Genomic DNA, 204,775 nt, shown 5'->3' with positions numbered 1-204,775 from the left:
ATTATATAGTAGATTCTGGAATTTATTTAAATCTGGTGCTTACTGATATCACGGCCTCTCTGGAAATTTGTTAATAAAATACTTATATTATAATAATACAGTGTTATGGTGATAAATTAAAAAGGAGGTAAAGGGATGAACAATAGAATAAATAAGAATGTTCCGTTGGTTTTGTTCGTTTTATTGGGGGTTTTTATTGGTTTACAAATAGCAGAACCTGTTTCAGCTGTAAAACTTGTTGACCACGGTTTTGTAACATTCAAAGATCAAAACAGCACGGTGAACTACAGCTGGAAGACTTATCAGTACAGTAAGAATAATGTGAAAATTATAGGATATGAATCCGAGCCCCAATTAGGTATAAAGGTCAAATTAAACTTTTACCTGAAAAAAGTCCAGAAAAACAAACTCAAAATAACAATGCAAATCTGTGGCTTTTACTACCAGGGAAGATATTATAAATATTCTGACAGTTCACATGAGTATGTGAAGACCAGAATGTCCGCTGCCCAGTTTTACTGGAAATGTTTGAAGCCTGAGTTAAAATCTGGAAGTTTAAATTAATTATTTTTCTTATTTTTTGATTTTTAAGTAGTTTTTAAATGAAAACCTAAAAAAATCTAGTTTTAAGTTTCTTTAAAAATTAATAATAAAAAAAGAGATATTTAAAAAAAGTGAGTGGATAATGTTACTTTTGAAGTTTTTTAGAGGTTAAAAAGCTCCACCTCCACCTCCACCGAATCCCCCACCAACATCACCAAATCCTCCCAGACCGTCAACACCGTTAACATCTGAGTTAAGACCAGAGGTCATTCCCATGTGAAGGGCTGAGTCCAGAAGCATGTAACCTCCATAGTAGTGGAAGAGGTAGATGTTGTTGTCCTCAAGAACCTCCCCTGGAAGGTTCATCTCCATTGCCTTTCTCACCTTATCTGCCACACCCAGTGCCGTTGCATAGACAAGGTACTTGTTCCAGACTGCAACTGATTCTGGAGGGTACTCCTTGATGAGGCTGAAGTCCTTGAGGTAGCGTTTGAAGTTGCTCCACTTGGTATCGTACTCCTCACCGTAGGTTGTCCACTGACCAGCTATGCCCTCTGGAAGTTTCAATGAGATTGCAGAGATTATTCCCAGAACTATGGCTGCGTAGAGTGGGTACTGTGACGAGGGTATTGAGTCTATGAAGGTGTACACTCCAACCACACATGCCAGTACCAGACCTGCAACTGCATAGGCCTTCAAGTAATTGTCACCCTTCCTGTTGAAGATCTCCTCCATCTGTCCATCGCTTAAAAACCTCTTTTTAAGGTCTGTTTCCCACTTCATGTATGAGAATCTGAAGTCCTTGGCTGTGTCTGGATCCTCCAGTTCACTGCCCATATCCTCAAGAACAATTATCCCATCTCTTTCAAAACTCTTAAGGATATCTAGAGCATCCAGCTCGAATTTTTCAAGTTTTGAGGAGTCTTTTTCAGGGTTCACCTTCAGGTAGGTGCCCATGAAATCATCCTTGAATGATCCATCGTCCTTGGACATCCTTCCAACTGAGAGGTAGTTCCTGTTTATGAGATCCATGATAGTGGCACGGAATCCATCCATGTCAGGCTCACCTATACCCTTTGAAACTCCATGGACACATATTGCATTTACCAGTGCTGGAGGATCTTCCGTTGGAACGTCCCTCTCATACTCAGCTTTGTAATCGATCTTAGGTTCCCTTCCAAACTTCAGGTATATCAGGAGTGGTACGAACATGAGCAGCAACAGCAATGCCGCCAGGAAGTAGTTCAAATTGTTATGAAAATTCAGGGAATTCTGGTAGTCTTTCTGGATCTTTTCTATCTCTTGAAGTCCGTTCTGATTTATTATAACTGCGTTCTGTGGGCTGGCTGCAAACTGACTTCTGGGTATGGTCATCCTAACCTCGAAGAAGTTTCCAGATTCCAGCTTAGTTGTGGTCAGGTTGAAAACATTTCCCTGCCACTCAGACCCTTCAGCGGAGTAAGGAGGATTCAACCAGTACTTCACACCCTGACTTGATGCAACATGAACCGTGGCTGTTAACTGATTTACAGGGACTTCCCAGCCTTCACCCCAGAGTTTGTACTGCAGATCGGCAACATCGTTGTAGACCTTTATCCCATGGAGAAAATCGTACTCATAAGTGACATAAACATCTTCTCCACTGATTGGATTGGTTTTCTGGGCATCTGAATATAAGTAAACAGTTATACGTTTTCCATCATCGGTGTCTTTTACTGTATAGGTGGAATATGCACCACTTGTAGACACCTTCAGGTTTGAAATTGATTGGCCCTCTTCCAAGTGCAGATCCCTGTAAACTCCATGGGCTGTTCCAGAAAATGAGTAGTGAATTATCTCCTTCACATGCAGGGCACCGTTACTTTGAACGAAGAGATCCTCATGGATACTGGGCATGGAATAGGACACATCATCTTCAGCATATGCTGCCCCAGCTACCGTTAGAATTGAAACCAAAAGGATTAAAATGAATGAAATTTGGATTTTATCCATATAATCCCTCTAAAATTCTACTTTTGGTGTTGCAGTTTCGCTTTCAGCTACCTCGAAGAATTCAGCTTCTTTGAAATTAAAGGCAGATGCAAGGATGTTGCTTGGGAACATCTGGCATTTGTTGTTGTACATCAAGACCGTGTCGTTGTAGAACTGCCTTGAGTAGGCTATTTTATCTTCGGTCTGTGAGAGCTGTGCCTGTAGATCCTTGAAGTTCTCATTGGCCTTGAGTTCAGGGTAGTTTTCAGCCACTGCAAAGAGTGTTTTGAGTGCACCCGTTAACTGGTTGTTGGCAACCTGATTTTCTGCAACTGTTTTTGCATTCATCAGATTTGACCTTGCAGCTGTAACTTCTTCAAATGTTGTTTTTTCGTGTTTTGCATAACCTTTTACAGTTTCAACCAGGTTAGGTATAAGATCCGTTCTTCTTTTAAGCTGAACGTCGATCTGAGACCATGCATTCTTAACACGGTTTCTAAGCTGTACAAGACTGTTGTAGAGAACTACAATCCCTACTAAAATTATCAGGATTATAATTCCAATTATAATTTCTATTATCACTTTTTAGCCCCTCTCTTATTGTTTTATAGCTATCTGTTCTTCTTTTTAATGAATTTAAATTATATAATTATTTATCAAATAATTTGCTTTTTCATTCTTTGTAGGTTTTGGTTCATAAATTTGGCCCAGATACTAATGTAAGAATCATGGTACATCCGTGAATTTCATGGTTGGATCAATTCATTAACAACGTCACATATAACACATATTAATGAACATGGCAAAGAAACTGGAAGTCCTTGGGGAAGCTGCAAAATACGACAGGTGCAACTACTCAAACTTCAACGTGGACAACTTCCTATCCGAGAAGATACCAGGGATCTACAACGCTACAGGTGGAAACGGTTGCACAGTGCCACTTTTCAAGGTTTTAATGACCAACAAGTGTTCAAACGACTGCAGGTACTGTATAAACCACAACAAGCACAAGTTCGACAGGGTCGAGTTCTCACCTGAGGAGGTAACTTCAATATTCCTGGATTATTACAACAACCGCTATGTTGAGGGTCTTTTTTTAACTTCAGGCATGCCAGGAGATGCTGAAAGTTCCATGGAGGACATGGTTGAGGTTGCAAGGAAGCTGCGGATGGAACATGGTTACAAGGGTTACATACACCTTAAAATCCTTCCAGGAACTTCTTACGACCTCTTAAAAAGGGCCATGACCCTTGCAGACAGGGTCAGTATAAACATGGAGGCTGCAACCCCAGACAGCTTCGAAGAACTTTCAAGCACCAAGAACTACCAGACCGACATCATACGGAGGATGAAGTGGATCAAACGTCTGAATGACCGCAACAGGGACCTTGCACCTTCAGGTCAGACAACCCAGTTCATAGTCGGCGCAACATCTGAAACAGATGAGGAGATACTAAAGAGGGTTGAATGGCTCTACAAGAAGATTGGAATTAAAAGAAGCTACTTCAGCCAATTCCATGCACTGAAAGATACGCCAATGGAGAAGCATGAGGAGCCCCATCCAAAGAGGACTTCAAGACTTTACCAGGCCGATCATCTGGTTAACTCCTACGGTTTCAAGCTTGAAGAACTGGTTTTTGAGGATGGTGGAAACATGCAGGTGGATAAAGACCCCAAGTACTGTGCTGCACTTTCCAACATGGACAAATTTCCAGTTGAGGTTAACGAAGCATCCTACAGGGAACTTTTAAGGGTTCCTGGTGTTGGAAAATTATCTGCAAGACGCATAGTTGAATTGAGAAAAAGGGGGGTGCGTTTCAGCAGACTCAACGAGTTGAAGGAACTTGGAGTGGTTGTTAACCGGGCAGAACCTTTCATAAAGTTGCAGAGGTCATACCAGACCACACTTGGATTTTAAACTGTCCAAAGTTTTTTAAAAATAATCTTTTAAATAATTTAAATTTATTTTTAATAATAATCTGATTTTTAAAACATATGAGTGATTTTTTTTCTATCAATTAATTTTTATTTGAAATTTATCATGAAGATGAGTTGAATTAAAAAAAGGATTTTATTAGTTTTTTAGGATAAAAAGGCTTTAAAGTGAGTTACAAGTTCTAACTTATAATGTATAAGTTATAAGTGATCAACTAATAAGAAATAAGTTATAACTTGTAAGTTATAACATTAGAGTCCCTCTCCCTCGAATATCTCCCAGAGATCGGGATATTTCTCCTTAACAGCATCCTCTATGAGGGCTGAAGCTTCCTTACTAATACTGAATGCAGGTTTTGTTTTACGTAGATACCTTAAAACCGCTGCAGACTTTGCAGACCACAGAGATATCCTTGGATTTTTAGCAACTTCAGCCATGACCTCCTCAAGGAGCTGGGAGTCAACATTGAAATCTTCAGCTGCAGTTTCGGGTTTCTTTTTTGGCCTGGGGATTTTAGGTTTCTGGGCCTTTTCAGGACTTTTCCTGGCAGTTTTTGCAGTGGATCTTCCGGAAGTTTTTGAGGGTTTCCTGGTTTTTTTGGCTGGAGGGGTTTTCCTCTGCGTGGGTTTTTCTTCCTCTGCAGGAATTTCACTTTCTACATCCTGCTCTTTCTCTCCGGGTTCTTCAACGGGTTGTGTTCTTATTAGAGCATCCAGACCCCTTCCAAGGGCACTTTCCCTTTTCTTTTTCTGGCTCATTTATTATCCTCCGTGCCCTCCAGCTGGATTATCTCCTCTGCAAGTTTCAGGTATGCCTTGGCTCCACTGCTTTCTTCATCGTAGGTGATGCATGACTCTCCAAAGCTTGGGGCCTCTGCAAGTTTTACGTTGCGGGGTATGGTTGTTTTGAAGATGTTTTCAGTCTGTCCAAAGTACTCCTTGACGTTGCTGTAAACCTCTCTTCCAAGGCGGGTTCTTGAATCGTAGAGTGTTATTAGAATGCCTTTTATTGGTGCTGGACTTCTGAGTCTGGTTTCAACGAGGTGAATTGTGTTCATGAGATCTGCCATTCCCTCAAGGGCGTAGTACTCTGCCTGTATGGGTATTATAACGCTGTCTGCAGCCACAAGACTGTTGAGGGCTAGTATTCCAAGGGATGGGGGCACGTCTATGAAGATGTAGTCGTAGCTGGATGCAACACCGTCCAGTGCCATGTCCAGTATGGTGTGGTAACCAACTTCCTTGCTGAGTTCAATCTCGGCACCACTTAGAGATATGTTGCTGGGAACAACGTCCAGTCCAGACATTTCTGTGCCAATTATTGCACCTCCCATTGAAATATCTCCTGTTAGAACATCGTATATTGTTCTTTCAGTGGTTCTCTTGTCCACTCCCAGACCCATGGTTGCATTACCCTGCGGGTCCATGTCTATTACCAAAACTTTCCTTCCAAACTGTGCAAGTGCTGCAGATAAATTCACAGCAGTTGTTGTTTTACCGCATCCACCTTTCTGATTCAGTATAGCAATTATTTCAGCCATATGGTTGTCCTCCAAATGATTTCATAAGTTCTTTTTTGTATTTTTCCATGAGTTATAAGTTCTAAATTATAAGTTATAAGTTATAATATAAATAATTTGTTGAAAATCAAAGAATGGAACAGGATTTAAATCAAAAATAATTGCTTAAAATATGTTGAAAAACTAAAAAAATAAAATAAAAATTATGCAAGAAGATTCTACTTCAATTATATACTTCCATCACAAATACACTCATCAAAAATCCATCATAGAAACTAAGTTTGAAAATGTGATTGATCAGGGCTTCTTGTACTCTCTAAAACTCTTGGGAACTCTTTTTAAAAGAAAATCCAAAAATCCGCGGTTCTCAAGGTCTTCTATAACCCTTTCCTGAAATTTCAGATCGCCCCTTGCTTCATCGAGTTGTTTCTTGGTGACCTGAACCCTGTGTTCCAGCTTATGGTTCTCCAGTGTGACCTCATCGAGTTTACCCATTTTTAAGGTTGCATCGTTGAGTTCAAATTGTTCAAGGCGTTTTTCAAGGATTTTTTTCTCCTCTATCCTGTCCTGAAGCATTTCATATTTATCTTGAAGCTTCACCCTCAGCTCCTGTATCTCAAATTCCTTTTCTTTCAGTTTAAGCTCAAGTCCCTTTATGATCGCTTCGTAATCCTTACTTTTCCCCATAAAACCTTCTCCACATACCTCAAGAATTCTGTTTAATTGATATGCACTGCAGGTTCATTTAGTTTATGCTTCACTGAACGGCAATCTGTGAAAATTCCAAAAAATGTGCAAAAACTTCAACAAGACATCATGGATTACATGTTTCTGCTATATTGTAGGTACATGGTACGTACACATAACCATCAACACCCATATGCCATATCAAATTATTAATCTGAGCTTTAATTAAAATGAAAAAATTGCATTAACTCGATGTTTTATAGAAGGACTCTGTAATATATAGCATTAAAAAATAGTGTTTAAATTTCCTTTAAAAATAAGAAATGTGGTTAAAAGGATTAATATTTAAAAATTAACCCTATTAGCCAGTTTCATTGGCAGTGGAAGTTTTCTGAACGGCATTCCCTCTGTCTCGGCGTGGATCCTCTGAACCAGTTCATCAACTGTTGTTTCAACTTTCTCATTGGTTTCACGGACGTTCACAGTGATCTTGTCGCTTTCAAGCTCTTTGTCACCGATAACAATAACGTAGGCTGCCCATTCTTTTCCAGCGTTCCTTATCTTCTTACCCACTGTTTCATGGCGGTCGTCAACATCGACCCTTATGTTGTTGGCCTTGATTTCCTCTGCAATTTTGAGTGCGAATTCTGTGTGGCGTTCAGCTATTGGTATGACACGTACCTGGGTTGGTGTGAGCCATACTGGGAGCATTGGTGGTTTTTCATCCATTTCAATGGCTGTTTTCTCGAGTAAACTGCATATAACCCTTTCAACACTTCCTGTTGGACTGCAGTGGAGGATTATTGGGTTCACTTCATTTTCTTCCTCGTCTATGTAGGTTATTCCGAACCTCTCACCACTTTCCACATCTATCTGAATGGTTGGATTTTCTATTGGCCTTCCAAGGTAGTCCATGGCTGCGAAGTCCATCTTGGCTATCCAGTAGTGTTTTCTCTCAGGCAGTATCTCCATGAGCACGGGTTTGCCTATTTTTTCAGATGCCTTGTATACCCATTCCTTGTTCTCCTCGAAGAAGTCCCGTGTTGCCCTCATTATGACCTCGTAGTTCACTCCAAGGTCAAAGCCAGTCTGTTTGCACATGTCGATCTGACCCTCAAATTCCTCCATGGAATGATTCACGTCCCTGCAGACTGTGTGAAGGTCAGGCATGGTGAATCCCCTGAGCCTTTTAAGTCCAACAACCTCTCCCTTCTTCTCCAGCCTGAAACTGTAGGTTGAAAGCTCGTACATTCCAACCGGAAGGTTCTTCCATGTCAGGAATGAATCTGCAAGTATTCTGAAGGCTCCAAAGCAGCATGCGTACCTGAGCATGAGCTCCTTGTTCTTGGTTCCCATTCTATACTGGCGTTCCCCGAATTTCTCTGCGTGTACCCTTATTGCATCGTCTGCAAGGTCGTACATGATTGGTGTTTCAACAGGCATTGCTCCCCTTTCAGTTACCAGGTTGTAAACGTAGTCTGCAAGGAGATCCCTAACAAGCCTGCCCTTAGGATACCAGCGAAGATGTCCCACATCTGCTGATGGCTCGTAGTCTGCAAGGGATTTTTCCCTCATGAGTCTGACATGTGGTGGTTCCTCCCCTGTAGATTCCAGTTTTCCAAGTTCGTATCCAACGAGCTTTTCAAAGTCCCTGTTATCGTACTGGAACTCATCTGGATCAATGAGTTCACCGTTTTGGAATATGTAGAACTGTGATTTTTCTCCCTCTTCCTCCTCTTCAACCTTTTTTTCAGCCTTTTCAGCTGTGATGGTTCTTGAAAGCTCGGAAAGTGGGTGTCCCTTACATGAAACTTCGAAGGCCTTGTACCATCCGAAGGGAACCCTCTGAACCTGGAGGCCCTTGTCCTTCAGGGATGATTCCATACCTTTGAGTATGGTTTTTGCAGCATCTGGTGAACTTAAGGAGGAACTTAGGTGGGCGTATGGGTATAACACCACATTTTCTGCCTTAACCTTGTTCATTATATCCTCAACTTCCACTACCGCATTCTCAACCACTGCTTCAGGGTCTTTTTCATCTTCCTTTTCTACTGCTGTGAAAACCACAAGTGAATCTTCAAATTCACCTTTTTTCTTCTCATCTTCTATTTTTTCTGCTATCCTGGTTTTTGACTTTGTTTTGTACTTCAAATAATCAGAATGAATCAAAAGTATTCGCATTTGACCACCTATTAACTACTCTCAGAATAAAATTCATCAGCATATTATTTATAAACTATTCTTTATTGAACGAGGTGCCTTATCAATGCTTCCATCCATGTCTACTCACCAGAATATTTAAATTTTTAAACGGATTCAAAGGGTTTAAAAAAAGATATAAAAGATTTTAATGGGGATTAAAAGTTCGCTCTTATACTTTTTTAGGTGCATTGCATGTTATCTGTATTGCTTTGTCTATCCAGTTTGTTCCGTTTAGGAATGTGAATTGGAAGAATTTGACGTATTTGTTGAGGTATTTCTTTGAAATACCTCTAAATATTCTTAGATATTGTCTCAAGAGTGAATGTCTGTTTTCACAGTTATTAACGTGTATTTCGCCGTTTGCATACTCTTTTAGTGAGTGGTTGATTATTTTATGTTCTTTAACTTGTGGGTGTTGTTTTAAACCTGTGTAGATTGTATAGTCATCGGTGAAAACGGTTACTGGATTTTTGCAGTGTGTTTTGAGTTTTTCTTGTATTAATTTTTTGGAGAGGTTCTTTTCAACGCTTAAAATGGTGTTTCTTGTCCCTCTTTCTGTTATGGTGACTATTGGTGGTTTGTCTTTTTTCCACGTGCCTCTTCCTCTTTGTTTGAGGCCTCTGCATCTTGGATTGTTTTTTTTAAACCTTTATCTCCTGAAGATTGGTACATTTCATCAATTTCAATTTTTCCAGATAAAACAGGATCTTTTGTGTTTTTCTCCAGATATTCCTTAAATTCCTTAGATAATCTATCAATACTCTCCCATTTATGGCCTAACTCTTCTGATAAACGATTAACACTTTTTTTATCTTGATTCAATATTATGTAAAACATTTCACCTAAAGGCAAGTGTTTATTGGCAAATATCGTATCAGAGAAATCTGTAAAGTTTTTACCACATTTATTACACGAATAACGCCTTACTCTCTTGTTATAAACATAACCCCTTTTATAAACATCATAAGACCCACATTCCGGACAATAAACACCGTTAGACCATCTTATACATCTAAAAAAATTTAAAGCTTTCTCCTCATCTGGAATAAACAATTCCAACACCAAATCACTCTTCATACCTAAAAATATAACACCAACCACTACTTAAACCTTTGCACTAAAAAAAGGACAAGAGCGTAAAAGTTTATATGAATTAATCTAAGAGGGGTTTAAAAATTTCTACATGAATCTGCTGTGTCAGCTGGAGTGATTTCGATCCATTCCAATCTTACATGAAAAATTATCTATATTACTAAATCCCAATAGGTGTATCATGAATATAATTCCTGAGGACAGTCGGCCTAACATCAAAAGATTACGGGAAATCCTTGTGGTTCTGGCTGAATACGAATTTGGAAGTGTAATTGAGAAAATAGGACTGCGAAACAGACTACCATTCTCTGAAAGATTTTATTTTGCAGGTTCAGTTGATGAGGAGCTGGACAGTTCAGTTTCAGAGAGACTGCGCCTTGTTCTGGAGGATCTTGGAACCACCTTCATCAAACTGGGCCAGGTTATAAGCACACGCCCGGATCTGGTTGGGGATGAGGTTTCTCAGGAATTCACAAAACTCCAGGACAACACACCCCCATTTGAGTACGAAATTGTTAAATCCCGGATCGAGGAGGAGCTTGGAGCTCCAATTGGCGAGGTTTTTTCAAGTTTCGATGAGAAACCCCTTGCAGCTGCATCGGTTGGACAGGTTCACAGGGCCTTGCTTAAGGATGGTTCAGCCGTTGCTGTGAAGGTTCAGCGCCCTGATCTTGAAACCCTGGTGAAGCAGGACATAACCATAATGCGTTACCTAGCCAACCTCATAGATAAAAGAATACCTAAATGGCAGTACTACAACCTTCCAGGAATCGTTGATGAATTCGAACGATCCATACTCAAGGAGATAAACTACGGACAGGAAGCAAGGAATGCTAAGCGGTTCAAAACTATTTTTAAGGGTGATAAAAGTATTTACGTCCCTGAGATTTATGATGAGTACTGTACATCCCACGTGCTCACCATGGAGTTCATAGAGGGAGTCAAGGTACGGGACATAATGGAAAATCCAGAACTTGGAGAAAAATTCAATGGGAAAACAATAGCACGCAGGGGTGCTGAGTCCTACTTCAAACAGGTTCTGATACACGGCTTCTTCCACGCCGACCCCCACCCTGGGAACATCTACGTCCTCAAAAATAACGTGGTATGTTTCCTTGATTTCGGTATGATGGGTCACATAGATGATGAGTTCCGTGAAGAACTTGCTGAACTATTTATTTTCATAATAAACTACGACATTAAGGGCATAATCAGCCAACTTATATACATGGGCATTGTGAGTGAGAATGCAGATTTGAAATCCCTTAAATATGACATAATGGACCTCATGGACCGTTACTATGACGCGGACCTTAAAGAACTGGGTAAAATCATCAAAGACCTTGGAACATCCAAGATAATGGAGAAGTACCAGATAAAACTACCCAGGGACTTCGTGCTCCTTGGCAGGGTCATCACCATGGTTGAGGACATGGGGCAGAAACTCGATCCTGAATTCAACGGCGTTGAAATATCCAAACCCCTGGCTAAAAAACTTGTAATGCGCAAATTAAGCCCTTTAAGAATCTTGGATTTTATAGGGGGAAACTTCTTTGAATTCGAACACCTCATGAAGATACTCCCAAGGAGCATCAGCAAAACCATGATGAAGCTTGAAGAAGGGAAAATCAACATTGAAATGGAGCACAAAAATCTAGACGCTCTATCTGCGAATATCGACCGGAGCAGCAACCGAATTTCCCTCTCACTGATAATCGCAGCCCTCATAATAGGATCTTCACTTATAATGCAGACAAACAAAGGCATCTTAATACTTGGATTCCCATTTTTAGGCATAATAGGATTTATAATAAGTGCTGTACTTGGAATAGCCCTCGTAATTTCAATTTTGAGGTACAGTAACATATGAACAAGTTCCTGTTCATGTAATTTCATGTCAATTCCTAAGTAATTCGTTATTTTTAAGTAATTCCTATTTCTATTTATTAAAATTATTTTTATTTTTAAAGGATAATTTTCTGTATAAGATTCATTTTATATGCTTAGAAATGTTATTAAGGGGATGCAAATCATATAATTGTTTTAAAATCTTTTTAATAGATTATAATAAAAATAAAACGTTTGAAAAAGGATATAATGTTTTTTATATGGTTTTCAATGATTTTTCACTGGGGGATCCCTACGAGGTAATCCAATGAAGGAAGTTTAATAAGAGTAAAGGATAATAAAAAATCATTGCGAAGATTATAATAAATTTTAAGGATCCTAAACGATCTAGAGATAAACTGTTTTAATTTTAAAAATGTCGAAAAGACGTTATGAAGTGAATTGAGAATTCAACGAACCATTGGTGATTAAATGAGAAGCGATACAATTAAAAAAGGCCTTGAAAGAACCCCCCATAGGTCCCTTTTAAGGGCCTGTGGATTGACGGATGTTGATATGGACAAACCATTCATAGGTGTGGCCAACAGTTTCACAGAAATTGTTCCAGGACACATTCACCTTGATAAAGTTGCAAATGCAGTTAAAAAGGGTATAACTGATGCTGGCGGTGTTGCATTTGAATTCAACACAATGGCAATATGCGACGGAATCTCAATGAACCACGAGGGAATGCGCTACTCACTGGCCTCAAGGGAAATAATAGCCGACACAGTTGAGAGCATGGCAATGGCCCATCAGTTCGACGCCCTGGTGCTCATCCCAACTTGCGACAAAATCGTTCCTGGAATGCTGATGGCAGCTGCACGTCTGGACATACCCGCCATTGTTGTCACCGGCGGTCCAATGCTTCCAGGGGAATTCCATGGAGAACCAGTTGACTTCATAAATGTTTCTGAGGGAGTTGGTGCTGTTCTAGCAGGCAAAATGTCCCCGGAAGACCTTGATGAGCTTGAACGGTGTGCATGTCCCGGTGCGGGATCCTGTGCAGGTCTCTTCACAGCCAACACCATGGCATGTGTGACAGAATCCCTTGGAATGAGTTTAACTGGCTGTGCAACGGCACATGCTGTTTCACAGAAGAAACTGGACATTGCAGAAGCTTCAGGACGGAAGATAATAAAACTTCTGGAAGAAAACATCACACCATCCATGGTGATGACACAGAAAGCCTTTGAAAATGCTGTTGCAGCTGATCTGGCACTTGGAGGGTCAACCAACACAGCACTGCATATTCCTGCCATTGCAAGTGAACTGGAAGATAAAGGTGTGAAGGTAAACCTGGACCTCTTCGAGGAGTGGAGCCATAAAATTCCCCACTTAACAGCTATAAGACCTAGCGGATCCCACAGAATGCTGGATCTGGAGAACGCAGGCGGAATACCTGCTGTTTTAAAGACTTTAGAGGACAAGTTAAATGTTGATGTTCTAACCTGCACTGGAAAAAGCCTTGAGGAGAACTTGGCAGATGTTGAAGTTCTCAATACTGAAGTCATACACCCCCTGGACGATCCAATACATGAAGAAGGAGGAATAGCAGTTTTGAAAGGAAACATTGCACCAAAAGGTTCAGTTATCAAGCAAGCTGCTGTTGACCCAAATATGTTCCTTCATGAGGGTCCTGCAAAGGTTTTCGACAGCGAAGAGGAGTGTGTTGATGCTATAACCGCTGGAAAGATCGTTGAAGGTGACGTTGTTGTCATAAGATACGAGGGGCCCAAGGGAGGTCCGGGAATGCGTGAAATGCTGAACCCAACCTCTGCAATATCAGGTATGGGACTAAAATCAGTGGCACTCATAACAGATGGAAGATTCTCTGGAGGTACAAGGGGACCATGCATAGGCCATGTTTCACCAGAAGCAATGGCAGATGGACCATTAGCTGCCATTCGTGACGGAGATATTATAAAAATTGACATCAGCAACAGGAAAATTGACGTCCTCCTGGACGATGCTGAGATTGAGAGGAGAATTAAAGAAGCTGTTAAACCAGATAGAAAGGTTAAAGGATGGCTTTCAAGGTACATGAAACTTGCAACCTCTGCAGATAGGGGAGCAATTCTCAGATAGGTAAAGGGGTTGAACCATGTCGGATAAGAAGGAAATACTGAGTTACGTTGCCATAATAATAATAGGAATCATACTCGCCCAGCACATGAACGTGGTGGTTTCTGGAAGTATGGAACCTACTTTTTACAGGGGAGACATTGTTGTAATTGAAAAGACAGATTTCTTAGGATTTAATGAGATAAATGCAAGTAACTTAAAGGTTGGGGACATCGTTGTCTACCATGCCACATGGTTCAATGAACCCGTTATCCACAGGATCATCCAGGTGAATGAAACCGCAGATGGTAAGAAGTACTACGTTATCAAGGGGGATAACAATCCAGTTTCAGACCCCTACGTTGTGTATCCAGATCAGATCGCTGCCAAAGTGGTTACCATTGGAAATAATCCTCTGGTTATACCGAAAATAGGTTACATAACAATATGGATAAGGGGTTTGTGATTTAATCCCCTTAAAAATTTTTTTAATTGATTCAGATCATTCCTTTTTAAATTTTTAATGGATTTCACTTTTTTAATGGATCATAATTTTAAATGATGGATTGAATAAACTAAAAGTTAAATGAGATGTTTAGATGTGATGGTGTTGCTTCTCGTAACTCTTAATTGAAGACCATCATGAGTTACTGATTATTAAAATTACTAAAAAAATTTTAAATCATTAAAAAAAAATACTAAAAAACTAAATCACTAAAAAAAAATTAGAATTTAGATTTAAAGGTTGACCCATTGTTTTAAATTTACAGGTGAATTTATGTACAGAATTCTGGAAAAAGAAGCAGTCAAAGCATTAGAAAATGCCGTCAGTGCCCTTGGATGGGAACTGCTGGATAAAATAAAGGTGGAAGAACCACCGAGCTCAGATATGGGAGACGTTGCAAGTTCACTGTCATTTCAACTTGCAAAGGAACTTAAAAGGTCCCCAATGGAAATAACACAGGAAATACTTGGAAAAATTGAAACACCATCCATATTTGAGAAGGTGGAGTCCAAGGGCCCCTACATAAACTTCTTTGCAAACAATGAAAAATTTTCAAAACTCGTTTTAGAGGCTTTGGATGATGATTATGGAGCCCTTGAACCAAAAAATACCAAAATAATGCTCGAACACACCTCAGCAAATCCAAATGGACCCCTTCACATAGGACACATACGTAACTCCATAATAGGGGATTCATTAACAAGGATACTCAAAAAAGCTGGCTACGAGGTTGAAACCCAGTACTACGTGAACGACATGGGCCGTCAGATAGCCATGATCGTCTGGGGACTATTGAACCCTGATTACGTGAATTATGAAATGGATGAAGCTGGAAAACCCGACCATGAAATTGGAAAACTCTACTTCAACGTCAACGAAGTTATGCGTGCCCAACCTGAACTCAAAGGGGAGATCAACAAGATACTGAAGAGATACGAGAAGGGAAAAGAAGAAAAACTTGGAGAACTCTTCAAAGGCGTTGTTGAAAAATGTGTTCAGGGCATAAAGGTCACTTCAGAGCGTTTGAATGTCCACCACGATGCATTCGTGTGGGAAAGCACCTTCATAAAAAACGGGGACGTTGAAAGGATATTAAAATCCCTTGAAGGCCGTATCAAAACTAACGAGGTCCCATACCTTGATCTTGAGGAGTATGGAATAGACAAGGAGTTAATACTTGCTAGATCAGATGGAACATCACTTTACGCCACAAGAGACCTTGCATATCACCTTTACAAATCCAATAACTCTGATAAGATGGTTGATATTCTTGGATCCGATCACAAGCTTGCAGTGAAACAGTTGAGCATTGCACTGGAGATGATCGGAGGAAGCGCCCCTGAAGTTATATTCTACGAGTTCATAACCCTGCCTGAAGGTTCCATGTCCACAAGACGTGGAGTATTCATCAGTGTTGATGAACTCATGGATGAAGCAGTTGAAAGGGCCACGAAGGAGATCGAAGCCAGAAGATCCGATCTAACAGACAATGAAAAGGCAGAGATTGCAGAGAAAATTGGTATTGGGGCCATAAGATATTTCATAGCACGCCTATCCCCTGAAAAGCACATAGTGTTCAAGTGGGATGAGGCCCTGAGCTTTGAACGTGGCTGTGCATCTATACAGTACTCCCATGCCCGTGCATGCAAGCTTCTGGAGAAAGCAGGCATTTCAGAGACCATCGATCCCGCCACTGTAATGGATTGGAACCTTGAGGATCCCGCTGAGATCGAGCTTGTCAAGATCGTGTCCAAGTTCACAACGGTTATAGAGGAATCTGCTAGGATAAACCGAGTTCATCCTGTTGCACAGTACGCAATGGACCTTGCAGGTGCATTCAACAAGTTCTACAAATCTGTTCCGGTAATTGGATCAGATAAAGAAGATTTAAGGCTTTTAATCGTGGACAAGGCCAGAATAACCATCAGAAACTCCCTGGAACTTATGGGAATCGATGCTCCAGAGTCAATGTGAGCAACACACTTCCACCCATTAAATCTTTTTTAATGCCACTCTTTAGGCATTTTTAATTTTTGGTTGAAGTAATTCAGCAATAATTTTAATTGGAATAATCTTTTTTGAATTTGATTTGTTTAAATTCGTTGTTAAATATCTTAAAATTAATAAATAACGATTCATAAATATTTAATAAGGATTATAATTGATATTTTATTTTTATTTTAAAAAAAGAGATCCATAAATTGTTAATTAATAACAAAAATATCCATTTTAATGTAAAATAAGTTAAAATTGATTTAAAAAAGTTTTTTAAAAGGAAGTTTTGATCGACCTTTTCTTGCAAATGAAAATTTGCAGGTTTGCGGAATTTATTCCGCAATTTTTAAAAGGTTGTTAGAAGGTTGTAGAGCACTGCCTTCTGGGTGTGCATCCTGTTCTCTGCCTGGTCCCATATAACAGACTGTGGACTGTTTATAACCTCATCAGTTATTTCCTGTCCCCTTATTGCAGGCAGACAGTGCATAACTATTGCATCCTCCTTCGCATGCTTCAGGAACTCCATGTTAACCTGGTAGTCCTTGAAGTCTTCCTCACGTTTTGAAGCCTCTGCCTCATCACCCATGCTCACCCAGACATCGGTGTAAATAACATCTGCACCTTCAAGTCCTTCCTGAATATCCGACGTTAACTCTATCTTTGATCCAGATTTCTTAGCGTACTCCCTGGCCTTCTCAAATATTTCAGCATCGGGTTCGTAACCTGCTGGACACACTGCAGTCATATCCATTCCAACCAGTGCAGCCGCAAGGAGCAATGAGTTGCAGACGTTGTTTCCATCCCCAACAAACACCAGTTTAACCTTGTAAGTACCTTTGTGCTCTTTTATGGTTAAAAGATCCGTCAGTGCCTGGCATGGATGTTCCTTGTTTGTTAATCCATTTATTACAGGTACGTTTGAGTATTCTGCAAATTTAAGGACATCCTCATGTTCTTTGGCCCTTATCATAACCCCATCAACGTATCGGGTCATTGCCCTTGCTGTGTCCTCTATTATTTCTCCACGGCCAAGCTGCAGGTCATCTGCAGACAGGTAAAGGCCACTGCCGCCCATGTGGAACATTGCCACCTCGAAGGATACCCTTGTCCTTGTTGATGCCTTCTCAAATATCATTGCAAGGGTTTTGTTCTTGAGTGGTTGTCCCATTATCGGGTCTTCTTTAAATTCTGCAGCCTTTTCGAGAATCTCGAATATGCTGTCCTCTGCGTCTGTAACTGATAAAAGATGTTTCATTAATGTTCATCTCCAAAAAAACATATGGTGTTCCTTTTTAGATCTTAAAGTATCTGTAAAACATTTATTTAAAGTTTCCTAAAGTTTGCTAAAATTCCCTAGAGATTGATATCAGCTTTAAAAGGGCAAAAAGGATCACGTGAAACTATGGTTTCATTCCCCAAATTCCATCTTCATAACACGTTTTATAGATTTAATATCGTCTTCAAGCTTCTCAAGTTGATTTTCAAGCTCCAAGACCGCTTCTGAATGTGTAATCCATTTGTAGTGGGATTCCTGACTTTCAGTATCCTTCCACTCCCTCTGAGATTTCAGGGCCTGTTTTTGAGATATGGAAAGTTTTTTAAGGATTTTATCATGTTCTGCAATGCTCTCATTGAGAATTTCGGTGATTCCCTGTTTTATTTCCCTTTGAATATGATTCTTCAGTGCAACGAACTGACGTTCCTTCTCAAGGCCGTTGGATTTCAGTTCACTGATCCTGCGATCCAGATCATTAATTTCCAGTAAGATCTCTTTTATTTCTGTTATAAACTGGCTTTCAGGAGTTTCTGGAAGTTTCATTTGAAATTCGTTCAACTGCACCTCTTTCAACCGGAGCTCCCCTTGGACCGCACCCCTCTCCTGATCGAGTGAAACCATCTCCATCTGAAGATCAACCATTTCACAGCCAATATCTTCTATGAGCTGGCAGTTCTTGAGCCTTTTTAGATACAGCCTTTCATCGATCATTTCAATCACACTGAATTTTTTAAAAGTTGTAGGGCTTTACAGATTATTATGAACCTTTTATAATTTATGCATTTATGGATTTCACAGGGACATGTTGTTTTATGGAGTTTCATTTACTGATCCTAGTTTTAGGTCAATTCATTAAAGGATCAGCTCATCTTAAAAAAAGAGGGAAATGGAGATTTGAAGTTACTGGCCGCGGATCTCTTCCATGTGTTTCATACGCTTTTCTAGGAGGGCAGCGGTTCCAACATCCCTTCTGTGGTAAACATCACCCTTAACGAATCCTGTAACACCTTCACAGATTTCTTCTGCCTCTTCTATGCTGTCTCCTATTCCAACAAGGCCCAGTGCCCTTGAAGCAGATGTGTATACCTTACCATCCTGCTGGTTCACTGCTGCATAGTAAACCCTTGCTCCTGCAGCTTCTATTGCTGCCTCATCCACATCAAGCACTTTTCCTCCCTGGGCTGTTTCAGGATATCCATTGGGCACCATGTACTTGCAAACGGTTGCCTTTCTCTCGAATTCTGCTCCCTTAAGGTTTCCATCAACTATTCCCTGGCATATGTCCACGAAGTTGGATTTTAAGAGTGGAAGTACGTTCATTGCCTCAGGATCTCCGAAACGTGCGTTGTACTCAACGAGTTTTGGTCCGTCCCTGCAGAGCATGAACTGACCGTAGAGTATTCCCCTGTAGGGTCCAACTTCATCCTTTATAGCCTTAACAGTGCCCTGCATTATCTTAACAGATTCATCGTAACTCTTAGCGTCCAAAAATGGAAGTAGACCATCTTTGTTTGAGTAGGATCCCATTCCCCCAGTTATTGGGCCCTGATCCCCCTCGTAGGCATGAGGGTGGTCCTGGGCTGCAGGCATTGGAACAACCTTGTCCCCATCAACGAAGGCCTGAACAGTGAATTCCTCACCCACCAGCTTCTCCTCAATGACAACACTGGCATATCCACCAATTTTGTTATCTATTATCTCTTTAACGTAATTTTTAGCGGCTGAAGCATCATCAAGGTGTTCTCCCATGATCTTAACACCCTTACCACCTGTGAGTCCCACAGGTTTTATTACAACATCCTCTCCAAACTCGTCTATGAAATCTCCAGCTTCCTGACTGTCGTGAAAGACCCTGTAAACTATGGATCCACCGATCCTGTGTTCCTCGAAGAGGTTCCTCATGAAGGCCTTATCAGTTTCTATCCTTGCTGCTTCCTTGGTTGGACCAACACATCCTACTCCTTCAGCCTGAAGTGCGTCCACTATCCCATTTTCAAGGGGTGCCTCCGGCCCTATCACAGCAATGTCTATTTTATTTGAGACGGCGTAGTTCTTAACTACCTCTATGTCATTCTCACTTGAAATCTGAAATTTTGATATTCTGGCTATTCCAGGGTTCTGCTTACTCATTATGGAGTGCAGTTCAGCATCATTTTCCAGGGCCCTGCATATGGCATGTTCCCTTGCTCCGGTTCCTACAACAAGAATTTTCATGATCGTAATCCTCCTTTGTTAAACATTAAATCTGTACCCTTATAAAAATAAATGTTCCAGATTAAAAAAAGGCTTTAAAACTTTTATTTTATTCTTATCAGGTTACTGTGGAATCTTTCTTTAATTTAGCTTTAAAATGGTTTTAAAAATTTTGAATATTCCTACGGAGATGTTTAATTTGCTATTATGAGTCCGAATAGGTTTTACATAATCAAGGATTTGAAGATTTTTTTTATTCGAAGAATTGAAAGACCTGTTAAAAGAGCTGTAAGATTGTTGAAGCTATTTAATCTATGAAAAGTTATCTAATGAAAATAAATTCTAATGAAAATAATTTCAATCTCTTAAAAAGTAAATTAAAATTATTTAAAAGGTTTTGGAATGAAATACTCCACTTTGATTGCTTCGACTCGCATCACAATTTAAGTATCCAAAACCTCAAATCCTCTGTTTAATCAACCTGTTTACCTGCATCTGGACCTGGCTGAACTGAATAAATCTTTTCAACCGTCATGAGCATTGCTGCCTTTGGTTGCTTTGACATGACGTTTGTGACCCATTCAACTGCATCGTCAAAGATCTTGCCTGACTCAAATATCTCAACCTTGCCCTTGAACTGGTAAGGACATTTTTTAGCATCTTTAACTACAAGTGCTGCTTCTGGGTTCTTTTCCAGGTTTTCATGGGTTTTATGCATGTAGTTGTCAACAATAAGGATGTGTTCACTGTCAATTGGTTTTGCAAATCCTATTGGAACCACGTTTGGCACGCCATCAGCTGTTGATGTTGCAAAAAAGACCAGGTCATTCTCAACTGCCTTCATCATCTCATCTGTCATAACCATTTAAAACACCTCATAATAAATTAAAGAATTGGGATAATATAAATCTTTTGATTAAATGATTTTTAGGACTATTTTTAGTTTTATAATGGTTATTTTTTTATTTTAGGAGTAAAGGGGCATTAAAATTGATTAAAAATTCTATCGATCCTCTTTTAAAACCTGAAAATTTGGCAGCATACCTCCAATAAAAGGTAATATATATGCCGAAACCCAATGATGAAATTAGTTAAATAAAGTAGATGGGCCTTTTCTATCCAACTGAACATCATCATCAGTGAGATAGGCTGGTTGACTAACAACTTAAAGGTCCACTTCAACAAGCAATGAAATAAATAATGAACTAAAAGGTGTTTTTATGAAGGGTGGCGAAGCCATAATCAAATCACTCACGGATCAGGGAGTAGACGTTGTTTTCGGATACCCCGGAGGAGTTCTACTTCCACTGTACGACGTAATATACGACTCAGACCTGAAACATATACTTGTTAGACATGAACAGTGCGCAGCCCACGCAGCAGACGGATACGCAAGGGCATCTGGAAAAGTAGGAGTATGCATTGGAACATCCGGCCCAGGTGCAACAAACCTAGTAACAGGAATTGCAACTGCATACATGGATTCCTCTCCAGTACTGGCAATCGCAGGACAGGTATCAACACCACTTATTGGTAACGATGCCTTTCAAGAAGTGGACACCCTGGGAATGACAATGCCCATTACCAAGCACAACTTCCAGGCCATGCACGCCGACGAAATACCCGGACTCATAAAATCAGCATTTTACATAGCTGGAACCGGCAGACCTGGTCCAGTTCTTCTGGATCTTCCTAAGGATGTTCAGGTGGAGGAGCTTGACTATGAAACAGCCCAGATAATGGATCTTCCAGGTTACAAACCAACCACAAAGGGACATCCATTACAGGTTAAAAGGGCTGCTGAACTCATATTAAACTCTGAAAAGCCAGTCATCCTGGCAGGTGGGGGAGTTATACTTGCAGGAGCATCTGAAGAACTGTTAAAACTTTCAGAGATCATCAACGCACCAGTTACAACCACTTTAATGGGAAAGGGTGCATTTCCTGAAGATCATCCACTTTCCCTTGGAATGCTGGGTATGCATGGAAGAAAAAGTTCAAACTTCGTTGTTGATGACTGTGACTGCCTCATAGCAATTGGATGCAGGTTCTCGGACAGAACAACAGGTTCAATTCCAAAATTCGCTGAAAACGCGAAGATAGTGCACATCGATGTTGATCCTGCAGAGATCGGCAAAAACGTGGAGATAAACGTTCCAATAGTTGGAGACGCCAAGATAATAATGGCAAGTCTGATAAAAACCATTTCACAGACTAAAAATCCAGGCCAAAACACCATGGCATGGAGAAAACATGTAGTGAACTTCAAAAAGACGTGCATTCCACGTTTAACCTTCGATGACATTCCATTAAAACCCCAACAGGTTATAAAGGAAATATCTGAGGCAGTAACTGATGACACCATCGTTACAACGGATGTTGGTCAGAACCAGATGTGGATGGCCCATTACTTCACATCAAAAATTCCAAGAACCTTCCTTTCCTCGGGAGGTCTCGGAACCATGGGGTTCGGATTCCCTGCTGCAATCGGTGCAAAGGTTGCAAAACCTGATACAGACGTTGTTGCTGTATGTGGGGACGGAGGATTCCTGATGGTCTGCCAGGACCTTGCAACCATTAAGGAGTACGATATACCGGTCGTTGTATGTATCCTGGACAACAGGTACCTTGGAATGGTTGCCCAGTGGCAGAAACTCTTCTACAACGAAAGAATGTCCCACACAGACCTTGGAGAGGTTCCAGATTTCGTGAAACTTGCAGAATCATTTGGAATCAAAGGTGAAAGGGTTGAAAAACCTGGACAGATGCGTGAAACCTTGAAAGAGGCTCTACTTGCAGATGAGCCTGCAGTCATCGACGTTACAATCGACCCAGAGGAGATATTACCAATGGTTCCTCCGGGCTGCGGTTTAACAGAGATCGTTGGAGAGTACAAGGTAGCAAGGGAAACTCCTGGGGAGATACCCTACAGGCCACAGGCAAAGGAGGGTGGTGATTAAAATGGAGGAACAAAGAACCCACATAATAAGTGCACTCGTCCTCCACAAGCCAGGTGTCCTTCAGAGGGTAGCTGGACTCTTCACAAGAAGGGGATTCAACATAGAAAACATCACAGTTGGAACTTCCCAGCAAAAGGACCTGGCACGCATGACTATAATTGCTAAAGGTGATGAAAAGGTCCTGGAACAGATAACAAAACAGCTGAACAAGTTGATAGAGGTCATAAAGGTCAGAGACCTGGATCCTGAAAGCACCGTGGAAAGGGAACTTTGCCTTATCAAGGTACACACCCCTACGGAAAGGGTCAGATCAGAGGTTATACAGTACGCAAACATTTTCCGAGGCAGAATCATCGACGTGAGCCCTGAAAACATAACCATTGAAATCACAGGAGACCCTGATAAAATAGAAGCTCTCATCGATCTTCTGAGAACCTTTGGAATAAAGGAGATAGCCAGAACAGGACCCACAGCCATGTCCCGTGGCAACAAGACAATGTAAATTTTTTTAAGGGAGTTCATCCCCTAAAAAATATTTTTTTATTTTAATTTTAATTTATAAGGATTAAAAAGGTTTATAATAGAGTTATAAGGAAAAATAAATGGAATTTCAGGGTTTTAACATATCCATGATAAACTTTATAAATCCTTCCATTAAATAGTAGATCAGGATTAATTTTCTAACCTAGTGTTAAAAATCTAATGTTGAACTTCAACTGTTTGAAAATATTTTTGAAATATTCAACTTGAAATTTATTTTGAAACTGTTGAGTGGTTAAACATTTCATTGTTAACATTCACTGAATTTCTAAAACAGGAGGAATTGTAGATGAAGATGTATTACGACAAAGACGTGGATACAAACGTCTTAAAAGATAAAACCGTTGCTGTAATAGGTTACGGAAGCCAGGGAATGGCACAGTCAAGAAACATGGCAGACAGCGGATTAAACGTTGTTGTTGGTCTTAGAAAAGACGGTAGCTCATGGAAAGCTGCGTCAGATGTGGGTATGGAGGTCATGACCATTGAAGATGCTGCAGAACAGGCTGATGTAATACACATACTCATACCTGATGAAATACAGGGTAAAGTTTACCAGGAATCCATAAAGGACCATGTGGAAGAGGGAAACACCATATCCTTTTCACACGGTTACAACATACACTTCGGTTACATAAAACCAGCAGAGAACGTCAACATAACCATGATAGCTCCAAAAGGACCCGGTTCAATGGTAAGACAGCAGTACCTTGAAGGATTTGGAGTTCCAGGACTCGTTGCAGTTGAAAGGAATGCCACAGGAGACGCACTACAAATAGCCCTTGCAATGGGACAGGGATGTGGACTCACAAGGGGCGGTGTCCTTGAAACAACATTCAAAGAAGAAACAGAAACCGATTTATTCGGTGAACAGGCAGTACTCTGTGGAGGAGTTACAGGGCTCATAAACGCAGGTTTCCAGACCCTTGTTGAAGCAGGTTACCAGCCAGAGATCGCCTACTTCGAAACATGCCATGAAATGAAACTAATCGTGGACCTGATCTACAAGAAGGGATTCGGAAACATGTGGCACGATGTAAGTAACACAGCAGAATTCGGAGGACTCATGATCAGGGACCGTATCGTAACAGATGAAACCCGTGCAGAAATGAAAAAGGTCCTTAAAGAGATCCAGACAGGTAAATTCACCAAAGAATTTGCAACCGAAAACAACGCAGGAGCTCCAATGCTCAACAGCCTAAGGAGAATTGAAGACGATCTCCAGATCGAAAAGGTCGGCGCAAAATTAAGGAAGGCTTGCGGTTTACAGAAGGACGATTAAAAATCCTTCTTTTTTTATTTCTGTTTCTTTATTTCTATTTCTGATTATTAGAGGAAGTGCAGTTTCTTAATTGATATTTCTTTAATTGAAAAGTACAAAACCACAGTTAATTCACTGATTTTAATTATTAAGAATTATTAAAACCTAAAAATTTCTTTTAGAGATTACATAATCAATTCAGGCATTTTAATCATGAGATAAATTTAATAACTGCGCGAAATATATTTCAGTCCAAGATCGTTGAATTAAAAACATCAGGTGATTTTATGGTTTTTGTAGGTATGGATCACGGAACAACAGGCGTTTCATTTACAGTATTGGGAGAAGAACCAATTCATTTCAAGATTGGAAGGGAAGAACTATCTGCTGGAAAAGTATCAGCCCTGGAGGAGCTTTCAAAAAGGGTTGACCTAGGATCCATAGACCTAATGGCCATAACCTATGCAATGGGCGACGGTATAGCTGAAATAACTCCAATAGAAAAGGTCAAAAACAGAGGAATAATCTCAATAGGCGGCGCAGGTAAGGTTACAGGAGGGGGAACATCTGTCTACGATGAAATAAAGGAATCTGGGGTTCCAACCATCCTCATTCCAGGACTTCACAAGAACACCCCCTGCATGGATGAAAGGTTCAGGGCAGCTTACTCCCATGCCGCAAGCCCTGAAAAGGTCAGTATATCCTACAACGCCTACCTTGAAACTGGGCTCAGCAACATGATCGTTTCAGACATAAGCTCCAACAGCGTGAGCATACTGGTTGAGGATGGAAAAATCAGGGGCGCTATGGATGCATGTGTTGGTGCCATGGGTATCATACATGGCCCCCTTGACCTTGAGATGATCAGGGATATTGACGACGGTAAGAGAACTGCAAATGAATGTTTTTCGCGTGCAGGTGCAGTTAAGGTTGCAGGGGTTGACACCAAGGTTGCCCGTACCAAGGATGAGATCATCAGGATGTACCTTGAGGGAAGTAGGGAAGCTGAACTCGCCATCCAAACTATGGTCATGACCATAATCATGGAGATATGGGGGCTTAGGGGAATAACGAAGAGAATTGATGGGATAGTACTCACAGGTTCCATTGGTTCCATGCAGAAACCCATAAACATCTTCCAGATGATAAAAGATAGTGTTGAGGAGATTGCACCTGTTTCTATGATCCCACCAACTTCAGGTTCAGTTGGAAGTGCCCAGATCGCGAAGGCGGTTTTTACGGGTGAAAAGGACATTTTAGGTATTAAAGTCCTTTGAATAATTCAAACACTTTTAAAAAAATTTTTATAGACATTTTGAAACTATTTAGAAGATACATTATTTCTACAGTAGAAAAAAAGACATGGATCTTAAACATCCGTTTCAAGTGTAACGAACATTTTTCATAGGCATGTGATGGCAAAGGTGGGAGGAAATTCTACAGTAGAAAAAATTTGGGGTTAACTTGCATTAAAAATTATCCCAAAAAAGAATCAAGTTGAAACTCCTTTTTTTCATATTATTCCCAAAATTTTCCTAAGTAACCGTCTAAAAATTCATTCTACTGTAGAAAAAGGTGTCTAAAAATCATCTGAAACCTTGAAAAAATGAAGATTTAATGGATATTTAATTAATAGAAATTTAAAAAAAGTAGTTGCCAATCCCCAATTAAATTGGACATATAACTCAATTCCTATTTTCGTACTCCAATTCCCTAAAGGTAATTTTAAATCCCACACCATTGGTGTTATCAATCTCAATTTTCCCATCAAGTTGCTGAACTAAACTGTTAACCAGTTGCAATCCCAATGTTTCAGTAGTTCTAAAGTCAAAATCTTTGGAAAATCCTTTACCGTTGTCTGAAATTTTTAGAACCATCTCATCATCATCTTTCCTCAAGGATATTTTTATTTCCCCGCGATCATCATCAAATGCGTACTTGAGGGAGTTGGATATTATCTCATTTATTATCAGACCCGAAGGAACTGCGGTGTTTATGTCTATGTAAACATCGTCGATGTCAGTTTTTAGTTGGATTCCTGAGGGATCCCTCAGGTAGGTTTGAAGGAGGTTGTTCACAAGACTCAGTATGTAATCCTTGAATTGAATTCTGGAGAGGTTCTGAGACTGGTAAAGTTTTTCATGCACCATTGCCATGGATTTAACACGGGCTTGGCTTTCCTTAAAAACTTCCTGCACTTCTTCATTATCTATGCCCCGTGACTGAAGGTTTAAAAGGCTGGATATTATTTGAAGGTTGTTTTTTACACGATGATGTATCTCCCTTAGGAGAACCTCTTTTTCATGAAGGGACGCTTTTATTTTATCTTCCGCGATTTTTCTCTCAGTAATATCCCTTATCATTGCCATTAAATACGTGCTACCCTTCAAATTTAAATTATTTAATTTAATTTCCCCATAAAACAGCTCCCCGTCCTTTCTTCTCAATTTCCATTCGAAAACCTGAGGAACCCCATCTAATGCATTATTTAAATATTTTAAAGCTTTTCGTTGGGTTTTTTCATTTGAATGGGGGTAAAAAAGATCATAAGGAGTTTCACCAAGGATTTCACTACGTTTTGCCCCATACATTTCCAAGGTTTTTGAGTTACAATCAACCAACCTGTTATCGTTTATTATCAGAATAGCATCCTCTGCATTACCAAAAAGAGTTCTGTATTTTTCCTCACTTGCCCTTAACTCCTCTTCCATTTCCTTCTGTTTGGACTCAACATCGAGGTTGTGTATTGCAAATCCTATGTCCTCTGCAAGTTCCAGTAGAAGTGATGTTTCCGCAGAATTGAAAGCATCAAAGTCTTCAGAGTATATGGCAAGGCTCCCATAAACTTTTTCACCATACATGAGCGGAAAAGCGATTGAAGATGAAAACCCCCTCTTAATTGCTTCAGCTTTCCATGGTTTAAAGGTGGGATCTTCGACTAAGTTCCTCATTATGTAAGGTTTTTGATTTTTAATAGCCATGCCAGAAGGTCCTTTACCCTCAGGTGAATCATCCCATGTTATTTTAATGGAATCAAGATAACTCTCCTCAATACCAGATGAAGCTGCAGGAGAGATGTTGAAGTTATTTTCATTCACCAGACCAATCCATACAAGCTTGAAATCCCTGATCTCCCTGAGTATGTCACAGGCCCTTTTGAAGAGTTCATCCCTATCTTTTTCCTTAACGATGAGCTGATTGACATTACGTATAGCTTTAAGTATGGAATTAAGATGTTTAACTTCTTTTTCTACATTTTTAAGGTTTGTTATGTCTGTTATGAACCCTTCAATAAACATTAATTCCCCATCATCAGAGCAGATGCCCTGACCCTGCTCCCAAACGTGTTTTTCTTCAAAATTTGCTGTTGTGATCCTGTAACTTATTTTGAATGGTTTATGCAAAGTTAATCCCCTTTGAACACCATTCCATACTTTTTCAAGATCTTCCGGGCGTATGATTGAAGCGTAGGATAATTTCAGGTTTTCTATAAAGTCATGGGACGTGTAACCAGTTAATTCGTAGCATCCTTCACTCACAAATTTCATTGTCCAGTCATCATCATTCATACAACGGTATGCCATGCCTGGAAGGTTGCTCATAAGGGTTGAAAGTTGTCTTTCTGTTTCCTGAAACCTTTCAGTTAAAAGGGCTGTTACCAACCCAACAATGATAAAAATGGAGCCTCTTACAAGATATTCTGTAAGATTAAAGTCTGAAAAGGGCATTATTAAATTGCTCAATAGTAAAAGCAAGGCTAAAGTGCAAGGCACTACTAAACCCTTCCTTTTCCACCATATACATGCTATTATGGTGGGAAGGTAAAATAAATGGGTGAAAACATGCCCCATTCCCCTTAAATGAAAGTAACAAATTAAAATAGAAGAAACCATCAGAAGCAGGCCAATAAAACCTATTTTCTTAGCTTCAGAACCTGAGTTTAAATCCAGTTTCATTGTAAGAATCTTTTTAATTGTTACTATTATACTTATCTGATCTTTTCTTTGAAAAAATTCTTATGTTGAAAGCTTAAAAAACCTTGAAGATTCTATGAAACATCAATTAAAAGTTTAAAAAACGATTTAAAAAAGAGAATTTTTACAAACCTTCTTAATTCTTTTTTTAATTCTCTTTTTTAGATTCAAATATTCCGCTGATTAATTCACCTAATTAAACCCACGTTATTTTGAGTAAAACTATCAATGCACTTAACTGTATAATGTTGAGGCTTAAAACCGGTGCACCCATGCCAGGGCCATGGAACCCCTGTCTTGAAACCAGGAAGAAAATGAAAAGCACATTTTGCATTATTAAAAGTACTGCAAAAAGGGCCAGCCCCATGCTGAAACTAGATTTAAGCTTTCTGTAGTTTGAAATGTAAATTATGAAGAGTACGAGAAGCAGAGCTATGTTGATTGCTCCTACGAATGCAGCCACCAGGGCCAGACTGAAGTCATCATCTGGAAATTGAGGTAGTTCCTGTGCTTGTGGTGTTTCCGGTCCTTTTATTCCGGTATTTAAACCTAAATCTTGAATCATCTAATCACCCGACTAATTTTCACCCATTTCATGCCATATCTTCTGAAAAATTTCGTAATTATCTTCCATTTGTGATGTTAGAAAGTACATTGTACCATATTTCTCTCCAGAGGAAGTAAGAACGTTGTTTTCCTCCAAAACCTTTATGTGATGTCTTACAGTTTTGTAGTCCAGATCCAATTTTTCAGCCAGTTGATGGGCATTGTATGGTCGCTGGTGTAAGTTGTGTATTATCCTTGCTCTGTTAACACCCCCCTTAGTACCACCTATGAGCCACCATAATATCTTCTTCATGACATCACCACATGTTCTGGGAAAATAAACCCAACTAAACTGATCTGATTTTTGGGGTCATGAAGAATAAATCTATCGACTGAACTTCCAAATCAAGATTTCACAGTCCTATTAAATTATTTTATTTAGAGCTTCGCATGTCTCTCCGGGAATTTTTAGTATTGGTTGATCCAAGTCCAAAAAGTACCTTGAACATCCTCTTAAATGGTTTCCTGTAGATGTGTATGTGTATCAAGGTACCAATGACCATTAAAACTGCCAGTTCTGCATGCCAGAATGTTATGGGCTGTCTCAGAGCAGTTATACCCAATTTTATCATGAATATTAGCAGGATTCCCGTTACTCCAGTACCAAGATAACCTCCAGTTACAAGGAGATTCCAAATTCTTTTATGCCTTTTTGGCGTTAAAACACCTTTGGTGAAGAGGTAGTGGGTGAAGAGGTAGGCGCCCATGAGGAGTACACTTAATGGAATAACATGGTACCCTGTTCCTCCATCTCCAAGAAGATCTCCAAGATCAAAGCCTCCATCATCTGCTGATGTTACATTTGATGCATTAGTAGCATTTGAAGGATCAGCACCGCCTGTATCTGTTGATTGATCCGCTCCAGTATCTGGATTTCCATGGGAGTCCGTTGTGGATGTTTGGGTATCCTCCGTGGATGAATCCGTGTTTGAAGTTGAAGTGTCGGAGTCTGTTGTACTGGTGGTTGAAGCCTGGGACAGGTCACAGATTCCATCTCCATTTGCATCAATGTACCTTGGACACTGCCCAGGGTATGGATCATTTACAAGGCCATATGGGCAGCCACCTGCACAGGATCCTGAGATCGTTGCTGCAGCTATAAATGGTGCTGCACCTAACACCCCCATGAGGCGTTCCCTACCTCTAAGCCATTGCTTAATATCTCTTAATTTAATGCTGATCTTCATGACCCTGACCTCCTCTTTGAAAGTCCAAGCATTGCCTTGGTACCCTTCCAGTAGATGTGGAAGTGGAACAGTGTTACAAGGGCCATTGTAACTCCAAATTCAACGTGCCAGTACAGAAGTTGTTGACTGATTGGAAGGGTGGCACCCAGATCAAGGAGTATCAGGAGTATGAATCCTGCCCCACCACAGACCAGGAAGGATAGTCCTATTATGAAGTTCCAAACACTAACGTGCATAGATTTTTTGATTAACCTCATCTTGTAAAGGGCGTAAGTAATTAAATAAAGGCCCAAAACAGGTAATGTTGGAATTAAAATATCGTAAACCATGGTATTTCCATCTTTTATTTGTTTTGAAATTTTTTTTATTTGTTTAAGCTATTAACATGATTATAAAAGGTGAAAATCTAAAAAAACAGTGCATCAAAACCTTTACATGTTGTTTGATTAAAATTGTTCGTTTGGTATAAAAGTAATTTTTCCAAAGTTAGGCCCAAATCTATACCAAATCCCAGTATTAACCTTTAAAAAAATCATTTAAGGCTTAAAAAAAGTTTAAGTAACTTAAAAAGTTATTTTTATTATTAAAATTATAAAAAAGAGTTTAATAACTTTGTATAAAAGAATAGAAGAATATTTAATTTAAATGGATTTAATTGTGATTACTGCAACAAACTGCAGTGCTTTCGACAGTAGCCATGACACCAAAATAATGAAAAACTCCTGCGATTATTAGGACAGACGAGTTATACTCATGTGGATGCTTGATGGAACCTTGTATTTATTGAGTTGTACCTACAATCAAGAAAAAAATATTTGATATCATGTACATCTAAAGGTTGATTTAGATAAATCCTCACTGTTCAATCCATTCATCTCAGTCCAGCCATTCCCTCGTGGTATCTAAGATGGATGTGCAATCAAGAGAGATCGGAGTTAGGGTTGCACAACTTTGAGATCGGAGGGTGTGAACATCGGTTCCCTCAGCATCATCCTCAACAGGGTCGCCATCAATCCAGTAGTAAGGTCTCCCCCTGGGATCCAGTCTTTTCTGGATGTGTATTGTGTACATTCGCTTTCCAAGTCTTGTCAACTTTATTTTATCATTTTCTGGTGAGGAGGGAATGTTCAAATTCAGGAAATCAACACCTTCAGGCAGTCCCCTGTCCAGGATTCTTTTTGAAACCCTGTGAAGGATCTTTTGTGCATGGGTGAAGTCAAGATCCACGTGACCATCGTGGAACTTTATATCTCCACGTGAAACCTGTAGAGAAACAGCTAAAGCAGGAATTCCATGAACTGCAGCTTCCATTGCAGCACCTATTGTTCCAGAAGTTGTTAACTCTGACATTCCAAGGTTTTCTCCAATATTTATACCTGATATAACCAGATCTGGTTTTTCACGTGAAAGTTCATATATTCCAATTATGACCGCGTCTGTTGGAGTTCCTGAAACTGAATAGGCTTCACTTCCATCTGCCAGTGTAGTTGCTGTGACTCTTACGGGTTCAAAAAGGGTTAATGCATGACCTATGCCGCTTTGCTGGGTTGCAGGGCCGACAACCTGGATCTCTCCCAGATCATCTACTGCTTTTTTTGTGGCCATAATTCCTGAAGAGTTAACTCCATCATCGTTGGTTATGAGAATTCGCATGGTGTCATATTATATGGCTCAACCCTCAAAAAGTTTACGCGGTGAAAAAAGAAATGGATTTACATTTTACGTATAGCAAATTAGAAAATAATTAATAATACCTATTAAATAATGATAATTAAGGGTACCGGTTAATCATTCACCTGTACTGCAAAGGGTGAGGAAATTGGAAAAAAACAGACTTGTCAAGTTCGTTGCAAAGGTTATGGAAGAATCTGGGTTCAAGGTTTACCAGAACTTCAAAACATCAAGGCACATGATAGACATTTACGGTGTTTTACCCACGGTTTTGGGAGATATAGGTGTTGTTGTGGCCTGTAAAAACTACGATGAAAGATGGGAAGTGGGACTTGACGTTCTTAAGGAGATGGAGATGGTTGCAAAAACCCTTAAAGCTTCCAAGGTTGTGGTTGTTACAACATCGTACTTCACAAAGAGCGCCATAAACTACGCAGGCAGAAGAAACATCAAAATCGTGGACAAGGAAGGGCTTATCACCATGGCCAAAAATTTCTCTGGAAATTCCGCTTCAATATCCGAACCCAATTCAGATGTTGTTATGGATGAATTTGAAGACGATGAAGAGTACATCCCATCATCCAAACCAATTTCAAAACCAAAATCCCGGGTGGTCACAACTGGATTGATAAACAGGGGAAAACAGAGTTTATCAAAAAAGAGCGGTCAAAGCAGTGCGATTTCAATTGGCCCCATAATCAAAGCCATTTTAAAGAACATAATTGCACTTATAATCATAGTGTTCCTCCTGTCATCCCTTGCAGCTTATCTAATAAGCTTTGGATACAAAAACACTGCGGTTTTGGGAGTTTCAAAGATACTGATTTCAGCACTCCTGGCCTATGGAATCGTTGCTTTGGTGGAGAAGGATGCAGCCAAAATGCTCACCAAGGGTACAACCGTTTTCATCGTGACCATGATAATGCACGTTATCATTATAATTTTGACTTGAATGTCCTCTGACTATGAACAAACAAGTTACCTCTTTTCAGTTTTTTTAAGTAAATAGTTTTTTTAAGTTTTTTAAGGAAATACTCCATTATCAAATTATTTGAGTTTATATTATTTGGTTTAATTCCTCTAATAAGTTCTAAGTTTAAAAAAGCTGGATTAAAAAAGCTGACTGATTGTTAATTGATAAATGATGGGCCGGACGAGATTCGAACTCGTGATCACCTCGGTGTGAGCGAGGTATCATACCCCTAGACCACCGGCCCAAATTAAAAAAGCATTTAAAGATACTCATTCTAGAAATCTCTTCTTAGTTAAGGTTCTGTTGAAGAGATATATATAATTTTATGGTATCCAATTGATTTATGGTATCCCAGTGAAAAAGAGAAAGTTCATGGAATTTATAGATGAATGGGAATAATTCCTATGAAGTAAGCTATTACAGGGAAGATTATGAGGTAGATCATTCCTGTGAATGCATGAACCTTGAATCTGTTGTCCTCATCATTTTCTCTCCCCCATGCACCTATAAGCTCGTCATACTCCTCAGGGGTGTAAAATTTTTCGTGATGCTCAGTTGCAACTACCCCATGCAAAAATCTTTCAAATCCTAGTATTGAGAAACATGCAAATGCTGCTGCCATTATGGGAAATGCCCCTTGTTCTGAGGGTATAACAAACCTATATAGCACCCAAAACCATGCAATGGGCATTGTATCCACCAATACAAATCCTACAATGAATCTGCGAAGTGAATGTAATTTTTTAAGTTTATCCCTTGAAAAGAAGAGGTACATGTCGAAGATGCGGAACTTTTTACTGAGACTTATGACAAGAGTCATGTAAACTCCGAAAAAAAGAACTAAAGCATCTTCACCTGTTAAATATGAAGAAAACGTTGTTTCAACAACCATGAAACCACCTACCTTTGTTTTTGACTGATTAAAATTATTCATCAAAAAAAAAACATAGGTCGAAGCAAAAATAATGTTCAAAGTATAGTTGTTAGATAATAAGTGAAACAAACATTTCAAGAATTAATATTTTGAAAATGGGCCGGAGGAGATTCGAACTCCTGATCACCTCGTTGTAAGCGAGGTATCATACCCCTAGACCACCGGCCCTCTTTTTTCTGTATTGTGCAAATCGCTATATAAACTTTTTCCAAACTTCACCTGCACCCTAATCAGATGATCTTTATATGAAGGTCGAAAAATGTCTGAAGCCTGCAAAACATGAAAAATTCATATTCTCATTTATAAAGATTTATAAAAAGCTTACGACTCTTGGTTTGATAATCACCCTTTATAAATGTTTTGCCATAGCGATAGGTATTATGAAAATATTTGTAATAACAACCCTTTTTAGAACATGTTCGTTAAAATTGAGCCTTGATGTTTCGGTTTATAAATCTATTTATTGTACCGTGCCCAATTATATCTGAAGGAGTAGAGGGATAAAAATGGCATTTGATGAATCAGGAAAGATATGGTTTAACGGAAAATTAGTTGATTGGAAAGATGCAAACATACACGTTCTATCTCACGTTGTTCACTACGGATCAAGCGTATTTGAAGGTATAAGGTGCTACAACACCAAAAAAGGACCTGCGGTCTTTCGTTTGCAGGACCACTTGCAGAGGCTTCTGAACTCAGGTAAGATATACCGGATGGACATACCCTACACAGTTGAGGAACTCTCCCAAGCCACTATGGACACCATAAAGGCCAACAAACTCAAAGAATGTTACATAAGGCCAATAGCCTTCAGGGGTTATTCTGAACTGGGTGTTTACCCCCGTAACTGTCCAGTTGAAACTGTTATTGCTGCATGGGGCTGGGGACAGTACCTGGGTGAAGAGGCACTTGAAAACGGTGTTGACCTTGGTGTTTCAACATGGAGACGTATGGCACCTGACACAATGCCAAACATGGCCAAGGCAGGTTCCAACTACATGAACTCCCAGCTTGCAAAGATGGAATCCGTAATGAACGGTTATGACGAGGCAATAATGCTTGACTACCAGGGAATGGTCAGTGAAGGAAGTGGAGAGAACATATTCCTGGTCAAGGACGAAGTTCTGTACACACCCCCAGTTTCATCATCATTACTTGGAGGAATAACCAGGGATTCAATAATGGAAATTGCAAGGGACATGGGACTTGAGGTCAGGGAGGAAACCCTTCCACGTGAAATGCTCTACATCGCAGACGAGGTCTTCCTAACAGGTACGGCTGCAGAACTCACACCAATAAGATCCATAGATAAGATAACTGTTGGTGAAGGTAAAAGGGGAGAAATAACCAAGAAGCTCCAGGAAACATTTTTCAAAGTCCTTAACTGCGAGGTTGAGGATGAAAAGGGTTGGTTATCCTTCGTGGATGAATAAATGTTGTTATAATTTATAAGTTAAAAGTTATAAGTTACAACTTATAACTTATTAGTTCTAAGTTATAATTCCCATTTTTATAAAATCATTTCTTTTTTTAAATGAATTTGAAGTGCAAAATTACGACATCCCCATTGATCCAATGATTTAGGTTGTTTTCAAGAAATCTGCCTTGATCTTAGTGCAATCTGGAGGAAATCTAGAGGGAAATAAGGGTTAATTTTCATTGAATTTTGAAAAAAGTATTTTAAAAAGTTTAATCTAGATTAAAATAAACTTAATTAAGCAGTTCATGTGATTTAATGAGTTTTAACATCTCCAAACCAAACCAAAAAACACTAATAGTGGTTAATAATACCTTAAATATTCCTTATAAAAAATTTCCTTATAAAAAAATTAGTTGAAAATGTTAAAATGAAATAAGGTTATTGCTCATAATTACTTTAAATTCTTGATTTAAAACCGTTGATTAAACAAAAATTATTGGACACTATCTGAAAAATAAAATATCTAAAAAAGGTGATTAAAAAATGGACATAATTCAAGCGATAATACTGGGAATGGTCCAGGGTTTAACAGAATTTCTCCCTGTGAGCAGCTCAGCTCATCTAGTATTTTTCCAAGACATCATGGGGGTAGGACAAAGTGTTGCATTCGATACGATCCTTCACCTGGGTACACTGGCTGCAGTTGTTTCATTCTTCATAAAGGACATACTGAGAATGATAAAGGCCCTTGTATCAAGTATAGCGGATATATTCCGGGGAAAGTTCAAGGAAGGAGTTAAAGAAGATGTTTACAAAAGACTCGTTTGGTTACTTGTCGTTGGTACCATTCCTGCAGGATTGATGGGAATACTTCTGAAAAGTCAGTTCGAAAGCATGTTCAACTCAATCCCGATTGTAGGATTCTTCCTGCTCATAACAGGTGTGCTCCTATGGGCTTCAGAACATCATAAAGGTGGAAATAAAGAGGTTAAGGAAGTATCATTCAAAAATGCCCTTGCAATAGGTATCTTTCAGGGATTTGCAATAGCACCAGGTATATCCCGTTCAGGATCAACCATAGCAGCAGGTCTCTTCTCAGGACTCAACAGGGAACTTGCAGCAAGGTACGGCTTCCTTCTTTCAATACCAGCCATACTTGGAGCTTTACTGGTTCAAGTTAAGGACATAGGTGCCCTTGATATTACCACAACCGCACTCATAGCAGGTTTCATTTCTGCAGTTGTATTTGGTTACCTTGCAATCAAGCTCCTAATGAAGATCATCAAGGATTGGAGCCTTAACATCTTCGCATACTACTGCTGGATCGTTGGTGCGCTCGCAATAATCCTTTCAACAGGAATTATTTAAGTTAGACATGAACCCCTGAAAGGGCAATGTAGCATTCCTTGACCATGCATGCATTAACAAATTTTTAATATCTAATTTTTTCTAATTTTTTTAAAATTATTTTTTAGTTTGTGTTAATCAATAACATCAAACTCAACACTATACTAAAACAGACCCTCTTAAAGATATCCATGAGGTTTAAATTATTTTACATGAGTAAAATCCCATATAAAAATCTAACCATGGAACGTAATGCTGGGTAAGAATGTAAACCCACCATGTGCTCCAGAATACCTCTAAAATGGCTGCAATTGCAAGTAAGATTATTATTCTCAGTATCAGTGAAAGGAAATCATTTAAGATCTGTTCTTTAAATTCTTTGAAGTTTCTTTGCATTAAAAAATGGAAAAAAGATCTGTAGAACTTTAAGAATGCGTCCACAGACAGCATTGCAGCTAAAAATTCAAAGTACAGATGAAATGATCCCCCAAGTATCAGGAAGGCCTTGATGATTCCAACCTTGACAACAAGGAGGTAGTTTACAGCACCCATTGAAGTGAAGAGGTTGAGGAGTATAACCGAAACTATGGGTATTCCCGTAAATACACAGGCTAAAGATACTCCCAAATTGTTCATAAACAGTTGAAATGAAACACCACCTAAAAACAAACCGAACTGATGGAAAATATAGTTAAAGGTAACTTCTGGGGGAAAGATGAATTTAACATCCATGTATCCGAGGAAAAAACCTCCGTTAAAGAAATTATGGGCTAAAGAGGGTTTGAAGTAGGCAAAAATGAATCCTGAAACGTAAAGGATAATGAAGATTGTAAAAACGATTTTGGAGGGCAAAAATCCTTTCAAACAGTTTTTAACGTGCTTCAGTTTCATCTGGATTCATCCAACGCATTATTTGGGAATATTCTTAATTTGAATATCCCTCCAGGAATTGGAATAAATTCTATTAAATTCATTCAATACCGTTCATCCATCAATTCAACTTACTTCAAGGCTAAAAAATTAGTTTTAGAATATATCCTTACATATGTCCTCTGTTTTTCTCACTATAGCATCAATTGGCACGCCTTTAAGAATTGCGGCCATCATGGCACCGCCAGCCCCTGCACCCTCCTTTACGAATCCGGTGGTGTAACTTCTAAGTCCCGGGTTGGTGGATTTCTCAAAGGCAGGATCCACTGCAAATACGGGTACATTTGATATCTGACGTGAGATATGATTTATATCAGAGGTTTCATCCTCTGCAACAAACACCGTGGTTGCAACTGCCAGTTTATTAAAGTCAAATTCATGCACAGCGGCCTTTAAAACTGCGCAGACCGCCATCATCTGGGTTCCCCCTGCAAGGGTTACTGGAACGCTGCTTCCAGCCGCAATCCCTGCAACTGCAGGTATCATTGGATCTCCCACAGCATCAACGGCTTTGAATGGTTCAGATTTCATTTCCCCTGCTTTGAAGCCTGCAGCATTCATTCCCTCATCCACAAGTTCGTGCTTCATGTCATGGGGGTTTTCTGGTGTGCTTCCACTTATCTTGTGGTCAACATCGTATCCCATGGCAGTTAAAACTCCGAGGGCTGTGGTTGTACCTGCAGGTGTGCTTTCACCAATCACGATGTGTTCTGTTAGTTTTGAAATAGTTTCACCCAGTAATTTTCCCCTTTTGAATATGGCCTCACTGTTTGAAACTGCTTTGCCCGTTCCAATGTTTCCACCAGGTTCCTCGTTGAGCTTCAAGTAGGGGAGGTTTGGTTTGACTGCTGCACCAGCATCAACAACCAGTAGGGGTATGTTTCCAAGTTCCAAGGCTGCCTTGGTTATGACTGCAGGTGTGGGTGCAGGTGCACCATCCACAACGGTCTGTGGTATTTCAGGTAAACATCTGGGTTCACCACATACCACAAGCTCCATGTCAGCTGCAGGAGTGTAATCTGTGAGTTCTGGTGTTTCTCCTGCACCGGTTATACCTGGTATTCGTGATGTGGCTGTGCTAGCCATTACGCACAGAAACAATGAATCCTTTCCCTCTATTTGAGGCAGGATTTTTGATGATCCGTAACATTTGATTGCATCATTCATATCTTTCACTTCCTTGAAACTAAAATTGGAAGCCCGGTAAGAAATAGTTTTCTCATTCATTGAAATGTGAAGGATCAAAACATTAAAAACAGTTATTTCGTTGAATTAACTAATTATAGTCTTTAAAATAAAAAAATAAAAAAGGGAAATTTTTTTGGTTTCTACTTCTTCCTTGGTATCAAAAATCCTGTGAGTAGCATGAGTAATGCCGTCAGTATCATTCCAATTGGAACACCTGTTTCCTGCATTGGAATGGTTTCGTATGCAGCAGATACAGCTTCTCCACCAGATATAACTTCACCACCTCCGTTTGGAGGAGTTACTTCACCACCACCAGATTGTGACTGCTGTACATCAACTGATGCTGATGCTGAGTTGCCCTCTAAGTTTGGGTCGTAGGTTAAAGCTGTTATGTTAGCCTCGTTGATTATCATTCCAATCTGATCCACAGTGGCCGTGATGTTGAGCCAAGCTGTAGCACCACTTGTAAGATTGCCTATGGTCCATACACCCGTTGATGGATCGTACGTTCCTGTGCTTGCAGTGTATTTCACAAAGGTCAGACCGTGGGGTAGCTTATCAGTTACCTTAACATCAGTGGAAGTGTCAGGCCCATGGTTGTTCACTATCATGGTGAAGTGGACGGTATCTTTAACCACAGGTTTAGCGTTGTCAACTGTTTTTGTTATGACCAAATCAGCAGATGGCACGTAAATGCTTGCAGTTGCTGAAACTGGCCCTTCCATATAGTTACAGATCGCATTTGCAGTGTTAACAATGGTTTTAGCAGCTGCTGCAGATAAAACCGTAACGTTCACTGTTCGAGTGATCTGTGCACCACTTGCTAGGTCCCCAACATTCCAGGTAACAACTCCAGCACTTAATGAACCTCCATCACTGGCGCCTGCATATTGGAGACCGTCAGGGATTGTATCGGTTATTACCACGTTGTGTGCTGTACTTGGACCATCATTTCTAACAATGATGGTGTATATTATCGTTTCACCGACGTTGTACTGTGCAGACGTTTTGTCTGGTGTTTTGGTGATGTTCAATGCTGCGCTGTTGGTAACAGTGTTAGTAGCACTTGTCTGATTATTCAAAGTACCATTCACGAAAACCTGAACAGCATTCGTAATCGTACCAGGCAACGTAGTTGCATTAACAATTCCCCTCACATAGAAAGTCTTCGTCGCTCCAACATTCAAATCACCCAGACCAACACTCTGACCAGACACATAAGCTAACCAATTCACACCATCCAAAGAATACTCAGCACCAGTCAACGCAACAGGCAACATATCCACAAAAGACACATTACGAGCAACAGACGGACCATTATTCGTAACCACCATAGTATACGTCAACAACTCACCAGCATTCACAGTACCAGGCAAACCAACCTTAGTCACAGCCAAAGCACACTTACCGTTAACTACATTTATGTTCAAATTATCTTGTCCAAAGTCTTTGTTGTAGTGATAATTCTCTGCGTTGTTTGCTTTATCAACGATGAATGGTATAACCGGTGTGTTACCTGATGCTAAAGCTTTTAAAGTCCAAGTACAGGTAAAGTAATTTGTTCCAGGACTGACTAACAATAAATTATTGGACGTTGAAGAACCATAACTAACTAAATAACTTATGGGCTGTATTTTGGTTGGATCATATTGTATTAAAGGCAGTTCTACGAAGTCGTAGTTAGAAGATGACGTTTTAGCTACTACCGTGACTGTGAAAATATCTCCAACCTGGGGTGTGGTATTTGATGCATTTATTGAAATTATTTCATTTCTTTCTTGATCTATAAGTCCATTATTTTTAGGTACAACCCTCAGGGTTCCAGTCATAGTTCCCGTAGAAGTTCCATCCTCAAATACGTTTATGGTGTAACCCCTACTTGTGCCATAAGCATTTTTGTGTCTGGTTACTTCAATCTGGTAAAAGAGATCCTTTGTTTCACCTGGAGCAATGTCACCTAAATACTTCGTTGTATTTTCACCAGTTTTTAGGTTTATGTAAGAAGTTCCACCCGTATTTTGCAAATTAATCGTAGCCGATATATTTTTTGCCGTGGTTGTTCCGTTATTTGTGACATGCGTTTGTATAATGTACAAGTTAGGACCGTCATTCACGTTGTTACTATCCAACCCTACAGTATTCCATGAACCTGTAGTTAGATTCAGATCAGCAGCACTTGCAGATCCACAGAAGATCAGCACAACTACCATTGTGAGTAACAGCATTATCAGCTTTTTTTGCACGTTTTTTTGCACGTTTTCACCTCCTTTTACAGTCAATAACAATTTCAATGAGAGATATTTCACAAGACCCGTAATTGTGAGTAATAACTCATTTCTAGAAGTTGACACTCACACCGTCGTCCTATGAATGATGATACTTTTTAGCATCTTCTAATTAAGGCTTATGAAAAAATTCGAAAAATAAGTGACTATAGTCACAAACACTTTGAAAAGCCAAATATTCATCAAATTAAAAAGATATTATAACCTTTTAAATATATTTTAAAAAAATTTAAAGGATTATCTTAAAATTATAGATTAAAATGAGTTATAAATAAAGTTAAAAATAAAAGGATTCTTTAATTCTATTTTAACGATTTAAAAGTTTGTGATAATGCAATTAAAATTATTAAAATAGTTATTTAATCTTAAAAATAGATAATTTTCCTATTTTGTATATTGTTAATCAAAAGTCTATGTGATTTATTAAAAATTTTGAGCTGTGTATTTTCAACGAGTTATTTATGAAAATCCCACGTAACAGGATAGTACGGGATTATTCTAAAATAAAGTTCATTTAACGAATTTTATGGACATTTAAGGCCATATAATCGTGGATATAGTAAAATTAAAAAATAAAAAGGGGAAAATTTATTATTTGTTCCTACTTTCTCCTTGGCATCACAAGTCCTGTGACGAGCATGAGTAACGCCGTGACGATCATTCCAATTGGAACACCTGTTTTCTGCATTGGCACGGTTGTATCAATAGTTGCAGCGTTTACCTGTGCTTGTTCTACACTTATGGCACCAGATTCAAGATTATTTCCAGAAACTGGATCGTAGGTGTCTGAACTCACACTTGCATCACCGCTTGTTGCACCCGCGCTGACAGCCCTTAGGGTAATATCCATCCAAGGGTCAATGACCGTAAGGTTACCGAGGTTCCAGGTTACGGTTCGGGTTGTTGGGTCGTATACAGGTGCAGGGTAGCCTGTTTCCTGTGTTAGACTTACAAACTCCATACCTTCTGGTACCTTGTAGGTTACTATTACGTTCTGAGCAGTATCAGGTCCGTTGTTACCGGCTTTAACTCTAACCACTACTTCCTCACCAACAGCAGGGTTGTTTTTACTTGTAGAAGTGTTAACGTACACGTCTGCTGCTGCAGGAACAGTTAAAGTTGCATTACCATTATCGTTTGTAGCGTTCCAGTCACCTTCATTACCGCTTATAATAGCTGTGTTGGTGTACGAAGTACTTGTTGGGTGAGTATTGACTGTTGCCCAGATGTAGAGTATTTTCATCTCACCGGGTAAAAGCGTACCCACATTCCACACATCGTTAGCAGAATCGTAATCAGCTGAGGATGCATGGTTGAATGTAACTCCATCTGGCAGGTCATCAATTACTGTAACACCCGTAGCAGTATTAGGACTGTTTAAGTTGTTGTAGGCCCTGATTGTGTACTTTATCAGCTGGCCAATAGCAGGGGTGTTATCATCCACATCATTAACAACAGAAACATCCGCTAATGGTCCAATATGTACATTGTCGATGAAGAGAGCAGATGTTACACCTGTATCTCCTACATCAGATACTGAAAAATCCAACCTAATGCTTCTACCTGCATAAGGTGATACATCAATTATTGCTTTTTGCGTGGGAGTTGCATGATAATAACCAAGACCAGACGCTGAAACAAGATTTGAATAAGTATCTGCATACAGAATATTTTGGGTAGAAGTTCCATCTGTTATATCTGCCCTTGCCCAATCATTGAAGTATGCTTGAGAAGCCTCATTTGTAGCATACATCCAGTCAAAGCTTAAGGTTTTTGCACCCTGCGGTATGGTCAAATTAAGAGTTAGCTTAGCATAGCTTTCCCAATCATTCCCAGTATTTATATTGGCATAGGAACTGCCGTTAGTTGGAAATCCCTGAGCAGGTGTAGTAGAGACTACAAATTGGTCATCACCGCCTTGGGTACTGTTAGAATTTACAAGTGGCAATGTAGTTGGTGTAACTGTTGCATTTGTTACCTGATCGCCCGTTGCTGCGAACGCCGCTCCAGCGATTGTGAGTGTAAACAGAAAAGTCAGTGTAATCATTAGTAATCCTTTTGGTATGTTTTTTTGCACTTTTTCACCTCCTTTTACAATCAATAATTTATTTTCAACGAGATTTCATTCACAAGACAAGGCCCTGTGAGCATAACTCATTTTTTCGAAGGTGATACTCACGAACATCATCTTATGAATGTTGATACTTGTTAATAGCTCCTAATTAAATCTTTTGAAAAAAATGCGTGACTATAGTCACAATTGCCCAGAAAATCCACGTACTGACCAAATTTTAAAGGATTTAAATTCTTTTTAATCTATTTTAGAAAAGTATAAAGAATTATTTTAAAATTACATATTAAATAAATTTAATAAAGTTTTTAAAATTAAATAAAATTCATTTAATCGCGTTTTAAAGGTTCTAAAGTTTGTGATAATATAATAAAATAGTTAAAACTGTTATTTAATGTTGAATATGGATATTTTTCCTATTTTTTAAATCGTTAGTTGAATCATCATGTGAGTTATTAAACAGTTCTTGCGTGAAATGTTTCACAATTTATTTATGAAAATCCGACATAACACAATAAAAAGGGATGAGTTAAAAAGAATGATTCATTTTTTTTATGACGTTTAAAAATTAATATTTATTGAGATACGTTCCAGGAAGGTGTGATAAATTTGATCTGTATAGGAATTGAGGGCACAGCAGAGAAGACAGGTGTTGGAATAGTGGATTCAGAGGGTAACCTCCTTGCATCACAGGGAAATCCGCTCATACCTGAAAATGGTGGGATACATCCACGTGAAGCTGCAGAGCACCATGCAGCAAATATAATCCCCCTCATGAAGGCTGCCCTTGAGGAATCCGGGCTTGAACTTAAGGACATGGATATGGTTGCATTTTCCAGGGGGCCAGGCCTTGGACCTGCACTCCGAACCGTTGCAACAGCAGCCCGAAGCCTTGCACTCTCACTGGATGTTCCAATCGTTGGTGTGAACCACTGCATAGGTCACGTTGAAATCGGAAGGCTCACAACCAGGGCAAAGGACCCTGTGACCCTCTACGTGAGCGGGGGTAACAGCCAAGTTATTGCCTTCGATGCCAACCGCTACAGGGTCTTCGGTGAAACCCTTGACATCGCAATTGGCAACTGTCTGGACCAGTTCTCACGTTCAGTTGGCCTTGGACATCCCGGAGGCCCCAAGGTTGAGAAACTGGCCAAAGGGGGCAGCTACATCAAACTTCCTTACACGGTTAAGGGAATGGATCTGTCATTCTCCGGGCTTTTAACTGCAGCGATACGCAAATATGAGGCAGGTGCTGCAATTGAGGATGTCTGCTACAGTCTGCAAGAAACTGCCTTTTCGATGCTTGTTGAGGTGACTGAAAGGGCACTTGCACACTCCAAAAAGAGGGAAGTGATGCTCTGCGGCGGTGTGGCTGCAAACACCCGCCTCAGGGAGATGCTGAAGGTCATGGCAGATGAGCACTACGCAGAGTTCCACATGCCACCAATGAAGTACTGTGGAGACAACGGTGCAATGATAGCCTGGATGGGCCAGTTAATGCACAAACACGGACTCGTTGGTGGTCTGGAGGACACAGGAGTGATCCAGCGTTACAGAACAGATGAGGTTGATGTTCCATGGAGACGAAGTTCAGCTGAAGAGCTGCAGCTGCCCCCTGATATTCTTGCAAAGGGTGCAGAGGCCAACATCTACCCTGGAAAGTGGATGGACGAGGACGTTCTCGTGAAGAAACGAATAAGTAAGGGTTACAGGATAGATGAACTGGATCATCACATCCGTAAGAAACGGACAAAGAGGGAGGCCAAACTACTGAGCGAAGCCAAAAGATGTGGAGTAATCACTCCATTAGTTTACGATGTTGATAAGAAGGAAACATCCATTTTAATGGAGAACATTCATGGAAAAACCATTAAGGAAGTTTTTGATGAACTGGGGCTTGAGGGTATTCAGGAGATAAAAGAAATCTGCAGGGACATAGGTGAGAACGTTTCAAAGCTTCACAACTGCGGAATAATCCATGGAGACCTCACAACCAGCAACATGATACTCCAGGATGATTCACTGGTTTTCATAGACTTTGGTCTGGGCCGTGTTTCTGATCTGGTTGAGGACAAGGGCGTTGATTTAATAGTCTTCAAGAAGGCAATATCTGGAATCCACCATGAGATTGCAGATGAGTGCTTTCAGGCCATACTTCAGGGTTACAGCCCTGCTGATGACTATGATGAAGTGACTGAGAAGGTAGATGAGATTGGCGGAAGAGGAAGGTACACCTCTAAAAATCATTGAATGAATTTAAAAACCGTTATTAAAGTTATATTCTAATTATAATTTTCTTATTTTAATTTTTAATTGATAAGAATTAATTGATGAGAATATTTCTTAGCCCATTTAAAATGTTTAAAAAAAATAAAAATATTAAAGATGCATTTTGTGTAATGTATGAACTATCTTAACATGGTGGTAACAATGAAGGTAACCTTTATAACTGGTAACGAACACAAAGTAAAAGAAGCCAAAGGAATCTTCCAAAAGTTTGGCATCCAGCTGGAACATGCTGACCTCGGCTACCCAGAAATCCAGGGAGACCTGATTGATGTGGCCAGGTACGGTGCAAAGCATGCAGCGGAGCGTTTAAATCAACCAGTGATTGTTGAAGACGCAGGAATTTTCATTAAAGCCCTTGAATGGTTCCCAGGAGCATACTCATCCTACGTTCAGGAAACACTTGGGAATGAAGGCATATTAAAACTTATGAGCAGTGTCGAAGACAGATACGCCGAATTCAGGTCGGTTATTGGGTACTGCACCCCCAAAGGCGAACCCGAGACTTTTTTAGGCGCTGTCAAAGGACGAATTGGACACAAAGAAAAAGGAAAGCAAGGTTTTGCTTACGATCCACTTTTCATACCAGAAGGTTATGATAAGAGCTTTGGAGAACTGACAACAGAAGAGAAAAATGAATTTTCTCACCGCAGAGTTTCGCTCGAAAAATTTGCACTCTGGTACAGGGAACTTCAGGATTAAATTTAATATTAATCAGTGCATTAGGGTAAGATCCAATCCAAAATATGATCAAACACTGTATATCCTGATAAAACTTGTTGTATCAGTAAGGAGTGCTTAAATAATAAGTTATAATTGATTGGAATAGAGATCAGAACTATCTCCAAATAATAAAAATTCTAATTCAATTCATAATAAGTTAAGGTACATTTTAGAGGTGATTGTAATGGCATCAAAGCCAGAATGGATAGAATATTCAACAGAAGAAATAGAAGAGCTTGTTTTAAAGCTCACAAAAGAAGGTAACTCCACAAGTAAAATAGGAGTTATTCTACGTGACCAGTATGGAATACCTGATGTTAAATTAATTACAGGTATGAAAATAACCAAAATCCTTGAAAAACACGGCCAGAAACAGGAATACCCTGAGGATCTCATGAACCTCATCAGGAAAGCTGTGAATGTGAGGGAACACCTCGATGAAAACCCAAAGGACCTTCACACCAAAAGGGGTCTCAGGATCATCGAATCCAAAATAAGAAGACTCGTCAAGTACTACACAAGGGAAGGCGTGCTTCCAGAAGGATGGAGATATGATCCAAAAACAGCAGCACTCCTTGTTAAATAAGGCCGAAGAAGCTTGCGAAGTATTGAGCAAGCACATTAAAAAGGACAACGTTGTGAGGATCATATCCCACAACGATGCCGATGGAATTTCCGCTGCCGGAGTTGTTTGTAATGCAATCTCCCGGCAGGGAGGTAAATTCCACGTGACAATCGTCCCAAGACTTAAGGACAATGTTCTGGCAAAGATCCTCCGGGAAAAATACAAACTATTCTTTTTCTGTGACATGGGCAGTGCAAGCCTAAGCAAGATGGGTAAAACCAGAAGCGATGTTATCATTGCAGACCACCATCAGACAAGGGATTCTGAAGAGCCAAAGGAAAACATAACCCATGTGAACCCTCACCTCTACGGACTGGACGGTACACGTGATGTCAGTGCTTCAGGAGTTTCATATCTAACTGTAAGGCCTATGGAGTACAGGGATCTGTCAAGTCTTGCACTTGTAGGTGCTTTCGGAGATATGCAGTGCACTGATGGTATTACGAGTATCAACAAAACTATACTGAATGATGGTGTTGATTCTGGAGCTATTGAAGTTAGAGAAGACCTTAAAATAGCTTACAAATCCCAGGAACCCATTTACAAAGCCCTTTCATACACTTTCAACCCTGCACTCAGGGGAATTTCCGGTGATGAGGAAGGATCAATGGCCTTCTTTGAAAGGGTTGGAATCTCCTACGGCATAAAGTTCGAAGAACTTGGAAACGAGGAAAAGGACCTTCTGAAGGAGGAACTCATCAAGATCAACCCAAAAATATTTGGAGAGGTTTACTCCATCCCAAATGAAATTCCTGAACTTCGAAACATCGAAGATTACTCAAAAGTTCTGGATGCCTGTGGTAAAAACAAAAAACACGGGGTTGGCCTGAGCATATGTATAGGAGACCGTGAAAGTTCAGTGCAAGAAGCAGAAACCCTCCTTAAAACCTACAGGGAAAACCTCATGAAAAGTATTGGATGGATAAAGAGGGAAGGATCCATTGGTATGGAGAACATCCAGTACATTTACACCGATGATAAGAAAAGGAAAAAGGTAATGGGGACACTTGCAAGTATAGGCATTGAGATCGAGATCCTGGACCCTGAAAAACCCGTTCTCGGCATCTCAAGGATGGACAACATCGTCAAGATCTCTGGACGAACATCCATGGAGATGGTTGAGAGAGGAGTGAACCTTGGAGTGGCACTTGAAGCTGCCTCAAAAAGTTTCAACGGTAACGGAGGCGGCCACAACGTTGCTGCAGGTGCAGTTGTGCCCTACAAGGACATGGAAAACTTCCTGAACATAGTGGATGAAATGGTCGGAGAACAGATCGGAGCTTAAAAAGGGGATTCACATGTATTTAACAAGAGAAGAAGAAAGGATGTACGAGGGTGAAGAGGGACCTGCAGTAGCCAAATGCATGGAGATACTCGTTGCACTGGGAGACATATACGGAGCTGAAAGACTCGTTGATATAAGTTCAGCCCAGATATCAGGGGTTTCATACAAAACCATTGGAGATGCTGGTCTTGAATTCGTTTCAGAACTTGCTGAAACTGCAAAGGTCCGCGTTCCATCAACACTGAACCCTGCAGGCGTTGACCTCGAAATATGGAAGGAACTTGGATTCTCAGAGGAATTCACAGAAAAACAGCTCCAAATCGTTGAGGCATACCAGAAGATGGGAATAAGCACGACCTGCACATGCACACCATACAACGTTGGTAACGTACCCATTTTGGGTTCCCATATTGCATGGTCAGAGTCTTCAGCTGTCTGCTATGCAAACTCGGTGCTGGGTGCAAGAACCAACCGTGAAGGAGGTCCTGGAGCACTTTCAGCAGCCATATGTGGTAAAACTGCAGAGTATGGTTACCACCTCGATGCAGGAAGAAGGGCAAACCTCATCGTTGACGTTGATGCAGATCTTAATGGCTCAGATTACGGGGCCCTGGGATACATAGTGGGTAAAGCAGTTGGAGATGGAGTGCCCTACTTCAAACTTCAGAATAAACCTATTTTAGATGAGCTGAAACTCATGGGTGCTGCACTGGCATCTTCAGGTGCAGTGGCACTCTACCACGTTGAAAGAGTCACACCAGAGTACAAAGATGCTCTCCTTGGAGTTGAAGATTCCAATCTGGAAAAACTGTCCATCAATGCTTCGGACATAGCTGAAACCCGTGAAAAACTTTCAACAAGCAGTAAAAAACCAGATCTGATCTGTATGGGATGTCCACATGCATCCCTTGAGGAAATCCATGAGATAGCCCAGATCGTTGAGGGTAAAACCATAAAAAATCAGTTATGGGTCTGCACATCCATTTCTGTGAAGGCTGCGGCCGACAGGATGGGTTACACAGCTGCTATTGAGAAGGCCGGAGGTAAAATGGTCTGCGACACTTGCATGGTTGTGGCCCCAATTGAGGAACTTGGATTCAAGGTTGTTGGAGTTAACTCAGCAAAGGCTGCAAACTACGTGCCTACCATGTGTGGATTGGACGTTGTTTTCGGAGATCTTGAAGATTTGATAGAGGAATGAAACTTTTTTTATTTGAAGCCTCATCAAGTTTTTTTTATTGAATTTTTTATTGAATGAAATTTTTTTCTTGTTTTTATAATTTTATTTTTTTTATTTGAATTGATCATTGCCATTGGATGTATGAAAAAGCTCTCATCAGATATCAAATGAAATAATATCACTTGAATTAAAAAATTGATTAACGATGAAGTTCATATTTATAAAAAGTGATATCCAATGACATTCGAAGAAAAAGATATTAAAAATCTTATTAATAGCCTTAACGACCCTGATTGGGATGTTAAGAATTATATCGAAGATATTTTAGTTAAAATTGGAGATCAGGCTGTGGAGCCCCTTATAGCTGCTCTTGAAAATAGGGACATGGATATACAAAAGGAGTCTGCACGAGCCTTGGGGAGAATTGGAAACAAAAAAGCTTTAGAACCATTAATAGCACGTTTAAATGAGGATAATGTGGCTTTAAGGAAGGAAGTTGCAGTTGCCATTGATAAAATTGTTGATAAGGGTAGAACTCCTAAATAAAGCATTCATTGATCATAATTCTTTTTTAAATACCTTAATTTGTACCTTTAATTTAAAAATTAATTTTTATAGAATAATGACTTAAAAAATCTTTATAAAAGAAGATTTCATATTGATTTTTTATACGGATTTATAGATAAAAAAATGTTGAAAAAAAAGAGAAAATGATCTGATACTTTAGTTACATGTAGCCCCAATTATTTTGTCTTATAGATGCATTCTCTCCTTAATTTCAGAAGCTTTTTCTTATTATTCGTAAGGTCATCCACTTCAGTGAGCATTTCTGGGAGCTTGGCCTGTATGCACTCAACTGTTTTGTCCTGATGTATCCATTCACAGTCCTGACAACTCCACACGTCCTTGTCTTTTATCCATTTACCACCGGTAGATCCGTCTCCGCATGGATAGAAGGGACAGTAGCAGAATGTGCAGTTTTGAGCATGATTGTGGCAGGGATAGTATTCACAGCTTTCGTTTGGACCTGTTTGTCCTTCACCTGCAATGTATTTGGTGTAAAATTCCTTTGCAAGTTCATGTTGTAGATATGAAACCCTGTAACCCCTTGGAGTGATCATGTAGCCTTCCTGGACATAGGTCATTGAGTTTCCAACAACAAGAGTTGTGGACATGTTTATTACATGGCTTTTAAGGTCTTTGAGGGTTGTTAGGGTGACTTCAACACCATCTTCAGTGCTCCTAACTATACCCACAGGTGTTTCAGGATTTCTAATTTCAAGGAGGATCTTATAGGCTTCCTCAAAGGGTTGGGTTCTTGTTTTACTCAGGGGATTGTAAATGGTTATTATAAAGTCTCCCTCTGCTGCAGCACGTACTTTTCTCTTTATTTCAGAAATTGGAGTCAGTATATCACTCAGACTCACTACTGCGAAGTCATGTAGTGGAGCTCCAAGGAGGGATGCTGCATAAGTGGCTGCTGTAACCCCGGGAATAACCTCAACTTCAACTCCACTGTACTTTCCAATAACCTGAAACAAAACGTTTCCCATTCCAAAAACACCAGGGTCTCCAGAACTTATTAGGGCCACTTTTTTACCTTCCTTTGATTTCTGGATGGCAAGTTCTGCACGTTTTATCTCATCACCCATGCCCTTTAAAATAACTTCCTTTCCTTCAATTAAGTCTTCTATATTCTTTACATAAGTTTTATAGGTTATTATGACTTCTGAATCTTTTATGGCTTTTCTGGCACGGATACTCATATTTTCTGGGGATGATCCGATTCCTATAATGCTGATCATTTCTTTCACCTGTTAAAAAAATAAAATTAAAAGATCGTGTTGATCAAATCCTTTAGTCCTTTTAAGTTCTTTTAAGACTTGGTGTCTTTTAAGAGTTGGTGTAAAGCTTCTTTACAGAAGTTATTTTAATGGTGCTGAGATCAATCATGATACCTTTACTGGTGGTTTTCCCTGTTGCAGTTGCAACTATACTGTAGGTCGAATTTGGAGATATCACTATTGAACTGGTATTTGAACCACTGGTAACATCATTGTAACCTGTAGCAGTTATATTAACGGTTATGTTGTTACCACTACTGGTATCTTGAGAAGTTATCGCAGCCAAGCTTTGAACATCTATACTGTTAACATTACCACTGCTGTTCAAAGCATTTGCAACATCGTATGGGTTGAGTATGGTAATGGTTTCCTGGTTGCTGAGCACGTTGTTGGAACCGAAGTTGAAAAAGGAAGATATTTCCTCCAGCTGCATGTTCACAAGTTTACCAACATCAGGAGGCTGGGATGTGACTATCGTGTAGGAACAGATAAGCCCTGCCTCAAAGAACAAAGCGAAACCTACTATGAATAAAATTATCTTTAAAATTCTGGACAAAATATCACCTTTTAATGCATATAGTAAATTTGGATTAACTATTATAATTAAGATTATAAATATATTTACTAAAAATTTTACTAATAATTTACATGGGGTTTTCATGACTGATGATATTATTCTAAAATTCGCAAACGCCGAAATTCTCATTAATGATACGGCTTACAATAAATTGAGTGTTCAAAAAAATTCTTTGGAACTTGCAGACTCCCTTTTGGATGATCTTTTAAGAAATCAGAGGGATGTTTTTATAGTAACCGAAGACATCCTTGATAGGTACCTGCAGGATCAGGGTCAAGTTAGTAACTATGGAAGTGATGCAGACATAAATAGCATAGTCAACAATATCATAGTCTCTGAAAATCCGTCCAAAGCTATTAAACCTCCTCAGAGCAAGCTCATGCCCAATGTTCCATTTGATTTTCAGATTGTAAAGGATGCCAGTAAAAAATCCTACACCAGCGGGGAAATAAAGGATTTTTCAGCCTACTTTAACAGCAGGTTCCAGAAGATCAAGGGGCTTTTAAGCAAAAAAGGGGAGTTAAAGGAAAGCTATCCCATCAAAGACCTCGTCAACATGAACGACAACGTCAGGATCATTGGAATGGTGAACGACATAAGAACAACCAAGAACAACCACAAGATAATGGAGTTGGAGGATGAAACAGGTTACACCAACGTTCTCATACACAACGACAACCAGAAGCTCTTTGAATCCTCGGACAAGATAGTTAGGGATGAAGTTATTGGAATCAATGGGATCAAAAAGGGAAATCTTGTAATAGCCTCTGAACTCATCCAACCAGGAGTTCCAAGGATAGAAGATAAAGAAATGGACTTTTCAGCCGTTTTCATTTCAGATGTGCACATAGGAAGTTCAACCTTCCTTGAAGACGCATTTAAAAGGTTTGTTAATTGGATAAATGGGGATTTTGGTGATGAAGAGAAACGTGAGGTCGCCAATGATGTTAGATACTTGGTTATAGCAGGTGATCTCGTTGATGGAATTGGTGTCTACCCAAACCAGGAAAAGGAACTCACAATAAAGGACATCTACGGTCAGTACGAAGAAGCTGCAAGATTATTGGGAGATATAGAAGATGTTAAAATAATAATTGCACCGGGAAACCACGACGCATGCCGCCTTGCAGAGCCCCAGCCAGCCATTCCTGAAAGTTACGCAGGAGATCTTTACAAACTTAAAAATGCAGAATTCGTGAGCAATCCATCGGTTGTCAGCCTTGAAGGTATAAACACCCTTATATATCATGGCAGAAGCTTCGATGATTTAGTTATGACTGTGAATGGAATGTCACACGAACGTACAGACCTTGTGATGAAGGAGCTCCTTGAAAAAAGACACCTTGCACCAATATATGGTGAAAGAACTCCTTTAGCATCTGAATTTGAAGACCACCTTGTTATTGAGGACGTTCCAGACATATTCCACACAGGTCACGTTCATATAAACGCTTACAGAAGGTATAAAGGTATTCATATGATAAATTCAGGAACCTTCCAGTCCCAAACTGAGTTTCAGAAGATTTACAACATCGTGCCGACGTGTGCAGAGGTTCCGGTGCTCAACAGAGGAACCATGAAGATATTCAAGTTCAACTGATAAAAGCCATTCAAAATAACATCTTTTTTTTGGATTATTTTTTTTGAAAAATTAAAAAAAAAGGAATAATTTTATTAAAAAAGGAATAATTTTCAATAATTCAAAATATGAAATAGTAAAATATCGTTAAAATTACTAATTAATGAAATGAGGGTTTCAAATGGATCATGAAGAAGTTTCAAAGGAAATAGCCAAAGTTTCAAATTATTTATATGAAAAAGGACTTGTTCCAGGGAAATCAGGAAATATAAGTTGTAAATTCTCTGAAAATGGAGTTACAAAGGTTGCAATTACACCCAGTGGATTTTCACTTAAATCTGTGACTCCTGAAGAAATTGTAATTGTGGATATGGATGGAAATAAAATAAAAAATGATTCAAATAGTGATGATAAAAATATTCCAGTTAGAAAGCCTTCTTCAGAGGTTTTCATGCATCTCAACATATACAAGAATAGGAATGATGTGAAAAGTGTTGTTCACACCCACTCACCAATTGCAACAGGATTTGCATTTGCAGGTGTAGAAATAAAAAGACTTGAGGGTTTCGGACCCATTGAGAATCCTGTAATTCCCTTCGTTGAATATGCAGCTCCAGGAACAATGCAACTTGCAGAAAATGTTGCAAATGGATTGGAAAAAGAAGATATTGTGATTTTAAAAAATCATGGTGTTGTTGCCTGCAGCAAAAATTTAGATGAGGCTGCTCTTCTCACTGAATTTGTGGAAGAGAGCGCAAAAATACAGTTCGTGACTAAATTAATCGGTACGAATTGACTCAAGTTCGCTTAAAACATTCCATATCAACGTTCTTGCGTGTATTGGAATGTTTGGGTCGTTACTTATTTCATCAAGTATTGAAATTACAGTACTTGCTCGTATGGTTGGTTCATCATCATCTTTAGCCAGTAAATCTCTTGATTCTTCTGCAGCTCGCCTAATATTTCTTGGAACACTAGTATCTTCCATTATGTGCTGTAAAATTTGGTTACAACGATCAAATGCTTCTTTACTCATAGTTTTACCTCCAGGTAAATTAAATAAAATGTACAATCAGTCTTACTCATTAAATTCTTATATCCAGAACTGTTTATATTTTATGATTAAAAGCTTTTCTTCTTAATTTTATAAGAATATTGGCATAAGAAGATGTTGAATTCATATATGGTGAATTTGGTTATATCAGTTTGAGAGTGTTATTGCAACTGTAACTCCATTGAAGGCTGTTTTTTTAAATATTAACTGAGATGATTTTCCCGCTGAAATGATTGCACAGGGCTCTGAAACCCCTGGAACCCCAAATTTTTCCATTACAAAATCTGAGACTCCACAATCAGGATGTTGGAAATTTTTTAAAAACTCCTTTGGAATTACTTCAATGGGGAGTCCAAGCTCGTTGGAAGCATCAATGATCCCTTGTTCATAACGTTTCATATCACCTGTTGAGATAAGATCCAATCTTTTTAAAGGTAATTTCAGTATTTTCATTGCAGATTCAAGTGCATTTATAACAACATCCTTTGAAACACCTTTTCTAGAACCCACACCTGCAACCAATTTTTTAGGAGTTAAAAATAGTTTTGTTTCATTGTATGAAACAATTATAGTCTTTGAATCATTTTCAGAAAAATGTGGATCTTTTGAAATAAATTTAGGGTCCATTTTAGTTAAAATTTTTAAATGTTCCTTTGAATCTAGGGAATGGATCAAATAGGAGTTTTCAACCGCATTTGCATTGGACAAAAAGTCAAAGTCTCTGTTTAAAAATATTTCAACAATTTCTCCTTCGATAAGGGCCGTGTTTATAATTTTTATTTTGGATGTATCATTTTTAGAGATATCATTCATTTGAAGGTGATAACGCTTTGCAAGATGGTCAACACCTAATTTACCATTGACATCAGTTGCAGTCGTTACAACAGGATCCGCATGGATCAGATCCGCCAGTTTCAATGTAAAATCATTACCACCTCCAAAATGGCCAGATAAAAGGGTTATAACATGTTTTCCACCTTCATCAACAACTAGGACTGCAGGATCTTCCATTTTATGTTTTATAAGTCCACAGAGACTTCGAACCATAATACCTGTGGCCATTATACCAATAACACAATCATAAGAGTTAAAAACATTTTTCAAGGTTTCTTTAACATTTTTATAAAATATATCAACGGTTATAATGGTTGGATCTGATTCAAGGTCATTAGAAATGGTTTCTGCAAGTTCATAGGCTTTTGGGGTGATTGTGAGTATGGCCAATTTCATTGAAACACCTTTTTCATTGAAACATATTAAATTTTAGATTTAGTTTTAATAGTGGTGTAATTAATTTTATTTTTTAATAATGATTTAAGGTATGATTAATTTTAGTTAATTTTAGTAGGATTTTAATTGAAGTTTTCAAATGAAGATTGGGATTGTTGTTACTAAAATTCCAAATACAATTGAAGCAAAGGTTATAAAGAGGGCTGTGGTTAATTTAGTTAATACAATTGCTTCACCTATTTTTTCAGGAATTAAAGGATTTAATTCATCCCCAAGTTCATATGAACCTATTTTTTCAAGTTTTATACCTAAAGCTCCTGCAGCTGCAGCCATGGAATATCCGGAATTGGGACTGGGAGTTTTTCTAGCATCCCTTCTCATAATTCTATAGGCGTTTCTCCAGTCAAGCCCTAAGAGTAGGGCTGCAAGTGTAACAAAAATTCCAGTGATTCTTGCGGGTATGTAATTCAAAAAATCATCGAATTTTGCTGGAAACCAACCTATTTTAATGTTTTCAGGATTTTTATAACCAACCATAGCATCAAGAGTGTTCACAACTCTGTAGGCAACTCCACCCACAACACCAAAGATAAATGTATAGAAAAGTGGTGAAACTATGGAGTCTGTTATGTTCTCAGTTAAGGTTTCAATAACAGCTGAAACAATATTTTCATGTGAAAGTTGAGATGTATCCCTACTAACTAGATAAGACAGAGATTTCCTGGCTTTAACAATATCAAGGTTTAGATCTGATTTTACATTTGCAGCTGAACTCAACAAAAGATTTATTGAAAAAGTTGTTGAAAGTAGAATCGCTGAAACCAGTATCAACAAGAGAGAATTGAAGCTGAAAACGTATAAAAGAAGGATAAATATCCCTGAGAACATTAGGACCAAAGTAAGTGTAAAAATTGCACCAGAAAGTTTGGTGTTGAATGTAGGATGTTCATTCTTGAGATGTTTAAACATGTCGATACATTTACCCATTAAAACAACAGGATGAATTTTTAAGGGTAATTCACCAATTAGCAGATCTATTACAACTGCAATTATAATTATTGGAATTAATGATGTTGGATCCATGAAAAAAACCTTTTTAGTGGATTTAAAGAGTATTCAAATATGTGAATATGATTTTCATAAAAAAATTTAAATTTTTAGAGGGAATTGTATAAGGGGAATTTGATTTGATAGTAATTTAATGGTCAATATGTAGTAGAATACTAAAAAAGGTGTTGATAAATTTTCAAATAAATTTCGAGTTAAGCAACGTGCAAAAAAAACTAAATCAAAACAAGCAATCTATAAACTTCTAAAAAGTTGTGTTTCATGTTTCAAATGATTGAAAGATAAATTTCAAGTGTAAAAATAAAATTAAAACATATATTTCAGGATCAAAAAGAGAAAGGTTTCAAAGGTAACAACATTTTATGGTGAGCGGATCAAGTGTAGGAGAGGTACATTTCAAGTGTAAAAATTTTGAGATCCGTGGAAAAGAAAATATGACAAGGGGCTGAGAGGTACATTTCAAGTGTAAAAAACAATAGGTCAGTATGAAAAAAATCATGAAAAAAGATGAGAGGTACATTTCAAGTGTAAAAAATATTTTACAAAAAAATAAAATGATGTGGCAAGTTAATAAAAAAGAGGTACATTTCAAGTGTAAAAAATATATAGAAAAAATATTTTTTCAAATTTTTTTAAAAATATGATTTTAGATTGGAGGAATTTTTTTAATTTAAATGATTAAAAGAAGTTTTTTTAAAAAATAGAGAATTCTTAGCTCTTTTTAGAATTTAAATTTTAGATTTGAATAAAAATTATTTATTATTTTATTTTTATTATTTAATAGTTAAGTTTATATATAGTTAAGTACAGTATAAAGTTTCAGTATATTAATTTAAAAATGTAAAGTAAAATAAGTATATACTAAAAAGATCTAAAAAAAGTTCCACATTTAATTAATTGTAAAAAACTCATAATTTTAAGGCTTAATTCAACAAAAAAATTCATTTAAATACTTATTAATTCATTGAATTAATTAAAATCCTTTATTTTTTTCATTAAAAGTAAATTTTAGATTTTATTCTGTTTTTTATTAAATTTTCATTTGAATAGTAATACGAAAACTATAAAAATCATTTAACTCAATACTATTTTACACTTGAAATACATCTCCCACAAACTAATTGTGTACATTTTCATGGATATTTACACTTGAAATGTACCTCTCAACCACTGAAAAATTATGGTTAAAACTTTGTTTACAGTTGAAATGTATCTCTCCGTAGGACACAAACATATGATTCCTGAATGAATTTACACTTGAAATGCACCACCCATCCTTTCATTCACTAAAATCATACAATGATCTTCCTTGAAAAGCAGTTTATGCTCAAATTTTCAATTATAAAACAGATAACTATGGTGTCGCATTGTTTGTGATGATCTAACTAATCAAATCAAAATTTTTTTATAAACAGGATTGTGTGATATTCATGAATATTTTTGAAGAATTAGGTGAAAAGAAAACGGTTTTTAAATGCAAAAAATTTCTTGATCACCGTTTTTTACCTGATAAACTCCCTCACAGGGAAGAACAAATAAAATCAGTTGCAAAATATTGGGTTGAAGCTTTAGGCAACGTAACTCCTCCTGATGTTACTATATACGGTAAAACAGGAACTGGTAAAACTGCAGTTGCAAAATTCGCTCGAAAGCAGCTTGAAGAAATCTCAAAGAACAAAAACGTTAACGTGAGGGTTGAATACATCCGATGCACAGATTATACAACTGAATATCAAGTTATCGCTCGTTTATGTCAACAAATGGGGCAAGATGTCCCCTACAGAGGCTGGACTAAAGCTGAAGTTATAAATGCTTTCAGAAATCTCTTCAAAAAGAATGTTTTCGGCAAAGACCTTATACTCATTATAATACTTGATGAAATTGATATTCTTCTTAAAAATGATGGTGATGGTCTTCTTTATACTTTAACAAGAACTGAAAATGTTTCAATTGCATCCATAAGCAACTTCGTTGATTTTAAGCAGTTCATAAAACCCCGGGTCCGAAGCAGCCTGAGGGATCGTGAAATTGTTTTTCCACCCTACAATGCACAACAACTAGTTGATATATTAAAAGAAAGATCACAGCTTTCATTTAAGGATAATGTTCTCCACGAAGATGTTATACCTCTCTGCGCAGCTCTCGCAGCTAAAGAGGAAGGTGACGCAAGGTACGCATTGGATCTTCTCAGGACCTCTGGAGAACTGGCAGATGAAAAAGGCTCTGAAACAGTTCTTGAAAGTTATGTTAGGGAAGCAAAGGACCACATAGAACATAACAAAGTTACAGATATTGTAATGACCCTTCCAAGTCAACAACAAAAGGTTCTGGAATCCATAATCTACCTCACCAAACGGAAGGAAGAAATAACATCTGGAAGGCTCTATGATGTTTACAAAGAAATATCTAAGGGCGATTCTGTTTCCTACAGGCGTATATTTGATTTCATAAATGAACTGGAAATGCTTGGTCTAATATCCACTAAAACAATTTCAAGGGGACGTGGAAAGGGAAGGACCAACATAATCGATCTGCAGTGTGAGATGTCATTACTTGAAGATGCAATCTGGAGTTAAGATCAAAACCCTAAATAAATCCTCCCATTATTTTTTTTCCATTGTTAACCTTTTTTCCATTTATTAATCTTCATATTTCCATATAAACCTTTTTCAAGAATTATTTTTCTTAAAAACTCATTTTAAAGTTATTTTAATTTAATTTATCCTAAAAAATCAACAAATTTTAAAGTTTTAAAAAAATTAAAAATACTCCTATCTAAAAACAGTATACTACTGTCCAAAAACAGAATATTTTATTCAAAAATTCAAAAAAAATTTTTAGTTTTTATCCAAAAAAATTAAATCTAGTTTTACTTATCTGCTGACAGTTTTCAACATCAAATTTATATCAACTAAATCAAAAGTAGCTTAAAGGATCCTCTAAGTATCAACTTAGAAACCTTTTATCATTGTTTGAAGGATAGCCATACGTACTGGTACTCCATAAAAAGCCTGCTGAAAGTACTTGCCATATACACTGTTATCAACGTCATGGGATATTTCATCGATCCTTGGCAGGGGATGCATGACTATGGTTTCTGTTCCTTCAAGAAGCTTTAAATCTAATGTGTAAGCTCCTTTTATTCTAGAGTACTCTTCAGGGTCTGGGAATCTTTCTTTTTGTATCCTTGTAACGTAAAGAACATCTGACCTGTTAATAACATCTTTGATATCTGTTGTTTCCTTAACTGAAACTCCCATTTTACTTAGATCATGCAGTATACCCTGTGGCATTCTGAGTTCTGGTGGAGAAACAAAGTTCATATTCACTCCAAACATTGCAAGTGCATAAACAAGTGAATGAACGGTTCTACCATATTTAAGGTCTCCTATGAGTGAAACGTTAAGATCTTCTATCTGTCCAAGTATTCTCTTCATAGTGTAAAGGTCCAGAAGTGTTTGGCTTGGATGCTGCCCTGCCCCGTCTCCAGCATTTATAACAGGTACATCAACGATATCTGAAACGTACCTGGCTGCACCTTCCATGTTGTGTCTTATGACAATTGCATCAACGTACTCCGACACTATTTTAACTGTGTCATTCAGATTTTCGCCCTTGGTAACTGAACTCACACCTGCCTCTGCAAATCCAACCGTACTTCCCCCAAGTCTTTTCATGGATGTTTCAAATGAAAGCCGGGTTCTTGTTGATGGCTCATAAAATAACATTCCAAGTATCTTTCCTGCAAGAATATTTGAAGCTTTCTCTGACCTTGCAATAGGTTCCATTTTCTCTGCCAATTTGAGGATATACTCAACATCATCTATACTGAAATCTCTTATTGAAATGATATTTTCCTGATCGAAGCCCATATAAAACACCATTTATCCTAATGTCCTTATTAAATCCAGTTTAATCTCACATTCATTTTTTTCTAAATTCACTTTCAATCTTTCTTTGGATCAATTTCTATTTAAATTGATTTTTTAAATCAATTAAAAATTTTGCATCAATAAAAATTTGATTTTTTAATTCATTGAATCATTAAAAATCTTTAAAAAAAACTAAAAATAAGGAAATAACATTATTATTCCTTAATATAATCTCAAATAAACTCTTTAAATGAATTTAAATAAAATATTTAAACTAACTAAAATATTTAAACACATCTTCCAATCACAACTTTCTTCCAAATGTTAAATAACCTGTATGTCCTGCCATACGAGTTTTTGGTCGGGTTCCCTTAGCTTTAACTTCTATTTCTCTCACAATACATTCTAAGACCTTCACTTCTGAAAATCCTACTTTTTTAAGGATTCTACTGAAGGTCTGAAACTGTTCCATGTAAGGTGTGTAAGCTGCAACGTAACCTCCACTTCTAAGGGATTCCATGGCATGATCTGCAACCTCCCATGGTTTGGGAAGGTCTAGAAAAACAAGATCCAGTGTATCTTCAGCAATACCCTCAGTAATGTCTCCACATTTAACTTCAAGGTTCTTCAATCCAAATCCTTCAACGTTCCGTTTTGCAATCTCTGCAAAGTCTTCACGCACCTCATAGCTTACCACACTACCTTCAGGCCCCACAACATTGGCGAAGTGCATTGCAGTGGCTCCAGCTCCAGTACCCGCATCAACAACTTTACATCCATTTCCAAGTCCTGTGAATGCCACAACCATTCCAATATCCTTTTGAAGGATTATTGAACATTTTCTTTCCATGAGATCGATGTAGTCATTGATGTTCGGTTCCATAACTTTGAATTCCTTTCCAAGATGTGTTTTTAACACATCTCCAGCTTTACTTGAGCTTATGTCCTCCGCTTTAATGACTCCAAAGTCTGAATGAAACTCCTTATCCTCAACCATATACTTCTTATCCCTTTCATCAACTAAAATACGCAAAAAATCACTCCATTTAATAAATCAAAACTTTCAATTCCCTTACTAAAGTTAAAATGATACTATTATATTTTCAGTTCAAGATATTATTCTCTATTTATTCTTATGAGAACCATTGATTCAATTTACTTCTATTCCATTTCTTATACTCTTATTAACTTATAATCTTATTAATCAAACTTTAGTTTAACAGCATATCTCTGTTCCAATCTTCTTTTCCCGCACTGATCTGACTTTGATCCTTAAGGTAAACCTTTTTTCCATTAATCGTTTTAAAACCTGAACCAACCACTGAAACTATATCCTTAGCTATTTTATTTCCAATACCCTCCACTTTTTTGAGTTCCTCTTCATCTGCGTTTACGATATTTTTAACGGTTTTAAATTCTTCAAGAAGTTTTCTCGCAGTTACAGGGCCTATATTAGGCAGGGATTCAACTATATAAAGCTGCTGCTCCCACGTTGTCACAGGTTTCTTTTCAGTTCTTATCTGCACGGCCTTTCTTTCCTGGCCCTGTTCCCTCAATGCAATTCTTGTTATCATTGCAGCAGTGTCTGCCTCAGAACGTGTTGGTAAGATTGGAATTCTAAAGTCCACTGCTATGGATGCAAGGGCACCTCTAACAGCATTCGGATGCACGAATCCTGAGTAAATGTTGTCACCCTCAATGATCATCACAGGTTTTTTGAAGTTTTCAACCAACTCCTTTGCCTGTTTATGGAGTCTTTTATCCATTATGGAACTTATGAAATCTTTAACAGTTTTTCTTTCAATTGCAACATCATCACTGACCTGATAATCAGCAACTGCAAGTCCTTTAACCTTTATTTCAACATCCAATTTATCAAGTTCCCTTAAAACAGAGGAATTACCTTCTCTAGAATCTGCATATATAACTGGTTTGAAAACATCATCCTTTGAACCAAGTTCTGAAGCAACTATACCAGAATCATTTTCCTTCTGAATTGAATTCAGATTATTCTCATCCTTCACTTCAGTCTTTGAATTATTATCAGCTTCAGAATCGCCTGATGATTCTTTAAAAACCCCAACGAAGTTGTCCTTCATATCCTTGAAGGAGATATCCTCATTTCTGTAACTCGTTGAGAGCTGCTTTTTCATCTTCTTCTCCTTGTTGATGCTGGACCAGTAGTAAGATTCATCCCTTGTCCCCTTGGTTATTAAGATGATCATCTTTCCTTTGTTCTTTCTACCTGTTCTTCCACGGCGCTGTATCATCCTTATCTCAGATGGAACAGGCTCGTAGAGCACAACCAGATCAACGGAGGGAATGTCTATACCCTCCTCAGCAACGCTGGTGGATATAAGAACATCGTAGACGCCCCGTCTGAAATCCTTTATTATTTCCTTCTGTTTCTTCTGGGTCAAACCCTTTTCACTGTCTCGTGATGCCTGTCCAAAGAATTTAACGGCATTTATATTCTTTTCAAGGCATTTGTCGTAGATGTTGTTCACAGTGTCCCTGAACTGACTGAACACAATGACCTTTGAATCAGAATTTTTAAGCTCTTTTTCAAGTATTTTGATGAGTTTTTCAAGCTTAGGATGTTCTATATCTTCTTGAAATGCTTTTTCCGTGAGTTCCATTGCAGTGTAAAATTCAGGATCGTTCATCAGGCTCTTTGCTGCCTTGGTTTTCTTCTTCTTGAAACGCCTGAAGTAGCTGTGCAGTGTGCTAACGCTCTGGGTTTCTAGGAGTTCAATGGAATGTAATATGTTTATAACTGCTGTTAAAAGAGAAACTGCAAGGAAACATTTTTTAGGAGGTTTAACACTGTTTCCTATTCTTCTCTGCGCCTTTCCCTGGGCTATAAGAACATCCCTTTTACTGACGTTTGATATTGACCTGATTATTCCCATTCGTTTGAGGGTTTTCAAACGAGCCTTCAGAGCGTTCTCCATGTGGGATTTGATCTCCTTCAGCTCTGGTTTCAGATCCACCTTGATCCATTTAACCTCCACAGGGTTGAAGTAGGGTTCCACATCAGTATCTTCCTCAGTTTTAATCACAACATCCTTTATGAACAGATTTTCACATACTTCTTTTATCTTTTCATCGTTCCATCCTGGAGATGCTGTAAGTCCCAGGGTGAGCTTGTTCTCACCCTCTTTAGCATACTTATCAGCCAGGTAAACGTACGAGTAGGAACCAACACCACGATGACATTCATCAAAAACAAGGAGTGAAACGTTCTTCAGAGAGTACCTTCCAGATATAACATCTGATTCAACTGTCTGGGGAGTTGCACATACTATCTGAGACTCATTCCAACGTTTAATCCTTTCTTTTGGATTCACAGCTCCTGTTAAAGATGCCGAAGTTACCTTCAGAAATTCATTGAAGCTCTCCTCGTGCTGTATAACCAGGGGCTTTGAAGGTGCCAGTACCAGAACCTTGGACTCTGGAAACTTTTTAAGCCTTTCTGCAGCAACCAGTGCAGCAATAACAGTTTTACCGAGGGCTGTTGGGGCCACGATCATTGTGTTTCCCTTTTTAAGCACGCCTGCAGCCAGAACCTGCTGATACAACCTTGCCTCAATTTTATCAGGCTTTATCAAAGAGTGCTGGATCCATCTTTCCATGGAATTTTATATCTCAATGGGAGCATATAAAAAATGCTGTTCAACATGTTAGAATAAATTCAAAGGACCTGGAAGATTTTTAAAACCCCTTCAAAAACCGATTTTTTTTATCAATTTCTTCAATGATTGAATACATTTAAAAATATGAATTAATCCCTAAAATAAAGTTAAAATAAAGAATTAACCATTATCTTTTTTTAAATTTAAAAAAAATTTTAAAAATAGAAATTTAAATAAATTTAAACCTTATAAATTCTTAAAATAGGATTTAAAACAATTTTAAAATAAATCATTCAAATACATTTTAATTCAAATATATTTTAAATAAAATTAAAATTCACTTTTAAATAAAATCCAGAGGTGGAAGAAAAGGGATATGAAAAAAAAATTTTTCTAATACTTTTTTTATCATTCCTTTTCAAGATTCCCTGAACACATTGAATCTCTTAAAACTCGAAGTCCATGACTCCATCGAACACGAGCTTGGCTTCTCCTTCCATGAAAGCCTTTAATTTTCCATCCACTTCCTGGACGAGTATTAAAAGGTCTCCACCTGGAAGATGGACCAGAACCTCTTCATCAAGCTTTCCGAGTTTGTAACCAACGAGTGCACATGATGTTGCACCTGTACCACATGCGAAGGTGAATCCAGCACCTCTCTCCCAGGTTAACATCTCTATCTCGTTTCTGTTCAATATTTTAACGAAGTGAACGTTGGTTCGCTGTGGAAATGCATCATGATTTTCAATTATTGGACCTACGAAGTCAAGGTCCACTGCTTCAACATCCTCGGTGAATATGACTGCATGCGGGTTTCCAACACTCACAGCACTCATCTTCATCTTCTCCCCAGCAACGTTGAGCTCCTCTTCTAAAAATTCACCTGTTTCACTTATATTAGGTTTCATTGGTATTTCATCTGTGTTGAAGGTTGCAAATCCCATATCAACGGTTGAAGATACAACCTGGCAGTTTCTGACGTTTAAATCAACCTCTTTAAGACCTCCCAGGGTTTCAACCATCATGGTCTCCTCTGTCACGATGCTGTTTTCGTAGACGAATTTCACGAAGCACCTTATTCCATTTCCACACATTTCAGCTTCGCTTCCATCAGCGTTGAATATTCTGAAGCGTATGTCTGCCTCTTCAACGGTTGCAGGGGCAACGAATATGACGCCGTCTGCTCCAACTGAAAATCCTCGCCTGCAAACCTCTTCAACGAATACAGGTTTCTTGTACTCTGGAATTATTTCCTCTTTTGACTCGTCCACTACAACGTAGTCGTTTCCAAGTCCGTGCATCTTTGAAAATATTATCAGTTTATCGTTTTCCATGTTATCATCAATCTTTATATCTTCTATCATTTAAGAAGCCTCACAGGAACGTTTTGTTTGTTGAATAAGTCTGCGAAGGTTTCTCTTTCCCTGACAACCTCAGATTCTCCATCCTTGACAAGCACCTCTGCAGGTCTTGGTCTGCTGTTGTACTGTGATGACATTGAGAATGAGTAGGCACCAGCGTTTAAGATTGCAAGTACGTCTCCTTCTTCAATTTCTGGCATTGGCCTGTCCCGTGCAAACAAATCGCCTGATTCACAGACATCCCCTGCAATATCTATTTTCTGGGTTGTCTCTGCATAGGGTTTGTCTGCAACAACGATGTGGTGGTAGGAGTCGTACATGGTGGGCCTGAGGAGTGTGTTGAATCCAGCATCAACACCTGCAAATTTTCTGTAACTCTGTTTTATACTGTTAACCTGTGTTAAGAGCACTGATGCATCTCCAACTATGTAACGACCAGGTTCTATGCACATAGTTGGTTTTCCAAGGCTGTACTCATTCAATTTGTCCTTGAACAGGTCTGTTATTTTCTTTGCAAAGACGTTTATGTCTAACTTACTCTCCTCTGGAGTGTATGGTATTCCTATACCTCCTCCAAAGTCTATAAAATCAAATTCAACACCTGCACCCTCGTGAACCCTTCCAGCAATGTCCATAAGTGTTCTAACTGCCAGCATGAACGGTTCCGGGTCGAGTATTCCTGAGCCTATGTGGCTGTGTATACCAACTGGTTTGAAACCCATGTCTTGAGCCATTTTGTAGACATCAACAGCTTCCTCTTCCATTATTCCAAATTTACTCAGAGGACCACCAGTTATACAGTGGTCGTGGTGCCCTGCACCCACCATTGGGTTCACCCTGAAGGATATTTCAAGTCCCTCAGAACCTGGAATTTTTGAAAGGCGTTTCAGCTGTGAAATGGAGTCTACGTTCAACCTCACTCCAGATGATAGTGCAAATTCAAGTTCTTCATCTGTAACGTTATTTCCAGTGTAAAGAATTCTTGAAGGGTCGAATCCTGCAAGGAGTGATGTGTATATCTCACCAGGGGACACAGCATCTATTCCACTTCCCTCTTCCTCAAGTATCCTCATAACCGCAAGGTTGGTGTTGGCCTTGCATGCGTAGAACATCTTAAAATCTTTATAGTACTGCGAAAAAGCTTTGTAAAGCCTTCTGTAGTTTTCACGTATTTTATTTTCGTCTATGACGTAAAGGGGAGTTTTATATCTCTGAGCAAGTTCCAATGCATCCTCCCCGCCAATACTCAGATTTCCTTTTTCATTAGTTTTAAGATCAAATTGCATCATAATCCTCCAAAAAATTGAAAATTTTTTGGCTTCCAAAACCTAATATTTTTTAATCTAAACTTCGATTTTGGAATCCCAAAAAAGAAGTAAACATTAAATTTATTCTGTTCCTTCTATAAAAATTTTTTATGTTGAGGTTAATAATTGGAAAATAAACTTCATTTTATATTATTCTATTAAAAAAAATTAGCTTTTTGGATATCAATTGGAATAAACGATTTATAATAAAACTATTTGAAATTTTGAATCTACCTTTAATACTTGATAAATTTAGTCATATTTTAAATGTATTACATAAAATAATCAAAGATAAAATAATTCCAAACTTCTATGGGCTAACATAATTCACCAGAAATCTAAATGTATCACGAACGGTCAGTTGTAATGAAAATTACTATCTAAAAACCTTTCCAGATGAATTAAAAATAAAATTCAAAATATCAAATTATTTTAAAGGAGAAAAAAGATGAATTGGAGAAGTGTAGTAATTGGTGTAATTATAGCAGTGGTACTTACTATTATCTTATCAATGATTGCTGGATCATTAGGTGGTTTAATTGGATTTATTCTAGCAGCAATATATGTAGGTTCTACAGTTGGTGAAAATTACAGAAATGGTGCTATCCACGGTGCGATTGTAACTTTTCTTGCAGGAATAATCGTTGGGGTAATAATCGTAATTCTTAGTGGAGCCCTTAAATTAGAACTTAAATTTTCAATATATCTCTCAATGGGATTACTTATATTAATTGAGACAATGGTAAATAGTATTTTTGGGGCAATTGGTGGTATCATAGGAGTCTTTATCAGAGGAACAATATCCCCAAAAGAAAATTCAAAAATCATAATTTCAAAAATCATAATTATATTTGGTTGTATTGGGATAGTTATGGGATTACCCTCATTTTTATTATATGGTGAATTGTCACCTGACATATTTCTTATATTAGGAGGGATAATCTTGATTCTAATGGGAGTATATAATAACAAGGGTTATTTTAATAAAAATTATTATATGGCTAATTTTAGTGTAATTGCACTATGGGGATTAATATTACTTTATATTTTCTTATTTAAAACTAGTGAATATTTAATGGATAGGAACATGTTTTATATTCAAACTGGCATTTTAGTAGTTTTCATGATCATGTTTACTAATGGTTATATTCGTAGACGTAGAGATGTTCATAGACGTAAAGAGCTTGATTTATAAATATGGAATTCAGCGATATTTAAATGTCAATGCGGGAGATATAGGTTGCAGTTCATTGTGGATAGTTTAGACGATCAGTGCTGAGCCTCATTGTTTCCAACTCCCACACTATTAATCCTCATTACCATGGAATGCACACAATAATCCATATAATTCATTCTCTAAATGGCTGTCAGAGATTCCAATAGATATAAATAACATTAATAACTTCTTTAAAGAACATTTTGGTGTAGGTAATGGTAGTCCACTATCTCCAGAAACAGTTGAAACTGTTAAAAAAGGTGTGGTAGTAGGGGTTACTATTATAGTAATTATAGGATTTATTTTAGGTAGTGTAATAGGAATAGGAGGAGCCTCATAAACCTTTCTATTTAAAAATATTCTATAATGTGGGCAAATTTATTAATACAATTAAAACATTGTTCATAAGGGGTAGTTAAATGAAAACAGGTTCAATGATGATTATAATTGGTTGTATTTCAATAGTTATGGGATTACCCTCATTTTTATTATATGGTGAATTGTCACCTGACATATTTCTTATATTAGGAGGGATACTCTTGATTATAATTGGAGTATTTAGGAACAAGGGTTATTTTAATAAAAATTATTATATGGCTATTTTTAGTGTAATTGCGCTGTGGGGATTAACGTTACTTTATATTTTCTTATTTAGAACCAATGAATATTTAGGAGATACGGATTTTTTTTATATTCTAGTTGGACTTTTTATATTGCTCATGATTAGTTTTGGTGGAGCTTATATTCGTAGACGTAAAAAGCTTGATTTATAAATATGGAATTCAGCGATATTTAAATGTCAATGCGGGAGATATAGGTTGCAGTTCATTGTGGATAGTTTAGACGATCAGTGCTGAGCCTCATTGTTTCCAACTCCCACACTATTAATCCTCATTACCCGGGAATGCACACAATAATCCATTCTCTAAATGGCCATCAGAGATTCCAATAGATATAAATAACATTAATAACTTCTTTAAAGACATCCACTACGTTGATCACTTAGATGATCTTAATTATCGTCCAAATTGGGGACCTTATGATGAAATGAATACTGGGATATTCTTGTTTAAATAAAAGGAGATCTAAAAATGATATTTACATATTTGAAATTGAAGGAATGGTTTTTATGAGGTTTCATCCGGCCATATCTATAACTTTAGGAGTTATTATTTCACTCATATTGTATTTAATTTCAATTTCTGTTTTTGGAGTAATTGGATGGGTTGGTGCATTTCAAGCTATTCAAGGAGCTTCATGGTTTGGGACATTTTTATTAATTATTTCATATACACTTGGAGGTTTTATAGCTACTTATTTCACTAAAGAAAAGAAAATACAATATGCATTATATGATGGAATATTTATTTTACTTATATTTGGTATATTGACAGTACCTAATTCATCTTTAGATGTAATTACATCCCTATTATTATTGTTTAGTTATGGTACACTGCTTCTTTTACTTGCTGTAATGGGCGGTATGTTTGGTCAAATGGTTGATGAAAAATTTAAGGGGTTTAGTCCTATACTAGCTATTATTGCTGGATCAATCGCAGGATATTCCTGTCTTGTTTTATTAAGTTTGCTTACAGGCCAGGCTCCAGATTCTTACTCGTTGGATCTAGTTAATATTGCAGTGGGAGTGATTTCTTTTGTAATTGGAGGTTTTTTATCCGTATTTTTGGCTAAAGAAAAAAAGATACAAAATGGAATTTATGCAGGATTAACTATATTGGCAATTATAATAGGAGTTGGCCTAATACAAATGTTGACAGGTCATTGGCCTGTTTACATTCATATGGTTACATTTGTCGGATATGTTATATCTGCAGTTATAGGAGCTTATTTGGGAATAAAACAGCCAAAAATCAAAAAAGAGAAATAATCTCTTAAAATCCGTCTAAGAAAGATCGCTTAAAATAGTCTCCAAACACATGTAACATTGTCAATATGACCTTTATTTATATCCTTTCGGAGGAGACTCCGGTTTATGTTGGTTCTGATGTGGTTATTGAGGGCCCGGGTTATAATCCTGTTTATTACTGGCTATTTTCCCTTTTAATTGGTGGTGTATCCACTATTTGGGGTTTTTCCATGTTGAATTTCCCTGATTTTCATAGGATTGTTATTCCAGACCTTAGTACTTTCCCCGGATGTGATTAATTGGATATCTCCTGTGGATATCATGACTAAAAATGGGATATATCTAATGAGCGGGGTCACGGTTGCAATGGTAATCTTTTTAATCTTTTTAAGAGCTGCTTCGATGAGTGTATATTGATTTAGAACCATTCAAAGCTTTGAATTTTACTTTTCTTTTTTAGAATTTTTTTTGAAAATAAGATAATTTTTAATTTAATAAGTCCTTACTTTAACAAAAACAAATCTAATTTTTCATTTAAAATGTGGTAAAAAGGTACATTAAGACTCCTTTCCATCCTCAATATCAGTAAATTGTCTCTTTAAAAATGATTTTGAAGCATGTTCCATTGGCATCACTCCTGACTTCCATTTCCCCTTCGATCTGTTCTACGAGGCTGTTTATAAGTCTCATTCCAAGGCTATCCGAATCTTCATAGTTGAAATTCTCTGGCATCCCACTACCATTGTCTTCAACAACCAGAACGAATTCATCATCTTTCCTATGGAATTGGATAGTTATGTATCCCTTTTTATCCTCGTTAAAAGCATATTTAAGTGAGTTTGATATTATTTCGTTGACTATGATCCCCAAAGGAACTGCCACATCCACGTCCAGGAATTCATTGTCCACATCCACATTTAATTTCACAGCTTCATTGTTCAACGAGTATGTTTCCAGTAGTTCCTCTGCAAGATTCCCTATGTAATCCCCAAAGTCGATACTTTTCAGGTTATCTGATTTGTAAAGCCTTTCATGTATCATGGCCATGGACCGGGCTCTACTCTGACTTTCCTGGAACATGCTCCTTGTCTTGTCATCCTGGATGTAACGGGACTGCAGGCTGAGGAGGCTGGATATAACCGTTAAATTATTTTTGACTCGGTGATGTATCTCTTTCATGAGCATTTCCTTCTCTTTCAGGGCTTTTTCCTTGGCATTTATTTCCCTTTCAAGTTTTTCTGTCTGCCTCATATCTTGGGCCACGATCAACCTGCCTCTAATTTCATATTCATCCCTTATAACTGAAAAATACATTTTAACTGGAACCTGATCCTTCTGTTGGGTTAAATAATTTAAATCCATCTCAATGTACTGTTTTTCTGGAGCATTTTCATTTATCATATCAACTATCTTCCTTTCAACAGGTTTTATGCATTCCTTTGGAAGTAAAATGGTCCATTTCGTTCCTATAATCTCTTTTTTATCATATTCAAGAATCCTTTCAGCCGGTTCATTTATATTCACTATCTCTCCCCTCTTGTTGAGGAAGATGATCATATCAGTTGTTCTGGAAATTATTTCATCCACAGCCACATCGGGGGTCATTCTCAGGAATTTGTACCTGGAGATAGCGTATCCGATTCCTAAAAATGCTATTAAAGCAAGAATCTGACCAATTGAAGGAAGGATAAAAATATTTATGAAGGGTAGAACAGCGTTCACGATGTAGCCTGGAACGAATGCTACTATTGCAGTTAAAACAATTATATTCGCCTGTTTTTTTTCTCTGGGACTTTCAGATCTTCTCCCCCATCTTAATATGAGCAGGTAAGATAACACAGGCAGGGCGGTGAAGTAAACAGTGTATGAACTGTACCACCAGCTTGTTGCAATGTCTATCCACATGGAATTTATCCATACAAGTCCAGGGCCTGTGAATGAACCTGAAACTGTCTCGTAGATGAAGAATAGTGCTGGTACGTAAAGAATGAGGTAGTGGTACCATTTTTTGAATACTTTGTCATTTCTGGTGAGTATCAATGCTATTTGGAGTAATCCTACAGGGTATGCGCACCTTCCAAATGCCGAAACCTTGTACCAGAACCATGCAGATGCTTGGTCCGGTGCAGAATAGTAAAAAGTGCACGCGAATGACCAGATAGCGAACATAACTGATAGAATCATGACTGAGATGTTTAATTTGGATTTAGGACTGAGTTTTAGTATGTAAACTCCTATAAAAAGATAAATAGCAAATACAAGGAAAGAAATCAGGGATAAAATGTTGGGATACATATTTTCAGTGTTTCTCCATAATCAATGTGTATATGTTAAGGTTGGATGTTTCACCATAAAAATATTTATGGAAATTTATCCTTTGGCCTTGATCATGCCCCGGCTAGAAAGCTTTATATGCTATGGAAAGGATAGGAACAGATCTATTTAATCTGGATGGACCAATCAGATTAAAATGTATATAAATGGACATATAATAGTTTGAAGTTAGAAGGTGTCGTAAAAATTGATTTTAAATGGAAATTTCCTTTATAAAATCCCCAAAGCACAAAATACGTTAAAAATTTTTAAAAGCTTTTTTAATCCAAATTTTAATGGAAAGAAACAGGATTCATATTCACAGTATCCTCTTCCATCTTATCATAATCTTCCATCACACAATTATATGGATTCAATGCATTGTTTTTTAAGCTCATCAACTGGAAGGTCCTGGTACCACGGATGAGTACAGCAAAAAATGGAGGATCCTTCTGGCAGTTTCAATAGGAGCTTTGATGGTCCCAATAAATGCCAGTATAACCAATGTTTCACTTCCAACCATAGCAGGATTCTTCTCTGTTAACGTGGCCACAGCGGAGTGGGTTTTAACTTCATACCTCATCATGTTTATAGGTCTGGTGCTGTTCTTTGCTAGATTTGGTGATTTCTACGGTCATGAACGTCTCTTCCTGGGAGGACTCGTTGGTTTCATAGTAGCATCGATTCTTTGCAGTTTATCCCCTTGTGTTACAGCTTTGATCATATTCAGGGGAGTACAGGGGGTTACGGCAGCTATGGTCATGTCTGTTTCAATGGTCATAATAGAAAAATCATTCCCAATACGTTACCTTGGGAAAGCCCTTGGAATATACTCCGTGGCTATTGCAGCAGGATTGGCACTGGGCCCTGCAATAGGTGGAGTTATGACCAGCTTATTTGGATGGAGATCCATATTCCTGGTGAACATTCCCATTGGAGTCGTTGCATTCGGAATCTGCTACTTCACACTCAAACGTGGAGAACCTCAAGAAGTTAAATGGGACTTACCTGGAACCCTACTCCAGTTCACATACCTTTTCCTGATCATATACTCCCTCAACCTTGTTGAAAGGTCTGAGTACATAACTGCAGTTATCACAGGAGTTCTTGCAGTTTTAGCCTTTGCCATATTCGTTTACATGGAACTTCACACTGAAAGTCCTATGATAGAACTCAAATTACTCAAAAACAAGGTTTTTTCAGCCTTCAACATGAGTTTACACTTGAACTACATCTGTATGTACATGATGCTGTTTGCAATGCCCTTTTACCTGCAGAAAGTTCTTCATCTTGGTTCAAGCACGGCAGGTATGGTTTTAACAGCATCTCCCATAGTTATGATGCTCATGGCCCCTGTAAGTGGTGCCATGTCAGATAGGTTTGGTTCAAGACGTCCTGTTTTCATTGGATCCATCATATGCATGCTTGCACTCCTTTCACTGACCCAGATCACAACTACTTCAACCATATTCGATGTTTTCTGGCGCCTTGCACTTCTGGGCCTTGGAACAGCCCTTTTCCAGTCCCCAGCAAATAAAACCCTCATGTCGTCTTTACCCCATGAAAACGTGGGAATGGCCTCTGGAATTATTGCAACGGTAAGGGATATGGGAATGGTCTTTGCAGTATGTTACGCAGGGCTTCTGATACATTCGGCCATATCACCACAGCTTATGCTGCAAAACCAGTTATTTGCAGGCGCAGCACTTGATCTGACAACGGGTGTTCACAGGGTGTTCCTCTTTGGTGCAATTTTAAGTGGTTTGATGGCCCTCCTGTCCTTTGCAGGTATTAAAAACAAGAAAAAACTCATAAAAAAATATGAATACGCTGTTAAACATAACAAAAGACTTTTTGAAGAGAAAACAAAACATCAAATCCACAACGTACAGGTTATACTGCAGAATATGGGGATTTGAATAAAATCACTCCTTTAAAAAAGGTTTGCCTTATCGTTAGAAAACTATATATGCACTGCCCACAGACATTGTAGTGTTAAAAACACGATGACGGTAATGTTAATTTGTTTTTTTTTCAGATGATGTGAATACTTTTTAGACAATTTGAAATTGAATTGAATCTGCTTCATAATTTTTAGTTTGTTTTTTTGAAGTTATATTATAATATATTAATATTAAATCTGCTATTGGGCATTAATATTAATTTTAGTGTAGATTTAATAAATAACAGATTAATTGGATTTAAAACTCTTTTTTGAGTTATTTCCTGTTGAATTACTCGTTGTTTCTAATTCGAGGTGTAAATTTGGAAGATCCCCATGGTCATAAATGGAAGATCTTAATGGCAATATCTATAGGCGCTGTAATGGTGCCAATGAACGCAAGTATAATTAATGTTTCACTCCCAACAATTGCAAATTTTTTCAATGCGAGTATAACAACAGCAGAATGGGTTTTAACAGCATATCTCATTACATTACTTGGAATGGTGCTGTTCTTTGGTAGACTTGGTGACTTCGTGGGTCACGAGCGACTTTACCTTGCAGGACTGGCTGGTTTCATAATTTCTTCAATTCTCTGCAGCCTATCCCCTTCAATACTGTATCTAGAAATATTCAGGGCTGTGCAGGGATTTTCAGCAGCCATGATGCTATCAGTTTCCATGGGAATAGTGAAGAGGGCATTCCCAAAACATCAGCTTGGAAAGGCAATGGGAATGTACTCAGTGGCTGTAGCGGTAGGGTTGGCGTTGGGGCCGGCAATCGGTGGAATAGTGGGTGATGCCCTCGGATGGAGGTTCATATTCCTTGTGAACGTTCCATTAGGCATCCTGAGTTTCACCATCTGTTACAAGGTTCTCGTTAGGGGAGCACGCCGTGCAGTTAAATGGGACATTCCAGGAACGTTACTGCAGTTTTCAGGACTGTTTTCACTTGTTTATTTTTTAAATTACGTAGAGAAAGGTTTCGATACAACAGCACTCCTGATTGGAGTGTTCAGCTTCACAACCCTGGCACTCTTCATATGGAACGAACTGAAAGCTAAAAACCCAATGCTGAACCTGAACATCTTTAAAAACAGAACTTTTTCAGCCTTTGACGTGAGTCTCCACTTCAACTACATCTGCACCTACATGATGCTCTTTGTGATGCCATTTTACCTTCAAAAAGTGCTTCATTTAAGTGCAAACGTTACAGGGTTAGTTTTAACAGCTTCTCCCCTTATCATGATGTTCCTGGCACCTGTAAGCGGTGCCCTGTCAGACAGGTTTGGTTCAAGACGTCCAGCACTCCTAGGTTCAATAATTTCTACATTCGCACTTCTGTCAATGACAGGACTCCAGACCACATCAACGGCAGTGGACGTTTTCTGGAGATTGGCCCTACTTGGAGTTGGAACGGCCCTTTTCCAGGCGCCAACCAACAGGGCCCTCATGGCATCCTCACCCCCCAAGGAAAGCGGGGCCACATCAGGTATAATAGTCACAACAAGAAACCTTGGAATGGTTTTTGCAGTCTGTTTTGGAGGGCTGATCCTTAACACTGCCATATCACCCGATGCCCTCCAGCAGGCACAGCTTTTCAGTTCTGCTGCCCATGCCATGACCACAGGAATGCACAGGGTGGTTCTTTTTGGAGCAGTTTTAAGTGTATTGATGGCTGTACTGGCATTCATAGGACTTTTCAGGAGAAGTAATTTTGCCGAGACCACAGAAAAACTTATTAAAAAGCAGAGGAGAATGATTGAGAGGGGATTTGTAGAAAAGATTCACAACGTATCTGTTGTGCTTCATAAATAACACATCTACATATAAAATCATCATTAACCTTAAAATTCTTTTTAAAAATTAAAATAAGACTTAATCATTTTTAAAAATATTTAAAATAAATTTTTAAAATAAGATTTAATGGATAATTCAATAAAATGATGCCCTTTAATAAAAATTCACAATTAAAAAAATGAAGTAATGAGGTATTATTATGAGGTAAATCTAATAATCCTGCAGAACTTCCTCAAGAACAGATGTAACTGTGTCGATCTGTTCACGACTTATGAGTAACGGTGGAACGAACCGTAAAACGTTTCCTGCAGTGCAGTTAACGATTATGCCATTTTCACGCATTTTATCAACCAGTTCACCGCACTGGAAGTTGAGTTCCATTCCCAGCATGAGTCCGATGCCGCGCACATCCACGACAACATCATTTTTGTCCTTTATGGCCTCGAGTTTGGCCTTGAAGTAGGCTCCGTTTTCACGGGACTTTTCAAGGAGGTTCTCCTCAAGTGTCACGTTTATTGAGGCCTTTGCAGCTGCACATGCCAGAGGACTGCCACCGAAGGTCGCTGCATGGTCTCCTGGTTCAAAGGTTTCACCAACCTCACCGCTTGCAAGAACCGCACCCATTGGGAATCCTCCTGCAATGGCTTTGGCCAGGCTCGTGATATCTGGGGTCACATCAAAGGTCTGGGATGCGAACATGGAACCTGTTCGTCCAAAACCAGTCTGAACCTCATCGAATATGATCAGGACATCATTTTCATGACAAACAGCCTTGAGTTCCTTGAGATAATCCTTAGGAGGTACTATTACTCCACCTTCACCCTGCACAGGTTCCACAAGTACTGCTGCTGTGTTATCTGTTATTGCATCGGCTGCAGCCTCAACATCACAGTAATCAACGTAGCTGAAACCTGGTGTCAATGGTCCGAAGTTCTTCTGGTACTTGGTCTGACCCGTTGCAGTGATGGTTGTGATTGTACGACCGTGGAATGAGTTTTTCATGGTTATTATTTCACCCTTTCCTGTGTGCTTACGTGCAAGCTTTATAGCGCCCTCATTGGCCTCTGCGCCACTGTTGCAGAAGAAGGCCTTGTCGTGGGGTGAAACCTCTGCCAGAAGCTCTGCCAGGGTCACCTGTTCCTCTGTGTAGTAAATGTTGGATGTATGTATAAGATTTTTAGCCTGTTTGCAGATGGCTTCTACAACCTTTGGGTGTGCATGCCCCACGTTGTTCACAGCTATGCCTGCAACACAGTCTATGTAAGATTTACCCTCAACATCCCAGACAACAGCCCCACTTCCCTTTTCAAGGGCCAATGGCTGGCGGCCGTAGGTCTGCATAACGTATTTTTTATCCAAATCCATAATTTCCTTTGTATTCATGTAAATTCACCCTTTAAGCGTTAAATCAATTAAAATCATCTAAACAAATTATTTAATGAACTTCAATAACCTCATATAAGGTTTTGAAGCTTGGTTAACAGTTTTCATGCAAAAAAGTTCAGTTTCATTGTGTTCTGCAGAACTGAATCCACTTATTCTATTTGAATTTCATCTTATATTAAAGGTTTTTATATGGCAGAAGTAGTGTAGAATAGTGTATTTAAGAAGAAGAACAAAGTATTAGTCTCAAGTTGGAAAATCATTTAAGGTGATAGATATGAAAAAAGCAGTAATTGAAACAGATAAGGGAAACATAGAACTCACCCTCTTCGACAAAGAGGCACCAAACACCGTTGCAAACTTTGAAAAACTTGCAAACTCAGGTTTCTACAACGGCCTAACCTTCCACAGGGTCATACCAAATTTCGTGATACAGGGAGGATGCCCAAAGGGAGACGGAACAGGTGGACCAGGTTACACAATAAAATGTGAAATAAACCCCCACAAACATGGAACAGGAGCCCTTTCCATGGCCCATGCAGGTAAGGACACAGGTGGAAGCCAGTTCTTCATAACCCACAGTCCACAGCCACATCTCGACGGTGTTCACACAGTCTTCGGTAAGGTCATCAAGGGAATGGACGTTGTCAACAAGATAAAAGCCGGCGACGTAATGAACAAGGTCACAGTGACCGATGAGTAAGTTAAGAAGCTCATCATCTTCAAGGAGCTCATCAGCTTCTTTTTAAATTATTTTTTTATCATCTTTTTAATTTTATTTAAAAATTTTATCTAAAAATAAGTAGTTTTTAATCAGTAAATTAATTTTACAAGGGCCTCCGCGTAAATATCAGCCACAGTGTCTGTAATATCAACCTCATAGGAGGTGTAATCCTTAGAGGGGTTGCCGAGAACGATTTGACCAACTATTCTACCTTGGTACGTGACAGGTACGGATAGAAATTGAGACACAGGAACGTGACCCTCAGGCATACCGTGGGCTGCAGGATGTAACGCAGGATCACGGACGTAGAATGATTCACCAGTGTCAAGGGAGTAACCGAGAAGCCCACCGTAGCTCCCATCCTTTCTAACCTTGAAACGTGCCTCACCCATTTCAGCGTACATACTACACTCTCCAGTCATGTGGGAGAATGAAATTCCAACACTGTCCCTATTTTCAGGGTCTAAATAGGCGATGTAACAGTTTTCACTGGATGTAAGGCTTTTTACAGCTTCCATAACCACGTCAGAAATTTCCTTGAGGGATGAATCTGAAAGCATGGTTTCAATCCTTTTTTCAAGTGATTCAATTTCAGCAGATTTTACCTTCTCTCCGGTGCCCATTCCATATTCTGATGTACGTCTATCTCCCATGACCTTCACCTTCTATTAATTAATTTGTTTCTTTTATTATTAATTATTTTATAAATTCATAAGATTTATAGGGAAGTTTTTAGAGATAAATCCTGCTGAAAATTTGTTTTTAAGTGATAAAAATGGATGAAAACGATAAAACAAGAGAAGTAGAATATGAAAATCTTAAAAATTCTTATAAATCCTTGAACGCTGTTATAATGTTCCTTGGAATCCTTTTAGGAGGTTACATTTTGGATCCTGGAATGCGGTCCATAACACTGATAGTTTCTGTGCTTGCAGCAGTTATTGGGGCTTACAACTACAAAAGAATGGATGAAGATGGGAAATGGGGATATTTGCTCCTTGGACTTGCAGTTCTGTGGGCCGTGGTGGCTGTTGGACGCTACCTGTTAATCATCAAGGTGCTGTAAGATTAGAAATTGCTCTTGAGTCCAAGTTCAGTGTAAAGGGGATCTTCCTCCCTTACAACTTTCACGACAACTCCATAGAAGTATTCAAGAGGCACCTTAAATCCTTCCTCTGTTTTAATACACTTCAAACCCTTTTCATGGGATACTGCCATAACTTTGAAAAGCTTCAAGGGCATTTTATCAAGTTGGCTCATTTTCAAAAACCAGAACGACGATAATGGACATGAACGTGGCATCAGTACCAAATCTCCTTTTTTAACGGATTTTGTATCCTCATCAACCATCATGAAGCTCCCTTTCTTCACGTAGGTTGACAGATCTTCATCTGCCTCTAAAAAACTCAGTTTATGGAATTTAGGGGATTTATGTTCATTTTTCATCTTCTTCTGAAGCACTTTGGTGGTTATCAGTTCTAAACATCCTAATGGAACGTTTCGATAAAGGAGTTCCTCTTGTATACCCTGTTCAAATGCATTTGAAAGCCTGATCCAGATTTCTGCTTCCCTACAAAAGGTTTCAGAGCTGGTGCTGCGCATTGGACACTTCCAGCAGTAATTGTCCTCAAGTGCATCAACGAGATCCCCGTAGTGCTTCCCTGTTAATGCACGGAATTCTTCCAAATTTTTTGAGATTCCACCCCTGAAGGTCATGTTTCATACTTTTGTCCAAGGTGATTATTCAGACTTCCCATTTTGTCAATGGATTTCAGAGCCTATTTTAAGCATTATTCCCTGATTTTTCGATTCTGATGTTCCTTTTGGACTTTTTAAAACTTAAAATAAAAAAATTTATACATGATATGGTCCTTTAAGATTTTAAAAGCAGAAAATATTTTAAAAATAGAAAATAGATTCTTGAATATTTAATGTGGGTTGAATATAATAGTGGGTTTCATCAGGGGGTAAAAAATGGACAGTGAAGAACTGGAATCAAAGATAGAGGAGAGGCAACACACAAAGGAGATAAATGCATCTTACGTTATTAGTTTTGGAGCTTACTTCCTAGGACTGTACTTTTTTTCCAAGGGATACCTTGTTGGCGCGCTGGGATGCATTCCATCTCCAATCTGTGGAGTGTACCTCCTTACGAGGAATGAAAGGCAGACAAAGCTTTATGGACTTCTTCTGATGTTTTTCTCAGCGATGTGGGTTATCAGTTACATGGTTTACATGCCCAAATAGGCCTATTCTCCTTTCTAATTCCACAGATCAAACTATTTTTTTCTCAGGGATTCCATAAGGCCTGATTTGCGTGCGTAGTGGAAGAGGTAGAGTTGAACGTAACCTGCGTATTCTTCAAACTCTTTCATTCCAAATATTCTTGCTTTTGGAGGTTTAATCTCCTCTCCCTGGAAGTAAAGGGCTGAAATTATTCTTCCAATCCAGACATCCACTGGAAAGGCTTGGCCCATACCGTAACCGTAGAGGAGTATGCAGTCCGCAACCTTGGGACCAACACCTGGGAACTTAGATACCTCCTTGAAGGCATCTTCGTAGTCCATATCCCCAAGTTTCAGGATATCTACTTCTTCGTGGGCCATCCTGGCAGTTTCCTTCATGTAACTGCACCGGTAACCCACACCGCAGCTTTTAAGATTTGAAGTGTAGTTCGAAGCCTCACCTGCACCTCCGCAGAGTTCCATTTCCTCCATGTCATGTTCAGGTACTTGCATAAGAATTTCTGGTGAGGGAAAACTGTGGAACACTCCCTCAGAAGACATGAATTCCTCACCCCATTTCTCCTTTATCTGCCTTATGGATTTGTTCCACCTTTTTATGGAGTTATTTGCTGAGCATATTGAGGATATGATGCATTCAAATGGGTCTTGAGCCTTGAAAAGTCTTAATCCTCTGCAGAATTCTATGGTGGGCTGGAGTTCCGACTTAGATTCAAGGAAGTTGTAAACCTCCATTAAATCATCTTTGAGGTCAAATATTTCAGACACCTTCAACCTGATCTCATCATCTTTTATCTCATTCTTTGATTCTACACGGATGGTGAGAGGTCCATCTAAGTCACCTGGCTCCTGGTGTATACCAATGAAACAGGGTTCGCCATGGATCATCAAAAGCTCCTGAAACTCACCATTTCTAAATTTCCATGCAGGTTGGGAGGTTTGACCACTTTGAATAGTCATTTTCAGGTTGAAAGGGCCATTAGGTTGAATTTTAAGGATTTTCTGGATCATAGTTCTGCACCTGGTTTTTCATGAGTTTCGTGCGAATTTCATATAATGCTTGTGATGATCAACTGGCATTACTACGAATTTAAACATAGTTTTCAAGTGTAAAATTACTGATAAATCCTAATAATTATCTGAAATTAGTTAATAATACAATATTAATCAATATTTGAATTAAACTATTATTTTATTCATTACAATCGGCTTTAAAAATAAAGATTGAGGTTTTCCAGTTGGTGAAATTAACCCATATCCACCTCGTTACCGCCGGACCTCAATTTCTTCTTGTTCACCCAGACAAAGCCGTTATCTGCAGTTATCACCGCAACATCCACAGGGCCTCCAACTCCAGGCATGTCCCCAGGATCTGCATTTATTCCATCTGAAAATCTCTGCATTGCAGCTGTTGTCTGTATCATGAGGGTGCAGAAGTCCACAGCATCCTGCAGGGTCATTGTTCCCCATTGAATTGCATATTCAAGGCCCTTAAGCTGTTCATACATCTGAGCATCTCCAATCTTTGCTGCAACATCCTTGGCAAAGGGCACGTTACCTATCCTACCATCAAAGCCCAGAACTATCCTTGAAACAACGTCCCCTTGCCCTATCCAGGAGCTTCCATACTCGTTGTTCCGTTCCTTACTGTTCCTCCTTCTCTGGACTTCACCAGGTATCTGGCAACCGTAAACTTCGTGGGAGCCGTCCCTGTTGTAACCTGCTACCAAAAGTTCGATGAGGTCCACACCAGCCATTCCATCCTCAATTGTCCCCTGGGGGGTTTTGAAACGGAACTTCAGGGCGTAATTCTCCCTGTGGATCTCCTGTAACTGGCATCCCTTTGCCTTGAGGTCGTTTTCTATGTTGGCTTTTGCAAGGTCAAGCTGTTCCTGCCAGTGGTACTTGGTGTTGAAGAGGTTGTGAAGCTTCCGGGCCACCTCTTCAACTTCCATCTTCTCGATCTTGGAGGTTCTCTTGAACTCCTCAATGAACTTGCTTATGTTCTTGAGCACTCCGTCATCTGCAAGGAATGCCAGTCCGGTTATTCCAACTCCAACGCGCTTGTTTATCTGGAAAAGTTTTATAGCATTGTCGCTGCCGATACGGGCCATTCCTTTAAGGTTCCTGTAAGACTGACGGCTGTCTGCAGCCAGGACTATACCCTCAGGTGTTGTTGTGTTTATTACAAGTGACATGTTCCATCTCCTTCAAACTCATACCTACAAAATTTAGTTATTACTTATCCCTTTGTTTAAATTAAAAATCTGTGGTTATGGAATATGTTGCATGTCGCTTTTAAATCATTCCTTTTAGAATTTTCAAAGAAGAACATGTTTTTCTCAATTAGGGAGGTTCAAGGATATGAGAATATTTTTTTTAGGATGTTCAAAAAAGGCATGAAGTTGCAGGATCAAAAATTCCATAACCACCTCCAACCAAAATACATACTGATGGTAAATCTTAAAGTTCTCTCATCACGTGACAGTGAATACTTCCTTGAAACAGATTCATTTCACGAGCTTTGCCATGCCATGAAGCATTTAAAAAAAACAAAAGGGAGAATTTTACTTGTTTTAGGGGCACCAGGCACAGGTAAATCTGCCAACATATATCAGGCCATATCGAGATTGGGCCTTGATTTTTACAACACATTCATATTTATAGATGCTAATACCAAGCCTTCAGAGGTGTTCAATATATTCTGGGACACCATAGAAAAGGATATGGGCGTCAAATCCAAGGAAGAAACCTATAAAAAGGTAGCGGCTTACGACGTAGTTTTATTTGCTGACCACTTCCTTGATTCAGAGCACATAGACAGTACTAAAATGGGCTTGGGGTTATGGACAGAAGAGAATGGGCCTGGAACATTTTCTTTATATTTTATGGTGCTGTACGAGTACCTGAAACACAGGGGGGACCTGAAAAATATCAACCTGCTCTTCCAGACATCGTGGGTCGTGAAGTTCAGGGGAGTGAGGTACGACATCCTCACAGATTTCCATTTCATATCAAGATTCCTGGTTTTTATCCTGAAACAGTTCTTCGATGTGGTTAGAATATCCTACAGCCAGGATGAAATCAGGGAAATAGTTAGAAACCATCCTTTGGCAGGTAGTGATGAGGAGATTGAGGAACTCATTGAAAAATATGGTAAAAGGCCCCGTTTTATATTTGAAGCCCTGGAAAACCAAGCGTAGTTACCATACATGGGGAATTAACCTGTATCTAACCTTCTTTTTGTAGTCTGCGTATCCTTCCAGTTCCTCAGTCAGCATCTTCTCCTCGCCCATGGTGCGGAGAACCAGGGACAGGGACATCAGAAGGCCTATGATGAACCCGTAGATTGACCCAAGGAGAAGAGGACCACCTAAGAAGAATAAGATACCTCCAAGGTATAAAGGGTGTCTTATCCACCCGTAAACTCCAGTGGAAACTACTTTTTGACCTCTTTCCGATTGTATTCTCACAAGGGGTGATAGGTAGGTGTTGTCCATGTAAGATTTTAGGAACAGGTAGAAACAGCCCACTAGAAAGATGAGTCCAAGTGCTTCCAGGTAAAATGGGAAATTTGGGATCCATGCGTATTTTTCGGCATCCATGGGCATGATGAGAAACCATGCCATGAATCCCAGCACGAGGAGGTACATGAAGTACCTGTCCCATCCCTTTTCACCAGGGGTTCCAGGTTTTCTGTACCTTTCCATGAGCAGTTCCGGATCGTAGAAGTACATGTAAAGGAATATGGTGTAGGTCAGGGCCACAAGCCACAGTCCAAAGATCCATCCCTGGATCCAGAACCAGTTACCTGAAGTGTAGAGCAGGGCTACTGGAAGAAGGAGAACACATACCATAGCCAGGGATATCCTGATTTTGGATGGTTTATAGGTAGGCATGTGATGGCTTCCCTTTGTTTAAAATAAAATCTTGATTTCAATAGGTTCTTTGTTCCTTGGAATATTTAGAATTTTTTAAAATCTTTTAAAATCAAAATCATTGAATGCATTTCATAGATTCTGCAAGGTATTTGAAGGTAAAATGAGAATGGAATGATTAAAATGTTCTAAAACCTTAAAAATAAATTTATAGACTTTCTAAACTTTTCTAGATGATGGCCATGTCATGCTGGCGCTGAGCTGATCAAAAATAATTCAAAAAAGTAGTCAATATTTTTGCTATCACTATATAGAGCGACGTATCAGATTTCATTATTCCGTCTAAAAATCCATGTTTTACTTTATTTACTTCTATACTCCATTTTTTAAGCAAAATTTCCTTTTAAAATCCTTGAATATTATTTCTGGCTCTGGTTAAAAAACAACCCTACACTCTCCTTTTTACCTTTGAAACTTAAAATGCTGGACCTTTTCATCGAACAATATAAATTTCTTAATAAACTATATGTGAAAGTTTAATTAAATAGTAATATGGTTGAGGTTTTGGAAAAGCTTAGGGGACAAAAAACATGGTTGATAACTATAAAATACCGCCTTTTCTTAATCAAATTTTGATAATATCTGTTATTATACTGGCAACCATTGGAATGAAGTATATTTCTCCGATTCTGGGGCCTGTACTCATCTCCATTTTCATTAGCATACTCATCTACCCCTTTTTGATGTGGCTTAAGAAGAAGGGATTTTCTTACAATGTGTCCATTCTCATAACCCTGGCTTTAACATTTGTTCTGGGATTGGGCTTGTTGGCAATTATGGTAATGAGTATAAGTCAGCTGGTGGCAGCAGTATCAACCATAACCGTCGATCCCAATTCTTTCCTTGCCACCTACGCCAACCAGATCATCAAGTTCATATTCTCTAACATACCTCTGGAAAACATCGCAGGGATCATAGAGATGGGATTCTTCCTGATATTCGCTGTCATGTTCCTGATATATGAACTGCCCTATGTTAAATCCCGATTGATAAAGGGGTTGGGTGAAAATAGTCTTACATTGAAACATACCTTTGATCTGGTTGCTGATTTCATTGAATACTTCGTGATCAGGATAAAGGTGAACCTTTTGGCAGCAGTTGGATTTGTGGGTATTTTCTGGCTCTTTGATATCAATTTTGCTATTCTATGGGGAATACTCACATTTGTACTGGGATTCATACCATACATAGGGATCATAATAGCTGCCATACCTCCAATCCTGGTGGCTTGGGCTAAATATGGTATAGGTGGAGCAATCGCCATAGCCATCCTCTTTGTGATAGTTAATACCATTGCAGAAAGCTATGTGTTCCCAAAACTCACAGGTAAAGGGCTTCAAATGTCTGTTTATGTGGTGTTTGTCTCATTGTTCATCTGGGGATGGATTTTAGGGTTTGCAGGAATGTTCCTGGCTGTGCCATTAACTCTGGTGGTTATCAAGTACCTGGAAAACTTTCATGAAACCCGCTGGCTGGCGCTGCTCCTGACCACCGACGATGAAGCAGAAAAGGAAGAGGAGGATGAAAAACCTTCTTAAATTTCATTTTTTAATGAAAATCATAAAAATAGTTTAATTTTAAAAATAAGATAATTTAGTTTTAAAAACTTTTTAAATAATTTATAAATTCAATATAACAGTTTTTTTTAAATGATTTTGAATAATTCTGAAGAAGTAGTCGATATTTTTGCTATCACTATATAGAGCGGCGTATCAGAAAACATGATTTTTGATAAAAAGGCTTATTTTGATTAAAAAATCTTTTAAAATATTTATTTTCAAAAAATTTCCTTAAAAAATCCTTTAAATCTCTATAAAAAATATAATGCAATGATTAAATAGGTTTGCATTTCAAATGATCCTTAGTTTCTTCAAGGATTTTCCAGTGTCCAGAGTTCATTATCTTTTTCCTTGTCAAGACTCTTTTTTGGTGTCCATCATCAATTATGAGTACTCCCTCGGGTTTGGTGATTCTCTTGAGCTCACCTAGAAATGTGGTTGGGTCCTGGATCATGAAGAACATGTCCAGTGCACAGACTCTATCTGCAATCCCGTCGGGAAGGGGACAATTGTAGCCTTTAATAAGTACAGTTTCCACATTTTTAAGCCCCATACTATTTATTTTCTTTTGCACAGCATCTATGGCCATTTCATGGATGTCTGCACCGTAAACTTTCCCCTGGTCCCCAACGAGTTTGGCTAATTCTGTTGTGTAGCGTCCGGGTCCGCATCCGTAGTCCACCACGGTCATTCCCTTCTCTATATCGAATGTTTTCACCCTTTTCTTGATGTAGGGATGGATAAAATCCATTATTTTAAAGGTCAGGTTCATGAACTTGAATGAAGTGTTGGACATTCTTTCTTTAGGCAGTGTGATCACCTTCTATTAAATTGCAGTGGGTTAAAACTAGGAATATTCTGCAATTCATTAGATAAATCGTTTTTTGATAACAATTGATGGCGTCAAAAATAGGTGTTCAATGATTATGATAGATTTTAAAATGAATTTCAGAAGAGAAGTAGTCGATATTTTTGTTGTCACTGTATAGAGCGACGTATCAGAAAATAGGAATTTTTATAAAAATCCCGATTTTGCCAAATACAGTTCTTTATTCTGTATTTAGCTTAAATTTCCTAATTTAAAGGTTTAATGATTAATTGTCCTTATTTTAAATTTTCTTCTGGAAAATTTTCTGTACATTGCTTCGAATGAAAAGGAAAACAGAACTGCCCCAGCAAGAACAACTATTGTTAATGGAGAATGGAAGAGCTCGTAATAGGCCAAAACTGAAAAAGAGAACATGCAGCCCAGGATAGCCAGATAAATAATGGATCTGTGAGCTCGGGTTTCATTGCACAGTTTAAGGTGGGCAAGATTAACCCCGGTGTAAATGAGTAAAAATGCTGCGCTGCCCATCATAGCAATGCTACTCAGGTTCAAGAAAAATATCAGTGCGATCACCAGCCCACTGGTAATGAGAAGGCCTTCTTTACCTTCCAACCACAGTTTTCTCCTGAAAAAATGGGGTAATTCTCCTTTTTTGGCCATGAGGTAACTCACATTGGCCCCACCATATAAAGTGGCATTTATAGCAGAGGATGTGGAAAACAGTGCAGCCAAAACCATGACTGTGAAACCCAAAGAACCAGCAAAGGGTTTTGCTGCTGCTGCTAAGGCATAATCTGATGTTTTACCTATAGTGGGGATGGAAAGATTCCCAACCACTGAAATGGAAACCAGTACATAAATCAACATAACCATTATGACGGACAAATACAAAGCCCGCGGTATATTTTTACGAGGATTTTCTATATCCTCTGCTGTGTTGGTAATTAAACCAAAACCCTCATAACCCAGAAATAAAAGAGCTGCTGCTGTTAGTATGGTGCCCATGTTAATCTGTGTTGAAATAGTCAGTAACGAGGGTTTAATGAAAAATAGGCCAACCACTGCAAATACAATCAATATGCTTACTTTTATCCCAACGATGAGAGTTTCTGATTTTCCAACGGCTTTAGGGCCCAGAAAATTGATCAAAGTGAATATGAGGATTATGAGAATTGCAAAGACATCCACTCCTATTTTAAATAATTCCTGGGGCAGGAAGGTAGCTGCATAGCTTCCAAATGCTTCTGCATAAACTCCTAAAACGAAAACATATCCGAAATAAAGTAAAAAATTGAATCCTCCACTTAAAATTCCGTCCCCAAAGCCACGGATTAAAAATTCAACTGGGCCGCCGGCAGAGGGGTATTTTGATGAAAGTTTAGCATAGGAATATGTGCTTAAAAGAGCGATCACTCCTGCGAAAATGAAGGACAGATAAACCAAGTTTCCAGTTATTTTGGCTGCGATACCCAAAACAGAAAAAATACCTGCACCAATCATCCCACCAATACCTATGGCCACAGCAGACCACAGACCAATAGTTGAAGTGTTTTTTTCTTTTTTCATAGGTAACCTACCCTATCTACGTGTGTATTTGAAATATTTCAGAAAACTTTCTTAATTATGAACATTATTTAATTAATTTCAAAAAATAATAAATATTTTTGTTAACAGATTAGTTTGAGAAAAAAATAAAAGAGGGGAATGAATGGTCAAGGTTAACACTATGAAATATGAAGAAGCAAAGGATGGACCTGGAAAAATCGTTTTAGCAACTCTAATCTTAGTGGCAGGGGTGGCCAACCTTAATCTATCCGTTGCAAACGTAGCTCTTCCTTCAATAGGGCTTGCTTTTGATGCTTCGCAGGTTCAGTTAAATCTCATTGCTGTAGGATATTCTCTGGGCCTTGCTGCATCTGTGCTGTGGTTCGGTGCTCTAGGTGATCACCATGGCCGAAAATTAATGTTAATTGCAGGAACTCTCCTGGCCATACCCTCCTCTTTAATGGCAGGTTTTGCGCCAACGGTGGAAGTCCTGATCATGGCACGTATCCTAGGTGGATTGGCTGCTGGAATGGCTTTTCCCACCACTCTATCCTTGATTGCAGCATTATGGTCTGGTCCTGCTAGAACAAAATCCATAGCACTGTGGTCAGGTATAGGGGCTGCCATTGCAGCACTTGGGCCATTACTCTCAGGATACATACTACTTTCCCGGGAATGGGGTTATGTATTCCTAATAACCGTGCCTTTAGCAATTTTAGCGTTGTTCATGGCTATTAAGTATGTACCCTCCCATGTGAATGAGACAAAGGATCCCTTGGATAACCTTGGTGGAATGTTATCTCTTCTAATGCTTGGAGCATTGATCCTGGCCATAAATTTTGCTCCAGTTCCAAATTCAGGTAATTTAGTCATTACACTGTTATTAATGGCTGTAATTATGGGATTTTTATTTATCATACGTCAAAAACGTGTTGAAAATCCCCTCTACGATCTTGAAGTAGCTGGTCGGAGAATATTCTGGGTAGCTGCCTGTGCAGGGATAATCGTTTTTGGATCACTCATGGGGGCAATGTACGTGGGACAGCAGTTTTTACAGAACGTTCTGAATTATTCAACACTTGATGCAGGATTAGCAATTTTACCTGCAGCTCTATGTATGATACTGGTGGCACCCCAATCTGCCAGACTCGTAGAATCTAAAGGGGCCAGATTTACTCTTCTGGTGGGTTATCTATTCTGTTTGTTGGGTTTTTTTGCAATGCTACTGCTATGGAAGGACAACATCCCCTATTGGAAGGTGGGATTGGCCTATGCATTGGTGGGTGTGGGTGTGGGATTGGCAGGAACCCCTGCTTCACATTCTCTGACGGGCTCTGTACCTGTTGAAAGAGTAGGCATGGCCTCAGGAACGGCAGATTTACAGAGGGATTTTGGTGGGGCCATCATGACATCCATATTTGGGGCCACACTCACAGCAGGTTATGCCCATGCCTTCGCTGCACAAATAAGTAATCTATCCACCACAGCCCAGCAGAAGATCTCCGGCACCATAGAGGTGGAGTTACAAAAATCCTATGCAAGCGCAGCCACAATGGCCCAACAGCACCCAGCATACTCGAAACAGATTATGGCTGCAGCCAAATCCTCATTTTTGGTGGGAGATCAGTGGACCTACCTCATTGGAATTATGGCCATTCTCCTTGGAGCTGCAATTATCTTCTTCATATTCCCTAAAAAAGACGAAGAAAGATATTTACTGAAAAAGTATCATGATGTTGATGAGCAAAGTTCCTCTCAAGGTGTTGATGGGAAACAGAAGTAACATCAGATGGATAAAACCTTTGTAAAGGTTTTTACTGTTATGAAAAAGATGATCCTGGAATGAGCGAATATCATTAATGTATTCATTCAATAAAAGTTATAAAACAGCTTAATTCTTAAAATAAATGAAATTTGCCGTTAAAATAGTTCTTAATATGAAATCTTGAATAATTGTTGAAATAATTCAGAAGAAGTAGTCGATATTTTTGCTATCACTATATAAAGCGACGTATCAGAAAACACGATTTTTGATAAAAAAGATTATTTTGATTAAAAAAGTTTCAATAATGCTTATCTTTTGAAAATTTCCTTAAAAAAAATCGTTGAAATCATGTCCTCTTTATTAAGTATTTAAAAATTTGAGATACAGAGATAGGTACGCCAGAAAAATTCCAACGTTGAAAAAGAGGCGTTGCCAGAATGCCCCCTGAAGAAGAGATAGTCCACAGTAACTATAATAATAGCTACAATAACTACTAGATAAAATTTTAATGGACATTTCTACCATTCAACCACCTTTTATCTAAAAACTCTTCTTTAATTTTAAATTTAGATTTTTGAACTGTTGGCAAAGGGGTGTATTCACGGCTGTATCAGCTCTATCTCCACACCATCTGGACCCTCTAAAAAGGCCACTTTAGGACCTCCCGGTGGACCAATGTGGCCTCGGGTTAATTCAACACCTTTGGCTTTTAATTTAGCGATTTCTTCAGCCATATCTTCCACTTCTACACCGACCATGTAAAGACCTTTTTTGCCTTTTTCACCTTCTACGAGTTCTATGGTGGCTTCTCCTTCACCTTTAAAGAAGGCTATGGTTAAACCTTTTACTGGGCTAAAACGCCTTACTTCTTCCATTCCCAAGACATCCGTGTAAAAACTGGCAGATTCGTCCAGATTTTCCGCAGCAACAACGCTGTTTTTAACCTTCATGGAATTCCTCCCACTCCTCACTGATATTATTATTTATTTTTAGACTCTAATTAATACACTGTTTTTAAATGATGAACTCCATATAATGAAACTGGTGATACAATGGAATTCCAAAAATTGGTGCAACAAAGGTTTGCTTCTCGAGAATATGAAGATAGAAAAATTGATGATGCTCTGATAGATGAAATACTGGAAATGGTAAGACTTTCACCTTCTGCACTGAATATGCAGCCATGGAAAATAAAAGTGGTGGCAGATGATGACTTGAAAGAACAGTTATACGATAAATCTTTTTATCAAAGCCAGATAACCAAGTGTTCCCATGTGCTGGTGTTCTGCGCCAACAGAGATCTCCAGGGACAGATAGAAAAGATAATTAATGGTATGAAGGCTGCTGGAGTTCCTGAAGAACAAATAAACAGGTATAAAACAGCCACCCAACTGGTGCTCAGTGGCTCTGAAGAATCAGTGCTCTGTGAAGCACAGAAAAACGTTTATATTGCAGTAACCCAGGCTATCTATGCTGCCAAATCCTTGGGAATAGATTCCTGTATTGTACAGGGATTTGAACCTGCAGCTTACTCTGAGATTTTGGAACTACCATCTAATCTGGTGCCAACACTCCTGGTTACATTGGGGTATGCTGCTGATAGTCCAAGGCCCAAAGTTAGATTCCCTAAAGAAGATATATTCTTCTAAATTTACTATTTTTAAAATTAAGTTAATTTTTATTTATTTTTTGAAGTAATTAAATTTAGATTTAAAAGAAGTAGTTGATATTTTTGCTATCATTATATAAAGCGACGTATCAGAAAACACGATTTTTGATAAAAAAGATTATTTTGATTAAACAAGTTTTAATAATGCTTATTTCTAAAAAATTTCCTTAAAAATTCCTTTAAACATTCAGAAACAGACGATGAAATGATCATGTGGATTGTTAATTGAATAAATAAATCAGAAAAGTAGGTGCTCGATATTTTTCCTATCACTATATAGAGCTACCTATCAGATTTCATGCTTTCGCGTAGGAGTCCAGCTTTTGACTTATGTGCTGATATATCTCCTTGGTTACTCCAACTTTCCTTATAAAATCGTTGGAATATTTTATGTCCCCTCTTCGGGGGTTGTCCTGCCTCATGACGTACATGCAGATGGCGGTTATGATCATCATTGGGTCCGCAGTCCTGCCCTTACCTGCCCGGTAGAGCTTCCTGAAGTCGACCTTGGATATGATCTCCTTGGCCCTGTCCTTTTGACCTCCACCCACTGGTAGAAGGACTTCGTCTCCTTCCTCCCTTTTGGTTAAAACCAGGGTTGGGCTGTGCCCTGTCATCATGAAGTTGCTGGCCACCACACTGAGTTGGGCCATTTTCTTCTGCTGACGGAAGTCTTCCTCTGCAGTTTTCTGATCGTAGGGTTTGTACTTCTCGTACTTCTTTATTTTGTTCTCCATTCTCCGGATCTTTGCATCGTCGTCAAGGAAAACGTGTTTTCGTTTTGGCAATTTATTGTCCCCTGATACACTATGTTTAATTATTTTTTAGAATTTGAGACCTTATAATGGTTTTTGAGAATTTGAATATTATGTAATAGTATTAGCTTTATTAATAAGAATGTACTAACAATACTCGGTGTTTGTATGATTAGAAAGAATATTGAAGAAATAACTGAAGAAGATTTACAATCCCTTGTTGAGGATGAAGTCTTAGAATCTAGAACGATAGAATACAAAAGTGCGTTGAATATTGGTCGTGATAAAGATAAAAGAGAATTTTTAGCTGATGTTTCTTCATTTACAAATGCTAGTGGGGGAGACCTCATATTTGGAATAAAAGAAAATGATGGGATCCCTACAGAAGTTGAAGGTATTCCTGTTGATAATTTAGACGAGCTAAAAGGCAAGATCGAAGATTTGATCCGGAATGGTATTGAACCCAAAATGCCTCCAGTACAATTTAAAGATGTTAAACTTTCCAATTCAAATATTGTATTGGTACTTAGAATTCCTAAAAGCTGGAGAAGCCCACATAGAGTTATACTGAAAAAGGATTACAGATTTTTCTCAAGAAATTCACATGGGAAACAATCTTTGGATGTTGAAGAGATTAGATTGGCTTTTAATTTCTCAGAAACATTTACAGAAAGAATTAAAAAATTTAGGGAAGATAGAATATCAAATTTAATGGCAGGAGAGTCCCCAGTACCTCTTGAAGAAGGAGCAAAATTTTTACTTCATTTAATACCTGTTAATTCCTTTAACGTAGGTCAAAATTATGAAATTGAATCAATTATTTCTGATATAAACAAATTGAAACCTATTTATGGTGCACCTGCATATCGAAGATATAACATAGATGGATTTTTAGTTTATGATTTAATTGGTGAAAAAGCGGATTCTTATGTTCAGATTTACAGAAATGGAATTATTGAAGCTAGTGTCACCTCTTTAATAAATAATCCGGAAAAATTATTTACCCGAAGCCTTCATGAAAAACAGTTAATTCGATCTCTTAATTCCTATTTAAATATTTATAATGAACTAAATGTGGAATTACCTGTTTTTATATTCTTGACAGCATTGGGGGTGAAAGGTTTTGCAATGTCTCCTCATCCAAGGTCATTTCCAATCAGATTAAATCCACCAAATGTTATTGACAGAGATGTTCTACTTTTACCAGAACTATTAATTGAAGATTATGAGGTTAAAACCTCAAAAATCTTAAAACCATGTTTCGATTCTGTATGGAATGCTTGTGGACAAGCTAAATCGCCCAATTATGACGAAAATGGAGATTGGAAACCAGAACAAGAGTAAGTTGTAATCCCATAATCTTTGTAATTCCTCTTATTAGTAATAGGGATCATTGCTACCCGCACAACCTTCTAAAATATTTTTTATGGATTTAAATCCTTCTTTTAATAGATTGGAATTCTGAGACTTTAATCGAGATTCAACAGATCCTTTATTATTCCACAAATTAAGTTGGAATATGAAATATTAAAACAGCTAATTTAACTTCTCGATTGGGATCACCATTGATATGGAAGCGATAGTTGAACCAAGACTCGTTTTCATCATTAAGATGTTTTAAATAGTTAGGATGTTTTGCTGTGAATTTTTTAGTCTTTTCAAGAATAGATGAAATTTTTTTATTCCTTACAAAGATTATTAAAGCGGATTTAGAATCTCTCCAGGTTAAATATCCAAGTAACTGATCAATTGACTCTATATGATTAAGTTCACCTCTCCAAATTTTACATTCTGCAACAAAAACATTTGAATTTCCATGGCGAATTAAAATATCAGTTTTACCTTTTTTATTAAATGTCTCTCCAGTTGCGGATAACTCATTAGAATTTTGTAAAGTTAATAATAAAACATCTCGCAGTCCTTCTTCATCTTTATCTATGTTAGTTGAAGGATATCTTTCCATACTCCGTCCAGTGTTAAATATTGTATTTAGAATAACATGATAAATATCTTCACCAAGTGGCTCTGGATCAGTTGCATGTTTTTTAAATTCAAGATTTGATAGATTTTTTAGCAAATATTGGATATCTCTTTCCATATCTTCATAAAGAGAAGATATATATTCTCTTCGAGAATCATAGCTATATAATTGAGTTTTACCCTTACGGTATTGATAAAAGTCGTTGAGGGATTCAAAAGTATTTTGATGAATTAAATTAATTTCATATCTTTCTAAAAAGCTCAAATTTGACTCTATATTTTGATATAATACTTTATAATCGCTTTCAAACTTCTCTAAGTATTCTTCGGGAGAAAACATATATTCTTTAGGCCTACTGGTCGAGGAGTCTTTCATAATACTTTGTATTCTTATAATATCTCTCTTTAATTGGATTAAGGTTTTATTTATGATTTGCTTCACTTTTTGACTCATTAAATCACTTCATATAAATTAAATTCTCACTTCAACACCCTTCTCCTTCAAGTAATCCTTCACCACATACACAGGATACTCGTTGAAGTGGAAGATACTTGCAGCAAGTGCTGCATCTGCTTTACCCTTGGTGAATGCTTCGTAGATATGTTCTGGGTTACCTACACCACCCGAGGCAATCACAGGTATGTCCAGGTTTTCGCTCATTGCACGTGTCAGCTCCAGGTCGTAGCCGTCCTTGGTACCGTCCCTGTCCATGGATGTTAGGAGTATCTCTCCAGCTCCCCTTCCCTGGCATTCAGATGCCCATTTAAGGGCATCTATTCCTGTGAATTCTCTGCCACCGTAGATGCTGCAGTCGAACCAGCAGTAACCCTTTTCAGTTGCGATGACGGTCTTGTCAGGTGCATCCTTTGGATCTGAAACGTAGCGTCTCTTGGCGTCTATGCCTATGACACATGCCTGGCTTCCAACCACCTTTGAGGCCTCATTTATGAGGTCCGGGTTGTGGATTGCAGCGGTGTTGGTTGAGCATTTATCTGCACCTGCCCTGAGCATGTTCACGTAGTCTGCTGGTTTTCTTATTCCCCCACCAACACAGATTGGCACGAAAACGTTCTCTGTTGTGGCCTTTATAACATCTGCCATGGTTTCCCTGCGTTCGTGTGATGCTGTTATGTCCAGGAACACTATTTCATCTGCACCATCCTCGTAGTATCGGGTTGCAAGTTCCACAGGTTCCCCGGCATATCTTATCTGTTTGAATTCCACTCCCTTGACCACACGGCCGTGGGGGACCTGGAGGTCGCAGTCTAAACATGGTATGATTCTTTTGGCAAGCATTTTAATCTCCTGATTTGAATGATGATCCTATTGGATCTACATGATGGTTAATTCTCATGAATAAATTCTTTCCAAACCCTTTAATATCTATCTTATTCTCTCTCAACACAAATAGTAATACTTATACCTATTCAAGCTAAACATCACAAGTAAAACTGAACGGAGGATAAATAATGGATTTAAAGGATATAATATCGAATTCTCTTGATTTTCCTATTTACAATAAGGAACATGTGAAAAAGTGGCTTATTTTTGGATTGATCACTCTGGCAGGTTACCTTCTAATACCCTTAATATTCGCTGCCGGCTACCAACTTAGGACAATCAGAAAAACTATTGAAGGAGACTCAGAGCTTCCAGAATTCAATGAATGGGTTAAGATGTTCACTGATGGATTTAAAGTAATTGTGGCCCAGTTGATATACTATTTGGCACCGTTAATCTTCATATTTGCAGGAGTGGTATCCTTTTATATGGGGAACGGCTGGGGGATGCTGCTTATTTTAGTTGGAATAATTCTTCTCATACCTGCACTGATGCTTTTCGCCATTGCAATATCTAACTTTGCTTATCATGGAAATTTTGGTGCTGCTTTCGACTTGAAAGAAATATTTCAAAGGATAAAAACAATTGGTAAGGGTAGATTTATCCTTTGGTGGATTGCAACTATTTTAATTGCAATTATAATAGCTGCTCTTGGAGAGTTCATCAATATAGGTAGTAGGGCAATTGGCTTTTTCCTTGTACCTTTGATATTTGATTCATTTGTAGCTTTATTTGAAGCTAGATCTCAAGGACTGATATATAGGGATTCTTTAGATGGTACTGAGGAAGTTCTTGTTAATGAAACAGAATAAAACTGACTTAGTTTAAGGTGTGTTTAATCTTTAAATTCAGATCATCTGCAACCTCACCTTTTTTTTACACGAAATTTATAATGCACATGGAATCCTACAATCTCTAAGAATTAAAAAAAATATGATGTGATAAAAGATGGAAAAAACAGCAGAAATAATCCCCTTCTCAGAGGTAACCAAGTTCCACGGCCATGTGTGCCCAGGTTCAGCCATAGGCTATCGTGTGGCTGAAATAGCAATCAAGAATCTGATATCTCCACGTGCAGTTGATGAAGAACTTCTTGCAGTGGTTGAAAATGACAGTTGCAGTGTCGATGCAATTCAGGTTGTTACCGGCTGTACAATGGGTAAAGGAAATCTTATATTCAAGGATTACGGTAAACAGGCATACACCTTCATGAACAGAAAAACAGGTGAAACAGTGAGGATAGCCCTCAAGGAGAGCATTGAAACTTGGAATCCAGAATTTGCAGCTGCAAGGCAGAAGGCATTCTCTGAAGGTGCAACCCCTCAGGATAAAAAAGAATTTGAAAGGATAAAGAATGAAATCACGGATAAAATACTAACGGCACCAGCAGAGGAACTTTTCCAGGTTGAAAAGGTTGAAATGGAGTTTCCAGAGGAAGCAAGGATATTCAATTCTGTTGAATGTGCGAAGTGTGGGGAAATGGTTGCAGAGCACCGTGCACGTATTGAAAATGGTGTGATCGTTTGCATACCTTGCTTCAGTGAGTATTCAAGGAACTAAAAATTCCTCTTTTTTAATCTCCCACAAACTTTATGAGTGAACAACGTTATATTGAATGAACACCTAACTGATTATGAATAAGATTTATTTTTCATGGGCCTGTAGTCTAGCCAGGAATATGACGTGGGACTTCGGATCCCAAGGTCGGGGGTTCAAATCCCCCCAGGTCCGCTAAAATACGAATTAAGATTTTTTATAAACGTTTTATAATATTTTGATTCATTTTAATACGTTAAAATAATTATTAATTAGAATATATTGTTTTTTAATCAAAAAGTTCATTTATCTTTTCTAAAACTTCCAAATACTCCTTCAAATTCCTCAAATTTCATGAATTAGAATGTCTTAAATAAGATTTTGGTAATATTTACCAGTGTTGAAATATGGAATTATCCACTAGGATGGAGGAAGTTCATGACTAAAGGACAATTTTCACCTATTTTTGTATCCCATGGGGCTCCAACAATGCCCTTAGAAGATATTCCTGCCAAAAATTTTTTAATGAAACTTGGAACCCTCTACAAAAATGTGGAGGCGGTTCTATGCATCTCTGCACACTGGGCAACATCCCACCCAGTAGTGAATGCAGTTGAAAAACCTGAAACAATACATGACTTCTACGGATTTCCCAGTGAACTCTACGATATAAATTATCCTGCAGCGGGTTCACCTGAACTGGCTGAAAGAACCGCAGAACTTATAAAAGCTTCGGGAATACCATGTGCAATTGATGAAAACCGTGGCCTCGACCATGGCGCATGGGTGCCCATGAGGTTGATGTTTCCAGATGCAGACGTGCCTGTTGTCCAGTTATCTATACAGGAGCATCTTGATCCATCAAGACATCATGATCTTGGACTTGCAATAGAGGAACTGTCCAGTGAAAATGTTCTGATAATTGGAAGTGGAGGTGCCGTCCATCCGTTAGGTTACGCACCCCTGGGCCCCGGTGCAATAACAGACACTTGGGCAGTTGAATTCGATGATTGGCTCACCAGATCCGTGCAGCATGGGGATGAAGACGCGCTTAAAAACTACCGTAAAATCGCACCCTATCCTGAACGTGCACATCCATACCCCGACCATTTCATGCCCCTTCTAACAGCCCTGGGCGCTGCAGGTAAGGGTGCAACTGGTGAAATGATCCACCACAGCTGGTACTGGGGAGACCTTGGAATGGCAGCTTATAGATTCGGAAAACCATGAATTTTAATTAAATTTTTTTAATCAATTGAATGTTTAAAAATACCCAATACAAAAAAATATCTTTAAAATGTTTTCATGAAGGAGTTTAAGATGGAAAAGAAGATACTTGGAAAACATGAATCCTTCTGGATAGACACGACTCCAGAAACAGATTTTCCCGAGCTTGAAGAGGGATTGTATGTTGATGTTGTTATTATCGGTGGTGGAATAGCAGGTGTAACTACTGCAGCACTTTTAAAGGATGCTGGGAAGAAAGTGGTTGTTTTGGAAGCAGACAGAATAGTTAAAGATGTCACTGCTGCAACAACAGCTAAGATAAGTGTTTCACAGGGGTTAGTTTATCAGGAGTACACATCTAAATTCGGTGAATCTCAGGCCCAAAACTATGCTCAAGCCAATAAAAATGCAGTAAAAATCATAAAACGTCTTGTGGACGATTACAGTATAGACTGTGACTTTGAAGTAACTCCCTGTTATGTTTACACCACATCAGAAGATCTAGTTGAAAAACTCAAGTTAGAGGCAGAAGCTGCACAAAAGATTGGAATAGCTGCGGTTTACACGGATGACATTCCCCTCCCATTTGAAACAGTTGGTGGGGTGTTGTACAGGGATCAGGCCCAGTTCAATCCCAGAAAATACATCATAGGGCTTGCAGAGCATGTTGAGGGAGATGGAAGCCACATATTCGAGAAAACAAGGGTACTGGACGTGAAGAACAACGCTCCAAATGAAGTCATAACTGAAAAGGGCATTCTAAAGGCAGACCAAGTTGTTGTGGCCAGCCACTTTCCAGTTTACGACCCAGACAACATTTACAGCCAGCTTGAAACAGCCAGATCCTATGTCATGGCATTTTATCCCAAGCAAAACTTTCCAGAGGGAATGTTCATAGATATGAACCCTATCCACACCTACAGAACAGTTTCAACTGACAAAGGAAGGTTAGTTATAGTTGGTGGGGAACATCATCCTGTAGGAAGGGTTGAAGACACCTTCAAATACTACAAAGATCTGGAAGAGTATATAAGAACTCATGTTGAAGTTAGATCCATTGAATACTCATGGTCCAGTCAGGACATCTACGTTTCAGACGGAGTTCCAGTTGTTGGACAGACATCGGAGGATGGAATCTACATTGCAACGGGATTCAGGGCGTGGGGAATAACCAATGGGACCAATGCAGCGATCCTAATAAGAGACCTTATACTGGGAATAGAAAATCCAATGAAGGAATTCTTCAACCCACTACGGTTCAAAAATCAAGAAACATCCAAGAAAATTATGAGATATGAGAAACATATCTCTAGAGAGGTTAGATGGCCTGTATGCCTCGAGGTCTCAGACTTCCCAGTTGAAAGTGGAAGGATAGTTGAAACTGGAACAGGAAACTTCGCAGTTTACAGAGATGTAAATGGAGAACTTTTCGTTCTTCAAGCTGGATGCACCCACAAGGGATGCACACTCTCATGGAATAACGCTGAAAAAAGCTGGGACTGTCCATGTAATGGCTCAAGATTTAATTTCAGGGGAGAAGTTATCCACGGGCCGGCTGTAAAGGGCCTTGAAAGGATAAAAACAGAAAAGAGTGGGGGATGTTAAAGGTGGATGAAAAAAATTACAAGATCAAGATCATGAAAAACGGCCCATACATAGTTTCAGGTGGAGTACCACTCTACAAGATGGCTATAGGCACTGATGATGATGGAAACTCCTACCAGTGGTGTTCAAAGGAAGAAGTACCTTGTGGAGGTACCTACGCCCTCTGCAGATGTGGTCAGTCAAATGACAAACCCTTCTGTGACGGCAGTCATGTTAAATCAGGATTTGACGGCACTGAAACAGCCAGCAGAAATCCCTACATGGATGAGGCTATGGAAACAGATGGTCCAACCATTAAGTTACTGGACGTGTGGCCACTTTGTGACCATTCACGCTTCTGTATGAGGGCTGGAGGAATAAGAAAGCTCGTTTCAGAATCTGATAACCCTGAGGCCAGAAAAATTGCTGTAGAAGAGGCTGAAAGCTGCCCATCAGGTAGATTGGTTCTGGTTGATAAGGAAACAGGTGAAAAAGTTGAACCAGAATTTGAACCTTCTATAGTAATGGTCCATGACCCTAATAAGGACTGTGAAGGTCCAATCTGGGTTAGAGGAGGAATTCCAATAGAATCGGAGGACGGCCACACGTATGAAATCAGGAACAGGGTAACCCTCTGCCAATGTGGTAAATCCGAGAACAAACCTTTCTGTGACGGCAGCCATTGGATGTCACCTGAAAAGAAGAAAGAATGGCGGGCCAAATGGGAATAATTCTTATAAAAACTTATCTGAGGTAGTAAACATGTTTGAAACCAAAATTGAGCCAAAAAATTTACTTATAAGAACTGTGGATCCAGAGTACGCATTTAAACTCATCAAAGAAGAAGGTTCAGAATTTACAATAATCGACCTCAGGAGTTCTGAGGAATTTAAGAAGGGACACATCGAGGGAGCAGAGAATATGGATGTTTATGCACCAGACTTTGAAGAGAAGCTGGACGAAATTGACAGGGAGAAGAAGTACATAATCTACTGCGGAACTGGGGTCAGAGGCACCAGAACCATGAATAAAATGGAAGATATGGAATTTAACGAGGTTTACAACATCCTTGGAGGATTTAAAGGTTGGGAAGTACACGAACTGCCGGTTGTTGAATAAAGATATATATTTTTTATTTTTAATCAAATTTTATCTTCAATTTCACTACTTACTTTTAATTAAAATAGTTCTATTCTTTAATTTTAATTATAAAAAAAGAATTTAAGGTTTAAAAAGATTTTAAGTTATTTCAATCCCTTTCAATTGCTTCATTGAAGAATTCAGGCACGAGGGATTTGTAAAGCTTATTTCTGAAGAGCATTTTTATGTTGCCGTCAAGCACGTAGGTTTCACAGTAATCATCCTCGGCACGCATTCCCCTACCGTAGGCCTGTATAAGGGTCATAACGGTTTTGTAGGCGTACCACTTAGGGTCCATGTCCTTTCGTTTTTTTATCTGCCTGTCGCCAAGGTATGGGAAGGGCACCTTATAGATCACCTGGAACTGGCACTTCTCGTAGGGCAGGTCCACTCCTTCACTCATGGATGGGCTCACGAGCACAAGCGGATCCCTGCTTTTCTCAAATTCATGGAGTTTTTGCTCCCTGTTCTTACTGTCATGGCTCATGAGACGTTTGTCCTGAAGGTGGTTGATGATGTATTCCTGGCACTTGTAGTTGTGGGTGTGTATAAGTCCTTTCTCTCTGTGATGGTGTTCAAGTATCTTTTCAAGTATTGGAATGGTTTTAGGGGCTGTTCTTCTTATTGCCCGCTGTGAGAGTGGTCCAACACTCTTGATGTGAACTGGCCTTGAGCTCACAGGGAAGGTGCTCTTTATCCGGAGGAAGTAAACCTCTTTAGGGTCTATTCCAAGCCATTTGCAGAAGAGTTCATGGTCCAGGATGGTTGCACTCATGAATATGCAGGTATCAGCGTACTGGAACAGTCTTTCGTTGGCATAGACATCCACCTTCAGTGGTTTGAAGGAAACAGAACCAGGGCTTGTGTCAACCACCCAGTTTTCTGGATGGGCTTCAAGGTTGCTCATGAGCTCGCTGAGTCTGCCCTTTGTCCTGTTGATCCTGTCGGCCTTGTTCTTTGGCAGTTCCTTAAGTCCCATGTCCTTGTAAGAACCATATATAGACTGAATGAAAGCTGTCCAGTCCTTCGGATCGTCGTATCCCATCATGTTCTGAGGTATGCTCTTTTTAATATCATTACGCAGGCTTCTGTTGTAGATGTTCAGTTCCATTCTGCGCATGAGCTTGTCCTCGATGTTGTGGGCCTCATCGAGTATCATGAGGTTCCTCTTCCCGAAGTGCTTAACGTAGGCAAGCTCAAGGAGGGCGTAATCATAGTTCATAAGGGTTATTGAACTTTCAACTGCCCTGGCCTTCTGCCTCCAGTAGTTGCACTGATCAGCTGATCTGAAGTGAATCGGAGTTCCGTAGGCATCTTCAAATGCAAATGGTCCCTCTTCGTACTGTGACTTGGTTATTCCAAATTTACAGGCAAAATTCTGGGAGTTTGGCACTGTTTGACAGGTTCCAATGTCGCAGGTGTCCACAAGACCGGTGTCCTTGCAGCTGAAGTTTCCCCTGCCCTTCACCATGGGGTATCCGAACTCCTCAGCGTACTGTCGCTGGAGCTGCTTGGTCATGGTTAATATGTATGCAGGTTCGTATATCCTGGCGAGTGTTGTGGCGATTGCAGACTTACCTGTTCCTGTACCTGCCTCAAGGATTATGTAACGGTAGCCCTCATCTATGGCATCACTTATCCTGGATATTATGTCGAACTGATTATGCCGGGGTTCTGAGAAAGGGAAATTCTCAATTATTTCATCATCAACATCAGGGTAGAGCCTTCTCAGCTCTGAAACATTGTTATTTTTAGGGGATGATTTTTTTGCACCTTCCGACCCATTTTTAGGGCAGATGCATCTTGCCTTTATCATCCCGCACTTCTCACAAAAAAAGCCATTTTCCATACACTTATATTTTTGTTGATGGTATAAATAGTTGAAAGCTTAAAGAAGGTTTTATAAAAGTTTGTATGGATAGATCGAAGTATTTATCATAATTCTATCTCATTTTAAAAGTTTTATGAACTTCCAGAACAACACAAGGTTTGCGTGCAGAATATGAAGAGTGGAAAATTAATAGGAATAGGTGTGGGTCCTGGAGACACGGAACTCCTGACCATAAAGGCGGATAAAACATTGAAAAGTGTCCCTGTGGTCTGCGCACCAAGATCATCAAGTTCAAAGCCAAGTCTGGCACTTTCAATAGTTCAACCAGTTCTCGATGAACGTGAAGAAGGATACGAGGTAATGGAACCCCTTTTCCCAATGATAGAGGATAAAAATGAGCTTGAAGGCTACTGGGACCATGCTGCAGATGAAATGGCCCAGAGGCTCAACGAGGGTATGGATCTGGCATTCATAACCCTGGGGGATCCAACGGTCTACAGCACATTTTCGTACGTTTCAAGCAGGTTGAAGGCCATGGGATTTGAAGTGGAGATAGTGCCCGGAGTAACATCCTTCACAGGCTGTGCAGCAGCTTCAGGGATTCAACTTGCAGATAAGGATGAAATCATAGTCATAGTACCTAAAGTGGATGAACGGCTGGCCCAGATACTTCCACACGGGGACACCTTCGTTATAATGAAGACTTCAAGGCATTCTGATGAACTGGAACGGATCATATCTGAAGATAACCGTGATAAGAAAGTAATGTCCGTTCAGAACTGCAGTATGGAAGATGAGAAGGTTTTTGAAGGGTTTGCAAGTGATAAGAAGTACCTTTCTACCACAATAGTTAAGTTCAGCGACAAAAATTAAGGCCTGGAAATTTTTTAAAATTTTTAATATTTATTAAATCTACTTTTTTTTAAATATAACTCATCATATAACATTTAAATGTAATTTAACTCTTTTTTAACAGGATTTCACTCACTCCCTAATATTACAAAAAATTTATATAGTATTATTAATACTTAGTATTATTAAATTATATAAAAAATATTATCTAGTGGTGTGGGATGTTGAAATACAATTCGATGCATAGAAAACTGATATTAACACTTTTAACATTTATCTTTGGATTAACGATCTGTGGAACTGTTTCATCTGCAGATTTTGAACAAAATTACACTCTTGATTCGGATTTCGATGAAGGTTCACTCGTGGGACTTGAACACAACAGCACCCACAACCAGCTGCAGCTTTCAAACGGCTCACACTCTGCACTTCCATACATTTGGATCCCTAACAGCAACGAAGGAACTGTTTCCAAGGTAAACACCATCACAGGCATGGAAATAGCCCGTTACAGAACAGGACCTCAAAGCTCCACAAATCCCTCCAGAACAACAGTGGATCTCGAGGGTAACTGCTGGTTAGGAAACCGTCAAACAGGTACTGCAGTAAAAATTGGCCTTTTAGAGAACAACTGTTACGTTGACAGGAACCAAAACGGTGTTCCAGACACTTGCAGGGATTTGGATGGAAACGGAGTGATAAGCGCAGATGAAATCCTGCCATGGGGTTCTGACGAATGTGTACTCTACGAAGTTATCCTTATACTTGGACATGAGGGCACCCACACCCCTGGAAACTACACTGGGCCTTACGTTAACGATAACAACAATCCGGGTCCAAGGGGAATAGCAGTTGACTCCAAAAACAATGTATGGCTGGGTACATATGGATCAAAGAAGTATTACCATGTGGATGGAAAAACGGGCCAAATAATGGGCACAGTTGATCTTTCATCCCGGGGACATACCCCCTACGGTGCAGTGATAGACCAGAACGGCATACTGTGGTCATCAGGTGCGGGCGGTCAGAACGTACTTCGCCTGGACACCAGTAACAATTCTATAACCACCATAAATCTCCATCACTTTGTCTATGGACTTGCACTTGACAGAGACAACCATCTATTCATCGCAGGCTGGGATTCATCATGTTTTTCAAGGATAAACATCCTAACAGGAAGGATCGATTGGACGAAACCATGTCCCTACCAATCCCGGGGAGTGGCGGTAACCGATGATGGAGACGTGTGGATAGCAAATTCTGCAGGAGGAACAGTTACCAGATACTCAAACAACGGAGACTTCAAAGCCACAATAACTGTTGGATCCACACCAACAGGGGTTTCAGTGGATAATCAGGGTAAAGTATGGGTGGTGGATTATGGGGATGAATACATACATCGCATAAACCCTGGCAACAACCAGAAAGACAACGTTGGAAACATAATCAACGGGGCGGAATTATCAAAGAGAATAATGGGAGGCACCCACTACGGCTACAGCGATATGACAGGAACCGTATCAAACACCATAACCACCAATAAAGGAACATGGACTGTTGTTCATGATTCCATCCTTCCAAACAGCCAGTGGGGGTTGGTTTCATGGACGTGCTTTGAACCTGCAGGAACCAGAGTAACGGTGAGAACGCGCAGTTCCAACGATAGAACAAACTGGTCAAACTGGGAAACAGTTCAAAACGGATTTTACCTTAATTTAACCCCAAAAGGCAGATATTTGGAGATAGAAACAGAATTAATAAGGCTCACAGGTTACGAATCTCCGATCCTTTACAATCTCATGGTTCGCACCATAAGAACAGATGTTAAGATAGAAACAACTTTAAACAATTCAAATCCAAGCGTTGGAGACAACGTTAGAATTATTACAAAATTAATCAACAATGGCCCGGATGCAGCCAATAACCTCCTTGTCCACCTTAATTTACCTCCTGGCTTCATCTGGGCCGTAAACAGTCAAGGTTACTCAAATGGATCTGATTGGATCTTGGGAACTTTAAATCCTGATGAAAGTGCATACCTAGAAATTAACGGTACAATAACTCCAGAAATGGTCGGTAAAAACTTAATCTATGGGTTTAATGAAACCCACGATGAATACGATCCTTCTCCGGGTACTGGATCCTCTGTGAATATCTATATTCCCTTATCTCTTTTGGAAGTGAATAATGCCATGAAAAATGGTGATCCCACTTTAACTGTCCACAACAACGGTCTCGACACGGCATTCAATGTGGCAGTGCCAGTTAAGATGCCCAAGGGATCCAAGACCAATCCAAACCAGGGTTACTATGAAACCGGGTTATGGTGCATTGATTCCCTTGCACCTGGCTCTACAGCCCTATTCAGTCTGAGTTTTCCTGCAACAGCTCCTTCAACTCAGATCAATCACAATTTTAATGGTATAAAAAGTAGTAACGGAGTTTCTAACCGGAATTATTATTCCCAAAAGGGGAACATTCCACCACCAAATGAAAAGACAGTTCCAATGGAAAATACAGGTATTTGCCTCAATTTTTCAGCTATTGCTATTTTATTAGTGTTTTTAGGTTCATACCTCAATCTAAAAAGTAGTAATGTTAAACCCAACAAATTAGTTGTTTTTTTAATACTTTTAGGAATGGTTCTTCTTTTCATGGGCTCTGTAAGTGCCACAAGCGAGAACAGAACTTACAACACAACTTCTGATTTCAAAGAGGGAGCATGTAACAATATAAACTGTTCTGATAATAATTTAAGGCTTAATAATCATGTTAACCCCTCAAAAAAATATATTTGGGTGCCTAACACCAACCAGGGGACTGTATCCAAGATCGATGTGTTCACAGGTCAGGAAGTTGCACGCTACAGAACAAGTCCACAGGAAAATGCATTTCCATTCCGTACAGCAGTGGATGATCAGGGAAACTGCTGGGTTTCCAACAGACTAACGGGCACTCTGGTTAAGATAGGATCCTACGAGAATGGAAATTATCGGGACCTTAACCACAACGGAGCAATCGAGACGTGTCATGACAATGATGGAAACGGAATAATCACGTCTGATGAACTTCTGCCATGGGGTTCGGATGAATGTGTACTTTATGAAGTCGTTTTAACCTCTGAAACCCAGGGCACATACATCCCTGGAGGTTACCATGGAAGTTATGCCAATTATGCCAACGGAATCAAGGCACTGACCATTGATTCACAAAACAATTTATGGGTGGGTAGCAGTGAAACTAACAAATATTACTGTATTGATAACGAAAATGGCCAAATATTAAAGGTAATTGATGTTTCAAAGGTTAATCACAGCCCTTCCTATGTGCTGATGGATAAAATTGGTATTTTATGGTCTGGAGGTAACAATCTGCTCCGACTGGATCCTTCCACAGAAACCATGAAGGTGTTCGATGTGGGTTACCCAATTTACAGCATGGCTTTGGACGATGAAAACCACTTATTTTTGTATGAAATATACAATCACTGGCTTTGGCCTGGAACAAAACTGGTACGATTCGATACAACTACAAACACAGTCAACTGGACCAAATCACTTTCATACATGTACGAGGGTTCTGTTCTAGTTTCCAGGGACGGCAGTGTGTGGGTTGCAGATTACTACAACCACTGGTTCTACGGTAAAAGAGAAGGAGTAACACGTTACAGCTCTGATGGAGAAGTAATTGCCAGAATAATTACTCCTTCTCTTCCTTTAGGGTTGAGTGAGGATGTCAATGGCAAAATATGGGTTTTGGAAAGTAGCGGTGAGTACATTCACCGCATAGATCCTGAGATCAACGGTGTTGACCTATCTAAACGGGTAATTGGAGGGGTTCACGATGCGCTGGGCAGCATGACGGTTCCATCTAATGGTAGCTACGATCAGGGCACTTGGACTGTTGTTCATGATTCAGGGGTTGAAAACTCCTCATGGGGACTTATAAACTGGACGAGCTGTGAAACTTTGGGTACACGGGTAACGGTTAAGGTCAGAAGCTCCAACGACCAGAACAACTGGTCGCAGTGGGATAACGTTCAAAATGGAGTTAAAACTCAGTTAACCCATAACGGCAGATATTTAGAAGTTTTCATGTGTCTTGAAAGGTTCAATGGTTTGGATTCTCCAGTTGTTTACAGTTTAGCTGTGAGAACCTTGAAGGAACTAGGCACAGACATGATGGTCAACATGACCGCGAATAAAACGGTTCTTGATCTGGGTGAAACAGTTCTCTTAACCATTCAAACATGGAACAAAGGCCCCAAAAGTGTAGATGTTTTTGTGAAGTACATTACTCCATCAAATCTGAAGCTTTTAATCAGCAACGGACCTGGAACTTATGATACGCTCTCTGGAATTTGGAATGTGGGAACATTGCCTCCTGACGGTACAGCTGCACTGGAACTTGTACTGCAGGCAGTTAATTGGGGGTCAAGTAGTAATGTTGCAGTTGTTTCATCGAATCTCCAGGATCTGAATCCTCTCGATAATATGGTACAAATTGACTGTTCTGTCACTCAAAAAGTTGTGAACGGTCCTTTGAACGTTTTAACCGTTGATCCTCCATTCAATCCAGAAGCTCCTGAAGTTTCTGGGGACGAGAGTTCTGGTGGAACTGGTGGTGGATCTTCAGGAGGTTCTAATGGGGTTTCAAATCCTCCAGTTCTGGGTGGTGGTCAGCTTGCTCGGGATATTCAGGGTGTTCGTGAGTCTGTTGGCACGGGAAAACTTGTTATTCCTGAGTGGAATCCTGAGCCTCTTAAAACTTCAGAACTAATTGAAGATGGATTGAAAGAGTGGAAATCTCTTTTGAGAGATTTTGCTTTGAATGTTCTTTTTGATGTTGCTCTCTTGGCATTACCTAGTGAGTATCTTCAACAAGTTGGAAATGCATTCTTAAACTCTTTTAAGGTTCTTGGAGATGTAGTAAGATATTTTGGATATGGAAAACGTGTAGATCAAGCGTATGTGCTGCTGAAACAATTTCAAAAAATAATTGAAAAACCTGGAATTGTAAATGTCATTAATAAATGGTCAAAGGCTATGGATATTTTATCTCCTAATGTGGAGAATTTAATTGTTGAAAAAGTTTTAGGTAAAATGTTTCCTAAATCTGGAACTGAAATTAAGCTTCTTATGACTGCAATTTCCACGTATGATTTTAGTAAAGACCCATTTTTGACAGTGAACCTCATTATAGATACTATTACTTTCATTTTCACAAAGGATCTTCCAGACATTGAAGTTATTAAAAATGTTCTTATAAGTAATTGGTTCTAATACTGATCATTGGTTGGGGAGTGTATCCATACACTAATGAATTGTGGGGGTACGGATTTTGGGATTTTCTGAAAAAATTGAAAAAGCGGCAGTTAAAAAAGAAAGGAAAAGGGGACTTGAAGATATAAATGAGCTTTTTGGCTTTTTAAAATGTATCGAAGTAAAAGATTTGAATTATGTGCTGTCTGAAATTAGGAATTTGACTAAATCAGAACTATATGAAAAAGTGATAAAGGCGGTTACTACAAAAAATAAATTTGATGTTGATGTAGATTATATGGATAAAACACTCCAAAATGGGGTGTTAAAGATCGCTTTTGATAATTTAAGAAAAAGTAATCTTTTGACGGTTGTTTTTACAGGTTCTCTTATCACAATTAATGATTTTCTCACTCTTTATACTTTTATTGAGTCTATTTACTATATGAACCTTGATAGAGGAACGAATTTTGATGATACATTAAATGTTTATCTAAGTGGCTGTGATGAGCGTATTATTTTTGCTTTGGATTGTTTTGATGAGGTTGAATTGGAAAATATTCCCAAACCTACATCAGAATATTTTCAAATGCTTAAAACAGTAACTTGGAAAGATAAAAAGGCTAAAAATGTTTATAATAAACTAAATGAACTCATGATGGAGGTATCCAAATTTGTTTTGGACTATCCTGATTTAAATCAACGTATGGGTTGGCTTTCTACTTATTGGTCAACTCAAAATCTTTTTATTCAATTACTTGCAGCTTGCAGTGCCGCGAATGATAATCGTTTGGAGATCAAGGCTGAAGATGTTATTAAGGCGTATAAAACTTTTTTTAAATTGATTAAAACGGATGTAACTAAGTATAAAGCTATTCCAGAACTGGTACAGGATATCGAGGGATATAATGGCTCTGTTATGACTAGGGGTTACTTAGTCTGCAAAAACTGTGGAGGTTACTACAAGCTCCAAGCAGGGGAATCACCTGAAGATTTTGAAAGGTGCCGGTGCGGTGGCGAATTAGAATATTCTGAAGGCATAGACTTTGAAGATCATTAAATGGAATCAACTCTAAAAAATCATCCCTCAGCCTTATCTATAACAAAGCAGCAGTACTTATCCCCCTTTGCATAACATTTAACCTCTTCAACATGAACATCTTCACCGAAATGTGCTGAAAATACGGCTTCGAGGACTCCTGAGTCGAATGCACAGGCGGATCTTCCAATCTGAGGTAGATCTTCACATTCGAAGCAGTCGTAGGCTCTTATTGTAAGGGGGTCCAGCTTTTTAACTTCTATACGGCCCAGATTATTCTCCTGCCAGAATGCAGCTATTTTCTCTGTGAGGTTCTCAAGATCTTCAGACTCCAGCTTTTTGTAGAAGGTTTCACCAACCTTCAAACCTGCATTGTGGAGTATGGGGTCGATGTTGACTCCCTCTTCCATGAGTGCAACCCTTATGGTTCTGAAGACGAACCTGAAGAATTCAAATGGATCCCCGGATTCTGTCACCCTTTCAAGGTAAGTTTCCACTTCCTTTTCAAATTCCTTTCCAGTTTCAAGGTCTCCTATGTACCGGGATTTGATGAAGAATATCTTCCTGCGCCTGTCAGAGGGGTCGGGTCTGTAGTCAACTATGCCCTCATCAAGGAGATCCATGAGGTGTGCGGATATGGTTGATTTGGATTTACCTGTCATTTCAACGATCTTCGATGCACTCAAACCTCCATTGCTCAGTATTGAGAGAATTTTGGCTTTGATTGGACTTTTGATAACGTTGACTCCTCTTTCTGTTGCAAATATCTTTATCGATCCATTTTTCTTTTTGTTCTTGCTTCTCTGGGTCATTTACAAATCCTCATTAGTTATGCTGTGGCTTCCACTATATAAATGGTTCGTATCAATCCGAACGGTAAAGTTTATATAGGATGGTTCGTATAGAAGCATACAGTTTGAGAAGACACGAACCAATATTGGTTCACGATCATGGTTGAAAATCCATGGTTTGAAATTGAAAAACGGAGGATGAGCAATATGAAAGCAGATGCAGTGAAAATGAAGGATGGAGTGTACTGGGTAGGAGTTCTTGACTGGGATCTCAGAACCTACCACGGATACACCTTGGATGGAACAACCTACAACGCCTACCTGGTCTTTGGTGATGACAAGGTGGCACTTATAGACAACTGCTACCATGGAAAATCCGATCAGATGTGGGGCAGGATAAAGGACGCATTCGAAAAAGAGGGAAAACCATTAAAACTGGATGTAATAATTCAGAACCACGTTGAAAAGGATCACAGCGCAGCACTCCCGGAGATTCACAGAAAATTCCCGGATGCACCAATTTACTGCACAGAAGTCGCAGTTAAGGGTCTCAAAAGACACTTCCCATCCCTTGAGGGTGCAGAATTCGTAACAGTCAAGACAGGAGAAACCCTGGATCTCGGAGGTAAAACCCTTGCATTCCTGGAGGCATTCCTACTGCACTGGCCAGACAGCATGTTCACCCTACTGGCTGAAGAGGGAATACTTTTCCCAAACGATGCATTTGGACAGCACCTGTGCTTCAACCAGCTCTACGACACGGAAATACCAGAGTACGTTTTAATGGATGCCACAAAGAAGTTCTACGCCAACCTCATAACTCCTGTATCCAAGTTGGTCCTTAAAAAATTCAAGGAAGTTGAAGAGCTCGGTCTCCTTGAGCAGATAAAAATGATAGCACCATCCCACGGTCAGATATGGACGGATCCAATGAAGGTCATAGGAGCCTACAGTGCCTGGGCAACAGGGGAGTGCAAGGACAAGATAACCATAGTATACGACACAATGCACGGATCCACACAGAAAATGGCCCACGCCCTTGCAGAGGGAGTCACAAGCCAGGGCTTTGACGTGAAGATGTACTACCTCCACGAGGATGAGCGCAGTGAGATCGTCAAGGACATCCTTGACAGCAAGGCCGTTGCCTTTGGAATTCCAACTATCTACGACGCACCATTCCCAAGCATGGGGGACATAGTTTACTACCTCCAGGGACTCAGGTTCGATAGAACCGGCAGCAAAAAACCTGCAGTAACCTTCGGATCCATGGGAGGCCAGGGTGGAGCACCACAGAAACTTAAAGATGACCTTGAAGAGTGTGGATTTGATGTTTCAGATGCCTATGAGGTTTACTACGTGCCAGATGAGGAAGAACTGGAACACTGCTACAACGTTGGTAAGGAACTCGCGTCAAGGGTAAAAAATTAACCTTAAAACTCCCTTAATGATTAAAACATTTAAAATTTTTTATAAGACAGTTTATCACCAGTGATAAAAAAAATTCAGTTAGTCGCTGAATTGATACCGCCTAGATTCGGACGGAGAATGATAGAACATCTCCGTCCTGATCTTACATATCTTAAAAAAGGATTATTCAAAATAAAAGGAGGAAATAAATATGGAAATTATAAACGAACATGAAATGGGAATTACAGAAGGAACAGAACTGGAAAAAGAGGTTCAGGCAAACTTCCAGGGAGAATGTGCAGAGGTTGGAATGTACCTTGCAATGGCAAGACAGGCCCAGAGGGACGGACTTCCAGAGGTTGCAGAGGTCCTTAAAAGAATAGCCTATGAAGAAGCAGACCACGCATCCCACTTCGCAGAGATGAACGGCATCATCAAACCAACCCTCAAGGAAAACCTTGAAATGATGCTTGAAGGCGAAACGATGGCCAACAATGAGAAAAAGGCTGCTGCAACCAAGGCAAAGGAGAACAACATAGACCCTGCCCATGACTTCTTCGATGAAAGCTCCCGTGACGAAGGAAGACACGCCAAAATGTTGAAGGGCCTGCTTGGAAGGTACTTCTAAGTATCTTTTCTTCTCCTAACCATTTTTTTCAGATGATCCGGTGTTACAATGAAGTACGAGTGCGAAATCTGCCACTACATCTACGACTCAGAGATAGGGGATCCAGAGCATGGATTTGAAGCGGGACTTTCCATTGAAGACCTGCCTGAAGACTGGGCCTGTCCAATATGTGGACTTGGAAAGGAATGCCTCCAGCCAGTTGAAGATAAAACTAAAGCCCCTATGGGGGAGCTGCCCCTCAACCTCATGGTCCTGGCCCTTACAAGAGGCCTCTGGACGATATCTGGAAGGGGATCCTATTCAGTGACACGTGAAATTGGAAGAACCTTTCTAAAGGAACTTAAAAAAACAGATATGGAATTCAAAGATCCTGAATCGGCGCTTAAATCTGTTAAAACCTATTTCATAGATCTGCACAGGTTTGCAAGGGACATGGAATACGAAGTGCGTGACAAGGATGTTGAACTCACGGTTAAAAACTGCAGGTTCTTCGGCCTCTGCAAACAACTTGAAGACCAGGGTGTTTTAATAACAACATGTCCCTACACCAACACAAGTTCTGTGGCTCTGGAGGAGGTTACAGGATACAGGTACAGAATAAACAAGGAAAAGAGTGGTTACGGCCATAAGATAACTCTTAAACCGGTTTCAAAGGTTTAATTTGATTTTTTAATATTAGAATTATAATTTGATATTTAATTTTATTTTTAAGCCATAATCGATTTTAATCTTAGCAAATAAAACATAATTCTATTTTTAATGCAAAAAAAGGTTCGATTTTAAACCAGTAGAATTGTATTTAAAAATAATAAAATTTAATGATGCATTAAATAATTAAAGAGATAAAAACCCCTAAAAGGGTTTTATCCTGTTTGCTAGTTTTTGAAATTTTTCAGTTTCTCACAGGCATCCTCTGCTGCAAGCACAACTGGGTCAACAACCATTGAAACTGGTGGGGCGTATGCAAATTCCATTGAAACCAGTTCATCGCATTTTACCTGTTTGGATATGACTATGGACATGGTATCAACCCGCTCTGCAACTGTTTCCATTGCTATGATCTGACAGCCTACTATGGTGCCCTCTCTGTTGCATATGAGCTTGATGTCAATGGGTTTGCAGCCGGGATAGTATCTTGCCCTTGTCAGGGCACTGCTTCTTCCAGCAACGATTGGTATTCCGCTGAGGTCACCTGCAGTTTCACTGAGTCCAACTGCTCCAAGTTCCAGTTTTCCAATCTTCGAAACCACTGAATTCAAAACAGGTCTGAAGCTGGCAGTTTTACCGGCTATGTTTTTAGCTGCAACTTTTCCCTGACGCACTGCAGTTGTTCCGAAGGGTGAAAGGGTGTTTTGACCTGTTATTGCATCATGTACCTCAACACAGTCACCAACTGCGTAGATGTTTGGAATGGAGGTCTGCATCTTATCGTTGACTTCTACGGCCCATCTTCCGATTTTACAGCCTGCTTCACTTGCAAGGGATATCCGTGGACGCACACCTGTGGCCATTATAACCATATCTGCATCTATCAACTCTTCCCCAACAGCTACCTTCTCAACCCTCTCCTCACCAATGAGTTTTTCAACGGGTTTGCCCAGAACAACCTTGACTCCCTCTTTTTCCATGTAATCCTGAACTTTGACTGCCATATCTGGGTCCAGAGACCTTGGAAGTATCTGCGGCAGCATTTCAGTCACTGTTACATCCAGTCCCAGCTCTTTGAGTTCGCAGCCAGTTTCAAGTCCTATGGCTCCAGCTCCGATAACAACAACTTTACTGCTCTTTTTAGCCCATTCCTTGATCTTTTCTCCATCTTCAATGGTTCGGACCTTGAAAACGCCTTCAAGATCGACTCCATCCACTGGGGGAATGAATGAAGCTCCTCCTGTTGCTATTACAAGATAATCGTACTCTGCAGTTTTTTTAACGTCATTACCGTTTTCTTTGGTGATATATTCGACTTTGTTATCATCTGATAAGATTTTAGTGACCTTTGATTCTGTTATAATGTTTATACCCTTTTCTTTGTAGTCTTCAGGTTCGTGCATTATGATATCTTCAAAGGATCCTATTTCACCACCTAAAACGTAGGGTATAGCACATGGGGAATATGCTACATGACTGTCCGTTGTTACAACGGTTATTTCTGCATTTTCATCGTATTTCCTTATGTTTGAGGCCACGGTAAGCCCGCCGGCTCCGCCACCTATTACAACAACTTTCATTTATCTTTTCCACCTTTTACATCAAGACTTACAGATAGATTTCTGTATTTCTCAAGGTATAAAAAGTTTGATCCATCAAACGATATTTTCATTAAATTCCTGATCCATTCAGGAAAAATTTATATATCCATGAATTTAGATATATAGAAATATAATAGGATCTTCAAAGCCAGATCTCAAAGGAACAGGTTGTATAAAACCAATATTTTAATTAACGTATTCCATTCTTTAACTAACTAAATATGAGGGTAGGTGTAAAAATGAGGGACAAAGAGATTAAAGAAGCTGTCAAGGAACGTTACTCAAAAATTGCAACCAAGGAAGAATCTTACTGTGAGTGCTCATGCTGTGGAGGAGAAAGTGCAGACATGGTGATTCAGCAGGCGAAGGCTGCAGGTTACACCGATGCAGAACTTGGAAGCATTCCTGAAGAAGCAGTATTTGGTCTGGGATGTGGCAACCCAACAGCACTTGCAGAGATTAAGGAAGGGGAAACAGTCCTGGACCTTGGATCAGGTGGAGGAATAGACGTTTTTCTCGCAGCCAGGAAGGTTGGAGATAAGGGCAAGGTCATAGGGGTGGACATGACCTCCAGCATGATTGAAAAGGCGGTTGAAAATGTTGAAAAAGGGGGCTACATCAACGTAGAGTTCAGATTGGGTGAAATAGAGGACCTACCAGTTGAAAGTGACAGTGTGGATGTCATAATCAGTAACTGCGTTATAAACCTCACCCCTGACAAATCAAAAGCGTACTCAGAGGCTTTCAGGGTTTTAAAGTCTGGAGGCAGAATACTGGTCTCTGATCTCGTTACAGAAGGAGAAATACCTGAGGAGATACGTAAAAGTTTCCAAGCATGGTCAGACTGCGTAACCGGGGCAATGGAAAAACAGGATTACCTGAACACAATTAAAAATGCAGGATTCAGGGAAGTTGAGGTTTTAGAGGAACATTTCTTCACAGAACCGAACATGGATGAGCGTCTTGTAACTAAGATCGTAAGTGTGCAGGTTCGGGCATTAAAATAAATATCGCCTTGACTAGGGTTAAAAAAGCCGTAAATAAAGAAATAAAGGTCTGAAAATGAAGAACTGTAGTACCAAGGATGAAAACAACGAATCAAGGCCGTGTGCAGAACAGATAGATAAATTGGGGCAGATATTACCGTCTTTACCCTCTGCTGATGAGTTTCAGGTCATGGCACAATCGTTCAAGGCCCTTTCCGATCCAACAAGGCTCAAGATACTCCACCTTCTGGCAGAGGGGGGAGCTTTGCGTCTGTGAAATAATCTACGCCCTGGAAAAACCTCAGTCAACCATATCCCATCATTTGAACATCCTCAAAAATGCAGGATTCATAAAATGGCGTAAAGAGGGTGTTTGGATTCATTACAGAATTACAGATGAGAAATTGGTGGACGAATTAGTGTATTTATTTGAAACACTTCAAAGGTAGTGATTTTATGTCGGAAGGTAGTTTTAAAAACAAAAAAGCGTTGGCTGCATGCAGTGGAATGAGTCCTTATGGATTGGTTTCAAGGGTTGCAGTAGCAGACACAGTCAAAGAATCTGATAATGTGATATCAATATGTATGGGGGCTACAGCAGCAGACAGAGAAGGTTTTCGAGGCCTTATAAAGAAATACCCAATAGTGGCTGTAAACGGCTGTGATGGGGCCTGTGTAAATAAGATACTAAAACAGAAGGGTGTTGAACCAGTCAAAACACTCGATGCAATCAATATTCTTAACGAAACAGGATTGAAGCCAACTGATGTTTGCAGGTTGGATGATGAGGGTGAAAGATCCGTTGAAACAGTTAAAAAATCCATTAAAAAGGCTTTAAAATATTTAGATTGAAGTTTAAGTTAATCCACATTAAGGATATTTGAAGGCTCAAATTGTGATGTTATCCTGGATTTTAGAGATGTTGAATTAAGATTAGTGGAGGAGTGTATTTTGAAGGTAGCCATAGTAACAGACGGTCCCTATGGGGAACGGGCATATGAAACCATAAAGGAAGAATTTGAATGTGATTATGTGGAACTTGAGCCTCCAGCATCCCTTTTCATGGATGAAATTGAAGTGCCCTCAGAGGAACTTGAAAGGCTTGAAGAAGCAGATCTGCTCATAACATATGTTCTCCATCCTGATCTAACCCTCGAGCTCGTTGAAAGGCTTCATGATAAGGTTGACTGGATAATAGTTGGGGCATGGCGTGGTGAGGGATTCAAGAACCAGGTCGAACGCTTTGGCAATGTCAACTGCCCTGAAAACATGTGTGACCTTGAAGAAAATGGTAACCCCACCTACGATGAGTTTGTTGCCAAATTTGGAATGCCAGTTGTTGAGGTAAATCTTGAAAATGGTAAAGTTATTGATGTTGAAGTTTTAAGATGTTCTCCCTGTGGTTCAACCAGATTCGTGGCAGATGAAATGGTTGGAGAGGAGATTGAAGGTTTACCTGTAAGAGCAGGTCTTAGAATACAGCACTACCCATGCAGAGCACCAAAAATGCGTTTATTCACAGATGATGAATGTAAAAAGGAGATGGCGGCCAATTTCCATAGAGATGCCTTTGAAGAAGCCATTGAAATGGCCTTAAAGAAATAAAAAACCTAAAGAAATAAAAAAAATTTTAAGTCCTTCAAATCTTCTCTCACGTGTTTTGGGCATAACTAAACCATCCTAATACGAAAATCATTCTTTTTTATTATTTTAATTCCTATCCTAATATGAAACTCTTAATGAAGTCTAATATCTTATTTTAAGAAATTTAAAATGCTTAAAATTATTTTTTAACTTATAAACTCAGTTACAAAAGGCATTTTGTAATCCATACAAATTTCTCATTATTATTCATGGACAATTATTTATTCAAGATCAACCCAAAAATAGTAACATGGAAAGGCAGCTTCAGGGTGCAGGAAAGATCCTGACCATAATCTTAACAGAGGGTCCTTACCGCTCACAGTACGCTGATATTGCATATAAAATAGCAAAAAGTGCTCTTAAACTTGGATATGGAGTTAAAATGTTTCTTTACATGGATGCAACCCACATACCCAAAAAGGAACAGAATCCTCATTCATTCCCCAACGTTGCAGAGAACTTCAGGAAGCTCGTTGCAATGGGTGCAGATATACGTGTCTGCGTTAGATGCGCAACTGCCAGGGGACACAGCTGTACACAAAAACCCTACATAAAGGGTGTTAAGATAACCAACGTCTACGACGTACCCCAATGGGTAAGGGAAAGCCATAAGGTTATAACTCTGGGGTGAATCCATGGATCACGTGCTAATGATAATAGAAAAGGCACCCTACGGCTGGGAAGATGCTTTCAGTGGATTTTACGTTGCAATAGCATGTCTCAATAGAGAAGTGGATGCAGATGTGCTGCTTACAGGGGATGGTGTTTACGCTGCACTGAAAGGTCAGAAACCCGAAGAAACCATCAAATACCCCAGTGTGGAAGATTTAACCTATCTGATATTTCCTGAGGGAAGTTTATTCGTTCATAAAAAATCAATGGAAGATAGGGGACTATCTGATAATGATCTGGTTGAGGCAGCTCAATCCGTGGATGATGAAGAACTCTACGAGATAATCAAATCCCGGACTGATGGAACAGCATTTTTAAAGATTTGAATGGATTATCTGTTGGAGGGATGAGGGTGGACATGGAAGATCTCACTTACACACTATTTTCTGAGGCTCCACTCGTTGGAGAAGTTACCATAAAAAGTGTGAGGCCCTGTGTTGTGGCTGAAAATATGGTCAGGGTACTCATGCAGTTTGATAAAGAAATTGGTGAGGTTATTCCTTCTCTTGTAACCAAATATCCTCCTGGAAAGGTCAACTACCTTGAAAAAAAGAACGTTCTCACACTATCAATACATCAACGCCTTGTAACCCTTTACCCATCTGGAAAGGTGAGTATGAACAAAACAGTTGACAAGGAAGAGGCCGTTGATGTGATCAAAGATGTTGCAGGGCTTATAAACAAAACTTACCTTGAGATTCAGGGAGGAACTAGTGCCAGCCATGATAAAATCCTGGAAAAGCTCTCAAAACTGGGACCCCTTGCAATCTACGACTGCCTTCCCAAGACCAACTGCCAGCTGTGTGGGGAAGATACGTGCATGGCTTTTGCAATGAAACTACTCTCTGGTGACGTTGAGCTGTCCATGTGCACGGAACTCCTGGAACCCTGGAACACGTCTAAAGTTCAGTGCCTTGAGGAAGCTCTGGGCTCTGAGATGATGCAGAGCATGGGATGGAAGCCTTAAAGCTTATGTTATTGGATATCGGGTGGATTTATGCACGTTGGATTCTTAGTAACTAAAACACCAGGAGAAACAGGTTTTAAAACCTTTTTAAACCTTGTAAATCTCTACGTTGGAAGGGATGAGATAACCATCTTTTTCCTTGGGAATGGAGCTTACTGTGCAAGGAAGGGCCATAAATCTGGGCTTTCAATCAAGATAATAAAAAATTCCAGGGTTAAGGCACTGAGGCACGACTTAACTGCACGTGGAATCAGAGATGATGAGGTCATGGAAGGGGTTGAGATCATGCAGGGTTACGATGAAATGGTTCATGAGATCATGGAGGAATTTGATCAGGTTCTGAGTTTTTAACAGGGGTAAAACCATGAAGAGAAAATTAAAGAGCTCAAAATCCAAGAAGATGGTGGGTGTTCGATGTCAATGCCAGGAACGGGCTGTTAAAAGGAAAAAACTTCTTAGAAGGGTGCGATGCAGACGCTGTGGCAAGTTGTTCACAACCAACAGAGAAGAGGAAATCTGTTTTGATTGTAGTTAAAAACTTTGGACGTCTTAAGACATTCAATCCTAATACATTTAAAATATCATTCAATTTCTATTTTAAAAAATAATAAAAAAATTATTTTGATCTAAGTGGAGGGGTATGATCTATTTTTAAGCTCCAACCATCTTCATTATTCCAGGCACGGTCCCGTACACCACCAGAACCAGAATCACAGCTATAAGGATCCATGACATGTTGGACATTATCAAATGAACCCGTTCTTCTGAGAGCCTGTAGCGCAGAAGTTCTTCAAGTATCAATCCACCATCTAAAGGTTTCATTGGAAGCAAGTTGAAGGTACCCACAAGTAGGTTCAGCAGATATATCCAGTATAAAAGTTCCTTCAGTGGAAAGACTATCCAGGGAACCAGATTTCCAAATGTATCGGAAACTCCACTGTTAACAACCAGATACTCTTGAGTCCTTATTCCAATATATGCTTTGCTGGAATTACTTGGACTAACGCCAGCTTTAACTGTGTAAACACCTTTATCTGTATTGAAGGTTAATGCACTTCCTATTTTCGTGTTGTTGATGGATTTGTAGTACTCTGCAATGTTACTGGTGGAATAACCGTTGATGCTGTGGATAACCATCCCCTCTGTCAGGGTACCGACTGCGTGACTTCCAGGAACAACGCTGGTTATCTGCATTCCATCGCTGTGGAATGATGGGGCAATAACAAAGTTGCTAAGGGCCAACATTAGTAGGAGAGCTACAAGGGCGGTGCCCACGTTAAACATGGAACCTGCTGCGTATATCCTCAGCTTTGATATCCTGCTGCTTTTTTCAACATCTGCCTCGTTTGGCTCCACGAATGCTCCTGGGAGTACTGCAAGGAGTAAAACACCTATTGAATCTATTCTAACCCCTTCAACACGTGCAAGGATTCCATGGCCGAACTCATGAACCACCATAAGGATGCCCATGGCAATGATTCCGTAACCCAGGGGCACGTAAATTGGAGAACCGGGAATATCCACTCCAGGAAGCACTATGCCAACTGTTGGTGTCTGAAACATCAACTGAATGGACATTATGATTCCATAAACCATGAGCCCCATGAAAAAGACCGAAACGGGTATTCCAAGGTTCATACTCCAGCGCCAGAATCTTGGAGATTTCTGGGCAACAGAATCAATAAAACCCCTTAATCGTTTGGTCCTTCGCATGAGCAGGGGACCATGTATATCGATCTTCAACTGTTCCCTGAACAAAAGGGCCAATACCCATACAAGGACAAATCCAATAGCATAATACCATAAAGCGTTCAAGACATCACCTTTTAGGATGCAACATTTTAAGTTGTTTCATCCATCCATAATTTCATTTAGAAAATTTTTTTATTCAGTAGTTATAGTGTTTCAAATGGATTTTATAAGACTATCCAATTTATAAAAATATTCAACATTTCACGATATCCGATATTTCAAGGCATCCAGTATATTTCAAAGAATATTAATTCTAAAGCCTCAAGGAATCGTACATCACAACCTTGCAGTCCTCACCATCCTCAATACCTTCGAGGTTTTCCTCTATTAAAACGTAGGAGTCAGATTCAACCATTGACCTTATAATTCCAGATCCACTTATTTTAATTGGACTTACGTGTTCGCCATGAGTTTTAGCCCGGATGTAATCTGTTCTTCCGAGGCTTGATGCTATTTTCTTTCCAGTCTTCATCCTAACAACTGGTAGTTCCCTTTGTATTCCCTGGATCATCTCCAGTGCCTGCCTTACAAAAACATCGAACTGGACCATTGTGGCCACAGGATAACCTGAAAGCATGAAAACAGGTTTGCCCTGAATTTTTCCAAATCCGAATGGTTTTCCAGGCCGGACCGCAACCCCATGTATCAAAACGTCTCCCAGTTTATCTGCAACGTCCACAACAACGTCTCCCTTACTGATGGCTGTCCCCCCAGTTGTTATAACGGCATCATGGGTTTCAAGCATCTGCAGTACGGCTTCCTCAACAATCTCTCCATTGTCCACGCAGTGTGTGAGCGTTGGAAGGGCCAGTGTACTCTCAACAAGGGCCTTAACCGTGTAATAATTGGAATTTATAATTTCTGCACCCTTTAGCTCTGATCTTGGGGACACCAGCTCGCTTCCAGTGATTATCACTCCAATTTTCGGTTTTTTGAAGACTTTAACCGAGTCGTATCCTGATGATGCGATTATTGCAAGGTCCTGGGGTCTTAAAATCTGGCCTGATTCTAAAACTTTATCTCCTCTCTTTAGGTCCTCTCCAAGGGGACTTACATTCTCACCAGGTGGTAGGGACATTTCAACCTGCAGTTCATTTCCATCTTCAACAGTGTACTCCTCCATCACCACGGCGTTAGCCCCACTGGGTATTGGAGCCCCCGTTGCAATTTTAACGGCTTCTCCACTTTGAACCACAACATTTGACATCTGCCCTGCTCCAATCCTGTCCACTATTTTGAGGTGTGCAGGATTGCTTTCTGAAAACCCGAAGGTGTCTTCAGCCTTTATTGCATAACCATCCATTGCTGATCTATCAAATGGGGGTGAGGATAAGAGGGATTCCACATCCTCTGCAAGCACTCTCCTGTAAGCATCTTCAAGGGGGACTTCTTCAACATCAGTTGGTTTAAGGGACCTTTTAATGATATCCAATGCTTTTTTCACAGGTATTAATTCCGATATAAACATGATAACTCCCTTGATATTTTGTAAACCATAATTTTTTATGTAAACCCTATATTAAGGGTTTTAGTTTAACCACACGGGGGATGATTTTGGTCAGCTTCACCTGAGCCATCAATTTTATTTCTTAAATTGATGTGGTGTAATTTAAATATTTGTTGTGGAGGGTGATATTGGTATCTGATGTTACTGGCAAATAATTATTTCAAAAAAAAGTTCAAAAAAATGGATGATAAATGGATACTTTAAGTTCATGAAGTGGTCTTTTAGAATTTTAACCCATGAACCTTCCAAGGTTTACATGAAGATACCTCAAACTAAATTCACGTAATCTTTGATCTCAATACTTTTATTAATGGCCCTTCTTATTTAATGAATACCTCTGGTACACTGAGCATATGGACCCAGATGTATGTACACCAATGGATTCAATCACATTTATTCCGTAAAAAATTCCACAATATCAACCATATCAATGTCTATTGCATGTTAAAGTTGATGAGTTACTTAGAACCTAGTAAAAGGTGTTTAAATGGATGCCATTACCTCAATCTTAGTTGCAGTTTCAGCCTTTGCAGCAACCAACATCGATGATTTAGTTGTGCTGATGTTCTTCTTTGCAGCTGGAAAACATGAAAAAAGATCCGTAGTTATTGGACAGTACCTTGGATTCCTATCCCTTGTAATGGTAAGCAGCACAGCTTATTTTCTTCAGTTTCTTGTTCCATCATACTTCCTCAGTCTTCTTGGAATCTTTCCAGTTGCAATAGGATTTAAAAAAACTTGCGAATCTAAGACAAGATGCTAACAGGGAAAAAGAAGATGTGGAGTTGGATGATACTTCAGGATATTGGAGAAACGTATTTCAAGTTGCAGCGGTGACCTTCACCAACGGTGGGGATAACTTGGGAGTTTATGGCCCACTCTTTGCAGGCATGTCACCAGGCAACATATCCATCGTGATCATGGTATTCCTGGTCATGGTGGGAGTATGGTGCATTTTGGCCATTTTAATGGTGGAAAACAGGTTTTTACAGGATAAAATAGAGAAATACGGCCATATTTTGTTGCCATTTGTTTTGATAACATTGGGTCTCATGATACTTGCAGGTGGAATCGTGGAGGCACTGTGACTTCAAATTTTTTGATTTATTTTAGTAGGGTTCAGAATCCTTTAAATTTTATAAGGGTCAAGGAATTATAAAAGAAGTTTTAAGGTAATTTGAACCAATCACCAATTAGTATGATCTTTCATCACATTCCAGATCATACAATTCCGATTTAAAGATCATTTAACCATTAATAAAATAAGTGTGAAGTAGAGGGTAAAATGGCCTCAGAAGATGTAATGATAAAAATAGACTCTCTTACAAAGTCATTCGGCAGGATAAAGGCACTCAATGATTTAAATCTTGAGATAGGTAGGGGTGAGCTTCTTGGAATAATAGGATCCAATGGGGCTGGTAAAACCACCACAATCAGGATAATCTGCTGTATACTTAAACCAGACTCTGGGGATGTTCTGGTTGACGGTCACAGCATACAGATAGATCCAATAAAAATAAAATCCATGATAGGTTACCTACCAGAGGAACCCAACCTTTATGAACGTTTTAAAGCAAGAGAACTTTTAAGGTACTTTGCAGAGCTTTACGGAGTTCCAAAGGGGGAAATAGAATCCAGGATAGAGGAGCTTCTTGAACTTGTAGGGATGAGTGACAGGGCAGATGATAAAATAAACACCTTCTCAAAGGGTCTTCGACAGAGGGTGGGAATTGCAAGGGCTCTAATCCATGATCCTCCAATTATAATCTTTGATGAACCTACAATGGGCCTGGATCCAGCCACTGCAAACACCATCAGGGGCTTCATAAGAAAGCTCAAGGGTAAAAAAACCATAATACTATGCACCCATTACATGGATGAAGCAGAGTCCCTCTGTGACAGGGTTGCAATCGTTAACAAGGGTCAGATAATAGACATAGGAACTCCAGAGTACCTGGAATCCAAGGTTCATGGAGACATAATCCTCAAGGTCAGGGTAAACAATCCCCAATCAATCGATACGAATAAAATTAAGAATATCTGCTCTGTTGATGCTCTTTCAATTGATGGAAACGAATTTTCAGTGTCACTCAACTCAAGGAAAGATATTTCACAGATAGTGGATGTTTTTGGCGAAGAAGTGGTATCTGTAAATACCAAGGAACCCACACTGGAAGATGTGTTCATAAACACGGTCAAATAGCCAGTGAATATTTCAGTGTATCCGATGTATTGGAATTTAAGCTGATATCAAATTGCACACAGCAACTGTTAGGACAGGTTAAAGACATGAACTTCACAACCATAACCAAATGGGAGTTTAAAGGAACTCTTTCAAGCAGAAAATTCCTTATGATATTTTTGCTCCAGATTTCGGTCCTTCTCTTAATGATAGTTGTCTTCAACTCCTTCACTGCAAACCTGGAATCTGAAAATGGAATTTCACTCACCCCTTCACTTTCAGGATTCGCATCCCTGGATGTTCAGGATGAATCTGGACTCTTCATAAACAGGTTGAATCCTGAAATACTTGATGTAACCCGATCCAACTACAACAACTCCATAATGAGGATGGAAGCGGGAAGAACAACTGGGTTTCTAATGGTTCCAGATGATGTTGCAACCAGTATAAACGCAATGGAACCTGTAAATCTGAACCTATACTTGGACTACAGTGATCCAAAGAGTGTTGTTGTACTGGATGAAGTTAATTCAACCTCCAAGATAATGTCCACAGCCATAACAGCATCATGGGTGAATTCATTAAGCCCCCAGAACACATCAACACAGAATTTTAAACAGCAATCCTCTGGTGAATCCTTACCCCTTCAGATAATAAACAAGGCCATGATGGCCATCATACTCTTTCTCCCAATACTCCTTTTTGGAAACATCATAATGGATAGTGTTGTGGGCGAAAAAGAGCGTAAAACTGCTGAAATACTCATAGCAATGCCAGTATCCCATGCAGATATTATAATTGGAAAGAGCCTGGCATCCATTCTTTTAATAGCTCTACAGGTGGGGATATGGATACTAATTCTTTTGATAACGGGTTTCGCGATAAAGAATCCTTTACTTGTATACGCTTTCATATTGATGGCTTCTGTACCTATAGTTGGTATAACAACAGCTCTATCTGTATATGCAAAGAATTACAAGGAAGCAGGCATTGGAATAAGCATTCTTTACATTGGGGTAGCGGGATTTCTTGCAGTACCTGCTCTGGCTTATATATCAACCAGATCAACACTTGCAAACATATCTCCAATGACAGTAGTCATGAGGCTATTCTCGGGTGAGGTCATACCCCTTACAGACTACGCTGTTACAGTATTATTCGCATTTATATTCAGTGTTCTATCCTACTGGGTTGCAGTGAAACTCTCCCGGAGGGATGATGTTGTATTTGGACCTCGTCCTGGAATTTTAAGGCTGATATGGGATTTGATCAGCTTTAAAAAGGTTTGAACTGAAACTTCTCTGTAACTGCCTTTTTTTATTTATTTTTTGAAAACACAATTATGTAATATATTTTTTACAAAATCAAAACTTTTAAATAGGATGTAATATATTTCTTACATTATATGTAACATATTTTTTACATTTTATACGGTGTACAATTTTGGAGGTCTAACATTGGTTATTGCAAAACCAGAATGGTTTAAAAAAAGGAATAGAAAAGGATTTTGGAGCTATGAACTGCCGTGGCAGGGAACTCTTTACATGATATGCACTTTATCCCTGATTTTTGTGGGTATGCTGTTACCTCAAAATCTTTTAAACAGTGTATTGATCACAGTGTTGTTTTTATTCCTGTTTATGGATGGAATAATTGCAAATGTAAAATCGTTGGATGAAAGGGAACAGATGCAATACTCAATATCCATGAGGAACACAGCGTGGGGCATGATAATAGCTCTGGCTGCACTTTTGGTTGTATCATCCAGTTTCAACATCGATCAACTGGATTTATACAGATCGATCTTTGTGGCAGTATTTGCAGGAGGAATTATAGGTATTATTACAAGGTATAAATTGCATAGAGATGGTTAAACTTAAGATAATTCATTATTTATAGTTTTTAATAATTATGGATAGTGTAAATATTTAGATAATCTCATATTACCACTCCTAATTTAAAAAAAAAGAATAATTCCTAAGAGAAATGAAAACCAAAATAAAAGAATACAGAAAAGAGCTTAAAATGACTCAGGAGGAGTTGGCAGACATGGTTGATGTGAGCAGGCAAACCATAGTGTCTCTGGAACGTGGTAAATATAACCCGTCCCTAATTTTGGCTTATAAAATAACCAAAGCACTTAAAAAAGAGCACATAGAAGATGTGTTTGATCTGGAAGCATCACCATGTTAGATCTTAAACGCGCAGTTAGATTTTTATAAAGGTAAACATGATTACATAATAAAAATTCTTTAACTTATATGATTATGAGGTAAGAAAATGGGACTCTACAAACTATCATTTAAAAACATTCGACGAAGAAAACTCAGAAGTGCCCTGACCATGCTCGGCATCGTTATCGGTGTTGCAACACTGGTACTTCTCATAGGATTTGGCTCTGGAATGACATCTTACATGAAGGAGAAGACCAATGCAATGGGTGGGGACCTTTCCATAGTCAACAGCACTGGTGGGGCCTTCATGGGATCTACAGGTGATTCTTATTTAAGTTCAGAGGCTGTTTCAAAGATAAAGAACATGTCTCAGCTTTACAACATCAAGGAAGAAACCCAGTTCACAACAACCATGAACAGAACGCCCTTGATGGTGGTTGGACTCAACGACTGGAGTCAGGTCAATGTCAATGGAACCACAGGTGTTGTCATCAACAAGGAGCTCATGGATACATTCGGATACAAAATTGGAAGCAATATAACCATCAACGACAAGAAATTCACTGTAACCGGAACAACCAGTGAAGGCGTTGGAATGGGGGTGGTTATCATGGACGTTGACAAGGCCCTTCCACTCAACGACAACAAGGTTTCAACCATAACAGCAAATGTTAAAGGCGATCCAGACACAGTTAAGAGTGCTGTGGAAAGCCAGGTTGATGGCACAACTGCCCTTACCAAATCAGACTTCACAAAACAGATAGATGAGATGATGAGTGGACTTCTACTGTTCATAGGTGCCATAGCCAGCATAGGATTGATAGTTGGACTCATAAGTATAGTTAACATCATGCTGGTTAATGTAACAGAACGAACTAAAGAAATTGGAGTATTAAAAGCCATAGGATTCACAAACAGGGAAGTATTAGGTAGTATACTCACAGAGGCAGGACTCTTAGGATTTATAGGTGCGGTCATAGGTGTTGTTGTTGCTGCAGCCCTTCTTGAACTTGCAATAATACTCTTCTCCCAGCAGATAGGTATGGAGGGTATCACACTATCTTACATGCTTCCATTATGGCTTGTTGGAGTTGTGATAGTCGGTGCCACTGTATTGAGTATTTTGGCAGGTCTTTATCCTGCATGGCGCGCTTCAAGGCTGAACGTTGTTGATGCACTGAGGAATGAATGAGGTGATGAAATGGATTCTAAAAGTACATTCTCTGAAAAATCTTCGAAAAACACCTTTGAAAACATAATAGAATTCAGGGATGTTTGGAAGACTTACAAGATGGGTGATGAGGAAATAAATGCCCTTGCAGGATTAAACCTTTCCCTGAAAACTGGTTCCTTCACAGCCATAATGGGACCATCCGGTTCAGGTAAATCAACACTTCTACACGTTGCAGGAATACTTGACATGCCCACAAGGGGGACATTCCTTCTCAAAGGAAAGGAAACAGGCAAACTCTCTCAAAAAGAACAGGCAATGTTTCGAAGAAGGGAGATAGGTTTTGTTTTCCAACGTTTCAACCTTCTACCCCAGTTAACGGCCCTGGAGAATGTGATGCTACCAATGATTAAACAGGATCCTGCAAAAGCCCGGGAAATCATGGATAAAGTTGGGCTTGAAGGAAAATATTCCAAACTTCCATCCCAGCTTTCTGGTGGTGAACAGCAGAGGGTGGCAATTGCAAGGGCCCTCATAAATGATCCCTCCATAATACTTGCAGATGAACCCACAGGTGAACTTGACACCAAAAATGCAGGAATCATAATGCAGATAATCCAGGATCTGAATAAAAAAGAAGGGGTAAGTGTTGTAATCGTAACCCACAACATGGAGTCTGCAGAATTCGCAGATGAAATCATCAAGATGAGGGATGGAAAGATGGTTGGATAAAATCAGTTATCATTTCCATAAATCTCCCCTTTTTTTTATTCTTTTAACTTATTCAATCAGAATCTTTAATCAGAACTTCAATAGAAGAACTGAGTTCAATAGAAAGATGTTAATAAAGGATTTCAATAAAATATTAAAAAAATATTTATCCTATCGAAGTTCTCAAAATTAACCCAGATCTTCAGTGGAGGAAACCATCTTCAAATTCCACAGTTTCATAAGGTTCATAAACCATTTAAACAAAAACTAAAACATCTAACTGAAGTGCATTCTGGAGATTGAATAAAAATATTTCAATTCAAAAAAATCCAATAAAAACCCGTAATTTCAGGTGTAACATGAAAGTAATGGCCCTTGCAAAGAAAGAATCTCAGGACATACTTAAAAACAGGATATATCTCATGGTACTTTTTGTACAGGTTTTCATAATCCTGGGCGCATTTGGTCTGGCATTCATGAGCTCCGTTGTAACGGATCCCGCACTTCTCGATCATTATGGTGCCAGTAGAGCCCTTACTGTTGGAATTTCAGAGAATATGAGTGGTTCAACCCTTGCAGAGGATCTTAAATCCCAGAACTTGAACCTTTACTACTACAAGGACCTTGATCAGGCCAAAAAACTTCTTGGAACCAGGTTGGTTGCTGTTGTTGAGGTTTCACCCACACCGGAACAGAACGTGACTGTTGATTTCAACACTGCCAATGTTTTCTATCCGGTTATTTCAACCAAGATATCAAACGCCATAGTTAAGTTCAAAACAGATAAGAGACTGGAATCTGCAGGACTCAACTCTTCACAGATCCAGAAGGTTGAGAACATGGTCAATTTAAACGTTGTACCTGTTAAGAAGAGTGAAAGTTCCAGACTGGCACTCAACAGCCCCTACTTCGTTGAGATAATGTATGGATTCCTGGTGCCCTTCATACTTTTGCTGCCCCTATTCCTTGCAAGCAACATAGTAACGGACAGTATAGTGGGGGAACGTGAAAGAAAAACCTTTGAAGTTCTGTTGATGGCACCAATATCGAATTCAATGGTCATATTCGGTAAAACATTACCAATACTTTCATTTGCACTGATTCAGAGCATGGCCTGGATATTACTGCTCGAACTACTTGGGGTTCCAATATACAATGCCTTGACACTATTCTTCATCCTGTTCTTCATTGGACTGGGATTCATAAGCATTGGGATAATCATATCCATGTTCGTTGACAGTACAAAGGAAGCAAACTCTGCAATAACAATTGTGCTCGTGTTTGCAACATTCATACTCTTCACACCCCTTTTTATAAAGGCTTCCTACTTCGAGGCCATACTGAACTTCATACCAACGGTTTTAATGGTTAAACTCGCATCAACACCGGTATTGAACTTCAAAACACTTTTATATATAGTTCCAACGGCCCTAATTTCGATGATTTTGTTCTTAATAACGGTGAGGTACTTCAGGCATGAAAGAGCCATCAGACTTTGATTTAATCATTAAGTAATGAATCGCAAGTAAAAAAATCATCCTTCTAAAGTCAGCTAAGATAGGTTAAATGAAGATTAAGACTTGAAGATAGTGATATATTAAAACAAGAGTGCCATCAAAGCATGTAAATGATTAAGCTCATTGCAAGGGCAGATACAATGGGAACGGGGATGTTATCATCTATTGGGCTGTAAGCCTCTGTGATGGCTCCGAACAAAGCTCCTGAAATTGCAGGTAACATTGGTAACTGTGTAAGGGCCACTGTACATCCAACAAGAAGGAAGGATAAACTGCCTTCAAAGGTTTTTTCATTCTGGAATGGTAGTTTGTGTCTGCCGAACCGTTTTCCAATGAGTGTTGAGGCAGAGTCACCGAAGAGCAAGATGAGTATTGCTGCGTTGACCACGTTCATGTTGAATTTAAAAATGTAGATGGTAAGGGTTATTCCAATAAAAAAGTATATAAAACCCCTTTCATCATCTTTTCTTTTACAGGTCGTTAGTATCCTTGAAAAAAGAGGTATGTGGTGGGATTTGTCAAGCTGAAACAAGGTTTCAGCCAGCACCACCAATCCAATGCAGAGCAGTATTAGAAGCTCGGGAGTAATGAAGAATCCCAGTACAACTATGAAAACACCTGATGCATGGACCAACTGTCTCCAGAGCTCTTTTTTCATAACACATCATGCCATGAATTTTTCTATAACTCCACTGTAAGATTCTTCAAGCTTTGAAACAGGAATTTCAACGGTTTCATCTATGATTAACAAGTTACCATTGACTTTTCCCACAGCTGCAGCTTCAACATCCATGGACTTTATTTTACTAACAACTTCGTCTGCAGCATATTCCTTAACCGTTAATATGTAACGACCATGGGATTCAGAGAACAACCTTTCACATAGATTCATATCGGATTCACCTGGAATCTTGGTTATGTCGATGAATGCTCCTAAACCGCTTGAAATTGCCATTTCAGAGATTGCAACTCCCAATCCACCTGCAGAACAGTCATGTACTGCAGTGATGTTACCTTCTTCATCATTTCTTATGATGTCAAGAATTGCCATTGCAGAAGCGTACTCATCATCAAGATGGACTTCTGGTGCTTTACCTGCAACGACTCCGTGCACAGATCTGTAGTACTCGGATCCACCTAGCTCTGGTCTGGTTGCACCGATAACGATGATCACATCGCCTTCACCTTTGAATTCAGAGGTTCTTATGTCCTTAAGATCCATGGATCCTGCAACACCAACAACAGGTGATGGGTTGACAGTTATTCCTTCAGTTTCATTGTAGAAACTCACGTTTCCACTTATAACTGGTGTTTTAAACTTGTTTGCAACGTCTGACATCCCCTTGACACATTCCCTGAACTGCCAGAAAACCTCGGGTTTTTCAGGGTTTCCGAAGTTCAAACAGTCTGCTATGCAGATGGGTTCAGCTCCCATTGAAACAACGTTCCTTATGGCCTCTGCAACTGAACCTGCACCCCCATGATATGGGTCAAGCTTCGTATGAATGCTGTTACAGTCCGATGTTACTGCAAATGCCTTTTTATCATCAACCTTCATTACTGCAGCATCATCTCCAGGTTTAACAACGGTTCTTACCTGCACCTCATGATCGTACTGCCTGTAAACCCATTTCTTACTTGCGATGTTCTCGGATGAGAGAAGTTTCAGTAGGGCCTCTTCAACTGGAACCTCGGGAACTTCAACAACTTCAGGGACAGATGCTGGGGCAATGGCTTCTCTTTCAATGGATGGTGGGTCTGCAAGGAGTTCGCATGGAAGTTTTGATATAACCTCTCTGTCCTTGGTCATAACGAACTGTCCATCATCTGTAACGGTACCAATTGGGGCTGCAGGAAGTTCGTACTTATTGAATACCTCCATGAGTGCATCCACATCCTCAGGATGTACAACGAACACCATTCTTTCCTGTGATTCTGACAGCATTATCTCGTAGGGCGTCATGCCCTTTTCACGCAGTGGTATCTTCGTGAGTTCAACAACTGCACCATTTTCTCCCTTTGCAGCCATTTCTGATATACAGCAGGTTAAACCTCCACCTCCAAGGTCCTTGAGTCCCTGTACATCGATCTTTTCAAGGGCTTCGAAGGTTGCTTCCATGACCTGTTTTTTGGTGAACGGGTCACCAACCTGGACTGCAGGTCTGTCCTCAATTTCAGATTTGGTTGTGAGCTCTTCTGAGGCGAAGGTCACACCGTGGATTCCGTCACGGCCTGTACGTCCTCCCATGAGAACGAAGATGTCACCGGGGTTTGGTGCCACTCCAAGGACTATCTCGTCTTTTGGTACGAGTCCCACACAAACAACGTTCACAAGGGGGTTGGATTTGAAGTTATCATCGAATTCAACCTCTCCACCAACGGTTGGGATTCCAACCCTGTTACCATAATCTGATATTCCCTTAACAACGTGTTCAAAGAGGTAACGAGATTTCTGGTCTTCAAGGTATCCGAATCTGAGTGAATCCAATAATGCCACGGGTTTGGCTCCCATTGATATGATGTCCCTTATTATTCCACCGATACCTGTTCCTGCACCACCGTATGGTTCGATTGCAGAGGGGTGGTTGTGGCTTTCCATTCCAATGACCAATGCCAGTTCATCTGTAAGTTCAACTATTCCTGCATCGTCTCCAGGGCCCAGGATAACATTTTCTCCCTCATTTGGGAACAACCTCAGTACGGGACGACTGCTCTTGTAGGAGCAGTGTTCTGAGAACATTATGTCCAGCATTCCATATTCAAGGGAGTTGGGTTCTCTTCCAAGTTCTTTTTTAACGTATTCCAATTCAGCATCTGTTAAAGCCATTTTATCACCTTTAGCACAATGGTTAAGATTTTTTAATGGTTATTACAACTTCGTGTTCTTCTATCTTCCATTCTTTCCTGTAACCTTCATCTGCAGCTTCAAACACGAATTTATCCGCCCTTATCTCATTGGAAATGAAGTCAAGGAAGTTCTCTATGAGTGCCTGGAAATCAGGCTTGCATTCAACGTAAACCTCTATGTTGGCTTCAACATCCAGGTCCTGGTCCTTTCTCATATCCTGAACCCTTCTTATGAGCTCACGTGACATGGCCTCTGACAGAATTTCATCTGTAAGTTCAGTGTCAATGAAGACACTTCCACCATCAAATTCCGCACTTTCAATGTTCTCTGGAAGCTCGGTTTCAAACACCATGTCTTCAGGGGCAAGTTCTATTGTTTTGTCCTCAAGTTCTACGTTATAAACTCCTTCCGATTCAAGTTTTTGGGTTATAACTGCTCCATCGGCTTCAGCAAGTTTTGCACGTACCTTAGGCACGTCTCCACGTAACCTTGGGCCCAGTGTTTTCATGTTGGGCTGTGCATGGATGGTCATGTTCTCAAATTCAGACAGAGACACGATGTTCTTGGCGTTTGCCTGTTCCATTATAACTTTTCTGAGTGATTCAGCAGCTTTGAGAACTTTTTCATCCTCTGAAACAATTATGAGCTCACGAACTGGCCATCTGAGTTTGTAACGTGCAACGTCCCTTGCATGGGCAGCGGCTTCTATTATTCCCCTCACAACATCCATGTTGCTCTCCAATTCAAGATCTATAAGATTTTCGTTGAACTCCCAGTCCATCATATGAACGCTGAGGAAGGACTCCTCATCCACGCCACGAACAAGGTTCTGGTAAATATCCTCAGTTATGTGTGGGGCTATTGGTGCCATGGTCATTATCAGAAGTTTCATAACGTTGTAGAGAGTGTAGTATGCTCCTAATTTGTCAGGATCATCCTTCTCTATCCATGTACGTCCCCTTATGAGCCTAACGTACCATCTGCTCAGGTCTTCAAGTATGAAGTTGTTGATGGCCCTGGTTGCCTTGTGGAAGTGCAGTTTCTCAATGGACTCTGAAACTGTTTTTGCAAGTGAGTTTGCCCTTGAGGTTATCCAAAGGTCTTCATCACGCAGTTTAACATCTTCTTCTGTGTACAGGGTTGGGTTGAAGTTGTCTATGGCCATGTAGGTTGTTGTGAAGACGTAAACATTCCACAGAATGTTGAACATCTTGTTAACATTTTTAACCTCATCCCAGTTGAATTTAAGGTCTTCCCATGGTTTGTTACCCCATAGAAGGTAGAATCTGAGGACATCTGCTCCGTACTTCTCAACCACCTCATCGGGTTCAACAACGTTTCCAAGGGATTTGCTCATCTTCTTACCCTCTTCATCCAGGGTGAATCCATGCATGAGAACCTTTTTGTAGGGTACTGTGTCAAAGGATATGACACCACAGCCTAACTGGGAATAAAACCATCCACGTGTCTGGTCATGACCTTCGGTTATGAAGTCGTAGGGGAACCATTCCCCGAATTGTTCCTTTTCCTGTGGGTAGTAGAGGGAAGCCCATCCTGCAACTCCTGAGTCGATCCATACATCCAGAACATCGGGGGTTCGTTTCATGTCTCCGCCACAGCTGCACTTGATGGTTATCTCATCCACGTGTGGTCTGTGTATGAAGTCTCCCTTGAGCTCTCCATCAACTGCACGTTCCTTGAGTTCCTCAACAGAACCAACAACAGTTATTTCACCACAATCCTGACACACCCATATTGGTATTGGTATTCCCCAGTACCTCTGTCTGGATATAGTCCAGTCACGTGCATTTTCAACCCAGTTACGGAAACGGCTTTCACCTGCCCAGGATGGAACCCATTCAACCTTGTCGAGTTCACTGAGCATTTTATCCTTGATGTCGGTTACCTTCAAAAACCACTGTTTGGTTGCAAGGTAGATGATTGGACTTTTGCACCTCCAGCAGAAACCGTAACGGTGGTCTATTATTCCCTCACGGAAGAGAAGACCGTGCTCCTGAAGGTCCGCTATGATGTTTTTGTCTGCGGACTTCACGAACTGACCCAAGTACTTACCAGCCTCTTCCATGAATAGTCCTGCTTCATCCACTGGACAGAATATTGGTAAACCATACTTCTTACCTATTTCAAAGTCGTCTGGACCGTGTCCAGGGGCTGTGTGAACACAACCAGTTCCCTCTGTTAGGGTCACATGGTCTCCTGGAAGTATCATGTGCTTGAAATCCCTTTGAACAGGTATCTCATCCGTTAATGGATGGTTGTAGGGGGTGTTCTCAAGTTCAGATCCCTTGACCACCTTCATGATCTCGTGCTCCTCATCCTGAAAAACTGATTCCACAAGGGCCTCTGCCATTATGTAAACTTCATTTCCACGTTTCACATAGGCGTAGTCGAAGTCAGGATGTACACAGACTGCCATGTTTGCAGGGAGGGTCCATGGTGTGGTTGTCCAGACCAGGACGTAAACAGTGTAATCGTCACTTTCCTGCTGGCTGAGTGGGAACTTCACGTAGATGGAAGGGTCTTCCTTGTTGTCGTAGTCTATCTCTGCCATTGCAAGGGCTGTTTCACAGTGTGGGCACCATGTTATCACACGTTTGTCCCGCACGAGAAGATCCTTTTCATGGGCCCGTTTCAGGGTCCACCAGCATGACTCCATGTACCTGTTATCGTAGGTAACGTAGGGTTTATCCCAGTCCATCCATATGCCAAGGAGCTTGAACTGGTCGGTCATGAGGGCCTTGTTTTCTACTGCAAATTCCTTGCATTTATTCACAAAGTTTTCGATACCTATGCGTTCTTCTATTTCCTTCTTGCTTTTTAAGCCAAGGATCCCCTCGACCTTGTGCTCGATTGGAAGTCCGTGGGTGTCCCATCCAGCCTGCCTCCTGATGCTGAAACCAGACATGCTCTTGTATCTGAGATAAGAATCCTTAATTATCTTGTTCCATGCAGTTCCAAGATGTATACGTCCACTACAATATGGTGGACCGTCTAAAAATGAGTATTTGGGCCTTTCTTCCCTCATTCTATTGGTTTCTCTGTAAACATCTCCCTGGTCCCAGAACTTCTGAACCTTCTCCTCGATGTTCTTTGATTTGTATGACCGTTGAGCCTCCTCTATTGGCATTTACATTCTCCTGTGATTTTTATGATTTTTCAGTTATTATGAATACACAACTAAGGTTTGTTGCTGGTATATAAAATAGTTAATAGTCAAACTCAATCGGATAGTGTTGATGGATATCAAGCTTGACACTATTTAAGAAAATTTTAAAAATAAAAATTTAGTGTATGAACTATTTATTGATAATTTTAAGTTTGATTATACTTTTAATTTTAAAATAAACTCAAATTATTACTTTTTATGATTTTTAAAGGTTTTTAACATCAAATGAAATTAAAAGATATATTCATTCATAGTGACCATTACAATGAAAAATTGGTAGGTAGGGGTTCTACCTAAAAATTATCCACAAATCTTCATGGGTTTATAGTTTTAGAAGGTTCTGAGTTCGCCTTTAACCATCATCTCAGTGATCTTACCAATATCCTCAAGCCAAGAGTCCATAACTCCCTCAACATTCTTGTTAACGGATTCCATGTTGTAACCGTCTTTAAGGATTATTTGGGCGCTTGCAGCTTTTGGATGATCGATTGGCTTACCTATCTGGCTTAGAATCATTATGTGAACCTGCTGGACTCCTTCAACTTCTTTAACAATGTCTTCTGCCATTCTGTTTGAGAGGAGGTTGTAGATCTTACCAACGTGGTTTAATGGGTTTTTACCGGAGGTTGCTTCCATTGACATTGGCCTGTTAGGTGTTATAAGGCCGTTTGCCCTATTTCCCCTTCCAACGGAGCCGTCATCTCCCATCTCTGCAGAGGTTCCTGTTACTGTGAGATAGTATCCTTCCTCTGAGGCGCATGAATGGTTGTCACCAGTGTTTATGAAGGTCTGAACTTCCCTTTCAGTATTTTTAACTGCAAGATCATTTATTATATCGTTGAGTTCCTCTTTAACGCTGATGTAGGTGTCCCTGCCGTCAACGTATTTTGATACCATTGCGCATGCAACTGTAAGGGTTATCTTATCCTTCTCCCTGAGACCCATGACCTTTATGTCCTCTCCAACATGAGGGTACTTCTTCTTGAAGTCTTTGGAGTTTAAAAGTTCCTCTGTCTTCATAACGATGTTTTCAGTTTCAGAAAATGGTGCGTAACCCACACCGAAGGATGTGTCATTTGAAGCAGGCATTCCATCCCTTTTGAACACATCAACCAGGTCTCCTGAACCGTGGCCGATCTTGCACTCCACAACGGTGGATGTTTCAACATCAAGGTTTATTATGTTTTCTTTCAAGTATTCTTTGGCTGCGGTTATTGCGATCCTGTCAATACCTATTTTCTGTCCTTCGTACTCTGGAACTCCCCTTCCTGTGAGGAGAATTTCTATTGGTTTGATTATTTCGCCGCCGCCAAATTTAGGGTCTGATTCACCTGCTGTGATCTGAACCTCGTCGGTGTTGTGGTGGAGTATACCTCCAAATTTGTCCATGTACTCGTTGCACAGGGCTCTGCTGACAGATTCTGCGATTCCGTCGCTTATACTATCAGGGTGGCCTATTCCTTTTCTTTCTACTATTTCTACGTCCTGTTCTTCGATTGGTTTCTGGATGAGCTCTTTAACTATGATGTTCCTCATGAAATCAGCCTCCAACACTTTTTAAATGATCAAGTTAAAAGTATTTTCTATGAAATATGTCCTTATAGTAAATAAAAGTAGGGGAACCCAGGTTGGTTATGCAGATGTTGCAGCGACTTTCATGTCAAGGTTCATGGGCCTCATGTTCAGGAAGGAACTTCCAAGGGGTTTGATACTGAAACTCCCAAACACAAGAAGCAGAAGGGGTTCAGCCATCCACATGTTCTTCATGAGAATGCCTCTGGACATAGTCTTTGCAGACTCCAGCATGAGGGTTGTTGACACGGTTTCCATAGATCCCTGGAAGACATACACCCCTAAAGCAGCTGCTCAGTACGTTATAGAACTTGAAAAGGGAACCATTGCTGCATCAGAGACTCAAATAGGGGATGAGCTCGATTTCACATGTGAGCATGCTTGAAATGATTTTTAGGAACTTAAAATAATCATGATGATTTAAACTTATATTTTAAACTAAATCCAAACTCATTCCAAATCATTCCAAATCATTCCAAATCATTCCAAATCATTCCAAATCATTCCAAATCATTCCAAATCATTCCAAATCATTCCAAATCATTCCAAATCCTTTTAAAGCCCATGGAGGTAAGAATATGGATGTGAAAATAGTTGATTATGGAGTTTCCATGCCCTCGCAAAGGTACTACGTGACCTACAGGGTCACAGGAATCGATCCTGAAACCAGAAAAAAGCTTGAAGAACGTGTTGAAGAAGAGACCACTTCAGAAAAGGAGGATTTAATCATAAAAATTTATTTTGAGGAGAAATATTATCCCCTTGGAAGTCAAGAGGCCCAGTACAAACTTGAAGACTTCATAGCACGTGAAGAGATTGAGATGACAGCTTACCTTACAGGTCTTCTTGAGGATTGAGGTCACATTAGATCTGTTCCAAAATTTGGATCATGCAAGATCATCGAATCATCACTAAATGAAAACATTCATAAACTAGATGCTGATCCATAAACATAAAGTTACATGGAATAACATGCTATGGATCGGTCTGTTATCATGGTTTTAAACCTCTAAAATTTAAATTAAAGTTTAAATTAAACTGTTAAGATTATTTAAATTATATAAACTCCTTCAAAATACGTATAAATCAAATTCAATATCCATTTTTTTAAAGATTCATTTTAAGTGAGAAATATCCAATGAAAGAGCTTCATTCGAACAATCCAAAGGCCCTGATTCTGAGGCAGAAGATGCAGTTTGCAATGTCTGGATTCAGGGATAGAATGGGATTTCATGACTTCGATCCCAAGGACTTTGAAGTGGTGCCTGTTAGGGTGACCATACCTGAATTAGACTCTGTTTTTAACGATTACCGCATAGTTCACATAAGTGATATTCACATGGGACAGTGGATATCCTCCAAACGTATAAAAGGTGTTGTGAGCCTTGTGAACCAGCAAAAACCAGATCTTGTAGCTATAACTGGGGATTCTGTTTCCTATCTGGCTGATGAACCTGTTCTCGACATGTTGAGATCCCTTGAAGGCCTGAAACCCCATGATGCAACGATTTCTGTCATGGGAAATCATGACCACTGGATGGGGGCAGCGAAGATCCGTAAAGTAATGGATGAGAGTGGGATAGTGGATCTGGAAAATGATGTCTACACCTTAAAACGTGGGGATGCCTCCCTGCACATTGCAGGGGTTGACAGCGTCACACTGAACCAGCACGACCTTGGGCAGGTCCTCCATAGAATGCCAGAGGAGGGTCCCGCAATACTCCTTGCCCACGAGCCCGACTTTGCAGACACAAGTGCAGCCACAGGAAGGTTCAGTCTTCAGCTTTCAGGACACTCCCATGGGGGGCAGGTTGTTATACCAGGGTTTGGAACTCCATTTCGAGGTTCCAACTTCAAGAAGTATCCCCTTGGAATGTACCGCGTGGGGGACATGCTCCAGTACACCAACAGAGGCCTGGGTACCAATGTTTTCTGGTTCAGGATCAACTGTCCCCCTGAAATAACTGTTTTGAAGCTTCATAATTAACTTTAAACCAAATTCAATGAATCTAAACTAATCATTCAAAAAAGCAGTAGATTTAAATTTGAATCAACCATTAAAACTATTAATAGGTTGAACTTACTTTAATTAATCAGTAATTCATGAAATTTTATTTAATTTAATTAAAATAAAAAACACACTTAAAAAATAGTCCTGAACTTTTAAGCAGACTTTTAAAGTCTCAGTTTCAATATTGGGGGTTGAAATGGATAAAAGTAGAAGCACGTACATCATGTGGACTGGACGTACCATAGCCCTTTGGGTCAGTGAGATCGTTGGTTTCATGGCAATGGCCGTGGTGATACCTGGATTTCAAGTGGATGGATGGGAATCTGCTGCAGTAGCCGTAACATTCATAGGCCTTTTAAATGCGCTTTTATGGCCCCTTCTATCCTATTATACCTTGAGATTTCTTGTTTTCACCTTCGGTGTTGGAGCTCTTATTCTCAATGGATTCATGATATGGATTGCAAGCCAGTTCGTCCCAGGACTCAGCATATCTGGAGGGGCTCTGCTCCTGGTACCCCTTGGAATTGCAGCCATAAACACCCTTGTCTCAGCAGTCATAACCATTGATGATGAGGCATCCTATTACAGAACTGTTCTCAGGCGCGATCTCGAACGCAGGTCTAAAGGTATTGATAAAAATAAACCAGGATTCATATTCCTTGAAATCGATGGACTCGCAGCTTCAACCCTTAAAAAGGCAATAAAAAATGGTTACATGCCAACACTCAAGAAATGGCTTGAAGATGGAACCCACAGGATCAAGGAATGGGAAACCGATCTCTCAAGTCAAACAGGAGCTTCACAGGCAGGAATACTCCACGGCAACAACAAAGACCTTCCAGCATTCCAATGGGTTGAAAAGGAGAATAAAAACAAGCTAAGGGTTTCCACAGGACTTTTTGATGCACCTCTCATTGAAAAAAGGGTTTCAAATGGGAATGGCCTTCTCTCAACCAACGGTGCCAGCAGATCCAACCTGTTCTCTGGGGATGCCAGCAACACCATATTCACCTACAGCAAGATCAGCAACCTTGGACAGTTCTACACAAGGGCATGGTACTTCTTCTACTCAAATCCCTACAACTTCACACGCACACTTGTCCTCAGCCTATGGGACATGGTCATGGAGATGGGATCACGCATCAGGCAGAGGATAAAACATATAAATCCACGTTTGAATCGCAGTTTCATCTATTTTCCTATACGTGCAACTGCCAACGTATTTCTGAGGGAGGTAACCACCTACACCCTCCTTGGGGACATGCTGACTGGGAAGGTGGATGCAGCCTACGCAACCTATGTTGGATACGATGAAATAGCCCATCATTCGGGTGTTGAGGACTACGATGCATTTTATGCCCTAAAAAAAATTGACAAACAATTTAAACGCCTTGAAAATGCTAAAAAAACAGCTTTAAGGCCTTACCATCTGGTTGTGCTTTCTGATCATGGTCAGAGCAACGGGGCCACATTCAAGCAGCGTTACAAGATGACGCTGGAGGATCTTGTGAGGGAACTGCTTCCAGAGGATATAAAGATCCACAGTGACCTTTACACCAACGTTGACCACTTCAGCCAGGCAGTTAGATATCCAATAACTGAGGGTAAGGATTTCATAAACCAGAAAACAGCCAACACAGTTGAAAGTGGTAGGAAGGTTGGAAGGAGTGTCATGGCATCCTTCACTGAAAACCAGTTCGTGAAAAGAACCTTCAAATCACTTGAAATGCCAGAGATGCCCCATAAAAAGTTTTACAAGGGTCATGAAGATACTTACGTGTCTCCAGAGGAAGCTCAGACCGTGGTTCTGGCCTCTGGAAACCTTGGACTCATATACTTCAATGAGTGGAGTGAAAGAATGACCTACGAAGAGTTAAACCTGGCCTTTCCAAACCTCATACCGGGTTTGATACAGCATAATGGTATAGGATTCATAATGGTGCATTCAGAAGAGCACGGAACCGTTGTGATAGGCTCTAGGGGGACTTATTACCTTGAAACTGACACATTTGAGGGTGAAAACCCCATTGCCAGCTTCGGTAAGAATGCTGCCCACCATCTCAAGCGAACAGACAACTTCAAATACGTTCCTGATATTCTCGTGAACAGTTTCTACAATCCAGAAACCAGGGAAGTTGCAGCATTTGAGGAGTTGATAGGGAGCCACGGGGGCATGGGAGGTAACCAATCTAAACCTTTTATAATGCACCCTTCTCAATGGAAAATCGATGAAGAAGAAATAGTGGGTGCTGAAAATGTTTATAAAACATTGAAAACCCATATTCAGGAGGCTTGGGATAATAATTATGGAACTAACGAAGTTGAATAAACAGGAATTAAACACTAAAATCATATCTTTAACTTTTCAGGTTTTGTTGAAACTTCAATACATACTCAACTCGAGGATACTCTCAGATAAATGCTCCTCTTAAGACAAATTCAATTCATGAAGCACTATGAAAAACTTAAAATAGAAAAAATAGGGATTTAATAATATGTACAAAAAAACACTCCTCTTATACCTCTTTGCAGTGGTTCTCCTAATTTTAGGTTTTTATAGCCTATTCTACCTTAAGGACACTTTTTCAGGAGTTTTATGGTCAGTTTTTGGAATAATATTCCTTATAATAGGTTATGGAAAACTGCAGCGTTGATAGTGGAATATGATGCATTCCTCCCCTATTTTTTAATTTAACCCCATTTTTTAATCTAATTTTACCCGTTTTTTGATTTCCTCAATAGCCATACCTGAAACCTTTCTGACCAATGGATTTTTATCTTCAAGGGTTTTATTCAGACCTTCGAGGGCATTTTCGTCCCCTATCAGGTAGAGTCCGAGGGCTCCTGCGTACCGCACACTTGCCTTTTCATCACCTAAAATGTTTATGAGGGGTTTTAATGCACGTTCATCATCGAAAAGGGCTAGTGCAAGGGCCGCAGCCTCACGAACATGCCAATCATCATCATTAAGGGCTTTTATCAGTGGTTCAACGGCTCTAGGATCTCCAACCTCTGCAAGAAGTTCTGCAGCATCTTCCCTTACAGCCCAATCCTCATTTTCAAGTTCTTCCACAAGAAAACCTATTCTTTTATGCTCTTCAGACACAACAACACCCCACTAAGTTGAAAAAGCTCAATTTAATGCATGTTTCTTTATATGTTGCTGCAAGTTCATAATAATTTTCATCCAAGTTCTCATCCTATAAATGAAATTTTTTAAGAAGAATTAGAAATGATGTAGAACTTCATAAAACCATTTTTTTGTAAAAAAAAGTTCTTGTAGGTGTTATTACAATTTAAAAATTATTTAACCAAGATATTTAAGTAAAATTTAAGTAAAAAATATTTAAAAATTTTAAATGAACAAATAAATGTAGATTTAGAAGGATTAAAGCGTCATGAGAGGAGAATTTGAAATGATTAAAACATCCCTGAAATCTCATCTGGATGTCCGAAAACATCCACCCCATCGAAGTCGTAGAGTTTGTGGGTGTTCTCTATGTCTATGTCCCTCATGTGGATGGTTATCCTTTTCCCCCCTGTCACTGCACCGTAGGGGCAGGCGATCTGACAGGTTCCACAGCCTATGCATTTGAGGAGGTCTATCTCAACACCTGGATTTATTGCATCTTCAGGGCACGCAGCCGCAGCCTGACATGGTTGGCAGTTCTGGCAGTCTGCAAGTTCGAGTTTTGAGGGTAAAACAGTTTCAACAGCACCGGATTCAAGGTCAACAGGAATTATACAGGTTTTAACACCACCTTTACCTGCCTGTGCCACTGCGTTGGTTATGAGTGTGTCTGCTATTCCGTTAACTATCTTACCAATTGTGTTGGATGTTGTTGGTGAAACAACAAGCACATCATACTTTCCAAGTGAAAAACGTCCGGTCATGGGGAAGCTGAACCTCTGATCATCCTCACGAACGAGCTCCCTGTAGTAACCTCCAGTTATGCTTTTAACCTTGTTGAACAGGCCGTACATCTTAAGAACTTCTTCTCCTGCTCCTGAAAGTAGTACAGTGACTTCATGATCCTTGGAAAGTTCATAAAGCATGTTCACACTTTCTTCAAGTAAATGGCCTGCTCCTGTTATTCCCCACGCTATTTTCATCCTTCATTGGCTCCTACTTTATTTTTAGTTGGTTCTGTTGATCTTAAAAAAATTAAATAAAAAAATTAGTTTATGAAAAAAATTTAGAAAAAGTTTTTTTCACTACAAAATTTGAGGTAAGGATTTTCAGATTTTCACGTTTTTTTAGAAGTCTATGTACTCGTAGGCTTTGTCTTCTCTGAATGCGTAGTGTACAGTGTTATACTGACTTATGAACTCTGCAACTTCTTCTTTGACGTTTTTACCATCTATTGCAACCTGTTTTATGAACTCTGCAACTTCGCTCATGTGGGATTCCTTCAATCCACGTCTGGTTATTTCCTGGGTTCCTATACGGATACCTGATGGGTCGTCTGATTTGTTCACGTCGTCCCATGGGAACAGGTTCTTGTTGAGGATTATGTTGTTAGCCTCAAAGTCTTTTGCAAGTTTTGCAGCATGTCCAAGGTTTGAAACATCCATTGCAAGCTGATGTGATTCTGTGAATCCAAGGTCTTCACACAGCACGTTGAAACCGAGTTCGTAAAGGCTTCCTGCCAGTGCCTTGGCGTTCTTTATGGTCTGTTCGGCGTATGCGTTACCGAATTCAAGCATTTCAGCTGTTGCTATACCCAGTGCTGCCAGGTGGTGGAGGTGGTGGTTGCTCACAACTCCTGGGAAGACTGCATCATCGATTTTATGTGCCAGTTCCTCTTTACAGAGTATTATACCTCCCTGTGGACCTGGGAATGTTTTGTGGGTACTTCCGGCCATTATGTCTGCACCTTCCTTCAGTGGGTCCTGGAAGCAGCCACCTGCTATTAATCCGAGAACATGTGCACCATCGTACATTATCTTGGCACCGACTTCATCTGCTGCTTCCCTTGCTTCCTCAACTGGATGTGGGAAGAGGAACAGACTGCCGCCGAATAGAACCAGTTTTGGTTTTTTCTCAAGGATCTCTTTTTTAAGGGCGTCAGGGTCTATGTTCATTTTGGTTTCATCGAATGGATGCGGTGTAACCTTTAAACCCCTTACACCTGCAGCGCTGACATTTGCATGGCTTATGTGACCTCCTACAGGAACTTCAAGGGCCATCATCCTGTCGCCGTGGTTTGTGAGAGCGAAGAATGCTGCTAAATTTGCAACAACACCTGAAACAGGCTGTACATTGGCATGTTCTGCCTTGAATATTTTCTTTGACAGATCCACTGTGATGTCCTCGATCTCGTCGATGTACTTGCAGCCCTCGTAGAGTCTGCTGCCAGAGGTACCTTCTGCGTACCTGTGGGAAAGGTCTGAAGCCAGGGCTTCCCTCACACTTACACTGGTTATGTTCTCACTTGCTATAAGATTTATGCTATTTTCCATCCATTTATGGTGCTCTTTTGTAATATCTTTTATTTTAAGAGCGTATTCTTCGTTTTTAGACATTATTCTCCTCCAAATAAAAGGTTAATTTGATGAGTGGAATATCCTGGGATACCATTGATCTATTGTATAAAATGCCATGAATATAAAGATTTTCAAAAAAGGGAAAGAGAAGATTTAAGTTCTTTAATAAGGAATACCGACCATTTTAATATTGTAACTCCAAAAGAGAAAGATTTTACATTTTTTTACATTTTTTTTAATGAAAAAAGTTTTTTAAAATAGGTTTTGAAGATTCTGATTCCTTTGGATTTTATTTTTCCCTGAAAAATGACTCATTCTTCATCTCCTGGAGGTTTGAAACACCACTCAAAATAAAATTTTTAAAATATTTTTTTATTAAAACAATCTTTAAAAGTCTTCAAATCCAATAAAATCAGTTTTAATTCTTATGCACGGATTTTATAATGCGGAAAATGTAATTAGAAAATGGTGAGTGATCCGATGATGGAACAATTACTTAGAATAGGTAATATGAATTTTAATATGAAATTAAAGTTTTAGAATCAATAAAAATAGAAAAATAAAGGATTGAAGAAGTTTTTAAACTTCTCCTATTTCAGCAGGTCTATTTTGCTGGTTCGTTCATTGCAGCTTCAATCTGAGCCATGATCTGTTCGGTCTTGAAGTGCTGCTGGTCTAATGCTCCAGATGGGCATGCTCCGACACATGTTCCGCATCCTTTACATAGAGCAACGTTTATCTGAGCTTTTCCATCGACCCTTTCAACTGCACCGAATGGACAGAGTTCTATACAAACTTCGCATCCACCGCAGACATCGTCATCCACAACTGCAACGATAGGTTCGATTTCCACTTCACCTTTAACCATTGGGATTGCTGCTCTGGCTGCTGCACCTGATGCCTGTGCAACTGCGTCAGGAATATCTTTTGGTCCCTGTGCAACACCTGCAAGGTATACACCGTCGGTTAATGTGTCAACAGGCCTGAGTTTTGGGTGAGCTTCCATGTAGAACCCGTCAGCACTCTTGGAAATACCGAGTGTCTGCCTTAATGGTTCTGAACCTTCTGGTGGCTGTAGACCCACAGATAAAACTACCATGTCGTAGTCGTACTCTGTGACTTTTCCAAGTAAGCTGTCCTCTGCCCTGACGGTAAGTGTTTCATCTGGGTTTTCGAGTATGCTTGCTGGCCTACCCCTAACGAATTTGATTCCGTATTTTTCCTGTGAGGTCTTGTAGAACTCTTCGAATCCTTTACCGAATGCCCTTATATCCATGTAGTAAATGGTGACTTCGGTGTCAGGTTCATGGTCAATTATGAGCTGTGCGTTTTTCATTGCGTACATACAGCAAACCCTGGAACAGTAGTGTTTGCCGATCTGTTCGTCCCTTGAACCAACGCACTGGATGAATGCAACGCTTTTTGGGTTTTCACCATTGGATGGTTTGACAACGTGACCCATGGTTGGTCCTGATGCGTTTATGTATCTTTCAAGTTCAAGACCTGTGATAACGTTTTTAGCATCGCCGTAGAGGTACTCTTTCTTCTCTGTTGGGTCGTATGGGTCGTAACCTGTTGCGGCTATGATGGTACCAACTTCGAGTTCGATGGTTTCTGGTTCCTGGTCGTGGTTGATTGCTCCCTTTTCACATGCGGTGTCACAGAGGTGGCACTCGATACAGTAGTCCTTGTCTATGGTTGCGCATAGTGGAACTGCCTGTGGGAATGGGATGTATGCTGCTTTGACCATACCTACTCCTTCATCGAAGTAGTTTGGTATTTCTATAGGGCACACTTCGGAACATGTTCCACATCCAGTACAGATGTCTTCATCTATGAACCTTGGTTTTTTCTCTACTTTGACTTTGAAGTTACCTATGTAACCGTCAACTTCTTTAACCTCTGCGTAGGAGATGAGTTCGATGTTTTCGTGTTTACCTGCGTCCACCATCTTAGGTGCGAGGATACACATGGAACAGTCGAGTGTTGGGAAAGTTTTGTCCAGCTGAGCCATTCTTCCACCGATGGTTGGGTTCTTCTCAACCAGGTAGGTTTTGAATCCCATGTCAGCAAGGTCAAGTGCAGATTGAATACCTGCAACTCCTCCACCTATGACCATTGCGCTGTCGGTCACAGCCACTTTGGATGCTTCCAATGGTTCGAGTAGCCTTGCTTTTGCAGCGGCCATTCTTACCAGGTCTTTTGCTTTTTCAGTTGCTGCTTCTGGTTCGTGCATGTGAACCCAGGAATCGTGTTCCCTGAGGTTTGCGAATTCGAAAAGGAACTGGTTTAATCCTGCTTCCCTGACAGCTCTCCTGAATGTTGGCTCGTGAAGCCTTGGTGAGCATGCTGCAACTACGATCCTGTTTATACCCAGTTCTTTGATGTCTTTCTGGATCATTTCCTGACCTGGATCTGAACACATGTACTTGTATTCCTTAGCTACAACAACGTTTGGAAGGGTTGCTGCATAATCTTTTACCGCTTCGATGTCAACGACGCCGCCGATGTTCACTCCGCAGTGGCATACGTATATTCCGAGCTTTGGTTCTTCGATTGTTTCTTGTTTTTTCTCTTCTGCCAATTAAATCACCTATTCAGTAAATATGTGATAACTATTATTTTATGCTCTACTCTATCACCCCGATAAATAAAGCTTTCTATTTATTTTTTTATACAAAGTTTATATATGAGAACATTCTCTGCAGATTCAAAACATTTTAAAACAGTATTTAAAAAAAATAAATTGTATAATTAATCCTATTCTAATATAAGCTTAAAATAAACCTTAAAATTATTAAAATAATCAGTAACCATATCAAAATGACTATGACTCCAACATACCAAATTTTGGGAGTATTACCATCGAATTTAAGTCTGGCTTCTTCTTCATGTTCCTTTAAAATCTCTTTTGGAATTATTCTGCAAAGCAGTGGAATACCCAATGTCACAAGAATAAAATCATCTAAATAACCCACAATTGGAATGAAATCAGGTATGAGATCGATTGGACTTAAAATGTACCCTAAAAAAAGTATTAGGATAATTTTAATGTACCAGGGTACTCTTGGATCCTTGTAGGATAAGTAAAGGGCATAAGTTTCATATTCAAGTTTTTCAAAGGTCTTTCTCCAATTTTTAACCTTAAACCTGTTCATTTTAAACTTCCTACTCTTTTTTTATTTTTGGATAAGGTTCATATTCCCTATAAAATTAACATTAGGATTGGTAGGGTTACCATGCTCAGTACTGTGCTCAGGAAGATGCAGGCACTTGCAGCTTTCACATCAAGGTTGTATGTGATTGCAAGAACAAGGGCCAGCATTGCAGTTGGCATTCCTGCCTCAACGATGGTCACGGTACTGTTCAATCCACTCAAACCAAGGGCACTAACGAGTAAAAATGCTATTAATGGTGCCAATATGAGTTTGATCCCTGAAACTGCAATGGATTCTTCCATGTAATTCTTCAAACTGCTTACCTCAAGTGAAAGACCCAGGGATATCATTATCAGTGGAATGGTTGCACCACTCAAATATTTGAGGATTGCTGGGGCCATGGAACCAATGTTAAGGTGTATGAGATTCACAGCTACCCCTAAAACAAGACCCCAAATTGGAGGGAATAAGAGTGCTCTTTTTGCTATTTCAGAGTATTTACCCCCAAAGAGAAGGAGGAAAAGGATTCCAAAGCATATGAATATGATGGTGGAACCTGCATCATAGAATATGGCCCTTACAAGCCCTGCAGTACCAAAAACTCCAAGAACAACGGGGTAACCCAGAAATCCTGAGTTGAACATTGTGGAGGTTACTGTAATGCTCCAGCGAGTTTTTTTAGGGTAGCCTCTGATCCTTGAGAAGGTATACCCAATTAAACCTCCTATGGTCCCTATCAATATGCAGAGACCTGTTATCTCTGCAAGACTCCCTATATCAGAAAGGTCTGCAGTGTACATGGCCATGAATATCAGTGAAGGAAGGGCTATGTTGATAACAACTTTGTTTAAGGTAATGGAATCTTCAGGTTTTAAGAGCTTGATGCGTTTTGCTGCATAACCTATGATCACGAGAATTATGATGGAAATTATGGTTTCTAACGAGTTCATTTTATCATCATTCAATTAAAAAACAGTTTTAAAAAACGGTTTAGTTCTAATTTCAACAAACAGTTTATTGGTTAACCCAAGTAATAAATCTATAGTTCGATCATTGTTCAGGAGCATTCAGGGGAACTGAACTTCAAATTAACCAGAATAGTGAATAATCATCAACAATTAGATCGTTAAATATTGTTTAAAGATGGATACATGAATTTTGATAAAAAAGACTATGTAAAAAAAGAATAAGTGAGTTGGATGTTCAATCAACAACTCCTTCGGTAACGATTTTAAACACAGCTTCTCCCTCAGGAAGGTGTGGGCTGTCAACAAGCCTTGCAATTCTTTTACCTGCAAGTCCTTTTTTGAGCCAGATCCTGTAGGTTGCTGCGTGTCCAAGTACGTGCCCTCCAATAGCTTTTGTAGGACTTCCAAAGAAAGCGTCGGGTTTGGACTGAACCTGGTTCGTTACAAAAACAGCCACGTTGTAGGTGTTAGCAATTGTTTGCAGTGTATGGAGGTGTTGGTTCAACTTCTGCTGTCTCGTTGCAAGTGATTCCCTTCCAACATATTCTGCACGGAAATGGGATGTAAGTGAGTCAACAATAACTATCTTGATGTTCGTCCCCTTCTGGATCAGCTCGTTGACCTTATCAGCCATGAGTATCTGGTGGCTGGAGTTGAATGCCCTTGCAATGTGGATGTTCTGTAGAACTTCTTCCATATCCAGTTCAAATCCTTCTGCAATCTGTTTGATCCTTTCGGGTCTGAAGGTGTTTTCAGTGTCTATGAAGACACATTCTCCAGAAAGGCCGCCCTTTTCTGGGGGTAATTGACATGTGACTGCCAGTTCGTGGGATATCTGGCTTTTACCGGAACCGAACTCTCCGAATACTTCTGTTATGGATTGGGTTTCTATTCCACCACCTATGAGTTCATCCAGACCAGTACTTCCAGTTGTTATACGTCCAACATCTTTCCTTCTTTCCATAACGTCTAGAGCAGTCTCGAAATCTATCTGTTCAGATTTTCTTGCGGCTTCTATGACCTTCTCTGCAACACCCTCACCAATTTCAGCTTTAACACTTAATTCCTTTGCTGTTGCTGTTGCTAGTCTCATCATATCTGCAAAACCAGCATCTCTCAGTTTCTGGGCAGTTTTCTCCCCAACGTTTGGTAAATCTTCCAATTCGACCATTTCAATCTCCTTTTGAACTTTTTAAATTATTAAATTCTTCTGATTGGTTTTTAAATAAGGTTTTTAAATAATATTCAAGTTTTAAATCTAATTAGATAATCATGTTTTTCAGTGGATTAGATCTTTAAAGAAACTACTTTCTTTGCGTTGAGCCTTATTTCTTCGTTGTATTCATCGTAACTTGCATCTGCAATTATGGTTATTTCCTGACCCACCATATCTGCGACTTTGTCCTCGAGGGAACCTTCATCTCCAGTTTTTGCTATAACATCTCTAACTTCGTCAGTGGTCATTCCAATGAACTCTTCAGCTGCTTTCCTGAAGAAGGTGGCCCTCATGGTCCCGGTTTCATCTTCCATGACACAGGATATTATCATGAGGTAGTTGGGTTCGTCTATTTCTTCTCCACATATGTCACAGATGTATGCGTTTTCAGAGAAATTGACCCTTTTATTACAGTTTGGACACATCTCATAGAGTATTTTGTTTCCATAGGCTTCCACAATTTGTCCAGTTACCTTGATATTTCTATCTTCCTCTTCAACATCTTCGATCTTTCTGTTTTTATAGATCATATCCTGAATTTCATCTAAAGATGGTAACTTTCCAGTTTCATCTTCCTTAGGTTTTGTAACAACGGTGTTTCTGCTTATACTGATTTCTATATTTCCGTCTCTGTAGTTAACCCTTGGATTTTCGATTTTGATTGTGTCGCCAGCTTTCATTGGCAAGTTTGCCTTTTCATCCCAGAATGATGCTCTAACAGTTCCTGTGCCATCGGCTATTTCAACGGTTCGAACTATTCCCTGGGTTCCGTCACTTCTCTGGAACTGGTTTGGATCGTAAACATTCAGTATCCTTCCAAGGAGCCTTATGTTCTGGTCTCCTTCTTCTAATTCATCTACATGTTTAGTTTTGTAGATTTTTTCTTCTATTTCACTTAAAGAGGGGAGATTTTTGGTTTCTTCTTCACTTGGTTCCATCAATCTGGAAGTTCTTCCAACGCTGAGTTCCATGTTGTAATTTCCAAATCTTGTCCTGGCATTTTCGATCTTCACGGCATCACCAGGGTTTAAAGATTTTTCAGCCTTTTCATCCCAGAAGGAGGTTCTCACAACACCTGTAGCATCTCCAATTTCAACGGTTCGAACGGTTCCACTTGTTCCATCCGTTCTCTGGAATTCACTGGGGTCCTGGACGCTGATGATCCTTCCGATTATGTCAACTTCGTCTCCCTCATCATCCATTTCATTTAAGGTTGATATTTCAACTGGTTTAATATAATCTCCACATTTTTGGAGGTTTTCCCTAAGTTTATCATCTATTTCAGGATCTTCATCGATTTTAGTGTTCCAGTTAGTGTTTATCCGGTAATCTGTACCGGAATATTCGTCAAATTCGATGTTTCCGCCGGTTATCTTGATTATGGATCCCTTTTCAAGTTTCATATCTGCGTCATCGTTCCAGAGGGTGACCCTTATGCTTCCTGTTTCATCCTGCATTTCAATGGATTTAACCTGACCTTTGCTGCCGTCATTTCTTTCAAAGGTTATTTTGTCGTAATTTTTACACACAACCCCTATCACGGTAACGTTCTTCATCTCATGGGCATCGCCTATTTTAAGGATATCCTCATCGTACTCTGGAACATCAAATTCCCCTTTGATTATTCTTCCACGCCAGGAATGAGTTAATGAAACTTCTCCATTTCGCAAACGGCTTTGAGCTCCAAGTACTTTGATGGAGTCTCCTTCCTTGAGTTTGAGATCTTCAACGATACCCACATCGTTGTTCCATAGTGTTAATTGCATCTGCCCGGTTTTGTCCTGTATTTCAAGGGACATTACCTTTCCGTCATTACCATTTCTGTCAAAGGTTCTGACCCTGGGGATGCGAATGATCCTGGCTACAACGTTAACAGTACTTTCACCCTTTACATCCGCCAGGTTAGTTAACTTTTCCTCGTACTTTGGAAGTTCTTCAAAATTTCCATCTGTAATTTTTTCAAGCTTAGAATCTCTGCTTGTCTGTATCTCATTGTTTTCATTTCGGAAACCCTGTTTAACTTCCACACGGTTCAACTTCACAACGTCTCCTTCAATAACTTCATCGAGAAATTTAACATTTTCAGTCCAGAGAGTTACCCTTATTTGCCCGGTTTCATCGGCTATGATCATATTTGCGAGTTTTCCATGATTTCCCTTTCTATTTGTGAATTTTTTAACATTCGACACGCTCATTATGCGTCCAATGACACAGACATTATCATGTCCTGCAGTAAGTTGGGATATCTTTTGAGGTTTATTGCCTTCAGATAATGCTTCGTTCTTTTCATCTATGTATTCGCCAGTTATTGTTCTGGCTATGTCGAGGTCACTCATGAAACTTACATCTTCATATTCCTTCTTCCTTTCTTCCATTTTCTTCAGGAAGTCCTCATATGAGATCTTATCCTTAATTCTTTCGTATTCCTTCATTATTTCATCGTTAACTTCACCGCTCATTTGGGGTCCCTCACTTAAATATACTTCTTAGTCAACTATATTTAAAATACTACTGAGTGCATTTGAGAATTAATGCAAACAATATTTGTATTAATAATTATAATATTCTTATTACTATATAAATTTGTCATATGAAACATGTGTCATGATTCATATCTAATTGGTTGGTATCTTCAATAAAATAATTGGATCGTGTTATTATAATATGGGAATTCGATGACAATTTTTTTATAATAGTTAGTTAGATAAAACTATATATCCTATGGAGTGACATTATGAATCAAGAGCTTGAGCTTGTAGAATCAATGGATAAATTGAGTGGATTAATGAGGAAATTCCAAACACAACTTCGTTCTGGAGATTTAAAGGAATATACCCTTAGACAATTGTATTATATTGAATTAATCGATAAAAATGAGGGAATAAGTGTTTCTCAAATATCGAAGACACTGGACGTTAAAAAATCAACGGTTTCAATAGCCATCAACCAGTTGATAAATCTCGGAATTGTAACTAAAATCCAATCCGACACTGATAAACGCTTTTATTTCCTTCAGTTGACGCCGAAAGGTAAAGATATCATGAAGCTGCACAAACAGATTCATGAGGATACAATTAAAAAGATTTTGAAGATTTTGAATCCTGAAGAGGTTGAAAGTTTCATTAAACTCGTGAATAAAATCACCTTAACCATTTAATGACGAAATCTCATGAATTTATTACATGAATACTCCACTCTACAAAATTTATCCCTCTACAAACTTCAATCTAAACTTTAAAATTTCAGTTTAATTTAAAAGGAGGAATGCGCATGGCCATGACAATGGCAGAGAAAATACTTGCAAAAGCCGCTGGCAAAAAGGAATCAGAGGCTGGAGAAATAGTAATGGCAAATATAGATGTTGCAATGACTCATGATCTAACAGGCCCAATGTCTGTGGAATCATTCGAGAAGATAGGTGTGGATGATGTATGGGATCCCGAGAAGATCGTTGTTGTCTTCGACCACCAGGTTCCAGCAGACTCGATAGAGGCGGCACAGAACCACATCGACATGCGAAAATTCGTGGAGGAACAGGGCATAAACAACTTCTACGATGTAAGGGAAGGTGTCTGCCACCAGGTACTGCCTGAGATGGGACATATCGTTCCAGGAGAAGTTGTTGTTGGTACAGACTCACACACATGCACACACGGTGCATTAGGAGCATTTTCAACAGGAATTGGATCAACAGACATGGCTATGGTGTTTGCAACAGGAAAACTCTGGTTCAAAGTTCCAGAAACCATAAAATTCAACGTAACAGGAAATTTGGCTGAAAAAGTCTACGCAAAGGATGTTGTCCTCAACATAATCGGCAAGATCGGTGCAGACGGTGCAACCTACAAGGCATGTGAATTTGGAGGAGAAACAACCCAGAAAATGTCTGTATCTGACAGAATGGTTCTTTGTAACATGGCAATAGAGATGGGAGGAAAAACAGGGCTTGTTGAACCCGACCAAAAAACCTTTGACTACCTCAAGGGCAGAACAACCAAATCCTACGAGGTTATGAAGACAGATGAAGATGCAGATTCACTTGAAATCATGGACATAGATGTGAACGACCTTGAACCTCAGATAGCATGTCCACACCACGTTGACAACGTCAAACCAGTTTCAGAGGTTGAAGGAACCCATATAGATCAGGTTTTCCTTGGTTCATGCACAAACGGAAGACTCAGCGACCTAAGGACAGCTGCAAAGATCCTCAAGGGCAAAAGGGTTTCAGACAGCATAAGAATGCTTGTTATACCTGCTTCAAGGGAGGTTTACACCAAGGCAATGGATGAGGGACTTCTCAGGACCTTCGTTGATGCTGGAGCACTTGTTTGCAACCCATGCTGCGGTCCGTGCCTTGGAGGTCACGTTGGACTCGTGGGTCCCGGTGAAGTGAGCCTTTCAACCTCAAACAGGAACTTCAAGGGAAGACAGGGAAGTTCAGATGCAGAGGTTTACCTGAGCTCAGCAGCAGTTGCAGCAGCATCCGCAATCACAGGGAAAATATCAGATCCAAGGGATTTATGATAGATACAATCAAAAATTCAATTAAAAAGCATTAAAATAAAAACCATGTATTTATGATTCATTCAATATTAAAGATTTAGTTAAAGATTTAAAGGTGTTAAAATGAAAGGAAAAGTCTGGAAATTTGGTGACGATATTGATACAGATATAATCATTCCAGGTAGGTACCTAATTCTCAGGGGTGAAGATGAACTTGCACAACATGCAATGGAAGGATTAGACCCTGAATTCCCAAAGAAGGTCAGTAAGGGGGATGTGATAGTAGCAGGTAAAAACTTCGGCTGTGGTTCCTCAAGGGAACATGCACCTGTTGCACTCAAGGGAGCCGGCATCTCCGTGGTTGTTGCAGAGTCATTCGCAAGAATATTCTACAGAAACGCAATAAATGTGGGACTTCCACTCTTGGAAGCCAAAGATATTTCAAAAAAGGTTTCTGAAGGGGATGAAGTGGACATAGACATGGACAAAGGAATACTGAAGGATCTGAACACTTCAGAAGAGTTCGAAGTTAAGGGATTACCAGAATTCATGCTTGAAATCCTCAATAAAGGCGGTTTAATCCCCTACCTTAAAGAAAACATTTCCCAAATGGAATAAAGTTTAGGATAAGTAAGGTTGTGTGGAACCTGGATCAGTAACAATTTAATACAACACCCAAATTGTATTTTGCGAATAAAATCCATACAACCTCTAATTATTTTTTAATTTTTATTTAAAGAAATTATTTAAAAAAATATTTAAGAATATTTAAAAAATTCAGGAATATTTTTTTAATAAGGCATATTTTTAATAAAAGAAAGTTTTTTAATAAAAGAAAGTAGGAATTAATAGAAAATAAACTAAGGTGGTGTTTTAATGTACAAAATAGCTGTTATACCTGGTGATGGGATAGGAAAAGAGGTTATGGAGGCCACATTGCACGTATTAGAGGCTTCAAATCTTGAATTTGATTACACCTTTGCTGACGCAGGGGATGAAACTAAGGAAAAAACAGGAGTTGCACTTCCAGAAGAAACACTTGACATCGTGAAGAAATCACAGGCATGCCTCTTCGGTGCGGCTGGAGAATCTGCAGCAGACGTCATAGTGAAACTGAGAAGGGAACTGGACCTCTACGCCAACATCAGACCTGTTAAATCTTACAAAGGAACCAAATGCCTCTTCGAAGATGTTGATTTTGTAATCGTGAGGGAGAACACAGAGGGACTTTACATTGGACGTGAGGAGTACACAGATGATGGTGCAACAGCAGTCAGGATCATAACCAGAAAGGCTTCCGAGCGCATATGCAGATTCGCATTTGAATACGCTAAAACTACTCAGAGAAACAGGGTTACGGGTGTTCACAAGGCAAACGTTCTTAAAAAGACAGATGGAATTTTCAAGGAAACCTTCTACAAGGTTGCTGAGGATTATGCTGATGTGGAAACTGAAGACTTCTACGTTGATGCAACCGCCATGTACCTCGTAACCATGCCCCTACACTTCGATGTTGTGGTCACAACCAACCTCTATGGAGACATACTCTCAGATGAGGGAGCAGGACTCGTAGGGGGATTGGGACTGATACCATCTGCCAACATAGGGGATAAACAGGGACTCTTTGAACCTGTTCATGGTTCAGCTCCAGACATCGCAGGTAAAGGCATTGCAAACCCATCAGCAATGATACTCTCTGCAGTTATGATGCTTGAGTACCTTGGAGAGAATGATGAAGCCAGAAAACTTGAAAAAGCCCTCACACAAGTTTTAAGTGATGGAAAGGTTGTTACAGGGGATCTTGGAGGCAGTGCTTCCACCATGGAAATGGCATCTGAGGTCAGGGCCAAGTTTGAAGGGTCTTAAATTCTCCAAACCTTCTTTTATATTTTTTTCTATTTTAAATTATATTTCAAATAAAATCATTTGTTAAAAAGGTAATGCCTTAATTATAAACAGTTTAAATTCTTAAATACCTATTTTTAACTTCCTTAATAATAACTCTATAAATGCGGTAAACAGAAAATATATTATAACACGTGTTATATTATTAGTAGGTGTTAAGTAGACAAGTGCCATGTTCAGGATCAAGATCTGATCCTTGGATCGATAATTTTTATGGAGATTTACCCAATGCAAGAAAGAGATGAAATTGATATAAGACCGGATTTTCCTTTACTTGAAGAATCAATTTATTTAGATGCTGCAAGCACTACACCAACCCCAAAAGCCGTTGTTGAGGCAATGTGCGACTACTTCTACAACTACAACGTTAACACCGGCCGGGGGGCCTACAAGTTAGCAGTCAAGGCAACGAATGAATTTGAAAAGGCAAGATCCCGTATTTCAAAGTTCATAAATGCCAAACCAACCGAGATATTCTTCACCAAGAACACAACAGAAGCTGTGAACCTAGTTGCAAGGGGATTACCCTTCAAAAAGGGAGATTCCATTGTTCTTCCTAACATAGAACACCACTCCAACTTCCTGCCATGGCTCAGGCTCAAGGAAAAGGGGGTTGATGTGAGGATAGTTAAGGCTGACGAATATGGAATCGTTCACCCTGAAGATATTGAAGCTGCAGTTGACAAAACAACCAAACTCATAACAACAACCCATGTTTCAAATGCCATAGGTTCTGTGCAGCCCATTCATGAACTAGGGAAAATCGCCTCTGAAAATGAAGTCTTGTTCATGGTTGATGCAGCCCAATCAGCAGGACACATGAAACTGGATGTGAGGGACATAGGTGCAGACTTTGTTTCATTCCCAGGACACAAAGGACTTTTAGGCCCTGTTGGAACAGGATTTCTCTACTGCAAGGATGAACATGCCGAAGAATTGGAACCCCTCAATCTTGGTGGTGGAACTGTTTTGGATGTCAAAGAGGGCAGTTTTGAACTTGAAGCGGTTCCTGCACGATTTGAAGGAGGAACCCAGAACATTGCAGGTGTGATAGGTCTTGGTGCAGCTGTGAAGTACCTTGAAAAGATAGGGCTGGACAGGATTGAGAGACACAGCAGAAAGCTGACTGATATGATGTACGAGGGTGTCAGCAGCATGGACAACACCACGGTCTATGGAAGTCCAGAAAATATTTATGGTATAGTAGCCTTCAATATAGATGGAGTAAACGCACACGATGTTGCCAAGATCCTTGACGAACTCAAAAACATATGCGTCAGGAGCGGACACCACTGTGCAATCCCTGCCATAAGACACTTGGGGGCCTATGAACTCGGTGGAAGTGTCAGGGCATCGGTACATTACTACAACACAGAGGAAGAGATTCAAACATTCATTGAATCCCTTGAAGAAATTTCTAAATTCCTTGGAGATTAAAATATGAGTAAGGCACAAATTGCAGCACTATTTATAATTTTTATCATGGCTTTTAGTATGTTTGCGTACGCTTTGACTTCTATTTAAGTCATTTAATCTAACGCTCATGTTTCAAAAATTATTAGTGCATTGGATTGTAAACTGATTGGAGGAATCTTAATGGTAAAAGTTAGAATAGGAGCCGTAGTGGCAGAATTTAACTATGACATAACTCATATGATGTTAGAATTGGCAAAAGAACATGCTAAATTCCTTGATTCTGAAGTAACAGAGGTAATAGCTGTTCCTGGTGTGTTTGACATGCCCCTTGCAGTTAGAAAACTCCTTAAACAGGACGACATCGATGCAGTTATAACCCTTGGAGCTGTTATAGAGGGCTCCACAGGTCACGATGAAATCGTTGTCCAGCATGCTTCACGTAAAATAGCAGATCTGGCACTTGATTACGACAAACCTGTTGCCCTTGGAATATCCGGCCCAGGTATGACAAGGCTTGAAGCTCATCAACGTGTGGAATACGCAAAACGTGCAGTTGAAGCTGCAGTTAAAATGGTTGAAAGATTGGAATAACCATTTTAATTCTTTTTTACTTTCTTTTAAAATCAGATTCTAACAAATTAACGTATGAAACTTATGACGATTCTAAGTCATATTAGATTTATTTGGCTTTTTTTCATCAAAACCCTTTTTTTGAGTTTATAAAAGTCATATAAATAGTTTTGGCACGTTTTATAAAAATTTTTAAAATCTTCAATGTGACCATAAAAATAAAAGACTGTTGAAACAGACCTATGATCATTGTGGTGTTTTTGGATGCCACGAATTTAAGTTTACAACGAACTGAAAAGTCATTAATTTAACTTGTAATCAATATCTTAAGGAGATTTTAATGGAGATACTAAAACCAGAAGACCTTAAAGAAAAATTCAAAGATCCATGGGTTGCACCCTACAAGAAAGTCATCACAATGGCCGATGGAGACCGAGTGGAACTTGTTGAATACCATCCATGTATATCAGGGTCACAGTGGATGATTTACCAGTACAAAAGAACCAGCAACCTGGTTCTGGACTCAAAGAGAGATGGGGATAAGCACACATATCTTCTGAAGGTTGGTAAGGCAGATATGGAACTCAAACCAAGTTTTTCAGCAGCAGGAATAGAAGAAGTTGTTGTTGAAGGCGACGAAGTTAAAGTTGTCCATGCAGGCCTTGCAGGTGCAGGGGTGGGAGCTGCAATGTGCCGTGGAATGGCCAAAGGAGTTAAACACGTTGAACTCTATGATGTTGGAGGAGGTTCCAAGGTTGGAAGAGCAGCGGTTGTTACACCCCGTATGCAGAAACTCGTTATAGGAATAGACGACACTGATACCAAGGAAGAAGGAGCAACATGGACACTTGCAAATAACGTAGGTATGGAACTGGCTAAAATGGGCTACGATTACCTTGACCATGTCACGTGCCAGCTCTACCCCCACAACCCAAACAAAACCCAGAACTGCGTTGCAATAGCCCTGGTATTTGCAGTAAGACCTGGAGACAGACCTAAGGTAGTTGAAAAGGTCTTTGATATTCTTAAAAAAGCAACACTATCTGATAAAACTGCAGTAGCAGTTATGGATGGAATAAAGGTTCCTGAGAAGATAAGGGAATACGGAATATCTGCCAAAAAATCCATGAAAACGGTTGAGGAAGCTGAAAAAATAGGGGAAGAAGCAGGTGTTCAATTCATTGAAGTAACAGGGAGAGAAGGGAAGATTGGGGCTCTTGCAGCTTTAGGTCTTTACAATGATATTGAAGAGGCGGTTAAGGTTTATTATTAACTGTGTCCTCAATTTTCACTTTTTTAATCTGGGATGTTTAAATTATTTAAATTTCTTTTAACACTTTTTTACTTAAGAATTCTTTTAAACTAATTTAGAATGAGCTTCCTTTTTTATAGAATAAATTTTTTTTAGTTATAAAATCTAATTTCTATTTTAAAAAATTGATTTAAAAAGAGAACTAAAATGCAAGGATATGATGAAAGTTAAGGATGGAAAATTTTTAGTTCCATATCTCCCTTTTTATGGTACGATCCTTAACTTGAAACGAAGTTCAAGAATTTACCCTCACTTGACTGTGCGAACTCCATATCTGAAGGCACACGATCACCAATTTCTACTTTTATCAGGGAATTTCCCATATAAATTGAATAGGTTTTATTAGGATTCTGGTCGTTGAATCTTATTGTCTTATAGGCGGAACCATCCACGTAAATGGTATATGTCCCGTTTTTCAGTACACCCAATGTCGTTGCAACCTTCTGGTTGTTAATGTAGATGTTGACGGTTCTGCCTGCTTCATTGTTGGTTTTAATTACAAATCCCTGCTTCATGGTTATATTTTGATCGGACAGATTCAGGGCCTTTTCAACGTACAGATTTTTAAAAACGTTACGCAAGTCGCTGTCACTTATACTGTCCCCGATCTGAATTCCCAAATAGTTCCTGGCAGTGTAGGGCATTCTGATGATGTTGTCTTCCCCTGGAAGCGTTGAGTTGACGCTGTACTTCTCATTGTCGATGTATATGGAATCTCCATAGTTCAACTCCAGAGTGTTCAAGGCTTCTTGAGGCATTCTCAAACTACTGTACTCATTCTCAACGGCACTGTCAACTGTGTAAGGGCCTCTAACATCAATACTCTGGTTCTCATGGGGTTGATTCCAGATTATGAGGTTTCTTGAGTTGGGTTGAATTGAGATCTTACCATCATCAACATGAACTGCACCGAGAAGTGTTGTCAGCATAGCCAGCAGTATCAGTCCAGACACTATGATGGGGCTGTGCATGTAAAAGAATGATTTAAGGGTTTGAAACCTTACCTCAGATCTTCTAACAACTTTAAAGGACATCCTTGCGATTCTAGCAATGTAAAAAATAGCCACAGCTGCACCAATTCCCACTATGGCCAGGCCAATGTTCAGTGGAATGAACCTTATGAAGAATATGCAGAAAACACCAAGGGTGATGAGTGAAAGCCCTAAGATTCCCATCCTTATGGCTTTACCAAGGGAATCCATCATGGTAACCCTTCCATATTCCATTGCCCTGTCCACAATGGTTCTAACGACCTCAGTGGCAACGATGTTCAGATCACTCAGTGACGACATCACATGCTCTATCTTACCAATGTCAACCTCTTTAACCCGCATCCCACGGACATCTGCATCCAGAACTATTCCAACATCAACACCGTAATCGTCTTCCAGATTTATACTGTTCAGGAAGCTTCTTTTAGCAGCGAACTGCCCGCTCAGTGGTTGATCGAACTTCAGCTCCGGGAAGAAGAACTTCAGAAGGGGTTTTGCAGTTAGTTCGGTGACTCTGCCTGCTTCCCTTTTGAATTTGGTTTTGGTTATATCGGCTTCACCATTCAAAATAGGTTTTATGATCTTTTCAACCTGTTCAACAGTTAATGTATGGAGATCAGCATCTAAAAATACGGCCACATCTCCTTTAGACTTTTTAAAACCTGTTTTGATGGCTGCACCCTTTCCTTTATTTTTAGAATGTTTTATAACCTTGGCACCTGCTCTTTCTGCTATTTCTGCAGTACCATCCGTTGATCCATCGTCCACAACTATGGTTTCAGATACGTAGCCTATGGATCTTACAATACCAATCACGTGTTCTATGGTATTTGATTCATTGTAAGCTGGAATTATAACTGAAACAGTCATGTCTTCAGGTTTTTTCCGGGTTCTTAATGATGCAATTAAAAGAAAAAGCATCAATATGGTCCATGACAAAGATACACCTCAATTCATTTCCTTTTTATTTTGGTCGAACACCAATTATAATAAGTCCAAGTATTCAGATATTGAACTACATTCATTATAAAAGTACGAGTATTTTACAGGTATTGAACTACCTTTCCTATAAAAATTTTATCGTTACAAAACTTTATTTAGTTTCCTCAAACATATAATTTTAGTGTATAATGGTTTAAGATTGAAATAAATTAATTTCAAAGTTCATATCATATTCAAAACAGAAATTGGGGGTTATTATGGAACCACGGGTTATGATAATACTTGGAAGTGCATCTGATTTTCCAATAGCAGAGAAGGCAGTGAATATTCTGGAGACTCTGGAGGTACCCTATGACGTCAGGGTGGCTTCAGCACACAGAACCCATGATAAGGTTAAGAGGATAGTCAAAGAATCTACTGAAGGTAGTGTGGAGGTTTTCATTGGAATTGCAGGACTTTCTGCTCATCTGCCGGGAATCATGGCTGCAAACACCCACAAACCAGTTGTGGGCGTCCCTGTTAATGTTAAATTTGGAGGTCTCGATGCACTGTTTGCAACGGTTCAGATGCCAATAGGTGCACCAGTTGCATCTGTAGGTGTTGACAGGGGTGAAAATGCAGCGATACTCGCAGCACAGATAATAGGGGCACACGACGAAGAGGTGCGGAAAAGACTTTCCAACATGCGCAGAAACTTCTTCTTCAAAATAAAGGACGATGAGGAAAAACTTGAAGGAAAACTCAATGGAACTTTCTATTCAAAGAAGGAGTTCAGTCCAAAATCAAAACCCCAAGAAAATTACAGGGAAGTCTTTGATGATCCAGGTTATCCTGACGTGGCAGTGATATCTGGAAGTCATTCAGACATGAAGGTGGCTAAAAAAACCACGATGTTCCTTGATAAGATGAATATAAGCTATGATTCAACTGTTGTATCCCCGATAAGAAATCCTGAGAAATTTGAAAGGTACATGGATGAAATGAGAGGAGTTAAACTTTACATAGCCATATCAGGGCTTTCAGCCCATGTAACTGGCGCTGTGGTTGCCCACACAGAAAAACCAGTTATAGGCGTCCCATGTGCCATAAAAATGGAAGGAATGGATGCATTGCTCTCAATGGTCAACATGCCTCCAGGGGTCCCTGTTGGAACAATGGGTATAGATTCAGGGTCTAATGCAGCATTATTTGCAGCCGAAATCCTTGGATTGGGAGATTCAACTGTAAAGAATGATCTTCTGAGGTTCAAAAACAACATGAGCTATGTGAGATGATCCACTAAAAGATTTTAAATGGATGGTTTATGGACTGAATCTGAAATGTTTGCTGAGGATTTAAAATTAGAGGATTTAAACACTAAGTTTAAGGTGAGCAAGTGAAAAAGAATGCTGAAAATGAGGGGACATGTTCTCCAGGATCTGAAGATCCCCAGTACAGTTCATGTGGATGCAGTGCCAACTACATACTACTTGGACTGGTGGTCATTGCTCTGGTCATGTTTGCTGCAACCATGATCAAATGATCGTTAAAATACATTTAATGCAGTGTATTCAATGCATTCAGATAAAACACGTTCAGATAATATTTTCAGATACCATTCATGTTTAAATTTAATACGTAGTACAGGATTCAATGAATGAAGGGTGAATAATATGAAAGAGTTTCTCAAAACCCTGGAAGAAGAATTTAAGGTTCTAAAGATTGAAAAAGAGATATCAACAAAGTATGAAGCCTCTAAAATATTAAGAGAACATCCTAGGGATGTTGTTATATTTGAAAACGTTGCAGAGAGTGATATGAGAATAATCTCCGGTGTATGTAACACAAGGGAGAAGATAGCAACTGCAATATCTGCAAAAGTACCTGAGATAACTGGAAGAATAATCCATGCAATGGAACATCCCCAGAAAATCCAGAACATTGAAAGTACAAAGGATAACTTCAAATTCTCAGGAAAGGCAGACCTTTCCAAGCTCCCGGTGCTCACACACTACAAAAAGGATGGTGGGGCCTACATCACGGCAGGTGTGGTGATAGCCAAGGATCCGGAAACAGGTACCAGAAACGCATCGATACACAGGATGCTTGTAAACGACAAAGACAGGCTTGGAATCAGAATCGTTCCAAGAAACCTCTACACATACTACAATAAAGCTGAAGAAATGGATAAGCCCCTTGAGATAGCCATAGCTATTGGTATGAATCCTGCAACCCTCCTTGCATCCTGCACATCCATACCAATAACTGCAGATGAACTTGAGGTGGCAAACACCTTCCACAACGGGAACATGAACCTCATACGCTGTGATAACGTGGACATCGAAGCTCCAGACTGTGAAATACTCCTTGAAGGAAAAATACTGCCCCATGAACGGGCTGAAGAGGGACCATTCGTTGATCTGACAGACACCTACGATGTGGTGCGCCAGGAACCAGTTATACAGCTGGATAAAATGCACTACAAGGAAGATCCACTGTACCATGCAATAATGCCTGCAGGAAACGAGCATAAACTGCTCCAGGGACTACCTCAGGAACCAAGGATATACAAGGCAGTTCAGAACACGGTTCCAACTGTGCAGAACGTTGTTCTCACAGAGGGAGGATGCTGCTGGCTTCATGCAGCTGTTTCAATAAAGAAACAGACTCAAGGGGACGGTAAAAATGTGATAATGGCTGCACTTGCAGCTCATCCATCACTGAAGCACTGTGTTGTGGTTGATGAGGACATAAACATATTCGAGCCTGAAGATATTGAATATGCAATTGCAACCCGTGTGAAGGGGGATGATGACATCATAACAGTTCCTAAAGCAAGGGGTTCCTCCCTTGATCCATGTGCAACTCCAGACGGCACAACAACCAAGGTTGGGGTTGACGCAACCAAGTTGATAGATAAAAAAGAGAAGTTTGAGAGGGTTAGTATGAGCGGAGATTAGATTTAAACTGAATTCAATTAAAAAAAATTATTAAAACTTCCTTTTTAGATTTTCTTTTACATGCTAGTATCAGGGCCTCCTTTTTTTGATTATTGAGATAAATTATTGAGATATAAACCTGCATCGTTAATTGAAGATATTCAAGGGTTATATGTCCCAAAATCAAGTGAATTACTGAATGAATAAGATAATATTGATAAGCATTTAAAGTAATATAAACATGATATTAAAATTAACAATAAGCTGGTGAAAACATGAATAAATACATTAAAATAATGCTTTACGGTATTTTAATGTGGCTTATACCATTTCTGGTTTCTTTTTTGATATATCCCCTGAAACAATCGGCCAACCCATTCTTCGAGTCCATAATGCCTGTTGTCATCACAGCAACCGTGGTTGCACTGACCCTCAGCTACTTCAAACAGCAAGATAAGGATTTTCTAAGTGAAGGGATCACTATAGGCATTTCATGGTTTGTAATAAGTATAGCAATAGACCTCATGATGTTTCTACCACCAAGCCCCATGCACATGGGCTTTTCAGACTACATGATGGACGTAGGCTTCACATACCTGATAATTCCAGTGGTAACTTTGGGAATGGGATACACTGCAGATAAAGAATTAAAGAAAAGAATTAAAGAAGATTAAAAGTGGAATAGGGGTTAATATGAAGAGGAGTATGGAATACAAGGATATAATTGCAGAACTGGAATCTCTCTCCAAACCAGAGGAAAGGGAAGGCATGGCCAGATTCGGAATAAGTCCTAAAAAGACTTACGCTGTTAGAATGCCTGAAATCAGACGTATAGCACGTAAGGCTGGGAAGGACCATGAACTTGCAGCCAAACTCTGGGATGCAGGTTACAGGGAAACCAGGATCATGGCTTCCATAGTGGAGGATCCCATGATGGTCACTGAGGAGCAGATGGACGAATGGGCTGCTGAATTCGATTACTGGGAGATCTGCGACCAGTGCTGCATCAACCTCTTCAGAAAAACACCCTACGCATATAAAAAAGCCTTTGAATGGAGTAATTGTGATGAAGAATTCGTTAAAAGGGCAGGATTTGCTCTCATGGCAGTTATGGCTGTGCACGATAAAAAGGCATCCAACGAGAAAATGATGAAGTTTTTCCCTTCAATAATCCGAGAATCAAATGACAATAGGATCTACGTTAAAAAGGCGGTTAACTGGGCTTTAAGGCAGATAGGCAAGCGTAATATGAACCTCAACAGAAAGGCCATTGAAGTTGCTGAGGAGATCCAGAGTATGGATTCTAAAAGTGCTAAATGGATAGCTGCAGATGCTTTGAGGGAGTTGAGAGGTGAAAAGGTTCAGAAAAAATTTAGTTAAGGCTTTTTTTTTATTTTGTTTAATACACATATTCATTTCTAATAGATTATGTCGATCCCAGCCCCGCAGCTGGAACACTTCCCCTTCTTCACCCTGTCTCCAACCACATCGAATCCATCTCTCTTTATGAGGAGTTCACCGCACTCAGGGCAGTAGGTGTTTTCACCATCTGTGAATGGAACGTTGCCAACGTAAACGTACTTCATACCTGCATCTTTGGCCATTTTATGGGCTTTTTCCAGGGTTGCAATTTCAGTTGGGGGCAGATGGTCCAGTTTGTAGTAGGGGAAGAACCGTGTGAAGTGCAGTGGAACTTCAACCCCAACTTCTTCCACCATGAACTTGATAAGGGCACGGATATCCTCATCAGAGTCGTTGTAGGTGGGAATCATGAGGTTCGTGACTTCAAGGTGAATTCCCATATCATACATATTTTTAATGGTTTCAAGAACCGGCTGAAGCCTGGCATCACACAGATCTTTGTAGAACTCCTCTGACATTCCCTTGAGATCAACGTTTGCAGCATCAAGGTAGGGTGCTATGGTATCAAGGGCTTCTTCTGTCATGTAGCCGTTTGTAACGTAAACGGTCTTTATATTTTCCTTGTGGGCTAACTTTGCAGAGTCCAGGGTGTACTCGAACCACATGGTTGGTTCGTTGTAGGTCCAGGATATTGATCTGCAACCGTACTCCTTTGCAAGATTCACAGCTTCTTCTGGAAGTATTTCCTGGGTTGGAATGGTTCCAAGATCTGCCTGAGATATGGTCCAGTTCTGGCAGTGCTTGCATCGGAAGTTGCAGCCCAAACTTCCAAGGGAGAATGATGTTGAACCTGGGTAGAAATGGAACAGTGGTTTTTTCTCTATTGGGTCCACTGAAACAGATGAGGCTGCAGCGTAGTTGAGGCTGTAGAGTTTCCCAGCTTCGTTTCTGCGCATGTTGCAGAAACCTTCCTTTTCCTCTGAAATTATGCAGCGTCTTTGACAGACTTTACAGTTAAGGGATTTTCCAATTTTTTCATAAAGAATGGCTTCCTTTTTCATGGCCACCACCTTTAAAAATCAGTTTTTTTAATATATTTTTTTAAAGAGGGAATTAAAACCATTACAACAATGAAATGGTGATTCTTAACTGGAATCAGTTAAGTGCTGGTACCCTCTTGCTGTTAATATTTTTGTTTTTTTATCCTTATCTATCATGCTGATCCTGCCGGATGAATCCGCCATTCCAATTTCATGAAGGATGACCTTCCCTTCAAAGGCTTCATTTACAACCTTCTTAAGTTCATGAAACCTTTCCTTCTTTACAGTTAAAAGAAGTTCGAAATCTTCTCCATAGCTTAAGGCAAGTTCCAGTGGATCTTTACCCAGAGCATCAGCCAGTTTAAACAGTTCTGGATCCATGGGGATCCTGCTTTGGTGGAGTTTCATTCCAATCCCCGGATTTGCATCCATTAACTCCCCCACTTCGCTTAGAAGTCCATCAGTTATATCGGTTGCAGATGTTAAGTAACCAGTTTTTCCAAGTAAAACTCCTTCTTCAAGCCTTGCATGGGGTTCAAGTGCGTGTTTAAGGGCAGTATCCTTGAAAACGTCTAGGGAATTATTATCATTGGAATTAAAATCTTCTTCAGAATTTTCTTCAAAATCCTCATCGAAGCTGTTCTCATCAGATCCTTCAAGTTCCTGGATCAAAAGCTCAAAACCTGCAGCAGCAAGACCAAGCTCCCCTGTGACTGCAACAACATCACCGGGTTTGATTCCTTCCTTCATCAGCACATTTTCCTTTGCAACCATGCCGATGCAGGTCCCGCAGAGTGTTAGTTCTGATGATTCGTTGGTATCTCCTCCAATGAGAACCATTCCATAATCTTTGCATGCCTCGAGAATGCCTTCAACCATCTGGTCGAAGTAATCAAGGGGCATTGAACTGGGCAGTCCCATTGAAATTATCATACCTATGGTATCTGCGCCCATGGCTGCAATGTCGCTGACGTTAACTGTTACAACTTTCTTCCCTATCTGGTGTGCTGTCATTTGAGGGGGGAAGTGGGACGACTGCATCAGCATGTCTGACGTTGCAACGAGATAGTTTTCACCCAGATCTATGAGTGCTGCATCATCGCTTCTGCTTTTAAATGATTTGTCATCAAGAAAGGTATTTAAAAAAAGGGGGTGGGATTGGAATTTTTGGCTCCTTTTGAGGAGTCTTTTTATTAATTCCTTTTCCCCAAGGTCAGAAATTTTCATTTTTTTGGATCTTTAAGATTCAAAGGGCAGCTTCGACCCTATCTTTTATTATTTCAGCGATTCTAGCATCAGCACCTAGTGGTTCGGTGTAGATTATTTCGCCTTCAAATTCTATTTCTTCGTCTGACCCATCATCGTGGGAGTGTTCGTGACCGTGTTCGTGGGAGTGGTCATGTTCTTCCTCGTGGTGGCCGTTGTTCAGACCTAAAATGCGTGGTATGTCCTGGGTTGTGTGGACTCCATGTGCAAGGAACACTGGGGTCACAACGATCTTCTCGGCACCTTCTGCCGCAAGCTTGTTTATTGCCTGGGGTATTGAAGGTTTGTTCATGTTCATGAATCCTACTTCGACTAGATTGTCTCCGTTTTTCCTGTAAATATCTGCGATCTGGCTTACAACATCTTTACCGTAAGGTAATCTGCTTCCATGCCCCACAAGGACAACACCAACCTTATTTTTTGAGCTTGAATTTGTATCCATATGAGATCACTCCGTCCGCGCCTTCTGTTTTTATCTTTCTAAAGACCAACTCAACTTCATCGCCTATTTCAACTTCCTCAGGGTTGCAGTCCACTATCTGAGAAGTTATCTTTGCACCTTCCTCAAGTTCTATGATCGCAACCACGTAGGGTGCCAGACTTTTGAATTCATCTGTTGGGGTGTTTATAACGGAATAGGTGTATATATTTCCCTTCCCTGAAAGATGTATGTCCTCTAGTTTACCTTTTCGCCTGCATTCTGGACATATAACCCTTTTTGGGAAGAAAACCTTTCCGCACTGTGAACATTTTGATCCTATGAGACTGTACCGCTGTGGTATATGGCGCCAACCTCTAACGATGTCTTTCATATTGAACCTCCATTGAATTTACTTTTTTTAGAATAATTCATAAAAATCAGTTGAATCACACGATCAACCGCTTAAAAAAAATCTTAAAGTGGACACATCTTCTGAAATATATTTATTGCAATCTACGTGCTTTTTGTTTTATCAATGAACTGTTGAATTTTATAAGGTTAACCTCTTTTTTATAACCTTGCATATTAAATTCTTTTGCACTCCTCTTTACATACATCTATTATGGGTTTTTATTATGGACTGACATAAAAATTATGATGATTTTATGTTTCATTAATACAAGTGTTTAGGTCTTGTTTTACTTGGTTTTAATCCCTTTTAAATCTGTGCATTTATTTGAATTTCCGCACACCTTGCACACGGACACATTTATATAATATTACAAAAAAATTAATAAGTAATACAAATATTTGTTGTGGTGTCCATGGATTCTCGAGGATATGCAATGACTGCAATGTCATTTTTAATGGTTTTACCCGCACTTTTACTTGTTGCAGTGCTATTTGATATTTCCAGTATAGGATCCAGTTCTGTGAGCACAAATCTGGCTTCAGATGCTGTGCTTCAAACATTTAATGATGTTGAAGGGGATATTCCAATTTTAACATCTCAGGTTTTAATGGAAGAAGATAAAAGGGTAATTGAAAGTGGAGAAAGTCTTTCAAACAGTAGAAAGTCCCTTAAGGATGATCTTCAAGGGGAATTAAATTCCAAGTACGAACTTTACGGTAACAGTACTGGTTTGAAGGTCAAATGCCAGGTTAGGGCTGTGGATTCCTCTGCTGAACCCTTTGAAGTGGAAGTGAACACCACAGTTTGGGTTGAAAAGGGAAATATAAGCCATATGGAAAATTTAACACAAGAAGTGTCCATAACAAGTCCCCAATGCAGAGTTGCAGACCCCATACCATTCATTAAGTGTAAATATTATGGTGGAGTTACAAACACAACTGAACGAATAATTTACGGTTCAAGCCTTGAAAATTACCTTAATTACAGGGGAGTACCAAATGCATGGGCCTATGAAAATGCAACATCCCCACTTATCATAAAGAAATGCCCCTACGATCCATATAAATCCCATGGGAAGAGTCAAGGATTTATAATACTTAAAAATTGCATAGACAATGGATACTTTCATGAAAGCAGTGATGGGTCATGTTTTTTGTGTCGTTTGGAAGGTAAATCCACCTGCCCACATTACGGATTCGAAACCTTCGTGGTACCGGCACCCTCACCCAACAACACAGTTAACTCAGCACCTTGCTCCTCGGATCACGTGATATTCAATGATACCAATGGTGTGAGTGGAACTTACCCTGGAAATCATGTGGTCTACTACAAGAATGGAGTATATTACTTTAAACTGTTTCTGGACAATGGACACCAGAATAAATATGGCATAATCTGAATTTTAGACATTATCCTTTGATGAAACATTAAAAATACTTCATGGGTTGAGGGAATCAAATGTTTTTGAGCAAAATTCTGGATGATAAGTGTGGTCAAGTATTTTCAATGGACTTGTTACTGGCTTTAGTTGTGTTAACCGTCTTAATCGGTGTTTCAGCTGATGCAGTGGATAGTGTGAGTTACAAAATTCAGGATTATTCATTCGAACATTCCCTTCAAAGGGTAACTATGGATACTGCAGAAAATCTTATAAAAACCCCTGGAAATCCTTCGGACTGGGAGAAAGTATCTGGAGGAATGGTTACACCGGGACTTGCAGAGGTAGACCCTGAAACCGGAAGAACCGTACCTGGAACCATTTCCATAAAAAAGATAAACAGATTGAAACAGGAATATGACCAGTTGATGCCAACGATACTTCCAGATGGTTCAGATTCTACAATCATCATTTATCCTTTGAATGGTCTGCCCCCAATTGAGGTGCATAATGAAACTCCTCCAGGCAGTGCTTCAGACGTTGCAGTTGCAAACAGAACAGTTCTTTGCAGTTACATGTACATGGCCTGCAAGGTGAGTATGAACGCCCACAGCAACCCCCCATGGACTCAGGGGGTGGGATCTGACTGGGAAATCTGCCCCCACGCAGGCCTCAATGCATCCATGAAACATGAAAAACCTGATTTTGAAACTGGAAAACCAGGATGGGTGTGCCACCATTTTAACATCACCCAGAAGGATTTGAATTCAACGGATTTTTATGTTCTAACTGATCCCATGGATTTAACTGATGTTTCCCCTAGATGGATAATAGACAGTCCTGATAAAATGAAAAAGAATGGTGAAACTTTTACTTCAAGTCCCATATCTGTAAATAACGAAATAAAAGAACTTTTAGGGGATAATCAAACTGCAGTTCTCTGGCTACACGTACTGACCAGTGGAGTTCCTGATAGATCCTTCGATGCATATGTCGTTGGTGTTCCCAAGGGAACTACCTCCTCAAATGTTCGTTTGGATTATATAAATCCTCAACCTGCTTACTTCGTTTTGAGGGTCTGGGTTTAGATCTTGGTTATTCTTACCCCCTGTTTTTCAATTTAAACTCTTCAGTTGTTATTTAAGGTAGATTTTTGGTATATTTTCAATTATTTTACCAAATTTCAATTATTTTACCAAATTTCAATTGATTTACTAAATTCTATTGTTTTGATGTAATTCCCTCCTTAATTGGAGCTTTTATTCGTTAAAATGAAAATTATTTTTAAAATCACTTTTTTCAACTTTAAAGGAATTTAATGACGTTTCCTAACAGTTCCATCCTTTTAAACCTTAGTAGTATAATTGGGATATGTGGTATATTACCAGATATTCCATGGAATATTGGTAATTTTCCAACAATTAAAAAAAAATTGGGTAAACTTCCCAAATGTTTATAAGGTAATTCAGTAATATACTGGTACTGACTAAAGAATGAATTTTACCGTTATTCATTGAAGCTGGAACCATAAGAATTTAGGATAAATTAAAATTCAGAGCGGTTCCATGAGGTAATACAGATTGTGGTGATTTCCAAATGGATGATACAGATATGGAGATACTTCGTTCCCTTGTGGAAAATTCGAGGATTACCATCTCCCAGATGTCAAAGGAGATTGATATACCAGATGCAACTATCTCCAACAGACTCAAAAAACTGGAAAAAAATGCTATAAAACAATACACTCTGATACTGAACCCTGAAACATTAGGATTGAAGGTTACTGCAATAATCATAATTCAGACTGAATCAGAAAAACACGAAAACGTTGAAAAAGAGTTATCGGTACTTGAAGAAGTTTCCGAGGTTTACAGCATCTCAGGAGAGTACGACATCTTAATCAAGGTGTGGGCGCACAGCATACATGAACTTAACAGGATAGTAAACAGTAAAATACGTTCCGTTGATGGAGTTGAGGATTTAACAGAAATGATAGTCATGGAACGTGTTAAAGAAGGGGTTGTGCCACCAATGGGGCCTGAAAAATAGAATTCCGTAGATCAGTAGAGATCTGGGGAAGCATCCATAAAATCCAAGGAGGTGAAAGCTTGTACTTAAGCGAGTTTATCAAGAAAACAGTCATAAATCCAGAAGGAAAGAGATTAGGCAAAATTAAAGATGTTATAGTGTCATCAGAAAGTCCATATCCTATAATAAAGGCTTTAACAATAGAAATGTCTTCAAAGGATCAGTCCACGATCCCTTGGAAGTACGTGGATAAAATGGGAAGACAATTAAAGCTTAAAACAGATCTGGGTAATATTAACGAGTATAAAATTACCAGAAGTGATATACGGCTTGTTGAAGATGTACTGGACATGCAGGTTGTTGACATAGAGGACAAGAAGTTAAGACGGGTCAACGATTTGAAATTATCGGCTACCAATGGTTATTACCATGTGATAGGTGTTGATATAGGGATCCACGGCATAATGAGAAGGTTGGGCTTTGAAAGAATAGTAAAAACCCTTGGTGTAAAAACAGAAGAGGATATAATTGCCTGGAACGATATCGACACCCTTAAAGGTGATTACTCCAAGGTGAAACTCAAGGTACCAAAGCAGAACCTTAAAAAGCTTCACCCTGCGGATATAGCGGAAATTGTGGATCAATTAGGCCTCAATGAATCCATAACGATACTGAATTCATTGGATGATGAATCGGCAGCAGATACTCTTGAAGAAGTTTCACCAGAACGACAGGTATCTCTTCTTGAGGAGATGGATAGTAAACGTGCAGCAGACCTTCTGGATGAAATGTCACCTGATGATGCAGCAGACCTTCTTGGAGATCTGCCTGATGAAAAGGCAGAGGAACTTCTTACCTTGATGAAACCTGAAGAGTCAAAAGACCTGAGAAAACTTCTTGAATACCCTGAAAATACAGCTGGTGGAATAATGACAACAGAATTTGCATCAGTTCAAGAGGATATGACTATTCAGGATGTTTTGAACTTTCTAAGAGAAGTTGGCCCTGACGTTGAAACCATTTACTACATCTACGTGAAATCAAAATCTGGCGATCTCGTGGGGGTAATGACCCTAAGAGAACTTTTACTAGCGGATCCAACCAAAAAAATCTCTGAATTCATGATCAGGGATGTAATAAATGCTGACGTCATGGAGGATCAGTACGAGGTCGCAAAGAAGATAGCCAAGTACAACCTATTGGCACTGCCCGTGGTTGAGAATGAGAAAAATATAAGGGGAATAATCACGGTTGATGATGCAATAGATATAGTGCTGCCTACAGCTTGGAAGAAAAAGGTTCCAAGGATGTTCCGGTAGTGAAAATCCGTGAAAATCCAGTACTACGTGATTCAGTAGGTTACTTGGACCGCGAAACCCCTTTCATACACCTTTCATATTTTTTAAGGGACTCGGCTATTGAAAATATTAATTTAATTCACTGCTTTACAATTTAACATGTTTAAAAATCTTTAAAATGTAGAAATGTTCCTTTTTTAAGTTAATTGGAACTGAAATCGTTTAAAACTTTAACATCTATTAAATCAATTATCTATTACAATTTTTTATCTAATGAGGTGGGGATACATTGGATTTCAGAATTTTACTCAGATCATTTAAAGGCCCAAGAATGGCCAGTTTAATCTTGTTTCTGTCAATCATGGGCCCGGGTATAATAACAGCCACTGTTGACAACGATGCTGGTGGAATAACCACCTACAGCCTTGCAGGTGCCAACTTCGGTTACACCATGCTCTGGACCTTCGTGCCAATGCTCATAGCACTTGCAGTTGTACAGGAAATGGGGGTGCGTATGGGTGTTGTATCTGGAAAAGGACTTGCAGATCTTATAAGGGAGAAAGTTGGGGTTAAAATCACATTTTTCGTGATGATAGCTCTTCTGATGGCCAACTTTGGGAACACCCTGGCTGAATTTTCAGGTATTGCAGTGAGCACAGGAATGTTCGGCATACCCAAGTACATAGCCCTACCAGTAGCAGCCCTTTTTGTATGGGGACTAGTTATAAAGGGCAACTATCGCAGTGTTGAGAAGATATTCATAGGGGCGTCCCTGGTCTACCTTTCTTACATTGTTGCGGGAATTCTCGCCCATCCAAACTGGGGCCTAGCCCTTCACAGTGTTGTGGTGCCCCATATAGACATGAGTGCAGCCTACATAACCATGGTTATAGGACTGGTGGGTACAACCATAGCCCCCTGGATGCAGTTCTACCTTCAATCATCTGTGGTTGAAAAGGGAATTTCCATCAAGGATCTGAAGTACTCCAAGATCGATGCAGTGGTTGGGCCAGCATTTACATGTATTGTGGCATTTTTCATAGTACTTGCATGTGCATCAACCATATTCTCAAACGGTGTGGCTGTAAACAACGTTGCAGATGTTTCAAAGGCTTTACTCCCACTTGCAGGCCAGTATGCCAGTGGACTCTTTGCACTGGGATTTTTGAATGCATCCTTATTTGCAGCAGTCATACTGCCACTGTCAACAGCTTACTATGTCTGTGAAAGTCTGGGCCTTGAAACTGGGATTTCAAAAAACTTCAGGGAAGCACCAGTATTCCACGGGCTCTATCTTGGAATTATACTGCTTGCAACCATCATTATAATGCTCCCTAACGTCCCACTTCTACCCATACTCTACCTTTCACAGGTTGCAAATGGAATATTACTCCCATTCATCCTGATATTCATGCTGCTCATAGTAAACGACAGAAACATAATGGGAGAATACGTCAACTCCAGGCTCTTCAACTACATAGCCTGGGCAACTGTTATAATAGTCATTGGGTTAAGTTTAGGCCTTGTTGCAACGAGCTTCATGTGACCGCGATAAAACAATTTGGGCGAAACACATTTAATCCATAAAATAATCCCTAAAAAAAAGTTTTTTCATTCCCAAAATTTCTTCTTATTTTTTAAGTTATTTTTTAAAAATTTAAAATATTTTTTAAAGAAATTTAGTATATTTTATATTATTTGCTTTTAATTTAAAATTCCAGTTATAACCACGATATCTTCAAAGAAAGCATGCTCTTTTGCAGTTATACTTGCTTCAAAACCCATATTTTTCAGTTTTTCAAGGGTTTCCTTGTTATCAGATAGTGAGGATTGAACGAGCTGGACTCTCCCCTTGGGGGTCAAGTGTTCAAGGAGTTCGTCAAGGAATCTGTCAATAACGTCCCTGCCGTTTTCACCCCCATCCCATGCAGCGTTCAAATCACCTTCAACAGTTTCTTCTTCTCCTGTAGGAAGATATGGTGTGTTGAAAAGGATTAAATCAAATTTTTCACCTTCAACAGTTTCAAAAAGGTCTCCGTGTCTGAGTTCAACGTTGTAGGTCCTGTTGGTTATGATGTTTTTAGATGCACATTCAATTGCATGGGGATTTACATCGGTTGCAACAACCTTCATGGATTTCTTAGCGGCTGTGACTGCTACCAATCCAGTTCCAGTTCCTATTTCAAGAACACGATCCTTTCGATCAACTTGAAGATTGTCAATAAGTAGGAATGTATCCTCAGCCGGCTCGTAGACGTTTTCATGGACGTAGTAATAAGTATCGTTGTATTCAAACATTTCTTTCATTAAATCACCTTGTAAAATTTGATTCATGACCTATAACTTAATTAGATAATATGTAATGACAAAAAAGTGAAGCTGGACTGGATATCCAGAACTTATTCTTCATCAAAACCTTTCACTGCTGCTGGGAGACATTCCAGCACAGTCCCAAGGCCTGAAAGGTGAAGGTTCATTGCAACTGCACCAACAACCTCTTCCCTTGTTGCACCAGATTTTTTAGCCATAACTGCATGCATCTTAACTCCCATGGGAGTTTTATTCGCAGTTTGGATGGCTATGTTTATCAACTGTTTGGTTTTAGGATCCAATCCTTTTAAGTCGCGCTGTGCTGCCACTAGATTGTTGAAACTGGCTGCAAGTTCTGGACATTCATTTTGAAATACTTCGTAGGGATTTTTGTTCATCAAAACACCTTTACTAGATCAACTTTTACAAACTATGATTGGCTTATTAGTAAACTCCTTTTAAATTATTGTGCCTTTAAAGTGTTGTGCCCTTCATCAGTTCCGGTTCCTTTCTAAAAGGGATCTTATATCCCTTGAAATTTTAAGTATCTCCTCCGGATTGAGGTTAACTGCTCTTTCGCTGATGATATTTGGATCTAGAGATGAAACAATCTTTTTAGCTGTTTTTTTATCAGTTACCTGTATCTCATGGAATGAATCAAGGAGAGCGTTTGCCACTTTTTTACGTTTATGCTGGAAAAGGGCCCTTGAAGTTTTTTTGAAGGTATCCTCATCACAAGCGCCTTCTCTTTTGTCAGGGGTTAATTTGATAACTGCAGAGGACACCTTTGGCTGGGGAATGAAGGCAGATGGTGGAACATCGAACAACATGGTAACCTTTGCACCAAAGTGCATCATAACAGACAACCTTGAATAATTTTTATTTCCAGGTTCTGCAACCATCCTCTCTGCAAATTCCTTCTGGTACATCAGCACTGCAGACTCGAAGTCATGTTCAAGGAGTTTAAATGTTATTGGGGATGAGATCTTGTATGGAAGGTTTGAAACAACCTTGTTGAACTCAGGAAAATCTATCTGAGTTGCGTCTCCCACAATCACTTCAACGTTGTGAATATCAAGGTCATCAAGCCTTTTTTTCAGAACATCTGCAATTTTAATGTCCTGTTCAACTGCCACAACTTTTTTAGCCCTCTCTGCAAGGGGAAGGGTGAGGGTTCCAATTCCTGCTCCAATTTCAAGAACAGTATCCTCAGTGGACAGTTCAGCACTTTTAACTATCCTTGAGAGTATGCCCGGGTTTATGAGGTAATTCTGTCCCTTCCTTTTGTCAAGCCTTATGTTGTTGGATTTCAGTACGTTGATGGTTTGAGACCTTAGATTCATGGTTAACTCCTAAAAAATAGTTAAAAATAGTTAAAAAAAGTGTAAGGGATGGTGTTAATTAACAAATACACCTACAGATTAGAAATGACGTTTTGGAGGCCTTGTAAAGAGTGTATATTTCTTTTTTCCTCTCTTATCGTCTGTTACTTCGAGTTCAAGAAGAACACGTTTCACAATAAGTTTCACAGGGTCTGATAGCATGGGAACTCTTTTTTTAATATCCTCAAAGCTTTCGAATTTCTTCTCCTGCCTTGCGTTTATTATGTCCCACATGTGTTTCTTCCCAATTCCGGGCAGAAGTTCGATCTGGTGAAGTCTGGTTGATATTGGGCCTGCTTCATTGAAGAATTCAATGAACTTATCCTCACGTTCTTTAACAATTTCTTCAATGACGTATCCAAGTTCTAACTTTGCTGTGGCAGTTAGTTTATCAGTTCGCAGACGTCTGTTCACACGTGCTATTTTATCCCTTTTTCCAGGGCCGATGTAAACCTTTTCATGTATGTCCAGTTGAGCCATGTCCTTTGGAATAAGTTCGAGGATTGTGAATTCCTCTGTCCCCACGGCCTGAGCTATGGGCTTTCTTTTAAATGAAGGCGCACCTTCCTTAAAATAACCTAAAGGAAGATAGTCAAGAATAATCGCATAATCTTCCATTCAACCACCCGGATGGTTTTTTTAATGTTAGACTTGAGTCTTGGGGATATCCATAATTTTAATTCGAATTATTCCCTGTACTTATCAACTATTTCCAGTATCTGTTCTAAATCTTCCTTTTTATGTGAACCCCTTTCCTTCGCAAATATCAACCTTAAATCTGCAAGATCCACAGGCATGAGGTCTGCGATTTTGGTGGCCTGACTTTTTTTAGCGATTTCCTTAAGTTCTTCCACTAATTTTAGTGCAGGTTCTTCTTCTATCTTTGAAAACTTTGTAACGTGGTCTAAAGCAATGTTTTGTTCGTAAGTAAGTTCATAAGATTCGGAACGTTCCTCAAGCATGGTTTTAACTTCAACAATTGTTACTGGATCAGTTTCTACCACTTTTTTTCCAATCATCAATATCACTCTTGGATTTTGAGGTGTTCTGGTCTTATTATTAACTTTTTAGCTTTGTTACCGTCGTTTATTTCTACTATGTATGCACTTCCCCTTTTTTTAGCCACTTTACCGGTTTTACCATGGAAACGTGGGTGGGGCTGGCCTCGGTGAATGCTTGAATCGATTATTATGTGAACGATATCATTTTCATCAAAGGTCTGTATTTTTTTGGTTATGGGGTTTGGTCTGTTTGGCCTTATACTTCTTTTAAGTTTTGAACGTGTTCTACTTCTAAAACCTCTTGATCTTCTCATTTTTGAACCTCCAAGTCAACCTTTAAAGGTTGATTGAAATAATGACTAAATGTCAGATTTATTAAGCCACAATCTAATGATCTTGGCTCATTCCGTCTTATCATACTACAACGTTGATTTCATCTCAAATAAAAGCTGATTCACAAGAATATTGAATAAAATCCGTTTAAATCAGATAATTTCAAACTGATGAAATGTCTGTTTCATCCTAGATTTATATCATTTTATGATTAACATCTTTTTTGTAGCTGATAGATGAGTTTGAATGAAATCCATATATATAATTGATCATTGAATGTTATTTTTCGCTATATATTAATATTGATAATTACACTCTTAAATGTTCACTTCCATTACATCGAGCTTGGTGCACAGTGCAGGGGTGCCAAGGATCTGGGAGACACTGGGGTTTGTCCTATCTTCATCTCCGGATATGAGCTCTTTTATGTAGAGTCCACCTTCACAGTGGATTGTAAGTTCGAATAAATTTGAACCCAACATTTCAAACTCCAGATTTTTCACATGACGTGTTCTTATCTTATCTGCGCGCCTGTGGGATACACGTATTGGGGTGCGTTGTTTGATGACGTCCAATGATTTTAGGGACTCAAGATCCTCAGTATCTACATCCTCTTCAGTTTGAACAAGTGCCCTGTAAACCTTGTAGGTGTCTGTTGTGGATGTTTTTATCTGGCTGCGCCTTTCTTTACCAACGAACTTCAGGTTCAGAACTTCAACTTTACCCTCTGCATGTTGGTTAACTCTTTTTTCAAGTTCTTCAAGATCTATGCTGCGAATCTTCGGCTCCTTGATCTCCAGGACGAAGGGTCTTCCACTGCCCAGCATTTTAACATCGATGTCCTCACGACCCGCACCATGGAATTTGGCTCCATTACCTCTGGTCATTTCAAGTGCATCCCCTGATACAAACTCTTCAACTGTTTCAAGATACATTTTACCTGTGTAATTGCACCTTTCACATCCCCTGCCTTTACATGCTGTGCAGGGCCATTTTGTCTGGGGAATACCCCTCACGAGTTTCCTGTACCTGCCCTCAATGAACAGAGGATTTATCTGGAGCTCTATGTTGCCCTTCTTAAAGTCCACAGTCACAACGAGGTGTGGGTTGTCGAATTCCACTTCTCTATGGAGTCGGATGGATAGATCCTTACCTATCTCTCTGTTGATCTCCTTTTTGATGTTTTCAACGTCAATGTGCAGTGCCTCACGAATTTCCTCCTCCCTCTTGAGGATTTCAGGATCCACACGACAACCAACGAGGAAGTGTGAAAATTCAATTCCTGATTCGTTTATTTTTTTGATTATTTTATCTGTGATACTGTTTTCTGCAGCATCAATCTCTTTGAAAAGATCGCCGCACACGTAGCACGGATTTGAGTTCTCTGTTGATGGAACGTCTTTGGAAACTTCAGATGCATTTTCAGACAACAGCTTCCTCACATACTCCCCCCTTTTCAGGTTTCCATCTCCAGGAATTGTTTTTGAGAAGTTTCTACCTAAACATCGATTGCATATATGACCATCAGTTATTTCAATAATTTTTAAAGCTTTATCCAATATTTCACTTATTTCTGGTTCCATTTCATATCTCATCCTTTAAAATACATCCTTAAATATGATTCATTATATTTAAATTAACGTAAATGTTGGATTGTTATTTTATAATGCTCTTTATTTTAAAATACTGTTGTTTCAAGAGCATTGTCCATTATATATCCTAATAAAAATTTTAATAAAAAATTAGAGGATTAAATTTATTCATTTTTAATTCTACTCAATTTTTAAGGGGAAAGTGAACTCAACTCCTGTTATTTTATAAAGAAGTTGGTTAACTGTTTTAATATCTTAATTTAATATTCTTAAAATTTAAAATGGGGTTTAGAAATTTGGATTTGAAGATTATCAGCGCATCATCTGACGCATCATCTGACCCATTGGTCCGCCCATTTTCCTCTTTCCAAAACCTTTCATGGCTTTTTTAGTGGTGTTGTAGTACTTCAAAAGCTCCTTAACGTCTTCATTTTTCATACCGGATCCACGTGCTATTCGCTTGATTCTGGACTGCTTTATAAGAGAGGGGTTTTCCAGTTCTTGCTCAGTCATGGAATCCATTAGTACCTTGTACTTACCGAGCTTTTCTTCAGTCACCTTTGAGGCGTTTTTAGGAAGCTTGGCACCCATACCAGGGATCATGTTCATAACCTGCTGCATAGGTCCCATTTTATTCATCATCTCAAACTGAGCATACATATCCTTTAGGGTGAATTTACCGCTGAGCATAGCGTCAACACTGTCCATATCCATGTCTTCTTCCGCTATTTCCTCGGCCCTTTCTATGAGACTTTTGATGTCCCCCATTCCAAGGAGTCTTGATATGAAACGCTCTGGATCAAAGGCTTCAAAGTCATCAACCCTCTCCCCGGTTCCTATGAACTTAATTGGGGCACCAATTTCAGCAACTGCAGACAGTGCACCTCCACCCTTTGCAGAGCCGTCGAGTTTGGTTATGATTATTGAACCAATATTTGTGGTTTTACTGAATGCAAGGGCTTGTTCTTTAGCCTGCTGTCCTATTGTTCCATCTATGACGAGTATAACCTCGTCTGGCTTAACTATGGATGAAAGACTTTCCATCTCATCCAGTAGGTCCTTCTCCTCCTTGTGCCTTCCTGCAGTATCCACAATTACAAGGTCCCTCTTCTTGAACTCTTCAAGACCCTTCCTTGCCAGATCAAGGGCGTCCTTGTTTTCAGGGTCACCGTAGAGGGGCACGTTCATTGGTTCTGTGAGCTGCCGTAGCTGTTCATATGCTGCAGGTCTCCATGTGTCTGTACAGACTATTGCCGGGTTGAAACCCTTTTTCTGCAGGTAACGTGTGAGTTTGGATATTGTGGTTGTTTTACCACTTCCCTGAAGTCCCATAAACAGGATCCTGTAGGGCTTTTTGTCTATTTCAACTTCCTGGGCTTTTTCACCAACGAGGTTAACCAGTTCTTCATAGACTATCTTTATAACGTGTTCTTTGGGAGTAACACCCTTTTGGGGCTCTTCATTCAAAGCCCTTTCCTCTATGGTCTTTGAGAGGTTGAGAACCAGTTTGATGTTAACATCAGACTGGATTAAAGCCCTCTGTATATCCTTTATAACCTCTTTAACGACTTCCTTGTCTATTATACTCATTCCTGCCAGCTTTTTCATGGTGTTGGTCAGGTTTTTGCCAAGATTGCCCAGCATGATTTTCACCAGTTCCTGTTGATCTGCATATTAATAAGTTAAAATGCTCTGAATTACAAATTCTAGTTTAGTAAACTGTTTTTAAGCTTCACGCGTTCAATTACTAATTTTAAGTGTAAAATTGTCACGTGCTGATTTTTATTGATTTGTTAAAGGATCATCTGGATTTCAATCCCCTTTAATGATTGGGTGGATCCTTTTATATCCTTGTCTTCATTAGATCCATGTCTTCCTAATAAATTTAAATTTATATTACAATCAACATTATAATAAATTTAGGTTAATATAATATGGTATAAAATGTTAGTAGAGAAATTTTGTTATTTCCTTTAAAAACTGAGAAATAAAAAAATTTGGATTTGCAGTGGATTTTATCCATTTTTAAGGATTCTACTAACGTAACTTCATTGGATTTGCTTGTTCGTATTGTTCAAACTATTAACTAAAAATTCTAATTACACTTCAAACACTTAGGTGATAAAATGTTCGAAAAACTTAAAAAAAGTCTAATAGAATCTCCTGTAGTAAAAAAAGGCGATTATGATTATTTTGTACATCCTGTTACAGATGGAGTTCCTCTAGTTGAACCTGAAATACTGGAAGAGGTTGCAGAAGGTATTTCAAAGTTTGGTGATATGGATGTTGACAAAATCGTATGTGTTGAAGCAATGGGAATACACATAGCAACTGCACTATCCCTTAAAACAGGAAAACCATTTGTTGTTATCCGTAAACGATCCTACGGTCTTGAAGGTGAGGTTGCAGTGCACCAGATGACAGGCTACAGTGAAGGGAAACTCTACATAAACGGACTCAACAAGGGGGACAAAGTGATCCTGGTTGATGATGTTGTGAGCACAGGAGGGACCATGATAGCCGTGTTAAAAGCCCTTGAAGCCATTGGTGTTGAAATCGTTGATGTTATGGCAGTTATAGAGAAGGGAAAAGGTAAATACGTGGTTGAAGACGAGACAGGGGTCAAGGTCAGGAGCCTGGTGAAACTGAACGTTGTTGATGGAAAGGTTGTAATAGAGGGCAGTGTTGACGAAACCCTGTGATTTTAAGGGTATTCATTATTTTAATCTTATAGATCTGGGAGGTAATGTATTGGGCTACGAATTTGATGTTGAAGGGGTTATAGAGAAAATAAAAAAGTTCCATGCAGAAGTTGTTGGGGTACAGTTTCCAGAAGGTCTTAAGATACATGCAACCAGGATAGCAAGACAGATCGAAGATGAAACTGGTGCAACCGTTATAATCTCTGCTGATCCATGTTATGGGGCTTGTGATGCAGCTGATACAGATATGAAGGATGTTGTTGATCTTTTGGTTCACTTCGGCCACACAGCACTGCCAATTAAATACGATATTCCGGTTATATTCGTTGAAACAAGATCTGACATGGATGTTCAAGGGGCGTTGAGCAGTGCAATGAAACTTCTTGAAGGCTACAAGAGGATAGGTTTGGTAACAACAGCTCAACACCTCTATCTTCTCCAGGATATGAAGAATTTTCTGGAAGAAAATGGGAAAGAAGTTGTTATGCATGGGGGGAGAGGCACCCAAAATGGTCAAATCCTTGGCTGCAACTTCTCATCCATAAAAGACCTCGAAGCCGATGCATTTCTCTACGTTGGGAGTGGAAACTTCCACACCCTCGGAATAAAACTCTTCACAGATAAACCAGTTGTAATAGCGGATCCTTACATCAACGAGGCAAGAGATATTGATGAATTTGCAGATAGAATTATGAGAATTCGCTTTGCAAGGATAGCCAAGGCAATGGATGCTGGAAGCTTTGGCATAATTGTTTCATCAAAGAAGGGCCAGTCCAGGATGGAACTTGCAAAAGTTTTAAAGAACATGATCCACAAAGAGAAGAAGGAAGCGTACATACTGATCATGGATGATGTTTCACCAGAGCTTCTAACTCCCTTCATGGACATAGATGCATTTGTAATGACTGCATGTCCAAGAATAGCTATTGATGACGCTAATATGTACAAAAAACCGCTTTTAACACCTCAGGAACTTGAAATAGTTCTCGGCAAAAGGGACTGGGAAGACTACATGATGGATGAGATCGAGCATTGAATGATGATGGTTAAAAGGCGAGTATTCTAAAAAAAATTCATTCAAATCCTGATCATTTTATTAACCATGTGGGTTAACATACGCATAATAACAGTTCAGTAAATAATGCGATTCTTATGTTTGTAGCCGGATACAAGGGTGTTGCATGTGGATAGCTACAACTCATGATTAGTTCATAGACTTTAGTTGAGGTGAATCAATGAAAACCAAATCTGGAGATTTTGTTCTACCTGGAGATTCTTTAGGAGTTAGTGAGGAGTTCCTTCCATCTGAGGGGACCTACGATGACGACGGGGAAATAAGGTCCCTCATTGCAGGAACAGTTTCAGTGGATGATAAGGAGAAAAAAATATCCATAATACCAAAAACCAGTTCTCCATCCCTTATTAAGAAGGGAATAGTAGTTGTTGGACAGATATCTGATGTCAGGGGTCAGAGAGCCCTTATGAAAATAGACAGCATCAAGGACAACAGCAGAGGTCTTGTAACATCTTTTTCAGGCGGAATACACATATCTCAGGCTGAAAAGGGCTATGTGGACAAATTGACCGATGAATTCAGAATCGGAGACCTTATAGAGGCAAGGGTTACAAAGGTCATTGGAATAGACAACGTTGACCTGACAACAGCCGAACCTGAACTCGGAGTTTTAAAGGCCATGTGCACTAACTGCAGGCACTTCATGAAGCAAACAGGTAAAAAAGAAGTCACATGTCCAAATTGTGGAAGGAAGGAGAAAAGAAATATTTCTTCGAAGTATGAGGGTTAATTCCCTGTTTTTTATTTTGGATCGCTAATTTATCATACAGAGATGTGTTGCTACCTTTTTTAGTCGTGCTAATGCTTCTTGATATTTAAATTTTAAAGTGGCATGTTGAAGAAAGGTCATTTATTTTTTGAAGGAATAATTCATGGATACTGTAAACTTAATTTTTAATTTATTATTTTCAATATTCGGTGTTGTTTTTATTGTTGGAACAGGTCTATCTATTCTTTTTTCTAAGCGAAAACATCTGGAAAAAGATTTAGATTATAAAAAAAGTTTTTTGGCATGTGTACTTGGAATTCTTTTTATAATCGGAAGTATTACAGGCCATATTTATGCTGTATTTTTAGTGATCATGATGATTAGTACTCCTTTCTTTTGGTATGCTAAGAAAAAGTATCCTGAAAAGTACCAATACTTATCTATGGGTATTTGGGATAAGATATTCTTTGTTTGGGTTATTCTTTGGTTTATCTTTATAATTGTTCTTTGTTTAGTTTATTAACCACAATTTTAGAGGCGGGCTAAGAAGAACAATAATTTTTTAGTCAATGAAAAATATTTATTCCTTTAAAATACATAACAGGAATAAAATTTTTTGAACCTTTATATAATATAAAATTTAATATAGAATTTCATATTAAAATTACTAAATAATATAAAAAGAAGCTTTGATAACTGCATTAAACTATATTATTTTTAATATGATTTGCGAAGTTTAGTAAAAACTCAGCATAAATGAATATTTTCAATGATATGAGGGATAAAATGAAGATAATAACCGATAAGAAAAAGGAATTAGAGATAGAAATTACAGGTGAAACCCACACACTCTGCAACGCCCTGAGAAAAACTCTCATGGAAGATGAGGATGTTGAAGCTGCAGCCTACGTCATAGAACACCCAATCATTGGAGAACCAAAGCTCCAGATAAAGGCTAAAAATCCAAAAAAATCACTTAAAAAAGCTGCAGAAACACTTAAAGCTCAATGTGATGAGTTCAAAACTCTTGTAGAATCTTCAGAATCCTAATTTTTTTATAGATTTTATAAACCCAAATTTTTATAAATTTTCTCTGGATAAGCAGATCTTCAGGTAACCTGATGAGAGATGAGAGCTGAAGAAAATCACCCCGAAATTATTCCAAAAAGAAATTTTCGGTCCATAAAACAGGAAATAAGAATTCTTGGAGTTGATGATGCTCCATTCACACCCCACACCAGTGATCCAGTCATGGTCGTTGGAACTGTCTTCAGGGCAGGTAAATGGTTCGACGGTGTTCTGAGAACCTTTGTACAGGTGGATGGTGATGATGCAACAGAGAAGATAATCTCAATGGTCAACGGTTCCAGGCAGAAGGAACAGCTTGGAATTATAATGCTTGACGGAGTTACCTTTGGAGGTTTCAACGTTGCAAACATCCCCAGGATATGCCGGAAAACAGGAATACCTGTGATCGTGGTGATGAGAAAGCAGCCGAACTTCGAAAGGATAAAAAAAGCCCTTCAGCACTTCAAGAACTGGGAGGATCGCTGGCAGAGTATTCTTGAAGCTGGTGAGATACACAGGGTTGATAAGGATGGTGAACCAGTATACATCCAGATATGTGGGATGGAACTGGAGGATGCAGTTGAAGTTGTGAAGCTTTCATCAACCAGAAGTGCCATACCCGAACCTATAAGGGCTGCACACCTAATAGCTGCAGGTGTCACAACTGGAGAGTCACGGGGAAGCGCTTAATATAACATTAAAATCATTGAAAACTGCGTACAATTTAAAGATGCTTTTTAGTAAGTAACATAATTTTTAGTAAGTAACATAAAATTAAGAATCTGAACTAATTTTAAGGAAGTGTTCAAATCAGAAATCCTTTTTTAACTGTCGATGCCTTGATTTACGATGACGATCAGGAAATATGTAATGGGGAAGTGTGTTTTGTCCTTATAAAACGTAAAAATGAACCTTACAAAGATTTCTGGGCGCTTCCAGGCGGATTCGTTGAGTACGGTGAAACTGTGGAAGCAGCGGCTTCAAGGGAAGCTAAGGAAGAAACAGGTCTAGAGATCGATCTTAAGGATCTTATAGGTGTTTACTCGAATCCAGAAAGGGACCCAAGGGGACACACAGTTTCTGTTGTATTTCTGGCACATAAATCATCTGGCAAACTTACTGCAGACACGGATGCAGAGGATGCCCAGTACTTCAGCATCCCTGAGATGTTAGAGCTTGATCTTGCCTTCGATCATAGGCAGATAATTGAAGAAGGCCTTAAAATCTTCAATAAATATAATGAATAGGATGCACTGAATTCAGATGCCTATTAATTCACATGAACCCTTCAACAACTTCTGTTGAATGTAATTTAAGGAAAATTTTTTAAACCAAGGCATTTAAAGGAGAATTGGTAAAAATAACCTTAAAGTAAAGGGAAAAAGTAAAAGGAATATCACTTAAATTAAAAAAGATAACTTACTAAAAAAGGCATACTATAAAGTACTTATCAAATCAGTACCTAAAAATACTAAAATTAAAAACTAAAATTAAAAATTGAATCATTTGAGTAAAATCAAAGTTTATTAATAACTAATTCAAACTTCTATTGAGGTTAGTTTATTATTAGGAGGATTTAAATGGAATTTTGTCCAAAATGTGGAACAGTCATGTTTCCTAAGGGGGACTGTTTCGAATGCAAGAACTGCGGATACACAAAGGAAATGACCAAGGAATCTGTGAGTCAGTACGAGGTTTCTGAAAAGGTGGATGCAAAAGAGAGTGTGATAGTTACAAGTGACAACATCCAAACACTACCAAAAACAAAGGTTAAATGTTCTAAATGTGGAAATAATGAAGCTTACTGGCGTTTAAGACAGACAAGAAGTGCTGATGAATCTGAAACAAGATTTTTAAGATGCACCAAGTGTGGACACACCTGGCGCGAGTACGATTAAATCCATGGTCAGATAACATCAGTTAAAGTGAAGTTCTACTAACTGTTTACTACAGAAAACATTACATTGCAATGTTTTAGAGGTTAAGGGGGACAATAAATTGGCAGAAGATTCAGATGAAAATTCAGGGAAGGTTTCAGAGGATAGATTAAATTCTCACAATGACGATGTTGATGCAGATGAAGTTTCAGGTTCCAAAAAATCATCATCCTTCGATATAAAAAAATTCTTTAAAACTAAGAATTCGGATGAAGAGCCTGTTGTTGAAGGCACAACTGAGGATCCAGTTACGGAGGAACCTGAAAGTAAAAACCCTCAAAAACCTGAAATAACTGAAAAAAAGGAATCTACTGAGGAACATCATGATCTCTCCTTCACAAAGGGATTCACGGGTCATGCAATTTTTGGGGACCTGAAATCCCATAAATCCCTTATACTCCAGGCACTGGCCACCTTACTGGGGGCAGTAATGATAGTCTATGGAATGTTTCTCTTCCTAAGCCCAACGGTTAAAGTGGCGGACAATGTAATGTTCGGTGATGAATCTGCGTTTGCAGTTTTATTGATTCTTTTAGGTGTTATTATAATTATTTTAGCATTTGCAAAGAGATTGTTTGGTGGAACATTCCTTCACAACATACACAAGGAAATTGAAGCTGCTGAAAAGAAGATCAACCCTGATAACGCAGAAAGTCAGGGTAAAGATTCAAAATCAGATTCAAAATCAAATAATGCCACCTCAGAATCAGATACAAGGGTCAAAGATGCCTCAACCAGTAGCAGCGATGCAAAGAATAATAACGATAAGAATAATAAGGATATTAGATCAGAAGATTAAAGGTAGAAAGGAGGATGAAAATGTTCAAAGCGGTTTTAAGCGATTCAAACATTTTGAAGACAAGTTTTGAAGCAATATCTTCAATTGTAGATGAAGTTCAGATGAAGGCAGACGGTGATGGATTACGGTTGGATGCACTGGACAGGTCCCACATCACATTCGTGCACCTTGAACTTAAATCAGCGTTATTTGATGTATTCTCATGTGACGAGCCCCTGAAGATCAACGTGGATACAGAAGAACTCATGAAAGTCTTAAAAAGGGCTAAATCCGAGGATGTAGTTGAATTAACGGTTGATGAAGGCAATTTAATAGTTACCTTTGAAGATGAGGCAAGGCGTACCTTCAAAATCAGACTTATAGATATAGAGTACGAGGCACCAAGCCCACCTGAACTTGAGTACCCAACTGAATTTGAAATACCTTTCAATCTTCTTAAAAATTCCATTCAGGACATAAGCATAGTTTCTGATAAAATTGCCCTTATTGTGGACTCTGATAAGTTCATTGCATCTGCAGAGGGTGAATTTGGAGATGCCAAGATCGAGTACCTCCACGGTGAAAAAATAACTGAGAATGCAAAATCAGTCTTCTCACTGGAAAAAATAAAAGAAATGCTGAAGGCAGATAAATTCTCTGAAACAGCTGTAATGAGACTTGGAAACGATATGCCCTTAACCCTGTCTTTGAACATGGTTGCAGATGAGGGTGAGCTAAGTTTCCTTTTAGCTCCAAGGATAGAAAGTGAGGAATAGGGTTGGATGAATTTTTCCAGACATTGAGGGAGATACAAAAAAAAGAACGTAGTATGAGTGGTCTATCCAGTGTGGGAGACAACTTTTACACCGACGTTTCAAACTACCTCAACGCCTTAATGAGGAAGATAGATGATAATCCATTTTCCTTCGAATCATACCTTTTAAGGGATGCCCAGAGGATAGTTGAAGAGATCTGTGAGAGAAGGGAGCATAAAATTGCAAACAATGCCGTTATGAATGTTCAAAGGGCCCGTCAGCTTTTCAAGGAATCCAAGGGTAAAAGGTCAAGGATTAAGAAGGAAAACCCCATAGCAGTTCCAGTGAACTCCACTCCTGAAGAAGAGGACCTTTACTTTCAAATCGTTGATTCTCTGGTCAAATACAGGGAGAGGATGGTCAAACCCCTCAGATCTTATCTCCACAAGAATGAAACCTCACTTGAAGCGCATGAGGAATCTCGTAACGATACTTCCAAATCTTCAGTGGCCACATCTTCCCAGTTACAGGGTAAACCTGAAGATGAAGTTCATTCACAATCTGATTCAGTTCCTGGAGATTTAGAGGCAGAATCTCCAAGGGATGTTAAAAGATCAGTTAAGGAGCCGGTTAAGGGGGATCCCTCTGGATTTGAGGATCAGATATATGAGATATACGGTTCTGAACCCTCAAAGCAGACTTCAGAAAAGGAAGGATTAAAAGGGTCTAATTCTGGGATTTCCAATGAAAAAAGTCCTGAAGCACACGAAACTTCAAATTCTAATGGGACGGCTGCCGGAATTTCAAGTTCAAATGTTTCAGATCTTGAAGGTTCAGGTCATGGAAGTTCCATTACACTTGGGGCAGATGAAACTTCAGATACATTAAAACCTGTGGCTTCAGACGGAACCAGTACATTAAAGACTTTGCTCATACTCGATGAGTTACCTTCAATTTTAGGCGTTGATAAGAATGTTTATGGTCCTGTTATTCCCCAGGACATCGTTACCATGCCTGAAGCAAATGCAAAGGTACTCATAAAAAACAGGAAAGGAATGGCCATCCAAAGATATAAATAAGCCATGAATAATAAACTAACATTAATATAAATTAGACTTTTTATTAAACGAGTTTAATGATCAGTAGTTTAAATAAGTTTCAAATATCAAAATAACTTATTTTTACATTTAAGAGGTGATTACATGAAAATTCCTAAAGAAAGGAGAACTTACTGTCCAAGTTGCAAAAAACATACAATTCACGAAGTATTTGAATCAAAAAGAAGGAAAGCAAGCGAATTAAAATGGGGTCAGCGTCAGTTCAGAAGGGTCACAGCAGGTTACAGGGGTTACCCAAGGCCGCTCCCATCAAGGAACAAACCAGTTAAAAAACTCGACCTCAGATACAAATGCAAAGAATGTGGAAAAACCCATATCAAACGATCCTCATTCAGAGCTGGAAAAGTAGAATTTAAGATGTAAGGTGGTTTTCATGGCGAAGTTCAGAACTCAAAAAAGCAACTTTTTAAGGGTTAAATGTGTGGACTGTGGAAACCAGCAGGTGGTATTTGACCATGCTGCATCCAATGTTCAGTGCATAATCTGCGGAAAGACCCTGGTAAAATCCAAGGGTGGAAAATCCGAGATAAAAGCTCAGATAATAGAAGTACTGGATTAAATCCAGTAAACTTAAGTTCGGTATTAATACAGGGATCTCCGGGTCCCGGGATTTTAAATCCCACTTAATTTCATATACTAATTCATGCAATACTCAATTAAATTCAGTTAAAACTTTTTTATCCAATTTTTTCACGGCTAATGGAAAGTTATTTGAAGGGTGTTGTAATTAATTTATAAATTAATAATGTACTTCATATCAAGTATATTTATTAGACATATTAGGTGTTCTAATGGTAAGAATGAGAAAACAATGGCCAGATGAAGGAGATCTTGTGGTTGGAACTGTCCACAAGGTTTTAAACTACGGGGCCTTCGCAAGACTCGAGGAATACGAGGGAAAAGAAGCTTTCATCCACATATCCGAGGTTTCCTCCGGTTGGGTGAAGAACATAAGGGACTACGTACGTGAAAATCAGAAAATCGTTGCAAGAGTCCTGAGGGTCAACCCAAAGAAGGGACATGTAGATGTTTCCCTTAAAAGGATAAGGGAAGATCAGAGAACAAGGAAGATGCAGCAGTGGAAGATCGAACAGAAAGCAGAGAAACTCCTGGAATTTTCTGCAAAACGCCTGGACAAAGACATGGAAACTGCCTATAAAGAGGTTGGATATCCTCTTATGGAAGAGTTTGGAGATCTTTACGGTGCCTTTGAGCTAGCTGCAGAAGAAGGTGTGGGTGCACTCGATGAAAGTGCCATAACTGATGAATGGGCCGAAGCAATCACAGAAGTTGCCAAGAAAAACATATCTCCACCTGAAGTTCACATAACAGGTTACGTTGATCTGAAATCCTACGCACCTGAGGGTGTTGAAGTTATAAAAAAAGCATTAAGTGCTATAGATGAAGGAGAAATTTCAGTACAGTGTGTTGGAGCTCCAAGGTACAGGTTAATGGTCAAATCTTCTGATTACATAACCGCAGAAACCATGCTTAAAGAAGCAGCAGAGAAAGCAATAGCTGTGGTAGAGGAAGAAGGTGGAGAAGGTAGTTTCCACCGTGAACTGGAATAACAATGAAGATGAAAAAATGCAAGTCCTGCAGGGAGTATACCCTGAAGGATGTTTGCCCTCACTGTGGTGGAGATGTGGGAGTTATTTACCCTCCTAAGTATTCTCCTGAAGACAAATACGGGAAGTATAGAAGAATACTTAAAAAACAGCTCTTAGAGGGCCAAGGAGTTGGTTAGATGGATGGAACTTTCATAAAAATGATCAAGGATGTTGAACTACAGGAACCAATATTCATAGAGGCACTTCCTGGAATTGGACATGTGGGAAAACTGGTTGCAGAGCACATGATCCATGAACTGGATGCAGAAAAATTCGCAGAACTCTACTCAACTTCATTCCCACCTCAAGTTTTTGTGGATGAGAATGGAATCATAGAACCAATGAAAAACGAGTTTTACTGCCTTAAATCACAGGGAGAATCAGAAAGGGACTACATAATCCTAGTTGGAAACACCCAGGGCCTCAGTCCAGAGGGTCAGTACGAGATATGTGGAACCATAATGGATTTTGTTGCAGGTTACGGTGTCAATGAGATGTTCACACTCGGAGGTCTTGGAACAGGACAGCCAGTTGAAAAACCCAAGGTTTTCGGTGCTGCAACAACCTCTGAACTTGCAGAAAAATTAAAGGAACATGAAGTAACCCTTAGGTCTGCAGATGGGGGAATAATAGGTGCATCTGGACTTTTACTTGGTCTTGGAATGACTAAAGGCATTACAGGGGCCTGCTTAATGGGTGAAACACCTGGATACTTCATAGATGCAGATGCATCCAAGGCAGTTCTAAAGGTACTCTTGAAACTGCTTGAGATGGACTTGGACATAGCCAAACTGGAAGAAAGGGCTGAAGAAACCAGAAAAATGATATCCAAAGCTCAGCAAATGGAAAAAGAAGTAACTGAGAGGATGAACATAGTTCCAGGTGAGGAAGACCTCAGGTACATAGGATAAAACTGAAACATTTCTATCTTTCAGTTTCAGAACCTAAACTTCTTTTTTTCAATCCACTTTTTTAATATATCTTAGCAAAGCTTTAGCAAGCTCAAACAAGGAACTAACTATTTTTAATTGCAAATCCTGACTGAATCATTATTTACAAATTTTAAAACAAGTTTTAAAAGATTCTATTTAACGATCTATGGAATGTACATTTAAAAGATTTAATTAATTGCAATCATTCGATTAATTCCAATTTCTATTGATGAACTAAACTATTTTAGAAGGAAATTTCCTTTGAAAATCGATGGAGTTACTTGAACTTAATGAAGCTTCACGGTTATAAAGCATCAGAATCAAAGGTAGAACCATGATAATAAACGCTGATCTTCACATACATGGCAGGTACTCCATGGCAACATCCAAGAACATGTCCCCTGTTACCATGGCACCCCAGGCAAAGCTCAAGGGCCTGGATCTTGTTGCAACGGGTGATGCATTGCACCAGAAATGGCTTAACATAATAGAAGAAACAACAGAAGAAACATCTGATGGAATATTCTCCCTGAAAGATGGAACGATTCCCGAAGGTTCTGAAGATGTCCCTGAAACTTTGGATGATACAGATCTATGCAAATTCATCCTAACAACAGAGGTTGAGGATATAAAAAGGGTTCATCACGTTATAATATTTCCATCACTGGAATCTGTCCACGCCCTGCGCAGTAAACTCAATGGAAACATGGATGCAGATGGAAGGCCCAAGATCCGGATGAAGGGTGATGAGATAATGGATGCAGCCCATGAAGAGGGGTGTATAATAGGCCCATCCCATGCCTTCACACCCTGGACGAGCATATACAAGGAGTACGACAGTGTCTATGACTGCTACGGTAGAAAGCCTGACTTTCTTGAGCTGGGACTTTCAGCAGACACTGACATGGCAGACAGGATCGAGGAGCTTCAGGACATCACCTTCTTAACTAACTCAGACGCCCATTCTCCATGGCCGCACCGTTTGGGTCGTGAGTTTAATGAAATGGAACTTAAAGAATTCACGTTCAATGGTGTGAAGGATTCAATTCTGAATGGCAACATACACAGCAACTATGGATTCGATCCACGTCTCGGCAAGTATCATAAAACAGCATGTTCAAAGTGTTACAGAAAGTACGAGATATCCGAAGCAATAAAACTCAACTGGCGCTGTCCCTGTGGTGGTAAAATAAAGAAGGGTGTGGACTACAGAATATACGAACTTTCCAAGTGGGATGAACCCCATCATCCTCCAGAGAGACCTCCATATATCCATATACTTCCCCTTGCAGAGATAATAAGTTCAACCTACTGTAAAGGTGTCACAACGGTCTTCGTGCAGAAGATATGGAAAGAACTGGTTTACAAGTTTGGAAATGAAATAAACGTCCTCATACAAACGCCCCTTGAGGAAATTGAAGCTGTGGATCCAAAGCTTTCAAAGGTTATAAAAGCCTTTAGAACCAACACCCTCCACATAGAATCAGGTGGTGGTGGAAAGTACGGGGAGATAATGTTCGAACAGGACACACTGGACAGCTACTTCTGAGATATCAGAATTAAAAAACTCAATTGAAGGTTTTAATCTTATTATCCTACTATTTGAGTTTTTTATCTCTTTTTTTGTCGGTTTTCTTATTTTATTGTAAAAATTGTATGGGTTGAAGTTTTCATTTTATATGGACTGAAACCTTCCAGATCTTGCTTGTAACAGATATTATGGAGAATCAATTTAATTTTTTAAAAAAAGGAGTCTTCATGACATTTTATTGATTTCAACATCTTCCTCATTTCTTCCATTTCAAGGGCAGGGACAATTCCAGTTGCTGTGATGGTCAGCTTTGACTTATCACAGTACCATTTGGTTTCAAAGAAGTCTATTAAAGTCCCATTAACATTTATCTCCTCTCTGTGGAGTTCTACAGGATGACCATCAACGATCAGGGTTTCCTTTACAAGAATGAGGTTAGCGCTCTGTGTTGTGTTGTTACTGAATGAAGATTTTATACTTTTAAAGAACTTCTTATCAGGATCTTCTGTTGCCCCAACAACGAAGAGGTTTATATCAGTTCCGTTCTGATAAAGTACGAACGTTGAATTTTTGGTTGTGTTGTTACCACCCACCTGGTAACCATGGGGAATGTAACTTGGGCCGCTGAATTCCTTCAGTGGATCCTGGGACAGGTACATACTCACAGGAATTGAACTTAAAAGTAGAACTATCACCACCACTGCAAGGTAAATCAACTTCCTCATTAAAATTTCTCCATTCCTAACATCAACTTATTTTTCTTAAAGATTAACGAAACCAATAATTTATTATTCAATTAAAATAGTCCCATTTTAGGTTATACTTCTATTAATATATCCTTTTCGATTTTTAAGGGAATTAGGTTAATTCAATAATAATCATCACCATGACGAAAATATATAAAGAATGAATTAGTACATTTTTATAGATCGAAATTATACAATAAGAAGGTGTTATAATATGGAAAGTGCTACTTTAATTGCAGCGGTTATCATTGGTGGAATGGTTTTGGTTTCCCTCATGACACAGTTACTCAACAAAAATGATGTGGATTGAGATATCTATTTTTCTTTTATAGAAAATTTAATTCAACCTTTAATTTTTGTGGAAATCCAAAAACTAATACACCTTATTAAATTCTAATTTTTATGAGATGAATTTTTAATTTCGCCCAGATCATTCCATCTTTTGAGATTTTAAGGATATGGAGAATGGGTAGTTGAGATCATCAACATCAAATAAACAACATCAAAGATGATTAAAAAGAGCGTACTGAAAAATTAAATAAGCGGACCCGGAGGGATTTGAACCCTCGACCTTCAGATTAGGAGTCTGATGCCCTGTCCAGACTAGGCTACGGGCCCTGAATATATTTTTTTGCAGATTATTGTAAACCTACAGGTTATCTATTTTTATTCATATTATTTAAGGTTAGACCCTACTTTAGATAGTTTTACCTATTGAAGTTTTGATTTATGTAAAATGTATAAAAGAAGTTTACATTAACGGACCCGCCGGGATTTGAACCCGGGACCTTCGGATTAGAAGTCCGACGCCCTATCCAACTAGGCTACGGGCCCCTGTAATTACATGTATATTGGAGTCTCTGGCTCTCCTTGAACGTGTTTTGCAAGTTCTTTGAGTCTTGCTTCGATCTCCTCTGCTTCTTTTATGAGTGGGTCTGCATTCACTTGTATATCTAACATAGTATTTAAAACATTCACTACACCTGCTGCAGCCCTTGGATCAGGGTACTGATTCAAGACCTCTGCAAAGAGGCATGATGCAGGAATGTTTTTTGAGGCAGTTTTTGTGAGTAGGGTACCTGAAAGACCTCCAAGGTTTCCAAATGGAAGGATTGGTAGATCAATATCACCTAATCTCTGTAGTGCTTCCTGTGAATTTGCAGCACCTGCAACTCCACTATTTTTCTGAGGTACAACCATGCTGTTGAATGTTATAAGTTCTTTACTGTTGTTTTTTTTCATCCATTCAACTATAACATTCGCCATATCGTAGGTAACGTTTGGTGGAACTATGAAATCTGACAGGAATAGAACTATTCCCTCTGAACTGTATATCCTGAATGGATGTATTGCAATTCCTTTGTAAAGAACTGCCAGTGGTGGAAAGTATTTTGAACTTATGTGACCTATCTGCTTCATGTTAAGCTCTTCAACAAGGAGCCATCCAACTATGTTGCCTATAAGGCCTAATCCTGGTGATCCTTCAAGAACCACAGCATTTTCCACATCTTCAGATACTATTTTACAGCATTCAGCTTCTGTTTCAACCATTTTTACCATTATGGCGCACCCCCTGCACCTCCCAGGTTCTCACCTGTCTCAGGATCTATGTATATTTCACCCACTTGTTTGCCATTCATCATGACTGGTACGATGTAGGTACTTTTGCCGTCAATGGTCTTCAATTCTGGTGTGCCTGCTGACGCACCGTCTTGCTCTATATAAGTTGCTGCTATTGCTTTGGCTTTGGATGATGATATCTTCACATTACTACCTCCTGTTTGGCTTCCTTCACTTGAAGTTCCTGTACTCTGAGATTGAACATCTCCCTGACTGGATGTTCCAGCACTGGTCTGAGATGAATCTCCTGTTGAACTTTGGCTCTGTGAAGTAGAAGTTGTAGGTTGCCATAATCCAGGAGTTTTAGTGGTAACTTGATAACCGGCCGCTGCAAATCCTATTAGGAGCACGATTATTACGGATAGGATGATCTTTTTATTTATCATCTTCTCACCTCTTCATTTTACCACTTAATCTTCTAACTTTATAAATTTTAATTTTTTATAAATTTCAACAATATGAAATTAGATTTCTCTCATGATATCCATCATCAAATATATTGATTCTAATTGTTATTTAACTTTGGTATATTAGGAGCAAGATCGTATTTTGGGTTCTTTGATCTACTCAGCATACCTTAATAGATAATCACTAATCAATACAATAGGTTACATTCCTTAACTTGGGTTTAATTGATGCATTATGGAGTTCAATACAATTTCTGTTTTTTATAAAGAATTTATAACTCTGCACCCCATTATTCCCATAAAGGAATTTATACTTTAGTTACTCATTATATATATAGTTTTCATTTTATCTTCCAAAGAAAAGTTTATAATATCATATATAATCAATTGAAATACTGATGTTCATTATATAAAAACAAGAGGTGATACATTTGAGCGAAACTATTGTGATCTCGCCTACATCACGGCAGGAAGGACACGCAGAACTGCGTATGGAAGTCGATGATGAAGGAATTGTAACTAAAGGTCAGTACCTTAGTATAACTCCAGTAAGAGGGCTAGAAAAAATGGTTACCGGTAAGGTACCAGAAACTGCACCCGTAATGGTACAGAGAATATGTGGTGTTTGTCCGATACCCCACACTTTAGCTTCAGTAGAAGCTATAGACGACTCTTTGAATATTGAAGTGCCAAAAGCAGGTAGACAATTAAGGGAGCTTACATTAGCAGCACACACCGTTAATAGTCACGCTATTCACCACTTCCTCATAGCAGCCGATTTTGTCCCACCAGAACTTTTCAAAACAGCTGTAGAATCTGTTTCCGAAATAAGGAAAACAGTACAGACAGTAGTTGACACAGTTGCTGGTGAAGGTATACACCCATCTGATGTAAGGATCGGTGGAATGGCTCAGAACATAAGCGAAGTAGCCAGAAAAAGGCTCTATGCAAGGTTAAAAGCACTTAAACCAAAAGTAGATGCACACGTGGATCTCATAGTTGGTTTAGTTGCAGATAAAGGATTACCTGAAGGTCTCGGTGTCCACAACCAGCCTGTCTTTGCAACACACAGGACATACGGTGACAGGACCCAGTTCGACATGGACAGGTTCACAGAAGTAATGCCAGAAAGCTGGTACAACGACCCAGAAATCGGTAAGAGAGCATGCTCAACCATACCACTCTACGACGGAGTCAACATAGAGGTAGGTCCAAGGGCAAGAGCAGCAGTCTTCGACGGTTTCAAAGGTCAGGGAGTTGTTGCACAGCACGTAGCAAGGGCTATGGAAATGAAAGTAAACCTTTCAAAAGCAATAGACATACTTGCTGAGTTAGACACCTCCGCACCTGTAAGGGCTGACTTCGATGTCAGGGGAACAAACAAACTTGGAATTGGTTCCATAGAAGGACCAAGAGGAACCGACACCCACCTGGCAACAGTTAATCCAGACGGTAAAATTGGATTCTACAGTGCACTCGTACCAACAACCTGGAACATCCCAACAATGGGACCAGCAACTGAAGGTTTCCATCACGAATTCGGACCACACGTAATAAGGGCATACGACCCATGTTTATCATGTGCAACCCACGTTATGGTAATTGATGATGAGGATAAAAGCGTTCTGAAGAACGAAATGGTCAGGATTTAAGGGATAACATGCCATACGATGCAGAGATAATGGTTGTTGGTTGTGGAAACGTCCTTTTTAAAGATGATGGATTTGGACCAGCAGTTATAAAGGCCTTAGAAGAATACAAAGAGAAACACGGTTTACCAGAGAACACAATGCTAATAGACGCAGGGACTGGAGGTACACATTTCATATTCTCACTTCCAAACGAAAAATGGAAGAAGATGATAGTTGTGGACGTTGCCCAGTTCGGAGCTGAACCAGGAACAGTAAAAAAATTCACTGTTGATGAATTACCCGAAGGTGCCTATGAAAACGCACACTCATGGCCTGTAAGCCAGCCTTTACATGACCTCAGCAAGCAATGTGAAGTCATGGTCATAGGTTGTCAACCTGAATATGTCTCTGCGCCTGATGTTGAATTGGGTCTAACAGAAAGTGTGGAAAATGGAATTCCTAAGGCCATAGAAATGATCTTGAGGGAAATAGGGGTTTAAGCCTATGTTGGCCCGCATAAAAGAATTTTTAGGATTGGGAGCAAAGCCTAAGGAAGTTTCAGAAGAGCCTAAGGAAGTTGTTTCAAAAGAGGAGGTTGAAAAAGTGGCTGAAGAAAAAACCAAACCAAGAATCGGATACATCCACCTCTCAGGATGTACCGGAGATGGAATGTCGTTAACTGAAAATTACGATATACTAGCAGATTTACTAACAGATATGGTGGAGATAGTCTACGGACAGACACTGGTAGACCTATGGGAAATGCCAGAAATGGACCTTGCACTTGTTGAAGGATCATGTTGTCTGCAGGATGAACACAGTCTCCATGAGTTAATGGAAGTAAGGGAAAAGGCAGGATTAGTTGTTGCATTTGGTTCATGCGCTGCAACTGGATGTTTCACAAGGTACTCCAGGGGAGGCCAGCAGGCCCAGCCAAACCACGAGTCCTTTGTACCAATAGCTGATCTCATAAAAGTTGACTGTGCAATACCAGGATGCCCACCATCCCCAGAGATAATTGCAAAAACAGTTGTTGCTGTTATAAACGGTGACATGGACTACCTGCAGCCAATGATAGACCTTGCAGGTTACACAGAAGCATGTGGATGCGACTTACAGCTCAAAGTTGTGAACCAGGCATTATGTACCGGATGCGGAACATGTGCAATGGCTTGTCAGACCAGAGCAGTCAGCATGACCAACGGAAGACCAGAGGTCAACAGTGCACGCTGTATTAAATGTGGTATATGCTACGTCCAGTGCCCAAGAAGCTGGTGGCCAGCTGACAGGATTAAAAAGGATTTAGGGTTATAGGAGGATGAGAAAATGGTATTAGGAACATACAAAGAAGTTGTTACCGCAAGGTCAACTGATAAACAGATCCAAAAAGTTTCACAAGATGGTGGAATAGTATCTGCTCTCTTCTGCTACGCCCTTGAAGAAAAACTCATCGATGGTGCAGTTGTTGCTGGACCAACCGACGAATTCTGGAAACCAGCACCAATGGTTGCAATGAGCGCAGATGAAATAATAGCTGCAGCAGGAACCAAATACACATTTTCACCAAACGTTTTAATGCTAAAACAGGCAGTAAGACAGTACGGTCTTGAAAAAGTTGGTACCGTTGCAATTCCTTGTCAGACTATGGGTATAAGGAAAATGCAGTCTTACCCATTCGGTGTAAGGTTCCTTGCAGACAAGATAGCACTCCTCACAGGTATATTCTGTATGGAGAACTTCCCATTCGTATCTCTTGAAACCTTCATTTCAGAGAAAATGGGAATTAGCATGGAACTCGTTGAGAAAATGGACATAGGAAAGGGTAAATTCATAGTAGAAACCCAGGACGACGTCCTAACAATCCCACTCAAAGAAACCCATGGATACGAACAGGCAGGATGTAAAGTCTGTCTTGACTACGTTGCAGAACTTGCAGACGTTTCAACAGGTTCAGTTGGTTCCCCAGACGGCTGGTCCACAGTTTTCACAAGGACAGAAGGCGGAGAAACAATATTCAAAGCTGCAGTTGAAGCTGGAGTCATAGAAACCAAACCTGTTAACGAAGGTAAATTTGGTCTTGAGATGCTCACAAAACTCGCAACTCAGAAAAAAGAGAAAGCGATGAAGGAGATCGACAAGAGGAAAGGAATGGGATTACCTGTTCCATTCAAAGCAAGCAGCGAAAAAGAAGACCCACTTGCAAACGTATAAAACCTGTAAATGGGATGAAACATCCCTTTTACAATATTTTTTTTATTTTTAAGAGTTCATTTTTAAAGTTTAATTTCTAAAAATCCTGATTTTTATAGATTAAGTTTAACATCACGGTCTGCGTTTAATAATTTTTTAACAAACAATTTTAATCTATTAACTCATTTAGCTGTTTCATTTAAAGTAAAATTAAAATAAAAATCATTTAATAAAAAATTATTTGCTGAATCAATCATTATTAAATTTTAAAAATTAATTCATAAATAAAAAAATAAAGATCAATTTTTTGAAAAGATTTTTTTTGATAAAATTTTAATAAAAAAGAAAAAGAAACTTTTAAAAAAAATTAAGGTTTTTGAGTTCCTCATTCGGTTAAAACTTTACACCCATCCGCCTCAACCATAACGGTGTGTTCAGACTGAGCAACCCTTGCATTGCTTTTCTCCCTGAGCACATGGTATGGATAAACCGCCCTGGAACTTATGAGTTTCCTCATGGCCATTTTGAACTTTGGTGTTGGAGTATCGTTCACAAGCCACCTTCCTGCAAATGGAAGGCTTCTGTAATTTTCTTCTATGGTGTTCAGGAGCTTCCTGGCCTGGTTCATACGCAGTGGTCTTTCCTGGATGAATTTGTAGATGTATGTTTCCTTCATGTCCACGACCCTGCCGACACCATTGGTTACGAAGGGTTCTATTGCAAGAACATCTCCCTCCTCCACTTGATGGTCATTTTTCTCCCTAACGTTTGGAATTGAAAGTTCCGCATGGAGTATCCATTGATCCATACTGTGACCTGTTAAATTGGAAACAGAGTTGAACCCCCTGGCGTTTATGGTGTCCTCAATTGCAGTTCCAATTTCTCCAAGGGTGGCACCATCCCGAACCGTGCTTATGGCACTTTCAAGTGCTTCCTGGGATGTTTCAATTAGGTTTAGACTCAAATCAAGTTCTTCTTCGCTGAGGGGTGAGTCCTCTGGTGAACTGTCTGCATCCATTCCAACCAGCACGCTCACAGCTGAATCTGCGATGTAACCATCAACATGGGCACCGAGATCTATCTTAACAAGATCTCCCCTTTTAAGAAGGGTTTCATCACCCCAAGGGGAAGTGTAATGTGCTGTAACCTCGTTTATGGAGATGTTGCATGGAAATGCAGGTAACCCTCCAAGTCCCTTCACGTTCCCTTCAACAAATTCCACAAGGTCTAAAACCTTCATATCTTCTTCAACATAATTTACAGCCATTTTTCTTACTTTTGATACAATTTTGCCTGCTTTTTCGTACATTTCAATCATATAACCACTATAGACTCTCTTTTTAAAATGAATCGGATTACAAGTAACATTCTGGATTTTTATTCTCTTTTTAGTAGGAGCCACGTAAAAATCTAGATTTATGCCTAAATTTAAAATAATATTATGACACTCTAATTATATAGAAACCACAATTTATATTTTGTATAAGGTATCATTTATCAAGTAATAAAAAAAGGCCGTTAGGGCTTAGAGGGAGTGTGTAAACATTCACGAAGGAATGAAAAAAGATGTGGGGTACCTTGCGCCAGCCTCTTTTCCAATGATTTTACCGATGGGGAGCACGGGCATTATAATTGGAGTAGCAGGTATTTTAATTATTTTAATAGTAGTTTTAACGGTTTACAAATCCTTAAAAAAGAAAAAATCATCTGAAATAGTTGAAAGACGATTATCAAATATTAAAACTCAGTTTGCAGATTTAAATGATGATTTTGATTTTGATGAGGAGGGTGGATGGTTGAACAACAGGGACGACGATGCATCTGACTTCGATGAAGAAATGTTCAGAAAGTAAAAGGATTCTAAAATAGGTGATGAATCAGTTAAATATCTTTGAGATTTCAAGTGGAATGGAAGTGTAAATGAATTAAAAAAGATCATACTTATATGAAGAGTTTTTATAAATAATAAGGGGGGATTATATGCAGACAATTCCACAGAATGTTTTCTTAATAATCATTGCCGTGATTGCAGTTGTAGGGTTAATCATTGTACTTATGCAGTGGAGACGTGTAAGGGAAGCCCAGAGCAACGTGGAATTCCTGGCAAAACAGGCAGAGCTTAAGAAGATAGAACTCGTTGAGAGGGATCTGGAATCAAAACGTAGGATGGGTAACATTTCACTTACAAGGGAAGAACAGGAGAAACTATCTTCAATAAGGAAAAACACATCGGATCTCATGCAGAAGGCAGGTTACCTTCACAGTGAAATAAACGAAAGGGTGAGTCGCCTAGAAGTCCAGACTGAATATGCAAAACTTCAGAAACTACTTACAGACATAGAGAAAAAGGAAAAAGAATTGGAAAAAAAGGGTAAAATCTGATGAGGGGGAATTAATTCATGGACGCACTCGAATTATTTGCCATCCTTGTACTGGCCGGCGCAGTTGTTGTACTTTTATACTACTACCTGCAGGATGTTAGAACTGGTTCTCTTTCAAGAATAAGTTCAAAGGTTACAGGAACAGGTATAACATCCAGTTTTGATGAAACAGTTTCCACGGTTGGAGGAAAATTCAAAGAAGCAGGTTCAAAAG

At 39.3% G+C, this 204,775-nt stretch carries 191 protein-coding genes, 5 tRNA genes and 1 pseudogene (1 of these 197 cut by a window edge); 113 read left to right on the top strand and 84 right to left on the bottom strand.

Translation table 11 applies throughout. The features are described from left to right. Positions 1 to 135 precede the first annotated feature (135 nt). The gene (locus MCBB_RS11715) at positions 136 to 564 is read left to right on the top strand and encodes a hypothetical protein (RefSeq protein ID WP_071907928.1); all 429 of its coding nucleotides are present in this window, start codon (positions 136 to 138) and stop codon (positions 562 to 564) included. Between the two features lie 147 nt (positions 565 to 711). Here MCBB_RS11715 and MCBB_RS11710 read toward each other — a convergent pair whose 3' ends face one another. Together MCBB_RS11710 and MCBB_RS11705 are read right to left on the bottom strand one after the other, a co-directional pair. Continuing rightward, positions 712 to 2,535, bottom strand: a complete 1,824-nt coding sequence (locus MCBB_RS11710) for a DUF2207 domain-containing protein (protein ID WP_071907927.1) — start codon at positions 2,533 to 2,535, stop codon at positions 712 to 714. 9 nt (positions 2,536 to 2,544) lie between these two features. Beyond that, entirely contained in the window at positions 2,545 to 3,096 is a 552-nt protein-coding gene (locus tag MCBB_RS11705) for a LemA family protein (RefSeq protein WP_071907926.1), read from the bottom strand. A gap of 217 nt (positions 3,097 to 3,313) precedes the next feature. On the opposite strand from MCBB_RS11705, the gene MCBB_RS11700 reads away from it, so the two are divergent. Then, a complete protein-coding gene (locus tag MCBB_RS11700) occupies positions 3,314 to 4,432 on the top strand; it encodes a radical SAM protein (protein WP_331709794.1) in 1,119 nt (372 codons plus the stop codon). A 269-nt stretch (positions 4,433 to 4,701) separates the two neighbouring features. Here MCBB_RS11700 and MCBB_RS11695 read toward each other — a convergent pair whose 3' ends face one another. The 6 genes and pseudogenes from MCBB_RS11695 to MCBB_RS11670 all read right to left on the bottom strand — a co-directional run bounded on the left by MCBB_RS11695 (position 4,702) and on the right by MCBB_RS11670 (position 9,935). Continuing rightward, a complete protein-coding gene (locus MCBB_RS11695; protein ID WP_071907924.1) occupies positions 4,702 to 5,208 on the bottom strand; it encodes a hypothetical protein in 507 nt (168 codons plus the stop codon). Beyond that, entirely contained in the window at positions 5,205 to 5,990 is a 786-nt protein-coding gene (locus tag MCBB_RS11690) for a ParA family protein (RefSeq protein ID WP_071907923.1), read from the bottom strand. The genes MCBB_RS11695 and MCBB_RS11690 overlap by 4 nt, the downstream gene beginning before the upstream one ends. A gap of 276 nt (positions 5,991 to 6,266) precedes the next feature. Beyond that, complete coding sequence (locus MCBB_RS11685) at positions 6,267 to 6,656, bottom strand: hypothetical protein (protein ID WP_084789976.1); 390 nt, start codon at positions 6,654 to 6,656, stop codon at positions 6,267 to 6,269. Between the two features lie 345 nt (positions 6,657 to 7,001). Further along, positions 7,002 to 8,837, bottom strand: coding sequence for a threonine--tRNA ligase (locus tag MCBB_RS11680; protein WP_071907922.1), 1,836 nt, complete (start codon positions 8,835 to 8,837; stop codon positions 7,002 to 7,004). 190 nt (positions 8,838 to 9,027) lie between these two features. Beyond that, positions 9,028 to 9,432: pseudogene (locus tag MCBB_RS12420) on the bottom strand (IS1595 family transposase); the annotation flags it as partial. Then, positions 9,426 to 9,935, bottom strand: a complete 510-nt coding sequence (locus MCBB_RS11670; RefSeq protein ID WP_394327153.1) for a transposase — start codon at positions 9,933 to 9,935, stop codon at positions 9,426 to 9,428. The gene MCBB_RS11670 and the pseudogene MCBB_RS12420, both read right to left, overlap by 7 nt. 196 nt (positions 9,936 to 10,131) lie before the next feature. Here MCBB_RS11670 and MCBB_RS11665 point away from each other — a divergent pair, with 196 nt between their 5' ends. The 4 genes from MCBB_RS11665 (at position 10,132) to argS (ending at position 16,380) form a co-directional block, all read left to right on the top strand. Further along, entirely contained in the window at positions 10,132 to 11,820 is a 1,689-nt protein-coding gene (locus MCBB_RS11665) for an ABC1 kinase family protein (RefSeq protein ID WP_071907921.1), read from the top strand. A gap of 449 nt (positions 11,821 to 12,269) precedes the next feature. Then, positions 12,270 to 13,925, top strand: a complete 1,656-nt coding sequence (ilvD, locus tag MCBB_RS11660; protein ID WP_071907920.1) for a dihydroxy-acid dehydratase — start codon at positions 12,270 to 12,272, stop codon at positions 13,923 to 13,925. Positions 13,926 to 13,941: 16 nt separating this feature from the next. Beyond that, the gene (locus MCBB_RS11655) at positions 13,942 to 14,367 is read left to right on the top strand and encodes a signal peptidase I (protein WP_071907919.1); all 426 of its coding nucleotides are present in this window, start codon (positions 13,942 to 13,944) and stop codon (positions 14,365 to 14,367) included. A gap of 312 nt (positions 14,368 to 14,679) precedes the next feature. Beyond that, positions 14,680 to 16,380 (top strand): arginine--tRNA ligase, encoded by a 1,701-nt coding sequence (gene argS / locus MCBB_RS11650; RefSeq protein WP_071907918.1) that lies wholly within the window; start codon positions 14,680 to 14,682, stop codon positions 16,378 to 16,380. 367 nt (positions 16,381 to 16,747) lie between these two features. Here the strand turns inward: argS and argF are convergent, their stop codons facing one another. The 4 genes from argF to MCBB_RS11630 form a co-directional block, all read right to left on the bottom strand. Then, complete coding sequence (argF, locus tag MCBB_RS11645; RefSeq protein ID WP_071907917.1) at positions 16,748 to 17,656, bottom strand: ornithine carbamoyltransferase; 909 nt, start codon at positions 17,654 to 17,656, stop codon at positions 16,748 to 16,750. Between the two features lie 153 nt (positions 17,657 to 17,809). Further along, positions 17,810 to 18,388: a hypothetical protein gene (locus MCBB_RS11640; protein WP_071907916.1), complete on the bottom strand. Its 579-nt coding sequence runs from the start codon at positions 18,386 to 18,388 to the stop codon at positions 17,810 to 17,812. Positions 18,389 to 18,577: 189 nt separating this feature from the next. Continuing rightward, entirely contained in the window at positions 18,578 to 19,891 is a 1,314-nt protein-coding gene (gene purD, locus MCBB_RS11635) for a phosphoribosylamine--glycine ligase (RefSeq protein ID WP_071907915.1), read from the bottom strand. Between the two features lie 451 nt (positions 19,892 to 20,342). Next, complete coding sequence (locus MCBB_RS11630) at positions 20,343 to 20,735, bottom strand: pyridoxamine 5'-phosphate oxidase family protein (protein ID WP_071907914.1); 393 nt, start codon at positions 20,733 to 20,735, stop codon at positions 20,343 to 20,345. Positions 20,736 to 21,090: 355 nt separating this feature from the next. Here MCBB_RS11630 and MCBB_RS11625 point away from each other — a divergent pair, with 355 nt between their 5' ends. From MCBB_RS11625 to MCBB_RS11610, 4 genes are all read left to right on the top strand, one after another. Continuing rightward, positions 21,091 to 22,830 (top strand): acetolactate synthase large subunit, encoded by a 1,740-nt coding sequence (locus MCBB_RS11625; protein ID WP_071907913.1) that lies wholly within the window; start codon positions 21,091 to 21,093, stop codon positions 22,828 to 22,830. 1 nt (position 22,831) lies between these two features. Continuing rightward, the gene (gene ilvN / locus MCBB_RS11620; RefSeq protein ID WP_071907912.1) at positions 22,832 to 23,332 is read left to right on the top strand and encodes an acetolactate synthase small subunit; all 501 of its coding nucleotides are present in this window, start codon (positions 22,832 to 22,834) and stop codon (positions 23,330 to 23,332) included. Between the two features lie 327 nt (positions 23,333 to 23,659). Beyond that, positions 23,660 to 24,652 carry a ketol-acid reductoisomerase gene (gene ilvC / locus MCBB_RS11615; protein WP_071907911.1) on the top strand — a complete coding sequence of 331 codons (993 nt, stop codon included), beginning with the start codon at positions 23,660 to 23,662 and terminating at the stop codon, positions 24,650 to 24,652. Positions 24,653 to 24,918: 266 nt separating this feature from the next. Next, positions 24,919 to 25,908, top strand: a complete 990-nt coding sequence (locus MCBB_RS11610; RefSeq protein WP_071907910.1) for a methanogenesis marker 12 protein — start codon at positions 24,919 to 24,921, stop codon at positions 25,906 to 25,908. A 408-nt stretch (positions 25,909 to 26,316) separates the two neighbouring features. Here the strand turns inward: MCBB_RS11610 and MCBB_RS11605 are convergent, their stop codons facing one another. The 6 genes from MCBB_RS11605 to surE all read right to left on the bottom strand — a co-directional run bounded on the left by MCBB_RS11605 (position 26,317) and on the right by surE (position 32,051). Further along, positions 26,317 to 28,587, bottom strand: coding sequence for a histidine kinase dimerization/phosphoacceptor domain -containing protein (locus MCBB_RS11605; RefSeq protein WP_071907909.1), 2,271 nt, complete (start codon positions 28,585 to 28,587; stop codon positions 26,317 to 26,319). A 214-nt stretch (positions 28,588 to 28,801) separates the two neighbouring features. Further along, the gene (locus tag MCBB_RS11600) at positions 28,802 to 29,170 is read right to left on the bottom strand and encodes a hypothetical protein (protein WP_084789973.1); all 369 of its coding nucleotides are present in this window, start codon (positions 29,168 to 29,170) and stop codon (positions 28,802 to 28,804) included. Positions 29,171 to 29,182: 12 nt separating this feature from the next. Next, entirely contained in the window at positions 29,183 to 29,464 is a 282-nt protein-coding gene (locus MCBB_RS11595) for a winged helix-turn-helix domain-containing protein (RefSeq protein WP_071907908.1), read from the bottom strand. A gap of 121 nt (positions 29,465 to 29,585) precedes the next feature. Continuing rightward, entirely contained in the window at positions 29,586 to 30,398 is an 813-nt protein-coding gene (locus tag MCBB_RS11590; RefSeq protein ID WP_231916370.1) for a hypothetical protein, read from the bottom strand. After that, the gene (locus MCBB_RS11585) at positions 30,395 to 30,727 is read right to left on the bottom strand and encodes a hypothetical protein (RefSeq protein ID WP_071907907.1); all 333 of its coding nucleotides are present in this window, start codon (positions 30,725 to 30,727) and stop codon (positions 30,395 to 30,397) included. The genes MCBB_RS11590 and MCBB_RS11585 overlap by 4 nt, the downstream gene beginning before the upstream one ends. A gap of 547 nt (positions 30,728 to 31,274) precedes the next feature. Then, positions 31,275 to 32,051 carry a 5'/3'-nucleotidase SurE gene (gene surE, locus MCBB_RS11580; RefSeq protein WP_071907906.1) on the bottom strand — a complete coding sequence of 259 codons (777 nt, stop codon included), beginning with the start codon at positions 32,049 to 32,051 and terminating at the stop codon, positions 31,275 to 31,277. Between the two features lie 205 nt (positions 32,052 to 32,256). Here surE and MCBB_RS11575 point away from each other — a divergent pair, with 205 nt between their 5' ends. After that, positions 32,257 to 33,021, top strand: a complete 765-nt coding sequence (locus MCBB_RS11575; protein ID WP_394327155.1) for a restriction endonuclease — start codon at positions 32,257 to 32,259, stop codon at positions 33,019 to 33,021. Positions 33,022 to 33,214: 193 nt separating this feature from the next. On the opposite strand, the gene MCBB_RS11570 is transcribed toward MCBB_RS11575, so the two are convergent. The 3 genes from MCBB_RS11570 to MCBB_RS11560 all read right to left on the bottom strand — a co-directional run bounded on the left by MCBB_RS11570 (position 33,215) and on the right by MCBB_RS11560 (position 34,144). Further along, positions 33,215 to 33,286, bottom strand: a tRNA-Val gene (locus MCBB_RS11570). Between the two features lie 135 nt (positions 33,287 to 33,421). Beyond that, positions 33,422 to 33,934: a hypothetical protein gene (locus MCBB_RS11565; RefSeq protein ID WP_071907904.1), complete on the bottom strand. Its 513-nt coding sequence runs from the start codon at positions 33,932 to 33,934 to the stop codon at positions 33,422 to 33,424. A 138-nt stretch (positions 33,935 to 34,072) separates the two neighbouring features. Then, positions 34,073 to 34,144: transfer RNA gene (locus tag MCBB_RS11560), tRNA-Val, on the bottom strand. Between the two features lie 338 nt (positions 34,145 to 34,482). On the opposite strand from MCBB_RS11560, the gene MCBB_RS11550 reads away from it, so the two are divergent. Beyond that, positions 34,483 to 35,409 carry a branched-chain amino acid transaminase gene (locus MCBB_RS11550; protein WP_071907902.1) on the top strand — a complete coding sequence of 309 codons (927 nt, stop codon included), beginning with the start codon at positions 34,483 to 34,485 and terminating at the stop codon, positions 35,407 to 35,409. A 530-nt stretch (positions 35,410 to 35,939) separates the two neighbouring features. Then, the gene (locus MCBB_RS11545; protein WP_071907901.1) at positions 35,940 to 36,764 is read left to right on the top strand and encodes an undecaprenyl-diphosphate phosphatase; all 825 of its coding nucleotides are present in this window, start codon (positions 35,940 to 35,942) and stop codon (positions 36,762 to 36,764) included. 177 nt (positions 36,765 to 36,941) lie between these two features. On the opposite strand, the gene MCBB_RS11540 is transcribed toward MCBB_RS11545, so the two are convergent. The 4 genes from MCBB_RS11540 to MCBB_RS11525 all read right to left on the bottom strand — a co-directional run bounded on the left by MCBB_RS11540 (position 36,942) and on the right by MCBB_RS11525 (position 43,223). Beyond that, a complete protein-coding gene (locus MCBB_RS11540) occupies positions 36,942 to 37,634 on the bottom strand; it encodes a stage II sporulation protein M (RefSeq protein ID WP_071907900.1) in 693 nt (230 codons plus the stop codon). Positions 37,635 to 37,769: 135 nt separating this feature from the next. After that, positions 37,770 to 38,840 (bottom strand): nicotinate mononucleotide-dependent phosphoribosyltransferase CobT, encoded by a 1,071-nt coding sequence (gene cobT, locus MCBB_RS11535; protein WP_071907899.1) that lies wholly within the window; start codon positions 38,838 to 38,840, stop codon positions 37,770 to 37,772. Positions 38,841 to 39,001: 161 nt separating this feature from the next. Further along, on the bottom strand, positions 39,002 to 41,116 hold the full coding sequence (locus MCBB_RS11530) for a COG1361 S-layer family protein (RefSeq protein WP_071907898.1): 2,115 nt from the start codon (positions 41,114 to 41,116) through the stop codon (positions 39,002 to 39,004). A gap of 631 nt (positions 41,117 to 41,747) precedes the next feature. Beyond that, positions 41,748 to 43,223 (bottom strand): DUF11 domain-containing protein, encoded by a 1,476-nt coding sequence (locus tag MCBB_RS11525; RefSeq protein WP_071907897.1) that lies wholly within the window; start codon positions 43,221 to 43,223, stop codon positions 41,748 to 41,750. Positions 43,224 to 43,817: 594 nt separating this feature from the next. Here MCBB_RS11525 and MCBB_RS11520 point away from each other — a divergent pair. The 6 genes from MCBB_RS11520 (at position 43,818) to MCBB_RS11495 (ending at position 49,862) form a co-directional block, all read left to right on the top strand. Continuing rightward, positions 43,818 to 45,467, top strand: coding sequence for a bifunctional N(6)-L-threonylcarbamoyladenine synthase/serine/threonine protein kinase (locus tag MCBB_RS11520; protein WP_171899138.1), 1,650 nt, complete (start codon positions 43,818 to 43,820; stop codon positions 45,465 to 45,467). Between the two features lie 180 nt (positions 45,468 to 45,647). After that, positions 45,648 to 46,205 (top strand): XTP/dITP diphosphatase, encoded by a 558-nt coding sequence (locus MCBB_RS11515; RefSeq protein ID WP_071907895.1) that lies wholly within the window; start codon positions 45,648 to 45,650, stop codon positions 46,203 to 46,205. 205 nt (positions 46,206 to 46,410) lie between these two features. Then, complete coding sequence (locus MCBB_RS11510; protein WP_071907894.1) at positions 46,411 to 46,812, top strand: 30S ribosomal protein S15; 402 nt, start codon at positions 46,411 to 46,413, stop codon at positions 46,810 to 46,812. Next, a complete protein-coding gene (locus tag MCBB_RS11505) occupies positions 46,778 to 48,136 on the top strand; it encodes a single-stranded-DNA-specific exonuclease RecJ (RefSeq protein WP_071907893.1) in 1,359 nt (452 codons plus the stop codon). Before MCBB_RS11510 ends, MCBB_RS11505 begins: the two co-directional genes overlap by 35 nt. Before the next feature lie 13 nt (positions 48,137 to 48,149). Then, on the top strand, positions 48,150 to 49,337 hold the full coding sequence (locus tag MCBB_RS11500) for an aconitase X (protein WP_071907892.1): 1,188 nt from the start codon (positions 48,150 to 48,152) through the stop codon (positions 49,335 to 49,337). 216 nt (positions 49,338 to 49,553) lie between these two features. Next, positions 49,554 to 49,862, top strand: a complete 309-nt coding sequence (locus MCBB_RS11495; protein WP_071907891.1) for a HEAT repeat domain-containing protein — start codon at positions 49,554 to 49,556, stop codon at positions 49,860 to 49,862. 197 nt (positions 49,863 to 50,059) lie between these two features. On the opposite strand, the gene cobJ is transcribed toward MCBB_RS11495, so the two are convergent. After that, complete coding sequence (cobJ, locus tag MCBB_RS11490; RefSeq protein WP_071907890.1) at positions 50,060 to 51,121, bottom strand: precorrin-3B C(17)-methyltransferase; 1,062 nt, start codon at positions 51,119 to 51,121, stop codon at positions 50,060 to 50,062. A gap of 88 nt (positions 51,122 to 51,209) precedes the next feature. Then, entirely contained in the window at positions 51,210 to 51,716 is a 507-nt protein-coding gene (locus MCBB_RS11485) for a hypothetical protein (protein ID WP_071907889.1), read from the bottom strand. Positions 51,717 to 51,819: 103 nt separating this feature from the next. On the opposite strand from MCBB_RS11485, the gene MCBB_RS11480 reads away from it, so the two are divergent. Next, positions 51,820 to 53,337, top strand: coding sequence for a DNA-directed DNA polymerase II small subunit (locus tag MCBB_RS11480; protein WP_071907888.1), 1,518 nt, complete (start codon positions 51,820 to 51,822; stop codon positions 53,335 to 53,337). A 160-nt stretch (positions 53,338 to 53,497) separates the two neighbouring features. Next, a complete protein-coding gene (locus MCBB_RS11475) occupies positions 53,498 to 54,112 on the top strand; it encodes a class II aldolase/adducin family protein (RefSeq protein WP_071907887.1) in 615 nt (204 codons plus the stop codon). Here the strand turns inward: MCBB_RS11475 and MCBB_RS11470 are convergent. The 3 genes from MCBB_RS11470 to MCBB_RS11460 all read right to left on the bottom strand — a co-directional run bounded on the left by MCBB_RS11470 (position 54,095) and on the right by MCBB_RS11460 (position 56,683). Further along, the gene (locus tag MCBB_RS11470; protein ID WP_071907886.1) at positions 54,095 to 54,352 is read right to left on the bottom strand and encodes a UPF0147 family protein; all 258 of its coding nucleotides are present in this window, start codon (positions 54,350 to 54,352) and stop codon (positions 54,095 to 54,097) included. The two genes, MCBB_RS11475 and MCBB_RS11470, sit on opposite strands and share 18 nt — an antisense overlap. 165 nt (positions 54,353 to 54,517) lie before the next feature. Beyond that, a complete protein-coding gene (locus MCBB_RS11465) occupies positions 54,518 to 55,600 on the bottom strand; it encodes a cobalt-precorrin 5A hydrolase (protein WP_071907885.1) in 1,083 nt (360 codons plus the stop codon). Between the two features lie 135 nt (positions 55,601 to 55,735). Further along, entirely contained in the window at positions 55,736 to 56,683 is a 948-nt protein-coding gene (locus MCBB_RS11460; RefSeq protein ID WP_071907884.1) for a cobalamin biosynthesis protein, read from the bottom strand. 1,415 nt (positions 56,684 to 58,098) lie between these two features. On the opposite strand from MCBB_RS11460, the gene MCBB_RS11455 reads away from it, so the two are divergent. Then, positions 58,099 to 59,244, top strand: a complete 1,146-nt coding sequence (locus MCBB_RS11455; RefSeq protein ID WP_071907883.1) for an orc1/cdc6 family replication initiation protein — start codon at positions 58,099 to 58,101, stop codon at positions 59,242 to 59,244. A 375-nt stretch (positions 59,245 to 59,619) separates the two neighbouring features. Here the strand turns inward: MCBB_RS11455 and pyrB are convergent, their stop codons facing one another. From pyrB to lysA, 5 genes are all read right to left on the bottom strand, one after another. Continuing rightward, complete coding sequence (gene pyrB, locus MCBB_RS11450) at positions 59,620 to 60,540, bottom strand: aspartate carbamoyltransferase (protein ID WP_071907882.1); 921 nt, start codon at positions 60,538 to 60,540, stop codon at positions 59,620 to 59,622. A gap of 304 nt (positions 60,541 to 60,844) precedes the next feature. After that, positions 60,845 to 61,573, bottom strand: a complete 729-nt coding sequence (locus MCBB_RS11445) for a tRNA (adenine-N1)-methyltransferase (RefSeq protein WP_071907881.1) — start codon at positions 61,571 to 61,573, stop codon at positions 60,845 to 60,847. A 178-nt stretch (positions 61,574 to 61,751) separates the two neighbouring features. Continuing rightward, positions 61,752 to 64,175 (bottom strand): DEAD/DEAH box helicase, encoded by a 2,424-nt coding sequence (locus MCBB_RS11440; RefSeq protein ID WP_071907880.1) that lies wholly within the window; start codon positions 64,173 to 64,175, stop codon positions 61,752 to 61,754. A 446-nt stretch (positions 64,176 to 64,621) separates the two neighbouring features. Further along, entirely contained in the window at positions 64,622 to 65,539 is a 918-nt protein-coding gene (dapF, locus tag MCBB_RS11435) for a diaminopimelate epimerase (RefSeq protein ID WP_231916369.1), read from the bottom strand. Continuing rightward, a complete protein-coding gene (lysA, locus tag MCBB_RS11430) occupies positions 65,536 to 66,822 on the bottom strand; it encodes a diaminopimelate decarboxylase (RefSeq protein WP_071907879.1) in 1,287 nt (428 codons plus the stop codon). The genes dapF and lysA overlap by 4 nt, the downstream gene beginning before the upstream one ends. A 469-nt stretch (positions 66,823 to 67,291) precedes the next feature. On the opposite strand from lysA, the gene MCBB_RS12195 reads away from it, so the two are divergent. The 3 genes from MCBB_RS12195 to MCBB_RS11415 all read left to right on the top strand — a co-directional run bounded on the left by MCBB_RS12195 (position 67,292) and on the right by MCBB_RS11415 (position 69,947). Next, complete coding sequence (locus tag MCBB_RS12195) at positions 67,292 to 68,038, top strand: DUF5518 domain-containing protein (RefSeq protein ID WP_071907878.1); 747 nt, start codon at positions 67,292 to 67,294, stop codon at positions 68,036 to 68,038. A 440-nt stretch (positions 68,039 to 68,478) separates the two neighbouring features. Continuing rightward, positions 68,479 to 68,832 carry an LPXTG cell wall anchor domain-containing protein gene (locus MCBB_RS11420; protein ID WP_071907877.1) on the top strand — a complete coding sequence of 118 codons (354 nt, stop codon included), beginning with the start codon at positions 68,479 to 68,481 and terminating at the stop codon, positions 68,830 to 68,832. Positions 68,833 to 69,188: 356 nt separating this feature from the next. After that, positions 69,189 to 69,947, top strand: a complete 759-nt coding sequence (locus MCBB_RS11415) for a DUF3792 family protein (protein ID WP_071907876.1) — start codon at positions 69,189 to 69,191, stop codon at positions 69,945 to 69,947. A 561-nt stretch (positions 69,948 to 70,508) separates the two neighbouring features. Here MCBB_RS11415 and MCBB_RS11405 read toward each other — a convergent pair. Continuing rightward, on the bottom strand, positions 70,509 to 72,221 hold the full coding sequence (locus MCBB_RS11405; protein ID WP_071907874.1) for a sensor histidine kinase: 1,713 nt from the start codon (positions 72,219 to 72,221) through the stop codon (positions 70,509 to 70,511). A 419-nt stretch (positions 72,222 to 72,640) separates the two neighbouring features. Here MCBB_RS11405 and MCBB_RS11400 point away from each other — a divergent pair, with 419 nt between their 5' ends. Then, complete coding sequence (locus MCBB_RS11400; protein WP_071907873.1) at positions 72,641 to 74,158, top strand: MFS transporter; 1,518 nt, start codon at positions 72,641 to 72,643, stop codon at positions 74,156 to 74,158. A gap of 346 nt (positions 74,159 to 74,504) precedes the next feature. Next, on the top strand, positions 74,505 to 75,998 hold the full coding sequence (locus MCBB_RS11395) for an MFS transporter (RefSeq protein ID WP_231916368.1): 1,494 nt from the start codon (positions 74,505 to 74,507) through the stop codon (positions 75,996 to 75,998). Positions 75,999 to 76,190: 192 nt separating this feature from the next. Here MCBB_RS11395 and MCBB_RS11390 read toward each other — a convergent pair whose 3' ends face one another. Further along, entirely contained in the window at positions 76,191 to 77,363 is a 1,173-nt protein-coding gene (locus MCBB_RS11390; RefSeq protein ID WP_071907872.1) for an acetylornithine transaminase, read from the bottom strand. Between the two features lie 277 nt (positions 77,364 to 77,640). Between MCBB_RS11390 and MCBB_RS11385 the strand changes: the two genes are divergently transcribed. Beyond that, a complete protein-coding gene (locus MCBB_RS11385) occupies positions 77,641 to 78,066 on the top strand; it encodes a peptidylprolyl isomerase (RefSeq protein WP_071907871.1) in 426 nt (141 codons plus the stop codon). Positions 78,067 to 78,176: 110 nt separating this feature from the next. Here the strand turns inward: MCBB_RS11385 and MCBB_RS11380 are convergent, their stop codons facing one another. Continuing rightward, positions 78,177 to 78,740, bottom strand: coding sequence for a GAF domain-containing protein (locus MCBB_RS11380; protein ID WP_084789969.1), 564 nt, complete (start codon positions 78,738 to 78,740; stop codon positions 78,177 to 78,179). 122 nt (positions 78,741 to 78,862) lie between these two features. Here MCBB_RS11380 and MCBB_RS11375 point away from each other — a divergent pair, with 122 nt between their 5' ends. Then, positions 78,863 to 79,153, top strand: coding sequence for a hypothetical protein (locus MCBB_RS11375; RefSeq protein WP_071907870.1), 291 nt, complete (start codon positions 78,863 to 78,865; stop codon positions 79,151 to 79,153). Positions 79,154 to 79,155: 2 nt separating this feature from the next. Here the strand turns inward: MCBB_RS11375 and MCBB_RS11370 are convergent, their stop codons facing one another. Continuing rightward, positions 79,156 to 79,803 carry a hypothetical protein gene (locus MCBB_RS11370; protein WP_071907869.1) on the bottom strand — a complete coding sequence of 216 codons (648 nt, stop codon included), beginning with the start codon at positions 79,801 to 79,803 and terminating at the stop codon, positions 79,156 to 79,158. 258 nt (positions 79,804 to 80,061) lie between these two features. Between MCBB_RS11370 and MCBB_RS11365 the strand changes: the two genes are divergently transcribed. Then, on the top strand, positions 80,062 to 80,334 hold the full coding sequence (locus MCBB_RS11365; RefSeq protein WP_071907868.1) for a hypothetical protein: 273 nt from the start codon (positions 80,062 to 80,064) through the stop codon (positions 80,332 to 80,334). 32 nt (positions 80,335 to 80,366) lie between these two features. Here the strand turns inward: MCBB_RS11365 and MCBB_RS11360 are convergent, their stop codons facing one another. Beyond that, positions 80,367 to 81,341: a DNA glycosylase gene (locus MCBB_RS11360; RefSeq protein WP_071907867.1), complete on the bottom strand. Its 975-nt coding sequence runs from the start codon at positions 81,339 to 81,341 to the stop codon at positions 80,367 to 80,369. 236 nt (positions 81,342 to 81,577) lie between these two features. Then, the gene (locus MCBB_RS11355) at positions 81,578 to 82,528 is read right to left on the bottom strand and encodes a hypothetical protein (protein ID WP_071907866.1); all 951 of its coding nucleotides are present in this window, start codon (positions 82,526 to 82,528) and stop codon (positions 81,578 to 81,580) included. A 255-nt stretch (positions 82,529 to 82,783) separates the two neighbouring features. Between MCBB_RS11355 and MCBB_RS11350 the strand changes: the two genes are divergently transcribed. Then, positions 82,784 to 83,533: a hypothetical protein gene (locus tag MCBB_RS11350; RefSeq protein ID WP_071908095.1), complete on the top strand. Its 750-nt coding sequence runs from the start codon at positions 82,784 to 82,786 to the stop codon at positions 83,531 to 83,533. Here the strand turns inward: MCBB_RS11350 and MCBB_RS11345 are convergent, their stop codons facing one another. Then, positions 83,534 to 84,229, bottom strand: a complete 696-nt coding sequence (locus MCBB_RS11345) for a methyltransferase family protein (protein WP_071907865.1) — start codon at positions 84,227 to 84,229, stop codon at positions 83,534 to 83,536. It abuts the gene before it with no gap. A gap of 569 nt (positions 84,230 to 84,798) precedes the next feature. On the opposite strand from MCBB_RS11345, the gene MCBB_RS11340 reads away from it, so the two are divergent. Next, positions 84,799 to 85,806, top strand: coding sequence for an AI-2E family transporter (locus MCBB_RS11340; protein WP_071907864.1), 1,008 nt, complete (start codon positions 84,799 to 84,801; stop codon positions 85,804 to 85,806). A 295-nt stretch (positions 85,807 to 86,101) separates the two neighbouring features. Here MCBB_RS11340 and MCBB_RS11335 read toward each other — a convergent pair whose 3' ends face one another. Further along, positions 86,102 to 86,623, bottom strand: a complete 522-nt coding sequence (locus MCBB_RS11335) for a class I SAM-dependent methyltransferase (protein WP_071907863.1) — start codon at positions 86,621 to 86,623, stop codon at positions 86,102 to 86,104. 291 nt (positions 86,624 to 86,914) lie between these two features. Next, positions 86,915 to 88,222: an APC family permease gene (locus tag MCBB_RS11330; RefSeq protein WP_071907862.1), complete on the bottom strand. Its 1,308-nt coding sequence runs from the start codon at positions 88,220 to 88,222 to the stop codon at positions 86,915 to 86,917. Positions 88,223 to 88,364: 142 nt separating this feature from the next. On the opposite strand from MCBB_RS11330, the gene MCBB_RS11325 reads away from it, so the two are divergent. After that, a complete protein-coding gene (locus MCBB_RS11325) occupies positions 88,365 to 89,984 on the top strand; it encodes an MFS transporter (protein WP_231916366.1) in 1,620 nt (539 codons plus the stop codon). A gap of 581 nt (positions 89,985 to 90,565) precedes the next feature. On the opposite strand, the gene MCBB_RS11320 is transcribed toward MCBB_RS11325, so the two are convergent. Continuing rightward, a complete protein-coding gene (locus MCBB_RS11320) occupies positions 90,566 to 90,916 on the bottom strand; it encodes a VOC family protein (RefSeq protein WP_071907861.1) in 351 nt (116 codons plus the stop codon). A 102-nt stretch (positions 90,917 to 91,018) separates the two neighbouring features. Between MCBB_RS11320 and MCBB_RS11315 the strand changes: the two genes are divergently transcribed. Further along, complete coding sequence (locus MCBB_RS11315; protein ID WP_071907860.1) at positions 91,019 to 91,615, top strand: nitroreductase family protein; 597 nt, start codon at positions 91,019 to 91,021, stop codon at positions 91,613 to 91,615. Between the two features lie 316 nt (positions 91,616 to 91,931). Here the strand turns inward: MCBB_RS11315 and MCBB_RS11310 are convergent, their stop codons facing one another. Beyond that, positions 91,932 to 92,423, bottom strand: coding sequence for a hypothetical protein (locus MCBB_RS11310; RefSeq protein WP_071907859.1), 492 nt, complete (start codon positions 92,421 to 92,423; stop codon positions 91,932 to 91,934). Between the two features lie 135 nt (positions 92,424 to 92,558). Between MCBB_RS11310 and MCBB_RS11305 the strand changes: the two genes are divergently transcribed. Further along, entirely contained in the window at positions 92,559 to 93,734 is a 1,176-nt protein-coding gene (locus tag MCBB_RS11305) for an AlbA family DNA-binding domain-containing protein (protein ID WP_071907858.1), read from the top strand. A gap of 163 nt (positions 93,735 to 93,897) precedes the next feature. Here MCBB_RS11305 and MCBB_RS11300 read toward each other — a convergent pair whose 3' ends face one another. Beyond that, positions 93,898 to 94,824 (bottom strand): hypothetical protein, encoded by a 927-nt coding sequence (locus tag MCBB_RS11300; RefSeq protein WP_071907857.1) that lies wholly within the window; start codon positions 94,822 to 94,824, stop codon positions 93,898 to 93,900. A gap of 18 nt (positions 94,825 to 94,842) precedes the next feature. Beyond that, a complete protein-coding gene (hisF, locus tag MCBB_RS11295; RefSeq protein ID WP_071907856.1) occupies positions 94,843 to 95,667 on the bottom strand; it encodes an imidazole glycerol phosphate synthase subunit HisF in 825 nt (274 codons plus the stop codon). A 173-nt stretch (positions 95,668 to 95,840) separates the two neighbouring features. Here hisF and MCBB_RS11290 point away from each other — a divergent pair, with 173 nt between their 5' ends. The 7 genes from MCBB_RS11290 (at position 95,841) to MCBB_RS11260 (ending at position 101,178) form a co-directional block, all read left to right on the top strand. Continuing rightward, the gene (locus tag MCBB_RS11290; RefSeq protein WP_071907855.1) at positions 95,841 to 96,524 is read left to right on the top strand and encodes a DUF4013 domain-containing protein; all 684 of its coding nucleotides are present in this window, start codon (positions 95,841 to 95,843) and stop codon (positions 96,522 to 96,524) included. Positions 96,525 to 96,660: 136 nt separating this feature from the next. Next, positions 96,661 to 97,272 (top strand): FmdE family protein, encoded by a 612-nt coding sequence (locus tag MCBB_RS11285; RefSeq protein WP_071907854.1) that lies wholly within the window; start codon positions 96,661 to 96,663, stop codon positions 97,270 to 97,272. Positions 97,273 to 97,367: 95 nt separating this feature from the next. Further along, positions 97,368 to 97,443: transfer RNA gene (locus tag MCBB_RS11280), tRNA-Arg, on the top strand. A 243-nt stretch (positions 97,444 to 97,686) separates the two neighbouring features. Then, positions 97,687 to 98,478, top strand: coding sequence for a DODA-type extradiol aromatic ring-opening family dioxygenase (locus MCBB_RS11275; protein ID WP_071907853.1), 792 nt, complete (start codon positions 97,687 to 97,689; stop codon positions 98,476 to 98,478). A 90-nt stretch (positions 98,479 to 98,568) separates the two neighbouring features. After that, positions 98,569 to 100,080 (top strand): FAD-dependent oxidoreductase, encoded by a 1,512-nt coding sequence (locus MCBB_RS11270; RefSeq protein WP_071907852.1) that lies wholly within the window; start codon positions 98,569 to 98,571, stop codon positions 100,078 to 100,080. Beyond that, on the top strand, positions 100,074 to 100,790 hold the full coding sequence (locus tag MCBB_RS11265; RefSeq protein WP_071907851.1) for a CDGSH iron-sulfur domain-containing protein: 717 nt from the start codon (positions 100,074 to 100,076) through the stop codon (positions 100,788 to 100,790). Before MCBB_RS11270 ends, MCBB_RS11265 begins: the two co-directional genes overlap by 7 nt. 31 nt (positions 100,791 to 100,821) lie before the next feature. Next, a complete protein-coding gene (locus tag MCBB_RS11260) occupies positions 100,822 to 101,178 on the top strand; it encodes a rhodanese-like domain-containing protein (protein WP_071907850.1) in 357 nt (118 codons plus the stop codon). Positions 101,179 to 101,308: 130 nt separating this feature from the next. Here the strand turns inward: MCBB_RS11260 and MCBB_RS11255 are convergent, their stop codons facing one another. Continuing rightward, a complete protein-coding gene (locus MCBB_RS11255) occupies positions 101,309 to 103,048 on the bottom strand; it encodes a helicase C-terminal domain-containing protein (protein ID WP_071907849.1) in 1,740 nt (579 codons plus the stop codon). A gap of 153 nt (positions 103,049 to 103,201) precedes the next feature. On the opposite strand from MCBB_RS11255, the gene cobI reads away from it, so the two are divergent. From cobI to MCBB_RS11240, 3 genes are all read left to right on the top strand, one after another. Beyond that, positions 103,202 to 103,903, top strand: a complete 702-nt coding sequence (cobI, locus tag MCBB_RS11250; protein WP_071907848.1) for a precorrin-2 C(20)-methyltransferase — start codon at positions 103,202 to 103,204, stop codon at positions 103,901 to 103,903. 200 nt (positions 103,904 to 104,103) lie between these two features. Further along, entirely contained in the window at positions 104,104 to 109,164 is a 5,061-nt protein-coding gene (locus tag MCBB_RS11245) for a DUF11 domain-containing protein (protein WP_071907847.1), read from the top strand. A gap of 58 nt (positions 109,165 to 109,222) precedes the next feature. Beyond that, a complete protein-coding gene (locus MCBB_RS11240; RefSeq protein WP_071907846.1) occupies positions 109,223 to 110,203 on the top strand; it encodes a hypothetical protein in 981 nt (326 codons plus the stop codon). A gap of 20 nt (positions 110,204 to 110,223) precedes the next feature. Here the strand turns inward: MCBB_RS11240 and MCBB_RS11235 are convergent, their stop codons facing one another. After that, positions 110,224 to 110,994 (bottom strand): V4R domain-containing protein, encoded by a 771-nt coding sequence (locus tag MCBB_RS11235; RefSeq protein WP_071907845.1) that lies wholly within the window; start codon positions 110,992 to 110,994, stop codon positions 110,224 to 110,226. A gap of 186 nt (positions 110,995 to 111,180) precedes the next feature. Here MCBB_RS11235 and MCBB_RS11230 point away from each other — a divergent pair, with 186 nt between their 5' ends. The 3 genes from MCBB_RS11230 to MCBB_RS11220 all read left to right on the top strand — a co-directional run bounded on the left by MCBB_RS11230 (position 111,181) and on the right by MCBB_RS11220 (position 113,668). After that, on the top strand, positions 111,181 to 112,401 hold the full coding sequence (locus MCBB_RS11230) for an FprA family A-type flavoprotein (protein ID WP_071907844.1): 1,221 nt from the start codon (positions 111,181 to 111,183) through the stop codon (positions 112,399 to 112,401). A 190-nt stretch (positions 112,402 to 112,591) separates the two neighbouring features. Beyond that, complete coding sequence (locus tag MCBB_RS11225) at positions 112,592 to 113,008, top strand: ferritin-like domain-containing protein (protein WP_171899137.1); 417 nt, start codon at positions 112,592 to 112,594, stop codon at positions 113,006 to 113,008. Positions 113,009 to 113,056: 48 nt separating this feature from the next. Further along, the gene (locus MCBB_RS11220; protein ID WP_071907842.1) at positions 113,057 to 113,668 is read left to right on the top strand and encodes a rubredoxin; all 612 of its coding nucleotides are present in this window, start codon (positions 113,057 to 113,059) and stop codon (positions 113,666 to 113,668) included. Between the two features lie 215 nt (positions 113,669 to 113,883). On the opposite strand, the gene MCBB_RS11215 is transcribed toward MCBB_RS11220, so the two are convergent. Beyond that, the gene (locus MCBB_RS11215; RefSeq protein WP_071907841.1) at positions 113,884 to 115,236 is read right to left on the bottom strand and encodes an FAD-dependent oxidoreductase; all 1,353 of its coding nucleotides are present in this window, start codon (positions 115,234 to 115,236) and stop codon (positions 113,884 to 113,886) included. A 260-nt stretch (positions 115,237 to 115,496) separates the two neighbouring features. Here MCBB_RS11215 and arsM point away from each other — a divergent pair, with 260 nt between their 5' ends. From arsM to MCBB_RS12190, 10 genes are all read left to right on the top strand, one after another. Beyond that, positions 115,497 to 116,264 (top strand): arsenite methyltransferase, encoded by a 768-nt coding sequence (arsM, locus tag MCBB_RS11210; RefSeq protein WP_071907840.1) that lies wholly within the window; start codon positions 115,497 to 115,499, stop codon positions 116,262 to 116,264. Positions 116,265 to 116,319: 55 nt separating this feature from the next. Then, positions 116,320 to 116,520 carry an ArsR/SmtB family transcription factor gene (locus MCBB_RS12400; RefSeq protein WP_331709793.1) on the top strand — a complete coding sequence of 67 codons (201 nt, stop codon included), beginning with the start codon at positions 116,320 to 116,322 and terminating at the stop codon, positions 116,518 to 116,520. Further along, positions 116,462 to 116,692, top strand: coding sequence for an ArsR/SmtB family transcription factor (locus tag MCBB_RS12395; protein WP_331709808.1), 231 nt, complete (start codon positions 116,462 to 116,464; stop codon positions 116,690 to 116,692). Before MCBB_RS12400 ends, MCBB_RS12395 begins: the two co-directional genes overlap by 59 nt. Before the next feature lie 7 nt (positions 116,693 to 116,699). After that, positions 116,700 to 117,095: a putative zinc-binding protein gene (locus tag MCBB_RS11200; protein ID WP_071907839.1), complete on the top strand. Its 396-nt coding sequence runs from the start codon at positions 116,700 to 116,702 to the stop codon at positions 117,093 to 117,095. A gap of 99 nt (positions 117,096 to 117,194) precedes the next feature. Next, on the top strand, positions 117,195 to 117,848 hold the full coding sequence (locus tag MCBB_RS11195) for a DUF166 domain-containing protein (RefSeq protein ID WP_084789968.1): 654 nt from the start codon (positions 117,195 to 117,197) through the stop codon (positions 117,846 to 117,848). Positions 117,849 to 118,137: 289 nt separating this feature from the next. After that, complete coding sequence (locus MCBB_RS11190; protein ID WP_071907838.1) at positions 118,138 to 118,518, top strand: DsrE/DsrF/TusD sulfur relay family protein; 381 nt, start codon at positions 118,138 to 118,140, stop codon at positions 118,516 to 118,518. Positions 118,519 to 118,522: 4 nt separating this feature from the next. Then, positions 118,523 to 118,885 (top strand): DsrE family protein, encoded by a 363-nt coding sequence (locus tag MCBB_RS11185; protein ID WP_071907837.1) that lies wholly within the window; start codon positions 118,523 to 118,525, stop codon positions 118,883 to 118,885. Between the two features lie 32 nt (positions 118,886 to 118,917). Further along, positions 118,918 to 119,526 carry a (Fe-S)-binding protein gene (locus MCBB_RS11180; RefSeq protein WP_231916440.1) on the top strand — a complete coding sequence of 203 codons (609 nt, stop codon included), beginning with the start codon at positions 118,918 to 118,920 and terminating at the stop codon, positions 119,524 to 119,526. 30 nt (positions 119,527 to 119,556) lie between these two features. Beyond that, complete coding sequence (locus MCBB_RS11175; RefSeq protein ID WP_071907836.1) at positions 119,557 to 119,877, top strand: DsrH/TusB family sulfur metabolism protein; 321 nt, start codon at positions 119,557 to 119,559, stop codon at positions 119,875 to 119,877. Between the two features lie 13 nt (positions 119,878 to 119,890). Continuing rightward, entirely contained in the window at positions 119,891 to 120,061 is a 171-nt protein-coding gene (locus tag MCBB_RS12190; RefSeq protein WP_171899136.1) for a hypothetical protein, read from the top strand. 116 nt (positions 120,062 to 120,177) lie between these two features. On the opposite strand, the gene MCBB_RS11170 is transcribed toward MCBB_RS12190, so the two are convergent. Then, a complete protein-coding gene (locus MCBB_RS11170) occupies positions 120,178 to 121,341 on the bottom strand; it encodes a site-2 protease family protein (protein ID WP_071907835.1) in 1,164 nt (387 codons plus the stop codon). Between the two features lie 190 nt (positions 121,342 to 121,531). Then, entirely contained in the window at positions 121,532 to 122,746 is a 1,215-nt protein-coding gene (locus MCBB_RS11165) for a molybdopterin molybdotransferase MoeA (RefSeq protein ID WP_071907834.1), read from the bottom strand. A 526-nt stretch (positions 122,747 to 123,272) separates the two neighbouring features. On the opposite strand from MCBB_RS11165, the gene MCBB_RS12380 reads away from it, so the two are divergent. The 9 genes from MCBB_RS12380 (at position 123,273) to MCBB_RS11120 (ending at position 130,522) form a co-directional block, all read left to right on the top strand. Beyond that, positions 123,273 to 123,548, top strand: coding sequence for a cadmium resistance transporter (locus MCBB_RS12380; RefSeq protein WP_071907833.1), 276 nt, complete (start codon positions 123,273 to 123,275; stop codon positions 123,546 to 123,548). Between the two features lie 16 nt (positions 123,549 to 123,564). Then, a complete protein-coding gene (locus MCBB_RS12375; protein WP_071907832.1) occupies positions 123,565 to 123,873 on the top strand; it encodes a cadmium resistance transporter in 309 nt (102 codons plus the stop codon). 197 nt (positions 123,874 to 124,070) lie between these two features. Next, positions 124,071 to 124,988 (top strand): ABC transporter ATP-binding protein, encoded by a 918-nt coding sequence (locus MCBB_RS11150; RefSeq protein WP_071907831.1) that lies wholly within the window; start codon positions 124,071 to 124,073, stop codon positions 124,986 to 124,988. Positions 124,989 to 125,017: 29 nt separating this feature from the next. Further along, positions 125,018 to 126,256, top strand: a complete 1,239-nt coding sequence (locus MCBB_RS11145; RefSeq protein ID WP_231916365.1) for an ABC transporter permease — start codon at positions 125,018 to 125,020, stop codon at positions 126,254 to 126,256. A gap of 168 nt (positions 126,257 to 126,424) precedes the next feature. Then, complete coding sequence (locus MCBB_RS11140; protein WP_071907829.1) at positions 126,425 to 126,841, top strand: hypothetical protein; 417 nt, start codon at positions 126,425 to 126,427, stop codon at positions 126,839 to 126,841. A 112-nt stretch (positions 126,842 to 126,953) separates the two neighbouring features. Then, on the top strand, positions 126,954 to 127,160 hold the full coding sequence (locus tag MCBB_RS11135) for a helix-turn-helix transcriptional regulator (protein ID WP_071907828.1): 207 nt from the start codon (positions 126,954 to 126,956) through the stop codon (positions 127,158 to 127,160). An 87-nt stretch (positions 127,161 to 127,247) separates the two neighbouring features. Continuing rightward, a complete protein-coding gene (locus MCBB_RS11130) occupies positions 127,248 to 128,333 on the top strand; it encodes an ABC transporter permease (protein ID WP_071907827.1) in 1,086 nt (361 codons plus the stop codon). Positions 128,334 to 128,342: 9 nt separating this feature from the next. Next, complete coding sequence (locus MCBB_RS11125) at positions 128,343 to 129,044, top strand: ABC transporter ATP-binding protein (protein WP_071907826.1); 702 nt, start codon at positions 128,343 to 128,345, stop codon at positions 129,042 to 129,044. A gap of 338 nt (positions 129,045 to 129,382) precedes the next feature. Then, positions 129,383 to 130,522, top strand: a complete 1,140-nt coding sequence (locus tag MCBB_RS11120; protein ID WP_071907825.1) for an ABC transporter permease — start codon at positions 129,383 to 129,385, stop codon at positions 130,520 to 130,522. A gap of 115 nt (positions 130,523 to 130,637) precedes the next feature. Here the strand turns inward: MCBB_RS11120 and MCBB_RS11115 are convergent, their stop codons facing one another. The 4 genes from MCBB_RS11115 to MCBB_RS11100 all read right to left on the bottom strand — a co-directional run bounded on the left by MCBB_RS11115 (position 130,638) and on the right by MCBB_RS11100 (position 138,111). Next, positions 130,638 to 131,198, bottom strand: coding sequence for a diacylglycerol/polyprenol kinase family protein (locus MCBB_RS11115; RefSeq protein ID WP_071907824.1), 561 nt, complete (start codon positions 131,196 to 131,198; stop codon positions 130,638 to 130,640). A 6-nt stretch (positions 131,199 to 131,204) separates the two neighbouring features. Next, positions 131,205 to 133,367 (bottom strand): phosphoribosylformylglycinamidine synthase subunit PurL, encoded by a 2,163-nt coding sequence (gene purL / locus MCBB_RS11110; protein WP_071907823.1) that lies wholly within the window; start codon positions 133,365 to 133,367, stop codon positions 131,205 to 131,207. A 22-nt stretch (positions 133,368 to 133,389) separates the two neighbouring features. Beyond that, the gene (gene ileS / locus MCBB_RS11105; protein WP_071907822.1) at positions 133,390 to 136,536 is read right to left on the bottom strand and encodes an isoleucine--tRNA ligase; all 3,147 of its coding nucleotides are present in this window, start codon (positions 136,534 to 136,536) and stop codon (positions 133,390 to 133,392) included. A gap of 369 nt (positions 136,537 to 136,905) precedes the next feature. After that, positions 136,906 to 138,111, bottom strand: a complete 1,206-nt coding sequence (locus MCBB_RS11100) for a methionine adenosyltransferase (protein ID WP_071907821.1) — start codon at positions 138,109 to 138,111, stop codon at positions 136,906 to 136,908. A 49-nt stretch (positions 138,112 to 138,160) separates the two neighbouring features. On the opposite strand from MCBB_RS11100, the gene MCBB_RS11095 reads away from it, so the two are divergent. The 5 genes from MCBB_RS11095 (at position 138,161) to MCBB_RS12185 (ending at position 142,812) form a co-directional block, all read left to right on the top strand. Beyond that, positions 138,161 to 138,532 (top strand): DUF192 domain-containing protein, encoded by a 372-nt coding sequence (locus tag MCBB_RS11095; protein WP_071907820.1) that lies wholly within the window; start codon positions 138,161 to 138,163, stop codon positions 138,530 to 138,532. A gap of 193 nt (positions 138,533 to 138,725) precedes the next feature. Further along, positions 138,726 to 139,004 (top strand): DUF5750 family protein, encoded by a 279-nt coding sequence (locus MCBB_RS11090; protein WP_071907819.1) that lies wholly within the window; start codon positions 138,726 to 138,728, stop codon positions 139,002 to 139,004. Positions 139,005 to 139,285: 281 nt separating this feature from the next. After that, positions 139,286 to 140,134: a metallophosphoesterase gene (locus MCBB_RS11085; protein ID WP_071907818.1), complete on the top strand. Its 849-nt coding sequence runs from the start codon at positions 139,286 to 139,288 to the stop codon at positions 140,132 to 140,134. A 220-nt stretch (positions 140,135 to 140,354) separates the two neighbouring features. Continuing rightward, positions 140,355 to 142,487 (top strand): phage holin family protein, encoded by a 2,133-nt coding sequence (locus MCBB_RS11080; protein ID WP_071907817.1) that lies wholly within the window; start codon positions 140,355 to 140,357, stop codon positions 142,485 to 142,487. A gap of 166 nt (positions 142,488 to 142,653) precedes the next feature. Further along, positions 142,654 to 142,812 (top strand): hypothetical protein, encoded by a 159-nt coding sequence (locus tag MCBB_RS12185; protein WP_171899135.1) that lies wholly within the window; start codon positions 142,654 to 142,656, stop codon positions 142,810 to 142,812. 50 nt (positions 142,813 to 142,862) lie between these two features. Here the strand turns inward: MCBB_RS12185 and MCBB_RS11075 are convergent, their stop codons facing one another. The 8 genes from MCBB_RS11075 to MCBB_RS11040 all read right to left on the bottom strand — a co-directional run bounded on the left by MCBB_RS11075 (position 142,863) and on the right by MCBB_RS11040 (position 153,446). Next, positions 142,863 to 143,264, bottom strand: coding sequence for a HEAT repeat domain-containing protein (locus MCBB_RS11075; RefSeq protein WP_071907816.1), 402 nt, complete (start codon positions 143,262 to 143,264; stop codon positions 142,863 to 142,865). Between the two features lie 314 nt (positions 143,265 to 143,578). Next, positions 143,579 to 144,271 (bottom strand): dihydromethanopterin reductase (acceptor), encoded by a 693-nt coding sequence (locus MCBB_RS11070; protein WP_071907815.1) that lies wholly within the window; start codon positions 144,269 to 144,271, stop codon positions 143,579 to 143,581. Positions 144,272 to 144,415: 144 nt separating this feature from the next. Further along, entirely contained in the window at positions 144,416 to 145,684 is a 1,269-nt protein-coding gene (gene glyA, locus MCBB_RS11065; RefSeq protein WP_071907814.1) for a serine hydroxymethyltransferase, read from the bottom strand. A 565-nt stretch (positions 145,685 to 146,249) separates the two neighbouring features. Then, positions 146,250 to 148,229 (bottom strand): CoB--CoM heterodisulfide reductase iron-sulfur subunit A family protein, encoded by a 1,980-nt coding sequence (locus MCBB_RS11060; protein WP_071907813.1) that lies wholly within the window; start codon positions 148,227 to 148,229, stop codon positions 146,250 to 146,252. Positions 148,230 to 148,410: 181 nt separating this feature from the next. Beyond that, positions 148,411 to 148,803 (bottom strand): YkvA family protein, encoded by a 393-nt coding sequence (locus tag MCBB_RS11055; protein WP_071907812.1) that lies wholly within the window; start codon positions 148,801 to 148,803, stop codon positions 148,411 to 148,413. A gap of 47 nt (positions 148,804 to 148,850) precedes the next feature. Further along, complete coding sequence (locus tag MCBB_RS11050; protein WP_071907811.1) at positions 148,851 to 149,753, bottom strand: AEC family transporter; 903 nt, start codon at positions 149,751 to 149,753, stop codon at positions 148,851 to 148,853. 253 nt (positions 149,754 to 150,006) lie between these two features. After that, positions 150,007 to 150,942, bottom strand: a complete 936-nt coding sequence (radA, locus tag MCBB_RS11045; RefSeq protein WP_071907810.1) for a DNA repair and recombination protein RadA — start codon at positions 150,940 to 150,942, stop codon at positions 150,007 to 150,009. 116 nt (positions 150,943 to 151,058) lie between these two features. Further along, positions 151,059 to 153,446 carry an OB-fold nucleic acid binding domain-containing protein gene (locus tag MCBB_RS11040; protein ID WP_071907809.1) on the bottom strand — a complete coding sequence of 796 codons (2,388 nt, stop codon included), beginning with the start codon at positions 153,444 to 153,446 and terminating at the stop codon, positions 151,059 to 151,061. A gap of 275 nt (positions 153,447 to 153,721) precedes the next feature. Between MCBB_RS11040 and MCBB_RS11035 the strand changes: the two genes are divergently transcribed. The 7 genes from MCBB_RS11035 (at position 153,722) to mmp11 (ending at position 160,657) form a co-directional block, all read left to right on the top strand. Then, on the top strand, positions 153,722 to 154,144 hold the full coding sequence (locus MCBB_RS11035) for a MarR family winged helix-turn-helix transcriptional regulator (RefSeq protein ID WP_071907808.1): 423 nt from the start codon (positions 153,722 to 153,724) through the stop codon (positions 154,142 to 154,144). A gap of 113 nt (positions 154,145 to 154,257) precedes the next feature. Next, on the top strand, positions 154,258 to 155,514 hold the full coding sequence (gene hacA, locus MCBB_RS11030) for a homoaconitase large subunit (protein WP_071907807.1): 1,257 nt from the start codon (positions 154,258 to 154,260) through the stop codon (positions 155,512 to 155,514). A 102-nt stretch (positions 155,515 to 155,616) separates the two neighbouring features. Further along, positions 155,617 to 156,111: a 3-isopropylmalate dehydratase small subunit gene (locus MCBB_RS11025; protein WP_071907806.1), complete on the top strand. Its 495-nt coding sequence runs from the start codon at positions 155,617 to 155,619 to the stop codon at positions 156,109 to 156,111. A 258-nt stretch (positions 156,112 to 156,369) separates the two neighbouring features. Further along, positions 156,370 to 157,359 (top strand): homoisocitrate dehydrogenase, encoded by a 990-nt coding sequence (aksF, locus tag MCBB_RS11020; protein WP_071907805.1) that lies wholly within the window; start codon positions 156,370 to 156,372, stop codon positions 157,357 to 157,359. Positions 157,360 to 157,626: 267 nt separating this feature from the next. Further along, entirely contained in the window at positions 157,627 to 158,835 is a 1,209-nt protein-coding gene (locus tag MCBB_RS11015; protein ID WP_071907804.1) for a cysteine desulfurase, read from the top strand. Positions 158,836 to 158,994: 159 nt separating this feature from the next. Continuing rightward, the gene (gene ribH / locus MCBB_RS11010; RefSeq protein ID WP_071907803.1) at positions 158,995 to 159,405 is read left to right on the top strand and encodes a 6,7-dimethyl-8-ribityllumazine synthase; all 411 of its coding nucleotides are present in this window, start codon (positions 158,995 to 158,997) and stop codon (positions 159,403 to 159,405) included. Between the two features lie 319 nt (positions 159,406 to 159,724). Further along, positions 159,725 to 160,657, top strand: a complete 933-nt coding sequence (mmp11, locus tag MCBB_RS11005) for a methanogenesis marker protein 11 (RefSeq protein WP_071907802.1) — start codon at positions 159,725 to 159,727, stop codon at positions 160,655 to 160,657. Positions 160,658 to 160,914: 257 nt separating this feature from the next. On the opposite strand, the gene MCBB_RS11000 is transcribed toward mmp11, so the two are convergent. Beyond that, the gene (locus tag MCBB_RS11000) at positions 160,915 to 162,627 is read right to left on the bottom strand and encodes a glycosyltransferase (RefSeq protein ID WP_071907801.1); all 1,713 of its coding nucleotides are present in this window, start codon (positions 162,625 to 162,627) and stop codon (positions 160,915 to 160,917) included. A gap of 260 nt (positions 162,628 to 162,887) precedes the next feature. Here MCBB_RS11000 and purE point away from each other — a divergent pair, with 260 nt between their 5' ends. From purE to MCBB_RS10980, 5 genes are all read left to right on the top strand, one after another. Then, on the top strand, positions 162,888 to 163,904 hold the full coding sequence (gene purE / locus MCBB_RS10995) for a 5-(carboxyamino)imidazole ribonucleotide mutase (RefSeq protein ID WP_071907800.1): 1,017 nt from the start codon (positions 162,888 to 162,890) through the stop codon (positions 163,902 to 163,904). A 101-nt stretch (positions 163,905 to 164,005) separates the two neighbouring features. Continuing rightward, positions 164,006 to 164,152, top strand: coding sequence for a hypothetical protein (locus tag MCBB_RS12180; RefSeq protein WP_171899134.1), 147 nt, complete (start codon positions 164,006 to 164,008; stop codon positions 164,150 to 164,152). Between the two features lie 130 nt (positions 164,153 to 164,282). Next, positions 164,283 to 165,569, top strand: coding sequence for a UbiD family decarboxylase (locus tag MCBB_RS10990; protein ID WP_071907799.1), 1,287 nt, complete (start codon positions 164,283 to 164,285; stop codon positions 165,567 to 165,569). Between the two features lie 254 nt (positions 165,570 to 165,823). Beyond that, on the top strand, positions 165,824 to 166,222 hold the full coding sequence (locus MCBB_RS10985) for a hypothetical protein (protein ID WP_071907798.1): 399 nt from the start codon (positions 165,824 to 165,826) through the stop codon (positions 166,220 to 166,222). 19 nt (positions 166,223 to 166,241) lie between these two features. Beyond that, positions 166,242 to 166,928, top strand: coding sequence for a DNA alkylation repair protein (locus MCBB_RS10980; protein WP_231916364.1), 687 nt, complete (start codon positions 166,242 to 166,244; stop codon positions 166,926 to 166,928). 38 nt (positions 166,929 to 166,966) lie between these two features. Here the strand turns inward: MCBB_RS10980 and amrS are convergent, their stop codons facing one another. From amrS to MCBB_RS10960, 4 genes are all read right to left on the bottom strand, one after another. After that, entirely contained in the window at positions 166,967 to 167,971 is a 1,005-nt protein-coding gene (amrS, locus tag MCBB_RS10975) for an AmmeMemoRadiSam system radical SAM enzyme (RefSeq protein WP_071907797.1), read from the bottom strand. An 84-nt stretch (positions 167,972 to 168,055) separates the two neighbouring features. After that, entirely contained in the window at positions 168,056 to 169,177 is a 1,122-nt protein-coding gene (thiL, locus tag MCBB_RS10970; protein ID WP_071907796.1) for a thiamine-phosphate kinase, read from the bottom strand. A 19-nt stretch (positions 169,178 to 169,196) separates the two neighbouring features. Beyond that, positions 169,197 to 169,658 (bottom strand): sirohydrochlorin nickelochelatase, encoded by a 462-nt coding sequence (gene cfbA / locus MCBB_RS10965; RefSeq protein WP_071907795.1) that lies wholly within the window; start codon positions 169,656 to 169,658, stop codon positions 169,197 to 169,199. Next, on the bottom strand, positions 169,630 to 170,028 hold the full coding sequence (locus MCBB_RS10960; protein ID WP_071907794.1) for a Zn-ribbon domain-containing OB-fold protein: 399 nt from the start codon (positions 170,026 to 170,028) through the stop codon (positions 169,630 to 169,632). The genes cfbA and MCBB_RS10960 overlap by 29 nt, the downstream gene beginning before the upstream one ends. A gap of 433 nt (positions 170,029 to 170,461) precedes the next feature. Here MCBB_RS10960 and MCBB_RS10955 point away from each other — a divergent pair, with 433 nt between their 5' ends. The 5 genes from MCBB_RS10955 to MCBB_RS10935 all read left to right on the top strand — a co-directional run bounded on the left by MCBB_RS10955 (position 170,462) and on the right by MCBB_RS10935 (position 176,299). Continuing rightward, positions 170,462 to 171,448, top strand: a complete 987-nt coding sequence (locus tag MCBB_RS10955) for a hypothetical protein (protein WP_071907793.1) — start codon at positions 170,462 to 170,464, stop codon at positions 171,446 to 171,448. A 59-nt stretch (positions 171,449 to 171,507) separates the two neighbouring features. After that, positions 171,508 to 172,515 (top strand): hypothetical protein, encoded by a 1,008-nt coding sequence (locus tag MCBB_RS10950; protein WP_071907792.1) that lies wholly within the window; start codon positions 171,508 to 171,510, stop codon positions 172,513 to 172,515. Between the two features lie 508 nt (positions 172,516 to 173,023). Then, a complete protein-coding gene (locus MCBB_RS10945; RefSeq protein ID WP_071907791.1) occupies positions 173,024 to 173,476 on the top strand; it encodes an Lrp/AsnC family transcriptional regulator in 453 nt (150 codons plus the stop codon). A gap of 59 nt (positions 173,477 to 173,535) precedes the next feature. Beyond that, the gene (locus MCBB_RS10940; RefSeq protein WP_071907790.1) at positions 173,536 to 174,774 is read left to right on the top strand and encodes a magnesium transporter MgtE N-terminal domain-containing protein; all 1,239 of its coding nucleotides are present in this window, start codon (positions 173,536 to 173,538) and stop codon (positions 174,772 to 174,774) included. Positions 174,775 to 175,042: 268 nt separating this feature from the next. Then, positions 175,043 to 176,299 (top strand): Nramp family divalent metal transporter, encoded by a 1,257-nt coding sequence (locus tag MCBB_RS10935; RefSeq protein WP_084789964.1) that lies wholly within the window; start codon positions 175,043 to 175,045, stop codon positions 176,297 to 176,299. A 158-nt stretch (positions 176,300 to 176,457) separates the two neighbouring features. On the opposite strand, the gene MCBB_RS10930 is transcribed toward MCBB_RS10935, so the two are convergent. The 8 genes from MCBB_RS10930 to MCBB_RS10895 all read right to left on the bottom strand — a co-directional run bounded on the left by MCBB_RS10930 (position 176,458) and on the right by MCBB_RS10895 (position 183,015). Continuing rightward, positions 176,458 to 177,051 (bottom strand): HemK2/MTQ2 family protein methyltransferase, encoded by a 594-nt coding sequence (locus MCBB_RS10930; protein ID WP_071908089.1) that lies wholly within the window; start codon positions 177,049 to 177,051, stop codon positions 176,458 to 176,460. A gap of 101 nt (positions 177,052 to 177,152) precedes the next feature. Beyond that, positions 177,153 to 177,461 carry a carboxymuconolactone decarboxylase family protein gene (locus MCBB_RS10925; protein WP_071907789.1) on the bottom strand — a complete coding sequence of 103 codons (309 nt, stop codon included), beginning with the start codon at positions 177,459 to 177,461 and terminating at the stop codon, positions 177,153 to 177,155. 96 nt (positions 177,462 to 177,557) lie between these two features. Continuing rightward, positions 177,558 to 178,406, bottom strand: a complete 849-nt coding sequence (rsmA, locus tag MCBB_RS10920; RefSeq protein WP_071907788.1) for a 16S rRNA (adenine(1518)-N(6)/adenine(1519)-N(6))-dimethyltransferase RsmA — start codon at positions 178,404 to 178,406, stop codon at positions 177,558 to 177,560. A 78-nt stretch (positions 178,407 to 178,484) separates the two neighbouring features. Next, a complete protein-coding gene (locus MCBB_RS10915; protein ID WP_071907787.1) occupies positions 178,485 to 179,063 on the bottom strand; it encodes a DUF655 domain-containing protein in 579 nt (192 codons plus the stop codon). A gap of 68 nt (positions 179,064 to 179,131) precedes the next feature. Then, a complete protein-coding gene (locus MCBB_RS10910; RefSeq protein ID WP_071907786.1) occupies positions 179,132 to 179,464 on the bottom strand; it encodes an RNA polymerase Rpb4 family protein in 333 nt (110 codons plus the stop codon). A gap of 5 nt (positions 179,465 to 179,469) precedes the next feature. After that, complete coding sequence (locus MCBB_RS10905; protein WP_071907785.1) at positions 179,470 to 179,760, bottom strand: 50S ribosomal protein L21e; 291 nt, start codon at positions 179,758 to 179,760, stop codon at positions 179,470 to 179,472. 336 nt (positions 179,761 to 180,096) lie between these two features. Beyond that, positions 180,097 to 181,362, bottom strand: a complete 1,266-nt coding sequence (locus MCBB_RS10900) for a tRNA pseudouridine(54/55) synthase Pus10 (protein ID WP_071907784.1) — start codon at positions 181,360 to 181,362, stop codon at positions 180,097 to 180,099. 321 nt (positions 181,363 to 181,683) lie between these two features. Next, complete coding sequence (locus MCBB_RS10895) at positions 181,684 to 183,015, bottom strand: signal recognition particle protein Srp54 (protein ID WP_071907783.1); 1,332 nt, start codon at positions 183,013 to 183,015, stop codon at positions 181,684 to 181,686. Positions 183,016 to 183,497: 482 nt separating this feature from the next. Between MCBB_RS10895 and hpt the strand changes: the two genes are divergently transcribed. The 17 genes from hpt (at position 183,498) to MCBB_RS10810 (ending at position 195,604) form a co-directional block, all read left to right on the top strand. Further along, on the top strand, positions 183,498 to 184,073 hold the full coding sequence (gene hpt / locus MCBB_RS10890) for a hypoxanthine/guanine phosphoribosyltransferase (protein ID WP_071907782.1): 576 nt from the start codon (positions 183,498 to 183,500) through the stop codon (positions 184,071 to 184,073). 49 nt (positions 184,074 to 184,122) lie between these two features. Then, entirely contained in the window at positions 184,123 to 185,109 is a 987-nt protein-coding gene (dph2, locus tag MCBB_RS10885) for a diphthamide biosynthesis enzyme Dph2 (protein WP_071907781.1), read from the top strand. Positions 185,110 to 185,308: 199 nt separating this feature from the next. Next, a complete protein-coding gene (locus MCBB_RS10880) occupies positions 185,309 to 185,878 on the top strand; it encodes an exosome complex RNA-binding protein Csl4 (RefSeq protein ID WP_071907780.1) in 570 nt (189 codons plus the stop codon). A gap of 142 nt (positions 185,879 to 186,020) precedes the next feature. Then, a complete protein-coding gene (locus tag MCBB_RS10875) occupies positions 186,021 to 186,380 on the top strand; it encodes a hypothetical protein (RefSeq protein ID WP_071907779.1) in 360 nt (119 codons plus the stop codon). Positions 186,381 to 186,643: 263 nt separating this feature from the next. After that, positions 186,644 to 186,907, top strand: coding sequence for a DNA-directed RNA polymerase subunit L (locus MCBB_RS10870; RefSeq protein ID WP_071907778.1), 264 nt, complete (start codon positions 186,644 to 186,646; stop codon positions 186,905 to 186,907). A 78-nt stretch (positions 186,908 to 186,985) separates the two neighbouring features. Further along, on the top strand, positions 186,986 to 187,615 hold the full coding sequence (locus MCBB_RS10865; RefSeq protein WP_071907777.1) for an endonuclease dU: 630 nt from the start codon (positions 186,986 to 186,988) through the stop codon (positions 187,613 to 187,615). 119 nt (positions 187,616 to 187,734) lie between these two features. Beyond that, complete coding sequence (locus MCBB_RS10860; RefSeq protein ID WP_071907776.1) at positions 187,735 to 188,172, top strand: NUDIX domain-containing protein; 438 nt, start codon at positions 187,735 to 187,737, stop codon at positions 188,170 to 188,172. Positions 188,173 to 188,505: 333 nt separating this feature from the next. Then, on the top strand, positions 188,506 to 188,823 hold the full coding sequence (locus MCBB_RS10855; protein ID WP_071907775.1) for a transcription factor S: 318 nt from the start codon (positions 188,506 to 188,508) through the stop codon (positions 188,821 to 188,823). Positions 188,824 to 188,923: 100 nt separating this feature from the next. Next, positions 188,924 to 189,661: a hypothetical protein gene (locus MCBB_RS10850; RefSeq protein WP_071907774.1), complete on the top strand. Its 738-nt coding sequence runs from the start codon at positions 188,924 to 188,926 to the stop codon at positions 189,659 to 189,661. Between the two features lie 20 nt (positions 189,662 to 189,681). Then, the gene (gene pcn / locus MCBB_RS10845) at positions 189,682 to 190,416 is read left to right on the top strand and encodes a proliferating cell nuclear antigen (pcna) (RefSeq protein ID WP_071907773.1); all 735 of its coding nucleotides are present in this window, start codon (positions 189,682 to 189,684) and stop codon (positions 190,414 to 190,416) included. 2 nt (positions 190,417 to 190,418) lie between these two features. Further along, positions 190,419 to 191,474: a DNA replication complex subunit Gins51 gene (locus tag MCBB_RS10840; protein ID WP_071907772.1), complete on the top strand. Its 1,056-nt coding sequence runs from the start codon at positions 190,419 to 190,421 to the stop codon at positions 191,472 to 191,474. A 123-nt stretch (positions 191,475 to 191,597) separates the two neighbouring features. Beyond that, the gene (locus MCBB_RS10835) at positions 191,598 to 191,876 is read left to right on the top strand and encodes a 50S ribosomal protein L44e (RefSeq protein WP_071907771.1); all 279 of its coding nucleotides are present in this window, start codon (positions 191,598 to 191,600) and stop codon (positions 191,874 to 191,876) included. 10 nt (positions 191,877 to 191,886) lie between these two features. Then, positions 191,887 to 192,072, top strand: coding sequence for a 30S ribosomal protein S27e (locus tag MCBB_RS10830; RefSeq protein WP_071907770.1), 186 nt, complete (start codon positions 191,887 to 191,889; stop codon positions 192,070 to 192,072). Between the two features lie 232 nt (positions 192,073 to 192,304). Further along, positions 192,305 to 193,084, top strand: a complete 780-nt coding sequence (locus tag MCBB_RS10825) for a translation initiation factor IF-2 subunit alpha (RefSeq protein WP_071907769.1) — start codon at positions 192,305 to 192,307, stop codon at positions 193,082 to 193,084. A gap of 2 nt (positions 193,085 to 193,086) precedes the next feature. After that, positions 193,087 to 193,260, top strand: coding sequence for an RNA-protein complex protein Nop10 (locus tag MCBB_RS10820; RefSeq protein ID WP_071907768.1), 174 nt, complete (start codon positions 193,087 to 193,089; stop codon positions 193,258 to 193,260). Next, positions 193,261 to 194,034 (top strand): proteasome assembly chaperone family protein, encoded by a 774-nt coding sequence (locus MCBB_RS10815; RefSeq protein WP_071907767.1) that lies wholly within the window; start codon positions 193,261 to 193,263, stop codon positions 194,032 to 194,034. Positions 194,035 to 194,389: 355 nt separating this feature from the next. Continuing rightward, positions 194,390 to 195,604, top strand: coding sequence for a TIGR00375 family protein (locus tag MCBB_RS10810; protein WP_071907766.1), 1,215 nt, complete (start codon positions 194,390 to 194,392; stop codon positions 195,602 to 195,604). 191 nt (positions 195,605 to 195,795) lie between these two features. Here MCBB_RS10810 and MCBB_RS10805 read toward each other — a convergent pair whose 3' ends face one another. From MCBB_RS10805 to MCBB_RS10785, 5 genes are all read right to left on the bottom strand, one after another. Beyond that, positions 195,796 to 196,311, bottom strand: a complete 516-nt coding sequence (locus MCBB_RS10805; protein WP_071907765.1) for a hypothetical protein — start codon at positions 196,309 to 196,311, stop codon at positions 195,796 to 195,798. A gap of 564 nt (positions 196,312 to 196,875) precedes the next feature. Next, positions 196,876 to 196,950 (bottom strand) — tRNA-Arg (locus MCBB_RS10800). Between the two features lie 142 nt (positions 196,951 to 197,092). Further along, positions 197,093 to 197,166, bottom strand: a tRNA-Arg gene (locus tag MCBB_RS10795). Between the two features lie 6 nt (positions 197,167 to 197,172). Then, positions 197,173 to 197,892, bottom strand: a complete 720-nt coding sequence (locus tag MCBB_RS10790) for a proteasome assembly chaperone family protein (protein ID WP_084789961.1) — start codon at positions 197,890 to 197,892, stop codon at positions 197,173 to 197,175. Further along, positions 197,892 to 198,338, bottom strand: coding sequence for a PepSY domain-containing protein (locus tag MCBB_RS10785; protein WP_071907764.1), 447 nt, complete (start codon positions 198,336 to 198,338; stop codon positions 197,892 to 197,894). The genes MCBB_RS10790 and MCBB_RS10785 overlap by 1 nt, the downstream gene beginning before the upstream one ends. A gap of 452 nt (positions 198,339 to 198,790) precedes the next feature. On the opposite strand from MCBB_RS10785, the gene frhA reads away from it, so the two are divergent. The 4 genes from frhA to frhB are packed head-to-tail and all read left to right on the top strand — an operon-like array spanning position 198,791 to position 202,201. Further along, positions 198,791 to 200,011 (top strand): coenzyme F420 hydrogenase subunit alpha, encoded by a 1,221-nt coding sequence (gene frhA, locus MCBB_RS10780; protein WP_071907763.1) that lies wholly within the window; start codon positions 198,791 to 198,793, stop codon positions 200,009 to 200,011. 8 nt (positions 200,012 to 200,019) lie between these two features. After that, positions 200,020 to 200,490 (top strand): coenzyme F420-reducing hydrogenase, FrhD protein, encoded by a 471-nt coding sequence (frhD, locus tag MCBB_RS10775; protein WP_071907762.1) that lies wholly within the window; start codon positions 200,020 to 200,022, stop codon positions 200,488 to 200,490. A gap of 4 nt (positions 200,491 to 200,494) precedes the next feature. Beyond that, positions 200,495 to 201,304, top strand: a complete 810-nt coding sequence (frhG, locus tag MCBB_RS10770) for a coenzyme F420 hydrogenase subunit gamma (protein WP_071907761.1) — start codon at positions 200,495 to 200,497, stop codon at positions 201,302 to 201,304. A gap of 12 nt (positions 201,305 to 201,316) precedes the next feature. Continuing rightward, a complete protein-coding gene (gene frhB, locus MCBB_RS10765; RefSeq protein WP_071907760.1) occupies positions 201,317 to 202,201 on the top strand; it encodes a coenzyme F420 hydrogenase subunit beta in 885 nt (294 codons plus the stop codon). Positions 202,202 to 202,565: 364 nt separating this feature from the next. Here the strand turns inward: frhB and map are convergent, their stop codons facing one another. Then, entirely contained in the window at positions 202,566 to 203,498 is a 933-nt protein-coding gene (gene map, locus MCBB_RS10760) for a type II methionyl aminopeptidase (RefSeq protein ID WP_071907759.1), read from the bottom strand. A 238-nt stretch (positions 203,499 to 203,736) separates the two neighbouring features. On the opposite strand from map, the gene MCBB_RS10755 reads away from it, so the two are divergent. The 3 genes from MCBB_RS10755 to MCBB_RS10745 form a co-directional block, all read left to right on the top strand. Next, complete coding sequence (locus tag MCBB_RS10755) at positions 203,737 to 204,033, top strand: hypothetical protein (RefSeq protein ID WP_071907758.1); 297 nt, start codon at positions 203,737 to 203,739, stop codon at positions 204,031 to 204,033. Positions 204,034 to 204,160: 127 nt separating this feature from the next. After that, on the top strand, positions 204,161 to 204,562 hold the full coding sequence (locus MCBB_RS10750) for a hypothetical protein (RefSeq protein ID WP_071907757.1): 402 nt from the start codon (positions 204,161 to 204,163) through the stop codon (positions 204,560 to 204,562). A 17-nt stretch (positions 204,563 to 204,579) separates the two neighbouring features. Then, positions 204,580 to 204,775, top strand: partial view of a hypothetical protein gene (locus tag MCBB_RS10745; protein ID WP_071907756.1) — the 5' end (the start) only. 341 nt of this gene lie beyond the right edge of the window; 196 of the gene's 537 nt are visible here — the first part of the coding sequence; its start codon is at positions 204,580 to 204,582; its stop codon lies beyond the right edge, outside the window.

Source organism: Methanobacterium congolense (assembly GCF_900095295.1).
In the GTDB taxonomy this organism is placed as follows: domain Archaea; phylum Methanobacteriota; class Methanobacteria; order Methanobacteriales; family Methanobacteriaceae; genus Methanobacterium_C; species Methanobacterium_C congolense.
The sequence above is the reverse complement of the archived record's forward strand: the minus strand, read 5'-3'. Positions and strand labels throughout refer to the sequence as shown.

Coding starts and splice junctions, on each gene's coding strand:
- MCBB_RS11175 (WP_071907836.1), top strand. CDS start 119,557: ATGCACGTTGGATTCTTAGTAACTAAAACACCAGGAGAAACAGGTTTT.
- map (WP_071907759.1), bottom strand. CDS start 203,498: ATGATTGAAATGTACGAAAAAGCAGGCAAAATTGTATCAAAAGTAAGA.
- MCBB_RS11495 (WP_071907891.1), top strand. CDS start 49,554: ATGACATTCGAAGAAAAAGATATTAAAAATCTTATTAATAGCCTTAAC.
- MCBB_RS10895 (WP_071907783.1), bottom strand. CDS start 183,015: ATGCTGGGCAATCTTGGCAAAAACCTGACCAACACCATGAAAAAGCTG.
- hacA (WP_071907807.1), top strand. CDS start 154,258: ATGGCCATGACAATGGCAGAGAAAATACTTGCAAAAGCCGCTGGCAAA.
- MCBB_RS11610 (WP_071907910.1), top strand. CDS start 24,919: ATGGTTTTTGTAGGTATGGATCACGGAACAACAGGCGTTTCATTTACA.
- surE (WP_071907906.1), bottom strand. CDS start 32,051: ATGCGAATTCTCATAACCAACGATGATGGAGTTAACTCTTCAGGAATT.
- MCBB_RS11665 (WP_071907921.1), top strand. CDS start 10,132: ATGAATATAATTCCTGAGGACAGTCGGCCTAACATCAAAAGATTACGG.
- MCBB_RS11540 (WP_071907900.1), bottom strand. CDS start 37,634: ATGAAACTGAAGCACGTTAAAAACTGTTTGAAAGGATTTTTGCCCTCC.
- MCBB_RS11090 (WP_071907819.1), top strand. CDS start 138,726: ATGGATGTGAAAATAGTTGATTATGGAGTTTCCATGCCCTCGCAAAGG.
- MCBB_RS12380 (WP_071907833.1), top strand. CDS start 123,273: ATGGATGCCATTACCTCAATCTTAGTTGCAGTTTCAGCCTTTGCAGCA.
- MCBB_RS11385 (WP_071907871.1), top strand. CDS start 77,641: ATGAAAAAAGCAGTAATTGAAACAGATAAGGGAAACATAGAACTCACC.
- MCBB_RS11260 (WP_071907850.1), top strand. CDS start 100,822: ATGTTTGAAACCAAAATTGAGCCAAAAAATTTACTTATAAGAACTGTG.
- MCBB_RS11595 (WP_071907908.1), bottom strand. CDS start 29,464: ATGAAGAAGATATTATGGTGGCTCATAGGTGGTACTAAGGGGGGTGTT.
- ribH (WP_071907803.1), top strand. CDS start 158,995: ATGGTAAAAGTTAGAATAGGAGCCGTAGTGGCAGAATTTAACTATGAC.
- MCBB_RS11055 (WP_071907812.1), bottom strand. CDS start 148,803: ATGAACAGGTTTAAGGTTAAAAATTGGAGAAAGACCTTTGAAAAACTT.
- MCBB_RS11275 (WP_071907853.1), top strand. CDS start 97,687: ATGACTAAAGGACAATTTTCACCTATTTTTGTATCCCATGGGGCTCCA.
- MCBB_RS10805 (WP_071907765.1), bottom strand. CDS start 196,311: ATGAGGAAGTTGATTTACCTTGCAGTGGTGGTGATAGTTCTACTTTTA.
- MCBB_RS11415 (WP_071907876.1), top strand. CDS start 69,189: ATGAGGTTTCATCCGGCCATATCTATAACTTTAGGAGTTATTATTTCA.
- MCBB_RS11715 (WP_071907928.1), top strand. CDS start 136: ATGAACAATAGAATAAATAAGAATGTTCCGTTGGTTTTGTTCGTTTTA.
- MCBB_RS11265 (WP_071907851.1), top strand. CDS start 100,074: ATGTTAAAGGTGGATGAAAAAAATTACAAGATCAAGATCATGAAAAAC.
- amrS (WP_071907797.1), bottom strand. CDS start 167,971: ATGAAAAAGGAAGCCATTCTTTATGAAAAAATTGGAAAATCCCTTAAC.
- MCBB_RS10830 (WP_071907770.1), top strand. CDS start 191,887: ATGGCGAAGTTCAGAACTCAAAAAAGCAACTTTTTAAGGGTTAAATGT.
- MCBB_RS10955 (WP_071907793.1), top strand. CDS start 170,462: ATGGATTCTCGAGGATATGCAATGACTGCAATGTCATTTTTAATGGTT.
- MCBB_RS10815 (WP_071907767.1), top strand. CDS start 193,261: ATGGATGGAACTTTCATAAAAATGATCAAGGATGTTGAACTACAGGAA.
- MCBB_RS10755 (WP_071907758.1), top strand. CDS start 203,737: ATGAAAAAAGATGTGGGGTACCTTGCGCCAGCCTCTTTTCCAATGATT.
- MCBB_RS11270 (WP_071907852.1), top strand. CDS start 98,569: ATGGAAAAGAAGATACTTGGAAAACATGAATCCTTCTGGATAGACACG.
- argS (WP_071907918.1), top strand. CDS start 14,680: ATGTACAGAATTCTGGAAAAAGAAGCAGTCAAAGCATTAGAAAATGCC.
- MCBB_RS11225 (WP_171899137.1), top strand. CDS start 112,592: ATGGAAATTATAAACGAACATGAAATGGGAATTACAGAAGGAACAGAA.
- MCBB_RS12400 (WP_331709793.1), top strand. CDS start 116,320: ATGAAGAACTGTAGTACCAAGGATGAAAACAACGAATCAAGGCCGTGT.
- MCBB_RS10900 (WP_071907784.1), bottom strand. CDS start 181,362: ATGGAACCAGAAATAAGTGAAATATTGGATAAAGCTTTAAAAATTATT.
- MCBB_RS11550 (WP_071907902.1), top strand. CDS start 34,483: ATGGCATTTGATGAATCAGGAAAGATATGGTTTAACGGAAAATTAGTT.
- cobJ (WP_071907890.1), bottom strand. CDS start 51,121: ATGATCAGCATTATAGGAATCGGATCATCCCCAGAAAATATGAGTATC.
- frhD (WP_071907762.1), top strand. CDS start 200,020: ATGCCATACGATGCAGAGATAATGGTTGTTGGTTGTGGAAACGTCCTT.
- MCBB_RS11465 (WP_071907885.1), bottom strand. CDS start 55,600: ATGAAATTGGCCATACTCACAATCACCCCAAAAGCCTATGAACTTGCA.
- MCBB_RS11115 (WP_071907824.1), bottom strand. CDS start 131,198: ATGAAAAAAGAGCTCTGGAGACAGTTGGTCCATGCATCAGGTGTTTTC.
- MCBB_RS11360 (WP_071907867.1), bottom strand. CDS start 81,341: ATGATCCAGAAAATCCTTAAAATTCAACCTAATGGCCCTTTCAACCTG.
- MCBB_RS10905 (WP_071907785.1), bottom strand. CDS start 179,760: ATGAGAAGATCAAGAGGTTTTAGAAGTAGAACACGTTCAAAACTTAAA.
- MCBB_RS11380 (WP_084789969.1), bottom strand. CDS start 78,740: ATGGGAGATAGACGTACATCAGAATATGGAATGGGCACCGGAGAGAAG.
- MCBB_RS11695 (WP_071907924.1), bottom strand. CDS start 5,208: ATGAGCCAGAAAAAGAAAAGGGAAAGTGCCCTTGGAAGGGGTCTGGAT.
- MCBB_RS11515 (WP_071907895.1), top strand. CDS start 45,648: ATGAAGGTAACCTTTATAACTGGTAACGAACACAAAGTAAAAGAAGCC.
- MCBB_RS10880 (WP_071907780.1), top strand. CDS start 185,309: ATGAAAACCAAATCTGGAGATTTTGTTCTACCTGGAGATTCTTTAGGA.
- MCBB_RS11690 (WP_071907923.1), bottom strand. CDS start 5,990: ATGGCTGAAATAATTGCTATACTGAATCAGAAAGGTGGATGCGGTAAA.
- MCBB_RS11120 (WP_071907825.1), top strand. CDS start 129,383: ATGAAAGTAATGGCCCTTGCAAAGAAAGAATCTCAGGACATACTTAAA.
- pyrB (WP_071907882.1), bottom strand. CDS start 60,540: ATGGGCTTCGATCAGGAAAATATCATTTCAATAAGAGATTTCAGTATA.
- MCBB_RS11575 (WP_394327155.1), top strand. CDS start 32,257: ATGGAAGAATCTGGGTTCAAGGTTTACCAGAACTTCAAAACATCAAGG.
- MCBB_RS11420 (WP_071907877.1), top strand. CDS start 68,479: ATGAAAACAGGTTCAATGATGATTATAATTGGTTGTATTTCAATAGTT.
- MCBB_RS11150 (WP_071907831.1), top strand. CDS start 124,071: ATGGCCTCAGAAGATGTAATGATAAAAATAGACTCTCTTACAAAGTCA.
- MCBB_RS11625 (WP_071907913.1), top strand. CDS start 21,091: ATGAAGGGTGGCGAAGCCATAATCAAATCACTCACGGATCAGGGAGTA.
- radA (WP_071907810.1), bottom strand. CDS start 150,942: ATGGTCGAATTGGAAGATTTACCAAACGTTGGGGAGAAAACTGCCCAG.
- MCBB_RS10825 (WP_071907769.1), top strand. CDS start 192,305: ATGGTAAGAATGAGAAAACAATGGCCAGATGAAGGAGATCTTGTGGTT.
- MCBB_RS11315 (WP_071907860.1), top strand. CDS start 91,019: ATGGAATTCCAAAAATTGGTGCAACAAAGGTTTGCTTCTCGAGAATAT.
- MCBB_RS11340 (WP_071907864.1), top strand. CDS start 84,799: ATGGTTGATAACTATAAAATACCGCCTTTTCTTAATCAAATTTTGATA.
- MCBB_RS10930 (WP_071908089.1), bottom strand. CDS start 177,051: ATGTTTGAATACAACGATACTTATTACTACGTCCATGAAAACGTCTAC.
- cobI (WP_071907848.1), top strand. CDS start 103,202: ATGAAGAGTGGAAAATTAATAGGAATAGGTGTGGGTCCTGGAGACACG.
- MCBB_RS11505 (WP_071907893.1), top strand. CDS start 46,778: ATGATCCAAAAACAGCAGCACTCCTTGTTAAATAAGGCCGAAGAAGCT.
- MCBB_RS11365 (WP_071907868.1), top strand. CDS start 80,062: ATGGACAGTGAAGAACTGGAATCAAAGATAGAGGAGAGGCAACACACA.
- MCBB_RS11325 (WP_231916366.1), top strand. CDS start 88,365: ATGGTCAAGGTTAACACTATGAAATATGAAGAAGCAAAGGATGGACCT.
- pcn (WP_071907773.1), top strand. CDS start 189,682: ATGTTCAAAGCGGTTTTAAGCGATTCAAACATTTTGAAGACAAGTTTT.
- MCBB_RS12185 (WP_171899135.1), top strand. CDS start 142,654: ATGTACAAAAAAACACTCCTCTTATACCTCTTTGCAGTGGTTCTCCTA.
- glyA (WP_071907814.1), bottom strand. CDS start 145,684: ATGTCTAAAAACGAAGAATACGCTCTTAAAATAAAAGATATTACAAAA.
- dapF (WP_231916369.1), bottom strand. CDS start 65,539: ATGATAGAAGATATAAAGATTGATGATAACATGGAAAACGATAAACTG.
- MCBB_RS10855 (WP_071907775.1), top strand. CDS start 188,506: ATGGAATTTTGTCCAAAATGTGGAACAGTCATGTTTCCTAAGGGGGAC.
- MCBB_RS11700 (WP_331709794.1), top strand. CDS start 3,314: ATGGCAAAGAAACTGGAAGTCCTTGGGGAAGCTGCAAAATACGACAGG.
- purL (WP_071907823.1), bottom strand. CDS start 133,367: ATGGCTTTAACAGATGCTGAATTGGAATACGTTAAAAAAGAACTTGGA.
- MCBB_RS11350 (WP_071908095.1), top strand. CDS start 82,784: ATGGTAAATCTTAAAGTTCTCTCATCACGTGACAGTGAATACTTCCTT.
- MCBB_RS10980 (WP_231916364.1), top strand. CDS start 166,242: ATGAAGAGGAGTATGGAATACAAGGATATAATTGCAGAACTGGAATCT.
- MCBB_RS11330 (WP_071907862.1), bottom strand. CDS start 88,222: ATGAAAAAAGAAAAAAACACTTCAACTATTGGTCTGTGGTCTGCTGTG.
- MCBB_RS10925 (WP_071907789.1), bottom strand. CDS start 177,461: ATGAACAAAAATCCCTACGAAGTATTTCAAAATGAATGTCCAGAACTT.
- rsmA (WP_071907788.1), bottom strand. CDS start 178,406: ATGAATCTAAGGTCTCAAACCATCAACGTACTGAAATCCAACAACATA.
- MCBB_RS11685 (WP_084789976.1), bottom strand. CDS start 6,656: ATGGGGAAAAGTAAGGATTACGAAGCGATCATAAAGGGACTTGAGCTT.
- MCBB_RS10835 (WP_071907771.1), top strand. CDS start 191,598: ATGAAAATTCCTAAAGAAAGGAGAACTTACTGTCCAAGTTGCAAAAAA.
- MCBB_RS11300 (WP_071907857.1), bottom strand. CDS start 94,824: ATGAGTCAAAAAGTGAAGCAAATCATAAATAAAACCTTAATCCAATTA.
- MCBB_RS10790 (WP_084789961.1), bottom strand. CDS start 197,892: ATGGTAAAAATGGTTGAAACAGAAGCTGAATGCTGTAAAATAGTATCT.
- ileS (WP_071907822.1), bottom strand. CDS start 136,536: ATGCCAATAGAGGAGGCTCAACGGTCATACAAATCAAAGAACATCGAG.
- MCBB_RS11370 (WP_071907869.1), bottom strand. CDS start 79,803: ATGACCTTCAGGGGTGGAATCTCAAAAAATTTGGAAGAATTCCGTGCA.
- argF (WP_071907917.1), bottom strand. CDS start 17,656: ATGAAACATCTTTTATCAGTTACAGACGCAGAGGACAGCATATTCGAG.
- MCBB_RS11455 (WP_071907883.1), top strand. CDS start 58,099: ATGAATATTTTTGAAGAATTAGGTGAAAAGAAAACGGTTTTTAAATGC.
- MCBB_RS11290 (WP_071907855.1), top strand. CDS start 95,841: ATGGATTTAAAGGATATAATATCGAATTCTCTTGATTTTCCTATTTAC.
- MCBB_RS11605 (WP_071907909.1), bottom strand. CDS start 28,587: ATGAAACTGGATTTAAACTCAGGTTCTGAAGCTAAGAAAATAGGTTTT.
- aksF (WP_071907805.1), top strand. CDS start 156,370: ATGTACAAAATAGCTGTTATACCTGGTGATGGGATAGGAAAAGAGGTT.
- MCBB_RS11050 (WP_071907811.1), bottom strand. CDS start 149,753: ATGAACTCGTTAGAAACCATAATTTCCATCATAATTCTCGTGATCATA.
- MCBB_RS11510 (WP_071907894.1), top strand. CDS start 46,411: ATGGCATCAAAGCCAGAATGGATAGAATATTCAACAGAAGAAATAGAA.
- MCBB_RS10865 (WP_071907777.1), top strand. CDS start 186,986: ATGAGAGCTGAAGAAAATCACCCCGAAATTATTCCAAAAAGAAATTTT.
- MCBB_RS11135 (WP_071907828.1), top strand. CDS start 126,954: ATGAAAACCAAAATAAAAGAATACAGAAAAGAGCTTAAAATGACTCAG.
- frhB (WP_071907760.1), top strand. CDS start 201,317: ATGGTATTAGGAACATACAAAGAAGTTGTTACCGCAAGGTCAACTGAT.
- MCBB_RS11285 (WP_071907854.1), top strand. CDS start 96,661: ATGGAAAAAACAGCAGAAATAATCCCCTTCTCAGAGGTAACCAAGTTC.
- MCBB_RS11245 (WP_071907847.1), top strand. CDS start 104,104: ATGTTGAAATACAATTCGATGCATAGAAAACTGATATTAACACTTTTA.
- MCBB_RS10875 (WP_071907779.1), top strand. CDS start 186,021: ATGGATACTGTAAACTTAATTTTTAATTTATTATTTTCAATATTCGGT.
- MCBB_RS11480 (WP_071907888.1), top strand. CDS start 51,820: ATGACTGATGATATTATTCTAAAATTCGCAAACGCCGAAATTCTCATT.
- MCBB_RS11475 (WP_071907887.1), top strand. CDS start 53,498: ATGGATCATGAAGAAGTTTCAAAGGAAATAGCCAAAGTTTCAAATTAT.
- MCBB_RS11025 (WP_071907806.1), top strand. CDS start 155,617: ATGAAAGGAAAAGTCTGGAAATTTGGTGACGATATTGATACAGATATA.
- MCBB_RS10950 (WP_071907792.1), top strand. CDS start 171,508: ATGTTTTTGAGCAAAATTCTGGATGATAAGTGTGGTCAAGTATTTTCA.
- MCBB_RS11585 (WP_071907907.1), bottom strand. CDS start 30,727: ATGGTTTACGATATTTTAATTCCAACATTACCTGTTTTGGGCCTTTAT.
- MCBB_RS11125 (WP_071907826.1), top strand. CDS start 128,343: ATGGATTCTAAAAGTACATTCTCTGAAAAATCTTCGAAAAACACCTTT.
- MCBB_RS11680 (WP_071907922.1), bottom strand. CDS start 8,837: ATGCGAATACTTTTGATTCATTCTGATTATTTGAAGTACAAAACAAAG.
- ilvN (WP_071907912.1), top strand. CDS start 22,832: ATGGAGGAACAAAGAACCCACATAATAAGTGCACTCGTCCTCCACAAG.
- MCBB_RS11710 (WP_071907927.1), bottom strand. CDS start 2,535: ATGGATAAAATCCAAATTTCATTCATTTTAATCCTTTTGGTTTCAATT.
- MCBB_RS10870 (WP_071907778.1), top strand. CDS start 186,644: ATGAAGATAATAACCGATAAGAAAAAGGAATTAGAGATAGAAATTACA.
- MCBB_RS11500 (WP_071907892.1), top strand. CDS start 48,150: ATGTATTTAACAAGAGAAGAAGAAAGGATGTACGAGGGTGAAGAGGGA.
- MCBB_RS11015 (WP_071907804.1), top strand. CDS start 157,627: ATGCAAGAAAGAGATGAAATTGATATAAGACCGGATTTTCCTTTACTT.
- frhG (WP_071907761.1), top strand. CDS start 200,495: ATGTTGGCCCGCATAAAAGAATTTTTAGGATTGGGAGCAAAGCCTAAG.
- MCBB_RS10990 (WP_071907799.1), top strand. CDS start 164,283: ATGAAAGAGTTTCTCAAAACCCTGGAAGAAGAATTTAAGGTTCTAAAG.
- MCBB_RS11640 (WP_071907916.1), bottom strand. CDS start 18,388: ATGATCGATGAAAGGCTGTATCTAAAAAGGCTCAAGAACTGCCAGCTC.
- MCBB_RS11235 (WP_071907845.1), bottom strand. CDS start 110,994: ATGACCCAGAGAAGCAAGAACAAAAAGAAAAATGGATCGATAAAGATA.
- cfbA (WP_071907795.1), bottom strand. CDS start 169,658: ATGGATACAAATTCAAGCTCAAAAAATAAGGTTGGTGTTGTCCTTGTG.
- purE (WP_071907800.1), top strand. CDS start 162,888: ATGGAACCACGGGTTATGATAATACTTGGAAGTGCATCTGATTTTCCA.
- MCBB_RS11085 (WP_071907818.1), top strand. CDS start 139,286: ATGAAAGAGCTTCATTCGAACAATCCAAAGGCCCTGATTCTGAGGCAG.
- MCBB_RS11565 (WP_071907904.1), bottom strand. CDS start 33,934: ATGGTTGTTGAAACAACGTTTTCTTCATATTTAACAGGTGAAGATGCT.
- MCBB_RS11655 (WP_071907919.1), top strand. CDS start 13,942: ATGTCGGATAAGAAGGAAATACTGAGTTACGTTGCCATAATAATAATA.
- MCBB_RS10785 (WP_071907764.1), bottom strand. CDS start 198,338: ATGATAAATAAAAAGATCATCCTATCCGTAATAATCGTGCTCCTAATA.
- ilvC (WP_071907911.1), top strand. CDS start 23,660: ATGAAGATGTATTACGACAAAGACGTGGATACAAACGTCTTAAAAGAT.
- MCBB_RS11255 (WP_071907849.1), bottom strand. CDS start 103,048: ATGGAAAATGGCTTTTTTTGTGAGAAGTGCGGGATGATAAAGGCAAGA.
- MCBB_RS10915 (WP_071907787.1), bottom strand. CDS start 179,063: ATGGAAGATTATGCGATTATTCTTGACTATCTTCCTTTAGGTTATTTT.
- ilvD (WP_071907920.1), top strand. CDS start 12,270: ATGAGAAGCGATACAATTAAAAAAGGCCTTGAAAGAACCCCCCATAGG.
- MCBB_RS11375 (WP_071907870.1), top strand. CDS start 78,863: ATGGATGAAAACGATAAAACAAGAGAAGTAGAATATGAAAATCTTAAA.
- MCBB_RS11035 (WP_071907808.1), top strand. CDS start 153,722: ATGAATCAAGAGCTTGAGCTTGTAGAATCAATGGATAAATTGAGTGGA.
- MCBB_RS10910 (WP_071907786.1), bottom strand. CDS start 179,464: ATGATTGGAAAAAAAGTGGTAGAAACTGATCCAGTAACAATTGTTGAA.
- MCBB_RS11185 (WP_071907837.1), top strand. CDS start 118,523: ATGGATCACGTGCTAATGATAATAGAAAAGGCACCCTACGGCTGGGAA.
- MCBB_RS11070 (WP_071907815.1), bottom strand. CDS start 144,271: ATGAAAATAGCGTGGGGAATAACAGGAGCAGGCCATTTACTTGAAGAA.
- hisF (WP_071907856.1), bottom strand. CDS start 95,667: ATGCTTGCCAAAAGAATCATACCATGTTTAGACTGCGACCTCCAGGTC.
- MCBB_RS11305 (WP_071907858.1), top strand. CDS start 92,559: ATGATTAGAAAGAATATTGAAGAAATAACTGAAGAAGATTTACAATCC.
- MCBB_RS11630 (WP_071907914.1), bottom strand. CDS start 20,735: ATGGTTATGACAGATGAGATGATGAAGGCAGTTGAGAATGACCTGGTC.
- MCBB_RS11545 (WP_071907901.1), top strand. CDS start 35,940: ATGGACATAATTCAAGCGATAATACTGGGAATGGTCCAGGGTTTAACA.
- MCBB_RS11215 (WP_071907841.1), bottom strand. CDS start 115,236: ATGAAAGTTGTTGTAATAGGTGGCGGAGCCGGCGGGCTTACCGTGGCC.
- MCBB_RS10945 (WP_071907791.1), top strand. CDS start 173,024: ATGGATGATACAGATATGGAGATACTTCGTTCCCTTGTGGAAAATTCG.
- MCBB_RS11320 (WP_071907861.1), bottom strand. CDS start 90,916: ATGAAGGTTAAAAACAGCGTTGTTGCTGCGGAAAATCTGGACGAATCT.
- hpt (WP_071907782.1), top strand. CDS start 183,498: ATGTTCGAAAAACTTAAAAAAAGTCTAATAGAATCTCCTGTAGTAAAA.
- MCBB_RS11345 (WP_071907865.1), bottom strand. CDS start 84,229: ATGCCTACCTATAAACCATCCAAAATCAGGATATCCCTGGCTATGGTA.
- MCBB_RS11670 (WP_394327153.1), bottom strand. CDS start 9,935: ATGAAGAGTGATTTGGTGTTGGAATTGTTTATTCCAGATGAGGAGAAA.
- MCBB_RS10960 (WP_071907794.1), bottom strand. CDS start 170,028: ATGAAAGACATCGTTAGAGGTTGGCGCCATATACCACAGCGGTACAGT.
- MCBB_RS11405 (WP_071907874.1), bottom strand. CDS start 72,221: ATGTATCCCAACATTTTATCCCTGATTTCTTTCCTTGTATTTGCTATT.
- MCBB_RS11190 (WP_071907838.1), top strand. CDS start 118,138: ATGGAAAGGCAGCTTCAGGGTGCAGGAAAGATCCTGACCATAATCTTA.
- MCBB_RS12195 (WP_071907878.1), top strand. CDS start 67,292: ATGAATTGGAGAAGTGTAGTAATTGGTGTAATTATAGCAGTGGTACTT.
- MCBB_RS11470 (WP_071907886.1), bottom strand. CDS start 54,352: ATGAGTAAAGAAGCATTTGATCGTTGTAACCAAATTTTACAGCACATA.
- MCBB_RS11440 (WP_071907880.1), bottom strand. CDS start 64,175: ATGGAAAGATGGATCCAGCACTCTTTGATAAAGCCTGATAAAATTGAG.
- MCBB_RS10810 (WP_071907766.1), top strand. CDS start 194,390: ATGATAATAAACGCTGATCTTCACATACATGGCAGGTACTCCATGGCA.
- MCBB_RS11040 (WP_071907809.1), bottom strand. CDS start 153,446: ATGAGCGGTGAAGTTAACGATGAAATAATGAAGGAATACGAAAGAATT.
- cobT (WP_071907899.1), bottom strand. CDS start 38,840: ATGAATGATGCAATCAAATGTTACGGATCATCAAAAATCCTGCCTCAA.
- MCBB_RS11390 (WP_071907872.1), bottom strand. CDS start 77,363: ATGAATACAAAGGAAATTATGGATTTGGATAAAAAATACGTTATGCAG.
- MCBB_RS10985 (WP_071907798.1), top strand. CDS start 165,824: ATGAATAAATACATTAAAATAATGCTTTACGGTATTTTAATGTGGCTT.
- MCBB_RS11180 (WP_231916440.1), top strand. CDS start 118,918: ATGGAAGATCTCACTTACACACTATTTTCTGAGGCTCCACTCGTTGGA.
- MCBB_RS11095 (WP_071907820.1), top strand. CDS start 138,161: ATGAAATATGTCCTTATAGTAAATAAAAGTAGGGGAACCCAGGTTGGT.
- MCBB_RS11130 (WP_071907827.1), top strand. CDS start 127,248: ATGGGACTCTACAAACTATCATTTAAAAACATTCGACGAAGAAAACTC.
- MCBB_RS11080 (WP_071907817.1), top strand. CDS start 140,355: ATGGATAAAAGTAGAAGCACGTACATCATGTGGACTGGACGTACCATA.
- MCBB_RS11165 (WP_071907834.1), bottom strand. CDS start 122,746: ATGTTTATATCGGAATTAATACCTGTGAAAAAAGCATTGGATATCATT.
- arsM (WP_071907840.1), top strand. CDS start 115,497: ATGAGGGACAAAGAGATTAAAGAAGCTGTCAAGGAACGTTACTCAAAA.
- thiL (WP_071907796.1), bottom strand. CDS start 169,177: ATGAAAATTTCTGACCTTGGGGAAAAGGAATTAATAAAAAGACTCCTC.
- MCBB_RS11100 (WP_071907821.1), bottom strand. CDS start 138,111: ATGAGGAACATCATAGTTAAAGAGCTCATCCAGAAACCAATCGAAGAA.
- MCBB_RS11355 (WP_071907866.1), bottom strand. CDS start 82,528: ATGTCACTTGTAATAAACACAACAACACCTGAGGGTATAGTCCTGGCT.
- MCBB_RS11460 (WP_071907884.1), bottom strand. CDS start 56,683: ATGGATCCAACATCATTAATTCCAATAATTATAATTGCAGTTGTAATA.
- MCBB_RS12190 (WP_171899136.1), top strand. CDS start 119,891: ATGAAGAGAAAATTAAAGAGCTCAAAATCCAAGAAGATGGTGGGTGTT.
- MCBB_RS11230 (WP_071907844.1), top strand. CDS start 111,181: ATGAAAGCAGATGCAGTGAAAATGAAGGATGGAGTGTACTGGGTAGGA.
- MCBB_RS11200 (WP_071907839.1), top strand. CDS start 116,700: ATGTCGGAAGGTAGTTTTAAAAACAAAAAAGCGTTGGCTGCATGCAGT.
- MCBB_RS11220 (WP_071907842.1), top strand. CDS start 113,057: ATGAAGTACGAGTGCGAAATCTGCCACTACATCTACGACTCAGAGATA.
- MCBB_RS11600 (WP_084789973.1), bottom strand. CDS start 29,170: ATGATTCAAGATTTAGGTTTAAATACCGGAATAAAAGGACCGGAAACA.
- mmp11 (WP_071907802.1), top strand. CDS start 159,725: ATGGAGATACTAAAACCAGAAGACCTTAAAGAAAAATTCAAAGATCCA.
- MCBB_RS10750 (WP_071907757.1), top strand. CDS start 204,161: ATGCAGACAATTCCACAGAATGTTTTCTTAATAATCATTGCCGTGATT.
- lysA (WP_071907879.1), bottom strand. CDS start 66,822: ATGCAATTTGATCTTAAAACTAATGAAAAAGGAAATCTGAGTATTGGC.
- purD (WP_071907915.1), bottom strand. CDS start 19,891: ATGAAAATTCTTGTTGTAGGAACCGGAGCAAGGGAACATGCCATATGC.
- MCBB_RS11590 (WP_231916370.1), bottom strand. CDS start 30,398: ATGAAGATCAGCATTAAATTAAGAGATATTAAGCAATGGCTTAGAGGT.
- MCBB_RS10820 (WP_071907768.1), top strand. CDS start 193,087: ATGAAGATGAAAAAATGCAAGTCCTGCAGGGAGTATACCCTGAAGGAT.
- MCBB_RS11335 (WP_071907863.1), bottom strand. CDS start 86,623: ATGTCCAACACTTCATTCAAGTTCATGAACCTGACCTTTAAAATAATG.